The organism is Bacteroides oleiciplenus YIT 12058 (genome assembly GCF_000315485.1).
Classification (GTDB): Bacteria; Bacteroidota; Bacteroidia; order Bacteroidales; family Bacteroidaceae; genus Bacteroides; species Bacteroides oleiciplenus.
Map to the genome: position 1 here is coordinate 1 of NZ_JH992945.1, position 230686 is coordinate 230686.

General features: G+C 46.5%; 204 protein-coding genes, 2 tRNA genes, 2 rRNA genes, 1 other RNA gene, 4 pseudogenes and 2 CRISPR repeat arrays (1 of these 215 cut by a window edge). Of the genes and pseudogenes, 85 read left to right on the forward strand and 128 right to left on the reverse strand.

The genetic code is table 11. The features are described from left to right. The 7 genes from HMPREF9447_RS22495 to HMPREF9447_RS22525 all read right to left on the reverse strand — a co-directional run. Window positions 1-363, reverse strand: a 23S ribosomal RNA gene (locus HMPREF9447_RS22495); the annotation flags it as partial. A gap of 136 nt (window positions 364-499) precedes the next feature. After that, window positions 500-573: transfer RNA gene (locus tag HMPREF9447_RS22500), tRNA-Ala, on the reverse strand. A gap of 28 nt (window positions 574-601) precedes the next feature. After that, a tRNA-Ile gene (locus HMPREF9447_RS22505) sits at window positions 602-675 on the reverse strand. Window positions 676-863: 188 nt separating this feature from the next. Then, a 16S ribosomal RNA gene (locus HMPREF9447_RS22510) occupies window positions 864-2387 on the reverse strand. Window positions 2388-3313: 926 nt separating this feature from the next. Then, the gene (locus HMPREF9447_RS22520) at window positions 3314-3787 is read right to left on the reverse strand and encodes an N-acetylmuramoyl-L-alanine amidase (RefSeq protein WP_009132092.1); all 474 of its coding nucleotides are present in this window, start codon (window positions 3785-3787) and stop codon (window positions 3314-3316) included. 13 nt (window positions 3788-3800) lie between these two features. Continuing rightward, window positions 3801-3902, reverse strand: a complete 102-nt coding sequence (locus HMPREF9447_RS28610) for a smalltalk protein (RefSeq protein ID WP_009130907.1) — start codon at window positions 3900-3902, stop codon at window positions 3801-3803. A 65-nt stretch (window positions 3903-3967) separates the two neighbouring features. Next, window positions 3968-4474: an HU family DNA-binding protein gene (locus tag HMPREF9447_RS22525; protein WP_009132093.1), complete on the reverse strand. Its 507-nt coding sequence runs from the start codon at window positions 4472-4474 to the stop codon at window positions 3968-3970. A gap of 293 nt (window positions 4475-4767) precedes the next feature. Here HMPREF9447_RS22525 and HMPREF9447_RS22530 point away from each other — a divergent pair, with 293 nt between their 5' ends. Beyond that, entirely contained in the window at window positions 4768-5019 is a 252-nt protein-coding gene (locus HMPREF9447_RS22530; protein WP_009132094.1) for a DUF4248 domain-containing protein, read from the forward strand. A gap of 15 nt (window positions 5020-5034) precedes the next feature. On the opposite strand, the gene HMPREF9447_RS22535 is transcribed toward HMPREF9447_RS22530, so the two are convergent. The 3 genes from HMPREF9447_RS22535 to HMPREF9447_RS22545 all read right to left on the reverse strand — a co-directional run bounded on the left by HMPREF9447_RS22535 (window position 5035) and on the right by HMPREF9447_RS22545 (window position 8392). Further along, window positions 5035-6801, reverse strand: coding sequence for a bifunctional DNA primase/helicase (locus HMPREF9447_RS22535; protein WP_009132095.1), 1767 nt, complete (start codon window positions 6799-6801; stop codon window positions 5035-5037). Between the two features lie 123 nt (window positions 6802-6924). After that, the gene (locus HMPREF9447_RS22540) at window positions 6925-7995 is read right to left on the reverse strand and encodes a DUF7833 domain-containing protein (protein ID WP_009132096.1); all 1071 of its coding nucleotides are present in this window, start codon (window positions 7993-7995) and stop codon (window positions 6925-6927) included. A gap of 133 nt (window positions 7996-8128) precedes the next feature. Continuing rightward, entirely contained in the window at window positions 8129-8392 is a 264-nt protein-coding gene (locus tag HMPREF9447_RS22545; RefSeq protein WP_167549133.1) for a hypothetical protein, read from the reverse strand. Window positions 8393-9068: 676 nt separating this feature from the next. Between HMPREF9447_RS22545 and HMPREF9447_RS29175 the strand changes: the two genes are divergently transcribed. The 6 genes from HMPREF9447_RS29175 (at window position 9069) to HMPREF9447_RS22575 (ending at window position 15712) form a co-directional block, all read left to right on the forward strand. Continuing rightward, window positions 9069-10391: a DUF3575 domain-containing protein gene (locus tag HMPREF9447_RS29175; protein ID WP_009132098.1), complete on the forward strand. Its 1323-nt coding sequence runs from the start codon at window positions 9069-9071 to the stop codon at window positions 10389-10391. Between the two features lies 1 nt (window position 10392). Further along, a complete protein-coding gene (locus HMPREF9447_RS22555) occupies window positions 10393-10776 on the forward strand; it encodes a hypothetical protein (protein ID WP_009132099.1) in 384 nt (127 codons plus the stop codon). A 56-nt stretch (window positions 10777-10832) separates the two neighbouring features. Next, window positions 10833-11768: a DUF5119 domain-containing protein gene (locus tag HMPREF9447_RS22560; RefSeq protein WP_009132100.1), complete on the forward strand. Its 936-nt coding sequence runs from the start codon at window positions 10833-10835 to the stop codon at window positions 11766-11768. A gap of 65 nt (window positions 11769-11833) precedes the next feature. Further along, entirely contained in the window at window positions 11834-12868 is a 1035-nt protein-coding gene (locus HMPREF9447_RS22565; protein ID WP_081589806.1) for a fimbrillin family protein, read from the forward strand. Between the two features lie 202 nt (window positions 12869-13070). Then, window positions 13071-14057 (forward strand): fimbrillin family protein, encoded by a 987-nt coding sequence (locus HMPREF9447_RS22570; RefSeq protein ID WP_052315226.1) that lies wholly within the window; start codon window positions 13071-13073, stop codon window positions 14055-14057. A gap of 62 nt (window positions 14058-14119) precedes the next feature. After that, on the forward strand, window positions 14120-15712 hold the full coding sequence (locus tag HMPREF9447_RS22575; RefSeq protein ID WP_009132103.1) for a fimbrillin family protein: 1593 nt from the start codon (window positions 14120-14122) through the stop codon (window positions 15710-15712). A gap of 162 nt (window positions 15713-15874) precedes the next feature. On the opposite strand, the gene HMPREF9447_RS22580 is transcribed toward HMPREF9447_RS22575, so the two are convergent. Beyond that, the gene (locus HMPREF9447_RS22580) at window positions 15875-16564 is read right to left on the reverse strand and encodes a hypothetical protein (protein WP_009132104.1); all 690 of its coding nucleotides are present in this window, start codon (window positions 16562-16564) and stop codon (window positions 15875-15877) included. A gap of 11 nt (window positions 16565-16575) precedes the next feature. Next, entirely contained in the window at window positions 16576-17721 is a 1146-nt protein-coding gene (locus tag HMPREF9447_RS22585) for an AAA family ATPase (protein ID WP_009132105.1), read from the reverse strand. Between the two features lie 160 nt (window positions 17722-17881). On the opposite strand from HMPREF9447_RS22585, the gene HMPREF9447_RS22590 reads away from it, so the two are divergent. From HMPREF9447_RS22590 to HMPREF9447_RS22620, 7 genes are all read left to right on the forward strand, one after another. Next, window positions 17882-18334 (forward strand): hypothetical protein, encoded by a 453-nt coding sequence (locus HMPREF9447_RS22590; RefSeq protein WP_009132106.1) that lies wholly within the window; start codon window positions 17882-17884, stop codon window positions 18332-18334. 33 nt (window positions 18335-18367) lie between these two features. Continuing rightward, window positions 18368-20626 carry an adenosylmethionine--8-amino-7-oxononanoate transaminase gene (gene bioA, locus HMPREF9447_RS22595; RefSeq protein WP_009132107.1) on the forward strand — a complete coding sequence of 753 codons (2259 nt, stop codon included), beginning with the start codon at window positions 18368-18370 and terminating at the stop codon, window positions 20624-20626. 51 nt (window positions 20627-20677) lie between these two features. Next, the gene (locus tag HMPREF9447_RS22600) at window positions 20678-21832 is read left to right on the forward strand and encodes an 8-amino-7-oxononanoate synthase (protein ID WP_009132108.1); all 1155 of its coding nucleotides are present in this window, start codon (window positions 20678-20680) and stop codon (window positions 21830-21832) included. Between the two features lies 1 nt (window position 21833). Continuing rightward, window positions 21834-22553: a pimeloyl-ACP methyl esterase BioG family protein gene (locus HMPREF9447_RS22605; RefSeq protein WP_044138609.1), complete on the forward strand. Its 720-nt coding sequence runs from the start codon at window positions 21834-21836 to the stop codon at window positions 22551-22553. Beyond that, a complete protein-coding gene (gene bioC / locus HMPREF9447_RS22610) occupies window positions 22538-23284 on the forward strand; it encodes a malonyl-ACP O-methyltransferase BioC (protein WP_009132110.1) in 747 nt (248 codons plus the stop codon). Before HMPREF9447_RS22605 ends, bioC begins: the two co-directional genes overlap by 16 nt. A 4-nt stretch (window positions 23285-23288) precedes the next feature. Then, window positions 23289-23936, forward strand: a complete 648-nt coding sequence (bioD, locus tag HMPREF9447_RS22615) for a dethiobiotin synthase (RefSeq protein ID WP_009132111.1) — start codon at window positions 23289-23291, stop codon at window positions 23934-23936. 90 nt (window positions 23937-24026) lie between these two features. Beyond that, window positions 24027-25199: a glycosyltransferase gene (locus HMPREF9447_RS22620; protein WP_009132112.1), complete on the forward strand. Its 1173-nt coding sequence runs from the start codon at window positions 24027-24029 to the stop codon at window positions 25197-25199. 57 nt (window positions 25200-25256) lie between these two features. On the opposite strand, the gene HMPREF9447_RS22625 is transcribed toward HMPREF9447_RS22620, so the two are convergent. Both HMPREF9447_RS22625 and HMPREF9447_RS22630 read right to left on the reverse strand, forming a co-directional pair. After that, on the reverse strand, window positions 25257-26501 hold the full coding sequence (locus HMPREF9447_RS22625; protein ID WP_009132113.1) for an ABC transporter permease: 1245 nt from the start codon (window positions 26499-26501) through the stop codon (window positions 25257-25259). 79 nt (window positions 26502-26580) lie between these two features. Beyond that, window positions 26581-27780 (reverse strand): pyridoxal phosphate-dependent aminotransferase, encoded by a 1200-nt coding sequence (locus tag HMPREF9447_RS22630; RefSeq protein WP_009132114.1) that lies wholly within the window; start codon window positions 27778-27780, stop codon window positions 26581-26583. A 271-nt stretch (window positions 27781-28051) separates the two neighbouring features. On the opposite strand from HMPREF9447_RS22630, the gene HMPREF9447_RS22635 reads away from it, so the two are divergent. Further along, window positions 28052-29287: a hypothetical protein gene (locus tag HMPREF9447_RS22635; RefSeq protein ID WP_009132115.1), complete on the forward strand. Its 1236-nt coding sequence runs from the start codon at window positions 28052-28054 to the stop codon at window positions 29285-29287. A 2-nt stretch (window positions 29288-29289) separates the two neighbouring features. On the opposite strand, the gene HMPREF9447_RS22640 is transcribed toward HMPREF9447_RS22635, so the two are convergent. The 20 genes from HMPREF9447_RS22640 to HMPREF9447_RS22735 form a co-directional block, all read right to left on the reverse strand. Next, window positions 29290-31905 (reverse strand): sensor histidine kinase, encoded by a 2616-nt coding sequence (locus HMPREF9447_RS22640; protein ID WP_009132116.1) that lies wholly within the window; start codon window positions 31903-31905, stop codon window positions 29290-29292. A 91-nt stretch (window positions 31906-31996) separates the two neighbouring features. Then, window positions 31997-33310, reverse strand: coding sequence for an ABC transporter permease (locus HMPREF9447_RS22645; RefSeq protein ID WP_009132117.1), 1314 nt, complete (start codon window positions 33308-33310; stop codon window positions 31997-31999). Between the two features lie 35 nt (window positions 33311-33345). Further along, window positions 33346-34584 carry an ABC transporter permease gene (locus HMPREF9447_RS22650; protein WP_009132118.1) on the reverse strand — a complete coding sequence of 413 codons (1239 nt, stop codon included), beginning with the start codon at window positions 34582-34584 and terminating at the stop codon, window positions 33346-33348. Window positions 34585-34609: 25 nt separating this feature from the next. Continuing rightward, window positions 34610-35878, reverse strand: a complete 1269-nt coding sequence (locus tag HMPREF9447_RS22655) for an ABC transporter permease (protein ID WP_009132119.1) — start codon at window positions 35876-35878, stop codon at window positions 34610-34612. Window positions 35879-35881: 3 nt separating this feature from the next. Beyond that, window positions 35882-37162: an ABC transporter permease gene (locus HMPREF9447_RS22660; protein WP_009132120.1), complete on the reverse strand. Its 1281-nt coding sequence runs from the start codon at window positions 37160-37162 to the stop codon at window positions 35882-35884. 29 nt (window positions 37163-37191) lie between these two features. Further along, on the reverse strand, window positions 37192-38430 hold the full coding sequence (locus HMPREF9447_RS22665) for an ABC transporter permease (RefSeq protein WP_009132121.1): 1239 nt from the start codon (window positions 38428-38430) through the stop codon (window positions 37192-37194). 34 nt (window positions 38431-38464) lie between these two features. Beyond that, entirely contained in the window at window positions 38465-39757 is a 1293-nt protein-coding gene (locus HMPREF9447_RS22670; protein WP_009132122.1) for an ABC transporter permease, read from the reverse strand. 31 nt (window positions 39758-39788) lie between these two features. Beyond that, window positions 39789-40421: a GIN domain-containing protein gene (locus HMPREF9447_RS22675; protein ID WP_009132123.1), complete on the reverse strand. Its 633-nt coding sequence runs from the start codon at window positions 40419-40421 to the stop codon at window positions 39789-39791. A 26-nt stretch (window positions 40422-40447) separates the two neighbouring features. Next, window positions 40448-41710, reverse strand: coding sequence for an FtsX-like permease family protein (locus HMPREF9447_RS22680; RefSeq protein WP_009132124.1), 1263 nt, complete (start codon window positions 41708-41710; stop codon window positions 40448-40450). A gap of 15 nt (window positions 41711-41725) precedes the next feature. Continuing rightward, window positions 41726-43000, reverse strand: a complete 1275-nt coding sequence (locus HMPREF9447_RS22685) for an ABC transporter permease (protein WP_009132125.1) — start codon at window positions 42998-43000, stop codon at window positions 41726-41728. 51 nt (window positions 43001-43051) lie between these two features. Further along, window positions 43052-43717 (reverse strand): ABC transporter ATP-binding protein, encoded by a 666-nt coding sequence (locus HMPREF9447_RS22690; protein WP_009132126.1) that lies wholly within the window; start codon window positions 43715-43717, stop codon window positions 43052-43054. A gap of 174 nt (window positions 43718-43891) precedes the next feature. Further along, window positions 43892-45178 carry an ABC transporter permease gene (locus tag HMPREF9447_RS22695; protein ID WP_009132127.1) on the reverse strand — a complete coding sequence of 429 codons (1287 nt, stop codon included), beginning with the start codon at window positions 45176-45178 and terminating at the stop codon, window positions 43892-43894. A 6-nt stretch (window positions 45179-45184) separates the two neighbouring features. Beyond that, window positions 45185-46474 (reverse strand): ABC transporter permease, encoded by a 1290-nt coding sequence (locus HMPREF9447_RS22700; protein ID WP_009132128.1) that lies wholly within the window; start codon window positions 46472-46474, stop codon window positions 45185-45187. A 17-nt stretch (window positions 46475-46491) separates the two neighbouring features. Continuing rightward, window positions 46492-47787: an ABC transporter permease gene (locus HMPREF9447_RS22705; RefSeq protein ID WP_009132129.1), complete on the reverse strand. Its 1296-nt coding sequence runs from the start codon at window positions 47785-47787 to the stop codon at window positions 46492-46494. A 5-nt stretch (window positions 47788-47792) separates the two neighbouring features. After that, complete coding sequence (locus tag HMPREF9447_RS22710; RefSeq protein ID WP_009132130.1) at window positions 47793-49112, reverse strand: ABC transporter permease; 1320 nt, start codon at window positions 49110-49112, stop codon at window positions 47793-47795. 21 nt (window positions 49113-49133) lie between these two features. Continuing rightward, window positions 49134-50393, reverse strand: coding sequence for an ABC transporter permease (locus HMPREF9447_RS22715; RefSeq protein ID WP_009132131.1), 1260 nt, complete (start codon window positions 50391-50393; stop codon window positions 49134-49136). A gap of 3 nt (window positions 50394-50396) precedes the next feature. Next, window positions 50397-51668 carry an ABC transporter permease gene (locus HMPREF9447_RS22720; protein ID WP_009132132.1) on the reverse strand — a complete coding sequence of 424 codons (1272 nt, stop codon included), beginning with the start codon at window positions 51666-51668 and terminating at the stop codon, window positions 50397-50399. Between the two features lie 17 nt (window positions 51669-51685). Then, window positions 51686-52933: an efflux RND transporter periplasmic adaptor subunit gene (locus HMPREF9447_RS22725; RefSeq protein WP_009132133.1), complete on the reverse strand. Its 1248-nt coding sequence runs from the start codon at window positions 52931-52933 to the stop codon at window positions 51686-51688. A 230-nt stretch (window positions 52934-53163) separates the two neighbouring features. Further along, window positions 53164-53529: an ACT domain-containing protein gene (locus tag HMPREF9447_RS22730; protein WP_009132134.1), complete on the reverse strand. Its 366-nt coding sequence runs from the start codon at window positions 53527-53529 to the stop codon at window positions 53164-53166. Window positions 53530-53906: 377 nt separating this feature from the next. Beyond that, window positions 53907-54824, reverse strand: a complete 918-nt coding sequence (locus HMPREF9447_RS22735; RefSeq protein ID WP_085938363.1) for a glucosaminidase domain-containing protein — start codon at window positions 54822-54824, stop codon at window positions 53907-53909. Between the two features lie 108 nt (window positions 54825-54932). Here HMPREF9447_RS22735 and cdd point away from each other — a divergent pair, with 108 nt between their 5' ends. From cdd to HMPREF9447_RS22795, 12 genes are all read left to right on the forward strand, one after another. Then, window positions 54933-55412: a cytidine deaminase gene (cdd, locus tag HMPREF9447_RS22740; protein WP_009132136.1), complete on the forward strand. Its 480-nt coding sequence runs from the start codon at window positions 54933-54935 to the stop codon at window positions 55410-55412. Window positions 55413-55669: 257 nt separating this feature from the next. Further along, the gene (locus HMPREF9447_RS22745) at window positions 55670-57301 is read left to right on the forward strand and encodes an ABC-F family ATP-binding cassette domain-containing protein (RefSeq protein ID WP_009132137.1); all 1632 of its coding nucleotides are present in this window, start codon (window positions 55670-55672) and stop codon (window positions 57299-57301) included. A 48-nt stretch (window positions 57302-57349) separates the two neighbouring features. Then, window positions 57350-59683 (forward strand): TonB-dependent receptor, encoded by a 2334-nt coding sequence (locus HMPREF9447_RS22750; protein WP_009132138.1) that lies wholly within the window; start codon window positions 57350-57352, stop codon window positions 59681-59683. 67 nt (window positions 59684-59750) lie between these two features. Then, window positions 59751-60824, forward strand: coding sequence for a sensor histidine kinase (locus HMPREF9447_RS22755; RefSeq protein ID WP_009132139.1), 1074 nt, complete (start codon window positions 59751-59753; stop codon window positions 60822-60824). Continuing rightward, window positions 60821-61873, forward strand: coding sequence for a sensor histidine kinase (locus HMPREF9447_RS22760; protein ID WP_009132140.1), 1053 nt, complete (start codon window positions 60821-60823; stop codon window positions 61871-61873). The genes HMPREF9447_RS22755 and HMPREF9447_RS22760 overlap by 4 nt, the downstream gene beginning before the upstream one ends. Then, a complete protein-coding gene (locus tag HMPREF9447_RS22765; protein WP_009132141.1) occupies window positions 61870-62592 on the forward strand; it encodes a LytR/AlgR family response regulator transcription factor in 723 nt (240 codons plus the stop codon). Before HMPREF9447_RS22760 ends, HMPREF9447_RS22765 begins: the two co-directional genes overlap by 4 nt. Before the next feature lie 87 nt (window positions 62593-62679). Then, a complete protein-coding gene (locus HMPREF9447_RS22770; RefSeq protein WP_009132142.1) occupies window positions 62680-63174 on the forward strand; it encodes a GNAT family N-acetyltransferase in 495 nt (164 codons plus the stop codon). A 294-nt stretch (window positions 63175-63468) separates the two neighbouring features. Further along, a CRISPR array of direct repeats spans window positions 63469-64857; the repeat unit is 47 nt; unit sequence GTTGTGATTTGCTTTCATTTTAGTATCTTTGAGCCATTAGAAGCAAC. Window positions 64858-65251: 394 nt separating this feature from the next. Continuing rightward, complete coding sequence (locus HMPREF9447_RS29340; RefSeq protein ID WP_044214406.1) at window positions 65252-66109, forward strand: helix-turn-helix transcriptional regulator; 858 nt, start codon at window positions 65252-65254, stop codon at window positions 66107-66109. A gap of 105 nt (window positions 66110-66214) precedes the next feature. Then, on the forward strand, window positions 66215-67075 hold the full coding sequence (locus tag HMPREF9447_RS22780) for an RteC domain-containing protein (protein WP_004295489.1): 861 nt from the start codon (window positions 66215-66217) through the stop codon (window positions 67073-67075). 398 nt (window positions 67076-67473) lie between these two features. Then, the gene (locus HMPREF9447_RS22785; protein ID WP_004303820.1) at window positions 67474-67785 is read left to right on the forward strand and encodes a helix-turn-helix domain-containing protein; all 312 of its coding nucleotides are present in this window, start codon (window positions 67474-67476) and stop codon (window positions 67783-67785) included. Between the two features lie 3 nt (window positions 67786-67788). Further along, window positions 67789-68115, forward strand: coding sequence for a helix-turn-helix domain-containing protein (locus tag HMPREF9447_RS22790; RefSeq protein ID WP_004295487.1), 327 nt, complete (start codon window positions 67789-67791; stop codon window positions 68113-68115). 135 nt (window positions 68116-68250) lie between these two features. Continuing rightward, window positions 68251-69264: a PDDEXK nuclease domain-containing protein gene (locus tag HMPREF9447_RS22795; protein WP_004319206.1), complete on the forward strand. Its 1014-nt coding sequence runs from the start codon at window positions 68251-68253 to the stop codon at window positions 69262-69264. 63 nt (window positions 69265-69327) lie between these two features. On the opposite strand, the gene HMPREF9447_RS22800 is transcribed toward HMPREF9447_RS22795, so the two are convergent. The 5 genes from HMPREF9447_RS22800 to HMPREF9447_RS22820 form a co-directional block, all read right to left on the reverse strand. Next, window positions 69328-75450: a helicase-related protein gene (locus tag HMPREF9447_RS22800; RefSeq protein WP_009132145.1), complete on the reverse strand. Its 6123-nt coding sequence runs from the start codon at window positions 75448-75450 to the stop codon at window positions 69328-69330. Further along, window positions 75437-75886, reverse strand: a complete 450-nt coding sequence (locus HMPREF9447_RS22805) for a DUF1896 family protein (RefSeq protein ID WP_004295482.1) — start codon at window positions 75884-75886, stop codon at window positions 75437-75439. The genes HMPREF9447_RS22800 and HMPREF9447_RS22805 overlap by 14 nt, the downstream gene beginning before the upstream one ends. 143 nt (window positions 75887-76029) lie before the next feature. Next, a complete protein-coding gene (locus HMPREF9447_RS22810) occupies window positions 76030-78129 on the reverse strand; it encodes a type IA DNA topoisomerase (RefSeq protein WP_009132146.1) in 2100 nt (699 codons plus the stop codon). A gap of 15 nt (window positions 78130-78144) precedes the next feature. Continuing rightward, window positions 78145-78360: a hypothetical protein gene (locus tag HMPREF9447_RS22815; RefSeq protein WP_004319199.1), complete on the reverse strand. Its 216-nt coding sequence runs from the start codon at window positions 78358-78360 to the stop codon at window positions 78145-78147. A 3-nt stretch (window positions 78361-78363) separates the two neighbouring features. After that, complete coding sequence (locus HMPREF9447_RS22820; RefSeq protein WP_007558960.1) at window positions 78364-79821, reverse strand: DUF3945 domain-containing protein; 1458 nt, start codon at window positions 79819-79821, stop codon at window positions 78364-78366. Window positions 79822-80133: 312 nt separating this feature from the next. Here HMPREF9447_RS22820 and HMPREF9447_RS22825 point away from each other — a divergent pair, with 312 nt between their 5' ends. From HMPREF9447_RS22825 to HMPREF9447_RS22905, 17 genes are all read left to right on the forward strand, one after another. After that, the gene (locus HMPREF9447_RS22825; protein WP_009132147.1) at window positions 80134-81252 is read left to right on the forward strand and encodes a tyrosine-type recombinase/integrase; all 1119 of its coding nucleotides are present in this window, start codon (window positions 80134-80136) and stop codon (window positions 81250-81252) included. Between the two features lie 65 nt (window positions 81253-81317). Then, window positions 81318-81605 carry a hypothetical protein gene (locus tag HMPREF9447_RS22830; protein WP_004328533.1) on the forward strand — a complete coding sequence of 96 codons (288 nt, stop codon included), beginning with the start codon at window positions 81318-81320 and terminating at the stop codon, window positions 81603-81605. 109 nt (window positions 81606-81714) lie between these two features. After that, complete coding sequence (locus tag HMPREF9447_RS22835; protein WP_009132148.1) at window positions 81715-82590, forward strand: hypothetical protein; 876 nt, start codon at window positions 81715-81717, stop codon at window positions 82588-82590. Window positions 82591-82663: 73 nt separating this feature from the next. Then, window positions 82664-83287, forward strand: coding sequence for a hypothetical protein (locus HMPREF9447_RS22840; RefSeq protein ID WP_009132149.1), 624 nt, complete (start codon window positions 82664-82666; stop codon window positions 83285-83287). 82 nt (window positions 83288-83369) lie between these two features. Further along, window positions 83370-84032 (forward strand): hypothetical protein, encoded by a 663-nt coding sequence (locus HMPREF9447_RS22845; protein WP_009132150.1) that lies wholly within the window; start codon window positions 83370-83372, stop codon window positions 84030-84032. A gap of 67 nt (window positions 84033-84099) precedes the next feature. Further along, entirely contained in the window at window positions 84100-84687 is a 588-nt protein-coding gene (locus HMPREF9447_RS22850) for a leucine-rich repeat domain-containing protein (protein ID WP_009132151.1), read from the forward strand. A gap of 75 nt (window positions 84688-84762) precedes the next feature. Beyond that, on the forward strand, window positions 84763-85167 hold the full coding sequence (locus tag HMPREF9447_RS22855) for an Imm10 family immunity protein (protein ID WP_005840574.1): 405 nt from the start codon (window positions 84763-84765) through the stop codon (window positions 85165-85167). Window positions 85168-85227: 60 nt separating this feature from the next. Continuing rightward, entirely contained in the window at window positions 85228-85917 is a 690-nt protein-coding gene (locus HMPREF9447_RS22860; protein WP_008620113.1) for a hypothetical protein, read from the forward strand. A gap of 90 nt (window positions 85918-86007) precedes the next feature. Next, window positions 86008-86421, forward strand: a complete 414-nt coding sequence (locus HMPREF9447_RS22865) for an SMI1/KNR4 family protein (RefSeq protein WP_005842523.1) — start codon at window positions 86008-86010, stop codon at window positions 86419-86421. A gap of 72 nt (window positions 86422-86493) precedes the next feature. Next, window positions 86494-86895, forward strand: coding sequence for an SMI1/KNR4 family protein (locus tag HMPREF9447_RS22870; RefSeq protein ID WP_009132152.1), 402 nt, complete (start codon window positions 86494-86496; stop codon window positions 86893-86895). Between the two features lie 75 nt (window positions 86896-86970). Continuing rightward, window positions 86971-87966: an SMI1/KNR4 family protein gene (locus HMPREF9447_RS22875; protein WP_007558975.1), complete on the forward strand. Its 996-nt coding sequence runs from the start codon at window positions 86971-86973 to the stop codon at window positions 87964-87966. Between the two features lie 68 nt (window positions 87967-88034). Further along, window positions 88035-88406 carry a DUF2750 domain-containing protein gene (locus tag HMPREF9447_RS22880; RefSeq protein ID WP_008627669.1) on the forward strand — a complete coding sequence of 124 codons (372 nt, stop codon included), beginning with the start codon at window positions 88035-88037 and terminating at the stop codon, window positions 88404-88406. 139 nt (window positions 88407-88545) lie between these two features. Beyond that, entirely contained in the window at window positions 88546-88998 is a 453-nt protein-coding gene (imm9, locus tag HMPREF9447_RS22885) for an Imm9 family immunity protein (protein WP_009132154.1), read from the forward strand. A gap of 100 nt (window positions 88999-89098) precedes the next feature. After that, window positions 89099-89491, forward strand: coding sequence for an Imm51 family immunity protein (locus HMPREF9447_RS22890; protein WP_008620118.1), 393 nt, complete (start codon window positions 89099-89101; stop codon window positions 89489-89491). A 98-nt stretch (window positions 89492-89589) separates the two neighbouring features. After that, window positions 89590-89958 (forward strand): Imm44 family immunity protein, encoded by a 369-nt coding sequence (locus HMPREF9447_RS22895; protein ID WP_004295261.1) that lies wholly within the window; start codon window positions 89590-89592, stop codon window positions 89956-89958. Between the two features lie 59 nt (window positions 89959-90017). Then, window positions 90018-90968, forward strand: a complete 951-nt coding sequence (locus HMPREF9447_RS22900) for a hypothetical protein (protein ID WP_007662662.1) — start codon at window positions 90018-90020, stop codon at window positions 90966-90968. A gap of 24 nt (window positions 90969-90992) precedes the next feature. Then, window positions 90993-91583, forward strand: coding sequence for a DUF4948 family protein (locus tag HMPREF9447_RS22905; protein ID WP_004295259.1), 591 nt, complete (start codon window positions 90993-90995; stop codon window positions 91581-91583). Window positions 91584-91611: 28 nt separating this feature from the next. Here the strand turns inward: HMPREF9447_RS22905 and HMPREF9447_RS22910 are convergent, their stop codons facing one another. The 10 genes and pseudogenes from HMPREF9447_RS22910 to HMPREF9447_RS22955 form a co-directional block, all read right to left on the reverse strand. Beyond that, window positions 91612-91998, reverse strand: a complete 387-nt coding sequence (locus HMPREF9447_RS22910) for a hypothetical protein (protein WP_007558994.1) — start codon at window positions 91996-91998, stop codon at window positions 91612-91614. Continuing rightward, window positions 91995-92390 carry a hypothetical protein gene (locus HMPREF9447_RS22915; RefSeq protein WP_007558995.1) on the reverse strand — a complete coding sequence of 132 codons (396 nt, stop codon included), beginning with the start codon at window positions 92388-92390 and terminating at the stop codon, window positions 91995-91997. The genes HMPREF9447_RS22910 and HMPREF9447_RS22915 overlap by 4 nt, the downstream gene beginning before the upstream one ends. A gap of 4 nt (window positions 92391-92394) precedes the next feature. Next, complete coding sequence (locus HMPREF9447_RS22920; protein WP_007558996.1) at window positions 92395-92676, reverse strand: Imm17 family immunity protein; 282 nt, start codon at window positions 92674-92676, stop codon at window positions 92395-92397. Between the two features lie 154 nt (window positions 92677-92830). Further along, window positions 92831-93922: pseudogene (locus tag HMPREF9447_RS22925) on the reverse strand (TraM recognition domain-containing protein); the annotation flags it as partial. Between the two features lie 121 nt (window positions 93923-94043). Further along, window positions 94044-95696, reverse strand: coding sequence for a group II intron reverse transcriptase/maturase (gene ltrA, locus HMPREF9447_RS22930; RefSeq protein ID WP_005647529.1), 1653 nt, complete (start codon window positions 95694-95696; stop codon window positions 94044-94046). Between the two features lie 764 nt (window positions 95697-96460). Beyond that, window positions 96461-98113 (reverse strand): group II intron reverse transcriptase/maturase, encoded by a 1653-nt coding sequence (gene ltrA, locus HMPREF9447_RS22935; protein ID WP_005647529.1) that lies wholly within the window; start codon window positions 98111-98113, stop codon window positions 96461-96463. A gap of 640 nt (window positions 98114-98753) precedes the next feature. Continuing rightward, a pseudogene (locus HMPREF9447_RS22940) lies at window positions 98754-99674 on the reverse strand (YWFCY domain-containing protein); the annotation flags it as partial. Between the two features lie 37 nt (window positions 99675-99711). Then, window positions 99712-100857 (reverse strand): conjugal transfer protein MobB, encoded by a 1146-nt coding sequence (gene mobB, locus HMPREF9447_RS22945; RefSeq protein WP_009132158.1) that lies wholly within the window; start codon window positions 100855-100857, stop codon window positions 99712-99714. Continuing rightward, window positions 100851-101273 carry a conjugal transfer protein MobA gene (gene mobA, locus HMPREF9447_RS22950; protein WP_004295462.1) on the reverse strand — a complete coding sequence of 141 codons (423 nt, stop codon included), beginning with the start codon at window positions 101271-101273 and terminating at the stop codon, window positions 100851-100853. Before mobA ends, mobB begins: the two co-directional genes overlap by 7 nt. A gap of 390 nt (window positions 101274-101663) precedes the next feature. Next, window positions 101664-101906, reverse strand: coding sequence for a hypothetical protein (locus HMPREF9447_RS22955; RefSeq protein WP_008620133.1), 243 nt, complete (start codon window positions 101904-101906; stop codon window positions 101664-101666). A gap of 70 nt (window positions 101907-101976) precedes the next feature. On the opposite strand from HMPREF9447_RS22955, the gene HMPREF9447_RS22960 reads away from it, so the two are divergent. The 18 genes from HMPREF9447_RS22960 (at window position 101977) to HMPREF9447_RS23045 (ending at window position 116721) form a co-directional block, all read left to right on the forward strand. After that, complete coding sequence (locus tag HMPREF9447_RS22960; protein WP_007559008.1) at window positions 101977-102729, forward strand: ParA family protein; 753 nt, start codon at window positions 101977-101979, stop codon at window positions 102727-102729. A 6-nt stretch (window positions 102730-102735) separates the two neighbouring features. Next, complete coding sequence (locus HMPREF9447_RS22965) at window positions 102736-103158, forward strand: DUF3408 domain-containing protein (RefSeq protein WP_004295459.1); 423 nt, start codon at window positions 102736-102738, stop codon at window positions 103156-103158. 41 nt (window positions 103159-103199) lie between these two features. Then, on the forward strand, window positions 103200-103619 hold the full coding sequence (locus HMPREF9447_RS22970) for a DUF3408 domain-containing protein (RefSeq protein ID WP_004295458.1): 420 nt from the start codon (window positions 103200-103202) through the stop codon (window positions 103617-103619). Then, entirely contained in the window at window positions 103616-104356 is a 741-nt protein-coding gene (locus tag HMPREF9447_RS22975; protein ID WP_007851793.1) for a hypothetical protein, read from the forward strand. The genes HMPREF9447_RS22970 and HMPREF9447_RS22975 overlap by 4 nt, the downstream gene beginning before the upstream one ends. 145 nt (window positions 104357-104501) lie before the next feature. Continuing rightward, the gene (locus HMPREF9447_RS22980; RefSeq protein WP_004303800.1) at window positions 104502-104804 is read left to right on the forward strand and encodes a DUF4134 domain-containing protein; all 303 of its coding nucleotides are present in this window, start codon (window positions 104502-104504) and stop codon (window positions 104802-104804) included. 20 nt (window positions 104805-104824) lie between these two features. Further along, window positions 104825-105151: a DUF4133 domain-containing protein gene (locus tag HMPREF9447_RS22985; RefSeq protein ID WP_032558190.1), complete on the forward strand. Its 327-nt coding sequence runs from the start codon at window positions 104825-104827 to the stop codon at window positions 105149-105151. Next, window positions 105148-107643, forward strand: coding sequence for a TraG family conjugative transposon ATPase (locus HMPREF9447_RS22990; protein WP_009132159.1), 2496 nt, complete (start codon window positions 105148-105150; stop codon window positions 107641-107643). The genes HMPREF9447_RS22985 and HMPREF9447_RS22990 overlap by 4 nt, the downstream gene beginning before the upstream one ends. A 14-nt stretch (window positions 107644-107657) precedes the next feature. Further along, window positions 107658-107972 (forward strand): DUF3876 domain-containing protein, encoded by a 315-nt coding sequence (locus HMPREF9447_RS22995; RefSeq protein WP_004303798.1) that lies wholly within the window; start codon window positions 107658-107660, stop codon window positions 107970-107972. Between the two features lie 35 nt (window positions 107973-108007). Then, window positions 108008-108628: a DUF4141 domain-containing protein gene (locus tag HMPREF9447_RS23000; RefSeq protein ID WP_004295452.1), complete on the forward strand. Its 621-nt coding sequence runs from the start codon at window positions 108008-108010 to the stop codon at window positions 108626-108628. Between the two features lie 19 nt (window positions 108629-108647). Next, window positions 108648-109727: a conjugative transposon protein TraJ gene (traJ, locus tag HMPREF9447_RS23005; protein ID WP_007851775.1), complete on the forward strand. Its 1080-nt coding sequence runs from the start codon at window positions 108648-108650 to the stop codon at window positions 109725-109727. Between the two features lie 11 nt (window positions 109728-109738). Beyond that, the gene (gene traK, locus HMPREF9447_RS23010; RefSeq protein WP_004295450.1) at window positions 109739-110362 is read left to right on the forward strand and encodes a conjugative transposon protein TraK; all 624 of its coding nucleotides are present in this window, start codon (window positions 109739-109741) and stop codon (window positions 110360-110362) included. A gap of 4 nt (window positions 110363-110366) precedes the next feature. Continuing rightward, complete coding sequence (locus HMPREF9447_RS23015; protein WP_004295449.1) at window positions 110367-110666, forward strand: TraL conjugative transposon family protein; 300 nt, start codon at window positions 110367-110369, stop codon at window positions 110664-110666. After that, entirely contained in the window at window positions 110641-111921 is a 1281-nt protein-coding gene (gene traM / locus HMPREF9447_RS23020) for a conjugative transposon protein TraM (RefSeq protein ID WP_009132160.1), read from the forward strand. The genes HMPREF9447_RS23015 and traM overlap by 26 nt, the downstream gene beginning before the upstream one ends. 72 nt (window positions 111922-111993) lie before the next feature. Next, window positions 111994-112914: a conjugative transposon protein TraN gene (traN, locus tag HMPREF9447_RS23025; RefSeq protein ID WP_004295447.1), complete on the forward strand. Its 921-nt coding sequence runs from the start codon at window positions 111994-111996 to the stop codon at window positions 112912-112914. A 1-nt stretch (window position 112915) separates the two neighbouring features. Next, window positions 112916-113500 (forward strand): conjugal transfer protein TraO, encoded by a 585-nt coding sequence (locus HMPREF9447_RS23030; protein WP_004319140.1) that lies wholly within the window; start codon window positions 112916-112918, stop codon window positions 113498-113500. A gap of 13 nt (window positions 113501-113513) precedes the next feature. Continuing rightward, window positions 113514-113957, forward strand: coding sequence for a DUF3872 domain-containing protein (locus tag HMPREF9447_RS23035; protein WP_004295445.1), 444 nt, complete (start codon window positions 113514-113516; stop codon window positions 113955-113957). Window positions 113958-114020: 63 nt separating this feature from the next. Then, on the forward strand, window positions 114021-115973 hold the full coding sequence (locus HMPREF9447_RS23040) for a DUF4116 domain-containing protein (protein ID WP_009132161.1): 1953 nt from the start codon (window positions 114021-114023) through the stop codon (window positions 115971-115973). A 361-nt stretch (window positions 115974-116334) separates the two neighbouring features. Continuing rightward, entirely contained in the window at window positions 116335-116721 is a 387-nt protein-coding gene (locus tag HMPREF9447_RS23045) for a hypothetical protein (RefSeq protein WP_004295441.1), read from the forward strand. A 56-nt stretch (window positions 116722-116777) separates the two neighbouring features. Here HMPREF9447_RS23045 and HMPREF9447_RS23050 read toward each other — a convergent pair whose 3' ends face one another. From HMPREF9447_RS23050 to HMPREF9447_RS23090, 9 genes are read right to left on the reverse strand one after another with little or no spacing between them, the layout of a single operon-like run. Continuing rightward, the gene (locus HMPREF9447_RS23050) at window positions 116778-116981 is read right to left on the reverse strand and encodes a hypothetical protein (RefSeq protein ID WP_004295440.1); all 204 of its coding nucleotides are present in this window, start codon (window positions 116979-116981) and stop codon (window positions 116778-116780) included. Beyond that, window positions 116965-117144 (reverse strand): hypothetical protein, encoded by a 180-nt coding sequence (locus HMPREF9447_RS23055; RefSeq protein ID WP_004295439.1) that lies wholly within the window; start codon window positions 117142-117144, stop codon window positions 116965-116967. The genes HMPREF9447_RS23050 and HMPREF9447_RS23055 overlap by 17 nt, the downstream gene beginning before the upstream one ends. A 4-nt stretch (window positions 117145-117148) precedes the next feature. Beyond that, window positions 117149-117415, reverse strand: a complete 267-nt coding sequence (locus tag HMPREF9447_RS23060; protein WP_004295438.1) for a DUF6956 domain-containing protein — start codon at window positions 117413-117415, stop codon at window positions 117149-117151. 46 nt (window positions 117416-117461) lie between these two features. Then, window positions 117462-117779: a hypothetical protein gene (locus HMPREF9447_RS23065; protein ID WP_004295436.1), complete on the reverse strand. Its 318-nt coding sequence runs from the start codon at window positions 117777-117779 to the stop codon at window positions 117462-117464. A 40-nt stretch (window positions 117780-117819) separates the two neighbouring features. Further along, complete coding sequence (locus HMPREF9447_RS23070) at window positions 117820-118146, reverse strand: hypothetical protein (RefSeq protein ID WP_007559031.1); 327 nt, start codon at window positions 118144-118146, stop codon at window positions 117820-117822. 40 nt (window positions 118147-118186) lie between these two features. Then, window positions 118187-119470, reverse strand: a complete 1284-nt coding sequence (locus HMPREF9447_RS23075) for a PcfJ domain-containing protein (RefSeq protein WP_009132162.1) — start codon at window positions 119468-119470, stop codon at window positions 118187-118189. A gap of 2 nt (window positions 119471-119472) precedes the next feature. Then, the gene (locus HMPREF9447_RS23080; protein WP_009132163.1) at window positions 119473-119883 is read right to left on the reverse strand and encodes a PcfK-like family protein; all 411 of its coding nucleotides are present in this window, start codon (window positions 119881-119883) and stop codon (window positions 119473-119475) included. Between the two features lie 45 nt (window positions 119884-119928). Next, entirely contained in the window at window positions 119929-120921 is a 993-nt protein-coding gene (locus HMPREF9447_RS23085; protein WP_007559037.1) for a hypothetical protein, read from the reverse strand. Between the two features lie 12 nt (window positions 120922-120933). Continuing rightward, window positions 120934-121185, reverse strand: a complete 252-nt coding sequence (locus HMPREF9447_RS23090) for a hypothetical protein (RefSeq protein ID WP_004303766.1) — start codon at window positions 121183-121185, stop codon at window positions 120934-120936. 542 nt (window positions 121186-121727) lie between these two features. Here HMPREF9447_RS23090 and HMPREF9447_RS23095 point away from each other — a divergent pair. Both HMPREF9447_RS23095 and HMPREF9447_RS23100 read left to right on the forward strand, forming a co-directional pair. Then, entirely contained in the window at window positions 121728-122021 is a 294-nt protein-coding gene (locus HMPREF9447_RS23095) for a helix-turn-helix domain-containing protein (protein WP_004319131.1), read from the forward strand. Next, the gene (locus tag HMPREF9447_RS23100; RefSeq protein ID WP_007662685.1) at window positions 122018-122329 is read left to right on the forward strand and encodes a helix-turn-helix domain-containing protein; all 312 of its coding nucleotides are present in this window, start codon (window positions 122018-122020) and stop codon (window positions 122327-122329) included. The genes HMPREF9447_RS23095 and HMPREF9447_RS23100 overlap by 4 nt, the downstream gene beginning before the upstream one ends. A gap of 36 nt (window positions 122330-122365) precedes the next feature. Here the strand turns inward: HMPREF9447_RS23100 and HMPREF9447_RS23105 are convergent, their stop codons facing one another. The 6 genes and pseudogenes from HMPREF9447_RS23105 to cas9 form a co-directional block, all read right to left on the reverse strand. Beyond that, complete coding sequence (locus tag HMPREF9447_RS23105) at window positions 122366-122731, reverse strand: hypothetical protein (RefSeq protein ID WP_007559043.1); 366 nt, start codon at window positions 122729-122731, stop codon at window positions 122366-122368. Window positions 122732-122759: 28 nt separating this feature from the next. Then, the gene (locus HMPREF9447_RS23110; RefSeq protein WP_009132164.1) at window positions 122760-124049 is read right to left on the reverse strand and encodes a site-specific integrase; all 1290 of its coding nucleotides are present in this window, start codon (window positions 124047-124049) and stop codon (window positions 122760-122762) included. Window positions 124050-124080: 31 nt separating this feature from the next. Further along, entirely contained in the window at window positions 124081-125304 is a 1224-nt protein-coding gene (locus tag HMPREF9447_RS23115; protein ID WP_007568640.1) for a site-specific integrase, read from the reverse strand. 439 nt (window positions 125305-125743) lie between these two features. Next, window positions 125744-126482: direct repeats of the CRISPR family, unit length 47 nt; unit sequence GTTGTGATTTGCTTTCATTTTAGTATCTTTGAGCCATTAGAAGCAAC. Between the two features lie 107 nt (window positions 126483-126589). Next, on the reverse strand, window positions 126590-126922 hold the full coding sequence (gene cas2 / locus HMPREF9447_RS23120; RefSeq protein WP_009132165.1) for a CRISPR-associated endonuclease Cas2: 333 nt from the start codon (window positions 126920-126922) through the stop codon (window positions 126590-126592). Beyond that, window positions 126923-127852 carry a type II CRISPR-associated endonuclease Cas1 gene (gene cas1, locus HMPREF9447_RS23125; RefSeq protein WP_009132166.1) on the reverse strand — a complete coding sequence of 310 codons (930 nt, stop codon included), beginning with the start codon at window positions 127850-127852 and terminating at the stop codon, window positions 126923-126925. Window positions 127853-128160: 308 nt separating this feature from the next. Further along, window positions 128161-132458: pseudogene (gene cas9 / locus HMPREF9447_RS29350) on the reverse strand (type II CRISPR RNA-guided endonuclease Cas9). A 575-nt stretch (window positions 132459-133033) separates the two neighbouring features. On the opposite strand from cas9, the gene HMPREF9447_RS23135 reads away from it, so the two are divergent. Together HMPREF9447_RS23135 and nudC are read left to right on the forward strand one after the other, a co-directional pair. Further along, window positions 133034-133651, forward strand: coding sequence for an HU family DNA-binding protein (locus tag HMPREF9447_RS23135; RefSeq protein ID WP_009132169.1), 618 nt, complete (start codon window positions 133034-133036; stop codon window positions 133649-133651). Next, window positions 133648-134463: an NAD(+) diphosphatase gene (nudC, locus tag HMPREF9447_RS23140; RefSeq protein ID WP_009132170.1), complete on the forward strand. Its 816-nt coding sequence runs from the start codon at window positions 133648-133650 to the stop codon at window positions 134461-134463. The genes HMPREF9447_RS23135 and nudC overlap by 4 nt, the downstream gene beginning before the upstream one ends. Window positions 134464-134652: 189 nt before the next feature. On the opposite strand, the gene HMPREF9447_RS23145 is transcribed toward nudC, so the two are convergent. From HMPREF9447_RS23145 to HMPREF9447_RS23170, 6 genes are all read right to left on the reverse strand, one after another. After that, window positions 134653-136086: a basic amino acid/polyamine antiporter gene (locus HMPREF9447_RS23145; RefSeq protein WP_009132171.1), complete on the reverse strand. Its 1434-nt coding sequence runs from the start codon at window positions 136084-136086 to the stop codon at window positions 134653-134655. 9 nt (window positions 136087-136095) lie between these two features. Further along, complete coding sequence (locus HMPREF9447_RS23150; protein ID WP_244267662.1) at window positions 136096-136314, reverse strand: pyruvoyl-dependent arginine decarboxylase; 219 nt, start codon at window positions 136312-136314, stop codon at window positions 136096-136098. Between the two features lie 50 nt (window positions 136315-136364). Beyond that, a complete protein-coding gene (locus HMPREF9447_RS23155; RefSeq protein ID WP_009132173.1) occupies window positions 136365-137264 on the reverse strand; it encodes a histidine decarboxylase, pyruvoyl type in 900 nt (299 codons plus the stop codon). A gap of 189 nt (window positions 137265-137453) precedes the next feature. After that, a complete protein-coding gene (locus tag HMPREF9447_RS23160; protein ID WP_009132174.1) occupies window positions 137454-139196 on the reverse strand; it encodes a phospho-sugar mutase in 1743 nt (580 codons plus the stop codon). A gap of 169 nt (window positions 139197-139365) precedes the next feature. Next, window positions 139366-141009 (reverse strand): C69 family dipeptidase, encoded by a 1644-nt coding sequence (locus tag HMPREF9447_RS23165; RefSeq protein ID WP_009132175.1) that lies wholly within the window; start codon window positions 141007-141009, stop codon window positions 139366-139368. A 192-nt stretch (window positions 141010-141201) separates the two neighbouring features. Next, window positions 141202-142857: a M23 family metallopeptidase gene (locus HMPREF9447_RS23170; RefSeq protein ID WP_009132176.1), complete on the reverse strand. Its 1656-nt coding sequence runs from the start codon at window positions 142855-142857 to the stop codon at window positions 141202-141204. A 156-nt stretch (window positions 142858-143013) separates the two neighbouring features. Between HMPREF9447_RS23170 and HMPREF9447_RS28850 the strand changes: the two genes are divergently transcribed. Continuing rightward, on the forward strand, window positions 143014-143184 hold the full coding sequence (locus HMPREF9447_RS28850) for a hypothetical protein (RefSeq protein ID WP_167549134.1): 171 nt from the start codon (window positions 143014-143016) through the stop codon (window positions 143182-143184). A gap of 184 nt (window positions 143185-143368) precedes the next feature. Further along, window positions 143369-144475, forward strand: a complete 1107-nt coding sequence (ald, locus tag HMPREF9447_RS23175) for an alanine dehydrogenase (RefSeq protein WP_009132177.1) — start codon at window positions 143369-143371, stop codon at window positions 144473-144475. Between the two features lie 74 nt (window positions 144476-144549). Here ald and HMPREF9447_RS23180 read toward each other — a convergent pair whose 3' ends face one another. Next, window positions 144550-145761, reverse strand: coding sequence for an MFS transporter (locus tag HMPREF9447_RS23180; RefSeq protein WP_009132178.1), 1212 nt, complete (start codon window positions 145759-145761; stop codon window positions 144550-144552). A 453-nt stretch (window positions 145762-146214) separates the two neighbouring features. Here HMPREF9447_RS23180 and HMPREF9447_RS23185 point away from each other — a divergent pair, with 453 nt between their 5' ends. Beyond that, window positions 146215-147660 carry a glutamate decarboxylase gene (locus HMPREF9447_RS23185; RefSeq protein WP_009132179.1) on the forward strand — a complete coding sequence of 482 codons (1446 nt, stop codon included), beginning with the start codon at window positions 146215-146217 and terminating at the stop codon, window positions 147658-147660. Window positions 147661-147780: 120 nt separating this feature from the next. After that, the gene (gene glsA / locus HMPREF9447_RS23190) at window positions 147781-148746 is read left to right on the forward strand and encodes a glutaminase A (protein ID WP_009132180.1); all 966 of its coding nucleotides are present in this window, start codon (window positions 147781-147783) and stop codon (window positions 148744-148746) included. Window positions 148747-148833: 87 nt separating this feature from the next. Here the strand turns inward: glsA and HMPREF9447_RS23195 are convergent, their stop codons facing one another. Continuing rightward, the gene (locus HMPREF9447_RS23195; RefSeq protein WP_009132181.1) at window positions 148834-149553 is read right to left on the reverse strand and encodes a potassium channel family protein; all 720 of its coding nucleotides are present in this window, start codon (window positions 149551-149553) and stop codon (window positions 148834-148836) included. 179 nt (window positions 149554-149732) lie between these two features. On the opposite strand from HMPREF9447_RS23195, the gene gadC reads away from it, so the two are divergent. Beyond that, a complete protein-coding gene (gadC, locus tag HMPREF9447_RS23200) occupies window positions 149733-151337 on the forward strand; it encodes a putative glutamine/gamma-aminobutyrate antiporter GadC (RefSeq protein WP_009132182.1) in 1605 nt (534 codons plus the stop codon). 483 nt (window positions 151338-151820) lie between these two features. Here the strand turns inward: gadC and HMPREF9447_RS23205 are convergent, their stop codons facing one another. From HMPREF9447_RS23205 to HMPREF9447_RS23245, 9 genes are all read right to left on the reverse strand, one after another. After that, window positions 151821-152762, reverse strand: a complete 942-nt coding sequence (locus HMPREF9447_RS23205; RefSeq protein ID WP_009132183.1) for an NAD(P)H-dependent flavin oxidoreductase — start codon at window positions 152760-152762, stop codon at window positions 151821-151823. A 185-nt stretch (window positions 152763-152947) separates the two neighbouring features. Continuing rightward, window positions 152948-153631 (reverse strand): DUF4858 domain-containing protein, encoded by a 684-nt coding sequence (locus HMPREF9447_RS23210; RefSeq protein ID WP_009132184.1) that lies wholly within the window; start codon window positions 153629-153631, stop codon window positions 152948-152950. Between the two features lie 12 nt (window positions 153632-153643). Further along, window positions 153644-154156 (reverse strand): DUF4943 family protein, encoded by a 513-nt coding sequence (locus tag HMPREF9447_RS23215; RefSeq protein WP_044138615.1) that lies wholly within the window; start codon window positions 154154-154156, stop codon window positions 153644-153646. An 87-nt stretch (window positions 154157-154243) separates the two neighbouring features. Then, window positions 154244-155413 (reverse strand): outer membrane beta-barrel protein, encoded by a 1170-nt coding sequence (locus HMPREF9447_RS23220; protein WP_009132186.1) that lies wholly within the window; start codon window positions 155411-155413, stop codon window positions 154244-154246. Then, complete coding sequence (locus HMPREF9447_RS23225) at window positions 155400-155951, reverse strand: RNA polymerase sigma factor (protein ID WP_009132187.1); 552 nt, start codon at window positions 155949-155951, stop codon at window positions 155400-155402. Before HMPREF9447_RS23225 ends, HMPREF9447_RS23220 begins: the two co-directional genes overlap by 14 nt. A gap of 108 nt (window positions 155952-156059) precedes the next feature. Beyond that, window positions 156060-156758 (reverse strand): hypothetical protein, encoded by a 699-nt coding sequence (locus tag HMPREF9447_RS23230; RefSeq protein ID WP_009132188.1) that lies wholly within the window; start codon window positions 156756-156758, stop codon window positions 156060-156062. A gap of 6 nt (window positions 156759-156764) precedes the next feature. Beyond that, window positions 156765-157475: a hypothetical protein gene (locus tag HMPREF9447_RS23235; RefSeq protein ID WP_044138638.1), complete on the reverse strand. Its 711-nt coding sequence runs from the start codon at window positions 157473-157475 to the stop codon at window positions 156765-156767. A 107-nt stretch (window positions 157476-157582) separates the two neighbouring features. After that, a complete protein-coding gene (nadC, locus tag HMPREF9447_RS23240; protein ID WP_009132190.1) occupies window positions 157583-158431 on the reverse strand; it encodes a carboxylating nicotinate-nucleotide diphosphorylase in 849 nt (282 codons plus the stop codon). After that, window positions 158424-158816 (reverse strand): DUF4783 domain-containing protein, encoded by a 393-nt coding sequence (locus HMPREF9447_RS23245; protein WP_009132191.1) that lies wholly within the window; start codon window positions 158814-158816, stop codon window positions 158424-158426. Before HMPREF9447_RS23245 ends, nadC begins: the two co-directional genes overlap by 8 nt. Window positions 158817-158910: 94 nt before the next feature. Between HMPREF9447_RS23245 and rlmH the strand changes: the two genes are divergently transcribed. Further along, window positions 158911-159384, forward strand: coding sequence for a 23S rRNA (pseudouridine(1915)-N(3))-methyltransferase RlmH (rlmH, locus tag HMPREF9447_RS23250; protein ID WP_009132192.1), 474 nt, complete (start codon window positions 158911-158913; stop codon window positions 159382-159384). 4 nt (window positions 159385-159388) lie between these two features. Here the strand turns inward: rlmH and HMPREF9447_RS23255 are convergent, their stop codons facing one another. The 10 genes from HMPREF9447_RS23255 to HMPREF9447_RS23305 all read right to left on the reverse strand — a co-directional run bounded on the left by HMPREF9447_RS23255 (window position 159389) and on the right by HMPREF9447_RS23305 (window position 174331). Further along, entirely contained in the window at window positions 159389-162244 is a 2856-nt protein-coding gene (locus tag HMPREF9447_RS23255; RefSeq protein WP_009132193.1) for a bifunctional fucokinase/fucose-1-phosphate guanylyltransferase, read from the reverse strand. A gap of 117 nt (window positions 162245-162361) precedes the next feature. Next, the gene (locus HMPREF9447_RS23260; RefSeq protein WP_009132194.1) at window positions 162362-162724 is read right to left on the reverse strand and encodes a MarR family winged helix-turn-helix transcriptional regulator; all 363 of its coding nucleotides are present in this window, start codon (window positions 162722-162724) and stop codon (window positions 162362-162364) included. Window positions 162725-162760: 36 nt separating this feature from the next. Then, on the reverse strand, window positions 162761-165238 hold the full coding sequence (locus tag HMPREF9447_RS23265; RefSeq protein WP_009132195.1) for an FAD-dependent oxidoreductase: 2478 nt from the start codon (window positions 165236-165238) through the stop codon (window positions 162761-162763). Between the two features lie 140 nt (window positions 165239-165378). Further along, window positions 165379-166848 carry a clostripain-related cysteine peptidase gene (locus tag HMPREF9447_RS23270; RefSeq protein WP_009132196.1) on the reverse strand — a complete coding sequence of 490 codons (1470 nt, stop codon included), beginning with the start codon at window positions 166846-166848 and terminating at the stop codon, window positions 165379-165381. A 55-nt stretch (window positions 166849-166903) separates the two neighbouring features. Then, on the reverse strand, window positions 166904-167314 hold the full coding sequence (locus HMPREF9447_RS23280; RefSeq protein WP_044138642.1) for a hypothetical protein: 411 nt from the start codon (window positions 167312-167314) through the stop codon (window positions 166904-166906). 116 nt (window positions 167315-167430) lie between these two features. Beyond that, complete coding sequence (locus HMPREF9447_RS23285) at window positions 167431-168291, reverse strand: sigma-70 family RNA polymerase sigma factor (protein WP_007209697.1); 861 nt, start codon at window positions 168289-168291, stop codon at window positions 167431-167433. Window positions 168292-168623: 332 nt separating this feature from the next. Then, window positions 168624-170189: a trypsin-like peptidase domain-containing protein gene (locus tag HMPREF9447_RS23290; protein ID WP_009132198.1), complete on the reverse strand. Its 1566-nt coding sequence runs from the start codon at window positions 170187-170189 to the stop codon at window positions 168624-168626. Window positions 170190-170534: 345 nt separating this feature from the next. Next, window positions 170535-171869 (reverse strand): transglutaminase-like domain-containing protein, encoded by a 1335-nt coding sequence (locus HMPREF9447_RS23295; RefSeq protein WP_009132199.1) that lies wholly within the window; start codon window positions 171867-171869, stop codon window positions 170535-170537. A 40-nt stretch (window positions 171870-171909) separates the two neighbouring features. Beyond that, complete coding sequence (locus HMPREF9447_RS23300) at window positions 171910-173076, reverse strand: dipeptide epimerase (RefSeq protein ID WP_009132200.1); 1167 nt, start codon at window positions 173074-173076, stop codon at window positions 171910-171912. Window positions 173077-173125: 49 nt separating this feature from the next. Beyond that, window positions 173126-174331, reverse strand: a complete 1206-nt coding sequence (locus tag HMPREF9447_RS23305) for a C40 family peptidase (protein ID WP_009132201.1) — start codon at window positions 174329-174331, stop codon at window positions 173126-173128. A 344-nt stretch (window positions 174332-174675) separates the two neighbouring features. Between HMPREF9447_RS23305 and rnpB the strand changes: the two genes are divergently transcribed. Next, window positions 174676-175105, forward strand: an RNA gene (gene rnpB, locus HMPREF9447_RS27520) — RNase P RNA component class A. 95 nt (window positions 175106-175200) lie between these two features. Next, a complete protein-coding gene (locus HMPREF9447_RS23310) occupies window positions 175201-176517 on the forward strand; it encodes a YihY/virulence factor BrkB family protein (RefSeq protein ID WP_009132202.1) in 1317 nt (438 codons plus the stop codon). A 100-nt stretch (window positions 176518-176617) separates the two neighbouring features. Here the strand turns inward: HMPREF9447_RS23310 and HMPREF9447_RS23315 are convergent, their stop codons facing one another. The 6 genes from HMPREF9447_RS23315 to pstC all read right to left on the reverse strand — a co-directional run bounded on the left by HMPREF9447_RS23315 (window position 176618) and on the right by pstC (window position 181861). Next, window positions 176618-177154, reverse strand: a complete 537-nt coding sequence (locus HMPREF9447_RS23315) for a nitroreductase family protein (protein WP_009132203.1) — start codon at window positions 177152-177154, stop codon at window positions 176618-176620. Window positions 177155-177240: 86 nt separating this feature from the next. Continuing rightward, the gene (locus HMPREF9447_RS23320) at window positions 177241-177843 is read right to left on the reverse strand and encodes a riboflavin synthase (RefSeq protein ID WP_009132204.1); all 603 of its coding nucleotides are present in this window, start codon (window positions 177841-177843) and stop codon (window positions 177241-177243) included. Between the two features lie 427 nt (window positions 177844-178270). Further along, entirely contained in the window at window positions 178271-178966 is a 696-nt protein-coding gene (gene phoU / locus HMPREF9447_RS23325; RefSeq protein WP_009132205.1) for a phosphate signaling complex protein PhoU, read from the reverse strand. A gap of 46 nt (window positions 178967-179012) precedes the next feature. Continuing rightward, on the reverse strand, window positions 179013-179768 hold the full coding sequence (gene pstB, locus HMPREF9447_RS23330) for a phosphate ABC transporter ATP-binding protein PstB (protein WP_009132206.1): 756 nt from the start codon (window positions 179766-179768) through the stop codon (window positions 179013-179015). Window positions 179769-179788: 20 nt separating this feature from the next. Beyond that, window positions 179789-180649: a phosphate ABC transporter permease PstA gene (pstA, locus tag HMPREF9447_RS23335; protein ID WP_009132207.1), complete on the reverse strand. Its 861-nt coding sequence runs from the start codon at window positions 180647-180649 to the stop codon at window positions 179789-179791. Between the two features lie 27 nt (window positions 180650-180676). Further along, window positions 180677-181861 carry a phosphate ABC transporter permease subunit PstC gene (pstC, locus tag HMPREF9447_RS23340; RefSeq protein WP_009132208.1) on the reverse strand — a complete coding sequence of 395 codons (1185 nt, stop codon included), beginning with the start codon at window positions 181859-181861 and terminating at the stop codon, window positions 180677-180679. A gap of 262 nt (window positions 181862-182123) precedes the next feature. Here pstC and HMPREF9447_RS23345 point away from each other — a divergent pair, with 262 nt between their 5' ends. The 3 genes from HMPREF9447_RS23345 (at window position 182124) to HMPREF9447_RS23355 (ending at window position 186188) form a co-directional block, all read left to right on the forward strand. Further along, window positions 182124-182933 carry a PstS family phosphate ABC transporter substrate-binding protein gene (locus HMPREF9447_RS23345; RefSeq protein WP_009132209.1) on the forward strand — a complete coding sequence of 270 codons (810 nt, stop codon included), beginning with the start codon at window positions 182124-182126 and terminating at the stop codon, window positions 182931-182933. A gap of 61 nt (window positions 182934-182994) precedes the next feature. Then, window positions 182995-184734 (forward strand): glutamine--tRNA ligase/YqeY domain fusion protein, encoded by a 1740-nt coding sequence (locus tag HMPREF9447_RS23350; RefSeq protein ID WP_009132210.1) that lies wholly within the window; start codon window positions 182995-182997, stop codon window positions 184732-184734. Window positions 184735-184763: 29 nt separating this feature from the next. Beyond that, the gene (locus tag HMPREF9447_RS23355) at window positions 184764-186188 is read left to right on the forward strand and encodes a tetratricopeptide repeat protein (RefSeq protein ID WP_009132211.1); all 1425 of its coding nucleotides are present in this window, start codon (window positions 184764-184766) and stop codon (window positions 186186-186188) included. A gap of 63 nt (window positions 186189-186251) precedes the next feature. Here the strand turns inward: HMPREF9447_RS23355 and HMPREF9447_RS23360 are convergent, their stop codons facing one another. Next, on the reverse strand, window positions 186252-187160 hold the full coding sequence (locus tag HMPREF9447_RS23360) for a DUF368 domain-containing protein (RefSeq protein WP_009132212.1): 909 nt from the start codon (window positions 187158-187160) through the stop codon (window positions 186252-186254). Between the two features lie 205 nt (window positions 187161-187365). Beyond that, entirely contained in the window at window positions 187366-187869 is a 504-nt protein-coding gene (gene tpx, locus HMPREF9447_RS23365) for a thiol peroxidase (protein ID WP_009132213.1), read from the reverse strand. 118 nt (window positions 187870-187987) lie between these two features. On the opposite strand from tpx, the gene HMPREF9447_RS23370 reads away from it, so the two are divergent. Then, window positions 187988-188575, forward strand: a complete 588-nt coding sequence (locus HMPREF9447_RS23370) for an HdeD family acid-resistance protein (RefSeq protein WP_009132214.1) — start codon at window positions 187988-187990, stop codon at window positions 188573-188575. A gap of 97 nt (window positions 188576-188672) precedes the next feature. Here HMPREF9447_RS23370 and HMPREF9447_RS23375 read toward each other — a convergent pair whose 3' ends face one another. Beyond that, window positions 188673-189263 (reverse strand): master DNA invertase Mpi family serine-type recombinase, encoded by a 591-nt coding sequence (locus HMPREF9447_RS23375; RefSeq protein ID WP_009132215.1) that lies wholly within the window; start codon window positions 189261-189263, stop codon window positions 188673-188675. 611 nt (window positions 189264-189874) lie between these two features. Here HMPREF9447_RS23375 and HMPREF9447_RS23380 point away from each other — a divergent pair. The 3 genes from HMPREF9447_RS23380 to HMPREF9447_RS23390 all read left to right on the forward strand — a co-directional run bounded on the left by HMPREF9447_RS23380 (window position 189875) and on the right by HMPREF9447_RS23390 (window position 192125). Further along, a complete protein-coding gene (locus HMPREF9447_RS23380) occupies window positions 189875-190339 on the forward strand; it encodes a DUF4494 domain-containing protein (protein ID WP_009132216.1) in 465 nt (154 codons plus the stop codon). A 114-nt stretch (window positions 190340-190453) separates the two neighbouring features. Beyond that, on the forward strand, window positions 190454-191122 hold the full coding sequence (locus HMPREF9447_RS23385; RefSeq protein ID WP_009132217.1) for a YggS family pyridoxal phosphate-dependent enzyme: 669 nt from the start codon (window positions 190454-190456) through the stop codon (window positions 191120-191122). A gap of 25 nt (window positions 191123-191147) precedes the next feature. Continuing rightward, window positions 191148-192125 carry a dihydroorotate dehydrogenase-like protein gene (locus HMPREF9447_RS23390; RefSeq protein ID WP_009132218.1) on the forward strand — a complete coding sequence of 326 codons (978 nt, stop codon included), beginning with the start codon at window positions 191148-191150 and terminating at the stop codon, window positions 192123-192125. Between the two features lie 117 nt (window positions 192126-192242). On the opposite strand, the gene HMPREF9447_RS23395 is transcribed toward HMPREF9447_RS23390, so the two are convergent. Together HMPREF9447_RS23395 and HMPREF9447_RS23400 are read right to left on the reverse strand one after the other, a co-directional pair. Further along, entirely contained in the window at window positions 192243-194150 is a 1908-nt protein-coding gene (locus tag HMPREF9447_RS23395) for a polysaccharide biosynthesis protein (protein WP_009132219.1), read from the reverse strand. A gap of 149 nt (window positions 194151-194299) precedes the next feature. Then, window positions 194300-195625, reverse strand: a complete 1326-nt coding sequence (locus HMPREF9447_RS23400) for a PhoH family protein (RefSeq protein WP_009132220.1) — start codon at window positions 195623-195625, stop codon at window positions 194300-194302. Window positions 195626-195803: 178 nt separating this feature from the next. Here HMPREF9447_RS23400 and HMPREF9447_RS23405 point away from each other — a divergent pair, with 178 nt between their 5' ends. Further along, the gene (locus tag HMPREF9447_RS23405) at window positions 195804-197057 is read left to right on the forward strand and encodes a bifunctional folylpolyglutamate synthase/dihydrofolate synthase (RefSeq protein WP_009132221.1); all 1254 of its coding nucleotides are present in this window, start codon (window positions 195804-195806) and stop codon (window positions 197055-197057) included. Here HMPREF9447_RS23405 and HMPREF9447_RS23410 read toward each other — a convergent pair. From HMPREF9447_RS23410 to dnaN, 8 genes are all read right to left on the reverse strand, one after another. After that, window positions 197025-197399 (reverse strand): RidA family protein, encoded by a 375-nt coding sequence (locus tag HMPREF9447_RS23410; protein ID WP_009132222.1) that lies wholly within the window; start codon window positions 197397-197399, stop codon window positions 197025-197027. The genes HMPREF9447_RS23405 and HMPREF9447_RS23410 overlap by 33 nt on opposite strands. Window positions 197400-197617: 218 nt before the next feature. Further along, window positions 197618-199321: a serine protease gene (locus HMPREF9447_RS23415; RefSeq protein ID WP_009132224.1), complete on the reverse strand. Its 1704-nt coding sequence runs from the start codon at window positions 199319-199321 to the stop codon at window positions 197618-197620. Between the two features lie 3 nt (window positions 199322-199324). Beyond that, window positions 199325-200065 (reverse strand): 23S rRNA (guanosine(2251)-2'-O)-methyltransferase RlmB, encoded by a 741-nt coding sequence (gene rlmB, locus HMPREF9447_RS23420; protein ID WP_009132225.1) that lies wholly within the window; start codon window positions 200063-200065, stop codon window positions 199325-199327. A gap of 22 nt (window positions 200066-200087) precedes the next feature. Beyond that, on the reverse strand, window positions 200088-201752 hold the full coding sequence (gene recN / locus HMPREF9447_RS23425; RefSeq protein WP_009132226.1) for a DNA repair protein RecN: 1665 nt from the start codon (window positions 201750-201752) through the stop codon (window positions 200088-200090). A gap of 39 nt (window positions 201753-201791) precedes the next feature. Beyond that, complete coding sequence (gene porD, locus HMPREF9447_RS23430; protein ID WP_009132227.1) at window positions 201792-202667, reverse strand: type IX secretion system protein PorD; 876 nt, start codon at window positions 202665-202667, stop codon at window positions 201792-201794. Between the two features lie 33 nt (window positions 202668-202700). Then, a complete protein-coding gene (gene coaBC / locus HMPREF9447_RS23435) occupies window positions 202701-203918 on the reverse strand; it encodes a bifunctional phosphopantothenoylcysteine decarboxylase/phosphopantothenate--cysteine ligase CoaBC (protein ID WP_009132228.1) in 1218 nt (405 codons plus the stop codon). 4 nt (window positions 203919-203922) lie between these two features. Further along, window positions 203923-204693 carry a 3'-5' exonuclease gene (locus HMPREF9447_RS23440; RefSeq protein ID WP_009132229.1) on the reverse strand — a complete coding sequence of 257 codons (771 nt, stop codon included), beginning with the start codon at window positions 204691-204693 and terminating at the stop codon, window positions 203923-203925. Window positions 204694-204812: 119 nt separating this feature from the next. Next, a complete protein-coding gene (gene dnaN / locus HMPREF9447_RS23445) occupies window positions 204813-205937 on the reverse strand; it encodes a DNA polymerase III subunit beta (protein ID WP_009132230.1) in 1125 nt (374 codons plus the stop codon). Window positions 205938-206113: 176 nt separating this feature from the next. Between dnaN and HMPREF9447_RS23450 the strand changes: the two genes are divergently transcribed. Beyond that, entirely contained in the window at window positions 206114-206488 is a 375-nt protein-coding gene (locus HMPREF9447_RS23450) for a DUF3127 domain-containing protein (protein WP_009132231.1), read from the forward strand. Between the two features lie 83 nt (window positions 206489-206571). On the opposite strand, the gene HMPREF9447_RS23455 is transcribed toward HMPREF9447_RS23450, so the two are convergent. The 5 genes from HMPREF9447_RS23455 to HMPREF9447_RS23475 all read right to left on the reverse strand — a co-directional run bounded on the left by HMPREF9447_RS23455 (window position 206572) and on the right by HMPREF9447_RS23475 (window position 211942). Next, the gene (locus HMPREF9447_RS23455; RefSeq protein ID WP_009132232.1) at window positions 206572-208212 is read right to left on the reverse strand and encodes a hypothetical protein; all 1641 of its coding nucleotides are present in this window, start codon (window positions 208210-208212) and stop codon (window positions 206572-206574) included. Window positions 208213-208321: 109 nt separating this feature from the next. Then, complete coding sequence (locus tag HMPREF9447_RS23460; RefSeq protein WP_009132233.1) at window positions 208322-209086, reverse strand: MBL fold metallo-hydrolase; 765 nt, start codon at window positions 209084-209086, stop codon at window positions 208322-208324. A gap of 26 nt (window positions 209087-209112) precedes the next feature. Continuing rightward, window positions 209113-210093, reverse strand: a complete 981-nt coding sequence (gene murB, locus HMPREF9447_RS23465; RefSeq protein ID WP_009132234.1) for a UDP-N-acetylmuramate dehydrogenase — start codon at window positions 210091-210093, stop codon at window positions 209113-209115. Between the two features lie 21 nt (window positions 210094-210114). Next, the gene (locus HMPREF9447_RS23470; protein WP_009132235.1) at window positions 210115-210963 is read right to left on the reverse strand and encodes a DUF4348 domain-containing protein; all 849 of its coding nucleotides are present in this window, start codon (window positions 210961-210963) and stop codon (window positions 210115-210117) included. 22 nt (window positions 210964-210985) lie between these two features. Continuing rightward, the gene (locus tag HMPREF9447_RS23475) at window positions 210986-211942 is read right to left on the reverse strand and encodes an NAD-dependent epimerase/dehydratase family protein (RefSeq protein WP_009132236.1); all 957 of its coding nucleotides are present in this window, start codon (window positions 211940-211942) and stop codon (window positions 210986-210988) included. A gap of 153 nt (window positions 211943-212095) precedes the next feature. Here HMPREF9447_RS23475 and kbl point away from each other — a divergent pair, with 153 nt between their 5' ends. Next, window positions 212096-213286, forward strand: coding sequence for a glycine C-acetyltransferase (gene kbl, locus HMPREF9447_RS23480; protein ID WP_009132237.1), 1191 nt, complete (start codon window positions 212096-212098; stop codon window positions 213284-213286). A 129-nt stretch (window positions 213287-213415) separates the two neighbouring features. Here kbl and HMPREF9447_RS23485 read toward each other — a convergent pair whose 3' ends face one another. The 6 genes from HMPREF9447_RS23485 to HMPREF9447_RS23505 all read right to left on the reverse strand — a co-directional run bounded on the left by HMPREF9447_RS23485 (window position 213416) and on the right by HMPREF9447_RS23505 (window position 217353). After that, a complete protein-coding gene (locus HMPREF9447_RS23485; RefSeq protein WP_009132238.1) occupies window positions 213416-213895 on the reverse strand; it encodes a ferritin in 480 nt (159 codons plus the stop codon). 78 nt (window positions 213896-213973) lie between these two features. Beyond that, window positions 213974-214447, reverse strand: a complete 474-nt coding sequence (locus HMPREF9447_RS23490) for an N-acetylmuramoyl-L-alanine amidase (RefSeq protein ID WP_009132239.1) — start codon at window positions 214445-214447, stop codon at window positions 213974-213976. 13 nt (window positions 214448-214460) lie between these two features. Next, entirely contained in the window at window positions 214461-214562 is a 102-nt protein-coding gene (locus tag HMPREF9447_RS28615) for a smalltalk protein (protein ID WP_009130907.1), read from the reverse strand. A gap of 105 nt (window positions 214563-214667) precedes the next feature. Beyond that, entirely contained in the window at window positions 214668-215168 is a 501-nt protein-coding gene (locus HMPREF9447_RS23495; protein ID WP_009132240.1) for an HU family DNA-binding protein, read from the reverse strand. Window positions 215169-215343: 175 nt separating this feature from the next. Beyond that, entirely contained in the window at window positions 215344-216720 is a 1377-nt protein-coding gene (gene dnaB / locus HMPREF9447_RS23500; protein WP_009132241.1) for a replicative DNA helicase, read from the reverse strand. A 21-nt stretch (window positions 216721-216741) separates the two neighbouring features. Next, entirely contained in the window at window positions 216742-217353 is a 612-nt protein-coding gene (locus HMPREF9447_RS23505; RefSeq protein ID WP_009132242.1) for a hypothetical protein, read from the reverse strand. A gap of 472 nt (window positions 217354-217825) precedes the next feature. Here HMPREF9447_RS23505 and HMPREF9447_RS23510 point away from each other — a divergent pair. Then, window positions 217826-219265, forward strand: a pseudogene (locus HMPREF9447_RS23510) (AAA family ATPase); the annotation flags it as partial. A 58-nt stretch (window positions 219266-219323) separates the two neighbouring features. On the opposite strand, the gene HMPREF9447_RS23515 reads toward HMPREF9447_RS23510, so the two are convergent. The 7 genes from HMPREF9447_RS23515 to HMPREF9447_RS23545 form a co-directional block, all read right to left on the reverse strand. Next, on the reverse strand, window positions 219324-219617 hold the full coding sequence (locus tag HMPREF9447_RS23515; protein WP_009132245.1) for a hypothetical protein: 294 nt from the start codon (window positions 219615-219617) through the stop codon (window positions 219324-219326). A 159-nt stretch (window positions 219618-219776) separates the two neighbouring features. After that, on the reverse strand, window positions 219777-220154 hold the full coding sequence (locus tag HMPREF9447_RS23520) for a hypothetical protein (RefSeq protein ID WP_009132246.1): 378 nt from the start codon (window positions 220152-220154) through the stop codon (window positions 219777-219779). A 126-nt stretch (window positions 220155-220280) separates the two neighbouring features. Then, window positions 220281-222224 carry a hypothetical protein gene (locus tag HMPREF9447_RS23525; protein ID WP_009132247.1) on the reverse strand — a complete coding sequence of 648 codons (1944 nt, stop codon included), beginning with the start codon at window positions 222222-222224 and terminating at the stop codon, window positions 220281-220283. A 35-nt stretch (window positions 222225-222259) separates the two neighbouring features. Next, complete coding sequence (locus tag HMPREF9447_RS23530) at window positions 222260-225145, reverse strand: hypothetical protein (RefSeq protein ID WP_009132248.1); 2886 nt, start codon at window positions 225143-225145, stop codon at window positions 222260-222262. Between the two features lie 344 nt (window positions 225146-225489). After that, window positions 225490-228648 carry a hypothetical protein gene (locus HMPREF9447_RS27500; protein WP_009132249.1) on the reverse strand — a complete coding sequence of 1053 codons (3159 nt, stop codon included), beginning with the start codon at window positions 228646-228648 and terminating at the stop codon, window positions 225490-225492. 53 nt (window positions 228649-228701) lie between these two features. Beyond that, window positions 228702-229712 (reverse strand): FimB/Mfa2 family fimbrial subunit, encoded by a 1011-nt coding sequence (locus HMPREF9447_RS23540; protein ID WP_009132250.1) that lies wholly within the window; start codon window positions 229710-229712, stop codon window positions 228702-228704. Further along, window positions 229713-230686, reverse strand: the 3' portion of a protein-coding gene (locus HMPREF9447_RS23545) for a DUF3868 domain-containing protein (RefSeq protein WP_009132251.1). It continues 730 nt past the right edge of the window; the window shows 974 of its 1704 coding nt (coding positions 731-1704); its start codon lies off the right edge, out of view; the stop codon is at window positions 229713-229715.

Here is a 230686-nt window from a genome sequence, read left to right on the forward strand (position 1 = left end):
GGGTTATCACCGTCTATGACTGAACTTTCCAGATCATTCTACTCACTAACTGTCTTCCCACAACGTGGTCCTACAACCCCATTTATGCCGTAACATAAATGGTTTGGGCTATTCCCCGTTCGCTCGCCACTACTAGGGGAATCATTATTTATTTTCTTTTCCTACAGGTACTAAGATGTTTCAGTTCCCTGTGTTAGCCTCCATCTAAGATGGATGATACGTCTTCAACATACCGGGTTGTCCCATTCGGAAATCCGCGGATCAAAGGTCATTTGCACCTACCCGCAGCTTATCGCAGCTTATCACGTCCTTCATCGCCTCCGAGAGCCAAGGCATCCGCCATGCGCCCTTGCTTACTTTTAGTCTTACCTAGCCGTATGGCTCGATATATACTTTCAGCTTGTTAATAACTTTACTTTTTTTTGTACATCATGTCAAAGAACGGTGCTTCAATTATTAACTATTAATTATAAACTATTAATTAACAATCAAAACGGAGTGGAGAATAACGGATTCGAACCGTTGACCCCCTGCGTGCAAAGCAGGTGCTCTAGCCAGCTGAGCTAATCCCCCGGGAAAGAAGCAAAGCTTCTTCTCGAAGTAGTCCCAGGCAGAGTTGAACTGCCGACCTCTACATTATCAGTGTAGCGCTCTAACCAACTGAGCTATAGGACTGTCGAGTTCAACCTCGCCTTGCGGCTCGGCTTCTTCTTTCTCATTATATCTTTTAAATAAACAATTACGCGTAGTCCAAGAGGTTCTTATGGTAGCATTTATGAAAGAACCAACTTTTAAATCATTTAATTAAGAAAGGACTATTATTTTTAATCCGCAATTCTCAATCTAACAAAGCGTCGCTCCAGAAAGGAGGTGTTCCAGCCGCACCTTCCGGTACGGCTACCTTGTTACGACTTAGCCCCAATTACCAGTTTTACCCTAGGCCGCTCCTTAACGGTTACGGACTTCAGGTACCCCCGGCTTTCATGGCTTGACGGGCGGTGTGTACAAGGCCCGGGAACGTATTCACCGCGCCGTGGCTGATGCGCGATTACTAGCGAATCCAGCTTCATGGAGTCGAGTTGCAGACTCCAATCCGAACTGAGAGAGGTTTTTGGGATTAGCATCACGTCGCCGTGTAGCTGCCTTCTGTACCCCCCATTGTAACACGTGTGTAGCCCCGGACGTAAGGGCCGTGCTGATTTGACGTCATCCCCACCTTCCTCACATCTTACGACGGCAGTCTCTCTAGAGTCCTCAGCATAACCTGTTAGTAACTAAAGATAAGGGTTGCGCTCGTTATGGCACTTAAGCCGACACCTCACGGCACGAGCTGACGACAACCATGCAGCACCTTCACAACTGCCCGAAGGAATAGATGTTTCCACCTACGTCAGTTGCAATTTAAGCCCGGGTAAGGTTCCTCGCGTATCATCGAATTAAACCACATGTTCCTCCGCTTGTGCGGGCCCCCGTCAATTCCTTTGAGTTTCACCGTTGCCGGCGTACTCCCCAGGTGGAATACTTAATGCTTTCGCTTGGCCGCTTGCTGTATATCGCAAACAGCGAGTATTCATCGTTTACTGTGTGGACTACCAGGGTATCTAATCCTGTTTGATACCCACACTTTCGAGCATCAGCGTCAGTTACAGTCCAGTAAGCTGCCTTCGCAATCGGAGTTCTTCGTGATATCTAAGCATTTCACCGCTACACCACGAATTCCGCCTACCTCTACTGCACTCAAGAAACCCAGTATCAACTGCAATTTTACGGTTGAGCCGCAAACTTTCACAACTGACTTAAGCTTCCGCCTACGCTCCCTTTAAACCCAATAAATCCGGATAACGCTCGGATCCTCCGTATTACCGCGGCTGCTGGCACGGAGTTAGCCGATCCTTATTCATATGGTACATACAAAACAGTATACATACTGCACTTTATTCCCATATAAAAGAAGTTTACAACCCATAGGGCAGTCATCCTTCACGCTACTTGGCTGGTTCAGGCTCTCGCCCATTGACCAATATTCCTCACTGCTGCCTCCCGTAGGAGTTTGGACCGTGTCTCAGTTCCAATGTGGGGGACCTTCCTCTCAGAACCCCTATCCATCGAAGTCTTGGTGGGCCGTTACCCCGCCAACAAACTAATGGAACGCATCCCCATCGATTATCGAAATTCTTTAATAACAAAAAGATGCCTTCTCGTTATACTATCCAGTATTAATCTTTCTTTCGAAAGGCTATCCCGGAATAATCGGTAGGTTGGATACGTGTTACTCACCCGTGCGCCGGTCGCCAGCAATGTATTGCTACATCCTGATGCCCCTCGACTTGCATGTGTTAAGCCTGTAGCTAGCGTTCATCCTGAGCCAGGATCAAACTCTTCATTGTAAAAGTATTATTAATCGGTATTACTACCGGTTGTTGCTCTGTTCAGGACGCTCGGTTTATTAAAAGTTTTCAAATCACCTATATATATAAGTTACTTGACGGTTCTTTTTTTATACCCAAGATTAATCATTTGACTGAGTAATCTTGCTCTTGTACTACTTGTATTGTTTATGTAAATTATTCAAAGATCGCTTCTTTTGGAATTGCTTTTCTTTTCAGAAAGCGGATGCAAAGGTAAGAACTTTTAAGTATATCTTCCAAATATTTTCGGAAGTTTTTTTTCTTTTTTTCTTTTGCTCGTCGTCTCTCTTTGCGAAAGGGAGGTAAAAGGAAAAGAGAAAGGAGTTCTTAACAACACCGGTTTCTTAATCAAAAAGTCAATCATCGATTGCAGTCCTTTCGGAAAGCGGGTGCAAAGGTAAGAACTTTATTACATTACTTCCAAATGTTTCCGGAAGTTTTTTCTTTTTTCTTTTCCCATGCGTTATTCTTGATTAAAAGAATAGCAAAAGAGAAGAAAAACGTTAGGGTTCTTACGCCGTTTCTGTCAGAATGTCAATTGCAAGGCTTACCATCTCTTGGAAAGCGGATGCAAAAGTAGTCGATATTATGATTCGCTCCAAATATATCTACCATTTTTTCACTATATTTCGGAAACTAATTTGTAATACGCTGAGTGATAAGGATGTTGTAGAACATAATTTTAAGGAAGGGCGTGAATGGGCACAAGGCACTACACATAATTATATTATGCGCGATGCGCGCGTGCGAAAGGCGAAAAGAAGCCGGAGGCTATGCTACTATAATCAGGCACGGATATGCCATATAGCAAATTCGGTATAAACTCGATACAGAGTCGGTTCAAATTCGGTTAAGACTATGATTTTAATAGTTTAAACCGAATTTGCTACATAGATAATAAGGGTTTAAATGAAAGAAGGATTGGGAGGAGGCGGTTCCTGCAGAATGGTGGAGGCATCGAAGCAGGGACATTCTTTTATCCACTCCTCCGGTTCTATTTCACCGTTATGGTTCAGGTCGGGACTGAGGTCGCGATGACCGACTAACCTACTACCCGGATAATCTTTCAACAGCAACATGACCAACACGCGAAGGGAATGTTTCTGAAAATCGGTCCGTGTATCAGCAGGACGGCCATTTGTATCCAGACCGCCTTCATAGCAAATACCGATGCTGCTTGCATTATAGCCTTTCGCATGGGCTCCGGGCTTTTCAACAGGACGAAGGCTTTTAATGTCCCCATTCTTCCTGATATAAAAATGATAGCCTGCGCCGGAGAAGCCCCGGCACAGGTGATCAGTGGTTAAGTCAAATTCCGTATAGCAACGGTCAGCGCGGGTGGCGCTGCAATGAATGACGAGTAAATCAATCTTTCGCATGATTACGAATTTATCAGCGGACGCCCGTCATGGCATGTGCACTCAGCACGCCAACTAAAGCAGAAGCCACAGCAATAATTACTTTCAAAATCTTGTCCCAAGTCGTTTTTTTCATACTCAAATTAGTTAGTTATTAGTGATTAATGATTAGTGATTAGTGGGCTGCGCAGCATTTCATTCCTATCCCAGTGGGTCCTCTTCAAGTCCTCCTTCTCCACCCGAATTGCCACCGCCTTCACTGCCCGAAGAACCATTTTCGTCTTTCGGTTTATGAAGCTCAAAGGAGATATTGTTCGGAGCACTTCGGGTGGTGGCGACAGCTTCATTCACCAGGCGCAAACTGCTGTCGGTAAGAAAGCGAATGTTCACCTTATCTATATTCTTCACCGTGCAATCATCCACTTTTTCAGTACCGATGCAGTGGAAAGTGGTGTAAAACACTCCGAAGCCGTCCAGCTTCACACTGTCGCCATCCGTCAACTTACGTTTCAGATTGCGGACAACAGCCTTTATCACATGTTCCACATCCTCAGCAGACATGCCTCCCATCTCTTCAATCTCCTGCGAGAGCCGCTTGATATCAAACAAACGAGAGGTTTTTGCCTTACGCTTGAGGTAATTCAATTGCGGGGAAGATTTATCCCCGACTTTCTTGTAGCGCAACGTGCGCTCTACAATTACTGCCATACTTATTAAAAGGTTTAAGTTATAAAAAAATAAGTTCTGTGTCACGGAACAAGAAAAGCAAGATCCCGCGGTGATATGCTCTTCCCGTTTCGTGGAAACAAAGGTACGACGAAGGAAAAAGAAGAAATCCTATTCATTCCGTTCCGATAGCTTTCAGTAATAATAAAGGATTAATAAATAATTGTAAGGTAAAGCAAAGGCATTACATTCAATCTTTCCTCCCCTACCCCTTGCATATATCACCGAAAATACTTAACTTTACGTCAGATTTAAGAACCATAACCTAAACTTTAATGATGACAGAATCTGATGTAGAATCTTCGTTTGAAGAAGAATTTCAATTCCGAAGCTACGGAAAAGGAGAACTCGCAATGCTTTACATTCAAGGCGTACAACAGGCAAGCGCCGTAAAGGAATTCAATGTATGGATACGCAAATTTCCGGGATTAGAACAAAGACTCATGGAGACAGGGATGAACCGTACCGCAAGGAAATATACACCCTTGCAGGTACGACTTATTGTGAAAGCGCTCGGAATACCGTGAGGAAATTGAGAATTCTCAACTTATCCAATTTTTGTTATCAAACTGAGTATTCGCCGGGCCGGGATTATCACCCGTACTTTCTTCACAGGGGGAATAACGGCCGTTAATGACGTTGTACACAAATGTGGCTTCTCCGGGGCTGCCCAGATGCTTGAACTTCACCTTATCTATATGTATCCGCACCATACCTTTCTTATCGTCACGTTCCACAACGATGCCGAAGTCGGCTTTGTTATAGAAATCAGAGGAGCCGAAGATATCGTACATCTCCACGCAGGGCGTGATACCCGTCACCGGGTTGCGATTCATCTTGCGTGGATGGGCAACGAGGATGACCAGACAATGGTAGTGGGTGGCAAAGCGACTCAGACTATTGAGTAAGGAAGAGAGGTATTGCAGCTCGGTTTGCCCCTGGGGCAGGCGCTGGTCGATGCGGTTCAGAGGGTCGATAACCAGAATGCGGATGCCTCTGCGCACTACCAGTCCACGGGCTTTGGACAGGATGGTGTCTATGGAATAATCCTCATCGCCCGGAAGGATGTGGCAGACGTTATCCGTGAGGAAACGCACAGACTGTTCGTAAAGCTCTTCCGTCATGCCGATATGAGGGTTGAAACCCAGACCCGTAAGTTTCTCTATCAATTTGCGGTGGTGATAGATGATGGGCATGTTCTCGGGACTGAAATAGGCTATCTTCCACTCGTGCCGCAGGCAGAGGCGGATGACCAGTTCGTCCACCCATTCCGATTTCCCGTCACCGGGACGGCCGCTCACTATCATCAGGCGTTGCAGTTCGAGCGTGCAATATTTGTCGAAGTTCGGCCAACCCGTTTCGGCACCGCCCGCCATGCCGTTCTCGTAGAGCGCACGCAACTCCTTGCTCACATCATCGGCGGTGAACACACCTTCAAGGGGGATTTCTTCGGCTTGCGCCAGGCAGATGCCGAGACTGTCAGCGCCATATTTGACTAAATGTTCATTACCGTCCTTGCAGCCCGGACCGAAGTGCACAATCCGGCAACGCTCCGCGCCCAGACGGCGGACAAGCTCTTCGCGAAGTTTCAGGCCGGCGGAGTCCTCGTCTACGGCGATGTAGACGGTTTTCTTATCCTCGAAGTGAGTGGGGATGAAACGGTCCAGCCACGCCAGATTGCTATTGGCACCACTGGGCACGGAGACGGTGTCTTTCCGGCCGATGGTGATGAAGGAAGCGGCGTCCAGTTCGCCCTCGGTGACGATGCATTCGGACGTGTTCAGGATGCCATCTATATTATAAGGGATAAGTTCGGCGTCCTTCACCATCTTGAAGTGCTTCTGCCCGCTGCGGAATTTGGTGTTTACCAGTTCGCCGTTCTCGAAGTAGTTGAAGCAGATGCAGTTCTCTTTTTCGCCGGATTGGGGCATGAATTCTTCCTGTTCGGTGATTTGCAGGTAGCGGATGGCGGATTCGGAGAGGCAGCGGACGAGTACGAGATAGTGCCCGGTCTTCTCGCTCAGGGACAGATGGGTGGGGTCGAAGACAGGGCGATGGAAGTGGGAAGGCAGTTGATGCATCCGCTGGCGGTATTCGTCTTTTTGACGACGCTCACGCAGTTCGGTTTCGTCGGGAGCGTAGCCTTTCCAGCCACAGTGGTGGCAGAGGAATTTTCCGTTGTCAAGGTTGACAGACAGGGATTTGTCGCGTTTGTTGCGGCGGGTTTCGCGACATTGCGGACAGGTGGTTTTGATGCGGCCGGCGGTGCGGCGGCAGGTGTCAATGCCGAAGGAATGAAAGTCTCTCATAATTAGTAGTACTTTAAAATGGTAATAATGCATTTATTTGTCCCGTGAAACGAATATTTTTGCCCCGTGAGATGAAAGTTTTCATCTCACGGGATAGATTTTTTCATCTCACGGAGACAGATTTCACTGTCTCACGGGACGAATTTTCGCTTCAGGAAGCACCCATTCTTTCGCCGCATCGTTCCAGAGGGCATTGTCCGCCGGACGTGGAGGGGCCTCGTCGGGGATGGGGCAGCCCATGTAAGTGCGTCGGCCGCCTATGCGCTGTTCATGGCAATAAGGGTTGGAGGCGGCGGAATGCTTTGCGGCATCCAGTTTCAGAAGTGCCTCTCGCAAGGTTTGCGAAGTGCGGCAACCGGGGGCGGTGAAATTGGCAAAGTACTGGTGCACATCGCTGAGAGTCAACAGACTGCCGCCTTTGTCGTAGAGCAGGATATGATGCATGAAGAGCTCGACGGCTTCCCGAAAACGACGGCGCAACAGTTCGCCGTAGCCGCTTTTCATGCAGGCAACTTCCCCCCAGGCGCTGTCCGGTGACAGGCTGTCCACAAGTTCCCGCCAGGGACGAACGGGGTGAAGGGAAGAAACAGCATCATCAACAGCAGCAACAACTTCATCAATAGCAGCAGGATCTTCTTTTTCTTTTGCTGTTGTTGTTATATTCTTTATATTCCTTTTTTGCTCGTTGACATAATTCGGTAAAGCATTGATTTCTTGTGCATTAACATCAAAATCCGGGTTACCCGTTTTTGCGTTTTCATCAACTCTTGCCCCCTTTTCCGTCGAAAACCGTTCGGTTTCGTTCGATTTTGCATCACTCTTGGGGCACTTTTCGTTGTCTTCATTCTCATTTTCGCGATTGTTTCCGGGGGTACTTTCGCATGCATGTCGGCGGGTTTTGCCCTTCCACCTTACGGAATCTGCATTCAATTCCACAGGTACAAAGAAATCGCCGTCAAAGGCGAAAAGCTCGAAATCGGTGATAATTCTCATCATATAGGTATAGGTGAATTTGCGGCAGGCGAAAGGTTTCAGATAAAGAAAGCAGGCCCGGGCATCGGGCAGCAGGCTCAACTTTTCCATGATGTACCAGTAGGTGCCGTAGCCTTTGCTGCCTTCTTTATCAATCATGGCTTGAATACGGGGATCATTAAATGACATGATTCCGTGTTGGAAATAAAAATGCTTGTTCATTTACTCTTGTTTTTGTTAGTTTGTCCTTTTTGACTTTGTAAAGGTCGGTGTTTATTTCCAAATGGCAAATTAGCCTTTTCCGCGTGAAAAAGGCTAATTTTTGATAATTTCAGAGGAAATACCGCAATTCCTCTCAAGGCACTTCTGAAAGGAGGTTATTAAGCTCTGTAACAATACTTTCCGCAGATATCGATTTGCTCTTGTTACGATGGTTCTCCACAAAGAACATCAGGGCGAGAACCGTCGCCCAGGTATCCACTTCATGAGACTGGCAGGTGCCCGTATCTCCATTCTTATGCAGGAGAATCTGCCGTGCCACAGCTTCCAAAATACCCTTTCTACCACTGTCTATGTGGAACTTATCCGAAAGGATCAGGTCAAGTACTTCGGCAATCACTGCCAGGTTCAAATTCTCATCTCTGGAAACGAACAGATAGCGGGGGCTATCGATGATTCCCGTTTTTTTAAATTAGTAGTTTTCATACTGTTTTTTCTAATTTCGTTTAACAATAGAATCAATAAATTAATATTGACGCGCGAAATTAAACATTTATTAATGGAGTAGAAAAATAAAAGAGAGATATTTGTTCTAAAAAATAAAATAAATACCCGTAGGTTGAAGAAAGGAGAATTGGATAATAATAGCTATGACAACGGGGAATTCTCACTTGAAAAATAAATATATAGAGGTACGTACATGCGTGTACCTATTATGTGCAGAGCGAAAAAGTAGGGAGATTAGGAACAGATAGATAAAAGTGAGAGTTTTTTTATGTAAACTATGTTTCAAGAAAAATGGGGTGTTTTTTAAACGTTCGTTTAAAGGACACCTCCCGGAAGGGCTTCCGATAGCTCCCGAACTATAAGAAAACTGAATGTTAATATGTTATTTTTATTTTATTTCTAACCTTTTGATAGATAGAACGATATATAAAAAACTATATAGAACGCTAAGTTAATTCAATCAAAATAATTTGTATATATTGAAACATTGATTACTTTTGTGCACATAAAACGAACGTTTAAAAGACGACTGCCGTATATCATTTACGACAAAACTAAGCAAACAAACGATGATTAAAATGTTGCTATTCATACTGATATTACACATTTGTCCCTTATTGATACACGCACAAAAAGAGACAGCTCCGGTTTTTCTACCAAAAACGCAGAAAACCGGAAAAAGTGTACCCGGAAGAGTGGTAAAACTCGTATTCAGTTTCCCTTCGGACAGCTACAAAATAGCCCCTAACCATCAGGATAACAATCACGTAGCGGACAGCCTCCGACTACTACTTGCCGACCGTGTCCTGGCGTCACTCATCGACTCCATACACATCGCTGCATCCTCCCAACCCTATGGGAGTAGCTTCTACAGCCCCCAGACGGCCACATTGCGCGCCCGGGAGGTAAAGGTACTAATCATGGAAAATTGCATACAAAACAGTTCCTTTCCCATCACCATATCGGCACAAACCGCCCCCTGGAAAGCACTCCGCCGACCTGTGGAGCAAGACACCCTGACTCCCTGCCGCAACGAAATACTGCAAATACTGGCGCTGGACAAAAACGACTGGCAAATAGGGGAAAGGGTGAGGAAATTCAATGTAGGCATACCATACGCCTACGTCCGGCAAACCTTGTTGCCGCAAATAGGAAACAGCGCGCAATGCATTGTATATATGCGCCCCTTGAAGCAGGATGCCGGGATGGAACGGCCGGAGGCAATAGCAATACCAGGCCGGGCGGGGCAAATCAGCATGCTGCCCATGCAGCTTGCCGCAAGCGGGAAGACAGGGAAGACCGGAAAGAAGACTCCCGGGATAAAAAACAGCGCAAAAGGAAGAAACGGCGCCGATGGCAGGACATCCTTGTTCGCCCTGAAAACCAACCTGCTTTTCGATGCCGCCCTCATGCCCAACGTGGAGATAGAGATACCTCTGGGCGGAAGATGGTCGCTCAACGGTGAATACCTGTTCCCCTGGTGGACGGCAGGGCACAACAAATACTGCCTGAAAATCCTGATGGGCAGCCTTGAAACCCGAATCTGGCTCGGTAACCGCCACAGGGAAGTGCTGACGGGACATTTCCTCGGCTTGTATGCCGCCACGGGGAAGTACGACCTGCAATGGAAGGAGAACGGATATCAGAGCCAGTCGCCCATCGCCGCCGCCGGACTGAGCTACGGATGGGCCGCGCGCATCGCGCGCCACCTGCATCTGGAACTGAGCATGGGCGTGGGACTGCTGCACACCCGCTACCGGCATTACCGCATGCACAACAATTACCGGACACTGCTCTGGCAGGAGAACGGAAACTATACCTGGCTGGGACCCGCCAAAGCGAAAGTCTCCCTGGTATGGCTGCTCACACGGAGAAAACATAAAAATAAATAGTATGCTGACATTACGAACACAGAAAGCCATCGCGCTGATGCAGGACATCGCATCGAGGCGTGGAGGGTCGGCCCGGGAAACATACCGGATTACTCCCGGAGAAATGGAGGAACTGCTTGCCTGCCTCCGGACGAAAGGGCTCATACTGCCCGGACAGCCGGACGGGGAGAAAAGCGCAAACCCAGCCGACGGTTACCGCCTGGCACGCCCGCTGAGGGAAATATCCCTGCTCGACGTGCTGGAAGCGCTGGACGAGCACCTGAACTGCAACCGCCCCACCACCGAGGAGTTCTACTTCCATTACAACCGGGTGGCGCCGAAACTGGGTGTGGTGAACCACATGACAAGGCTCTACCTGGAAGAGATAAAGCTGTCGGAATGCTGAAGGACATCATAGGAAGAAAATGAAGAAGAGAAACCGGATAAACGAATAATTATCAGATGAAACGAATGACTATCATAGGATTGCTGCTACTACTGCTGCTGTGGCTCACGGCCTGCAAAGACCGCGAACTGAGCTATGCCCTGCAAGCGGAAGTCACGGTGACAGCCGACTGGAGCGGGGCGGGAATGGAGGAGGAAAGCAATTACGGCGCAACGCTCCTTTTTTATCCCCAAGACGGCGGAGAGCCGCGCTTGGCGCTGATGGGTGACCGCAAGCAGGCAACCCTCCGGCTGGCAAAAGGGAGTTACGACGTGATACTCTTCAACCGCTCGTTCGACGACTTCGGCTCGGTGGCTTTCCGGGGGCAGGACCGTTTGGAAACGTTGGAAGCCTACGCCCGGAAGGTGGAAACGAGAACCGGCACGCGCGTCATCGTGTCGCCGCCCGAGAAGATAGCCGCCGCCGTGATGCGGGACTTCGACGTGGAGCAGGAAAAGTGCCGGCTGCACCTCGAACCCGTCCTGCTAACCCGCAAGATGGAAGTGAGGCTGAACGTGAAAGGCCTGCAAAACGTGCGGCGGGCACGGTGCGTATTGCAGGGAATGCCATTGTCCATGCTGCTGCACAACGGGCAGGCAGGCAGCGAAACGGGCGGACAGGAGTTCGCCCTGGGAAACCCCGCTTTTGAACCGGGTTCGCTGACGGATGGTACGCTCACCGGAACGCTGAACACCTTCGGGGCGGAGGAAGAAACCCTGCACGCCATAGAGGTCGAAGTGCTGCTGGTGGACGGGAAAACCATCGTGAAGCAGACCATGACCGACATTTCCTTTAAGGAGGAGACGGACGGGGAAGGGAACATCGTGATACGGCTGGAAGCCGACATACCCGAACCCCTTCCGGACGTGAAGCCCGAAGGAGGTTCCGGTTCGGGATTTGACGCCGACGTGGACGACTGGGACGAGGAGCATACGCAGGAAGTGCCCGTCTGATGTAAGTATATTCAAGATAATATGGATACAGAATACCAATTTATTTATTTTATAATTAAACGACAATGAGAACAAGACAGTGGTTAATGGCGATGGCTACCCTGACGATAGCAGGGTGCTCGCAAAATGAGATTGTGGAAACGGCACAGCCCGGGAATGAGGCTGTAGGATTTAGTGTGTACTCGGGGGTGCATACAAGGGCGGCGGTAACGGATTACAACGCCATCAAAGGTGAAAATGTGGGGTTTGGGGTAGTGGCAATAACAAGTGGAGGTGTATTGCACATGAAGGATACAAACGTGAAGTATTCATCAGAAGAGACTCCCGGGTGGAAGTATTCTCCCGCCATCTACTGGCCCAATGACGGGAGCTCGTTGAGCTTCTATGCATTTGCTCCCTATAACGGTGCAGGCGTAAGTAGAGGGGTAAGCAGTGCTGACTTTGAGTCTACCACTGCACCGTCCGTCACCCTCACCTTGCAGACTCCCAAGAAGATGGTGGACTTGGTAGCGACAAAGGCGGAAAGCAAGACAAGCGAGGATGGCGCAGTATCGCTCAAGTTCGCGCATGTGCTGTCAAGGCTGGCGTTGAAAGCGCATACTTCGGTGGATGATGCAAGTACGGAAGTGAAGGTTACAGGGTTGAAGATAATAGGTAAGACAGCCAACAGCAGTAGCCTGTTCTACAAATCGGCTAAATACGACATAAAGAATGATAGCTGGACGTTAGCCGATGAAGGTAAGCAGGGAGATGACTGGACAATTATTGCCAGTGGAGTGTCCGACGACACCTATCCTGCCGCAACCGTGACAAACACTTCTGCTTCCATTTTGGGAAATGACGAATATCTGTTCCTCATCCCTGTAAGTTCGAGCGATGTAACGGATGCCATCAAGATGGAACTGACCTATACAGTCACCACGGGTGGTATCACTACTTCCACTACGAAGACGCTTTCCTTCACAAGCGGCAGCAGCTTCCTGCAAAAAGGAACAGCGTATGCGATAAACTTCGAGATCACATTGAATGCAATAAGCTTCACTGTAGACGAAACAGGTTGGGACTGGAGCGCAGACACTACCGTCAATCCCGCTCCCTAAGAATGCGAATTCAATGAAGATACTTCGTTTCGGCGGATTTGTAATCCGCCGAAAATGAGTATAAGGATTTGTAATCCACTATAAACCAATGAAGATTCATACTTGTCGAATTACAAATCCTAACACTAAAACAAGCGAATTACAAATCCGCTTGAATGGTCGCTTGAACGGTGATACTCTTACTAATAATTTAAAAAACGTAATGAACAACAATCTCAAAATCTGGATAACAGCAGCACTCGGAGCAGGCTGTCTATGCGCATGTGAAGGAGAAACTTACGATTGTGCCGGACAACAGCCAAGCACTGTTCCCATAAGTATCGCCCCTGCCTTGGCGGCACAAACGCGCGGAACAGACATAACGACCGACAACTTCACAACATTCGGCGTGATGGCCTACTTGAGCCAAGGTAGCGACTTCAACACGACTACCTCTACTCCCAACTTCATGTATAACCAGAAAGTAGAAAAAAAAGGCAGCGCTTGGGAATATACACCCCAAAAGTACTGGCCTGGCAATAGTGGAGACAAACTAAGTTTCTTTGCCTATGCCCCCTACAATGCCAGCGGGATAAAAGTACCCGACAACAACGCCACGGGATATCCGCGCTTCACTTATACCGTATCAACGAAGGAAGCCGACCAGACAGACTTGCTTGCCGCCACTCCGCTGATGAACCGGACGTATGCATCGACGACAGGAAACAGCGTAACCTTTAACTTGAAACACGCTCTGACCAAAGTTATATTCAACGTCCAAAGCGAAATAAATATAATAGTGTCCGCCTTATCAGTAAGCGCTTGGACAACATCAGAACTTACATTTACTGATAGCGGCTTCAGTTGGGAAAACTATACGGGTACACAGGAATTTACAGCATCCTTAACAGAGAATAGCAGCGGCATACGAGTGACAGCCAATGCAGCCACCCCCTTGGAATTGGCAGCCTTCTTCCTTCTGCCTGATAAAACTGGCGCCACATTCTCCCTTACCTATCAGCAAGATGACGAAAACCCGGTAGTGATGACCGGCAACGCATTTCCTGATACCCCCACATGGGAACAAAGCCAAAGGCTGACCTATCTGCTCAAAATAAAGAAAGACGGGGTTACTGTATCATCATCCGGTATCGGAGAATGGGAAAGTGACGGAGAAGCAGTAGATGTGACAGGCACCACCCCTCCTTGAAAACAACAAAACAGCCCTCTTAATCACTAATAATTCCTCTTCATTAATTGAATATAAAAGAAATGAAACAACCGTTTTTATACCAGCCTCTATTCATTTTCCTTCTTCTTGCAGGACTATGGAGTTGCACCGACGAAGTGAATGCGCCCGGCAGCGATACCGAAAAACCACGTACCCGCCTCACCATAAACGTGACCGATAATGGCTACTATGCCTCTACCGGCAAGCCTACTACCCGCACTAAACAGGACGACTATCAGACGATATTTACCCAAGATGACCGGATAGGTCTATATGCCATAAAGGACGGGGCCCTCGTAGAGGGTTACAATAATGTTTGCATCACCTACGACGGCACTCAGTGGACATTACCCGAAAACACCGACCTGACTTATGAAGGAAAAGGAATTACATACTACGCCTACTATCCCTATCAGGATAACCCGGAAATAGACCTCTCAGCATCCGAAGAATCAGGATTCTTTCAGACTATGATATCTGGCTGGACTCCCGATAACAGCCAAAGCGACGACGCATATACTTCACAAGACTTGATGACAGGCACCGGCACATTAAGCGAGAGACAATCTGACGGCTTCCGCCTCCTTACCGTCAGCCTGACACACCGGATGGCGCTGGTTGTGATAGAGTTTCCGCACACGAGATACCAGCTCGATGTAGACCCAAAGTATGCGTGGTTTATCAATGTTCCTGAGGCTGCGTTTACCAGCTTTTCTCCTTATAGGGAAAAAGACAGCAACGACAAGGGAACAGGCAGCTACCGCTATTTAGTAAAACCCGGAAATTCAGGAGGTTCAACTCTTTCGGGCAGTTATACAGCGACTAATGGGGTTACTAAAAATTGGGAATTTACCCCCACTGCCATCACAGCAGGGAAGTACAGAACCTACAAAGTGGATGGAGGAAAGACAACGATAGAGCATCCCTTGCAAGTGGGCGACTTTTATTTGAATGATGGTTCGCTGATAGGCAAGGATAAGTCTCTTACTAATGCCCAGAAGACTGCTTGCCTCGGCATTGTGTATACTTTGCAAGACATAAGGAAGGATAATTGCGGTCTGTTGGACAGTAAGTTCCCTCGTGGAACTCATGGGTTGGTTGTTGCCAAAAGACATCAAGGTAGTGGTGACAAATCCGTTTGGTCGGGTGGTGATCTGGCTAATTCACTAAGCAGCGTTTGGCCAGACAAACCTAAAGACTACGAAGGCCTTACAGATACAGACAAGATGCAAGGATACATTAATACAGTATTTCTACAAAAATACAGTTCAGGTCAGCTTGCATTGACTTTGCTAGCTTCATACAGGAACAATAATGTTGCTCCTGCAAGCAGTAGCGATTGGTATTGCCCCTCACACCTGGAAATAAGGATTATGTGTCGGGGAGAAGAAGAGGTGAATGTGGCAGGAACTGTAACAAGAAGAGATATTTTGAGTACACAGTTAGGAAAATGCAGTGGAGACGCACTTAATAGTGGTGGTGGTCGCCGCTACTGGGTAAGTTCGCAATCAGGAGGTAACTCATGGCTAATGGCATTCCTCACTTACGCAAGCGATGGTCATTATGCGGGAAACATCTATCTAACATCTAAGGGACATCGCTATTCTCATCTTCGCTTTATATTGGCCTTTTAAAATATATAGAAAAAAACTGCTCAGCAGGGCTTTTGCATTGCCAATAAAGTGGCTGTGTCAAAACGGATAAGAAAGAACACCAATTACGCGAATTACACAAATAAAGGGCTACGCTATATCCGTCCGACTTTGATTGGAGGACGCATTAGATGAATTATAGCATTACTGACCTTCATGGGGCATTATCCCATCCAACTGCTCCATGAATTTCCTAAATCCATAATTATATTGGGAGCAATCCTTGATATCTTTTCTTTTTCGTATGTTTTTAAGAATAGACTTATAAGTGTTCACTGCGGCAGGAGAATTCTTATCCTTATCGGGGATAGCGGATAACTTTAAAGTAGTAATCTTTTGGTTTAATTTGAAAAGGCAATTATTCGTACTGCACTTTGTTTTATCAGTGTAGTAAACAGGCAGCAGCCAACATTCTGTTTCATTAAAACAGATAGCAAAAAGAATCTTACCATCAAATTGGGCTCTATTTTCAATTGGAATATCTTTCAAAATACGCTTACATATATCATTATAAAGTTCCTCTTCACTTTTTAAGGTAGCATCTTCCTTCGTCCTCTTCACATCATAATGAGCCAACTCGCACGTATCAGTATCTATTTGTACAATGATATAGTCATTGTAATTCAAAACTTCTTTGAATTTCTCCTCTGTACAGTGATTCAGGACTTCTAACCATCCTCCAAAACTGCCCTGTTTCTCTTGCCTACCCTGTAGCTTTATTTGCGGCTGAATCTGATTAATCAAACAATCATCTTCCCCTAAATATCTTTCTACTATGTGTTTTATAATGTAGTGTTCTGAAATACCTTCACTTATCAGCCCAATGCTTGTCATAATTTTAAGATTTAGAAATTCTCAGGCAATCCACCTATATAACCTTTTGTCCATGCTTCTGATAGTGGCACAGTCATAGATGTTTTATATTCAACGCGATTCGCTTTAGTATAACCATCCATATTACGGCGTATCACAAACAGTCTTTCATCATTATCAGTAATATCGAGCCCGTCCAGGATTGCGGGGCTGTGCGTTGTTACAATAACCTGCTTATCGTGTTTCTTTGCCAGTTGAATCAGGCGTTTGGTAATCTCCCGACACAATTTAGGATTGAATGATGATTCCAAGTTGTCTATTGCAAAGAAAGAAGGAGTTTCATCAGAAATAAATAACGTCAAATAGAATAACAAGTATAAAAAGCCCTCATTGGTGCTACGCTGGTCGAAGAAACGAAGCGTATCATTGACATATTTATCCTTTACTTGAAGAGAAAATTCATTGGATAGTTGATCTTTCGGGATTTCTAAATCAGCAAACCAATCCAATATATATAGGTTCTCTTTTATCTCTTTCAAAATATCAAGTCCGTCCTCTCTTTGAGAAATTTCTTTGAGATAAGCAAAAAGCCCCTCACCATTCCTACCTAAAGGATGAATCGCATTTTCCGCATCATATTTTCGCAAAATGGATTCTTCAAGGGAGAAGATTAAATAGTCATGAAAGCTGATTGCATCTTTTCCCGAAAGTACTATCGGATCAAATCTATGTTGAAACCTATTCATTATTAGGTTAAAGTCATCATACGATAAAACAGTATCGTCCATTGCCTTAGACTCCCCAGATAGCATACGGGCAAAACGATTTAAGATAGAAAGGTCTTCCCACCTGGCAGGTTTCAGTTCTGCATTATATTTCAGTTCAAAGCGTTTATCAAATATTCCGGATTTAGTATCTTTAATATCAATTTCAATCACAGGATTTGATTCCTCATTAAAAACAGAATACATAAACTTCGGATCAGTAATTCTTATACCTCTGTTAGAAAAAAATTCCCGATCCAGCTTATTAACACTCGCAGCCGCCCCAAATGCAATACCCTCAAGAATATTTGATTTACCACAGCCGTTTTCGCCAATTAGCACATTAAATTGCCCTAAATCTAACTTTAGGTCGACAACTGATTTGAAATTCTTTATTGAGATTGATTCTATCATACTTATTACGATTATGATGCAAATATAACATTATTCCACTACAGAATAACAGATGCATACTAAAATTGTGAGTATGCGATGACTTGAAAATATTTTTGTTACATTTGCAGCCGATAAAACGAAAAGAATAGTCCAAAACTGATATTGACCCGATAACACCGTGAAGAAAGTACAATCCCATAGAAAGACGATACGCTTCAGAAAATGGAGCCGGAAAGCCTATGCTGCATTCGCCAGCCTGGGACAATGGGTCACTATCGGTTGTCTGCCAAAAGGTGTAGCGGACTGTTCGCTGTCGAAACAAAAGGCAGGAGCAGCAGCAGGATGCAAGAGCGGCGAACAGAGCATAGAGGAAGTAAATGGCGGTAAAGGCCAAGAAACAGACATAGGGGTACCATTGGGCTGTGAAAATAGCTTAGCGGTTGCCTTTGAAATCTATGGTTTCAAGGAGCTAGGACCTGTGTTATGCCCGATAGTAAATGCCAGTCAGCAGGGAGAGAAGTATACAGATATCGTAATAAATAAAAGTGGAACGCAAATGACGCGGACGACAACAAATGCTGTTTTTCAGATTGTGTCGTCCGCGTCATCTGCGTTTTCAATATTCCCATAAAACATTAGTATTCCCATAAAATAGCGTAAAAATATGACAGTAGAAGAATTGAAAAATAAAGTGTTGCAAGATGTGCCCATCACACGGGCAGAGGCAGAATGGCTGGCTGTTCAGCCGGATAAGGAAGCGCTCTATGAAGCAGCACATGAAATAACCGTGGCGCGGGCATCACAAGAGTTTGATATGTGCTCCATTATCAATGCAAAGTCCGGTCGTTGCCCTGAGAATTGCAAATGGTGCGCACAGTCGGCACACTATAAGACGAAAGCAGACGTGTACGACTTGGTGGACAAAGAAGAATGCCTGCGACATGCACAACATAACGAGTCGCAGGGTGTAGCCCGCTTCTCACTAGTGACAAGCGGCCGGAAACCCTCCGGCAAGAATATGGAACAGTTATGTGAGTCGGCACGATATATGAGGCAAAAAAGTTCCATACAGCTATGCGCTTCATTGGGACTGCTGAATGAGGACGAACTGAGAGCATTGCATACAGCAGGCGTGACACGCTACCACTGCAATCTGGAAACGGCTCCGAGCCACTTCCCCACTCTGTGCAGCACGCATACCCAAGAAGAAAAATTACGCACACTGGCAGCAGCCCGACGTGTAGGTATGGATATTTGCTGCGGGGGTATCATTGGCATGGGCGAAACAGCATCGCAACGGATTGAGTTTGCTTTTACACTGAGGGAGCTGGAAGTACCGTCCATCCCACTGAACCTTCTACAACCTATTCCGGGAACACCACTGGAAAGCCAAGTGCCACTGACGGAAGAAGAAGTGCTGACTACCATTGCCTTGTTCCGCTTCATTAACCCTACAGCCTATCTGCGCTTTGCCGGAGGGCGCTCACAACTGACGAAAGAAGCTGTGAAGAAATCCCTGTATATCGGTGTAAATTCTGCCATCGTGGGAGATTTGCTGACAACACTCGGTTCGAAAGTTTCCGAGGATAAAGCTCTGATAGAAGAAGCAGGGTATCATTTCAGTGATTCACAATTCGACAAGGAACATCTGTGGCATCCCTATACTTCGACTACCAATCCCCTCCCGGTATATAAAGTGAAACGAGGGGATGGAGCGACCATCACGCTGGAAAACGGACAGGTGCTCATAGAGGGTATGTCGTCCTGGTGGTGCATGGTGCATGGATACAATAATCCAGTGCTGAACGCGGCCTTACAAGAACAAATCGGCAAAATGTCTCACGTCATGTTCGGAGGTCTGACGCATGACCCGGCTATAGAATTGGGTAAATTACTGTTGCCTCTCGTCCCACCTTCCATGCAAAAGATATTTTATGCAGACTCCGGTTCGGTGGCCGTGGAAGTGGCTATGAAAATGGCGGTACAATATTGGTATGCCAAAAGTCAGTCGGCTCCGGAGCAGGCACACCTGGCAAAGAAAAGTAATTTTGTAACGGTCCGGCGCGGGTATCATGGAGATACCTGGAACGCAATGTCGGTATGCGATCCGGTGACGGGGATGCACTCGCTGTTCGGCTCGGCATTGCCGGTGCGCTATTTCTCATCCCGTCCCCGCTCCCGCTTCGATGGAGAATGGGATGCAGACGATGCACTAGAGCTACTGGACATCGTAGAGAAGCATCATGAAGAACTGGCTGCACTTATCCTTGAACCCATCGTGCAGGGCGCGGGCGGAATGTGGTTCTACCACCCGCAATTCCTGCGAGAGGCTGCGCGGATATGCAAGGAATACAACATATTACTGATTTTTGATGAGATAGCAACAGGTTTCGGACGCACGGGCAAGATGTTTGCCTGGGAACATGCAAGGGTGGAACCGGACATCATGTGCATAGGAAAATCGCTGACGGGAGGATATATGACACTTTCCGCTGTACTGACAACGAATGAAGTGGCGGATACAATTTCCAATCATGCGCCGGGAGCTTTCATGCACGGACCCACATTTATGGGGAACCCACTGGCATGTGCGGTGGCATGTGCATCCATACGGTTGCTGACTTCACCGGAATATGACTGGCAGGGAAAAGTGAGCCGTATTGAAGAACAATTGTGGCGCGAATTGGAACCGGCACTAAACCTGCCACAAGTGGTAGATGTGCGGGTGCTGGGCGCTATCGGAGTGATTGAAGTGCAAGACCCGGTAGACATGGCATGGATGCAGCGCAGGTTTGTGGAAGAAGGAATCTGGATACGCCCGTTCGGTAAACTGGTGTACATCATGCCGCCGTTTATCATAGAACCGGAACAATTGACGAAGTTGACAAGCGGTTTGTTGAAGATATTGTGGCAGGCAAATTAATAATTAAATGGGAAACGTTATTAGCGCTTAATAAATTATGATTATCTGCTTATGAATGTAATAGAGCAAATGCAACAAGAGTTGCAAGCACTGAAAGAACGCAGCAACCTGCGGACATTGCCTGCCTTGGCACATGAAGGGCGGAACGTCATCGTAAACGGACAGCGAATGCTGAATCTTTCTTCAAATGATTATCTGGGGCTGGCAGCCGACCGGAAACTGCGCGAAGAATTTCTGCAAGAGCTGACGGTAGATACCTTTCTGCCCACCTCTTCATCGTCACGGCTGCTGACAGGCAATTTCACCATCTACGAGGAACTGGAACAAACGCTTGCGCAGTTGTTCGGGACAGAAGCCGCATTGGTGTTCAACAGTGGGTATCATGCCAACACAGGCATTCTGCCTGCGGTGAGCGACACGCAAACCCTGATATTGGCGGATAAGTTGGTGCATGCAAGCCTGATTGACGGCATCCGCCTTTCGGCAGCACGGTGCATCCGATACCGACACAATGACATGAAGCAACTGGAACGTTTGCTGGCCGAGAACCATGCCACCTACAGGCAAGTAATCATTGTCACCGAAAGCATCTTCAGCATGGATGGAGATGTAGCGGACTTAAAAGAACTGGTGCGACTGAAACATGCGTATGACAACGTATTGCTCTATGTGGATGAAGCACATGCTTTTGGAGTACGAGGTAACCAAGGATTGGGTTATGCAGAAGAAACCGGGTACATCCGGGAGATTGATTTCCTGGTAGGAACTTTCGGTAAAGCCGCCGCATCTGCCGGGGCTTATATCGTATGCCAGCGTACCATAAGGGAATATCTGGTGAACCAGATGCGGACACTAATATTTACAACTGCTCTTCCGCCAATAAATATTGCATGGACTTTGTTCATTGTGCGGAGACTGGCCGGATTCAAGGAGCGAAGAATACATTTAAAAAATATCAGCAACATCCTTCGCAACGCTTTAAAGGAGAAAGGTTATGATTGCCCAAGTGCAAGCTGTATAGTGCCAATGATTGTAGGAGCAAGTTCAGATACCATTTTGAGGGCGAAAGAGTTGCAACGGCATGGCTTCTATGCTCTACCCGTAAGGCCGCCTACGGTTCCGGAAGGCACATCACGCATTCGTTTCTCGCTGACAGCGGAAATTACAGAGGAAGAAATCAAAGAATTGATACAGTATATACAATGATATGATACAAAAATTCATTATACAAGAAAGACATCCCCGGCTATTGTTGTTCTTTGCCGGATGGGGAGCCGATGAGACTCCGTTTAAAGGTTATCGCCCCGCAAACAGCGACTTTATGATTTGCTATGACTACCGCAATCTGTCATTCGATTCGCAAGTATTGAAGGATTATGAAGAGGTGAATGTTGTGGGTTGGTCGATGGGAGTTTGGGCGGCATCGCAAGTATTAGGAAAAATAATAGCAGATGAGACTTCGAAAAACGGCCGATTGCCTCTCGGAAAAACAATCGCCATCAACGGTACGCCGTTTCCCATTGATGAAGAACGTGGCATACCACCTGCCATTTATCACGGTACACTGGAAGGACTGACGGATGCGTCCCTGCACAAATTCCTCCGCCGCATGTGTGCGGACAGTGCAGCGTTCAGGAAGTTCCTTGCCATCACTCCGCGCAGGCCGTTGGAGGAACTGCGGGAAGAATTGGTTGCCATCGAAACAGCTTATATCACCGGACCGGCCTATCCTTTCAACTGGAGTACATCCGTCATAGCCACAGAAGACCGCATCATCCCGTCTGAAAACCAAAAGAAGGCATGGACGCGTGATGAGAGAAGCACACCTTTCTTGGCTGAAGCGCATATCCTCATCAGAATAGAAACGGCACATTACGCCCAAGAACTATTTGAAATCTATCTGGAAAAGGAATGGACAAACGACTGATAGCCGAGCGCTTTGCCCGAGCGCGGGATACGTACTCACAAGAAGCACGGGTACAACAGCAGGTGGCCGAGAAGATGATGCGTCTGTTGCCCGACGTCCGCTTCCGCCACATCGTGGAGTTCGGATGCGGCACCGGTAGCTACTCCAGAATCTTGCTGCACCAACTCCAGCCTGAGACATTGCTGCTGAACGACCTATGCCCGGAAATGAAAGAATGCCTGACCGATTTGCTTCTACAGGATGCCGTGCAATTCATGCCCGGTGACGCAGAAGTGCTGGAATTTCCTGAAAAAACGGACTTAATCACTTCATGCTCCACCTTGCAATGGTTTAATAATCCGAAAAGATTCTTTGCCCGTTGCCACAGTTTCCTGACAGATAACGGTTATCTTGCCTTTAGCACCTTCGGGGCAGAGAATATGCGGGAGATACGTACATTGACAGGACATGGGCTCGATTATCTTCCGGTAGAAAAGCTAAATGAACTGCTCAGTCCTTATTTTGAAACCGTATATGCAGAAGAAGAGATAGTACCTCTCCCCTTTGCTACCCCACTCCAGGTTCTACAGCATCTGAAACAAACCGGAGTGACGGGCACAGAGAAGAAAATATGGACGCGCGGACGCTTACAGGCATTCTGCAACGGATATATCGGACAATTCAGTCAGGACGGAAACGTTAGTCTGACGTATCATCCCATTTATATAATTGCACGAAAGAAAAACAAATAGAATTATGGAAAACAATATTTATTTCATCAGCGGCATCGATACAGATGCCGGAAAGTCTTATTGCACCGCTTTCTTCGCTTGCGAGCTTATTCGTAGCGGTAAACGTGTCATCACACAGAAATTCATTCAGACAGGCAACACGGGGCATTCTGAAGATATAGACCTGCATCGGCAGCTTATGGGTATCGGCATGACGGAGGAAGACCGTGAAGGACTGACCATGCCGGAAATATTCTCTTACCCCTGCTCTCCCCACCTGGCAGCCCGGATAGATAATCGCCCAATTGATTTCGGAAAGATAGAGCGTGCCACGCAGGAACTTGCACGTCGCTACGACGTAGTACTCGTGGAGGGTGCAGGCGGTCTGATGGTGCCCCTTACCGAGGATTATCTGACGATTGATTACGTTGCAGAAAAGCAATACCCACTTATTTTTGTCACTTCGGGAAAACTGGGTAGCATCAATCATACTTTATTAAGTTTTGAAGCGATACGGAACAGGGGAATACAGGTGGATACTGTATTGTATAACCTGTATCCTACCGTAGAAGATACTACGATACAGGAGGATACGATGCAATATATCCGCCGGTATCTGGATAAGTATTTTCCAGATACAAAATTTATGATTGTACCGGAAATGATAATTTAGCGCATAGCGCTAAATTATCATTTATCAAACTTATTCTTGATAATCATATTTTTTGCGTACATTTGCAACACAAAAACGTCATACGACCACATGGAAGCATTAACATTCAATACTACAGAACAGGCACTACTTGCTGCTGTCGGTATTCTTTTCATTATCCAACTCCTCTATTACTTTTGTCTTTACAACCGTATACATACTCGTAGCCGTGCCGTAAAGCGAAGTGATGTACATTTCTCTCAGGAGTTGCTACCCTTATCGGTCATTATCTATGCCCGCGAAGAAGTAGAGAATCTGCGTCGCAACCTGACTGCAGTATTAGAACAGGATTATCCGCAATTTGAGGTCATCGTCATCAACGATGGCAATACCGATGAAAGCGAGGATTATCTTACTTTGCAGGGAGAAAAATATCCGAACCTCTATCATAGTTTCGTTCCAAACTCTTCCCGCTACATCAGTCGTAAAAAGCTGGCTGTAACCCTTGGCGTAAAGGCAAGCAAATATGACTGGCTCGTGTTTACCGAAGCAAACTGCTTGCCCGAAAGCGATCAATGGCTACGTACAATGGCGCGTAACTTCACTTCACGTGCACAAATTGTATTGGGCTACAGCGGATATGAACGCGGAAAAGGTTGGCTGCACAAACGGGTATCTTTCGATAATCTATTTAATTCCATGCGCTATCTGGGCTACGCACTGGCCGGAAAGCCTTACATAGGTATCGGACGTAATATGGCATACCGCAAAGAACTATTCTATGCTCAGAAAGGGTTCTCAGCGCATCTCAACCTGCAACGCGGAGATGATGACCTGTTCATCAACAAGACTGCCACAGCCGAGAATACACGAGTAGAGACGGATGCCAATGCGGTTGTACGTGTGCAACCTGTTAATCGTGCCAAAGACTGGCGGGAAGAAAAAATCAGCTATACGGTAACAGCACATTTTTACAAGGGGATGCAACGTTATCTATCGGGATTTGAAACTACTTCCCGCTTATTATTTCATGTTGCATGGATAGCTGCGCTGGTAATAGGAATACTGAATTTCCACTGGCTGGCGGCTGGCATTGCATTCCTAATATTTGCTCTGCGATATACAATGCAAGTCCTCATCATTAATAAAACAGCAAAAGATTTGGGAGAAAAGCGCCGCTATTACTTCACGCTTCCGGTATTCGATATATTGCAACCGATGCAGTCTCTCCGCTGGAAGTCCCATTGTTTATTCAGAAAGAGAAACAACTTTCTAAGGAAATAATAGTTTCTACAATGCCACAGCTTAGTGTGGCATTGGAAACGATGAAGTGCGACTTTTCTATTCGTACCTCATTGAATTGGCCGGATGAATGCGTGTAATGAGGTATGAAGGCCCTAAAAGCATCAGAACTGATGCCAGTAGAGTGCCGATATTCAGTAGCAGGAAAAGCAAGATATTGAAAGACACCGGGACGGTATCCATATAATACGTCTCAGGGTCGAGTTTGAAGATGCCGAACCACTTCTGCAGGAAATAGAAAGCCAGTCCGATGGCATTGCCCCACAGCATCCCTTTTCCGATAAGAAAAACGGAGAACCAAAGAAACACTTTGCGAATGGTAGTATTGTTGGCGCCAAGGGATTTCAGTACACCAATCATAGAAGTACGCTCAATGATAATTATCAGCAAACCAGATACCATAGTGAAACCTGCCACTCCAGCCATCAGAATCAATATTACCCAAATATTCACATCCAGAATGCTAAGCCAGGCAAATATCTGCGGATTAAGCTCTTCGACATTACGCACACAGTAATCTTCTCCATATTTATCGGCTACTTCGTTCATATCGGCAGCAATCTGATAGGTTGTTGCTTCCAGAGCGTCATAATCATGTATCTGTAGTTCCGCACCGCTCACTTGTCCCGGCTCCCAGTTATTGAGACGGTTTACAAGGTATAAGTCAGTCAGAAGGAAAAGGTTATCATATTCTGAGAAGTTAGTCTGATAGATACCTACAATCAGTAAACGGCGTGCACGAATATCATCCTGTATATAATAAGTATCTATCTTATCTCCTAATTTCAATCTCAACTTCGTGGCAAGTGCTTTGGAGATTATTACGCGATTGGAAGAAGCCGTATCGCTAAACTGTGGCAATTCACCTTCTATCAGATGTTCTCTAAAGAAAGTAGGGTCAAACTCAGGTCCTACACCTTTCAGCACCATACCTTGAAAATCCTCTGCGGTCTTTATCATCCCCGGTTTGGTGGAATAACGTTGTACGTGCTTCACCTCGGGATAACCGGAGAGAACGGAAACAACACTATCATTCACTACCACGGGACGCGTCTCATAAGAACGGGCCGCATCCGAATTAGTAATCTGAATATCCGAACCAAAGCCCACGACTTTACCACGCACTTCACTCTTAAACCCGACTATCACCGACACCGTAATAATCATCACTGCCAACCCAATAGCAACACCTATCAGGGCAATGAGCACAGCAGGACGGGAAACTTGCTTTCCGGGCTCCGAATTGCGATAGATACGAAGGGCGATAAAGCGAGATAAATTCATGATTATTATTTTTTTAGACACGGATTTCAAAATAGTTTATCAGTTTATAAAAACCGTGAAATCCGTGTCTAATTTAGTATTATTCAGTACGTCCGGGATACGCTTCCAAAGCCTTTGACAGAACAAAGAGAGCACGGGTTAAATCCTCTTTTTTCAAGACATAAGCAATGCGGACTTCGTTGCAACCGGAACCGGGTGTAGTATAGAAACCGGAAGCAGGTGCCATGAACACTGTTTGTCCTTCGTACTCAAAGTCGGAAAGACACCAGGCACAGAACTTATCAGAATCGTCCACAGGAAGTTTGGCAACTGTATAGAAAGCGCCCATAGGAATAGGTGAATATACACCGGGAATACGATTCAATCCGTCTATCAAGCATTTACGACGCTCTACATATTCGTCATAGGTATCACGCAAATAATCCTCATCAGCATCCAGAGAAGCTTCGGCAGCAATCTGTCCAATCAAAGGAGGACTGAGACGTGCCTGACAGAATTTCATTACAGCGTCACGGATTTCTTTATTCTTCGTAATCAAAGCTCCTATACGGATACCACACTCGGAGTAACGCTTGGATACAGAATCAATCAGTACCACATTATCTTCAATGCCTTCCAGATGACAAGCAGAGATATAGGGAGAACCCGTATAGATGAACTCACGATAAACCTCATCGGAAAAAAGAAACAGGTCGTACTTCTTAACCAAGTCACGTATCTGGTTCATCTCACGGCGAGTATAAAGATAACCCGTGGGGTTATTGGGATTACAGATAAGAATAGCCCTGGTGCGCTCATTAATCAGTTCTTCAAACTTCTCTACTTTGGGAAGCGAAAAACCTTCTTCTATCGTAGTGGCGATAGTACGGATTTTAGCACCGGCAGAGATGGCGAATGCCATGTAGTTAGCATAGGCCGGTTCAGGTACGATAATTTCATCACCCGGGTTAAGGCAAGCCAGAAAAGAGAACAATACAGCCTCGGAACCGCCGGACGTAATGATGATGTCATCCGCCGTCAGTTTGATATTAAACTTATCATAATAGCCTACCAGTTTTTCGCGGTAACTACGATATCCCGCACTGGGACTGTACTCCAGAACTTTACGGTCGATATTGCGTATTGCATCAATCGCGACTTGTGGTGTAGGCAGGTCAGGCTGTCCGATGTTCAGGTGGAATACATGCACTCCCCGTTGTTTAGCTGCATCAGCCAGAGGAGCCAGCTTTCTGATAGGAGAGGCGGGCATTTCCACTCCACGAATAGATATTGTTGGCATGTCTAAGAAATTACAATTTGACAAATTACAGTTAACGATTGATGATATACTTTCATATCTATGCAATCAGAGGTGCAAAAGTAACACTTTTATTGATACAAAGGGAAAGCATTGGCAAAAAAGTTTAAAAACACTAGCTATGACTTAAAAGATAGCGATGGTTTCAAAAGAAATTGTACCTTTGAGTATCTGTTCGGGGTATGGATATATCTCGGGCAAATAATTCAACTGAATATCGAAAATTGTTAAATCGTAAACCGTATATAACACCATGGTATTAAACCTGATAACCTTCGCATCATTGCTTCATAAACAAGCATCTGTTCTCGGCTCTCATGAACTAATCCTAAACGAACTGGAGAAATATTTTACCGTCAACCTTGTGTATTATCAAGACATAGACAAGCTCACCAAAGATGATTTCTGCCTGCTCTTTATTGCTACCGGCGGTGTAGAGCGATTGGTTATCCAGCGTTTCGAATCTCTCCCCCGCCCTGCCATCCTGCTGGCGGACGGTATGCAGAATTCACTTGCTTCTGCTCTCGAAATCTCATCCTGGCTACGCGGTCGTGGCATGAAAAGTGAAATTCTGCATGGAGAACTACCCGAAATTATCAAACGTATCTTTGTACTGTACAGCAATTTTAAAGCCCAACGGGCACTTTCAGGGTCACGCATCGGCGTGATAGGTGCTCCTTCTTCATGGCTGGTTGCCAGTAATGTGGATTACCTCCTGTCTAAGCGCCGTTGGGGAATTGAATATACGGATATCCCGTTGGAACGTGTTTATGAGTATTATAATGACATAACAGATGATGAAGTGGGCGAAGCTTGCGCCACTTTTGCAGGCAAAGCGCTGGCTTGCCGTGAAGCAACACCGGAAGATCTGATAAAGGCCATGCGGCTATATCGCGCCATTAAAAAGATTGTAGATGAAGAAAAACTAAGTGCTATCACCTTAAGTTGCTTCAAGATGATAGAGCAAACCGGAACCACTGGTTGCCTTGCTTTAGCTTTATTGAATGATGAAGGTATCATAGCCGGGTGCGAAGGTGACCTGCAATCGGTATTCACCCAACTTGCCATTAAAGTACTGACAGGCCAATCGTCCTTCATGGCGAACCCATCCATGATAAACGCTCGTACCAATGAAATAATACTGGCTCATTGCACTATCGGTATCACACAGACCGAGCAATATATCATCCGTAGCCACTTTGAAACAGAAATGGGTATCGGTATTCAGGGCATTTTACCTACAGGGCACGTCACGGTAGTGAAATGTGGCGGTGAATGTCTGGACGAGTATTATCTAAGTACAGGTACATTGACAGAAAACACCAATTACATCAACATGTGCCGTACGCAGGTACGCATCAAGATGGATACACCGGCAGAGTATTTCCTCAAGAATCCGTTGGGAAACCACCACGTGTTGGTACACGGAAATTACGAAATATTACTGGATGAATTCTTGCAAGCAAATGGGTGTAAACGAATAGAATAAGGTTACTCATTACTATCCGGCACGCGCACCGTGAAGCGGGTGCCTTTTCCCAATTCAGAAGATACTGCTATCTTACCACAGAAACGTTCTACGATAGTCTGGCAGATACTCAAACCTAAACCGGCACCCTGAGTAAAGCTGTCTACCTTATAGAAACGTTCAAATATACGTTGTTGGTTTTCTTCTGAAATACCGCTTCCGGTGTCTTCCACAAAGAAAACGGTATAGCCCGGTTCATTCGTCAAATATCCGAAAGTAATAGCACCATGGGTAGTAAACTTCTTGGCATTATTGATGAAGTTATTAATCACCTGCTTCAGGCGGACAGAGTCTGTGATTATTGATTTACTTTCGCTTTCAGGAACTTCCATTATCAACTCCACTCCTTGGGGCATACTCAACCGTTGAGAATCGTATATTTGCTGCATGATAAAGCTCAGATTATATCCGGCAAAGCGGAAATCCATTGAACCGGATTCAATACGTGATAGGTCAAGTATATCATTAATCAGCGCAAGCAAAAGGGTACAATTGATATTGATGGTATCCACAAACTGTTTTACCTCTTCGGGACCGAATGCATCTATATCCTTTAGTAAATCGGAAAAACCAACAATGGCGTTCAACGGAGTACGTATCTCATGGCTCATGTTAGCAAGGAAAGCTGACTTCAATGTATCAGCCTGTAAAGCACGGTCGCGGGCAGCTATCAATTCTTCTTCCGTATTTTTATAACGTTGGATGCTCTGACAAACACCCAATACCATATAAGGTGCCTCCGGACTCAAACCGTTATAAGAAGTACTACGGAATTCCCACCATTCATATTTTCCCTCTGCATTGCGCATACGGAAGTTCATACGGGTATCCAACTCCTCTCCCTTAAGAATAACATTGAAATGCTCCTGGCTCTGTTCCAAATCTTCCGGATAGATAAGAAGTTCCAATTCCTTCCGAAGGATGGTCAACTTGCCTGGAAGTCCGAACTGGTCGAGCAACGCACCGGCGAAATGGAAACTGGCTGTACGTATATCATACTGCCAGGGATATACGGAACTTGCATCCACTGCCAGATTAAAGAAGCGTTTATGCATCTCTTCCTCGGATATATTACGGCAGCAAATAGCCATACCCGTCATTTTATTCTTCGAATAGATAGGTACCACTTCACCGGAAACTGGGAAATAGGTTCCTTTGTGAATCTCCTGCATAAAAGCTTTCTCCGGAATAGGAATCACACGACGCTCAGTCCTCACTTGTTTCAACAAAGAGGGCAGAATGTTTTCTCCATTATAAAAGATATGGAAAATAGAACCTGCCATCTGGCCTTCATAATACCGAGCCGTATGAACATCCGGATCAAGTTCTAGCATAAGCATCAAAGCACGATTAACAAAGTGTATGCGAAGATCAGTATCGTAAGTAATCAATCCGTCACGGATGGAGCAGAAGATATTGTCGAATTCATCACGTTGTTCCACCAAACGGTTTTGAATAAGTAAACGAGTTTGCGCATGCATACGACGGCGAGACTCATGACGATTAAGACGGTAAAGCCAAATGACCAGGAAGATCAATGCTGCCACAATGACAGAATAGAAAAGGACAAACCAACCACGGTAACGCTCCATCAAAGGAGCATTCAGAATAACACCATTATCACCTACCTTATCTGCGTTTACTCTGAAAAACTCTAATTGTTTGTAGTCATAAAGTATCTTACCGGATAAATCTGAAATACCTACGACTGAGGGTATGGCTCCCTGCAATACTTGTGCAGCACATCGTCCGGCGGCATACATGCCTTCGTATGGCTCCATATCATGAACACCAAACACTCCGTTTGTCAGCGCAAGGCTTTGTCCAGCAAAAACCGGAGCTTTAGAGTTCTTTCCTATAAAAGAGAGGAAAGGAGTCCATTTGGGAGCAATGACAATACGGTTATAGGCATTATATTCATAGCAAATGGAGGAAATGACAGGATTAGGAGCTTGTGCCTGCACATTCATTGTTTTTAATGTGTACTCAGGATGTTTTTGCTGATAATCAACCCAGATACGCTCAAACTCAGCCACTCCCTTGAGGCTTAAAAGGCTACTATCTGAAACGCAAACAACTTCTGTACGATGGGGAAATATACGACGCGCGTTTTCAAGCAAATATTCGAAATTAATTTTAGAGGTATATCCACACACATTAGGCAGGCTCGACATCAACTTGTCATTGGGATACTTTATACCTGATACGACAACCGGTAATTTATAGGGCAGAGAGTCACCACAATGCATCAAGGTATAAAAAGCTTCATCACTTGCTGTAATTATAAGGTCAGTATTTTGCTGACGGGCCCGCTCACAAATGCGTCGCATAATGACACATTCGGAAGCAAAAGTCCAGTAATCCGCATCCAAATACTCGGCAGTGACTTTCGCTTTCACACCTCCACGTGCCAATCCATCACGTACTCCTTCGGTCAACTGATTGTTCCAAGGAGTGCGGTGATTGTATGATTGGATGAAAAGGACGTTATATGTACGTTCTGCGGCTGAAAAGTGTCCAGCAAATGCAATGCAGGGAAACAGGCCGATTAACATCACGAGGAGTAAGCGTCTCTTCATATCTGAATTTTCTTCTGTTTGAATAAATGTGCTTTTTCCTCGCAAATATACGCATTATATTGAAATACAGAACAGAATGTACCTTTTCTTTTTACTCATCATGCAAAGCATCGGCCGGATGTATTCGCATCGCCCGTGCAGCCGGAAACCAAACACCAATTATCACCATCAAACTCATAAGAAAAAAAGTGGATAATGAAACAATGGCAAAGCGCACTCCCGTAGCATCAGCCTGTTCGGTCATCGTGGCTTCTGCCATCACCAGGTTACCACAAATAATCAGAGCCGGAATAGTAGCCAGTACCAATAATAATAATCCTTCTCCCAGCAACTGTCCAAATATCTTCATACGGCTGCTTCCCATCGCCATTCGCAAAGCAATCTCGCTACGGCGATGGCGAGTGCGAAACCAGAAAGTACCCATCAAGCCTATAAAGACATTGAAGCTGAAGAAAACAGCAATGATCTGTGCACTACGGATATATGGGGTAATACCTTCGGCGGCGTCACGCTCTGCCTTCTGCTCATCATAACTGCGGACTTCAAACAGATAGAACGGAGCAACCTGCAACCGGGAAGTCATTTCACGAGAGAAGCGGGTAGCAAAATCATTCGTATCAGCTTCGGGACGTACACGGATGGAAATAAAGGGAACAGCCTGCCACCGATAGAACCAACTCGGAAGAGGCATCAGGATGAAAGATTCATAACGGGCATAATCATCACTCTTCTGATGACTGCATACGGCAGCCACCCGGTAGCGAAGGCTGCTGCCCGAATAGTAGTCAAAGAATTCCTTCCCCAGCACCCCACGACTGGTGTGGAAAAGGCTGTCCGCCAAGTCCAATGAAATGACGGCAGGCAATGGAGTGACGGCAGGATTCCACTGAGCCGAGCCAAATGCAAGCGAAGAACCAGTAGTGCTTTCAAACGCATCTATATTGCCTGAGAACATACCGGTGCCCTCTTCTATCGGAATGCGCATCACCTTGAAGTACTCGGGAGATACATAACGAACGTTAGCGTCCTTCACACCAACGCTATCTATAGTATATCCCTGAAATACAGCATCCCGGGTATAGGTATCGGAACCAAGCCAGATACTGGCACTCTCTACGCCCGGATATTCCTTAATACGGCGGAATGCTTCTTCCATAGGCTTAAACCAAAAGCTTTGCAGACTATCCTCGGATGAACAGAGCAAAAGTTGCTTAGGATTAGTGGAAAGACGAAGCTTGTATACATGTTCCAGATCGTAACCTTTGGGCTGACGCTCGGCGTAAGCAAAGCCATAGAGCATATCGAGGCAATACCATAATAACACGAACACGATTAAGAGTTCGGCAAAAAGCCAACCGTTTGCACGACGCTGGTTCCAGATTTGTGTCAGAATGGACTTTATCATAATAATTTCTCTTTTAGTTCATGTTTGCAATTTATTTATTCTCCACTGAGGACTTCCGCTATCGGTCGGCGAGTAGCATTCCATGCCGGAATGAATACGGACAGCAGATTAAAAAGCAGGCACACACCCAACACGGTGAGGAAGACAGCAGGACGCAGGAAAAGCCAGATACTGACTTCAAAGTTACCTTCTGTATAACCACCTGCCAGCATCCAGTCCTTACCCAACCATAACAGCATACATGATAACACGAAGCCCAGCAATGCACCAATGAATGCCAGCAACAGATTCTCAAGAAGCAATTGCCACACCAGAGTAGAGCGGCTGGCACCATAAGCTTTACGCACTGCCAACTCCGACAAGCGACGGGACATCTGTGAAGAAATAAGTCCGCTGACGTTGATTGCTGGTACAATAAGCAGGATAAGCCCCAGCATAATGCAAGTGACCATAGGATTCAGAAAGTCGTCACGGAAAAACTGGCGTTCGGTGTAAGTGCTCAGGTCGGGAAGTGTTAATTCATATTCAGTAAGCGAAGCATTCAATCGGTCGAGTGAGTTTTCTATCTGCAATTTCATCTCCGCAGGACTAACACCGGGCTTACACAATACCATCGCTTCAAAGCCACCGCGCAAGCCCTCACTACCCCAGGCAGGATCTTGAGTATAATAAGGTAGCCAAACTTCACCATAAGCAAAGGTAAACAATGAACTGACATCTTCAGTAACGCCTACTACACGTTTGGGGTAGAAGTCTACAAAATAATTCTTTCCCAACGCCTCTTCCGCCGAACCGAAAGCTTCACGAGCCAAACGTTCAGCAATGACAACCACATCGGCACAAGCATCAAATTCCTGTTGGTCGAAAGGACGTCCTGCAACAAAACGAATATCATACAGGCGCCAGAAATTCAAATCGACACGACGGTTCTGGCAACGCTGTCCTTTTTCGGGTGAAGCACCACAATATTCCATTGTAGTATAACTCATATAGGTGACTAGTTCGGCACCGGGCAAATCACCAAAGACACGACAAGCAGCCTGATAAGACATACACGTATTTGCATTACTATGGTCAGCCTTACGGTAACTATAACCATAGGAGGAATAGACCATGCGGTCACGGTGCGACTCAGGACGAATATTGGCAGTCTGGATATCGTAAACCATATAGACCACCATGACAAAGGCAATACTCACCGCCGTTCCAATGATGGAAACAATACTAAAAAATGGGTTCTGCCGTAGAAGTGAAAATGCTTGTCGGATTATCATAAGTATATCGTTTTATAATATAAGACTACTCATCGTGCAAGGCTTCGGCAGGCTGTAACTGCATAGCCTTGTAAGCCGGATACCAAATGCCAACGACAATCATCAATGCCATAAGCAACCACGTAAACACAGCAGCAATCAGGAAGCGTTCAAATGTGAACTGCATCTTGCTGATGTCTACCAACTCGGCAATACCCACATTGAAGGCAATCAGAAGAGCAGGAACGGCAGCAACCGATAACAGCAACAGCCCCTCACCCATCAGGCGTAAGAACACACCACGACGGCTGGAACCCATCGCCATACGCAGCGCCACTTCCTTACGGCGTTGTTGTGTGCGAAACCAGAAAGTGCCGATAACACCGAGAAAAATATTCAGCAATAAAAAGCCAAGCACACAAAGCTGGGTTTTAGCTTCATTCTTGTCTTCACGCTCACACATCTCACGCAAGTTACTGAAAGTAGTAACATCGAGCAGATATAGATTACCCACCTGATAGAGACGATCGGCATCATCCATCAACTTCTCCATAAATTCATGGTCGGCATCAGGGTGCACACGTAGACTCAGTGTTATATAGCGAGCATCGGCATATTGTTTCAAACGTTCCAAATCAAGATATAAAGCAGCAAAAGAACCTCCCCACTCCGAAGAAGTATCGAAGTGGGACCAACGGACCGGTGTACCGACAGCTCCGATACGGACACGGACATCACTACCGAGGCTCGGTAGTCGGAGCTCGCGGTTTTGCAACGAAGCAGCATCATCCAGATGCAATTCAGGATAGTCGGCAAAAAGATTGGAAGAAACAACAAGATGATTGTCACGTATGGCAGCAGCCATCTGCAAGAACGTTTCTTCGTCCGAAGCCGAGTAACGAAAAACCCTGAAAAAGTCAGGTTCCACCCATAGTAGATGGGTATTTAGCGATACAGAATCCACACTTACATTCAAACCGTTACTTCCATCATTATAAGGAAAGCAATTCTGCGAGAGTGCCACGGCCTCCACACCGGGACGATGTCGCAGCCGTTCAGTCAGCTCTACGAGGTGCTGCATATCATCGTCCGTCGTCAGATTGGGATTATAAATGGCTGACTTAGCGGAAAGCTTGCTGACAGAGATGTTATAGCAATGCTCTGTGTCGAAACCCATGGGGGCGTGATAAACACGGACAGTAACCAATGTCCAGTCCACAATATACCATAATACTACAAAGACCAGCAGCAACTCTATGAAGAGGAAAAGGCTGGCACGCCATTCATTCTTTATTTGAACCAGTATGTTTTTCATTTGTCATTCCCCCCTTTGATTGATTGCATCCACTATATTCATCCTCGAAGCCCGCCAGGCCGGAATGCCAGACGAAAGCAAATTCATCAGCAGGCAAAAGCCCAAAGCTGCAAGAAAAGCCCAAGGTGAAAGCAGCATACCCGGTGTCAACGAAGTGTCACCACTAAGATAAGCATTGGCACTATTGCCAAAGAGAAAACCGTTCAGCAGGAAAGTGGCACCATAACTCAAAGCCAATCCAAGTACGCCTGCCAGCAACGTAAGCAGCAGATTCTCAAAGAACACTTGCCGCACCAGCTCACCTCCCGTAGCGCCAAACGCCTTGCGTACACCTATTTCCGACATGCGTCGCCTCATCCGGGAAAGACTCATAGAGGAAAGGTTGATGGCAGGCACCAGCAACAGAATGGCAATGATGAGTGTATAACGCAAAATGACTCCCTTTACATCCGGTATGTTAGCCCATTTGCGATAGAGATTGGCAAACACTCCGTCGGGTTGTCCGCGGTAGAAGACTTCCGTTTCAGGCAAGCCATCGTTATACTTGCGGCGCAACACCTCCACTTCATCACGGATAGCCGGAAAATCGGCAGATGAATGTGCCAGAATCACTGCCTTCATCTGCCCCATCGTATCATCCCACCAAGCAAACCCGGCAGCATCCGTAGAGTTATAAGGTACCCATACTTGTGCATAAGCCGAAGTGGCAAGCATGGAAATATCTGTCACGACACCTGAAACCCGATATTCTACATGATTAAGTTGCAAGGTCTGCCCAGCTACATCCGTAGTACCAAACAACCGTTTTGCCACTGTAGCCGAAATGACCGTACATGGCAATCCTGCATCACTGTCAGCCTTGCTGAATGCCTGCCCGCTCAAGAAACGGAAATGGAAGATGTGCCAGAACCGGTCGTCTGTCTGAACCATGTCTGCTGTCAGTTTTGCTCCGGCAGGCAACGACGCACGCACCTTTTCCGGCAAAGAAATAAGCGTGACAGCCTCTGCCGTAGTAAGCGATTTGAAACACTTCTGTCCGGTTTGGACAGACATATGCCCATACGCTCCACTTTCCGTTCCTTTCTGCTTGACAGCCATTGAAGAGATGTATAGTGAACGTGAGCGGTTCACCTCAGGTTCGCAATCTACCAGACGAACCTGAAAGGTGATGACCAGCACCATAATCATGCAAATAGCCAGTGCCGTGCCTATGATGGAAACCCAAGTGATGATGGGATTCTCACGCAAGTGGTAGAGGGCTTGAAGGAAGTAGAGTCGTATCATATTATTACTATTGTTTTTATATAGTTTACTTATTCGTCATGCAAAGCCTCAGCCGGCTGCACCTTCATTGCCTTTCGTGCCGGGATACCGATACCGATGGCAATCATCAACGCCATCAATACAAAACTAATACCCGCACAGAGCAGCAACCTGTCCCATTCCAGTGTTGTACCGTTACGCCATGAGTTCAGTTCCATGTGTGCCAGGTTCCAGTCAATAATCAGCGCAATAGGTGTGACAACCGCCAACAGCAACAAACCTTCACTCAGCAGACGGCTGAAGATGGCACGGTCCGTTGCTCCATGCGCCTTATGCAATGCAATCTCCGAACGGCGTTGCTGCGTACGGAACCAGAATGTTCCAAGCAGACCGAGGAAAATATTCAGTAGCAAGAATCCCATACCCATCACGTAGTTACGGATATCATTTGTCCATGCCTGTTGGAAATTACGGCGTATATCGTAGAAGGAACGAATTTCCGAAATAAAGAGGTTACCTATGCGGAACTGGCTTTCGCTGTCTTTCTTTAACTTCGTAATGAAATCGTTGTCCTGCCCTTCACGGACACGAACACAAAGTTCCAGACCTACATAGTAGAAAGACTGTTTAACCAGAAAGCAATACGAAGAACGAGCCTGGTCGTAGTCATGATAGCGTACATCCTGCAAAGCAGCTCCCAGTTGATACGTCTTGGTCGTATCACCAAAAAGCTGGAAACGCTTGCCTACAAACTCCGTCAGCTTACGATCGTATTTTCTATAAAGGTTATCAGAAGCCAAAAATTCACCCCGTTCCAGCATCTCCGCCAATTGTTCGGGTGTTTCACCACGTGTACCCTGATAGCGGAAGACACGTACAAAATCCGGAGTCACCATTCTACGGATAGTCCAACCGGGTGCCTGAAGCGTATCATAACGCACCTCCCCGCTACTATTGCTTCCATTATAAGGATAGGAGTTTTGCGAAAGGCTGACAGCCTCCACCTCCGGCCGGCGGCGCAGGCGCTCTACCAATTCGGCAATATCCGCATGTGTGTCATCTCTACTCTTATCAGGCGTATAATCGGGACTCTTTGGTGTCAGTTCGCCCAATTCAATGAGATAACAGTGCTCTATATTGAAGCCTCTCGGTTCCAGGTAAGTGGCAGCACGGGTATAGAGGTAGTCCACCACATACCACATCACTACGCTCACTACCAGCAACTCCAACGCCAACCATAGGTTCGAGAGCCATTCATTCTTTATCTGTGTAAGAAGTTTCTTAGTCATTTTCTTTCAATGATTAATGTTTAGTGATGAGTGATTAATGCAGGCGTCCGCCCAATGCATTTACAATTCCTACTCTTGAAGCACGCCATGCCGGAATACCTGAACTCAACAGGTTCAGTATGAAGCAGAACAGTAATGCCCAGCCAAAGGTGGAAGCATGCAACAGTATGCTGGCATCTACCACCGGAGGACTTAGTGTCTGACTGAACTCCTGTGCAAACAATAACGTATTACCCAAATAAGCGAACGCCACACTAAGCAATAATCCCAGTACACCGGCCATCAATGTCACTACAAGGTTTTCTGTAATGATTTGTCCCATCAGCTCCAGCCGTGTACTGCCAAATGCCCGGCGTACGCCTATTTCAGCTACACGCTGACGCAATCGGCTCTGCGTCATACTGCTCAGATTGATGGCGGGTACTATCAGCAGGATAATGAAAATTATCAATCTCTGTCTGCGTGCCTGGTCCACATCCGGTTCCTGATTGGCGGAAAAAGCGATTGCACTTTTCTCCTGGTCATATGGACGGTTGCGGTAAATCAACTCGTAACCATCGGTACCAATCAACACATTATATTCCTGCCTGCGCCGTTCCGCTTCCTCACGGATGGCATCAAAGTCTTCGCGGTCACGTGCCAGAATGGTACAACTCATCATGCCCATGTGTTCGTCACTCCACGTATCTTTCGTTATCTCTGTTGAAGTATAAGGCACCCATACCTGTCCGTACGCAGATGTAGCCAACGTAGAAACATCTTTCACTATACCTATTACTTTATAGGGTGCATGGTTTAGCAGAAACTCACGTCCTTCAACTTCTGTACTTTGAAACAGTTTTCTGGCTACACTTTCCGTGATAACCGCTACCGGTAGCCCGGCATCGAACGCCGCTTTATCGTAAGGCTTCCCGCCGATAAACGAGAAATCGAATACGCGCCAGAAAATATCATCTGTCTGCAATAGGTCAATACCTATAGCGGGCTGTCCCGGAAGGTTGACCGGAGTAGAGATAACCATACAAGTATAAATAGTCACCGCCTCGGGTGTTTTCAACGCCTGGAAACACTCGCGCGCAGTCTTTGCACTCATAGGACCGTTACTGCTTCCGCCACCCCAATTTTGGTTTGTAATACTCATGTAGCGCGCATGCAAAAAGCGGTCACGGTTACTTTCGGGAGCAAAAGGCGCTACTTTTACTTGCTGCATCATCACCACCAACATAATGAGGAAGATGGCAAGCGCTGTACCTGCTATGCTGACAGCACTTATTATCGGCTGTTGCCGTAGCTGTGCCCACGCTTGCGTAAAATATTGTTTAATCATATTGCTTATTTACAGTTTACAATGACAATTGTCACTTTCCTACTTTCAAGTTACGTGTATTCACACCACCGATACCGCCTTTTGAAATGTCAGCTTGTCCAGCATGTCCACTCAATGTAACGCTGCCTACACCTTCCATACTAGCACGCAAACGGTCACAATTCACGTGGATATCAGCCTTACCCACACCTTCCATCTTTACTACAAGGGAATTGCATGTCAAGTCTTCTACATTTACCTTGCCAACGCCTTCTATTTCAAACTTCACATCGTCCAGTTTCAGTGCTTCATTGCAATTGAATGAGCCTACACCACTGAATTTCACGTTTTTCAAGTTGGGAGCAGTCAGGTAGATAGTCACACCTTTGTTACGGTTGTTGTCACCATCCTTTTTATTTTTAAAGCCGATGATGAGACGGTCGTTCTTCACTTCTGTAGTAGTGGTAGTCACATACTCTTCCCTTCCTTCTATTTTCAGAGAATAGCTATTGCCCTGCGTGAAGTACACTGTTGCTACAGACGTCACCTCAACAGAGGAGAAAGCCTCAACTTTACGAATTTCGCTAACCTGCGGGTCTTTTTCGTTAGCTGCATAAACTGTACCGGCCACTGCGGCAAATAATAAACTCAGGGTTATAAATAAAGCTTTCATAATCTTTCTCATATTAATTATTAATATCAATTTATTTCTTATTCTTCATGCAACGCTTCAGCCGGTTGTATCTTCATCGCCTGCCGCGCCGGAAACCAAATACCTACCATTACCATCAATGCTATCAGCAGCCATGCTCCAAAAGAGCCGAGCAGAAAGCGTACAAAACTCCACTCTACAGGCCATGTGGAAATCAGTTCCGTCCGTCCGATGGCAAACTCCGCCACACCTATATTATAGCAAATAATCATAGCGGGCAACGTTACCAGTGCAAGAAGCAATAATCCCTCACCAATCAGCAGGCGGAATACTTGGTTCTTTGTGCTACCCATAGCCAAGCGCAGGGCTATTTCACCACGGCGGCGACGGGTACGGAACCAGAACGTTCCAATCAATCCCAGGAATACATTAACCAATAGGAAAAGCACTACAATTGCCTGGCTGTTCACCTTGTCCGTATCTCCGTTCATGACTTCAAACTGTAGCTGCTGCTCAGTATAAGGCACAGCGTCAGCCACAAATAAATCGTCTACGTCTAATCGCGGTGCAATCTCACGAATAAACTTCGCACGGTAGTCCGGACCATCGGCAGCAGCTTTCACACGGAAAACGATTTGCCCCCAATTATCAGCATACTGTGTTTTAATCAGGTTCTCATCTATGCGATAAAAGAAACAGGAAGCATCGCTTCCGTAGCGATACGTCCGGAAAGCACCAATCTTTCCACCTTGCGTTATAACTGAAGTAGAATCACCGTATTGGCTCAGCGGAGTGTCCAGCGAAAATGTCGGCATCCTCTTCCGGAAGCGGTTGAAAGTAGCTTCACTCAGCATCACGTTGTTCCAGCCCGAAGGGGTTTTGGCAAAAGGACGCTGCGGGTCATCGTTCATACGGAATACATCAATGTATCCTCCGGTAGTGTTAATGATACGTGCGTTCACCCCGATAGTGTCCTGTGCAGCCAGTGAATTATGGCTATTACTTCCGCTCATTGGTAAACTCCAATAACACAGGGCAGCCGCCTCAACGCTAGGTTCCTGTTCCAGTTTCTGCAAGGCGCGCAGGTATCTGTCGCCCTTCGTCAGGGTCGTGTCACTGGTGGCACCTCCTATAATCGTGTTAAGCTGATAAACGTGGTCGATGTTGTAGCCCAGCGAACGGTAAAAAGTATACTTGAGGCACCCCAGCGAATCGCAAAGGAACCACATCACGATGAATACCAGGAATAGTTCAGCCAGCACCCAGCCGTTGCTGCGTAGACGCGACCAAATCATACGTAGATTATGTAATATGAATTTCATAAAGCTTTCCTCCTTTTATTTATCGTTCAATGAATCTACAATCGTGCGGCGAGTAGCAAGCCAGGCAGGCAAGCCCGCACTCAGCAGATTAATCACCAGGCAAAAAATAAAAGCCAGGACAAATACTTGCGGACTGAACAAGGCTCCCATGCTTAGACTGAAATCGCCCGCCGTGCCGATATTATCACTATTGGTAAACAGCCAGGTACGCATGGCATAAACAGCAAGGTAGCTGAACATCAATCCTACTACGCCTCCTATCAATGTCAATACCAGATTCTCATTCAATATCTGACGGATAAGTGTACCATCCGTAGCCCCAAAAGCCTTACGGACACCTAACTCGCTGACACGTTGCTGCATGCGGCTATTACTCAGTCCGCACAAATTGAGCGAGGGTACCAGCAGGATAATAAACAGGGCGATTCCGTATTGTAGATAAAGCATCGGCAGGTTCGGTCCTACATTGGCCCATACGTGATTTACGTGTGCTACAATATTATCGGGTTGTTCCATGATGTCTATCTGCCTCTGTTCCAAACCGGCATTGACGTCTTTCACCCGTTTCTCAACTCCTTGTTTAATGGCAGGGAAATCATCAGGAGTACGCGCCAACACAGCAATAGTCCTGGTTCCGCTATAGCTCCACCAACCGGTTACGTCCAGTTCACCGGAATGGTACATACTCCATACCTGTGCATAAGCGTCCTTAGCTGTAACCGAAACATCTTTCACAACTCCAATGATACGTACAACCTCCCTGTTCAACAACATCTGCCGTCCCGCAGCCTCCACCGTTCCAAACAGCTTACGGGCAACAGAAGCACAAACAACCACAGACATCATCTCTCCTCCACGCTCTGCCTCTGTGAAGCTTCTTCCGTCGAGAAACTGCATATTGAAGATTTTCCAGAAACCGGGATCAGTACTCATGGCATCCACTTTCAAACGGTTGTTCCCATCAGTCAGAGATACCAGCGCCACATCTGCTGTACTGAAAGCCGTGCAAGCTTCTACTTCCGAAAGCGGCTGTATACACTCTTTCATAAATGCAGCCGAAGGCTTGCCATAGTTGTTCCAATCCTTATTCTCCTTTCCCTGTACGTGCATAGCAGAGAAATAGAGACAACGGCTTCGATTCACCTCCGGCTCCAGATCAGCATATTTCGTTTGCCAGGTAATCACAATAGCCATAATCATGGTAATAGCGAAAGCCGTACCTAATATGGATATTGTACTCAGCAACGGATTCTGCTTCAGAATAATAAAAGCCTGACGAATGGTTTGCATAATTATCTCCTTCTTTTTATTCTTTCACTTTTTATTCTTTCATTTGCCCTATCATTCCACCTGGCGACCATCGAAGAAGCGTACCGTGCGACTTGTCTGTTTCGCCTGTTCTTCATTGTGTGTTACCATCACGATGGTACGTCCGTCTTCCTTATTCAACTGATGCAGCAACTCCATTACCTCAGCACCCATCTTAGAATCCAAGTTACCGGTCGGCTCATCGGCAAGGATTATCTCAGGATTACCAATGATGGCACGGGCAACAGCTACGCGCTGGCACTGACCACCGGAAAGCTGTGTCGGCATGTGACGCATACGGTGGCTCAACCCCACCTTTGCCAACACCTCTTCTGCCAAACGGCGACGTTCTTTAGCGGACACCTTTCTATATAATAGAGGAAGTTCTACATTATCGAGTACATTCAACGAGTTAATCAAGTGGAAAGACTGGAATACAAAACCCAACTTTTTGTTACGAAAAGCAGCCAGCTCTTTATCCTTCATACCATCCGTACGAGTACCGTCAATCTCAATAATGCCACTGGTAGGAGCATCCAAAAGACCTACAATATTCAGCAATGTAGATTTTCCGCAACCGGAAGGACCCATAATACTGAGGAACTCGCCTTTCTCTACTTCGAGGTTCACATTTTCCAATGCCACGGTTTCAATCTCATTCGTACGATAAATCTTGTTTATCTCAGTCAATTTAATCATAATGGTAAGTATTTAATTGTTATTAATTGATTCTATTCGCTATTTATTCGTTCTTCACATTTATTAATCAAATGGTATGCCAAAAGAGACATACACTCATTATCAATCAGTTAAATCTACAAGCATGTGTCCGAAAATGAACACTCTGTTCGTTTTCAGTTGTCCGCTTCTGTCCTATTCATCACGCAAAGCCTCAGCAGGCAATATCTTCGCTGCCCGGGTGACGGGTGCATAAGTGCCTAGTAAAGCTATAATTAGTAATATTACATAAGTCAGTATACTGACTATAAAGAAGTGCGTATACGGCTGATTTTGCCAGTAATCGGGATTTCCATTTTCAGTAGGATTGGCAAAGCCGGATATATAGACACGATGTATAGTCAACGGCAAAGAAACAATAAATGCTATCGTCACCAGCAACCATGCCTCTATAAGGAACTGATTGCAAATGCCTTTTTGGGTAGCTCCCATACTTCGCATCAGTCCAATGTCCTGTCTTCGTGCATTGCAACGTATCCAGAACGTGCCCACCATACCAAGGAACACGCACAGCAAGGCAAATCCTGCCAATGAATATTGCAGACGCAAAGTATTCGTCACCCCACTTTCATTTTCATATTGACGACGAATATCAGTGAAGCGTCCCAACTTCGTAAAATAGAAATTACCGATACTGAGTTGTGGAACCACTTCCGCCTTGAAACGTTTTTCAAAAGCAGCAGCATCTACATTGGGGTTTATCCGGAAAGTCACCATATACATCCACTGGATCCAGCTATAGCTTGGAATTTTGCCATTCACCTCTATCAACAAGTTGCCTGGCTGTTCATTAATCCGGTGTTTATAATCCTGCAACACCCCCATCACCTCATGATAGGTACTATCATAATACCTCACTTTCTTACCTACCGCATTCGTAGTACCGAAGAGGTCGTTTGCCATACGCTCCGAAACAAATACTCCCCCACGGGCAGCACAGTCTTCCGGCAAGGACATGATTTCACCGCTTTTGGCATCTCTCATACCATAAGTGCGGAATACATCAGCACCCTCCACCTGTATAAACTGATAATATTGTGAGTGTACCTTCAAAGTATCATTGAAATACTCTCCACCATTCCACGAATTACAATTCGGGAAACTTGCACTACTCACCAGAGCGAAACTTTCCACTTCCGGACAGTTCTTTATGAGACGAGTAATGCGATATAGGTTTTCCTGCTTGATGGCAGTGCTGTCTTGTGTTCCGTCATATTTGCCATGCTGTGCATCATAGTAATCCATATAAAGAGCATACGCCCGTTCCTCATCATAGCCGGGAGCAATGGCGAGATTAGACGTCAACACATAAATCGGATCGATTACCGTCCAGAGGAAAAAACTCACGATGACCAGTTCCACAAATATCCATCCATTCTGCCGGCGTTGATTCCATAACTGGTGTCTTATTATCTTCATCATAGCATATTAACGTTTAGAGTTCAACGATTGAATTATATTCCGGCGCAATGCCCATACCGCAGGAATAAGTGCAGATATGAGGTTAAGCAACACACAAAGTCCGAATGCCGTACAGAAAACCATCGGATTGAAAAGCATCTCGAATGAAAGAAAAGGCGTCTTCTCAACATCCGTATAACTGTCAAAAAGAGTCAGTATCCAATCGCTTGCCGTCAGCACAATCAGATAAGATATCAGCAGGCCGAGCAAACCGCCTATACAGGTGAGCAGAAGATTTTCCCACAGCACTTGTCCTATAAGGCTTCCGTTAGTAGCGCCATAGGTTTTGCGTACTCCCAATTCAGAAAGGCGTTCGTCCATGCGTGAAGACATCATACCGCTCAGGTTCATGGCAGGAATGAAAAGCAGGGCAAGCAACATATAAAGATATACTCTCAACTCGGATGCCAAGTCAGGAGCTCCGCAAGAATTTACCCGGAATGTGCTGATCCAGTAATCATCGGGCTGATCCATAAGGTCGTTCATATATTTAGGAGCAGCAAGATTGTACTTCCTGAAAACTTCACGCACTTCTTCTTTCAGGGCTTCTTTATCCGCAGCAATAGGAGCCGTCATGTATATTTCCGTATTGCCTACCAATTTTCCTGTATTGTCCGACACAATCCAGGAGTTAAGCGTTATCGGCATCCATAAATCTCCAACAGAAGAAGGTGTAGCGGCAGAAACATCCTCAACCACACCGCAAATCCGGTACTCCTGCGCATCCATCTTGAAACGTCTGCCTACCACATCATCCGTAGCAAGCAACCGTCTTGCCAGACTTACCGGAACAACCACTTCCCTACGTTTTGCATCAACATCTGCTTGCGTAAAAGGCTTTCCATACAAGAAACGAAATGTAAAGACCTGCCAAAACCCTGCATCGGTATAAAGCGGGGCAATGCCGACAGGCTCATTGTTATCAGGAACTTCCACATAATTTTCGCGATAGTTCCTTGATGCAGCACCGATAGCGTCCAAATGTGGCAAGTTCTGCAACATTTTCACTACATCGTAATTGACATTGGAACAGTTCCAACTCTTGTCATTATCCTTAGGATAAGATTTCATCATTTTCAATACGATCATCCGGTCGCGGTTATACTCCGGATATATAGCTGCGAACTTCACGTAAAAGATGATGAACATGGTCATGGTGAGGGCTATTGAAAGCCCCGTACCCACCACATAGATACCGGTAAAGAGACGATGCTGCTTTATCAGCGTCCAGGCTTGTTTCAGATAAAGTTTAATCATAGTATAGTTATTTCTATTTACTCATCACGCAAAGCCTCTGTCGGCGGTATGCGACTTATCTTGCGGGCAGGAATATAGATACCAGCTAATACCACTACCATCATGATAAAGAAAACAAGGAGCGATACTATAAAGAAATGCTGCGCAAAATCTGTCACCCAGTAGGTCTCTGTACTTTTAATCCAGCCACTCCCTTTCTCCAACCCTTCCTTAAGTGCATATTGTAAATAAAGCAAGCACCCCGTAAGTACAGCTATAAATGTCAGCACTACTCCTTCACCCATTAGCAGGCGCATGATATGTCCCGGTGTACCACCAAAGGAAAGTATCACCCCTACTTCTTCACGGCGTGTACGTGTCTGCAACCAGAAAGTACCAATAACACCCAGACACAGGTTAATTAAAAAGAAAGCTGCCATTGCCAGGTTACGGCGATAGATAGCCGTAGCACCACTGGCCTCACTATCCTCTATCAGTTTATCATACGACTTCACACTACGGGCAAAAAGATTACCGGCACGCAATTCCTTGACCATCCATGGCTGGAATTCATGTAAGAAATGTTTCATACTGACTCCTTCTTTCAGCCGTAGAAGTATGCGCGCATCTTCGGCAGTATCTTCCATATCAATGGAGAGTAAAGGAATGAACTTCACTGCCACAGGACGCCACTCGCTGTAAGTTTTAAAAGTCCCCACCGCACCGGTAACGGATATATGAACCGTATCACTTCCTTGCCGGTACCAACAACGCTTACCATACACATTTTTTGTATGGAATAACTGTTCAACAGCATTCTCTGTCAGCACAATATCACTCTGTGTATAGTTGTAATCAGACAATTGCTCCGGCGTCATGCCCTGTCCGGGACGGAAACCGTAAGTTTCAAAGAATCGGCTATGCGGCAGAAAATACATAGCCATCACCGTCATATCAATCGTATCACCTTCAGCACGAAGCTGACTATTACTATTACCTTGGGAATTGGGAAAACAAAAGCCCAATACGGGTGTAGCAGATTCTACTCCGGCATAATTTTCTACAAGACGTACAAGGTTCAGATAAGAATTTATAATCACAGCAGAATCTTCCGCCTGTTCATCATAACCGGGTGCCTGCGGTTGCAGAGTACTAAGCGAGATTAGACAAAGACGGTCTGCATCATATCCCAAAGGAATATTGCGGTCGTGAGTCACAACAACAACCGGATCGAGGATAATCCAGGAAACGATACTCACCAAGATTAATTCCGCCAGCAACCAACCATTGCGGCGACGACGCGCCCAAAGATTTTTCAATATAAGTTTCAGCATAGTCTTTATCTTTTTTCATTCAATGAATATATAATCGGTTTTCGCAGTGAAGACCATGCCGGTATCAATGCCGACAGTAAGTTCAATGCAATGCATAATACCAGAGCCGAAGCAAATACCGCCGGAGCAAATAACATTTCACCGGAAACGCGGACATTTATTCCTTCGGGCACGGTATCAGGCCAGCGGTCGAACACAGTAAACACCCATTCACGAAAAATGTAAAGCGCCAGCCAAGCCAACAATAATCCTAACAGGCCGCCCAGCAAAGTCAATAGCAGATTCTCCCACATCACTTGAGAGAGCAATCCGTTGCGCCCTGCGCCAAACGATTTACGTACCCCCATTTCCGGCAAACGGTTCTCCATGCGGCTTGCTATCATACCGCTCAAATTGAGAGCAGGCACCACCAACAACACAAGCAGAATCAACAAAAAATAGCGTATCGTGGCCCATACATCCAGTTTTTCACTGGCATAAGACTGGAAAACCTTAACCAGATGAGAGGTGGGTTGTTCCCAAAAGTCCACAGTCCAGTCATCAGGATGCATCAGGTTTTCTTTGCGGACAATTTCCTGTATCTCGGCACGCAGTGCATCCGCCTGCGCATCATCTTTTACAAGGAAAGTAATATAAAAAGCACCCAGATAAGGAAGACCGTATTTAGGTTCACGATATCCCGGTGAAACACTATAGGGTGCATAGATTTGGGCATAAGATTTATGAGTCAGATAACTGGCGCTACGCACCACGCCACATACACGGTAATTAATATAATTCAGACTGAATGTTTGTCCCACCACTCCTTCGGAAGTACCAAATAAACGGCGGGCTAAATCTTCGGTTATGACTGCTGTATAAATGCCACTTTCGAGGTCAGACTGCGTAAAGGCTTTCCCTTCCAAAAACTGAAAAGAATAGATACGGAAGAAATTCGGGTCAGTCAATTTCAAATTTACCTGAAAATCCCCACTCCGGTCGGCAGGTTGAATATAACTGTTATCTGACATGTCATTATCCAAAGTCCCGGATACTACGGCAGCATTTTGCAACGGATAAAACCAATCTTGTAATGCCTTGTATGACACAGCCCACTGATACGTATGCTTATTCTGTTCCGTCCCCTTCTGAAAACGTGAATTAGAAAGATACAGCGTATTCATACGATTCACCTCCGGATACACCGGAGCAATCTTAACATAATAAACCACAGCCATAATCATAGTCATAGCAATAGCCAGTCCTGTACCAACGATGTAAAGGGTACTGAAAAGCGGATTCTGCTTCAACAAAACCCAAGCTTGTTTCAAATAAATTTTTATCATCCCTGAATATATTACGTTTGTTTATTCGTGATGCAATGCTTCGGCCGGCTGTTCTTTCATAATCCAGCGTGCCGGCACTGCAATGCCCAACATAATCATCGCTGCCAAAATTCCCAATGAAATAGCAAATTCTACAATCCAGCGACCTGCCGTATAAGGAACTTCCGCACTCAGTAAATCCATATGGCGAAAGTTGAGTACAATAATAGCTATAGGAACCAAAGCCAGCAACAGAATCAATAACCCCTCCGCATTAAGCCAAAATACAATCCTTCCCTTTGATGCGCCGACAGCCATACGCAATCCAGTTTCCGAACGGCGTGCCTGTGTACGCATCCAGAAAGTTCCGGTAACACCGAAAAATACATTCAGCAACAGAAACGCAACAATGAGTTGCACCATTTGCCAATCTGTTACCACATAATCGATCCGGTCGGCACGCATTTCTTCAAAACCTGTTACGGCATTTACATAGATATTGCCGGACGTCAACCGCTCACCCAGAGAGGCAAGCCATTCTTCCATCTCAGCCTGTGTCATATCATGCTTCATGCGCAATGAATATTCCAATGAAGAGGGACGATACCAACCGAAAAGGTCTTCCATCGTAGAACCCGAAACTTTGATATAGAACGTGGGGGTAGCCGGTTCAAAATCATTCTCACGAATAGTTGGTGCAACAGCCAGCACAGGGGTACCATCCAGTTCACCGGTGTTAACCAACTGGCCGCGAGGTTCCTTTTCTCCGAAAAACCTTTGCGCTACCCTCTCCGTAAGAATTACTTCATCTTTTGCCGGGTTTTCCAGTTCACGGATATGTTTTCCGTTCACATCATGGATACTGAAAACTTCAAAAAAGCCGACATCACCCAATTGGCGGTGTAAAGACTCAGAATAGGCATTGACACTATCAACACCAATCGGCTCGATGTTCGTCCATGAATTGCCCTGACTGTACGGGCAACTATAAAAGCTACATCCTACAGCTTCCACCTCACCAGTATTCATTAAGCGTTGAGTCAGTTCCGTGATACGTTCCCAACATTTCGCTCCGCGTTCGTCTTCGCCTGTATAGCCTTCATTCCCAGGTTCTTTTTCTTCCAGATGAAGCCGCCAGCAACGACTGATGTCGTAACCTAAAGGCTCGTTATAAAGAGTATACTTGCTATAACCGGCATCCGTTATCATAAAGACAGCCAGTAGAACCAATGCCAGTTCGGCAAATATCCAACCATTCTGTTTGCGCTGGTTCCATATCAGGGTAATGAGATGACGTATCATGGTTTATTCTTGATTATTCAACGATTTGACAATGTTATACTTTCCGGCACGCCAGGCAGGAATACCGGCACACAACAAATTCAGCAGGAAAATGAAAAGCAAAGTTATCAGAAACGTTTCCGGACGTATCAGCATTTCCACGTTGAATTCCGTACCCGACGGGAAAAAGATATCACGCGTCAGCAACAAAACCCCAATGGAGAGTACCAATCCGAATATACCGCCAATAAAAGTGATAATGAGATTCTCATCAATAACCTGACGGAAAACATTACCCGTTGTTGCTCCGAATGCTTTACGGACTCCTATCTCTGCACGCCGCTTACGAAAATTAGTCAGCGTAATGCCAACCATGTTGAGTGCCGGAAGCAATAGCAGGAAAAATACGAAGCTACCTTGCCGCAAAAACCAATTACCATACGGAATTTCATTAATAAAGCCATTATTATTGGTAACTACCATATCCAGATTACTCATCGGTCCATTAAAGAAACTAACGCCATATTCTGACGTATTCGCATTCAGTTGTTTAGTGGCTTGTTCCACTTCTGCACGGACAGCGGTAAAATCGTCGGTACGATATGCCAACATCACAACATTGAAAGATCCCACCAATCCTTCATAAACATTGGCAGCCGTTTCCATACCGGCACTGGAATTATAAGGCAACCATACATCCGAATAAGCATAACGGGCAGTACGGGGCACATTTTTCACTACACCACATACCGTATATTCTGTCCGATTGATAAGTAGCGGTTGACCTTTCGCCTCTGTTTTTCCGAAAAGACGCCGTGCCAGTTTCTCACTGATAACCGCTTTGCGGATGCCACTTTCATTATCTTCATAAGTAAAAGGAGTACCATCCAGAAATGTATAATCGAATATTTTCCAAAAGCGGTCGTCTGTATAAGTAGCCCGGTATTTGGTAAAGGTACGCTTAGCAACCGAACTGACAGACACCGTGCTACGGGCATAGCCGCTCACCTCCTGCGGAGTTTTCAGATTATAGAAAAGCTCGCGTACTACCCGTTTTCCCATTCCGCCGTTGTTCCAGTTTCCATCATTACTCTTCATGAAAGAACGGGTTGCAATGATGTGCAACATACGACCACGCTCCGTCTCCGGCGCATATTCAGCCAGACGCACCTGTATCACAAGAATAATCATCATTACAGCGGTAATGGCCAGTGCCGTTCCTGCAATAGAAAGTCCGCTAACCAGCGGATTTTCTTTCAGCAGACTCCACGCTTGCTTTAAATATATTCTCAGCATATCCTAAATTATTTAGGCTAATTCAACTTCAGCTTATTTTTGTTTTTATACTGACTCATGTCACTCACTACTACCTGATCGCCCGACTGTAAGCCACTGATAACCTCTACAAACTCGAAGTTGCTATCACCCAGTTGCACTTTACGCTTCACGATTTCCTTATCCGAAGTACGCACAAAAAGGTCATACTCACCACGCCCTACATAATAAGAAGCATTGGCAATACGCATCACGTCTTCTTTCACAGCATTCATCACATATACATCTGTCTTCAAACCCGAACGCAAACGGCGATTATTGTCCTCGTTCAACTGTACTGTGAAAGAAATCACTCCATTCTTTGATAACGGCGTCACACTGCTTACCGTACCTTCCAGTTTTTCACTACCAATCTTCACAATTGCCTTACCACCGGCTGCCACGCGGTCACCATAAGTATCTGCAATTTCACCTTCTACTTTGAAATGACTAAGATCGGAAATCACAGCAAGCTGGCTTCCCTGAGAAACCTGTGCACCGATTTGGTTATTAATATAGGTAAGGATAGCTTTGCGCGGAGAGCGAACCTGTGCATCATCCAGCGTGCGCTTCATCTCGGCAAGACCTTTACGGAAGATACTGAAATCCAGCTCCTGAACTTTATATTCGGCAGCAAGCACTTCTTTTTCATTATCATACTGCTGTTTCAACTGTTCATACTCCAACTGGGCTACATTATAGCTAAGCTCTGCCTGACGTACTTTATCCGTAGTTCCCGAACCCAGACTGTCAAGATATTGCTCGTTACGCAATTCCACTTTCTTACGGTTCAGTTGCATGGCGGAAACTTTAATCTTCATAGACAAGTCATTCAGTTTAGTTTGGTTGTTCACCCGCAGCTGATCCAATTTGTAGCTGCGCATCTGTTCCTCGTCCAATAGCTTCTTATAGTCTGTCTCTACACTTTGCAAGTCGAGTTTCAGAATCGGCGTACCTACATCCACGCTATCGCCACCTTTCTTATATATCTCGACGATGCGGGTGTTGATAGGCGAATTAATAATCTCTTCGAAAGCCGGCACCACTTTTCCCGATGCGCTTACACTGACTTCAATCGTACCCTTATCTACTGTGGAAAGTACCAGGTCTTTTGTTTTCACTCCTGTACGCATCAATGAAATGAGTACACTGATAACGATTATACTTGCCACGCCGATACCGCCGTAACGGATAATTTTCTTGTTGCGTTCTTTGTTACGCACTGCTTTTGGTATTTCTCTGTCCATGTTGAATATTGAGTTATTTATTATTTTATCAGTTTTCAGCTCCCGCTCGCTTTTCAAAAACGAACAAGAATATTATTCACATTATTTATATATACTAAATGCGTGCCAAAAATGTAAATAACTGATAACAAGCAGATAGATAAAAAAGAAGGGTGTCCGATATCGAACACCCTGTACATTTTCGGATAAACCAAAAACCTCTCCGTAACTAACTTTATCTTTTGATAAAACTAAATAATACTATATCCGGCATCAGATAAAAGCTCCAATGCTTTCACAAAATTTTCTGCTTTTGTCAGGACATAATCAGTATTGTAGGTTGAGACCACAAAAATACCTATTTTATTTTCCGCTAGTAAGGCGGCAATCGAAGATAATATCCCGATTAACGAGAAATCCAAGACGCCTTGGATACGAAATGCTTTCCAGCCATCTTCCCTTTCAACAACGTTGTCCGGAACATCTCCAGTAATACAAACCAAAGAAATTTCTTCATCAGTCTTTCCTATAAAACAATATTCTGCTTTCAGGTTTAGACTTGAAACATCATTTACTTTACAAACGGAAAAATCAAAATCGATTGTCTTTATCTCCATATATTCATTTTACTATATTTCGTTTTCAACATACCAACGAGCCTATGAAGGGAAAGTTGAGTGCCAACTCAACAAACTAATATTGAAGTGCCTACAAACTAATGTCTGAGATGCAACAAACTAATATCTCGGATACTAAAAAATATTCTTACCATAAATATTCTTGTTTCCTACAATAACTATGTAAGTTTCTTACATTAATTATAGAAGTTTCTTACAACATCTGTTGTATGAATAATAATTAGGCAAGAAATTATTAGTTGACTGCGGTGCTGAGATTAGTTGGATGCGGTGCTAATGTTAGTTGGTTAGGGGAAGAGGTTCTAATCTGTGATAAGTAGAATCTATTCCCCCTTTATGCTAATCAGAATTTCCTCTTATCTTAGCCTTAACCTGTCTCCCACTTCCGGAATATACTCAGCATCTTTCCGGTTCATCTTATACAAGTTCTTTAAACGTATGCCATATTTTTGCGAAATGGTATGCATGGAATCACCGTCTCTCACAATATAAACAGTATGCGGCTTGGAGGCTTTCTTCTTTTTTGCTTTCAGATAGATAATGTCACCGGCTTCCAAAGTGTAGTCCTTATGCAGGTCATTATACTTCACCAACTTCTTCCAACTAATATCGAACTCTTTGCCCAGAAAGCGGAAGGTATCGCCATCACGAGCTACGACATAGGCTATATCATTAGCTATATATACCTGATGTGGCTTGGCAAGCCAAGGTTTCTTCTTCAACTCCTTCTCCCAATTACGGTTTTCACGGTTGCTCATACCACGACTATCGTACTTATAAAGATCATAATCTTCAATAATCGTAATCAAGCGGTTGGCATAAGAAGGGTCTGTTGCATATCCGGCCTTTTTCAGACCACGTGCCCAGCCTTTATAATCCGTAATTTTCAGATCGAACAAGAAGGCATAACGGGCACCCCGTTTCAGGAAAGCGGAATGATCTTCGTAAGAGTCTCGAGGATTGCTGTAAGCACGGAAACATTCATTACGCGCATCGTCATCGTGCCGCACTGTGCGTCCGCGCCAGTTGCTGCCGCACTTGATGCCAAAGTGATTGTTACTTTTGCGGGCCAGTGCACTCTGTCCGGCACCACTTTCCAGAAGCCCTTGTGCCAGAGTAATACTGGCAGGTATCTTGTGCTCCTTCATCTGCTGCACGGCAAGTGGAGCATACTTTTCTATATATTCTACGTAACGGGCATTCCGACGCTGCGCCTGGGCGGCAACGGCACAAACAAGGAGTGCCAGGATTGCGGTAAGTCTAATAGCGTTCATTCTGTTCATAGCAGTATAAGTTGAGGACACAAAAATCTTAAAAAGAATTGGATTTACCAATCTCTTTTCTAACTTTGTAACATTAATTACAATATACCTTACTGCCTTATGAAAGATTTGACATTACAAATTGACATTAAAATATACGAATATAATGAGTTAAGTGACGCCGACCGTGAACTGATGGATGCGGCACGCGAAGCAACCAAACGCAGTTATGCACCCTATTCGCACTTCTCGGTAGGCGCTGCCGCACGACTGGCAGACGGTACAATCGTCACAGGTACGAATCAGGAGAATGCTGCTTACCCGTCGGGGCTATGCGCTGAGCGTACCACTTTGTTTTATGCCAATTCGCAATATCCCGACCAGCCGGTAGAAACCCTCGCCATTGCCGCACGCAATGAAAGGGATTTCCTTGATGAGCCTATTCCACCCTGCGGTGCCTGTCGCCAAGTGATGCTCGAAACGGAAAAACGTTTCAAACAGCCTATGCGCATCCTTCTTTATGGTAAAAAGGGAATTTATGAAATGAAGAGTGTAGGAACATTATTACCTCTGTCATTCGATGCTTCTTCTATGGAATAAAAGGTAATTTGTGTCTTTCAAAAGAAATGCATATCTTTGCACTCACTAACTAATAATTGCTACGATGAGAATTTCTAAGTAAAGACAAACCCTTCGGTAAACATCACCTTTTATATGCTTTATTATTCAGAACGCTGAGCATCCCGAATGTAGATGTTTAGCCCGTGCTGTGTTTGTCTGTCCCCTCCCAATGACTTCCTTCATGGAAGTTTCCGAGATTTTATCCCGTTATTCACTCCCTTAACACAGTATTTATCATGAGTATTATTATCAGAGACCTTAGCTATGTCCATTCTGACAAGGAAGTCTTGTTTCAACACTTAAACCTGACCGTCAATCCGGGAGACAAAATGGCGCTGACCGGGAACAACGGTTGCGGAAAGTCTACCCTGATGCGGATTATTGCAGGAGATTTATCGCCTGTGGGCGGAACAGTCACCCGTCCCGAACATCTTTATTATGTGCCTCAACATTTCGGCCAATACGACAACCGGACTATCGCACAGGCTTTAAGGATAGACCATAAACTGGAAGCGCTGCATGCCATATTAAATGGAGATGTATCCGAAAAGCATTTCACCACGCTGGACGATGACTGGAATATTGAAGAACGTGCCCAAGCCGCCCTAGCAGCATGGGGAATGAGTGGTACTTCTCTCTCCCGCTTGATGGATGGCCTCAGCGGCGGAGAAAAAACACGCATCTTCCTTGCCGGTATGGAGCTGCACTCTCCTACCGCTGTTCTACTGGACGAGCCTACGAATCATCTGGATACGGCAGGCAGAAAGCGTCTGTATGAATTTGTGCAACGTACTTCTGCCGCCGTTCTCATCATCAGCCATGACCGCACATTACTAAATTTGCTTCCCACCATTTGCGAGTTATCTTCCAACGGACTGACACATTACGGTGGAAATTACGACTTCTTCAAAGAGCAGAAAAGTATCCAGCTCAATGCTTTGCAGGAACAGATGGAGGAAAAGCAGAAAGCCTTGCGCCTTGCTCGGAAAACAGCCCGCGAATTGGCGGAACAGAAAGCGAAACAAAATGTGCGGGGAGAAAAAGCCGCTATAAAGAAAGGTATCCCACGAATTATGATGGGCGCCATGAAAGACAAAGCAGAGGTAAGCACCAACAAACTAAAGAGCGTGCATGCCGAGAAATCGGAAAAGCTGCAACAGGAGATGCAAAGTATCCGAAGCGCTATTCCACTTGCCGAGAAGTTGAAAACCAATTTCAGTGCCTCTGCCTTACATGAAGGCAAGATACTGGTCACGGCTACGGAAATGAACTTCCAGTACCCTGATGCCGAACATTCCATGTGGCAGGAACCACTCAGTTTCCAATTGAAAAGCGGCGACCGCTTCTGCATTGAAGGCAATAATGGCAGTGGCAAAACAACACTGCTGAAACTTATTTGCGGGGCACTCTCTGCCGGAAGCGGAAGTCTGGAACGGATTGATTTCAGTTTCGTTTATCTGGATCAGGAGTACTCCCTTATCCGGAATGAACTCAGTATATTGGAACAGGCAGAGCATTTCAACCGCCGTCTGTTGCCGGAACATGAATTAAAAACGATACTAAACCGTTATCTTTTTCCGGTAGCCACCTGGAACAAATCTTGCTCACTGCTTAGCGGCGGAGAAAAGATGCGTCTTTCCTTCTGCTGCCTGATGATTGCGGATAATACTCCGGATGCTTTTATTCTGGATGAACCAACCAATAATCTGGATATTGAAAGCATCGAAATCATTACGGCAACTATCCGGGACTATGCGGGAACGGTCATTGCAGTATCGCATGACAAGGAATTCCTGAGAGAAATAAATTGCATGAAAAACCTGCTTTTGTCTACAAACCCGTCCGCTTCGTCTCAAAAGGAGAAATAGCGTATGGAGGCAATCTATCTTTGTCGCAATCAATCAAAACAGATAAAGATGGATAAGACTAAAGTAGTAGTAATCATAACATTGTTTTTTTCAGTTTGTTGTTTCGCTCAGGAACGACCAGTACAAACTCTGCGTGGTGTTGTAAATGACCGGGCATCCGGACACCCCATTCCCTACGCCACCGTACGCCTGACAGATATACCGGATTTAGGAGCAGTGTGCGACAGCCTTGGCCGTTTCACACTGCCCAAAGTTCCGGTAGGGCGTCATTCGGTGGAATCTTCTTTCATGGGATATGAACCGGCAATCATACGCGAAATCCTGGTGACCTCTGCCAAGGAAGTTTATCTGGAAATAGCTATGCGCGAAAACGTCAATGAGCTGAATGAAGTTGTAGTCCGTGCCAACAACCGTGACGAGGCTATGAACAAAATGTCTGTTACGGGAGCCCGTATGCTCAGTGTAGAGGAGGCAAGCCGCTATGCAGGCGGATTCGATGACCCTGCCCGGCTGGTGGCTTCATTTGCCGGAGTGGCACCGAGTGTTTCTAATAATGGTATATCCATTCATGGCAATGCGCCTCACTTATTGCAGTGGCGACTAGAAGACGTGGAAATTCCCAATCCCAACCATTTTGCTGATATTGCAACTCTGGGTGGAGGAATCCTTTCATCACTCAGCGCACAGGTATTGGGCAATTCGGACTTCTTCACGGGAGCCTTTCCGGCAGAATACGGTAATGCTGTTTCCGGTGTGTTCGACATGAAATTGCGCAACGGAAACAATCAGAAGAATGAAAATACCTTTCAGGTCGGCATCATGGGAATAGACTTCGCTTCCGAAGGTCCGTTAAGCAAGAAGCATAAGGCTTCCTATATCTTCAACTACCGCTATTCCACCACGGGATTACTCAATGTAGACTTGGGCGGAAAGATGGATTATCAGGATCTGAACTTCAAACTGAACTTCCCTACCCGCAGTGCCGGAACTTTCTCTGTATGGGGAACTGCCCTCATTGATAAATATAAAAGTTCGTTCGACAAGAACCCCGACAAATGGGACTATCTGGAAGACGCAGCGCAAGCACATTCCACCCAATACATGGCAGCCGGAGGCATCACGCACCGCTACTTCTTTGACGAAAACACCTTGCTGAAAACGACTCTTGCCAGCACTTATTCCGACCAGGAAGCCTTTCAGGAAAGTTTTGACCGAGAACTAAACGCCGCACCTTTCCTTGACCAATATAGCAGAAGCACCAACCTGATACTGACTTCTTCACTGAACCGGAAGATAAGCACCCGCTTCACAAACAAGACCGGATTCACATATACGCAAATGTTCTACAACATGAATTTGAGACTCGCTCCCTTCATAGATAAACCGCTGGACGTAATATCCAAAGGAGACGGAAACACCAGTCTGATTTCTGCCTACAACAGTTCTTCATGGGGAATGAGTGACCGGCTGAGCCTGAACTTCGGTTTAAACGGACAATTACTCACCTTGAATAATCACTGGACTCTGGAACCACGTGCCGGCCTGAAATACCAAGCAAATACAAAAACTTCTTTCGCACTGGCTTATGGTATGTACAGCCGCATGGAAAAGCTCGATGTGTATTTTGTAAAAACACAAAGCACAGACAACGAGTCTGTGAATAAAGATCTCGACTTTACGAAAGCACATCACCTGATGTTCTCGTTCGCTTATAAGATTTCGAATAACATGAGCCTGAAAATAGAACCTTATGTACAATTCCTGTACGATGTCCCTGTCATGCGCGACAGTTCTTTCTCTGTCCTTAACCGAAATGATTTCTTCATAGAAAACACGTTGGTGAACAAAGGTCGCGGACGAAATATAGGAGTAGACATTACTTGGGAACGTGCACTAAGCAAAGGGCTTTATTATATGGTGACAGCTTCCTTATTTGACTCGCGCTACCGTGGCGGCGACGGAGTGTGGCACAACACACGCTTCAACCGGAAATATGTATTAAATGGATTAATAGGCAAAGAATGGATGCTGGGACGCAACAAGCAAAATATCCTTAGCGTCAACCTGAAAATGACATTGCAGGGCGGAGAACGATATGCCCCGATTGATGTGGAAGCAACTATGGCGCATCCCGACAAAGAAGTTCAGTATGATGAAACGCGGGCATACTCCATACAGCGTTCGCCGATGCTAATCGGTAATTATACGGTGAGTTATCGTATCAACAAGCGCCGCGTTTCTCATGAATTTGCCATAAAAGGTATCAATTTTACGGGAGCCAAAGAGTACATCCAACACCTTTATAATATAAAAACCGAGAAGATAGAGGCCAGCGAACAGAAAACGGGGTTAACTAATATCAGTTATAAAATAGAGTTTTAGTTATTGAGAAAACTCTATTATCCATGAATTTATTCTATCTTCGTTGTCCTAATTAAAAAGGATTCCAATGAAAACAATACCTATCATAAGCAATGACAATTCTTTCCTATACCGATTTCTGGTCAGTCCACGCCTCCGGCCGGCCAGACATGCAACGCTCATTGTAGCACTGCTTGTCATAGCCAGCAATTTGGTATTGTTCACTCTGCGGGGGTCAACAGAGGCGTTGGGTAAGTGGATATATCTGCTCATATTCAATTTGTTTGTACTGTATGGTTCCCTTTTCTATTTCAATCTGCTTTACCTGACACCCCGCTATCTGCTCAAACAGAAATATCTGACGTATATCCTCTACTTGTCGGGCGGTTTAATAGTGGTGTTTGCCTTACAGGCCACACAAGAATACATGGTATCATCCATCCTGGGCGTACCTAATATTTTTACCGGATATCCCAAAGTGGCACTTGTGATGGATTATCTTTCTTCTTTCCCGCTGACGCTCCTTAGTATTATCGGTGGTAGTATGACCGTTCTGTTGCGGTTGTGGATACTAGAAAACCAGCGTGTAATGCAATTGGAGAAAATCAGGTTACAGTCTGAAATAGAACACCTGAAAGAACAAATTAGTCCTTCGATGTTGTTCCGGGTACTTCATTATTCGGGAGAACAAGCATTGGTGAATCCGGGGAAAGCTTCAAAGATGCTGATGAAACTGAGCCAAATACTCCGTTATCAGTTGTACGACTGCAACCGGGAGAAGGTTTTGCTGAATACGGAAATCAAATTTCTCACGAACTATCTGGAACTGGAACAGCTTGTTTCCGGCAAGTTTGACTTCCGGATCAATGCATCCGGAGAAACCGGACGTACGTTTATATTTCCTTTGCTCTTTATTCCGTTCATACAGTATGCTGTAAAGCAAACAGAAGCACAGGAGATGCAACCGACCTCCATTGAAATCAACCTGGAAGCAGAGAATGATACTATCCTGTTTAATTGTCAGACATCCGTTCCTTGCCTGGAAGATAATCAGGAACTGAACAAAATCCGGCAACGTCTCGACTTGCAATATGGAGAACAATATCAGTTGGAGGTAAACTGTCAAAGCATCCGGCTTGAACTGAAAGGGGGTGGAAAATGACCGGTAATCGCTTCACCCATTTCCTGCTCGCTCCCCAATATCGGGTGGCGAGGCACCTGTTCCTGCAATTTGTAGTATTTCTTATCACAGTGAATATGCTCTGGAATGAGCCTATACGCCCGCTTGCATTTCCGCAAAGGTTACTCGGCTGGGCTATTTACTTTATTTCTATTGATGCGGTTTTCTATATCAACCTATATTGGTTGTTTCCCCGCTTCCTGCTAAAAAACCGTCTGTTGACGTATGCGTTCGGGGTACTTTTGGTGAGCCTGGTAATCATTGTGGCTGTAGCAGTATTTCAGATTCTCACTGTTGAGGTTACGACTACCGCGGTCCATTCCGAGCTGATTCCTATCCTGATAAATGCCATATCGGGGGTGCTGGCAATGGGATTTACCGTAGCCGGGATGTCCGCCATTCTCTTGCTCCGTCACTGGATACTTTATAACCAGCGGGTAGATGAACTGCAATCCGCCACCCTGCACTCGGAACTGAGATTTCTCAAAAACCAGATAAATCCGCACTTCTTATTCAATATGCTGAATAATGCCAATGTGCTCATTCGCAAGAATCCTGCCGAGGCATCACAAGTATTATTCAAACTTGAGGATTTATTGCGCTATCAGATGAATGACAACTTCCGCGAACATGTGCCTCTCCGTTCGGATATCCGTTTTCTGAATGATTATCTCAATCTGGAAAGGATACGGCGCGACCACTTCGATTACAGTATTACGGAAGAGGGAGAGATTGATGCTATACAGTTACCGGCATTGCTTTTCATTCCATTTGTAGAGAATGCCGTGAAGCATAACTTTGACAGCGAACACCCGTCATACGTCCATCTTTTCTTTAAGATTGATAATAATCGTCTGGAATTTCATTGCGAGAATTCCAAGCCTGCCGTCGCAATCGCCAAAAGCCGGGTAGGCGGTATCGGGCTGACAAATATCCGCCGAAGACTTGAGCTATTATATCCCGGTCGCTATCTTCTGGAAGTGGCGGAAACGGAAAATCAATATACAGTAACTCTAAAACTGAATTTATGAATTGTATTATCATAGACGATGAGCCCCTGGCACGCGAAGCCATGGAAATGCTGGTAGAAGAAAACAAAGAACTTAGCTTACTGGGCATGTTCAACAGTGCTATGTCTGCCGCACGGTTTATGGAAGAACATTCTGTCGACCTTATTTTTCTGGATATTCAGATGCCCGGTATCACCGGCATAGAATTCGCACACACCGTCTCCAAACGGACACTCATTATCTTTACCACTGCCTATACGGAGTATGCACTGGACAGCTATGAGGTTGATGCCATCGACTATTTGGTAAAGCCTATAGAAGCGGAACGTTTTCAGAAGGCTGTGCTAAAAGCTCTCTCCTATCATTCGCTATTGATGAAGGAAGAGAAAGAAGCCCTTGAAACCAATGTATCTTCCGAGTATTTCTTCGTCAAGTCCGAACGAAAATACTTCAAGGTGAACTATGCCGATATTCTTTTCATCGAAGGATTGAAAGATTATGTAATCCTTCAATTACCGGAGCAGCGCATCATCACCCGCATGAATATGAAAGGTATCTCCGAACTCCTGCCTCAGGATATGTTCCTCCGGGTAAACAAATCGTATATCGTCAACACCCGGCACATTGATTCGTTTGATAACAATGACATCTATATAGGCAATTATGAGATTGCCATAGGCAACAGCTACCGCGACACATTCTTTGAAGAATTTCTAATGAAAGGAAAAAGAAAAGAGTGATAAAGTGGTAAGGTGATAAATTATCATTTATCAAAATAATCATGTACTTTTGTATTCCGGAATAAGCAACTTAACAGGTTTACATATATGATACAAATTCGTCCCAGCCAGCTTTCAGACTTAGACCGCCTGATGGAGATATTCGATCATGCCCGTAACTTTATGGCATCTGTAGGAAACGGTAACCAGTGGATCAACGGTTACCCTTCGCGTGAATTGATAGCCAAAGAAATCACCGACGGACATTGCTATGTATGTGAAGATAAGGATGGAAAAATCGTTGGGACATTCTGCTTTGTTCCGAGTCCCGATCCTTTTTATGCCATTATCGAAGATGGAGCCTGGTTGAATGACGAGCCCTATTACGTCATTCATCGCATCGCCTCCGATGGAAGTTATAAGGGTATCGGTGATATTTGTTTAAGTTGGTGCGCCAAGCAATATCCCAGTTTACGCGCGGATACACATAAGGACAATATTATCATGCAAAACCTCCTCACGCGGAACGGGTTTGTCCGCTGTGGAACGGTTTATGTTTCAAATGGGACGCCCAGAATTGCATACCAAAAAACAATCAGATAACTTTTTCAAAAAAGCCTGGTAAAAGACGAAGAAAAAGACGAAATATGATTTTTCATCTGAATTTTCGCCCCTAAAATTAATTATTTCAAGTAATGATAACAAAATATAATATAGAACTATCTTAACCAGCTTAGAATCCAATATGCCCTATGTCCTCATGCAAAGAATCTACCTATGTAAAACAGTTCTGCCAATTCTCATTTATAGTCGCTCATTCAGTTTTTTTTGTTTCTGTTTTAGTATCTTTGAACCATTGGAAACAACAACTACGTCAACCGTGTTATGTCCGGGGTGGTTGTGATTTGGTTTCATTTTAGTATCTTTGATCCATTAGAAACAACGACAGTCGTATGAAGCACGCCGCCGTTTCCGTTGTGATTTGCAATTTCATCTTCTGTGAAAAAGTTGTGATTTGCTTTCATTTTAGTATCTTTGAACCATTAGAAACAACGGTCCTTCATCTCGTTCTGCGGTGCCCCGGGTTGTGATTTGCTTTCATTTTAGTATCTTTGAGCCATTAGAAACAACGTATGCCAACCAATTCCCTAATGAATAATGGTTGTGATTTGCTTTCATTTTAGTATCTTTGAGCCATTAGAAGCAACCATAAAAGTATCGGGTTTTGAGTTATTATTGTTGTGATTTGCTTTCATTTTAGTATCTTTGAGCCATTAGAAGCAACCGAATGGAGATATTAAGAAGATGACAGATTGTTGTGATTTGCTTTCATTTTAGTATCTTTGAGCCATTAGAAGCAACATCCTCATGCGACTTATTCGGCTACATTAAGTTGTGATTTGCTTTCATTTTAGTATCTTTGAGCCATTAGAAGCAACTCCGGGAAGCGAGAACCAACCGACGGTACAGTTGTGATTTGCTTTCATTTTAGTATCTTTGAGCCATTAGAAGCAACTCACCATAAAACTGGGTGTCTTCTCTTTGTGTTGTGATTTGCTTTCATTTTAGTATCTTTGAGCCATTAGAAGCAACTTGAATCAGGCCATTCACTAAGTGCATCTGGTTGTGATTTGCTTTCATTTTAGTATCTTTGAGCCATTAGAAGCAACCTGAGACTAAGGGGACCATCATCTTCTATCGTTGTGATTTGCTTTCATTTTAGTATCTTTGAGCCATTAGAAGCAACTCTTATGCTGTAATCTACTCATCGTCTTCCGTTGTGATTTGCTTTCATTTTAGTATCTTTGAGCCATTAGAAGCAACGTCAGCGGTATTATCAGCCTGCAAGAAGCAGTTGTGATTTGCTTTCATTTTAGTATCTTTGAGCCATTAGAAGCAACGATAGATACTACTAACCTTGTGGCGATTGGGTTGTGATTTGCTTTCATTTTAGTATCTTTGAGCCATTAGAAGCAACGCGTATGGAGCGGGGATCACCGTCCTCGCAGTTGTGATTTGCTTTCATTTTAGTATCTTTGAGCCATTAGAAGCAACATTGATGATAATGCATACTTACTGTATGATGTTGTGATTTGCTTTCATTTTAGTATCTTTGAGCCATTAGAAGCAACGAAGACAGTAACAACCCTTACCGCCATCAAGTTGTGATTTGCTTTCATTTTAGTATCTTTGAGCCATTAGAAGCAACGTATTCAAATGGGACGTTATAGATGTTGACGTTGTGATTTGCTTTCATTTTAGTATCTTTGAGCCATTAGAAGCAACTTAGATGCAAAACAATACATAACAATCTGGGTTGTGATTTGCTTTCATTTTGTTATATTTGATGTAGTCTGAAGGTATTTAATTGACTACAAATAGATTAAAAGAAACTCGCATGAGAATAGGCAACGGATAAGAAATTGGTAAAGTGCTTTGATACACTATATTTCTCATGCTGTCAAACAACTCTTATTTGTTTGCAAATATAATATTATTGCAGGTAAAAATCAAAAATAACGAGGTTTATTTTCATTTTTGCCTGCTGATATTTGTTCCGGATTGTCGGATACGATATATTTGTAATTAGGATTCGTACCGTGTTCCAAGCGGTTCATAAGTAACGACTTGCGGAGCTTTGGCAACAAGGGGATGCGGCTCCGTTTTATAGAAATGACTTATGCAAACCGACTTATCCATTTACAACAGTCTTCGCCCTTCCTTTATAGAAGGCGTTCACGCCGTGAAGTTCAATGCTTTGTCGGCGGTCATATCGCGTTACCGGGATTATGCCCGCAGTTCCGAACAAATAAAAGCGTACTCGGGAGATTCTCTTCTGATGCGGGACATTGCCTCCTTGCTTGACGAAGCACCCCGTCCCATAACGGGGGAATACCAGGATTTCACCCCGTTCCTGCTTCTTCTGATGCTTTCGGAGGAGTTTCATGCCGTCCATTACGTCGAGCGTCTTGTAACGTGGTATTTCGGCTACTGTTGTGTCGATGAACTGCGGACGGTCTGCACCATTCTGTCCCAGTGTTCCTACCCGCATCACGACACGCTGCGGCTGCGGTTCAAGAATTACCTGCGTGAAGCCCGTAAGACATTGGGTATGCCCGTTGAATGTAACGCTGCTGTCATGCTGAAAATGCTCGACGCCTCTTATGAACATCTCACTCCCGCCGATGTCGGGGAGTTCGAGGAGCTGTTGCACCTGGGGGACGATTACGAGTTCATCTCCCGTGTCAAATCGAATTATCTTGCCTCGGATAACGTCACGGAACTCGCTGGGGTTTGCGGGTATTCCAGCACGATTACCTTCCGCCGGCGTTTCCAGCGGGTTTTCGGCTGCTCGGCCTCCTCGTGGTTGCGTCAGCGCCGTATCGAACGTATCGGGGAGTTGCTGCGGACGACACACTACACGTTGCAGGAAATAGCCTACATGTGCGGTTTCTCCGCCCAATCCCACTTTACGGACTTTTGCAAGCGGAATATGGGGAGCAATCCCACTTCCATCCGTCAGGAAAGCCGGATTTGACATTAAAATCGGCTCCGTGATAAAAAAACGAAGAGAAAGATAAAAATCGTAATCCGCCGGTTTTTCGATTCGCTAACTTTATACGCGAAAGTAACAAGACGGATTATGATTGCATTTATAGAAAAATTAAACAGCGAAGTCCTGCGGAGTATCGAACGTATCGAATCGCGGGATACCGACGTGTTGAAAAAGTCGCTTGAAGCGTCACGTGTCCTGGGAGAAGCGTTCGACCGTTTGAAACAATATATCATCGGCTACCGTTTTCAAAACGATGACGAGGAAATAAAGTTCTTCAAAGAAATCAAACCCCGTCTTTTTTGCCGTCTGATCTATTACCGCAAGCTCTACAATATCGAGATGAACCGTCCGGTAGGAAGTATCGAGGCACAACGGGAGTACCTGGACGCCCATGTTCGGGCCATCAACGCGTACACGCAGAAACGCCTCGACTTTATCCGCTATTTCCGCAGCGGCGCCACACACCTGGACAGCCTCTATTTCCTGCGCGGGCAGACCGACACGGAGCAATACCTGGAAACCTTCTACTATGAACTCGACCCGCAGTTTTCGACAAACGCGGATTTCAAGGTGGCGAAAATCCTGGCCAACGATATGTTGTCGGTTTATCTTATGGGCGAATTGGAATCACTGGAGAGCACGAACCTCCGGAACATGGTTCTGCCATTGCCTGACGTGCGTCCGACATGGCAGGACTCGAAGACGGATCTGACGGAACTTATTTACCTGCTCGACAGTAAAGGCTGTTTCGGCAATGTGCCACTCACGCAACTTGCCAGCTACATTTCCAACGCTTTCAACGTACACCTCGACATGAACCTTTCGAGGACATTCTGCGATATGAAAATCCGAAACAACCCGACACCGTGGCTTGACAAGGCGAAAGAGGCCCTGCTTAAACGTATGCAGACGTGGAAGCGAAACAAGAAAAACGGCAATTCCGAGTAGAACATGAACCGGTAAAGCACTCTATTTCTTATAGAAGCACTGATAATCAGCGTTGTATATAACAAAAGAACCGAGGTCGGTTTTCCCCCGTAACTCTCGAAAGGAACTTTCCCGAACGCCCGTATTTGCACCCGTATAAGGAGCCGATACGGGTGTTCCGTTGTAGCCCCGTCCGGATTAGAACACCGTTAAGCGTTGAATCACAGTATGCTATCGCATTTCTGCCAATAAAAATACCGAGTACGGGCCGCGGATTTCGGTAAAAAACACTGCCTTCTTCACCGCATGAACCGTTGAGAATCAGTTCACTGCAAATTATCAAAAAAAAGTCGTACCGACCTCGTTTTAAGCTGTCCATATAAGCCCGACCTTTGTAACAGACTAAAAAACAAAGGAGTATGAAAATCATAGTGATCGGTTCGCGAGCCTATAACGAGCTTGTCGGGCGTATAGAGAAAATAGAGGCTGCAATCGCCTCTCTCCCTGAAAAGGGGCGTGCATGGAATAAGGAGTATATAAACGACGAATGGATGGACGGCGAGCAGGTCTGCCGTTACCTGGGCATCAGCGGGCGTACCCTTCAACGCCTCCGCTCGGATCACGTGATCACCTATTCGGCCATCAACCGGAAGCTGTATTATTCCCTCACGGAAATCCGCCGTGTGCTGAAGGAGCGTTCCGTGCGGCGCAAAAACCGACCAAAGGAGTAGGCCGTGTTTCTGGATAAGGAATATTTCGACGGATGGATGCAGCGGCTCTCGGAACGGCTGGAACGTATTGAGAAGCTGTGCGCGGGGGACGTGGAGCAACCGCTTTCCATCCTGCCTGACGGGGAGCGTCTTCTGGACAATTACGACCTGTGCCGTATGCTCAATATCAGCAAGCGCACACTCCAGCGTTACCGCACCTCGGGAGAGCTGCCTTACGAGATGATCTATCACAAGACCTTCTACCGGGAATCGGACGTCCTGCGGTTCATCGAGCGTAACTTCAGTAATTTCCGCAAGCTGAAAAAGGATCGTCCTGCCGGTTCCGGTTAGGCCCTGTCCCGAGAGTCCGGCGTCATGGAAAAACGCGGAGATACATGGAATAAGGCACGACAAGGCGGTACAACCGTTCGATATTTGCCGTAAAATCAGTATGTTTGCACTTGGAAGCCTATATAATAATGAACAATGAAAGAAACAGATAAAATATATCCTGCCGACAAAGGGGAGGAAGAGCTACTGCATAACGTGCGCCATATCTTGCAGGAAGCGCGCGCGAAGGTGATACATCATGTCAATTCGACCCTCGTGAGGGCTTACTGGCAGGTAGGGAAATATATAGTGGAGTACGAGCAGCAGGGAACCGGCCGTGCCGGATATGGCAAGGCTGTCATCAACACCCTTTCCAGGCGGCTCGTGGCGGAGTTCGGAAACGGGTTCACGGCCACCAACCTGCGGTACATGAGGCAGTTTTACCAGTGCTACCCGAAATATCACACGCTGTGTGATAAATTGAGCTGGTCGCATTGCCGCACGCTTCTCAAGGTGTCGGGCGATGCCGCCCGTGATTTTTACCTGCACGAGTGCGTCAAGGAAAACTGGAGTGTCCGGCAGCTCGACCGCCAAATCAACACGCTTTTCTATGACCGCTTGCTGGCCAGCCGAGACAAGAAAGCCGTGAAAGAGGAGATTTCCCGTACCGAACCCGGGCGTGTCGAACCCAAAGAGATCATCCGCGACCCGTATATCCTGGAGTTTCTCGGTATCCCCCAGGGAGAGCATTTTCTGGAAACCGATCTGGAGCAACTGCTCATCAGCCGCTTGCAGCGCTTGATGCTCGAACTCGGGAAAGGCTTCGCCTTCGTCGCGCGACAGAAGCGTATCTCCTTCGACGACAAGCATTTCTACATCGACCTGGTCTTTTACAATTACCTGGCCCGCTGTTTCGTTTTAATAGACCTTAAATCCGGGGAGCTGACCCATCAGGATTTGGGGCAGATGCAGATGTATGTCAATTACTACACCCGTGAGTTGATGAATCCCGGGGATAACCCTCCGGTGGGTATCGTCCTCTGCGCGGAGAAAAACGACGCGGTCGTCCGTTATACGCTGCCCGAAGATGAAAAGCAGGTCTTCGCCGCCCAGTACATGACCTATCTTCCCACGCAGGAGGAGCTGCAAACACTCTTGCAGGAAGTGTGACAACAACGCTCATGGGCATATGAAAAAAGCCGACGGAAATCTGTACTTCCGTCGGCTTTTCGCTTACATCTTAATCCCTTTCTTTGCGGGGCCGTTCTCCGGCGGGCTGCCCACGCCCGCGATCACGATGCGCCCCCCGGAGGCGTCGGCAATCTGCCGCAGCCGGGAAGGAATACGGGCCGCCGTGTTGTCTTCCTTCGGGAGCTCTTCCGCCGTGTCATGCCGTTCCCGGCACACGTCGTTATCCTCCTCCGCCTCCTTTCCCTCGCTCTCTTCTATCGGTTTGAGGCTTTGCTGTATCCTGCGGTCTATTTCCGTCAGGTCAGTTTTCAGGGCCGTCAGTTCGGGCTCCTTGCGCCAGGAACTTTCCACCACTTCCCGCAGGACGGGAATATCTTTCTCCAGTTCCTCGTTCTTTTTCCGGAATTTTTCCAGTGTCGGCTCGATGGTCGCGAGCGCGTGGATGAAGTTCATCGCCGCCAGTCGCGGGTCGGAGGCGATATTCCCGTAGTTATACTGGTATAGATAATCCCCTTCACCCCGGACATAAAAACGGTTCTGCACCAGGTCGAGCCCGTCTTTCCCGGTCGTTTCGCTCTGGACGAGCAGTTCGAACCCGTAGAGGCTCCCGATGGGTTCGAGCCTGTCGAGCGTGCGTGCCGTTTCGGCGATACGGTTGAGCTGTTTCCCGATGAGCTTGGGGTCGGAGGTTTCCAGCCCGTTCAGTTTCACGGGATTGCGGTACGAGCCGTCCTCGTTGAACTCGACGCGGGCCTTGAAGTGTTCCAGATCCTTGCCGATACGCCGTATCAGGTCGTTGTTCTTCTCTATCTTCTCCGTGATCTGCTCCAGCTTGTAGCGGCTCGATGATTTGCCGCGCACGAATGCCTGGCGTTCGCTTTCGAGCGTGGCGATCTTCTTCTCCAGGCGGGCCTTGTCCAGCAGGTCTGTATTTCCCGAGAGGACGGCTACATACTCGGAAAAATTCATGCCGCTTTTCTCGTCGATGGCCCCCTCGTCGATGGTACGGCTTCCCATGTTGTTGGTCTTGAGCTGGCGGATGAACAGTTGCTTGTTGTGCAACAGCCCGAACTTGTAGGCGTCGAGCGACTTCTCGACGGCGTATAATATCACGTCCACCTTGTTGTCGGCATGGAGTTTGGCGATCTCGTTCCCGGTGCGTATTCCCCGCCCGTCGCGCTGCTCCAGGTCGCTGGGACGCCAGGGGCAGTCCAGGTGGTGTATCGCCACGCAGCGTTTCTGCGCGTTCACTCCCGTCCCGAGCATCTCGGTCGATCCGAAGAGTACGCGGATTTTTCCGGCGTTCATACCGGCGATCATCTCCTTGCGCGCTTTTTCCGAGGTCGCCTCCTGGATGAACCGCACCTCGCTTTGGGGTATGCCGTAATCCTCCGCGAGTTTACGCCGTATCTCGGAATAGACGTTCCACCCCGCTCCGGGTTTGTAGGTTCCCAGGTCGGAGAATACGAACTGCGTACCTTTGTACGCCTCGAAACGGCGGTAGTAACCGGCAATCATACGGGCGCAGTGGCTCGCCTTGTTGTCCACGTGGTCGCTGTATAGTTCGGGGTCTATCATACGCATATCGAGCGACATCTTGCGGGCGTAGTCTGTGGCAATGAGCATTTTCGCCTTTTCCTCCCGCTCCGAGAGCGGCAGGCGGCCCAGGAGCGTGGCATCGCCCGATTTGGCGAATTGCACCAGCCGTTCTATGAACTCCGTCTGCTGGGGTGTCGGCGGGATATTGTGCAATATCTCGTTCTTTTGCGGTCGGTCGATCCCTATATCCTCCGCCGAGCGGTAATCTGTAATCTCGGAGTAGAACATGGCCAGTTCGGGAACCTTGATGAAATATCGGAACCGTTCTTTCTGCACGACCTCGTTGGTCACGGAAAACTCGTAGTCGATGGTTTTCTTGGCAAATATGGCCGCCCAGGCATCGAAGGTGCGGATATTCTGACGCTCCAGTTCCTTCGGGCGCAGGTACTTGAAAAGCAGGTACAGTTCCGTGAGCGAGTTGGAGATGGTCGTTCCCGAGAGGAACGTCGCCCCCAGGTCGCGGCCCGTGCGCTGCTGTATGGTACGCAGCGCGAAAAGCATGTTGAGCGCCCGCTGCGACCCCTCGGGATTTCCGAGGCCCGCCACCCGGTCATGCCGGGTCGTGAAAGTCAGGTTCTTGAATTTGTGGCTCTCGTCCACGTAGAGGTGGTCGATACCCATGAGGCGGAAGTCCACGGCGTCGTCCTTGCGTGTTTCCAGCGCGTGCGCCACCTTCTGCAACTTGGCTTCCAGGTTGGCCTTGCGTTTCTGACACCCTTTCATCATGGCGCGGGAAACGTCCCTGCCTTGTGCTTTGAGCACTTCGAGGTTCTCCTCCACACAGTCCAGCTCGGCCTGCAATATCTCCTGCTGTATCTCCGGGGACTGGGGTATCATGCCGAACTGTTCGTGCGAGAGGATCACGGCGTCCCAGTCGTTGTTGCGTATCTCCCGGAAGATGCGCTCACGCTTCCGGGGCGTGAAATCCTCCTTGCCCGGGTAGAGGACTTTGGCCATCGGGTAAGCGGTGCAGAACGTCCGGGCTATTTCATGGATGTTGGCTTTCAGCCCGATAATCATGGGTTTATTGGCCAGCCCGAGGCGTTTCTTCTCGTAGGCCCCGCAGCACATGATAAGGGTCTTTCCGCCGCCCACCTCGTGGTCGATTATCCCGCCGCCGAGCAGTTTGTCCATCCATATCGCGTCCTTCTGGCTGTCATACAGTTTGTCGATTCCCAGCCCCTTGAGGTCGAGGTCGGGGAATTCCTGGTGCGTCCCGTCGTACTTCGGGCGCACGTAACAGTTGAAAGTACGGTTATAGAGGTCTGTCAGGCGGTCTTTGAAGTCGGACGACTGCTCGCGCAGCCATTCGGGGAAAGCACCCCGGATCTCATCTATCTTGCTGTTGGCGAGCTGTATGGCCTCCCCGTCACGCACTTTGACCTCCCGCCGTTCGCCGTCCACCCATTTGAGGACGGTCTTGGTGATGTCGGGCGAAGTGTTTTGCAGGGCGTGTTTCAAAAGGTGCAGGCCGTTGTACTTACGGGTCTGCGCGCTGACGGCATACTGCTCCGTGATCTTCACGTTCGTCGCTTCCGCCTTCACGCCGTACTCGTCCAGGTTGGAGGCGAAGGTGATCTTCACCTCCGTATCGAAGAGCGAAGAGGCGAAACGCTCGTAAACACCTTTTGGAATCCACCGTTCGCCCAGGTTGAAATCCAGGTCGTCGAAAGCGATGGGTTTGGGCGTCGCCTCGCGCAGAGCCTCCAGCGATTCCCGGGCCGGGGCGTGGTCGGGATTCTCCCGCAGGAACGCCTCGATCCGTTCGGCTTTCCCGATGACATTGCCGGCGATGAACTTGTCGGCAACCTCGTAGCCGTCCGTTTCCGGGTTGTAATAGATACGTCCTTTCAGTTCCCCGAGTATTCCCTCCACGGTAGTTCCCGTGAGCGAGGCCATGTAGTGCGGTTCCACCCGGCCGTACTTGTTCAGGCTGGCCACAAGGGCCTCCGAAGCGTCGTCGGCGTGCGTGATCTCATCGGGATTGAAGGCCACGGGACGCTCGAAGATGTCGGCTTTGCGTGCCTTGCCTTCGATGTAACGCTCCAGCGATAGAATCTCCGTTCCCCGCGCGTCCATCTTGATCAGGTCGAGGTTGCGTTTGTCGTTGAGCCGTCCGAAGCGTTCGGTGAAATTGTCGTAAAGCCGGTTGAGCATCTCCCGCAGGGCGGGGTTCGCCGTCAGCGTTTCCGCCTCGTTGTTATAAAGGTGGTAATAGGCATCGCGTATCTCGATATACATGGAGGCTTTCGTCCGTTGTGCAGGCGTGAGTTCCAGCGGGTGGAACATGGGTTGCAGGGATTCAATCCCCCGCAGGTAGCCGACCCGGTTTTGTCCGTCCGTGACGAGTGTTCCCTCGCGGAAATAGGGGGCGACCTCCCCCTCGAACGGTCGGGGTTTCATATCCGCCTCCCGTATCTGCGGCATTTCTTTACCGGGTTCTTCCTCCTCTGGATTGTCCGGCGTGTCGAACAGGCCGCCCGTTCTCGGCGTACCGGCGGCTTGTTTCCGTTTGCCTTTCGGGGCTTCCGTCGGGGGGCGTACCGCCTGCCGTTCCCGCTGTTCCGGGGTTTCCTGCTGCCGGGCGCTTTGTCGGCGCAATTCCGCCCTCCGTTCCGGGGTAAGCGACATCATCATCTCGTAAAAGCCGTTGATCGGCGGGTTGTCCTCCCAGTTCAGGGAGGCATACAAGTCTTCGGGATCACGCTCCGGTGGCGTCGTTTTCGGCATTTCGCTCTTCTGTTCCTCCGGAGAGGAGGCCGGGGCGAATAATGAGGGTTGTCGGGGCGTCTTCCGCTTTGCTCCCCGGCGGCTGTTCCTTTTCTTGGATATACCGAGTTCTGCCTGCCGCCGCTCCTCGGCGCTGAAGCCGAACAGATCGTAGAGCGTCAGCAACGGTTCCTGCTGCACATTTACCGGTTCGGCAGCTTGGGTGGCAGGTACGGGAGCCGCCGTTTCCACCGTGTCGAAAAGCGACCCGGCGAAGCCCTCCCGCGGTTTCGGTTCCGTTATTCCGCCCACGTGCTGCACGGGAGTATCTGCCATGCCGAAATCTTCGGGTTTCGGCGGGTGCTGCTCCCACAAGCGATTCTCCCGCTCTTTCGACCAGGCCCCGAAGTCGGCCAGATCCTCCCCGGTCGGTTCTCCGGCGGGTGTGGCAGCAGAATCCGGTAACACTTGTCCGGGTTTGTTTTCGATTCGGGTAATCTCCCCGGTTTCGGTATCGACATGGTAGCCCTGTGCCGCCATTTCGGCGACGACGCGGCGTTTTTCCTCCTCTTCCCGCTGCTGCTGAAGGTTACGGGCATCGGCGATAATCTCCTTGACGATTTCTCCGGCAAGGCGGGGCTCGTGTCTTTCGGCACGCTGGCGTTCCGCCTGACGGGGACGGGACAATTCCCGCTCCGGTGTACCGGGTGTCTGTTCCGGAGCATGTTCCAGGCAATAACTCTCGTTGAAATGCCGGTTGAAATCCTCCGAGAGCATACGCCGCATCTCCCGGTCGATGCCGTCCACGCCCTCCGCGTGGGTGAACTCCATCGCCGGTTTGCCGTAGGGGTCTTTGCCTACTTTGGCCTCGGTATGGATCACCCTGTCGAACGACTGGAAAAGGTTGTTTATCCGGATGCCGTTCGACAGCTTGCGGGATTCGATGAAATCCCGCTGCCGTTCGGACAGTTCCCCCGTGGCGGCTTTCTTTTGCAGGATAACCAGGTCGCTGCCGACCTCCGTCCCCGCGTGTTCTGTAAAGAGGTTGTTCGGCAGCCGGATGGCCGATACGGGCTCGCAGCGGTTCATCAGCCACTCGCGCACGGGGCGTCCCTGCTCGGCGTTCAATACTCCCTGCGAGGTGATGAATGCCACCAGGCCGCCCTCGCGTACCATATCGACGGACTTCATGAAAAAATAGTTGTGCAGCGCCCGTGTGCCTTGCCGCCGCACGGGGTCGGTATGGGTGGAGAAGAACGGGTCGAAGAGCGCCACGTCCCCGAAAGGGATGTTGCTCACGGCCACGTCGTAGTAACCGGCGTATTTGGGTTCGATGCGCTCGAATCCCTGTACCCGCACCCGTTTTTCGGGGTGCAGGTGCTTCAGGATCAACCCCGTGGCGGGGTCTTTCTCGAAGCAGGTGATCTCCGCATAGGGGGCGTGGAAATCCACGGCACTGACGAAAACCCCCGTTCCCGCACTGGGGTCAAGAATACGTTTGGGGACGATCCGCGTGTCCCATATCGCCTCCACGATGGCGTCTGCCACTTTCGGGGGCGTGTAAAAAGCCGTCAGGACGGAGTTCTTGATCCCGTCCATGTAGCGCTTGTATTCCCGTTCGTCGGGGGTGTTCGCCCTGATGACCTCGTGCAACTCGGCCACGAGCGTTGCCATGCCGTCCTTGTCCGGTTTCCCGGTGGGGTTTTCCAGCACTTCCTTGATGGCGCCGAAGCCGCTGTATGCGCCGAGTGTCCTTTCTTCTTCGGGAGTCGGCGCCCGCCGTTCCCTGTCGAGCGTGAAGGCCGTCTTCAGCGCGTCGATATTCTGGCGGAGGTGGGTTTTCTTATTGAATGCCATCTTCGAGAAGTATTTGGACGGTTCCCGTCAGTTCGGTATAGAACAGTTCGTAGTCGGGCGTGTCGGCGAAGTCGTCCGTGAGGTCGTACTTCTCCAGCACCCCGCGGCAGAGGGGCAGCAGGCGTAGAGCCGCCTGCCGGGCGGTATCCTCGGGAATCTCCGCCTCGAATTCCCTCCAGAGGATGTTTACCAGCGTGTTGTAGGGTGAAAAGTGCAGTCCGCGGCAGAGTTCCTCGCGGGCAATTTCTTCGGCCTCGATGTGGTTGCAGCCCGAACGGATCGCCTCGCTGTACGCTTGGGCGGCGCTGTCGGCCCGCTCGGCGATGAACTCACTTTCGGCGATGAGTTCCGGGTGGCTGTCCTTGAGGTAGGATAGTAACGAAAGTCCGTAATAGGACAATTCCCCCGTGGGGGTATGGTGTTGCTTGTCTGGCATGATAAGAATTTTTAGTGGTCGTTGATAATCGGGGAAGAGAAAGGCGCCCCGGGTTCCCACCCGAAGCGCCGACCACTGAAAAAATCCTTATCAAACAAGCGTATCTCGTTATGACAGGTCTTTTCCAGTGGCAAAGGTAACGATTATTTCCGTTTGTTCCTCTTTCCCTGCCTGGGAGTATCGCGCGGTTCGAAAACGAACGAGGTCTTGAACTGGTCATCGAGCGTGAGGGCCGCGTCGAACGTTCCGCCGCCGTTTTTGACGAATCCCCGGATCGTGCCGGTTTTGCCTTTGGTCAGCAGTTCCGCGAGCTGCTTGTCGGTCAGCTCCTTGCGGCCCACGGTTCTCCATACGGTCAGGCCGCAATCGGGATTCTGACACTTGGCGAGTTTGGGATAGAACACCACGGGCCTGCCGCAACGCGGGCAGGCTGTGTCACTCTCCGCGCCGTCGATTCTTGCTTCCAGCAGTTCTTTGGCGATTTGCGAGGTGAAGACCTCGATACCGCGATGGAACGTCGGGGCGTCCATCTCCCCGGTGGCGATCTTCGAGAGGGCCAGTTCCCAGCCGCCCGTCATGGCGACATCGGCAATCTTCTTGTCCCTGACCACGGCATACACGGCCAGTCCCTTGTCCGTGGGTACAAGCGACTTTTTCTCTCGCCTGACATACTCGCGGGCAAAGAGCGTTTCGATGATGGCGGCACGGGTGGCGGGCGTGCCGATGCCGGCATCTTTCATCGCCTCGCGTTCGGCCTCGTCGGACAGTTCGCGTCCGGCGGTTTCCATCGCCGCCAGCAGGCTCGATTCCGTGTGAAGGGGGCGCGGCCGGGTCTGTTTCTGTTCCGTGCCGCATCCTTTGACGGGCAGCTCGTCGCCTTGCACGATGTCGGGAAGGAGGGTCATGTCCTCCTCTTTCTCTTCGACAGGTTCATTCAGGACGGCCCGCCAGCCCGTCTCGACCATGATACTGCCGCGGGCCGTGAAATCATGTCCCGCGCTTTGCAGGGTAAGGGAAGTGTTTTCTTTCACGCAGGCCCCGGAAAAGGTTTCGAGCATCCGCCCCGCGACCATCTCATAGACGATGCGGTGGTCGGCATCCAGTTCGGAGGGGAGGTTCTCGGTGGGAAGCAGCGCGTGGTGGTCGGCGATCTTTTCGTTGTCCACGCTTCGGCGGGAGAGAGATGCGGTATCCATCAGGCCCGCGTATTCCGCGAAACGGGGATAGCGTGTCATGTTCCCGATGAGTGCCGGAATCTCCTCGGCCACATCTTCCGATATATAGCGTGAGCCGGTACGGGGATAAGTGATGAACTTCTTCTCGTAAAGCGACTGGGCGATGTCGAGCGTTTTTTCTGCCGAAAAACCATACCGGCTGTTGGCCTCTTTCTGGAGTGTCGTCAGGTCGTACAAGAGAGGCGGCTGTTCCCTGGCCTCCTTGCGCTCCACGTTCACGATGCGTACCGTTCGGGCGCCGATAACCTCGGCGCGGGCTGCTTCCGCCTTCTCCCTGCCGTCGAATTTCTCCGTGGAGAGGACGGTGAACTCCGTGCCCTCCTTTGCCGTGGAGAGCTTCAGCCGGAAATAGGTGGCGGGCTTGAACGCCTTGTTCTCCAGGTAACGGGAGCAGATGATCGCCAGCGTGGGGGTCTGCACCCGTCCGAGTGACCAGACGCCCCGCCCGGCAGCCACGGCAAGCGCTTGCGAGGCGTTGATACCGACGATCCAGTCGGCTTCGCTGCGGGCTTTGGCCGAGAGGTAGAGGTTGTCGTATTCGTTGCCGGGGCGGAGGTGTTGTAACCCCTCGCGGATGGCCCGGTCGGTCAGGCTGCTGATCCATAACCGCACGAAAGGGGTGCGGCATTCCAGGTAAGAGTAGATGTAGCGGAAGATCAGCTCCCCTTCACGCCCCGCGTCGGTCGCGACGATGATGCGCTCGGCCATGCCGAACAATTCCCGGAGAATACCGAGCTGCTTCACGACACCCGGGTCGGCCTTATACTCTTTACCCTCCCGAACCTGCCGAGGCAGGAGGATGAACGATGATGGCAGGATAGGCAGGTTTTCCCGGCGGAAACCCGCGATGCCATACTGTTGGGGCATTGCCAACCCGACCAGGTGGCCGAAGGCCCAGGTTACGGCGTAGCCGTTTCCCTCGATAAAACCGTCTTTACGGTTCGTGGCTCCCACGATGGCGGCGATCTCACGCGCCACCGAGGGCTTTTCTGCGATAATTACTTGCATGATGATTCGGATTTTTCAGTGGTTGTTTTCTTGTAGTTCTTCTTCTTTCTCTTTTTCCGGACGGGCGATCAGCCGGCGGTCGTAATAGACATGGTTGCCGTTCCCGTCGTAATACTGCCGTCCGTCGTCCGCCTCCTCCGGGGGGCTGCGTTTACCCGGCCGGAGGTACAAGGCGGCCAGCGCCGCGATCAGGAGCGGCATGGCTCCGGCCTGCATGTAGAACCATTTCATACGTTATACCTTGACACCTTTGGAGTTGCTCTTTTTGCTGCTGCGGTAATTTTTCTTCTGCGTCGGGGTGGCTTCCTGCTGTCCCTGCTTGAGCGGCTCTTTCACACCTTTGACCGCTTCGACGGTCTTGCCCTCGGAATTGACGGCGACCTGGGTACGGCTTTCAACGGCGGGTTTGACCTCCGCTCCCTGCCGTTTCGCACGGTCGGGATTCCAGCGGAAGAAGTCCATCTTGTTACGCTCGAAGTTGGGCTTGACCCAGGCGTTGAACGGCTCACCCTGCCCGTCCTTGACCATGCCCTTGATGTAGAAAGCCTTGACATCCGCCCGCTTGGAGGGATCATTCACCGCTTCCGTCCACTGGTCATAAGCCTCTTTGGGCACGGAGGCTTTGAGGATTGTCCGGTGAATCGTGAGCGTGGGCTGTCGTTCGGAGGCCGTAGTTTCCTGCCGTCCGTTTTTCTCGGCGGCCTTCTGGCGGTAAATCTCCTTGTTCTCCTGGGCGTAGCGGTTGCGATCCAAACCGTCGTAGGTAAAGGAATAGTTACGTTCGGCCGCGTCGATTTGGATATAGGCATCCCGCTTATAACCCGCGCGGGTGGTATATCCTTCGAGCAACACCTTGCCGCCGCCGTAGAAATCCATCTGCTTGCCTTCCGAGAGGTCGGCCTCCTTGATGCGGGCACGTTTTTCGAGTAGCGAAACGGGCATGGGTTCCAGCGTGTTCGTCCATTTGTCTATCGACACGTAGCAGGGCGTGAGCTTGCCCGGCTCCAGCTCCAGGTCGATCACTTTCCCGGCGTGGCGGGTGTTCATCAGGTTCGTTTTCGCCTCCTCGTCGAGCAGCACCCCGTGGAAGGGGGCGTCGAGGTCGGGCCGTTCCTGCCAGTAATGCGGCACGACGCGCAGCGAGCCGTCCGCCTGCTCTTCGAGCGACACGCGCCCTTTGGTGGAAACACGCATCCCGTTCTCCAGTTCGGGGTTCATCTCCACCAGCCCGTTGGATTTATGTCCGTAAGACATGGCTTTCAGGTGCGGCTCGATGTCCTCCATGCGGATACCTTTCTTCTCCATATCCGCCAGGTCTATCTTCGTGACGTCCAGCGGCTCGAACTGCCGCTGCTCCTGCGTCTGAAGCCGTTCGGAGGGGTCGATACGGTAATTTTCCAGAATCTCCGGGTCGAAGTCGATGCGGATAAGTTTGTTCAGGGCATTCTCCGTCATGACGAAGATACCCGTGTGGACGGGGTTCTGGGCCTGTTCCATGAACTTTTTGAAGAAGGCTTCGAGGGCTGAATCCTGCGTGTTCACGTTCAGCAGGCTCGCCACGTTCTGATCCGTGGGGTCGGCGGTCTGGATATTGCCGTCCCGATCCACGCCGGTAACGGCTTGCAGTCGTCCGTCGTCGGCATTCTGAACGAGCATGACTTGTTTAGCGTCGTTCTTTACGTTTTCGTCCATAATTACGAGTGTTTTTAGTTAGCACCAATAGCGATGCGGGAACGAAAGTAAGGGGAACCGGCTGAACGTAAAAGAGTTGGAAAGGCTATGGAAGCATCGGGCACAGAAGTGGCCGCTTGTGGCGCAGGGCAGAGGAAATCGGAGAAACGGAGTGCCGGGAAGGACGGATTTGGCAGAGGGTATTTTCGTGGCTCCTCACCTTATTGTCAGGTAGTCGGGATCTATTGTTAAATGTCAATAAAGCGCATGGATAACCCGTGTTTTTTTATAAATTTGCGAAAACGGGTTTCAATATCCGACAAAACGTGAGGCATGGAAATATATACCCCAAAAACCAAGATCAAACTTTCTCCGGTGATAAGAAACGGGAGAGAATTTGTCGAAGTGACTTTCGGTAATGACAATGACATCCGCTTGTCGCTGTCGAAGGAAGAAAACGTACTGCTTGTCGGCGGCAGGGCTTATCTGCCGGCAGAAGATTTCGTGCTTGCCGAGTTCTTCGACCGCTATGTGAAAATGGCGTTTATAGACTATTCTGCCATCAAGGAAACCGCCCCCCGTAAAGAGGAAGACAAACGGCCGCCACTGCCGGAAGGCTATCTGGAAAAACTTCAGCAAGTGCGTTACAGTGACCATACCGTAAGGGTATATACCTCCTATTTCCGCGATTTCCAACAGCATTTCGAGGGGCGTAAGATTGAAACGGTTACCCCCGGCGAGATAAACGACTACCTGCTGTATCTCATCCACGAGAAAAACATATCCTCCTGCCAGCAAAACCAGCGTATCAACGCCATCAAGTTCTATTACGAGAAAGTTCTCGGTCAGGAACGGCGGTGTTACAAGGTGAACCGTGCCAAACGGGAGAAGACGCTGCCCGACGTGTTGAGCAAGGAGGAAATAAAGAAGATACTCGACGCGATGGTGACAGACCTGCGCTTCTTCTGCATGTTCTCCATACTCTATTCCGCAGGATTGCGCATCAGCGAACTGCTGGAACTGAAACCCGGCGACATCAACGAATCCCGCTCCCTGATACGGGTGCGGCAGGGTAAAGGAAAAAAAGACCGCTACACCCTGCTATCAAAACCGTTGATGAAAAAGCTGACGGAATATAACAGACTATACAAACCGAAAGTGTGGCTTTTTGAACACAGACCGGGCGAACCTTTCACCGAGAGTATCGTGTCGAAACGGCTGAAGGCAGCGGCCCGGGAAGCAGGAATCACGAAACGGATTTATCCGCACCTGCTGCGCCATTCGTTCGCCACCCACTTGCTGGAGCAAGGAACCGACATCAAGATTGTGAAAGAGCTTATGGGACATAACAACATCAAGACAACGGAAAGGTATGTCCACATAGCCGACACTTTCAAAAGCAATATCAAAAGCCCGTTGGACGATCTGTTGATGGAGGAAGACGAGGTCTGATACTTAAAGAAAATAACAGCCAAATCGGCTGATAGTATAACGTTACCAATAAACAAATAATTGAAATGTTAGATTTTAGCAATACAATGAATAATCATCACTTCGCTTTGAATGATGTTGAATTGAGAATATTACAACCTGTCTTTTTGGAGTTTCATGCAAAGACAGGATTGAGTATTGATGAATATGGAGATACAAGATTGATACCTCAAAATCTTGAATTACTTATTAATTTGGCGAATGATTATATAAAGACGTTAGATAAACAATCAATGAAAATTGTAATAGAGTTTATTAAGAATTTGCGTCCTATGATAATAGATAAAAACACAATTTGGGTAAGTGGAGATTGAAATATTGGTAACAAGAGAATGAACTGCCTTAACGGTCAGTTATTCACAAACCATTATCGACCATAAAAAAAGATTAATACTAACTGATAAATAATTAAACAACTGAAAGATGATGGATTTAAGAAATATCATATTGGAGAAGAAAGACCAATTGCCAAAACAAATCGGGAAGTTGGTTAATCGGCTGTATAACAAAATTGAATTTGAAAGTTATTTTCCTGACAATAAGAATGTAATAAAACTTAAAGAGTTCTCAACAGTAGAAATAAATAATTTTCTATTAGAATGTTTGGCGGAGTATGATAAAACAGAAAGACTATTTTGTGAACATCATGATATTGTTGGCTTACGAGGTGTATGGGCGGTTTTAGCCTTCTCCAAAGAAGAGAATGTCTTAAAGTATTTCGACGAACTTATAGACAAATATATTCACGGTAAACCGTTTTACTTACATTTTTTATTTGCATTATTTGGCTATTCGGAAATTCAGCACCCTTTATTCGATAAGATACGAAAGTATTATGATGAAATTTCCGATGATTTACCTGCATATATATTATTGAAAAACCTCAACATAGTACCTTCAGATAAATATAATTGGTGTGTATCTCTTATGATTACAACAGATGGAGAATGGCTCACTCCCATCCAACTTACCGATGAAGAAAAAGAGCAAAGATTTTCATTTGAAATGCGGCTGAATAACCCGCGAACAATGGGAGATACTTACGAAATAATAATCGAAAATGAACTATCCTCTCGAAAAAAACAAATTATTTTTTCAGATAGTAGTATTCGGGCAATTAGTGTTGATAAGACAGTATTTAGCACTCCTAATATATTAAATCTTAATAATTTTGTTTGTGAGGTAGAGAATTATTTTGGTATTCAATTTAATTTTGAAAAAATAGCCTACGTATCAGTAAGCAAAGGCATAAACAAAAAACAGATTGAAAAGTGGGTGAAGAATAAATTTATGATATAATATGGTCGATAACAAGTAGCTTAGCCTCCCTTAAAAAGGTCGGTTAGCCACCAGACATTATTCGCAAAAACAAATGGAAGAAAAAAACTATATATCAAACTTTGATTGCTCGCTTTGGCAAATTGATGATTGGGGACTATATACAGCCAAATCTCCTATCTATATCAATTCTTTGGGCAGCGATTTTAATGTGTGGTTTGATGTGGACGGCGAGAGTTTTCCTACCGACAAACAGCTTGTTGCATGGGCGGGATTTTGCAATATTAATTCAAATGAAATAAAAGAAATGATGATTGACGGTCTTACAAAGTTAGTAGATAAAATGGATGTCTTGCCAAATGATGTAGAGCCGGAATTTGGTCCGATATATAGACCTATGGCGATTTCGAGAAATGCCAAACGCTCTATTGAAGCTGTAAGACATAGTAGAAAGACATTAGGTAAAGTGGCAAAATCCACCTTAAAATGCAATTCGGTTGTTGTACCGTTACAAGATAAAGCTCCAGTTAGATTTATTGTAATGAACTTTGAAATTGGTCGTCGCCCTTATGAAATGGAAGCTGTTTTTTGTAATGAAAAGATGCTTATGGTCGGTGAAAACTCTGGCATTTGGACTCGCCTTGAATGGATAAATGAGTTTAATGTTCCAATGTTTAATATTGGAACGGCATTACATCCATATTGGCGACCCGAATAATATGCGAATAACATGCACCTGTTCCGCCTAACGGCGGCAAGCTGCAAACCATTATGCGCTTAGAAACTAATACAATATGAGCATGAAATATTATCCAAAAGGATGGCATACTTACAAGTTCTTGGTTACACCGCAAGAATTGAAAGACATTTTGCGAGGATTTCACATTGTGATATACAACCGTAGAGTACCTGCGGATTATATAGAAAGTAACTTTGCAAATTTTGTAAGGGATTACGAATCTTTTTACCGTTTACTAACGTCCGGTGAAAAAATCGAGCATATTGTAATCGACAATTTGCTCACGGGCTTTTCAAACAATCTAAGTAAGTGTGCGTATAAAGTCCCCTTTCAAGATTCAAATGATGGATTATGGTATAAAACAGAGGATTTCATAGAGCCTTGCGTCGGGTTCAATCTATTTGCCTTCTATCTTGATGAAGAACATAAGTTACAAACCAAATTCAGTTACATAAATTTTCCAGAGAATATAATGGGGGTTCAATTAGAGTACCCTAAGAAAATATATTCAATAGAGGAAAATAGAGAAATACTATGTAACGAATTGGAAAATTATAATGACGTGTACCAAGTGGTAGTAGAAAGGATAAAGCAATTATGTAGAAATCTGACGATTACAATAGGTGAAAATGTGCATAGAACTAAGGTGAAAATAAGTCCTACCGCACTAAAAGATATTGAAGGAAGTCATTTTATAAAAGTAAATAATTGTATTATTAAATAAAGCGCATAACAAGCGGATTAATCTCCCTAACAGTCGATTATCCGCCGAACATTATCGTCAAAAGAATATGGAGAAAGGCATTAGAAAAATTGAGCAGAATGGTGTTCACGTTGCATATCTTACTTGTCCTCAAATCAAATTGAATAAGTATAAAGATGCAACTATGTTATCGTTGTGGCATATCAAAGGCGACTCAATGGATTTTATTTTGGATATGCCCGAATTGCAAGATATTAGGATGTATGCGTGTAAATTCAATGACTATACAGCATTAAGCAAATTGACACATCTAAGGAAATTATGTATTAATGGTATTGCCACAAAGGAAGAGCAAACTTTTGATTATATAGCCAATCTTTCTTCTTTAGAAGAACTAATCATTGGTTACATACAACCGTTTATCAAATTCCCCAATTTATCGAACTTACATAGTTTATATAAATTATTTATTTTTGAATGTAAAAATTTAGTTGATATAAAAAGCATAGCCAATATTCCCAATTTGCGTGTATTTGATTGGTGTTGTTCTCAATTAAAGCCTACTGAATTGGAATTTGTAATGCAAAAAGACAGTATTCAAAAAGTTGCTGCTCAATTTGGAGGAAAGAGGTTAAATGAAGAATTTAAATCATTATTAATGAAGTACAATTTATGACGATAACAAGCGGATGAATCTCCCTAACGGTCGATTATCTGCCGGACATTAGCAACTAATTAAGCCAAATGAAATATGGAAATAAATTTTATAGCAAATGAAATAGTATATGAAGTGACAGAATACAACTCATATTTAGTTGGTTTTGCTGATGATAAGAATGAACCCAAAGAATATGTAATTGTCGAAAGAGCATTAGAATTTGATGAACAGGATATTAAATTAGGTATGGACTCATATTATTTTGAGTATTCAGACCAATCTAATTCTGGATATGGATTATGCGACAAAGTCATTTTACGTCAAAATGAGATTGTCTTTTCGGCAAAACATAAATGTATGGATGATATTACTTCAATAACTGTGTCATATAATGAAAATATAATTGAAGATGTAAATGAGTATAGAAAAATGCTTTCAAATATCTTTGGAGATATTTTGATTATTGAACAAGTTGCTAACAAACAGATGAAACCTTAAGGTAAAGTGGTTTATCTGCCAAACATTATCTGCCCAATAATATGAACTAAAAAAAGTGATATGGAAACTAAAGCGGAAGTCCTAAAATACATGTTTACAAGAATACAAGAGATGCTTCCTGTAAATGTGGTCAAAGCAAAAAAGAATAAAGACTACTTTACTTACATAGTGGAAAACGATTGTAGTATTGAGTTTTACTTTCAAACAACCCAAGGTGGATATGCCGGTAAAAACACTTTTTGTATGGGTGTATCAGCTAAAATAAAGAATCCATATTTATGTAGTCTTGTATTAGAACCATTAAATAAAAAAGACGCTGGTGGTAACATCATAGTTTGCTTTGATAATAATATTGATTGGTTTAAGCAGCATCTAATGGATATGGATTATTTTTTCGGGAATAAGAGTGACAAGACTCCTAACGTTGAGAGATTCTTAAACGATTTGAAAAAGGATTTTTTTCCGTATATCATACCTTTTGTCAAACAATATACAAAAATTATAGATTTTTACTCAAATTCGGGTCATATTCAACATATATATGCAGATAAACAGTTTAGCTTAGGAGTAATCTGTTCTCTCTTGTGCAACCATGAAGAGTTCATTGAAGAAACTTTGGTTCCATTAGCCAAAGCAAGTGAAGGAGGTTGGATATTTAGAGAATTTTTTAAGTGCACAAACTACGTTACCGATATAGTTGAGCCGATTAAGAAATATGTCGCAGAGAATAATATCCATTTTGAACAATGAGAAGAATAGAATGGGCAGATAAAAGCGGATTAATTGCTCTCGAAATGGTCGGTTATCCACCAAACATTATCCGTCAAAATAAAAAATAAAATGGAACTTGAATTTAACAATAAATCAGAATCAATTACAGCTAAGGATATAGCTGATGTTGAGCGGAAAAACAAATTTATTTTCCCGCAGGAAATCAAATCGTTCCTTCTTGCCAATAACGGAGGTCAACCAAATAAAACGATATACACTCAAAATAGTCAGGATTATGTGGTGGATTTCTTTCTGCCCATAAAGTCCACAGAATTTGAAGACTTGACGTATTCGGCGACAATAACTGATTTGAGTGATATAATCCCGAATACTGTAATACCATTTGCTATAGATCCATTCGGCAATTATTTCGTTTTTGACAAAGCTGAAGGTAAAATCTATTTCTTGGAAATGGAAGAAGTAGCTCTTTCCTTATTGGCGAGTGATTTTGAATCGTTTATTTCATCATTAAAAAAGGAATGAGACGGATAACAAGCGGATCAATCTCATTTAATGATGATTATCCACCAGACATTAGTGTCATATAAAATTGTAATGAAACAGATAATAGAAAAAATCAATAAAAGTTGGTACTCCAATCCTCCATGTGATCAACAAATAATGTTGAGTGTGGGAAAGTTGTTTCCATTACCCGATGATTATAAGGAATTTATGTTATGGAGTAATGGTGGAGAAGGTAATATTGGTAGTCAATATTTATCATTATGGAAGATTGAAGATTTGATGCAACTGAACAAAGAATACCAAATACAAAAGTATTTGTCGGAAAAATCTTTGGTTATTGGCACTGATGGAGGCGATAATTGTATCGGTTTTTATTTTGGAGAACCTACTTTTATTTTTTTACAACCATTAGGAGATTTAGACTTATCTGAGAATAGATTTTTATCCCAATCATTTACAGATATGTTCATTAATTGGTTGAGAATAAGATAATAAATGACACTAACAAGCGGCTCAACCTCCCCAAAAGGTCGGTTAGCCACCAAACATTATCTGCCCATAAAAAGAATGAATATGAAAATAGAATTAGAAAATTGCCAAAAAAGTCTTACTCTCAAAGATTTTGAAGAAATAGAGAGTAAATTGGGTTATGCCTTGCCGGAAAGACTGAAAGAGTTCTATTTACAATATAATGGAGGTTCTACGAAACAGACCGCAAGCATAAATAAATATCAAGAGGTGGAAATTGAAGATTTCTTCCCATTCAAATATAACAAGGATTTTAAGAATGACCCCAGATATACGGCAGAAGGCGAAACATTAGAGTTAAGAAAAGCTGGAGCTATATCTGATAGCATTCTTATTTTTGCTATGGAATCTACCGATGAAGGTCGGATTACCATAGACTTGGTTAATGGAAAGATCTATCTTTACCCTATTGTGGGGATGCAAGATGTAATCTTCAATTTTGGAGAGCCACGACTTGTTGCAAATTCAATAGATGATTTCTTTGACAATCTCGTTGTTTTGGACGGGCACAAAGCAATTCCAGCAATAGAAGAAATCGAAGAGGGACAAACGGAGACAGCAGGTGTAATGCCTGAACTTTCGGACTGTTCGGCTTCGCTAACAAAAGAAGATATAAAGAATTTTGAGGTTGAGTTGAATGTAAAGATTCCGGCAGGCATGAAGAACTTTTACCTCAAGTTCAACGGTGGTATGCCATCACCATATTGTTATCAACCGCAGGACGAGGATTTGGATCGGGTGGAGATAAATGCGTTCTTTCCGATAAAGGAACGCACCAATGCTTTTGAAACAATTGAAGTCATAGCCAAAGATATATGGAGTAGGAATTTAATGCCATGCAATCTGTTGCCTTTTGCTATGGATTCGGGTGGAAACTATTATGCGTTGAACTTGAAGAATAAAAAGATTTACTATTACTTGACTGACGAGTGGGACGAAAACGCTTCAAGAGAATACAACTTTGAAACAAATACTCGTTACATCGCCCAGTCATTCAATTACTTTATAAATCATTTTATCGAAGAAGAGGAATAAAGCGGGCAGATAACAAGCGGATCAATCTCCTTTAATGATGATTATCCACCGAACATTATGGTAGAAAAATGAACAATAGCAGGATTAAAAATATAGTAAATCTTTCAGCAGCAGAAAGATATGGCTACTTTATTCGTAAAGTTTCAGACTTTGAAGAAGTTTGGGGGTTAAAGGATAAAGAAGGTTGGGCTTTAATGGGAAATAATGAGCAAGTTTTATTTCCTGTATGGAGCGAAAAGGAATTTGCAGAATTGTGTAAATGGGATAACTATCAACCCAATTCTATTCCTCTTGATGACTTCATTGAGAAGTTATTACCGAAGTTAGAAAAAGACAATGTGATGTTGGCTGTATTCCCATTGTCAAAGGGGAAAGGTATAATTCGTACTGTTCAAGAGATAATTGCTGACATAGAGCGAGAGTGTGAACAATATGAATAAACTACCATAACAAGCGGATAAATCTCCCTTGAAAGGTTGATTATCCACCAAACATTATCAACAGTGCAAATAGTGAAATATGAAATTTAAAATAAAGGTTAGATCGGGACTTTATTGTCAGAATCAATATCAAAAACATATGAATTTTGATTATTCAAGTGGTTATCCAGAAATGAGTTGCTTTGATGATAATGCCATTGAAACTTATTTTCAAGATTTGACAGGACAAATTAAAGTGGATGATTCAATAACTAATTGGACTTTATCTATTGAAATTTCTCTTGGCGGAGCAATTGGAGAAAAGGAAATTTGTATTGGAAAACGAGGTATCACTTATTTGAAAGATAAGGAAAAGATCATAGGCATTAATATATCTTTACCAATAAAAGACGAAATAAGTTGGGGTATTGATAAAAAACACCGTTTCAATGAATATGCTAAAAGAAAATCAGACAAGGGTGTAACAATAATCCCCGTTGATTATGCTCAATTTAAAGATATGACAGATTATGTGGAAAGTAGTATTAAGCTATCCTTAAAACAAGTTTTCACTGACGGGATTACTTTGAAAGGGCATACAATAAAGTTATAATCATTATAGAATTTAGTTGATAACAATCAGCAAACATCCGAAAATCGGTTAGCCGCCAAACATTATCCGCAATAGTAAAACAATTAAAAATTAAAAGATTATGGCAACAACAGAAGAAAGAGACATCTTTAATAATGAGTATGTTCAAATTTACACAAATGGTTCTGGTAACATTGTTCTGCTCTTCCAAAATGAGGTTGAAAAAACATTGGCAATAGGAGAGCAAATGAATGAGATAAACGAAGAGGCGTACATGAATGGTTACAACTGGGATGCCTTCTTCAACTACTATCTGGAAGAAAATGCACCAGACATTTTGGAAAGTATGGAAAGCGACCCTGAAGCTGGTTCTTACGCAGCTTATTTTGAGGACACCGCAGAAAACGAGCAAAAAGCAAAACGCTTTGCCGACATTATCATCTCTTTAATAGAAAACGAAGAAGAAATATATAAAATTCTTCGAGAGAAAGGAGATGAAATCGAATGGGATTAACCATTTGTATAAATAGAAATAATTATGCGGATAACACGCAGATAAGCAACCGTAACAGGTTGCTATCTGCATCCCATTACTAACGATAACAAATTTGTATGAAAGTTTTTATTGGAGGTGAATTGGAACATAGTATTTCTGATAAGTTTCGTAAAGCAAGAAACTCTGTAATAGAATATATGGATTGTCTATGTGATATTTCATATATTAATGAACTAAGTTTCTATGTATTCTGCTTAAAAGGATTTACTACAAATCCATTAAGTCGATATTCGAAAAAACGTAATCGGATAGAATTGGAAATTCTACTCCCATTTGATAAATTTGAAACAGCAAATGATTCTCAATGTGTTGAGATATTGAAACAAAGTATTCTTGATGCTATTGAGAACTATAAAAATAAAAACATTCCACAACAATATATTGATGTAATTGTAGAAAAAATGAAAGCATCAATTAATGAATGAATTCGTTAGTAACAAACAGCACTACTGCTTAAAGCGGAACGCTATTGAACATTACAGCTATGGATATAACGAATAGAATTATTGTCGCCTTACTGGAACGAATGAAAAGTAGAAACAAGAACTTTTCATTATCAAGACCTAAGTTTCATCGGTTGTTTCAAATAAATCCCGATGGCTACTTATGGTATGGCGAGAAACTGGAGCGGCATTTACTTAACAAATATGGAGAATCGGCTGATACATTGAAATATCTTGATATATATTATTTCATTTCCAATATTGTGCGGTTGTATTACATGCCTAAAAATTCAAATTCGGAGGAAAACGAGTTTGGAAAGCTATACGCTTATGGCTCCATAATAGGGTTACACCGTTGTCATATTCCAGATAAGCGAATATATCTGAACCGATTGTTAAATACTTTACTGTTCTGTTGTCCGACTTCTGAAGAATATATCCGTAGATTCCGCTGGCAAAAAAACGGTATATATTACAAATCGCAGGATGTGGAAGTTCTTATTGCCGATACATTTACAGAAATACGGGAATCGGACAAACAATCAGAATCCATTGAAATAGTTGAGTCAATAGTCAATGAGACATACCGTTATCTGGTAGGCTCAAATACGGGGCTTCCATTTGTCCGTTCGGAAACTTTATTGCACTACAACCTGAACCCATCTGATTATATGTGGCTATATCAGCACGATAAGGAATTGTTTTATACTTGTCTTGATGCAGCAGCATTACAGTCGGAGATTTTCAGTTACAAGTCATTTGTGTACAATTTCAACCTGTATATTCTAAAAGACGCAAATATATTGGATGAATTGTCCAGATATTCCAAATGTTATGAAGCCGTTTTAGAACTGCTTTTCAAATCCGATTCAATTATGCAGAACTCTGTTATTCGGCAAATCAAATTATGTAGAAATGAAGATACCATTAAACAGAATAACAGATTGGATGCTATTAACAAATGGCTCAACTCCCTAAACAAGATTGGTTAGCCACAGAACATTAAACATTAGAAAATGAGAACACCAGTCATAATCCTGTTATTTGTAATCCTGCTTGCCGTAAGCTGCGGAGAGCCTCCCATGCCGCCGTCGGACGAGGAAATGATACGCCATTTCACCACGCATGAGGTGGCGTTCCGTAAGGTGTACGAAATCATGGCAGAGAGTTCAGAAGGTAGTTTTCACTACCCGCCGCTTTCTCCGGAAGAGGTTATTATACTTGATTCAATGGAGCAAAGCGATACATCCCATGAAACGAATGATGAACAAGACATCCCGGTATATGGACTGTTGAAGCCGGAGCGAATCCTACTCGACTCCCTGTTATCAGAGATTGGATGCGGTTTTATCCTTGTTGATCGCAGGGAATGGGGAACGGCAGATTCGGTATATGTGAGCCTCGTTATGCCGTACTACTCCCACGGCATCGTGGATGCCGGAACGTCCAAGAGTTTCGTTTACGATCCCGGATTGAGAAGCCGTCGGAATATCCGTATCACCGAACATGGCGACCTGAACGAGATCTACCGCAGGACGTACAACGACACCACGCTGTACAAGCCCATCAAGGGAAACTGGTACATCGAGTTAGACCATTCGATATAACGGCCCGGAGTTCGTATCAAAGTATGTATCACTTTTTGTCAAGAAGATACATCATAAAGCAGATAATGGCTATCGCAAGGAAAAATAACAGAACCGCAAGGAGTTCGTTAAACCTGCACTTGGCATAGTGAGACATCACTGCTTTGCCTCGCCATTTGTAAATCCTGCTGACGAGCGACATAACGGCAAATGTGACAATGCTAAAAACGACACATGGCAACAATGCCGACACACCTGGAAAAAGCCGGATAGTAACAGTCATCATAGGGAATATCAAAAGAGCGAAGATATAAATCGAGAGCATCATTTCGCCATCGACCCTGCCTGTTCGTCTTGCCTGCTTCCATTTCTCCCCCATCCACCAAAGGTAGTCCCAGAGATAAAAGCGCCGTTTATGTTCCTGTGGTTTCATCATGGCTTATGTATAAATCCGAGGTGGAACATCAGCGCTACATTTGCCACGATCAGGGCGATAGCGATAAGAACTATTTTGGCGAGCTTCCTGCCGGGATGTTTCATCTTCCCGTAATGTTCACGGAGCGCTTCACGCCGTCCGGCTGTATAGCGTAGCTTGCAGAATAAATCGGGAAGAAAGCATAGAGGAATCACTATGGCCAAACCAATCATCCAGCCGAAAAGGCGCAATATCGGTGGAAACCCAAGCGGTATGAGTAGGACGAAGAGCCAGCACCAAAACAGTAGCATACGTCCGTTGAGATTGGTACGCTCCCTTTCGTGCCATATCTCGGCTACATACCACATATAGTCGATGAAGCAGATCCGGTATTTGCGATTGTCCTTTTCCATACCGTTATCTCCATACAAAGAAATCGACCAATATAAGTATAATCAGAACGCTGACCAACACAATCTGAACCCTGCGGCGTGTTTCAGGCTTGCAATCGTCAAATAACCACAGTTTGCTGTTAAACTGCCAATGACATGCCCATTTCCAACGGAACAGCAACCCTGCAAGCCATAGGGCAAGCAACCCGACACCAAACAGCAACCCGTATTTCGGGTGAGCCTGCAACCACTCGAAAAACGCTTCCGCCTTGCTGTTCATTGCTTCGTATATATCGGTAACTGTCATACTTATAATTAAAAGGATTCCGAACACAAAAATAATGTTTTCCGTTCACATAATCACTACTTTATGCTCCAAAACACCGGCTGTGCGGTTATAAAATCAGGAAACAGCCCCCGTTAAGGTCACGGAGGTTGTTTGCGGGGGTGTTTGTGTTCATTTAGTTCTGTTCCGGCAGGAGCTTGCAAAGCACCGGGTCGTTCTTGATACGTTCCAGTTCCTCGGCGACGATGCGGCCGGCCTCTGCCTTGATACGTTCGTAGTTTTCCTGCACGACCTGTTTCATGTGATCCGTCCCGTTCTCGTCCGTGAAGTCGGTAATTTGTGGTATCTTCTTGTACCGGGCCGTTTCCGCTTTCACTTTTTCGTTGTCCACGACAATCTCGCAGTGGAAAATCTTCTGCTCGATACGTTCGTCGAAATTGTCCGCCACGGCCCCGACGAACATTCCCTGCGTGAGCGTCGAGATCTTCGAGGCCGGGATCAGGCTGTCCAGCTGCGTGGATATGGATGTCGATTTGTCGCTGCGGCTCAACGTCATGCTCTGCCGCTTCTGCAATACCTTACCGAACCGTTCCGAGAGTGTCTTGGCCGTTTCACCTACGACCTGCCCGGAGAAGATGTTGCCCACCGTGTTCATCACGACGGCGGCCTCCTTGTCCCCGTAGTCCCTCTTCAACTGTGAAAAATCCTGGAAGCACAGCAGCACGGCGACCTTGTTGCTTCTGGCCGTGGCGATCAGGTTGTCGAGTCCCTTGAAGTAGATTGTCGGCAACTCGTCGATGATGATGCCCGATTTGAGCTGGCCTTTCTTATTTATGAGCTTGACAATCCGGGAATTATACAATCCCAAAGCCGCTCCGTAAATGTTTTGCCTGTCGGGATTGTTCCCCACGCAGAGTATCTTGGGATCGTCCGGGTTATTGATGTCGAGCGTGAAATCGTCGCCCGACATGACCCAATATAGCTGGGGCGAAATCATGCGGGAAAGCGGAATTTTGGCCGATGCTATCTGGCCCTGGAGCTGGTCTTGAGCGCCTCCGAGCCAGGCATCCATAAAGGGGCTGAGGTAGTTTTCGAGTTCCGGGTAGGATGTCAGAATCGGGAAAATATCCTCGTACCGCTTGTTCAGGAACTCGATGGCGTGCGGGAAGGTACAATACCGCCCGTTGTCGTAGATGCGCAGGAACCAGATCACGGCCGCAAAAAGGATAATGGGGCTTTCCACAAAAAAATCGCCCTGTTTCTGCACATCGGGTAAGTCAAGGGCATTACTGCCCCCTTCTCCCCTAAGAACCGTACGTGAGAGTTTCCCCTCATACGGCTCAAGCAACTCAATATTTCTATTTGTTGTTAGAAATCGGCTCATACTTTCAACAGTTTCGTTTATTTCGCTTGTAGCAGTTGTTATGGACAAGTTGCCGTACAATTGAACCACCAACAGATATTTCATTGACGTTCCATGCTTTTGTACAATCTATCTCCTTGCCGCATAACGGACAAGTCCGCTTCTGCTTGTTCCATAAATATAAGAGTGACTTACGTCCTTTGAGAGATTCCAGCATTTGTTGCTCCTTTCGCTGAAAGAAATAATCATCATATTCCGGGTCGAAAGGGTTTGCCTCCCCCTTGACTTGCTTGTACGGAGTATAATGTATATCCGACAACCTTTTAAGGGTCAGGTAGTTCACTTTCTTGCTTTTTGTTTCATATTTCCATGCAAACGTCCATTTACGCCCCCGAATTTCATGCCAATACTTATCTGCAACCCAAGACTTGCGTTTCTTTGGGTGGCGACGTAAAGCCCATTTCTTTGTGAGGTTGTAAATGTGATTGTCGCAACCGTGAAAAGCATTGGTTGATGCACCATATCGGTAATAGTTTCCCCAACCTGTTATCACAGGATTGAGCATTCGTATCAGCGATTCCTGCTTACACATTTTATGTCCTTTAACGATGTCACTGATTTTTGCCCTAAAGCGTTTCTGTGCATCTTTGGACGGAGATGTGTACAGCCTTTTGCCGAACTTCCTTACATTGAAACCTAAGAAATCAAATCCATCGTATATGTTCGTAATGGTAGTTTTCTCTTCGGATAAGGTAAGACCCCTTTCTTTGAGAAATTCTATCACCATTGGTTTGACCTCGTTTTCCAATAATTCCTTATCTCGACCTGTGATTATAAAGTCGTCCGCATACCTGATAAGATTCACTTTGTAGTGGAATGTCTTATAGTTGATGAAACGTCTTTTGAATCTTTCAGCCAAGAGTGGTTGAAGTCCGTCAAGTGCCATATTTGCAAGTGTCGGTGATATGATACCTCCTTGTGGTGTACCCTCTTCTGTCGGGAACAGTTTACCATTGAATACAGCTCCACATTTCAGCCATTTTCTGAGTATTGTTTTATCCATAGGGATATTTTCAATAAGCCAGCCGTGACTGATGTGGTCGAAGCAACCCTTAATATCTCCCTCCAAAATCCATTCGGGGGAATGCTGGCGATTTAGAACCGTATCAATCTGACGAATTGCGTCCATTGTCCTGCGCTTCTTTCGGAAGCCGTAAGAAAAACGGTCGCCTGTCGTTTCGGCTATCGGTTCCAATGCCATGAGATATAATGCTTGCATCGCCCTGTCTTTCATGGTCGGTATTCCCAACGGTCGGAGTTTACCGTTCTTTTTCTTGATGTGAACCCTACGGAGCGGCTGTGGATGGTAGCCACGACGTCTAAGTTCACCGATTGCTTTGTACTTGCGCTTGGGAGAGTCCCAAAGCTGTTTATCTACTCCAGACGTATTCTTCCCTTTGTTGGAAGTAACCCTCTTTACTGCCAATGCCTTGGCGTAAAAAGAGTGGGTAAGCATCCACTGCAAGGTTTTCACCTTGTTATGTCTGCCTTCTTTCTGAGCCTTTACAATACGCGCTTGTAGCTTTCGGACATAGGTTTCACACTTAGACCAGTTCATACCGTCCCAAGTCAGATTCCTGCTGTCAGCAGGCGCACACGATGTTTTAATCTCGTTCATTTGCTTTCCTCCTTTTGAAAGTTCTAAAAGTTATCTTGTAAAGAGTTACCATATACGGAAGTCTGCCCACTTTCGTGTCGGATGATGTTACCCTCATTAACTCGTGATGTTGGTTCAATCCGTATCCTCCCCATTACAGGGCGGCATTCGCTTTCTCCGTTATCTCATACCTGCACCCCATTCGGCTTGCCTTGCGGTTCGCTTACTCGCATTATTACGAGAGAGATACAGGCTTGCCCTGTTCCACGCAATTGACAAACGGATAGTTTAGGTTCTGCCAAGTCCGCCGGCAGTGCTATGTCCGTGTAACCCCAACATGGGCGAGGGTTATCCGACTGCTTACCTTTTGGTGAGAGCTAAAGTATCTTGCGCTCCTTCAAACCTTACGACGGCTAAAGTCAGTTCACATTACGTTAACCATGCTATCCAGCCTCGCCACTCGACGGTATGATACTAACCGCCCTTGACGTTCCCTCACGGTTCAGTCTTGTCCTTTCGGAAAGTGTACTTTGTCCTATAAGCTTAGCACAACCCATCACTGGAGATGCACCTTATAGTAGGCTACCGCTGACGGAACAGCGGGTTAAATCTTGCAATATACATTGCTGTTTAACAATCAATTACGTGACTTTTCAGGTCACACATCGGGTAAGTCAAGGGCATTACTGCCCCCTTCTCCCCTAAGAACCGTACGTGAGAGTTTCCCCTCATACGGCTCAAGCAACTCAATATTTCTATTTGTTGTTAGAAATCGGCTCATACTTTCAACAGTTTCGTTTATTTCGCTTGTAGCAGTTGTTATGGACAAGTTGCCGTACAATTGAACCACCAACAGATATTTCATTGACGTTCCATGCTTTTGTACAATCTATCTCCTTGCCGCATAACGGACAAGTCCGCTTCTGCTTGTTCCATAAATATAAGAGTGACTTACGTCCTTTGAGAGATTCCAGCATTTGTTGCTCCTTTCGCTGAAAGAAATAATCATCATATTCCGGGTCGAAAGGGTTTGCCTCCCCCTTGACTTGCTTGTACGGAGTATAATGTATATCCGACAACCTTTTAAGGGTCAGGTAGTTCACTTTCTTGCTTTTTGTTTCATATTTCCATGCAAACGTCCATTTACGCCCCCGAATTTCATGCCAATACTTATCTGCAACCCAAGACTTGCGTTTCTTTGGGTGGCGACGTAAAGCCCATTTCTTTGTGAGGTTGTAAATGTGATTGTCGCAACCGTGAAAAGCATTGGTTGATGCACCATATCGGTAATAGTTTCCCCAACCTGTTATCACAGGATTGAGCATTCGTATCAGCGATTCCTGCTTACACATTTTATGTCCTTTAACGATGTCACTGATTTTTGCCCTAAAGCGTTTCTGTGCATCTTTGGACGGAGATGTGTACAGCCTTTTGCCGAACTTCCTTACATTGAAACCTAAGAAATCAAATCCATCGTATATGTTCGTAATGGTAGTTTTCTCTTCGGATAAGGTAAGACCCCTTTCTTTGAGAAATTCTATCACCATTGGTTTGACCTCGTTTTCCAATAATTCCTTATCTCGACCTGTGATTATAAAGTCGTCCGCATACCTGATAAGATTCACTTTGTAGTGGAATGTCTTATAGTTGATGAAACGTCTTTTGAATCTTTCAGCCAAGAGTGGTTGAAGTCCGTCAAGTGCCATATTTGCAAGTGTCGGTGATATGATACCTCCTTGTGGTGTACCCTCTTCTGTCGGGAACAGTTTACCATTGAATACAGCTCCACATTTCAGCCATTTTCTGAGTATTGTTTTATCCATAGGGATATTTTCAATAAGCCAGCCGTGACTGATGTGGTCGAAGCAACCCTTAATATCTCCCTCCAAAATCCATTCGGGGGAATGCTGGCGATTTAGAACCGTATCAATCTGACGAATTGCGTCCATTGTCCTGCGCTTCTTTCGGAAGCCGTAAGAAAAACGGTCGCCTGTCGTTTCGGCTATCGGTTCCAATGCCATGAGATATAATGCTTGCATCGCCCTGTCTTTCATGGTCGGTATTCCCAACGGTCGGAGTTTACCGTTCTTTTTCTTGATGTGAACCCTACGGAGCGGCTGTGGATGGTAGCCACGACGTCTAAGTTCACCGATTGCTTTGTACTTGCGCTTGGGAGAGTCCCAAAGCTGTTTATCTACTCCAGACGTATTCTTCCCTTTGTTGGAAGTAACCCTCTTTACTGCCAATGCCTTGGCGTAAAAAGAGTGGGTAAGCATCCACTGCAAGGTTTTCACCTTGTTATGTCTGCCTTCTTTCTGAGCCTTTACAATACGCGCTTGTAGCTTTCGGACATAGGTTTCACACTTAGACCAGTTCATACCGTCCCAAGTCAGATTCCTGCTGTCAGCAGGCGCACACGATGTTTTAATCTCGTTCATTTGCTTTCCTCCTTTTGAAAGTTCTAAAAGTTATCTTGTAAAGAGTTACCATATACGGAAGTCTGCCCACTTTCGTGTCGGATGATGTTACCCTCATTAACTCGTGATGTTGGTTCAATCCGTATCCTCCCCATTACAGGGCGGCATTCGCTTTCTCCGTTATCTCATACCTGCACCCCATTCGGCTTGCCTTGCGGTTCGCTTACTCGCATTATTACGAGAGAGATACAGGCTTGCCCTGTTCCACGCAATTGACAAACGGATAGTTTAGGTTCTGCCAAGTCCGCCGGCAGTGCTATGTCCGTGTAACCCCAACATGGGCGAGGGTTATCCGACTGCTTACCTTTTGGTGAGAGCTAAAGTATCTTGCGCTCCTTCAAACCTTACGACGGCTAAAGTCAGTTCACATTACGTTAACCATGCTATCCAGCCTCGCCACTCGACGGTATGATACTAACCGCCCTTGACGTTCCCTCACGGTTCAGTCTTGTCCTTTCGGAAAGTGTACTTTGTCCTATAAGCTTAGCACAACCCATCACTGGAGATGCACCTTATAGTAGGCTACCGCTGACGGAACAGCGGGTTAAATCTTGCAATATACATTGCTGTTTAACAATCAATTACGTGACTTTTCAGGTCACACCCAGCTTCGGTTCAGGTTGAGCATGATGGTATAGGCGCTCTCGTAGGCGTCCGAAATATCGGTCATGAAGTCCGGGTGAATGGGGTTACAGCGGTGCGAGCGGCGCGGGTCGTCGAAATTTATGACGTAGAAAGTCGGGATTTTCTTGTAACCTTTCTGGTGATTCAGCAGGTGGTTGTAAGCGATTTCCGAAAGATCGGGAAACTTGTAGTCATAGATGTATTGGGTATAGCCCTTTTCGATTTGCTGTTTAATAAACTGGTTTACAACACAATAACTCTTTCCGCTGCCCGGGCTTCCCATGCAGATGCAAGCCCTTTGCGGGTTTACGACATTGGCGAACCCGTTGTTCCACTGTTTGTTATAGTAAAATTTCGTCGGCAGATTTATGGAGTACTCGTTCTCGATCAGGCGTGTTTCCTGCTGGAATGATTCGTTCTCGTTGTTGAAAGGGTCATCCATGAGATTGTTCTTCAGCAGGCGGGACATCCACACGCCGCCCATCAAGAGGTAGATATACCCGGCCGATAGGGTCAGTATGTAGAAAGCCGCGTTCGCCATCGCCGTCAGCGGCAAGTCCAGCAGCCACCAGTTGAAGAAGAACAGCACGCCTCCCGTGGCCAGCGATGCCGTGATTTTCCGCCAGGTAATTTTCTCCTCTTTTACTCCTTTTGTCCCGAGGCATGAAAGGGCGAGGAACACGACGGCGAAAAGTTTCGTCCATAGTATATTCCGGAACAGCCCCGCGGTGCGGTCGAAGTTCAGCAGAATCCTATCGACCACGCCGATATTGATTCCCCATTCCCGTATCTGCCCGTAACAGAACCAGTAGATGTTGATAACCACGAACAAGATACTCAATGCCCGCATGAAATCCATTGTTTTTGCAAGACCCCGAAGGTCGTCTTCCTGTTGCATAACCGTAAAATTTAATAAATGAATGATAATTGAGATGTTATACTTTCCTCCGTCGTGAGGTATTCCGCTTCCGTTGCCCGTCCCGTCCGGCAGGCGCTTGTTTCGGGGACAAGTCCCTCGTGTTTTCCCCGGGATTCCGTTTCCCGCCGAAGCGCAGCTCGAAGGCGTTGGCCGAGTATGCCTTTCCCAGCCGTGATCCGTTCACGACCGTCCGTGTTTCGTGGTCAATGAAGGTCACACCCACGATGCGGCCGTTTTCGTTGCGTCGTATGTAGAGATCCACTCGGGCTTCCCGCAGGCGTTCGCGCAGTTCTTCCTCCGTGGGTTCTCCCCGAAGCGCTTTATCGACCCGGCCACGGATTTGCCTCCTCGTGTCGTCCTTCCCGAACCGTTCGGCGCTGTGCTCCATGTGCCGTTCCAGCCCGTCATACCCGACCTCTTTACCGAACAGTGAGGATTTGAGCGGCGCGGCCACTGCCTTGTCCCCGTTCTCGTCCAGCAGCGTGTAGAGCAATCCCCGGTAGGGGGTTCCGTTCCGCTCTCCCCGGACTTCCTCTATACCTATATTATATAAGGACAGCAATGCCCGGAACTCGCCGAGGGTCTGGAAGCGGTATGTCGCCACGGCCGGTTTTATTACCGCTGCCACCTGGCGTTTCAGGTCGCCCCGCGTGTAATCGGCGGGGACGATCCCTTGCCCTTTCTCCCGCCTTCTCCCTTTGGCGGGATGCAGTCCGTACTCCCGTTCCAGTTCCTCGGTAACGGCCACGCTGCGTTCGTTGCGCCTGCTGTCGTTTATCTTGCGCCCGTCCTGGGCCACCTGCACCGACACGATATGGATATGCTCCCGTCCGATGTCGGTATGCTTGAATACGATATAAGGTTGTCCTCCCCAGCCCATGCGCTCCATGTAGGCCCCGGCTATCTCCGCGAGTTGCCCGTCGTCGAGGCGGTCTTCGGGAGCCGGGTTGAGCGACACGTGCACGACGGGTTTTTCCGTCCGGTAGTGCGAGGGCATCCAGCGCAGGAGGTCTTCTGCCGTCGCGGCCACGTTGAAGCGCCCATCCGCCGGCTCCCTCACGATGTGGGTCAGCAGCACCTTCCCGTCGCCCCGATCGACTTTCTCCTGGTTGTACGCCAGCGCGCCGTACACGTCTTTTCCGGTGGTGATATTGGCTACCATCGCTGTTTGAACTCTTCGGAGAGCGACACGACCTGCTGCCCGACGGCCGCCAGTTCACGTGTCGCTCTCTCCAGTTTATAGAGCAGCGCGAGTGTTTTCTTCTCGGAAAAATGCGCGTGCAGCTCCTTCACCACCTGGTTGTAATTCGTTCCCACGGCACGGAATTGGGCGTGGAAAGCGGTCAGCTTCGCCACGTATTCGAGCGTTCCCCGGTCGGTCTTTACCACCCGGAACGCCTCGTTGAACACTCTCGCTTTGATAAAAGCGGCTTTGGACAATAGCCCGGACTGCTCGTAAAGGTCGAGGAAACGGGCATGTTCCACGGCTGAAAAGTTTACCGAAAAGCGGTAAACGGCCGGGTCGTTTTTCGCGGGTCGTCCCCCTTTGCCCCCTCGGGGCTTTCTGTTCTTTTCCATCGCATCGAAATTTTAAGGAGAGGCCAGGGCCCCACCGGTTCCTGAAAATTCCGATCCCTTCGCGGCTTGCCGCCCTTCTGAAAAGCACCGACTCCGGAGGTGCTTTCTCCCCCTTGCGGGCAAGCTGTTTTCTGCTGCAAAACGAGAATCGTGCAGCAGAAAACACAGCTTGCTATTTGCCCTTTGCAAATACCTTCTGCCCGCTCGCGGACAGAACATTGAAAGAGCCGCCGTAAAACGGGGCAAGGACGGCTTCATTAGCGTCGGGATCGTTCACGAGGCAAAGATACCGACCTATTCAATCGCTTGTACTACAAGTGATTACGCCACTTGCGTCCACTTTGATGCCACACGCGGCCATAGCGGAAAAAGAGCATACAACCCGTGTTTTTAAGGGTTTACTTTGCACGTGAGAACGGATACGGGCAATGACACATCCTCCTGTCCGCACACGTGCGGACGGATGCAGAAAACACCGTGTGCAGAGGAAAAAGCGGGTCTTTGTCCGGATAAGCAAATGCGGTTGCGCATGAGTATAAAATCGGACACGCGCCCATGCACCGGCATACCGGCGTAACAGCCTGCCAGCGCACCAGCATATATGCGTGCCGGCATACCTGCATAAAATCTCATGCCGTCACTTGCCCGGATACGTGAAGAGATGAACGATTACCCGATTGTATAACTAAAAACGCATGGAACAATGAAAGAGAAAACGAAATTCGTGGCCTTCTCCACCCAGAAAGGCGGAGCGGGTAAAACCACCCTCACGGTGCTGGCAGCTTCTTACCTGCACTATGTAAAGGGTTTCAATGTCGCGGTCATCGACTGCGATTATCCCCAACACTCCATCGTGGAGATGCGGGAACGTGACCTGAAGCTTGCCCTCGAAGACGAACATTACAAGAGGTTAGCTTACGAACAATTCACCCGGCTTCAAAAGAAAGCCTATCCCGTCGTGGAAAGCAACACGAAAGAGGCGTTGGCCGATGCCGACTACCTCCTGCCGCAAGGTGATTTCGATTATGTGTTCTTCGACCTTCCCGGTACGATCAATAACGAGGATCTGATTCATTCCCTGGCCGGAATGGATTATCTCGTCGCCCCGATCAGTGCCGACCGGGTTGTCATGGAAAGCACCCTGAATTACGCGGTTGTGGTAAAAGAGCATATCATGGGCCGCGAGAAGTCCCGGATGAAAGGGCTGTATATGCTATGGAACATGGTGGACGGACGTGAAAAAACAGAGTTATATCAGGTTTACGAGGCGGTAATGAAAGAGCTGGATCTTCCTGTTCTGAAGACCTTCCTGCCTGACACCAAGCGTTTTCGTCGTGAGCAGAACGCCAGCCGTCGCTCTGTCTTCCGCTCCACGCTCTTCCCGGCAGACCGTTCTTTGATCCGGGGCAGCAACCTGGATAAACTCGTGGATGAATTGATCGAACTGTTAAAGTAGGATCTTATGAGCGGAAAAGAACATGACGACGGTTTGGACGCTTCCTTCATCATCAGCCAGGCCAAAAGCCGAAACCGGCCATTACATCCTTACACGCCGGAAAAAGAGGAGGAGGCATCGGCTCTATCGGAACCGTCCGGCGAGGCCGCCTCCTCGTCGGCTACGAAAGAGGAGGGACGCCGCCGAAGAGGGAAAGGCCAGGATTACGAGCGTCTTTTTATCCGGAACGCCCCCTCCAATACCCGAAGCGGCAAAACGGTGTATATCCGCAAGGAGTTTCACGAGCGTATAACCCGGATAGTGCAGGTTATCGGTAAGAACGAACTCTCGCTGTATAGCTACCTGGACAATGTGCTGGAGCAGCATTTCGCTACCTATCAGGAGGAAATTTCGGAACTCTACAAGAAACGGAACTCCGATATTTTTTAGTTATGAACCCAATATTTACAACCTATTAAAAACAATCCATCATGTCAGACAAAGCAATTATTTTATCTGTTATCCTGGCGGCCGTCCTTTGCGTCGCCGTGCCCTTCATCTTCCGCGTGTGCCGCTACCGGCGCAGGATGAAAACCCTTATCGTCCCCGACGGCCCTTCGGGGGAGGTCGCCGTGGGGACTGTCCCCACCCCCGAGGCCGAGTACCTGGCCCGTTACATCTGCCTGCTGCGGCTGCCTTTCGCCGGTAACAAGCACGTGAAGATACGTCCGTCGTATCACGAGCGTATCCGCGAGATCACCCGTGTCATCGGTCGTGGCGACGTGACGATCACGGCCTACGTGGACAAGGTTCTCAAGGCGCACCTGGACGATAACCGGGAAACCATCGAGCGGCTTTTCGAGGAGCGTGAGGCCGTGGCCTCCCGGCAACCCAAAGCGGAGGAGCGATGAACGGGGCGTTGTGGCTGCTGCCCCTCTTTGCCGTGGGGTATGCCTTGTGGGCGTTTTTCCGCCTGCGGCGGATGGAACGCAACGAACCGGCAGACGGGATCGTTGCCGAAGACACTCCCTGCCGACAGGAGATCATCGGCAGGAGCCGCTTTGTCCTCGACCCGCGCCACTCCCGGCCACAAGCTGCCGTAGAATCTGAAACTGAAAAAGTTACGGAAAAAGCCGATATATTTGTGCCCACGAATGTACCCGAACACCCCCGGCAGATTCCGCCGGAAGACCTGGATGAAGTGTTCGGTGTCGCTCCCGAGGGGGAGCCTAACGAACCTCTGGAAATCGACTTTCCGCTGTACGATGAATCTTTCCCGGATGCGGACGCGGAGGAGTCGGATTATGACGAGGATGAAGACGACACCGAAGAGCTGCCCCTTTTGGGCCGCTCGCTTGCCCAGGGGGTTAGTTTTGAACAGATGGGCGAAGCCTACCGCCACGTGGTACATGATCCACCTTCAACAGACGAGCAAAGGGAGGAAACGGGACGTGTCCTCCTGGGCCTGAAACAGACCGACATGTTCGAGGTCATCGTTTCGGGCCGCCCCGACGGGAACGACAGGGTAAAATCCCTGATCGACACCTACCTCTCGGCCTTTCACCGGCGTATGTCCGAGAGGTCTGCGGAAAGCCCATCTCCGCAGGGTTCGGTTCCCACGGGTTTCGACGTCCGTGAGTTTGTTTAACCCCATAATGACATCACGATGAAAGAAAAAGACTACGGGTAGCGCATGAGGTTACCCGCGAACCACTGAAAAAATCCGAATCAAGAAGTTTAACCCGGTGCGGGGCCTATCCATCCCCGCGCCACAATTCAAACATTATCGAGTTATGAGAAAGAACAAGATTCTTCTTCCGGCGGCATTTCTCTTTGCCGCCATCTCCTCCGCTTTCGCGCAGGGCAACGGCATCGCCGGCATTACGGAGGCTACCAACATGGTAACCAGCTACTTTGATCCCGGAACGAAGCTCATCTACGCGATTGGGGCTGTGGTCGGCCTTATCGGGGGCATCAAGGTCTATAACAAGTTTTCGAGCGGCGACCCCGACACGTCGAAGACCGCCGCGAGCTGGTTCGGCGCGTGTATTTTCCTGATTGTCGCCGCGACGATCCTACGCTCTTTCTTCTTGTAGTCCAACCTGTCATGCAAATAATTATGGAATATGGAATCAACAAGGGAATCGGCAAGAGCGTGGAGTTCCGGGGCCTGAAGGCGCAGTACCTCTTCATCTTCGCGGGCGGCCTGCTGGCCGTCTTCGTGGTGTTCGTCATCCTCTACATGGCAGGGGTCGATCAGTGGGTATGTATCGCTTTCGGCGTTGCGGCGGCTTCGGTGCTGGTCTGGCTTACCTTCCGCCTGAACGCCCGTTACGGGGAACACGGGCTGATGAAGCTGCTCGCCGCGCGCCGGCATCCCCGCTACCTGCTCAACCGCAAGTCCCTGCGCCGGTTGCTGAAAAGAAAGGGGGGCCGCGTATGAGAAACATCTTGAAAGCCACCACGCTGGAAAGCAAGTTCCCGCTCCTGGCCGTGGAAGGCGGTTGTATCATCAGCAAGGATGCGGACATAACGGTCGCCTATCGGGTCGAACTCCCGGAGCTGTTCACCGTCACGTCCGCCGAGTACGAGGCGATCCACGCCGCCTGGTGCAAGGCCCTGAAGGTCTTGCCCGAATACAGCGTGGTACACAAGCAGGACTGGTTCATCCGCGAGCGTTACCGCCCGGCCACGGGCGAGGGGGACATGAGTTTCCTCTCCCGCAGTTACGAGCGGCATTTCAACGAGCGTCCGTTCCTGACCCACGCCTGCTTCCTCTACCTGACGAAAACGACGAGGGAGCGTATGCACATGCGTTCAGACTTCTCGACCCTCTGCCGGGGCAACATCATTCCCAAAGAGGTAAACCGGGAATCGGCGACAAAATTCCTGGAGGCGGCGGAACAGTTCGAGCGTATTCTGAACGATTCGGGTTTCCTGACCCTTGTCCGCCTCACGGGGGACGAGATCACGGGTACGGCGGATTGTCCGGGCCTGCTGGAACGGTACTTTTCCCTCTCGCTCTCGGAGACGACTTCTCTTCAGGACATCGAGCTGGGGGCCGAGGTTCTGCGCGTGGGTAACAAACGGGTGTGCCTGCACACGCTCTCGGACACGGAAGACCTGCCGGGGCGCGTGGGTACGGACACCCGTTACGAGCGTCTTTCCACCGACCGTTCGGACTGCCTGCTGTCGTTCGCGGCCCCCGTGGGGCTTCTGCTTTCCTGCGACCACCTTTACAACCAGTACGTGTTCCTGGAAGACAGCGACGAAAACCTGCGTATGTTCGAGAAACGTGCGCGTAACATGCAGTCCCTTTCCCGCTACTCCCGCGGGAACCAGATAAACAAGGAGTGGATCGACCAGTATCTCAACGAGGCGCACTCGTTCGGTCTTCAATCCGTCCGGGCCCATTTCAACGTGCTGGCCTGGTCGGACGACGTGCAGGAGCTCCGGCATATCCGCAACGATGTGGGCAGCCAGCTCGCTCTGATGGAGTGCCGCCCGCGCCACAACACCGTGGACGCCGCCACGCTCTACTGGGCGGGTATGCCGGGCAACGCGGGAGATTTCCCCGCCGAGGAATCGTTCTACACGTTCATCGAGCCCGCGGTCTGTTTCTTCACGGAGGAAACCAACTATAAATCCTCGTCCAGCCCTTTCGGCATCAAGCTGTGCGACCGCGTAAGCGGCAGGCCCCTGCACCTGGACATCTCGGACGAACCGATGAAAAAAGGGATCATTACGAATAGGAATAAATTCGTGTTAGGCGGCTCGGGGTCAGGCAAGTCATTCTTTATGAATCATTTAGTCCGCCAATACTGGGAGCAGGGCACGCATGTCGTGCTGGTGGATACCGGTAACAGCTACCAGGGCCTTTGCGAGCTGATCCGGCGTAAGACCAAAGGTGAGGACGGCGTGTATTTTACCTATACCGAGGAACATCCCATCAGTTTCAATCCGTTCTACACCGACGACTACTATTTCGACGTGGAGAAGAAGGACAGCATCAAGACGCTGCTGCTGACACTCTGGAAAACCGAGGACGACAAGATCACGAAGACCGAGAGCGGCGAGCTGGGCAGTGCCGTGAACGCCTATATCGAGCGTATCCGCGCCGACCGGAATATCGTGCCGTGTTTTGACAGTTTCTACGAGTACCTGCGGGACGACTACCGCCGCGAGCTGGAGGAGCGGGAGATCCGGGTCAGCCGCGAGGATTTCAACATCGACAACATGCTCATCACCCTGCGGCAGTATTATAAGGGCGGACGCTACGACTTCCTTCTGAACTCCCGGGCCAACATCGACCTGCTCTCGAAGCGCTTCGTGGTCTTCGAGGTGGATTCCATCAAGGAAAACAAGGAGCTTTTTCCCGTGGTCACCATTATCATCATGGAGGCTTTCATAAACAAGATGAGACGGCTCAAGGGGGTACGCAAACAGCTCATCGTCGAGGAGGCCTGGAAGGCGCTCTCTACGGCCAATATGGCTGAATATCTGCGTTATATGTATAAAACCGTCCGCAAATACTACGGTGAGGCCATCGTTGTGACGCAGGAGGTCGAGGACATCATTTCCAGCCCGGTGGTCAAGGAGGCGATCATCAACAACTCGGACTGCAAGATCCTGCTCGACCAGCGCAAGTTCATGAACCGTTTCGACGCGATTCAGTCCTTGTTGGGGCTGACCGACAAGGAGAAGGCGCAGATTCTCTCGATCAACCAGTCCAACGACCCTTCCCGTAAATACAAGGAGGTCTGGATCGGTCTGGGCGGCGTTCAGTCGGCGGTCTATGCCACGGAGGTCAGCGTCCCGGAGTACCTGGCCTACACGACCGAGGAAACGGAGAAAGTGGAGGTACAGCGGCTTGCCGGCGAGCTGGGCGGTGATATGGAACTGGCGATCAGGCAGCTCGCCGAGGGCAAACGTTAAAGGGAGGGCAGGCCATGTATCGCAAGTGTATCGGATCAGACCCCACGGCGGCGCGTTTGGACTTCGCGCTGTACGAGGTGGCGGGCGAGTGGGAAAGCCGCTCGGGTTCTCCCCGGGTTCGCATCTACCGCAACCCGGGACGCCGGGGCGGCGGTTTTTACGTGGAGGTGTCCTACAAGGACGGGACACGCTTCTCCCGTCCCGTAAGGAAGTATTGGGGAGGTATCCGTTACTTCGACCTCTACGGGTATGTCGCCCTGGCCTACGATGCGGGGCGCGAGGTGCTCCAGCTCTCCGCCTACGGGGATTATTACCGGGCGTCGGAATGACCGCCCAAGTATTCACGAATTAAATAATGAAAAGGATGAAACGATTGATTTTAACGCTGTTCGTGGGGCTTCTTTGCTTCACGTACCAGGCAAAAGCGCAGTGGACGGTCATCGACCCGTCGAACCTCGTTCAGAACATCAAGAGCGCGGTTCAAAGCTCGACCACGGCGACCAACATGGTCAAGTCGCTGCAAGAGAGTATCAAGATTTATAACCAGAGCAAGGCTTACTACGACGCCCTCAAATCGGTGCATAACATCATCAAGGATGCCCGGAAGGTGAAGCTGACGCTCGAAATGGTCAGCGAGATCACGGAAATCTACACCTCGGGATTCAACCGTATGGTTTCAGACCCGAACTTCACGGTGGACGAGCTGGCGGCGATCTCGGCGGGTTACGCCCGGTTGCTGGAGGAGGGTGGCGCGCTGGTGGCGGAACTCAAGACGGTCATAACCGGCGGCAACGGCCTCTCGCTCTCGGACAAGGAGCGGATGGACGTGGTGGATCAGGTTTACACGAAGATGCTGGAGTACCGCAACCTCACGCGCTATTACACGCGCAAGACCATCTCCGTGTCCTTCATCCGCAGCCGCGAAAAGGGCGACGCGCACCGGGTGCTGGCACTTTACGGGAACCCGAACGACAGATATTGGTAACCTGAAAACGGAGGCAGTCATGGATTTCGACAATTTACACCAGGTTCTCCGGAACCTGTATCAGGAGATGATGCCGCTATGCGGCGACATGATCGGGGTGGCGAAAGGTATCGCCGGCCTGGGTGCGCTCTTTTACGTGGCTTACCGGGTATGGAAGGCACTGGCCAGCGCGGAGCCTATCGACGTGTTCCCGCTCCTGCGGCCTTTCGCCATCGGCTTGTGCGTGATGTTCTTTCCCACCGTGGTTCTGGGGACGATCAACGCCGTGATGTCGCCCGTGGTGCAGGGCACGCACGCCATACTGGAGGGGCAGACATTGGATTTGCAGGCATACCAGCAACAGAAGGACGATTTGGAAGCCGAGGCCCGCAGGCGCGAGGGCAAGGCTTGGTTAGTGGACGACGAGGTGTATGAACAACGGCTTGCGGATATGGGTATCACGGACTTGGGCGAGATTATCAGCATGTGGGCCGAACGCACGTGGTACGACATCAAGGCCGGTTTCCGGCAGCTTGTCCGGGACTTCTTCGAGTTGTTGTTCAACGCCGCGGGGCTTACCATCGACACGCTGCGGACATTCTTTTTAGTCGTGCTGTCGATTCTGGGGCCCTTGTCGTTCGCCCTCTCCATTTACGACGGCTTCCACTCGACGCTCGCGAGCTGGATTTCCCGCTATATCAGCGTGTACCTTTGGCTTCCCATCGCCGACCTGTTCTCCGCGGTGCTGGCCAAGATCCAGACGTTGATGCTCCAGGCGGACGTCCTGGCCCTGCAAGACCCCAACTACATTCCCGACAGCGGCAGCGGTGTCTATATTATCTTTTTGATTATAGGTATCATAGGCTATTTCACGATCCCCACCGTTGCCGAGTGGGTGATCCAGTCGGGCGGAGCCGGCGGGGCTATGGGCGGTATCAACAAGGCCGGGGCATTCGCCACGGGTGTCGCTGGCGGTATCGCCGGCAACATGATCGGCCGCACGTTCGGGCGTCGCGGCGGTGGCGGTTCCTCCTCCGGTAACGGCGGCGGTGGCCCGGCTTCGGGCAGTGCCCCCAACGGGCGCAACCTGGCAACACAAGGTAACAATAATCATTCATAACAATTTGGACAATGGAATTCAAGTCATTAAAAAACATCGAAACAAGTTTCAGGCAGATTCGGCTTTTCGGTATCGTGTTCCTCTGCCTGTGCGCGCTGGTATCCGTGTTCAGCGTGGTCGCGAGCTTCCGTTTCGCCGAAAAGCAGCGCGAGAAGATCTACGTCCTGGACGGGGGCAAGTCGCTGATGCTGGCGCTCTCGCAGGATTTGAGCCAGAACCGCCCCGTGGAGGCGCGCGAACATATCCGGCGTTTTCACGAGTTGTTCTTCACCCTCTCGCCCGACCGTGCGGCCATCGAGAGCAACATCAACCGCGCGCTGTTCCTGGTCGATAAGAGCGCCTTCGCCTATTACCAGGACATGCAGGAGAAAGGTTACTACAACCGTGTGGTGTCGGGGAACATCAGCCAGCGTATCGAGGTGGACTCCGTGGTGTGCGACTTCAACGCCTATCCCTACCGGGCCATGACCTATGCCCGGCAAATGATTGTCCGCGAGAGCAACATCACCGAGCGTTCGCTGGTCACGCGCTGCGAGCTGATCAACTCGGGGCGTTCGGACAATAACCCGCAGGGTTTCATCATGGAGAAATTCGAGATTCTGGAGAACCGCGATTTACGTACATTAAAAAGATAAGGCTATGGCAAAGAAGAGAATAAAGGCTTTCGGGGAGTGGGTCGAAGACCACCTGCGCCGCGCTTGCGGGGCGCTCTCGCCCGATAAGCGGATTATCGTGATCCTCACGCTGCTCTTGTTCTTTTCCGTCTTGTCGCTCTACTTTACCGTGTCTTCCATCTACCGCTTCGGCAAGGGAGCCGGGGAACGGATGCAGATACGGCATATCGAGCGGCTGGAGCTGGAATTAAGACAACGGCAGGAGGCCGACAGTGTAAAACATCTAAAAGATTTCAATTATGACGACGAACGAAAAACAGAATAAACAGCCGGAGGCGGGGAAAAAGGAACTCACGCCCCGGCAGATACAGATGCGGAAGAAGATGGTGGTCTTCCCGCTCTTTTTCCTGGCCTTTGCCGGGTGCATGTGGCTGATCTTCTCCCCCGGCGAAAAAGAACGGGAGGAGCCTTCGGCGGGTTTCAACACGGAGCTGCCGACCCCGGAATCGGAGGGTATCCTCTCGGACAAGCGTGATGCCTACGTGCAGGAGGAGATGCGGCGCAGGGAGCGGGAAAAGATGCGCTCCTTGCAGGATTTCGCGTTCGGGATGGAGGACGAGGAGGAAGAGCCCGTCATGCCCGCTGCCGTGCCGGATAAGTCTTCCGGCCCTGCCGGCGGTTCGTCGGGAGCTTTCCGGACTTCCCGTGCCGCCTATGCCGACATCAACCGCCAGTTAGGCAGTTTCTACGAGGAGACCGCCGGTGAAACGGGGGAAGAGCGCGAGATGCAGGCCCGCATCGAGGAACTGGAACGCCGCCTGGAAGAACAGCAGGCGCAGAAAACGGCCCAGGAGGAGCAGGTGGCGCTGCTGGAGAAGTCCTACGAGATCGCCGCCCGCTACATGAATGGCGGTCAGGCCCCTGAAGCCCCGCGTCAGAAAGCCTCCGTTTCCGGCAAGGCTTCCGTGCAGCCCGTGCGCCAGGTGCGCCGTAACATCGTGTCGCTGCTTGCCGCCCCGCTGCCCGATTCGGTCTTCGCCCGTGAGTTCGTCAAGCCCCGGAACTGGGGTTTCAACACGGTGGGGAGCGACCTTCGCGAGCCCGAGCGCAACAGTATCCGTGCCGCCGTGCAGCAAACCGTGACGCTCACCGATGGCGGGGAGGTTACTTTCCGGCTGCTGGAACCGATGATGGCGGGAGAGCTGCTCATCCCCTCGGGTACGCCCGTAACGGGGGCGGCGAGGATCAACGGCGAACGGCTGACGGTCAAGGTCAGCGCTGTCCAGCACGGCGGGGCGGTCGTTCCGGTCGATCTGTCGGTCTATGACACGAACGGCAACGAGGGTATTCCCGTGCCGGGGTCGGAAGAACTCAATGCCGTGAAGGAGATCGCCGCCAATATGGGTGCGGGCATGGGCAGCAGTATCACGATCACGGACGATGCCGGTTCGCAACTGCTCTCCGACCTGGGGCGCAGCGCCATCCAGGGCGTGTCGCAATACGTGAGCAAGAAGATGCGCTCGGTCAAGGTCACGCTCAAGGCCGGTTACAGCGTCCTGCTGCTCCCGCCCCTTCAATAAGGGTACAAACGACGTACTTCCGTACACCACTGAAAAAATCCATTTTTATCAACAATCAAAAAATTATCGAGTATGAAAAAGATTCTTCTGGCACTCGCTTTTATCGGGTGCATGTTCGCTGCCCACGCGCAGGAAAAGCCCTCCACGGGCGATTTGTACGACGGTCTTACCCGTCCGCTGACCTTCAACCGGGTTATCCCGCCCTACGCGCTGGAGGTGACGTTCAGCAAGACCGTTCATGTGATTTTCCCCTCGGCCATCCGTTACGTCGATCTGGGGTCTTCGGATCTTCTGGCGGCGAAAGCCGACGGCACGGAAAACGTGCTGCGTGTAAAGGCGGCCCTGCGTGATTTCTCGCGCGAGAGCAACCTTTCGGTCATTACCGAGGACGGGGCCTATTACAGCTTCAATGTCAAGTATGCCGACGAGCCGGTGAAACTGTCGGTCGAGATGGCGGACTTCCTGCATGGCGGGGAGGCGGTAAACCGCCCCAATAATGCGCTGGACATCTATTTGCAGGAGTTGGGATGCGAATCTCCGCTGCTGGTCAAACTGATCATGCAGTCCATTTACAAGAATGACCGCCGCGAGATCAAGCATATCGGTTGCAAGCGTTTCGGGGTACAATACCTCCTCAAAGGTATCTACGTGCATAACGACCTGCTTTATTTCCACCTCCAACTGAAAAACTCCTCCAACGTGCCTTTCAACGTGGACTACCTGACGTTCAAGATTACGGACAAGAAGGTGGCCAAACGCACGGCCATCCAGGAGCAGGTCGTATGGCCCGTGCGTGCGTACAACAACGTGCAGGTCATCGGCGGCAAGCGTACCGAGCGCATGGTCTTCACGCTCCCGAAGTTCACGCTGGCCGACGACAAGCAGCTGGTCGTGGAACTGCACGAGCAGCAGGGCGGGCGACACCAGACTTTCACGGTGGAGAATGCCGACCTGGTGCGCGCACGTGTTATCAACGAGTTAAAGGTAAAGTGATATGAAACGGGCGATATTCATTCTCACGCTGGGGTTATGCCTCCTCCTTTCGGACGGGGCGCACGCCCAGCGTGCCCTGCCCGCCATGCGCGGGCTGGAAATACGGGGAGGCATGGCCGACGGCTTCTATACCCGGGACAGCCGCAGCGAAACGGGCTACTGGTTCGGGCTGGCCATGAGCCGCTACGCGAAAAATGCCGATAAGTGGGTGTTCGGCGCGGAGTTCCTGAACCGTTATTACCCCTACAAGTCGGAACGTATCCCTGTGGCGCAGTTCACGGCCGAGGGAGGTTACTATTACAAGTTCCTCGCCGACCCGTCCAGGACTTTTTTCTTCTACCTCGGCGGCTCGGCGCTGGCCGGTTACGAGAGCGTGAACCGGGGCGAGAGGCGGCTCTATGACGGCTCTACGCTCCGCCACCGCGACCGTTTCCTCTATGGCGGGGCCGTCACGCTGGAGGTCGATGCGTACCTGACCGACAGGATTATCCTCTCGCTGACGGGGCGTGAGCGTATCCTATGGGGCACTACAACGGGACATTTCCACGCGCAGTTCGGCCTGGGCGTGAAATTCATAATCCATTAAACTTGCAAGCGACATGAAAAAGATGAAAAAGATATTGGCCCTGGCGGTCTGGATCGCCGCCCTGGGTCTTTTATGCGCATCCTGCGACAACGGGCTGGATATACAGCAGGCGTACACGTTCTCTCTGGAAACGATGCCCGTTCAGAAGCGAATCTCCGTTGGTGAAACCGCTGAAATCCGCTGCACGCTCGTGCGGGAGGGGAGATATGACGGCGCGCGTTACACGATCCGCTATTTCCAGCCCGACGGGCGCGGTGAGTTGAGGATGGACGACGGTACGGTGTTCCTGCCCAACGACCGCTATCCGCTCGACCGTGAGGTGTTCCGCCTCTATTACACATCGCGCAGCGATGACCAGCAGACCATCGACGTCTATGTCGAGGACAACACGGGTCAGGTCGTGAAGACCTCCTTCACGTTCCAGAGCGAGAACGGGACGGAGGAAACGGAACGATAACGGAATATGTCTAACCAAGAGAAGCGCCCGTCACCCGGGCGCTTTCCATAAATACTGAAAACCATGACAGAGCAAGAGAGAATAGATATAGCCTATCTCGATACGGGGGTGTACGAGAACCCGTGGCGCGAGAACCTTTTCGAGACGCTGCCCGAGGATCGGAAAACGGCGGAAGTCTGCCGTTTCGCCATCAAGAAATCGGCTTTCAACATCGAGTTCGTTCCCGAAGCGATGAAAACGCCGGAACTTTGTCTTGCCGCGGCCGGCCACCGGGGCGAAACACTGAAATTCGTCCCTGACCGTCTGAAGACACCGAAAATGTGCCGTGCCGCCGTCGATAGCAACAGCTACGCGCTGTATTACGTTCCGGAGGGGTTGAAGACCCCCGAACTGTGCATGACGGCCGTGAAGCGCAACGGTCTGGTGCTGGAGGCCGTCCCCGGGGAATTGAGGACGCCGCAAATATGCCGTGCGGCGTTGAAAGCGGTGGACAGTGCCGATTACAAGATACTCCCTTACATTCCGTATCCCGATATATGCCTGGAAGGGCTGAAAAAATTCGGGATGTCGTTCGTGGACAAGTTCGAGATTTTCGCCTCCATTGCCCCGGAGGTCATGACCGGGGAACTGGCCCTTCACGGCGTGGGGATGGACGCGTCCTGCCTTTCGCTCGTGCCGGTGGAACTGCGCACGGAGGCAGTCTGCCTGCGTGCCGTCAGCGGGGACGGCATCCTGCTCCATGAAGTGCCGGAGGAATTACGCACGGAACGGGTCTGCGAGGCCGCCGTGTCCTCGAACTACCTGGCACTGGAGTACGTTCCGAAACATCTGAAAACCGACCGTCTGTGCGGGATGGCGCTGGAGCGCGATCCCCTGGCCATCCGCTTTTTCAACCCCGAACAGCTCACGCCGGAGGTCTGCAACCGGGCGTTGGCCCGTACCGACGACCTGCGTGTCCTCCGCTATATCCCCTTCGAGGAGATACACCTGAAAGTGTTGGGGTTCTATTGCACGAATTACGATAAGACCTTCGATTTTTTGGAGAACATGAACCCCTGGTTCCTCACGCCGAGGGTGGCCCGGGAGATCTTCGCCCTGGAGCCGGAGCTGTTCTACAACCTTCCCGACCACGCCAAGAACGAGGAGATGTGCCGCCGGGCCGTCGGGCACGACGGGAGCTACCTGCAATATGTCCCCGAGAAGTGGAAAACGCCGGAGTTGTGCATGGAGGCCATACGGCGCAGTCCCTATGCCATCGCCCACCTGCCCGAGAGCATGAAAAGCCCGGATCTATACATGAGCCTGGTGCGGGAGAACCCGCAAAACCTGAAAGGCGTCCCCCGCGAAGCCAGGACGCCGGAGATGAGCCGGGAGGCTTTCGAGCGTACCTACGGGAAGGACAAAACCGATTTCTCGGTTATCAGCGCGTTGAGCGACCCCGCCCTGGTCTTGCAGGTGTTCCGCGAGCAGGACGACCCGCAGAAGATACACCGGTTGATGAGTATCCTGCACCTGAACCGCCGGCTTGTAACGGAGGAGGTGGCGTTGGAGGCCGTTCGCAAGGATGCGGGGGTGCTGTACGACATTCCCAGCACGGCCATCACGCCGCTCGTGGCCGATACGGCCGTGCGGGGCGACCCGAGGATGATCCAGTGGGTTCCGAGGGAGCTTCGCACGGCGGATCTGTGCCTCTATGCCGAGGCCGCCCATCCCGAGTTGCGGGTTTACGTTCCCGACGAGATAGCGAAGGGACGTAATATCTATTCGTTCCACCGTCAGGTGGACGCGAAATTGCGGCAGCCGCTCGAATACGAACAATACAAGACCCTCTACTCGGGCGGCGCGGTGCGTGTGAACAACGTGTGGACGTCGGTTGCGGGTGAGATTGACTGCTGCGAGGTGCGTTACGACCGTAAGACGGAGAAACTCAAACTGCGGATCGTCGAACCGCCCAGGGAGAAGAAGGCGCAGCCGAAGGTCGCGCCCCGCAAACCCGCCCGGGGGCCGAAATTGTAGGACGGCGGGTAGTTCTTTGGCAGGAAGGTTGTTAAAAATCGCACGTGTTGTCGCCGATACCCGGATGAAATCGTTATATTTGCAATCGAATCCTCCGGCGGCGTGCCGCCGGGCGATTTACATACGGAAGGAACACATTATGGTGGGGCATTGAAAACAGCCAAATTTTAATCCGCTCGCAAAATAATGGGTAGTTCTCTTCTTCATCGTCGTGTCTATATGCGTCAAGCGTATGCGATAGCGGCGTGGGGAGAAATTATCTATCGAGTGGATGGGTGCTTGGCTGTACCTCAATGCCGGTATTTAACGTATTCTCACGCCTTTTTCGTATGGTATTTGTCTGAACCTAAAGAAAAGCGATATGGAAACGAAATCGACAAATGAGGTAAAGGGTGATTACGACCGGGTATCGGCGAGTGAATGCCTGGGGTCGCTAATCGAGTTGCACGGGATTGTCATGGAAGACGATCTGTTCGTCATTCCCGATGCGGATGGCACGGCAGTATTATACAATGACGGGAAGATACGTTTTGACGAGATCGCCGACATCGAGGTCGGCTCGGTGTTTGTGGGCATCCTGCTCCGCAACGGCTATCTGTTCTACCTTTCCCGTACCGAACCGCTCAAGACGTGCATATACACGCATGGCGGGTGGGGTTCAATCTCTGAAATTTCTCCCCGTGGCATTGCCGGACATATCGGGCGTGAACTGCACGGGAAGCTGGGCGACCATACGGCGGTCGATTGACGGGAAACAAAAAAATCGGACGGTTGTTATCGTCCGATTTTTTTCGCGTCGTATTTTCACGGCCGTTGCCTGCCGTGTTCCCGTTTCCGCCTTTGCAGGGCGAGCAGTTGCCGCAACATGTAGGCATGGTTTTCCCCCACGGTATGCCCCGAGGGCATCAGGTAGGGACTTGCGAGGCACTCCCGGCATTGGCGTACCGCCTCTTTTAAGTCGGTAACGGTTATTTCCGCTCCCGTGATGTCTTTAATCTTTGTTTCCATTCTTGTCCTGTTTTTTTGGTTCGTACCAACTGTCCCGGTAATTTTCTCCCACGAGCGAGAAAATTCCGCTCATGCCGCTTTCAGCGGCGAAATTTTTGGCTTCCCATATACCGGAAAACTCTCCCAGCAGCCGGTAGCCGATGAATAATTTGTACTTGCGCATGATTTTATCGTTTTTCCAGGTTGATAATCGGTGTGTTCTTTTGCAGCCATTCCTTCACGCTGTCCATGTTGTATTCGGATGTGATAACCGCCGTTCGGTCGTCGATTTCGGTGAAGCGCGTAGTTTCATACCCGTCGATCCACTGCTTCAGCGTGGCAACGCCCCACACCTGCGGGTCGTCGAACATGGTGTTGAGCCGCCCGATACCCTCGCCGAAGGTTACGAGCAGCGTTTCATAGGAGATTTCCTTGTTTACTTCATTCGTTTTCATATTCTCGCTTTTTACGGGCGGCTTTTGCCGCCCCGAAATTTTTTAATCAGACAAGTTCCACTCTAACCCTGCTCATGTTCGCCCAGAACACGCCGTTGCAGTAGTAGGCGTAGCCGTTATGCCAGTTGCTCCTGCGGCGTATCACGTCCTGCTCGGGTGGTCGTATCTCGATACTCGTGGTGTAGATGTTGTGTCCCACGGTAATGACGAGGTTGCACCTTCGCCATATCTCGGAATGGGTTTTGAACCCGTTTTTCCCCTCGACGAGCGCAAGGGCCGTCTTGACTGCTTCCCGAACTTCCCAATCCCACTCCCCGAAGGGTTTGAGCGGGCGTGCCATGTAGCTTTTATAGATGATTTTCATTGTTATGTTTTTTTGTAGGGCGGCTTTCGCCGCCCCGATTTTATAATTCGACAATCCTTTCCACTCTGCCGTACAACATGGAGCGTATGCTCGTCTTGTCCACGCCCTTATATTCCGTGTAATGCCCGTACTGCTTTACCACGAATGTTTTCAGTACATCGACAAAGTTGAAACGATACCCTAAAAGCAGAATGGAGTCCTTGAAATAGGTGTTATGGTTTACCTCACGGGTAATCCAGTCTTTCTCCTCACGGGTGAGCGTTCCCCCGTCATTGAGCCGTTTGCGTAATATGTACGCTTTTGAGCCTGCAAGGCTTTCGAGTGCGGGAACGTCCCACGACACGAATTTATATGCTATTTGGTTCATTCTATTTTGTTTTTGCGGGCGGCTTTCGCCGCCCCGATTTTTATGCTGTCATTCGTTTCCGTATAAGGGACATGTTCCCCTTCATCAGTTTCAGTATTTGCCCGTGGTATGGGGTATTCTTGTTACACACGCCACGGCTCTGCACGACCTCCATGCGTTTTAGGGACACCTCTATCGTTTCGATACGTTTGCCGTCGATTGTGGCCGAGAGTATGAGCGAGTCGGCTTTCAGATAGTATTCGTTGGTAAACACGCAGTGGTGCATGGCCTCGCCCTCCTGCCGTATGGCTTCAACGCTGTCCAATACCTTGATGCGGATTTCCCCGTCGGAAAACTCCACTCCGAAAAACCGTCCTTTGGCTTTGACAAACGAGGCTTCCTGTTCCAACGCCTTGCGCCGTTCCTCCTGCCGCCGTTCCATTTGCATGTGTCGCCGTTTTTTAGCCATGTAGAGGTCATGCGCTGCGGGCAGGTCTGCGGGACACACGAAATGGGCGTTATGCAGGTCTTTCCCGAAAAATCGCAGCAGGTCGATGTAGTCGCACCATTCCGTCGGTTTCCCGATAGCGTACCCGTTACGGATGGCGATACGGATGGCCGGCCAATAGTCGGCGATATTGCGGGAGGAACGGGCGAAAAATCGCACGAGTGCCGTTTGTCCCGCTTTAAGCAGCGTTTCGGCCTTGTTCTCCGAGAGCAGCAGGTGGATAAGGTCGAAAGGGGTTACATCGGGGAGTTGTTTGCCGTAACCGCTTCGGCGCAGTTCGGGGATAAGCCGTTGCCGGGGATAGATGCGTGTGGGCGTGATGTTGTATTTCCCGTCGTTCTCCGCCCGCAGTTCCAATGCGCTCGACCAACTCCACCCGTGAACGAAGAAGCCCATCGGGCGCAGCCGTGCGAAGGTTGCGGAGCGTCCGTCGGGGGCAATCCACCGCTGTACGGCTTCGATATGGGTGTAAACGGGTGTCTGTCCCACTTTCGCCCAACACTCGATATAGACGAAGCGCAGGACTTGAAAACCCTTGCAGCGGGTTACGATGCACAAATACTCGTAATCGTTGAACTTGCGGCGCAGGGTGGTTTCCACTTTCAGCGTGGTGTGGCAGTGCGGACACTCGCACCCTAACAGATTGTCCGTGAGTTCTCCGTTTTCGCTCTGCCACGTGTGGCCGCACTCGGTGCAGGTGATAAGTCCTTTCGGCGTGCGGCGTCCGATATGCTCGATGCAGTTCTTGTACCCCCATTCGATTTGTGCGGGGGTAAGCGGCGGCAGGTGTTTGCTTGCCGCCACAACGCTCTGTTGGAATTTTGTTCTCGGTTTCATAACTAAAATAGACTGGGCATTAGTTTGTTATCTTCGATTTTCTTGGGTTTGGACTTGGCTTTCGCCAACTTGGCGTAGGCTTCGCTCTCGGCCTTCCGTATGGCGTTCCGCCGTGCCTCGGCTTTTTCCTCCTCGGTCAGTTCAACGGTGTGATTGACCACTACCTTGCAACTGACGGGTTTGCCGATGTCGATGTCCTCCTCGTCGTAATAGTGGAGTGCCATAGAGTATATTTCCTCGTCGGCAAACCCGTTGCAACCGCTCTGCCGTACTTGGTTGATGATGAAAGTGCAGCAATCGTCAATGTTCTTTTTCGGGTTGGCGTATCGGGGTGCGAAAAGTTCGTCCTCCCGTGCCCGTGCGTCGAGATAGTTCTGTATCGTCAGTTTGAAATAATCTGTTCCTTGTGCCATGATTTTTTGGTATTGTGGGGCGGCGAGCCGCCCCGTGTTCAACATTTATTCGTCCTTTCCGAGAAGCCGCCGCACCTCGTCCTCTTTGGTCTTTTGGAAAATCCATCCCGCTCTCTTCTGCCCGTCATGCGTCAGCCGTGCGTTGAAGCGTCCCCCGAGTGCGTGAAGGGCGTCCTTGACGGGCTTGGTGTCCCCGAATACGGCTATCGCCTTCTCGGAATAGTCCACGATGATAAACCCGCCTTGCACGCTCGTTTCAGTGCGTTCCGCCCGTTTTTCGTCTTTCGGCTCGGGCAGACATATATTCTCCTCGTTTCCTGCGATATATGCCAGCCTGTCGATGTACCCTTCACGTGTGTAGTGGGTCAGTTTGCAGACACTCCACCCGTATTTCGGACTTTTGCCGAGCGTGAAAACGGGATAGCGGTGTTCGTTCTTGGGGTCGTATTCGGAGAGGTGCGCCGTTTGCGGGAAATTGGCCGCCGCCTTTCTCAACTCCCCGAAGCCGTTGCGGGAGGTGGCCGAAAAGCCGAGAATGACGGTACGCACGCTTCGGGTGGTCGAACACTCGTAAGAGGGGTCAGTGTATTCCGTTTCGTTGAGTTCGGCGATGATTACGCCCTGCACCCCTTCGGGCATGATGCGGCGTAACCTCTGCGCTCCTATTTCCGCTATGCGGTCATGCTCGGCTTTCTCTTTGGCGGCGGCGATGGCCTGCGCCGTGGCTTGCTCTTCCGCCTGCCCCACGAGCAAAGCCACCTCGAAAGCGTCCATGAACTCGGGGTTCACGTCGTCGTAGTACCTGCCGATACCGAATGTTTGCGAGAGGGGTCGCAGAATGTCCGTTTGGCTGATTTCCTTTGTTTCGGTATCGACCATGTGGTACACGTAGCCACGGGCGGTGTGTTCCACCTTGTAAACGACGTAACGCTTTCTGCTCGCACCCGCACCGATACCGATGATTACCTGGTTTTCCTTGACTACCTGCACCCGTGTGTCCGTGGTAGTCGCTCCGAATAATGAAATGTACTTTGTCATACCTGTAAAAATTTAGAAGATGTGAGTGAATAGGAAATAGAAAAAGCCGGTTAGAGCCACGAGAGAAACAAGGCAGGAGAAAATGCCCCGCAGGATGTCATAACAGAACGTGAAGCCCAAAACGACCCAAATAAAGTCGATACCCCACACGTGGAAGCCCAAAGCCACCGCCCCGACCTTTACCGCCAACCCGACCTTTGCCTTTATGCCAAGTGGAAGGTTGGAGGATTTCTGTTTCCATTTATTTTTCTCTTCGTTTCTCATAACCTTTGACTTTTTTTTTATGCCGTAGCGGAGCCGGTATGGATGGAATCTGTTTCGGTAGCATCAAAAGGTGTCGGGGATAGCTGCTGCAAGATTTTGTCGGAAAATACGCTCGCCCGCAGGGAAAGAGGAAGATTTTGCGGCAAACCGCCCCGCGGCCCGATCTTGCAGCAGCGTGAGCCCCGTAACTACCTTTGCTACTGACAACAGATTTCCATACCGCGCTCCGCGGCATGAAAAAAAGAGAGGAAAAGGTTATGGGAGAGAAACGGGGAGAAAACGATATGCCGTGAACGCTCGAGAAAGTCGGTTCACGGCTCACCCTGCATGGAATGATAAATCGCCCGCGAACATTTCCTTTCACGGGCGATTGGCGTATCGGAGCGTGCCGATCCCGTATCGGCGGAGGATCGTTTCCGCCGGACGTGGCGCCACTCGCTGCCACTTTGAAGACGGATACGTCCATATGCCACTGGCTGATAACAAGATACTGTCCATTTGTGTACTTTTGGGCATCCGGGAAACAAAAAATGAAACAGAACATGGAAATAATAAGTATGGACGTGAAGGCTTTCGACGCGCTGGCAGGGCACGTGGAAGCCATTGAAAGAAAAGCCGAGGCGTTATGCCGCAGGCAAGAGGACGTGAGTTTGAAAAAATGGCTGGACAACCAGGATGTCTGTGACGTGCTGGGTATATCGAAACGTACCCTGCAAACCTACCGGGAGAAAGGGTTGCTGCCTTTCAGCCGCATCCGTCACAAAATCTTCTACAAACCGGAAGATGTCGGGAAGCTGCTGCAATCGTCGCACTATCCTAATACCGCCGCGTTATGAGCCATTATTTCATCGACAAGCACGATCCGCGTGTGGCGGATCTCTTCCGGCGTTTGGAAAAGGCCGGCAAGGCACTGGATAAACTGGAATCCTCCGGAGGCCGGACACTCAAGGGAGAGCGGTTCGTCACCGACGAGGAATTGTCCCGGCTGCTGAAAATCAGCAGGCGTACATTGCAGGAATACCGCACGGCGCGAATCATTCCCTATTATTTGATTCAGGGCAAGGTACTATACATGGAATCCGAGATACAGAAACTCCTGGAAGATTCCCGGAAGAAATGTATCGGGGGACAGGAATGGGTATAAAAGAAGAACGGCCAAAACGTTGGCCGTTCTTCTTTTTCAATTCAATATCGTGTTCATGCCGGGGAGCTGCCAGACGACAGCGGTCGTCGTGGCCCTTCGGACAAGCCACCGTCGGAAGGCTTCTGCATTCCCGGATTTTAAGCGGAAAGCCAGCGCGGCGATCATTTCGAGCGAATACAGCTCGACAATACCGCCGTCACGGTTGCGCTCCCGGCGGTAAACCCGCTCCTCACGGAGTATGCCGCTTTTGAGTATGGAGCGGATGTTGCTCCCCACGGCAGGAACGAAGACTCCGAACAGGTCGGCAATCTGGTGGCGCGTGAGCCATACACGGTTCTCCGGCGTGTGGATTTCCACCCGCCCGTTTTCAATGCTGATAGGTTCTCTTGTCGTCATAGTCATACAAATTTATCAATTTTTGTTATACTGTTCAACCGTTTACCGTTATAATATCTGCCGTTTCCGGTTCGTCCTCCTCGTAGAGATTTATTTTCCGGCCTTTGGTCTGTTCTTTCAGACGTTTCATGTCCTCGTCCACCTTGCGGTCGGTCACTTTGGCGTAAATCTGCGTGGTGGAAATGCTCTTGTGTCCCATCATGCGGCTGACAGTTTCGATAGGCACACCCAACGAGAGCGTGATATGTGTCCCGAAATTGTGCCTCGCCTTGTGAAAGGTCATGTCGAAGCCGTATGTCCGTCCCAGTTCTCTGGTGAGCTTGATGAGATACCCCCGGCAATAGAGGTTGAAAATCCTGTCGCTTTTACGCTCGTGGCGGTATTTCTCGATGATCTGCAACGGCACGTTCAGCAGGCGGATGGCCGAGGGCGTTTCGGTCTTCTGGCGCCGGATGTGTATCCAGTACGTTCCGTCGTCCGACTGCGTGATGTCTTTTTCGGACAAGCGTTTCAGGTCGGCGTAGGACAACCCCGTGAAGGTAGCGAAGAGAAACCAGTCCCGCACCCGCTGGAGGTTGGGTTTATCGACGGGAGTTTCCATCAGTTTTTTGAGGTCTTCGAGTTTCAAATGGCGGCTCTTGCGCTGGGGCAGTTCCGGGTGCAGCTTCCCGTAAGGGTCGCGCCGGAGTGTACCCTGACTGACAGCCCGCTTGGTCATTTTCTTCAACCGGTAAAGATGCTCGTGTACTGTCTTGGGTTTCATTTCACGATCTGTACGCAGGAATATTTCAAAATCATCGTAGAACTCCCGGTCAAGGCTCCGCAACGCTACATCCTCCTTTTCCTTCCTTTTTTTCACGAAGGAGGCTAAAATATTATAGGAGTTCTCGTAACTTTCATAGGTTTCTTCCTTGCGATCCACGCCGACACGCTTGCGGAACTCCTCGTTATGCTCGCGGAACAAGGCAAGGAGGGTGAACGGTTTCTGCCCGATTCCTTCCACGGCGTTTTTGACCAGCTCGGCCGTCACGAAACCGAGGCTTTTACGAATATGGCGGTAATGTCCGGTGATTTTTTCGGTCAGTTTCTCTATTGCCAGGTTTACCGTTCGGGCGTTCTCGCTTCGTCCGTTCGCCCTTTTGGTTTCCGGATTCCAGAGCGATGGATCGACAAACGCGTTGATATTGATCGGGGCCGACTTGGCATCGATGCTTACCTTGCATAACAATTTACATGTTCCGTCCTTGCGGACTTTCGTGCGGTTGATGTAGAACAGCAGGGAGAACGTGCTGCGACGTTTTATCTCTTTATTATTCGGTTCCATAATCGTTGTGAATTTGATTGTCAATGATAGATTAAATAGCTACGGAGAAGCGACCGGCAATCTTTTCCTCTAAAGACCGGGTATCCATGTCGATCTTGTCATCGGTCACTTTGGCGTAAATCTGCGTCGTGGAAATGCGGCTATGCCCCAGCATTTTACTGACGGTTTCAAGCGGGACACCATGCGAAAGCGTGATCTCGGTGGCGTAGGTATGGCGTCCGCAGTGAAAGACGAGCTTCCGTTCAATTCCGCAAATGGCGGCAATACGTTTCAGCGTCCGGTTGAGTTCGTTGTTGCTGTACATCGGCAGCAGTTTTCCTTCCGGGGCCATATCCCGGTACTTGTCGAGGATGAGCAACGGTATGTCGAGCAACGGCACTTCATAGTCGATTTTCGTCTTCTTGCGGGCGGTCTTGATCCATACCTCACCGTCCTCGGCCACTTCCAGATCCTCCGTCGTCAGGCGGCACATGTCCCCGTAAGGGATACCCGTGTAGCAGGAGAAGAGGAACAGGTCGCGGATATGGTAGAGTTTCGGGTCGTGCAGGGGTGTGGTCATCAGCCGTTGTAACTCCACGGCGGTAAGGTATTTCTGTTCCCGCTCGGGATGTTCGGCTTCATAACCCGCGAACGGGTCGGCAGTGATAATCCCTTCCGCGATGGCTTCCCCGACAATCGTGTTCAACCGTGTGACAAGCAACACGATAGTTCCCAGGGCAAAGCGGCGCTCCGTGCGTAGGTAGAGGTCATAGTTGTCGATGAATGAACGGTTCAGGGCCGTGAAAGGAACATCCGACAACTTGTATTTCTCCTGGATGAAAGCGGCCACACAGTTACAAGCATAGCGGTAAGATTGCGCTGTTCCCTTTTCCCGGTTCACGCCGACACGTTTTTCGAAATGTTCGATGAACGTCCGGAAATAACCCAACAGGGTTTCCTGCCCGAAAGCCGTCCCCAACAACAGATTCCTTATTTCTTCAGCCGTTACATTCTCACGGGTGGCTGACAGTTCGGCATAAATGGAAATGGCTGAAGCTCGCAAATCGTCCAGTTGCCGGTTGATTTCCCGCGCGGCGTTACTTTTACCCGTGGCACGTCCGGATGCCCACAGTGCAGCGGGTACGGACATTTTCGCGCTAAAAGCCGCTTCTGAAAATTTGCCGACAACAAGTTTCGCCATGACCGGGCAATGTCCCTCGTCATTCATTTCGCTCTTTTTGAGGTAGAACGTAACCGTTACATCCGTCTGTTTCATAACTCTATTTTTTTATGTTGCAAAATTACTTGATATAGAGTTATTTACAGTTATGAAAATTATAGCGGAACAAAGAATAAAACCCCGGATGCCGGTAACATAACCTGTATTTCCATGAAAAACGGAAAAAAACGGTTATCTTTACGAGCAAAATATAGGGTTCTTTGCATGGTGAACGGTAAAACCGCAGGTGGTCAAGCGTTATTTTGCCGGATTATCCGGGGCTAAAAAAGGCAACGGATAAGTAGCAAATCTTTCTCTTAACCTTTCATTATCCTGCATTTTAGCGATTTGGAAAGGTATAGAAGAATTTGGCTTAACTCTCCTCAATACCAAACACTTACTTTATTTATCCAAATTTTGCCGTTTTTTTGCGAGTTCTTAGTATCTTTGAGCCATTAGAAGCAACGCTATATGCGAATGAACCTACCGATGGTGTGTTGTGATTTGCTTTCATTTTAGTATCTTTGAGCCATTAGAAGCAACAAAAGACAACAACGAACCGGGTAAAAGTGGGTTGTGATTTGCTTTCATTTTAGTATCTTTGAGCCATTAGAAGCAACAGGTATTTGTAATAGACGATTTGGAGAGCAGTTGTGATTTGCTTTCATTTTAGTATCTTTGAGCCATTAGAAGCAACTTTAAGTGGGGTGTTCCACTGTTCCAACAGTTGTGATTTGCTTTCATTTTAGTATCTTTGAGCCATTAGAAGCAACTCTCAGGAGCGACCAGCATAGCGTCAGCAGGTTGTGATTTGCTTTCATTTTAGTATCTTTGAGCCATTAGAAGCAACTACAGTAAACGGGCGTTCGTAGACGGGTCAGTTGTGATTTGCTTTCATTTTAGTATCTTTGAGCCATTAGAAGCAACAGTGGAAAGACCGCATGTATAACGTCTGTAGTTGTGATTTGCTTTCATTTTAGTATCTTTGAGCCATTAGAAGCAACGTTTTCTGATGGGATGAAGCCCGGTAAAGTGTTGTGATTTGCTTTCATTTTAGTATCTTTGAGCCATTAGAAGCAACTACCGATGAAGTGAAGGCGCAGCTGGAGGCGTTGTGATTTGCTTTCATTTTAGTATCTTTGAGCCATTAGAAGCAACTTGCTGACGTATATTCATGGAAGGAAGTTAGTTGTGATTTGCTTTCATTTTAGTATCTTTGAGCCATTAGAAGCAACTGATTATCAGTTATTAGTTCATATTCAAATAGTTACACCACTATTTAGAATTTAAAAAAGAACTTAGTTTCCAAGAGAAAATCTCGCCAAATAGCGGGATTTTCTTTTCAGAATAACTCCAACTGTTGTCCTGGCGTATTCACATCCATTGTTTTTTTTCCATAGAAAAGTTCAATATTTCCAAATTGTTTGTCTGTAATACACATGATTCCTACATTTCCATGTTCAGGTAGAAACGATTTAACTCTTTTTATATGTACCTCTGCATTCTCACTGCTCGCACAATGACGAACATATATAGAAAATTGAAACATCGTAAATCCATCTTTTTGCAGATTCTTTTTAAAATCTACATATGCCTTCTTATCCTTCTTCGTTTCAGTAGGCAAATCAAATAGTACAAGTACCCACATAATGCGATATTCACTAAATCGGTCCATTTACATCTCTGGATAGAATATTCTACGTAACTCACCACTAAAACACTTATATAGAGAAGCTGTAGTTTGCCCGACAGCTACCATCAATGGACTGCGCTTTCCTGAAATGTTAGTTTCCAATGTAGGAATAGTTAGTAACTGTGCCTTCAATTCTTTTGTCAGTTCAGTATAATTCAATCCTTTCTTAACCATACCATACACCAATCTATCCACGTACGGGCGATATGGTTCCATTATATCATCTGCCAAACAATAAGCATTATAACGATTATGATGATGTATCCCCAAAGTTGGCAACAGTCCACTTATAACCAATCCACGGGCAACAACTGCACGCAAGATGGCATACCCATAATTTAACAGATTATTAGGTGGAATACCTTCTCTATCTCTTGTAAATCCCTCTATCTTAAACAGATTTTTCCAATAGTAGGCGGCAGCACGAGCCTCCAAATTATCCAGGTCTCCACTTTTCACATCAGCAGCCCATACCTTCATGCATTTTATTTCTTCTCCAGCACATTCACTTAATACTACCGCCTGATTTTCTATTTTAGCTCTTATAGTTTGCTGCCATAGCTGTTTCGTCAATGGTAGAGAAGCATCAAGTTGTTGACGAAATCTCTCGTTCTGCGTAGTGTTTCCATACAAAGGAAGCATCAAACCAACTGGCATACTTTTACTGTCACATGTTATGATTGCACAATTATTTTCAAGCAAAGTTTCCAAGACCCCTGAAGTGACAGTTATCTGTTTATTATCCAATACCACTACTCCAATATCTTCTATGGGCTTAGTCACCTCAGATGTTTGTTTAAACCCTTCAGGCAAAGTGTTATTTTTAACAATCTCCGGCAGTTTAATCACTAACTGAGCATTCTTCAAAGATAGATAAACAGGATTTCCGAAATAAAATGTTTTCTTAATCATAGTATGCAGACTTTAAAAATTATTTATTCATTATTTGCGTAAAAAGGCGGTTGCAACGTATTTTTGTCTATCAACATCCAATAAAAATTATCAAGAGAAATATAACCTTCTTGGACTAGTTCTAGATTTTCAATTTCTAGTATGCATTTATACCCTATTACTTGTGCCAGCCACAACTTAAAAAGGCTCTACTTTAGGAAAATGAATAGATTAAACAATACGAAAAAACCTATTTATATTTACTGTTTGAATCTTTCGTCTTTTGCCATCTTCCGTTTTGATCTTGAGAAAGTTTAATACCACTCATATCAATACTCTCCCATAGAAACAATTTGTCCAATATGATTTACCCGAACTTTAATTACACCATTTATGCCATTTTTTCCGCATCTTATCCAAGTAATGAATTTCAATTCATTTGAATTATTTTGTATGCTTGTCTCCAAATGATGCCTGAAAGTATAATCATTCAAACCAATCTTTTGTACCCTAAATAAATTAGGACTTATCAATGCATAATTTTCAGGATTTAGCAAATCTATTTCTTTGGGATTAAATCCCGTTTTTTCATTAGGAAATACAAAATACTCATTCTGCTTCATACTGAAAAGGAACTGCCATCCTTCACTTCGCTTATAATCCTTATCTACAACTGGTTGTCGAAGATTAACTCGCGCTACTGCTTCAAAGAAAGATATCACATCCTCACCAAGTTCATACCTCGGACTACCATTCTCATCAAGTATAACCTGCCCCATTTTGTCCACAACCGGTTTTCTATAAATAGCTACATGGTGATTATTACTGGTATTCACAAAATCTGTAGGAATACCTTTACCTTCTTTATCTAAAATAGGATTACCATCCTTATCTTTTTTATCATGTAAAGCCTGCGCATTACTGATACCTCTAATCGCAACGCGTTTTACGGATATTCCTTTTTCTTTATTCAACCATATCGGATTCTCCTCAATATTAGAAAAAGCTCTTTGAGCATCTCCTCCATATTCTTCAAGCCGTTTTTTCAAAAGTGTACGTATCCTGGCATCCACTACTTTATCTATACTCAATTTGGGATCAATGGGCTTACGTATAGTATATACAGTTTCAAATTCTACGATTTTTACCCTATCCGGAACTTTCTCCATTTTATTTTCATCCAGATAAACAGGATTCTTATCCAGAGAGTTTTTACCGGTAAACGCTTTCTTTGGATCATTATCATAAGCTTCCAAACGTTTTAGTAAAGCATTCCGGTAAGCAGACTTACTTACATTGGCAATCTTACTGGCATCAAAAGAAGCATTTACTTTTTCATCTCTTATGATACACTGCCGATAACTACCGTATATGCTTTCCAAATGCAACTGTCCCCGTGGAGTTTGTTGCAACTTCAGATTTTCACCATTTTTTTTCTTTGTACGATTTATATTGTTAGTAACGACTTTATTCTTTGCCTTGATGGAAACCAGTATATTTTCCAAATGATGCTTCGCTTCCGTACGGAACAGTTCCAATGGTATGGGTGCAAGTGCTTTCCCTTTCTCAAAATATTTATTCTTTATTGCTGTTATGTTGGCATGTTCTTTAGAGCCTGACATCCAAAAAGCATTTTTATTATTAAAATACTGAATAAAAACATCTTTGGTAAAGGCCACTGTCAACGCATCCATAGCATGATGCCGATGGTCGTTCCTTTTACTCCAATCCTTGATTTTTTTTATAATTCTCCCGTCTTTATCCTTAAAAGTTTCAACGAAACCCAATGCTTCGTATTTCGGCAGATTCAGTTCCTTCATGATATCCACTAATTGCCAATCTTTCCGTAATTCATCAGTTATAGAACCAGTAGTAGCTACTACACGACGGGAAATTTCACTCAACATTGACAGAGCTTTCTTAGCAATGTATTGTGTGTTCCGCAAGTCACGATCAATGAAACCATCAGGAATGTCCTGATCTTCCATTTTTAATTTCTTCAGCTTAGTCTTCTTGTCCTTAAATAATGCTTCACAATGATTAAGATATCGTCGTAAACCATCATTGCCATATTTTTCCTTTACAAAATCATAAGCCGTTTTATTACCTTTCTCTATGTTGACAGCTCTATACTCTAATGTTTTATTGGACAAGGAATCATCAAAAAGTCGAGCTTGAGGAATGATATGTTCTATGTCAATCTCTTTACTGAAGACCTTTTCTCTCGGGATGTATTGGTCTGAATACAAAGTTTTATATCCGTTATCCTTCAACTCTTCATAAAGCTTATAACGAATAATATCATTGCGAGTGACATGCATCATGCCAAATTCCGTTTGCAGCAATTGGCGGATAGCCTCATGTTCGCGAGTATTTTGAGCAATAGACTTTGCCAGTTCTTCTCTTTCTTTAGCACCTTTCTTCAGTTCTCGAGCCAATTCTACACGAATCTCATCGGGTTTACCATAAGTATCAATAACTGCATTGACTACATTAACCATCTGATTCAAAATCTTCTCAACAACAGGATTGCGCAAACTATTCTTAGGAAGGATTTCCAACCTATTTTTCAACACCTTATTATCTATTTCTTCTCTGGTTAACGAAGATTTGGAATGTCGATATCCTGCATATTCACAGGCAACATCATATTGATTACCCTCTTTCAAATAAGGTAATATTTTTTTATAGCCTTTGCGCTCAAGCTTCCATAGTCCTCTTGAAACGATACATTTGCAAGCACTGAGGCATATTCTTTTTCCACGCTGCAAAGCCTCATCAATGCCTCAATTAACTTGCCATTTCCGGTGGGGGTATTATCACCTTCAAAAGAATACAACAAGTGCCAAAGTCTGAAATAAGGTTGTTTTTCAAGCTCTTTGTCATCCTTGCTCAAATCAATAGAGAACAATTCCGTATTCCATCCTAAATCAGCAAATATGATTTGAAGCTTCTCAATTATCTCATCAGCTGAGTTTTTAAAATTCACCGACTCATAGCCATATTTCTCAATCATCTTGCTATATGCCGAAAAAAGGGCAAAACCTGTACGATTACCGTCAATCTGCTTAAAATTCAAATCCAATTCCTTTGGGTCTTCAAATAGCAGTTTCAGTACTTCTGCTTTTTTCATGTTTTCTCTGACAAAAAGTTCTTTTGCCAAGAGTTCTTTCTCTTCCTGATACAAATATCGTTTTCCTTCCACCAGCAAAATATCTTCCGTATCACTAAACAATGTTGTTGACTTCCTGTCTTGCTTCCGTTTAGTTCTTCTATCTGCCACATAAACTTCTACGTCGTTCAACGTCTGCCATATTTTGAATTCCTGGAACAATGGATGTGAACGGGGGATCACTTTGCAACCTATAATTTTAGTTTTTCTTTTTCCATCCTTTTCCACTATAATTTCCCGTTGTTCAAACTCACAGGTACTAATCAGTCCTTTTTGACTTTTCAAACGACGTTGATAGAAGATAATGATATCGCGAATTTCTTTTTTTAGTTCAACAGTCAGCTCCTTGTGATACAAGCTCTGTTTCTCCCATATCGTATTAAATTCATCTAAATAGTCTTGTCGATAAAAGACCTTATTGCGCAAACTACCATTAGGATTTTTATCTAATTCAGACATCAGAGACTGACCTACCGTCTGATGATTGAAGAAGAGTTCTTTACTACGATCACTAATGGCACCTAGATAACCACTTGATGCACTAATCTGTCCGTTAATTTCTTGCAAGACAATAGCTATTATTTCAGGATTCAACTGTTCGGAAAGGGCTTGTACGCGCCAACGGTAGTTTTCAAGTTTCTGTTCATACCCTTTGGTAGTCCGTTTGATACCAACAAGTTTATACTCTTTTATCCGTTCTTCCGTTCTTGCTTCTTCGTTATTCCACACAGAATCACCTTCAGTCCAAACAAAATACTTTGATAGAATGGTCCAAGTCTGAGTTCTATTCTTCCCTCTTACTTCTTCCTTTGCAGTATCACAAAAAGATTCGGGATTGAACTGTTTTTGAAAATTCCATATCTTGTCAAACTCATCTTGCAAATCTGAACGATAAAAATCCGGTAGTGTCTTCTTCCCCGCCTCAAGCAACTGCAGACACAATTCCCCAGGATTCAGGTCCTCGTCATAAAGCTTTTTAGCCACGTCCATTCCATCAATTAATACACCATCCTCATCCCCTTTGGCTTTGCGGCTACTCTTATAACCACGTTTTTTATTAATCATTAGTAATACACGTGCAAATTCTTCTAAAGATATCTCTTCTTCCACAGCTTTTGCTCTTAAACGATACGTTTCAAAAGTTGTTTTATTACCTTGTTCCGACATCAATGTCCCAGCTGTAATGAATTCATGTTTTTTCAGCACTTCAACAAGAGCTTCACGACGCTGTTTATAGCGTTGCAAGTTACGGCGCATCCCTCTTTTAAGAGTTCTATCTGCGTTTGTAGTAATACTTTTTCCTTTTTCAAAGTTCTGTGCTTCATCTACAGTTAAAGGATTTACCCGCACACCAAGTTTGATAATAGAGGATTTTTCTTCATCGTTCGCTCCTTCATTAACCAAAGCCCAACCAATACTACTTGAGCCTAAATCTAACCCCAATATTTTTTTCATAACATTTCGTTTTCAAAGTTCTTCTACACAAAAGTATGAAAAATATTCAATAGGAAGAATAAAACAAACTATTTTTATTCAGAATATTTTATTACCAAAGGCCTCTCATATAAAAACACAATAAAATATTTCATAAAGGGTTAGGGTATATCATTTTTATTTCCTATCTTTGTCGAACTAAAATGAAATCAAATCACAATAAGGATTATTCCGTTGTGAAAACATTAGGTTCCCTCGTCCTTTAACGGGGGATTTTTTATGCCTTGCCCCTACTACACTTTCAACACCATGCACAATTATTAATTCTTTTCCTAAAAACCCTCCATCGTTTCACTATTATTTATACCTTTGCATACTAAATTTTTTCCATGCAAAGGATATGATATTTTCATGCAACAGTTGTTGCACGAAACATATACAAATATTGCATGAAAGAGTTACACTTGTTGCACAAATAAATTCATGCGAATGCAATATTAATTCGTCGAAACTAAAGAATTTAATTACTGAAGGAACAAGAATATATTTATGCACCCTAAAAAACTAACATCATTAACCCTTTAACTCAAAATCTTATGAGTGCATATTATGATCTTTACGAAACGCCCAATCCGAAAGGGAAAAAAGAAAAAAAAGCGCTACATGCCCGCATCTATCCCAAAAAGACATACACCACCAAAGAGTTCCTGAAACAAGTAGCTATGCTCCAACACCTTCCGTACGCCCTGTTGGAAGGAGCTCTACAGGGTATTATGGACGAATTGTGCGAATTACTATCGGACGGTAATATCGTAGAATTAGGAGAACTCGGCTTCCTTAGTACATCCCTGAAGTGCCTGCGAGAAGCCACACCGGAGAAAAAGATACGTGCAGAATCAATCGTCTTCAAAAATGTGTGTCTGCGCACTAGCAAGGCGTTCAAAAAGAAAATGAGAACTCAAATGATATTAGAACGTATCCAGTCACCTACCCGCCCTTCAAAGGGAGACATCAATATCGAAAAGAAAAAAGAAGCATTGCTCACATTTCTCGATAAAAATGTCTGCGTCTCACGGAGAGAATACATTAGGCTAACCGGTAGCGGAGAGCGAACTGCCATGAACGAGTTGAATGCATTTATCACTGAAGGTATCCTACGCCGGCGCGGAACAGGCAGAAACGTAGTATACATCAAAAATGAAGAAGGAAAATGAAAGAATTAGATCAAAACCCTACGCAGTGGTTCGTCTTCTTTAAAGACCAACTGCTGCTGAAAAAGGAAAAAACAGAAAAAGGAGAAATTAAATACTGTGTACCTTATGGTGCAGAAGCACCATTGAAAACCGACGCAGGCAGTACAATCCACGAAGTATTTCTGCCTACGGATGAAATGGTACATACATTTGCTATTGAACAGCTCGTTGCAGAAACAGAAGAATGGATTATGGTCAACCTACGGGGGTCTTATGAATACATCACCCTGGAAGAATATAAAGCCGCCGGAAAAGCATACCAGATATTGTATTGGGACCAGCACAGTCGCTTCTGTTCCGTATGCGGTATGCCTACCGAACAGCAAACGCCTATCATGAAAAAATGTCCTTCTTGCGGTTACGAAATGTATCCACCCATCTCTACCGCTATCATCGTACTGATACGCCGAGGAAAAGAAATTCTGTTGGTGCATGCACGCAACTTCCGCGGAACATTCTATGGTCTGGTAGCCGGATTCCTGGAACCCGGGGAAACTCTAGAACAATGTGTACAACGGGAAGTAATGGAAGAAACGGGATTAAAAGTGAAAAACATCACTTATTTCGGAAATCAGCCCTGGCCCTATCCCAGCGGATTGATGGTAGGTTTCATTGCCGATTACGAAGACGGAGAAATCAAACTGCAGAAAGACGAACTTAGCGCCGGTGCTTTCTACTCCAAAGAGAACCTTCCGGAAATTCCACGTAAACTAAGTATCGCACGGAAAATGATAGACTGGTGGCTAAATCAAAAAGAAGAATTAAAAAGTTAAAAGGAAGAGATAAATGAAATAAGAACAGATTGCGGAGGACACGCACTCAACAAACGAACAACTACGAATGAAACGACTCTCATTCACATCAACCAATCACGTGCAACCGCAATCTGCATTTTATCTCTATCAGCAACTGCCTCCCGGCAGCCGACAACTTTTAATTCTTAATTCTTCTATTTCAAATTATCAGAGTCCCACCTTTCCCTCAATCAACAGTATCACCGCTATCACGGAACAAGCTGCAATAGCCAGTGCCAGCCAACGTTCGGCAGGAGAAAAAATCAGTTCGCCCTGCGCCCGGTTCTGTTTGCGTGCCACTACATAGAAGTAGATACCAACCAAATAGAAGATGGACGTCACGAGCAAGAGTAATAATCCGCCTGCATAGAGCAACCAAAGGCAGAACAGGGAAGACACAATACCGATAAAGCGGTATTGACCAATCTTCTTCGGATCTGTTGTGTTCAGTTCCCCTTTCATAAAGCTGGCTTTCACCAGATAGATTCCGCAGAACAGATAAGCGGGAAGGATCATGACACCGGTAATATCAATAGCTGCATCGTAAACCGACTTCGCCATAGCAACCATCACCATAAATACCTGCATGATGATACTGGATATCAACAAGGCATAAATAGGTGTCGACTTCTTATTCTCACGCAGGAATGACTTCGGCAATATCTTCACCTGAGCAGCCGTATAGGGCACTTGCGCACACATCAGCGTCCAGGCAATCCAACCACCGATAACGGAAACGATGACACTGAGCACAACAAAAGTATAAGCCCACTCACCCACCGCATGTTTCAGCACATAAGCCACGGACGGGTCATCCAACTTCGCCAGTTCAGGCTGGTGCATGATACCGTAGGATAAAACGCTGATTAACGCATAAAGCACCAACGCCAGCAGGAACCCGATCACACCTGCTTTACCCACATCTTTGCTGTTGCGGGCATGGGCAGACATCACCACAGCACCTTCCACACCTATGAAACACCAGAGGGTGACAAGCATGGTACTCTTTACCTGTGCCCCTATGGAACCCAGATCAGGTGTATGTCCCCAGAAGTCAATGCTCAGCGCGCCTATTTTAAAGAAAATAAAGAGGATAATGACAATTAATATCAACGCCGCGAACTTCACGATAGTGACTATTGTATTCAGAGCAGCGGCAGCTTTCACACCTCTTGCCACAATGAAATACATGGCCCAAATGAAGAACGATCCAAACACCACCGTCTGCCAGCCATGATGAAGCAGCACAGGGAGGAACTCACCGAACGAGTCATTGAGCATCACGGCAAACGCCACGTTACCCATAGCTGCACACAGCCAGTATCCCCAGGCAATGTTAAATCCCACATAATTGCCAAAACCCTCTTTTGCGTACTGATAGATACCTGCATTGAGATCAGGACGGGCATCGGCCAACACCTTGAAGTTGAGCACAAGGAACAATACTCCCACCCCCGAAATAACCCAGGAGATAAGAGTGGCCCCTAACCCCGCTCCTTGTGCCATGTTTTGCGAGATATTGAAAATACCTCCACCAATCATGGAACCAAAGACGATGGCAACGAGTCCGCCCAATCCTAATTTCTTTGAAGTATCCGCCATATCACTTATTTAGCTAATGGTGCGATTCATCTCCGGGGTGATGGTCACCAAGTTGCCACGTATTTCAAGCGGCATAACAGAGGTGTAAGGAATAAGATTGAAATTTTCAATTCCGGCTTCGTGCAAGGCGAGGTTATAGGTTTCATAAGGCTGAGGTGGGATACCGTCGTTAAAGGCGCCTGTACCACCAATTACAAATCCGAAAATGGGATAACGTGTCCCTTTCATTTCATCCATGATAAAAATATTTATATAGTTAAAGTTTAGGTTAGGTCTTATTATTCAATCATTGTCAGGTGCTCCAGTCCCAGTTTCTTTTCCCACTCGTCGATAGGCATACCTTTCAGGTCGGCAGCTTTCATCCCGGCAGGAATAGCATTCTGAGCCAGATAAATGTACGGGGCGCAAGTCAACGCGCAACCCACTTGGTTCGGTTCTACGAAAGTGTACTTGTAGCCTACATAAATGCGGTCGTACTCTACCGACTGGTCTTGTCCGCACAGCACAATGCTGTTGGTTACTTTACGGAGTGAGCCTTCCAGAAAACCTATGATTTCTGCTTCGGTGGAGTTGTCATCGCCATACGTGTTGGCATCCTCGATGAAAAGGCAAGAGCCGTCACTACGATTTTTCAGGATAGCAATGCCAATGGCCGACCATACCCACAGTGGACCGCGGGCTGCCACATCCTTGTTGGCGCAGATGACATGTGCACCCGGCATCGGCGGGAAACGTCGTTGCCCCTCACGTCCGAAGAGGCGTTCGCTTGCTTCCAGCAATGGGCGGGCATTATATACGGGAATAGCGGGTTTTCCATCCGGTTGTTCCTGCATGTACATGGGTTTCTCCTTACCTGTAGCAATATCTTCATGTACAGCGAGATCGTATCCCCATACAGCACCGTTCTGGCCGCAGAAAGAAGATACGGTCAGCATGTTGATTTGTCCGATATAGGCGTCATTCTTTTCGCAACGGTCATACGAAACAATGTTTTCGGTAACTGCGTCAAGGTCTTTTACATCGACTGTGCCCACTGAGAGTTTCATGGTAGAGATATATCCCTGACCATTCGGAGCACCGGGGTTCATGTAACCCATGCAGAATTCTTTACTTGGCCCTACAGCCTGTTCAATCACTTTAGCGGCATCATACTTAATGTCGGCAACAAGATCTTTCATAACTATTTTAGTTTAGGTTTAGATGTTGCATATAGAACGGCATTTAACAGAGAATGATTAGAGGATTGACTTAAAGAAGGTAAAAGAACCTTAATCCGAAAAGAATGCACACACTACCCGGTAAAAAACAGAAAAGGTGTAACCCTTCGCAGGATTACACCTTTCCTTCTGCCTTACAGCAAATTATCCTTAGATACCGAGTGACTTACGAACAGCCACCACCTTTTCTTCTGCTTCTGCATCTGCACTGCCGTAGCATTTCGGACAACCCATTTCGCCCTTCACCTCGATATAGAACTTAATCTTCGGTTCGGTTCCCGACGGACGAACAGAAATCTTTGTGCCGTCTTCCGTGAAGTATTGAAGCACATTGGAAGCTTCCGGCATATCCAGGTCTTTCACATTTCCCTGGGCATCGATAGTTTTCAATGTCTTATAGTCCTTAATCAGCTTAACGGGTGAACCTCCGATTTCCTTCGGCGGATTAGCACGGAAATTATCCATCATAGCCTTGATTTCGTCCGCACCACTCTTACCTGGTTTCACTACGTTCACAGTAGTTTCCTTAGAGAAACCATATTCTACGTAGATGTCCATCAGCACGTCATACAGCGTCTTGCCCTGATCTTTTGCCCAGGCACATATTTCAGCCAACAGTGAACAGGCAGAAACAGCATCTTTGTCACGAACAAAGTCTTCTGCCAGGAAGCCGTAGCTTTCTTCACCGCCACCGATGTATTGTTGTTTGCCTTCGCTCAAACGAATTTCGCGTGCAATCCACTTGAAACCGGTGTAGCAATCGCGCATCTCAATCTTATTCTTGTCGGCTACGGCTTTAATCAGTTCAGTAGTCACAATGGTCTTTACGATGAAGTCATTAGGCTGCATCTTACCCATTGCAATACGGTTCTTGATGATATAATACAAGAAAATCAAACAAGTCTGGTTACCGTTGATAAGCACCCACTCGCCCTTATCATCCTTGCAAGCCATGCCCACGCGGTCGGCATCCGGGTCGCTTGCCATCACAATGTCAGCATCGATCTTCTTTGCCAATGCAATAGCCATAGAGAGCGCTTCCGCATTTTCAGGATTCGGAGATACCACTGTCGGGAAATTGCCATCCTTCACCATCTGTTCGGGCACGCAATTGATGTTTTCAAATCCCCATTCCTTCAATGAAGCAGGAATCAATACGCGGCCTGCACCGTGCAAAGGAGTGTAGACAATGCTAAGATCCTTCTGACGCTTAATCACTTCCGGATCAATAGAGATAGAATGAACCTTATCCAGATAAATCTTATCGATGTCTTCACCGATAATCTGAATCAAATCTTTATTGCCATTGAATTTAATATCATCAACAGTCACCTTGTTTACTTCGTCGATGATAGCGGTATCGTGTGGAGCAAGCACCTGGGCACCGTCATCCCAATAAGCCTTGTAACCATTATATTCTCTCGGATTGTGGCTGGCAGTGATATTGATACCGCTCTGGCAACCGAAGTGACGGATAGCAAATGAAACTTCCGGTGTAGGACGCAAATCATCGAAAAGATACACCTTGATGCCGTTTGCAGAGAAGATATCGGCAGAGATTTGAGCGAACTTATCGCTATTGTTGCGGCAGTCGTAACCCACCACTACAGAAATCTGTTCTTTATCTTTGAAGCATTGGTTCAAGTAGTTGGAAAGCCCCTGTGTTGCAGCACCTACGGTATAGATATTCATACGATTGGTTCCTGCACCCATAATGCCGCGCAAGCCACCCGTACCGAATTCCAAATCCTTATAGAAACAATCTATCAGTTCAGTTTTATCTTCGTTTTCCAACATGCGTTTTACTTCAGCCTGAGTTTCGGCATCATAAGCCGGGGTGAGCCACTTCTGGGCTTTCTCAGTTACCTGCTTGATAAGTTCCTGATTTTCCATACAATTATTGTTATTTTAGAGGTTAAAATATATCTGTTGTTTGTAAGACACAAATGTAGGCGAATAAGTTCAATTATCCTACTTTTTCATTAAAGATTTACACTGCTTTGTACAGATTTCACAGGCTTTTTATTGTTCCTGTAAAATCTGCAAAGCCTGCAACAGGGTATTATTCCGGCATTTTATAGCGGTCGCCGGTTTGCTTCACATATTCTTCCAGAAACTCTTTCGGGTATCCGGGACGAATCACACCTGCCGGTTGGCCGATAGCATTACGCTCGAACTTACCATCTTTCATACGCTTCACTACGCCATCGTTATATTTCACGATAAGGAACTCACCCAGACGTTTCCAGGTGTCGAGAGTACTTTGTGCTGTCATGTTCGTATAGTTGGTCAGGAATGCTTTTGCCTGTGCCGGGTCTTTAGAGTAGAGCTTGGATGCAGCAGATTCAATGCCTTCCTGCGCATCGTTGAAAGTAGTTTCCAGTTCGGTTTGAGTGGCACGTACATCATCAATCAGCAAGTCGTAACGAGGATAAACCATGTTTGCCACCCAGTTGAAAATCCAGAAAGAAGAATTCCAGGAGAAGGTGATATAATCAGCACCATCTACGCGAGAGTAACATACAGGCACTTTATCCGTGCAGCAATATACAGGAGTGAAAACCGTCATGTTGGCATCATCCGTACCGAACCACAACACACCACCGATGGCATCGGGCATAGTAGAGCGCATCTGAGATACAAACACGAAACCGGATTGCTGGGTAGAGATGGGGCGCTCATTGAAGTATTCCTGGCCGTTCACCTTGAAAGAAAGCGGAGAAAGACGGTAAGGAGTATGATAAGGACCGGCACCGAAATCTTTGCTGATGTCCAGCGGAGTACCTTCGTAATGGTCGCGCATGGCATTCTTCACGTCTTGCACAGAGATTTTGCGGTTGGCTTTCAGATAAAGTGGCATGGGTTGGTCGGTTTTACCTTCTATATAAGGAAGGAACTCTTCACCACGGTCGGTAAACATATTGAAGTAACTCCATACACGGGCTTCGCAATAACGGCGTGCACCGAAATCCAGAGGGGCATAGGCGTCTGCAAAACTAAAGTCCTTGTTCACTCCGTTGAAGTAACCTTTTTCACGGGCGAAAGAGACAACATCGGAAGAGTACATGCAGTTGTTTTTATCGTTCATGTCGAACTGATGGATACGTGATTGGTTGGCATGTGCCGAGATGCAATCATCGGGGATGCGTACAGCCACCCATACGGCACCACGCACACCGGGGCCCTTGCCAATCATCTCCATAATCCAGATTTCATTCGGATCGGCGATAGTGAAAGACTCGCCACTGCTATAATAGCCATATTCCTGCACAAGGTCAGTCATCACCTTGATGGCCTCGCGAGCGGTACGGGCACGTTGCAAACCGAGATAAATCAGACTTCCGTAGTCGATAATGCCGGTCGTGTCTACCAGTTCGGGACGTCCGCCGAAAGTGGTTTCTGCGATGGTAAGCTGGAATTCGTTGATATTGCCAATGACGTTATACGTCTGGCGTGCCTGCTCAATCCGTCCCAGATATTTGCCGGTGTCCCACTCATGCACATCCATTAATGTACCTTTCTTATGCATTCCCGCAGGATAATGATATAACTCGCCAAACAACCCGTAAGAGTCGGCAGAATAAGAAACAATTGTAGAACCGTCTGTGGAGGCATTTTTACCAACAATGAGGTTGGTACAAGCCAGTGCATTCACCACTGCAACCGCCACAAATAAAACGGAAAGAGTCAGTCTTTTACTTTTCATACTTCTATTATTTTAATTATTGATTCGTGTATCGTATCTATTATCTCCATAGCAAGTCTGTATGATCTCCGTATCCGGTCCGTACCATCTCCGTGTCAGGTCCGTATGATCTCCGTACCTATAAGATACGGAGATGGTACGGAATTGGTACGGAGCAGACACGGAGATGGCACGGAGATAGCACAGACTTGTTTACCAGACAAACGTAAACTGTTCTGTTGTCCGGTTGCCACAACCATCCGTCACAGTGATTTCCACCACGTGCTTGCCCCGTTCCACTCGTTTAGGGTCAATCTCATACACCAGGTTTCCGCTGATGGAGTTAGGTTTGCCAAACAAGGCATACTCCCCATCGATGGTGCCGCGATAGCTGCTTATGCCGGTTTCTTCATCCTTCGCTTTAAACACAATGCGCCCCGTACTTCCCCACTGTTTCGGGTTCAATGGAGTGATTTCGGGCGGCACGGTATCTATGGCAACAGTATAGGTACCTAATTCCCGGATAGTGGTTTTCATGAAGCCATCCTCGTACTTACCACCTATGCCATATTTTTTTCCACGGGAATTCACACTTGCCACATAGTACTTCGACATATCTTCCAATGGTTTGCGCCTCAACCCGATACGCAACTCACAACGGCCATGCAAAGGAATACGTGTATCATTCAACTGATAAGTAAACGCGATGTCTCCACTATCCGCCCGCACAGCATAATTCAGATATGCATCATCATACAATATTCCGCGAGGAATCACCAGAGACAGACCGGGTTCCTGCAGATAGTTCACCTTGTTCCATCGGAAAGTATACTTCTCACGATGTTCCACGGGAGCTATCGTCGTCCGCTTTCCATGCACGGTGAAACGCACTCTCGAGGTATTCCCCAGCGCATCCTTCAGCGTATAGACAAAGCGGTACGGACGCTCTTCATTAATATCTATCAGTCCCCGGTTATCATTTGAAGCATGTAGCATCCTCAGCGTATTTCCCGGTTCGATGAACGATTTCATATATTGCCCGTAGGTCCATGAATTTATCATGCGGTTTTCATTCTCCGAGAAACGGTCCACCACACTGCGGAACACTTCCACGCTATCCACTTCCAGAATAACCGTATGCACACCGTAACGGTTATGCACCCCGTCCATATAGTCGTAAGCACGGATACCTGCTCCTATCACTCCCCATGCAGTGATGGGTTGTTTGGGGTTGAGCGGAAATGACTGTCGTTTCTGAGTTCTGTCCACCACTCCCTTGCCGGGTTGCGGGAAAAGCATGATGCTTTCGGCACGGGGGGCAGTCGTATCCTTTACTTTCTTCTTGAAGAATGGCAGAGGGTCGATATAATCATCCGTATCCGCCTCGAACACATCAAGATGCAGGTGCGGACCGAAAGAATATCCGGTATTGCCACTCAAAGCGATTATTTGCCCTGCACGTACAGGATACTCGCCCGGTTCGGGTGTAATCTCTATTTCCCATGTCTCCTTTTCGTACTGCAAATCTTCCACCCGGCGGGCTACGTCGCCCACAAAGGCACTGAGGTGACGGTTGATTGTATTGTATCCATTATTATATGCCACATCGAGCACATAGCCCGAACCATGAGTGACACGGATGCGCGAAATGTATCCGTCGGCCAGCGCCCGCACGGGTTTACCGATGGTGCCGCCCGTCTTGAAGTCGAGTCCGCCATGGAAATGGTTGGCGCGTATCTCACCGAAATTACCGGAGAAGGTAATAGGAAAATCGAAAGGAGGAGTAAACGTAACCTCCTGTGCACGTGCAACTCCGCCAAACATCAATAATAAAGATAAGTAAATCGCAGGTTTGGTATATCTATTCATAGGTGTAATCTCATTTTTAAATGCAGGCAAAGATAAAAAATATCCCCATCTCTGCCACAATAAATACCATATTTGTACACAAAGATATTTGCAGAATCCGCCTTATTCCATATCTTTGCAACACAACTAATCAAAATTATCTATTACTGACAAACTATGAATGATACAGTTTTCCTCTGCGCATGCCTCACTTTAGCGGTACTTATCGTTATAGGTCTCATCGTTATGATTGTCACCATTCGCCGCTTGCGCAAGACACAAAAAGAGGTGCAAAAACACGAAAAGACGGAAGTGCTGGAAAAGAAATATGACTGGTACAGGCATTAATCATTTCAGATTCAAACAATAACCATCCTCTGGAAGGGATATTGAAAGCATGCAGACACTTGACGTTTTCAGATTAAAACTTGCATAAAAATACTGTTGTAAAACACCTTGCCCGCGTGAACATCGAAACTGATAATTCGTTACCTTGCGACATGTTTAACCCCCAATTAAAATTGTAAAGGTTATGATTATCGGAGTACCTAAAGAAATCAAGAACAACGAAAACCGTGTAGGTATGACCCCTGCCGGAGTAGCCGAGTTGGTGAAACAAGGTCATACAGTGTATGTACAAGCATCAGCAGGTGCAAACAGCGGTTTCGCAGATGAGGAGTACACAGCAGTGGGTGCGAAAATGCTGCCGACCATCGAAGCGACCTATGCCGCGGCGGAAATGATTGTGAAGGTGAAAGAACCTATCGCCCCCGAGTACAAACTGATTAAAAAGGGTCAGGTGGTATTTACCTACTTCCACTTTGCTGCCGATAAAATCTTGACCGAAGCCATGATAGAAAGCGGCGGTATCTGTATTGCTTACGAAACCGTTGAGAAAGAAGACCGCTCCCTGCCATTGCTCACCCCTATGAGCGAAGTAGCGGGACGCATGGCTACCCAAGTGGGTGCCCGCTTCCTCGAAAAGCCACAAGGCGGAAAAGGAAAGTTGATGGGTGGTGTGACGGGTGTGCGCCCCGCACGTGTGCTTGTTCTTGGTGGTGGCATCGTAGGAACCAACGCCGCACAAATAGCCGCCGGAATGGGTGCCGAAGTCCTGATTACGGATATCAACCTCTCCCGCCTGCGCTATCTTAGCGAGGTGATGCCGAAGAACGTAAAAACCCTCTATTCTTCTACGCATAATATCAAGATGGAATTACCCAACATAGACCTCGTGATAGGTTCCGTCCTCATTCCGGGCGACAAGGCCCCGCATCTTATCACCAAAGAAATGCTCAAAATGATGAAGCCGGGAACAGTGCTTGTAGATGTTGCCATCGACCAGGGTGGCTGCTTTGAAACTTCCCACCCGACTACGCACAGCGAACCGACGTATGTAGTGGATGGCATTGTACATTATGCAGTTGCCAATATCCCGGGAGCTGTACCGTTCACTTCTACCATGGCACTGACAAACGCAACACTACCCTACACCGTGGCGCTGGCAAACAAAGGCTGGCGGAAAGCATGCAAAGATGATCCTGCGCTGGCATTAGGGCTGAATGTGGTAGAAGGACAGGTGACGTATAAAGCGGTGGCTGATGTGTTCGGATTGAAGTATGAGCCGATAGAATTGTAGCAGTTGCCTCTGAAATATGTAAAAGGGAGTTCCGGAAAAGTGGAACTCCCTTTTTTGTATATATATATGACAATTTACATTTTATCATCAAACAAAAAGTCTTTCTTCCTATAATATGCCCACAGCAACGCCAGCACCGTCACACAAAGATTGAAGATGAACGGAAATTCCTGCGAATGGGTATGGAACAAGAATTGGAAGAAATCGACGATGAACGGACAGAGTAGAACGGCCAAATAGTTCATCGCCATCACAAAAGCCAGTGCCATCGTAGTCTTCTGTGGAATGGCTGTATCGACCGTCTTATCATATATAAGAGGCTGGATAACACCATACCCCAACCCTACTAAAAGACATCCCGGTATTATCAACCATTCTTTGGGTGAAATCCAAATCAGTGCCAGCCCCAGCGCTATACACAACAGACTATAGAATTTCGTCTTCTCCTTCAAGAGCTTCACGACATGGCCTAAGAAGAAGCCGGGTGCCATGATAGCAAGGAAAAAGAGTGAAATCATCATGCCCGAATTACCACTGGAGAAGTGGTGTGCTTCCATCAAAAACGGCAGATTGAAAGTTACGATAAGCACGATATAGGTGGTAAGACCGTAAAAAAGCATCAGTTGCAACAAGTGGCGCACATGGATACCATATTTACCGGGAATGACTGGAACAGCAACATTCGGTGAAGGCGTACTCTCCACTTCGCCGTCCGTATGCTCATTCTTCAAATGAATAGTAAGTATGATAGATGCCAAAGGCAATAAATAGACAACAAAAGGCAGATGCCAGTTTACCTCTGCCAGATATCCCGTGACAGCAGTAGCCACCACCAATGTAACATTTGTGATAGCGGAACTGTATCCGAACTGCTTCACCCGGTAAGTCCCCGTGAAATAACGGGAAATCAGCCCAGTGGAGAGCGGAATAATCAGTCCCGCCCCAATTCCCAGCAGGGCACTGACTGCCACAAGTTGCCACATTTTCGTGGAAAACAGGTACAGCACCCCGCTCGCGGCAAACATCCAGAGCCCCGCGCGTAGCAAGCGGACAAAATCGCGTTTCTCAGCTAATTTACCCGCCAGCAGAATAAAAGGTATAATCAATAACGAAGGTAATGAACTAAGCATCTGGATGTCCAACTCTGTGGCATCCGGAAAAATAGTGGAGAGCTGCCCCAATATGGGAGATACAGCCAACCCTGGCAACGAAGTCAATGCAGATATTGACCAGATGCCAATTAGTGTAATTAAGGGAATAGTCCCCCGTCCGGTATTGATTTTCATATATACAATATTTATATAGTTTGAAACAGTGCAAGAAAAACAATAACGGTTAGAGAAAGTTCAAAGAAAGGGGAAAGGATAAATGATAATTTAGCGGGGTGATATGTGGAGTAACTTAATTCCCCTCCTCCAGTCGGAGGAGGGGTGCCCAAAGGGCGGGGTGGTAGGTGAGAAAGAATTCCTTTTTTATGATTAACAGGTATTTATTACTTACCTACCACCTCCCCCTACGGGTACTCCTCCTCCCGAGAGGAGGAGAATTAAGATACTCTTGTGCCGAAAGGAAATTTTGCTCCAGCGCTACGCTGGTAAATTATCATTTCCCCCTCCCTTCCCTTTAATAAACGCCAAAATATGTAAAACCCCGGAACTTTCCTTTGCAAACGCCGTTGTTGTGGGAAATTCGACGGGGAAAATCCTCGCCGCCTAAACCTAAACTAAAACATTAGTAAAATGGAAGATGTAAATTTCAGAAAAGGTGATGCCAAAACAGAGGTTTTTGGATCAAACAGAATGTTGCAACCCTCTCCGGTAGAGAAGATTCCTGACGGACCTACTACTCCCGAGATTGCTTATCAGATGGTAAAAGACGAAACTTTCGCTCAGACTCAACCACGTCTGAACCTGGCTACATTCGTCACTACTTATATGGACGACTATGCCACCAAGCTGATGAACGAGGCGATCAACATCAACTACATTGACGAAACGGAATATCCCCGTATCGCCGTGATGAACGGAAAATGTATCAACATCGTAGCAAACTTGTGGAACTCTCCTGAAAAGGATACGTGGAAAACAGGTGCGCTGGCCATTGGTTCAAGTGAAGCATGTATGTTGGGCGGCGTGGCAGCTTGGCTGCGTTGGCGCAAGAAACGCCAGGCTCAAGGCAAACCGTTCGATAAACCTAACTTCGTTATCTCAACCGGTTTCCAGGTAGTATGGGAAAAGTTTGCTCAGCTCTGGCAGATTGAAATGCGTGAAGTGCCCTTGACTTTGGACAAGACAACCCTCGACCCGGAAGAAGCCCTGAAGATGTGTGATGAAAACACTATCTGTATTGTGCCTATCCAAGGTGTGACCTGGACCGGATTGAACGATGACGTAGAAGCGCTGGACAAAGCTCTGGATGCTTACAATGCCAAGACAGGTTATGATATTCCTATCCACGTTGATGCTGCCAGCGGTGGTTTTATCCTGCCGTTCCTTTACCCCGAAAAGAAGTGGGACTTCCGCTTGAAGTGGGTTCTTTCTATCAGCGTCAGCGGACATAAGTTCGGTCTGGTATATCCGGGTCTGGGCTGGGTTTGCTGGAAAGGCAAAGAATATCTGCCCGAAGAAATGTCATTCAGCGTAAACTACCTCGGTGCAAACATTACTCAGGTCGGCTTGAACTTCTCCCGTCCTGCTGCTCAAATCCTGGGTCAGTACTACCAATTCATTCGCTTGGGCTTCCAAGGATACAAAGAAGTACAGTATAATTCGCTGACCATTGCGAAGTATATCCATGACGAAATCGCTAAGATGGAACCGTTCGTCAACTACTCAGAAGAAGTGGTGAACCCGTTGTTCATCTGGTACATGAAACCGGAGTACGCCAAGAATGCTAAGTGGACGTTGTTCGACCTTCAGGATAAACTGTCGCAGCACGGTTGGATGGTACCGGCTTATACGTTGCCTTCAAAACTGGAAGACTATGTCGTAATGCGTGTGGTAGTACGCCAGGGCTTCAGCCGCGATATGGCAGACATGTTACTGGGCGACATCAAGAACGCCATCACCGAATTGGAAAAACTGGAATATCCTACTCCTACCCGTATGGCTCAGGACAAGAACCTGCCGGTAGAAGCGAAAGTATTCAATCACGGTTGTCGCAGTCATAAGAAAGCTGCCAAATAATTAAAGTAATGAGGCTGTGCCAGAAGTGCTCCGCTATGTATACGGACGAAAAATCTTTCATCCGCATACACGAAGTAAACTTCTGACATAGCCTTAAATATTCTAACACATTTACATATTATGGATAAAAAGATATCAATCTCTCAAATAAAAGAGGTTGCCCAGGAAGCCTATGAGCAAGTGAAGGGTAACACAGGGGGAAAAAATGCCGATTACATCCCCTATCTTGCCAACATCGACAAGAATTTGTTCGGCATCAGCCTTTGCCTGATGAACGGACAGACTATTAATATAGGTGATACAGATTACCGTTTCGGTATAGAATCTGTTTCCAAAGTGCACACAGCTATCCTTATCCTCCGTCAATACGGAGCGCAAAAGGTGCTCGACATGATTGGTGCAGACGCTACGGGGTTGCCTTTCAACTCCATCATCGCCATCTTGTTGGAGAACGACCACCCATCTACCCCGTTGGTAAATGCAGGTGCCATTTCGGCATGCTCTATGGTAACTCCGATAGGTGATTCTGATAAAAAATGGGAAGCCATCGTACAGAATATCACAGAATTGTGCGGTTCCGCTCCACAATTGATTGATGAGCTGTATAAGTCGGAAACAGCAACAAACTTCAATAACCGTTCCATTGCGTGGTTGCTGAAGAACTATAACCGTATCTATGATAATCCGGATATGGCGCTCGACTTGTACACACGCCAGTGTTCACTGGGTATCACTGCACAACAACTGGGTATTGCTGCCGGAACCATCGCAAACAATGGTGTGAACCCTGTCACGAAACAGGAAGTTTTCGAGGCTTCACTGGCTCCGAAGATTACTTCTATGATTTCTACCGTAGGTTTCTATGAGCATTCGGGTGACTGGATGTACACTGCCGGAATACCTGCCAAGAGCGGTGTAGGCGGTGGTGTAATGGCGGTATTACCCGGAGTATTCGGCGCATCTGCCTTCGCGCCTCCTTTGGACGAAGCAGGAAATTCTGTTAAAGCACAGCTCGCCATCAAGTTCATCATGAACAAATTGGGTTTGGGCGTGTTCAATGGTGACCGTGTGACCATTGTAGAATAAAAAAACAATCTCTCTTTTTCATAAATATAGGCGTCATCAGTCCGTTGAGGATAGATGGCGCCTTTTCCATGAAAGTTCATCACTTTCTCACTTAAGATTCAATTGCTTATAATATTCTTCTTTCTGCTGATTACGTTTCTGTACAAGACTGGTTACGTACACCGTAAATATCGGGAACATCATCATGCCCAGTGCAGCCAGTACAACAGACAGTACACGTCCGGTCACTGTTACCGCTATGATATTAGACCCTACCGTCGTCACATCCATAAAGGCCCACCACAAGGCATCTCCATACCCCGTAACCAACGTATTCGTTCCATGCTCCATGACATAAAATGCCAGGCTGGAGAAATAGACTGTGGCAAGCAGGGTGGTCAAATAAGTGACAAACAATCCGGAGGCCTTATTATACGTCAGCCATCCCACAACAATAGCCATTGCATACCCGCCACGCACCAACGGAATGAAACGCAACAGATAAGTAATCTCATCAGAGAAAGTCCACCCTGCCCAGGAAATTATACTCTGGTACGGGATAGCTACCAACAAGAAAACAAAGTGAGTAGCAAAATAACGTCCTTTATGCTTTGCTAAAAACCACTCTAAAATAAAGTCCAGCAAAAACAGCACGCACACCGCAAACTGAACCTTCATAAATACCGCCTGGGTATAGAAAGGAATACCCTTGAACGTGTCTACTGAAATACTAATCACCAAAAACAGCGAAAGTAGCAGAATAATAATGTGTAAAACACCATAAATTCCCTTCTCCCGCAACGAAAATTCTGAAAGAGCCATTTTCATAATAGTACTAATTTATATGTTATGAATAAAATCGGATTGACTGCCTTGAAACGCCTTACACATGGCATTTGTTTAAGTGTTAAAAAGCTAACTTTCACTTTACCTCCGAAAACAACTCCCCCATGATGTTGTTATAGAGACTGATTTTAAAACATATTTTTCACCTAAAACCTTAACTTATGGCAAATATTAAACAAACAGTGAAGCTGGGTGTGTTCACCCTCGCAATCATGAATGTGACGGCAGTAGTATCCCTACGTGGACTACCAGCCGAGGCCGTTTACGGAATGAGTTCGGCCTTTTACTATTTATTTGCAGCCATTGTGTTCCTTATACCGACCTCACTCGTCGCTGCGGAACTGGCTGCCATGTTCCAGGATAAACAAGGTGGTGTATTCCGCTGGGTGGGCGAAGCCTACGGCAAGCGATTCGGTTTCCTTGCCATCTGGGTACAATGGATTGAAAGTACCATCTGGTACCCCACCGTATTGACTTTCGGTGCCGTATCCATCGCCTTCATAGGCATGAACGATGCACACGACATGTCCCTGGCAAGTAATAAGTACTACACACTCGCCGTTGTACTCATCATCTACTGGCTCGCCACATTCATCTCACTGAAAGGGATGGGATGGGTAGGTAAAGTAGCCAAAGTCGGTGGTATGGTCGGAACCATCATCCCGGCAGCCTTGCTGATTATCTTGGGTATCATTTACCTGGCTACAGGCGGACATTCCAATCTGGACTTCCACAGCAGTTTCTTCCCCGACCTGACGAACTTTGACAACGTCGTGCTCGCCGCAAGTATCTTCCTCTTTTATGCCGGTATGGAAATGGGCGGTATCCACGTAAAGGATATGGAAAACCCATCCAAGAACTATCCGAAAGCAGTATTTATCGGTGCTGCTATCACAGTTATTATTTTCGTGTTGGGTACCTTCGCACTGGGTGTCATCATCCCGGCTAAGGATATCAGTTTAACACAGAGCTTACTGGTTGGTTTCGACAATTACTTCAAGTATATCCATGCTTCCTGGTTGTCACCAATTATCGCTATTGCATTAGCATTCGGCGTACTGGCAGGTGTATTAACATGGGTTGCCGGTCCGTCTAAAGGTATTTTTGCCGTAGGTAAGGCTGGTTATATGCCTCCGTTCTTCCAGAAGACTAATAAACTGGGTGTGCAGAAGAACATTCTATTCGTACAAGGTGGTGCTGTAACTGTATTGAGCCTCTTGTTCGTGGTTATGCCTTCCGTACAGAGCTTCTATCAGATTCTGTCACAGTTGACAGTGGTTCTTTACCTCATCATGTATATGTTGATGTTTACAGGAGCTATCGTATTGCGTTATAAAATGAAGAAACTGAATCGTCCGTTCCGTATCGGTAAGGGGGGCAACGGATTGATGTGGTTCATCGGCGGACTTGGTTTCTGCGGTTCTCTGTTGGCGTTCATCCTGAGCTTCATCCCGCCCAGTCAGATTTCAACAGGTAGTAACACGGTTTGGTTCTCCGTACTGATTATCGGTGCAATCGTTGTTGTTGCAGCTCCATTCATCATCTACGCTTGCAAGAAACCGTCTTGGGTTGACCCGAACACTAACTTCGAGCCTTTCCACTGGGAAGTACAACCTCAGGTTGCCGCATCTGCTGCAACAGCTACGGCTACTACGGCCACTGCTACTACAGCAGGAACTACAAACACAGCTACGGCAACTCCTCATGCAACTCCTACCTCAACCCCTACTGGTACAACAAATAATTCCGGTACACCTAAATCATAGGATTATATCCGGAAATCATGAAATGGGACTGTACATATCGCTTGTACAGCCCCATTTTTTATGAATCTGTTGACGAAAGCCATTCGCCATCGCTCCAAAACGAATAAGCCTTGCCAACGAATCTACTTAGCGCACTGATTATCAACAGATAGCATTTACATTCCATTTACCTCGCAATGTAAAAGCATTTACCGCCGTATGTAACGACCTTTACCTCGGTATGTAACGCTCTTTACCTCGGTATGTAACGACCTTTACCTCGGCATGTAAATGGAGTTACCATTTGGGGTAAACGAAATTCCCGTGGGAGGAAACAACCGTACTTATAAGGCGCCATTCATATCCGTACGGCAGACAAACCCGTTTTAGCCTCGTGAGATAAAAAAATCCGTCTCACAAGATGAAGCATTTCATCCCGTGAGACGGATATTCTCATCTCACGAGGCTAAAACGGTTCGTCTCGTGAGATCATATTTCTTCATATTAATCTTTCAGTTCATCCCATGCTCTTTTATATCCTTCCGTCAGTTCCTGCATCACCTCAGTAACCGTCTGTATCTGCCTGCCGTAAAGCAAAGCTGATGCTTGACCTATTTCCAACTCGCCTTCTTCCAGGTCTCCATAAAAAATACCTTTCTTAGCACGTCCACGCGCCAGAAGAATGCGAAGTTCATCCTGGGTTGCCCCCACTGCCTCAGCAGCTTCCACTGCATCGCGGAAATTACTTCTTGCCAGACGTACCGGAGCAAGTTTTTTTAGCAATAACCTGGTATCCCCCTCTTGTAAGCGCAGACAGTAGTCCTTGAAATATTCGTGGGCCGAGCTTTCCTGTGTCAATGCGAAACGCGTACCTATTTGTACACCTTCCGCTCCCAATACGCGAGCGGCAAGCATAGCTTCGCCCGTAACAATTCCTCCAGCAGCAATCAACGGTAAAGTAGTAGCAGCGCGTACGGCAGGTATCAGGCACAAAGTGGTAGTTTCTTCCCTTCCATTGTGTCCGCCGGCTTCGAAGCCCTCGGCCACAACAGCATCCACACCTGCCTCTTCGGCCTTCATCGCAAAGCGGGAAGAACTAACCACATGTACCACTGTCACACCTCTCTCCTTCAGCCATCCGGTCCACTTGGCAGGACTTCCGGCAGAGGTAAATACTATATTGACTCCCTCATCCACTATTATCTGCATGATTTCTTCAATCTGTGGATACATCAACGGAACATTGACTCCAAAAGCATGATGTGTAGCGGCACGGCATTTGCGGATATGCTCGCGCAAAGTCTCAGGGTGCATTGATCCTGCTCCAAGCAAGCCCAGTCCACCCGCGTTACTCACTGCCGACGCCAAGCGCCAACCACTACACCAAACCATACCACCTTGGATTATTGGATATTTTATTCCGAAAAGGGAAGTAATTCTGTTCATAGTTTCCTTCGTTTAGGCATTATTAAGGAAGAAACAAGAAAAAAGGACGAAAGGTTCGGAAGAAAAGACGATATGTCATAAAAACTGCACCCGGAAATACGAATATACAACATACGCATAACCGGGTGCACAAATAATACAAATGAAGATTAAACAATTATCCTTATAATAAACACATCTTTTCCTTAATTACTAATTGCCTTGACCGGCTCTTTTCTCTGCACTGCTATAGAGTCTCCATACGCTCGCAGCACTTCCAGCGTACGAGCCCGGCGTTTACGCCCCTTGACGTTCCAGAACTCTTTGGTAAAAGGTGCCAGAAAGTCACCGGTAAAACCTAAACCGCCACCGGCGCCCTGCCAACTCCCCACAGCCATATTATTTGCCCGTTCCGTTGCCCGGTAACGCATTCCGGTCGCTTCTATCTCGTCTACACTTTCACGTACACCCTTATCAAAGGGATGTTTTGCCCAGTTGCTATAAATCTTGAGTGCCGTAAGTTCATAAAAAGGATCGCCTCGCCACGTATTCTTATCTATTTTAATTTTCTTCTGATACACCGGGTCCCAGTTGTACTTTGTATTCGCTGTATAAGGGCGCAAGGTAAGGACCACTTTCTTCTTCGGCGTATTGGGTATCTCAGGTAGTGTTGTGTTGAAGTCCAACCATTGTTTTTCCGTCGACATCTGTTGCGTACCTATAGGCTGATCTATTCCCAGCTCTTTCAGTACCTCCGGATTCAACTTCATTTCCCCCTCTCCATCCAGCAAGCGGCGCAATCGCAGAGAGTCCTGAGGTGTCCAGTTCTGAGCGCAAAAGGGAAGGACTGCTGCAAAAAGCAGTCCGATTATAGTGCAATATCTTCTCATTAATTTATTTTCTTACCACCACATATATCCGCTTCCGCAAAGCGGTTCATCATAACAGGGGTCTATGGTCCACATTGTGCGGGGATATTTGCGGCTCTCCCACCAACGGCGATAACGGGCGGCAGCATCCAGTACCTCGTCATCAGACAAAAAGTAGATGCCTTCATAATTTTCCGCATCCGCATGTACCATCTTACAACCCATTGAGGCATTCTGCCCTAAACGAATGGTTTCCACCGTCCACAAAATACATTCACCTAAACGTAGCTTGCCTCCAGCGGAGTAAGAAACCGGTGCCAACGGGAAAGAAGGAATTACCGTCATATCTTCGGCATACTTCAACAGACCTTCTATGTCGTTAACAGTAAACCGGGGTACAGTGTTCAAACCTTCCGGGCTTTCTACTGAATACTTCCCTCCTTTCAGTTGCTTGACAAACAAATCCACATCAGGATTATTATAATCCAACGTCTCTTCAGTGCATGACACAAAAGAAATAGAAAAGCAAAGCAGTAACGCCAACATTGCGGTGCGATATGAGCGGATATTGATTCGTCCGCCAGCGAGTATAGTATATAGAGATAGAGTTCTCATTATTGTATTGTATTAAGGTTAATATGTCATACGAACACCGCAGAGCAGGTTAAGGTTCGTGGAGCGTTCTGTATGCAGTGTTTTTGTCTGCGAATCCGTATCAAAATGATGGGATACCGTAGGTTCGGCAAACAGGGCTATCCGGTCGTTAAGTTTATAACGGATACCCAGACCGGCTGCAACAGAAAGTTGTATGGGTTCTGCACCGAAGCCGTTATCTCCTGCCCCAGCTATGCACTTCTCTGCAGCGCCACCCAGCGTAGCATAAAAATCTATTTTGGAACTGCTTGCCAGCATTGCATTCAGTTTCACCGGAACAGCCAATGTATGTATGGTATGATCTGCATCCAGACGATTGTATTGCAAGCCTGCCTCCAGGGAGAAATGTTTATTCAAACGACGTTCTGCCGAAACGTTGGCAGTGAACGGCATTCCGAAATCACCCTTTGGTAATGATGTACCGATTCCAGCCTTGAAAGCCCAATTCTGTTTTTTACCGGCAGCATCCGTACTTGCCAACGCAGCACCTTTCCGTTTGGAACGTACGTTAGGGTCGGTATCGGGAGTTGTATTGGCAGGATTAGTCGTTGCATGATAATCATTTCCATTCTGCGTTGAAACATTCTGTCCATACATGCCATTTCCTCCCTGCTGGTGGTTGTTGCCATATACACGCTGCGTAATCGTAATGGAAACGGTGACAGATACGGATTCATCGTCTTCACCGTTCGAAGCAAGCACCGTAGCAGATGAAGATTGTCCCGGATGTTTGTGACCGGGCTTCTGTGCCGTTGGGTTGGCATCATGGATAGAAGGGAATTTCTCCTGCACCACGTCTCCGTTCAGGCTACCTTCCGGTGTCAGGGTAGCAACCTTCGTAAATGCTTCCTGGATTTCTTCTTTCGGAGAGAAATACCAGAATGCAGCCGAAGCAGCTCCCAGCACCAATACTACGGAAGCGGCCGCAGCCACCCGGTAGAAGCGTGGAGTAAGGACGGCCCCCCTTTGTTTTTGCCCGGATAAGTTGGCAGCCTGTCCGGAAGCAACAGCCGCAGAAGCATCTGTCACATCAGATCCAGCTTTCGAAAGGTCGCTTTGCAGTCCCTCCCAAAAACCATCCCGTACCGTCATCTCTGCACCAGCGAGGCGACTGCGGAACAAACCGGTTATTTCATTATTTCCTTTCATACTCTGTATATTCTTTAATTCTTTTTGCTAACAAATTCTTGGCGCGATGCAACTGCGAGGTGGACGAATGTACCTTAATCCCAAGCATTTCCGCTATTTCCTTGTGCGATTTCTCTTCAAACACATACAAGTTGAAAACGGTTCGGCATCCATCAGGTAATTCTGCTACAAATGCCATTAATTGGTCTTCGGACAGGCGGTCGCCATTGTCGGCTATACTTGCTTCGTCGGGCAGGTCGGGCAATTGTTCTTCGTTCACCACCAGTTGGGTGATGCGCTTCTGCCTTCGCAGATAGTCTATTGCCTGTGTCACCATTACTCTTGTCACCCACGTTGCCAGTGCACATTCGCCCCGGAAAGTGAAATGGGTGAAGATTTTGATGAACCCATCGTGCAGTACGTCATGCGCCGCATCCACGTCGCCCGTATAGCGGTAACATACCGCGAGCATCTGCTTGGCATAAAGGGTGTACAGTTCCTTACGAGCAGAATCTTTCCCTGCCCGGCAGCCCTCTATCAGTTCTATATCATTTTCCAATGTCAGTGCTCTTTTTTACGGACGCCTCTTCGCGTCGTTTGTTAGTTAGACGCAGCTTTCCGAAGAATGCTGCAATGTTATCTCTAAAAAGAAGTTAAAGAACGGAGATTATTTATACTTTGCTTTCAAAGTCTGTATTTGCTTGTCAAGCATCTCATCCAGTTCATCAAATTCATCCCAATACAAGAAACCGGGTACCATTATTACAAAATTGACAAATTCATCATTACTTATAAGAAATGAGACTTGACCCAGCAAGTCGTTGTCAGTTTCCAAAGCAAACTTCATATTCCTGGACATTACAAGTCCCATAAGTACATTTGTTTTTGCTGCATAGTAATCACCGACATCTTTCTTCCGCTTCCCCAACTCAAAATAGGTCTGCAATATATCCTGCAACAAACGCTTGTCAGAAATATACTGCATCAACGAAGAACCTTTCAGGACATCCAATGCATCGGTTTTATAAGAGAGTTCATTCATATTATTGAAAAGCTTGTCATACTTACTTAAAGTATCCGTCGGTATTCCTGATATATCCATTTTATGCTCTATCAGCAAAGAACTCATGTGCTTGTCTATATCCAACAAATGCTTTATATTACGCAGCTCCTTCCTATTATACTCCAATTCTTCCGTTATCAGTTGCATCGCAGCCCGTACCTCTTTTTGACGACTATGCTCCGTAACCTTATCACTTCCCCAAAAAGTAACAATGATACCTGCCGCCACAATGCTGAACTGACGGAAATAGTCGCCCAATCTCCAGCCTTTAATCGTAGACTTTATCTTATCTATATTTTCCATAAGCATTTATTTTGAGCCATATTTCTGTTCAATAGTTCGTATCATCTTATCAATCTTTTGCCTCACACGTTTTCTATAATCAGGAGTAAAATACTTCTGGGGAATTCTCAGAAAGTTTCTCAGTTTCTTATCCGAAACATATATTTCCCATGCTTCCCAGCCTCCTTCATTTGCCGTGCTTATTTGTTCATCAGTCAGTGACAAATAGAAAGGACGAAACGCATCCTCCTTCATATCATAATACCCGTTCATAGTCAATTTACATCCTTCTAATGTCTCATATATCTCAGTCAGCGACAACAAAAGCTCCTTATCAGATATTTTCTGCATCAGCATAGAGCTTTTAAGTATATCCAGCGCATTCTGGGTATAAGAATAGCTGCGGACGTGCCCTAAAATGAAGCGGAATTGTTTCAAGGAATCTTCCGGTATTGAGCGGATATTCATATCATGTTCCACCAACAAAGCAGAAAGATGTTCATCTTCACTGAACTCGGACATAATCTCTTCAAAGTTCTTCCGATTATTTTTCAGTTCATCCTTAATCAGCAACATAGTAGACTTAATGTCCTTCTGTTCCGAACATCTGGTGACCAGTTCACTGCCGACGAAAGTTATCAGCACACCGATTACAACAATGGAAGTTTGCCGCACATACTCGCCCGGTTTCCATTTTTTGATAGTAGTTTTTACTCTATTCCAGTCTATCTTTTCCATACTTTCCAAGTGCATCTTAAGAAGAAAGCTTCTCATAAAGATTGCAATATGATGGCAAACTTATGAGAAGCTTCCTGCTATTCTTTAAATACGGCTTTCTGCCTTTGTCAACATGCTTTAAAGCTCATATCCAATCCCTTCACAGAGTGGGTCAGAGCACCGACTGAGATAAAGTCTACGCCACATTCGGCATAGTCGCGCAGCGTATCGAACGTGATACCGCCGGAAGACTCGGTTTCGTAACGGCCTGCTACCATATCCACAGCTTTCTTCGTCATTTCGGGCGTGAAGTTGTCGAACATGATACGGTCTACGCCGCCAAGATCGAGCACTTGCTGCAATTCGTCGAAGTTACGTACTTCAATCTCTATTTTAAGGTCTTTGCCTTTCTCTCTGCAATATTCCTTGGCACGGTTGATGGCCTTATCAATGCCTCCGGCAAAGTCCACATGATTGTCTTTCAACAGGATCATATCGAAAAGACCGATACGATGGTTTACGCCGCCGCCAATCTTCACTGCCATTTTCTCAAGAATACGCATGCCCGGAGTAGTCTTACGGGTATCGAGTACACGTGTATTCGTACCTTTCAGTTTTTCGGCATATTGATGTGTCATGGTAGCAATTCCACTCATGCGCTGCATAATGTTCAGCATCAGGCGCTCCGTCTGCAACAGAGACTGCACTTTTCCTTCCACCACCATAGCCACGTCACCCGGTTTCACTTCCGCACCATCGTTGATGAACACTTCTACTTTCATAGTCGGGTCGAAACGACGGAACACTTCTTTGGCTACTTCGATACCAGCCAGTATGCCCGGCTCCTTAATCAAAAGTTTGGACTTACCCATCGCCGTAGCAGGGATGCACGAGAGGGTGGTATGGTCGCCGTCGCCTATGTCTTCTGCAAAGGCAAGGTCTATCAGCCTGTCAATCAATTCTTCTTCCTTATTCATTCGTCTTATCTATTCTTATTTGATGTATGACATATTTGTTCTGTACTTTTCTAAAGAAACAATTCACCCGAAAGTTTCCGTTCTTAGTCGCCAAAGTACCGATGATGAAACTCGACTCATCGCGCTTTCCCTGGTGATTCACATCAAAACTGCTGACTTTGTTATCGTCGAAGAAAGCGGCCATAGTCTCTTCCGCCGTTTTCTTGTTAGCATTCGTCGTGCGATTTTGAATAATCAAATCCACTTTATCACCCAGATACCTGTTTAGTTCCTGAGAGTTTCCCTTCTTGAAGGCTGCAATCGCCCCTGCAGGCACGTCCTGCGCGGAGAGCGAAGACATCCATACGAAGAGACAGGTCAACAGCAAAACTACTCGCTTTTTCATAATCACAAGTATTAATGATACGCAAAGGTAAGCATTTACTGTAAAATACAATAAAAAAGTACTAATTTTGTGCACGAATCAGAACTAAAGCTGCATGAAAACAACCTTACTCGTCGTTGGAAGAACCGTAGAACAACATTTTATCACTGCCATTAATGACTATGTGCAGCGCACCAAACGCTACCTGTCATTCGATATGGAAGTCATCCCGGAATTGAAGAATACCAAGAGCCTTTCCATGGAAGTACAGAAAGAAAAAGAAGGGGAATTGATATGTAAGGCATTCCAGCCGGGCGACGTCATCGTATTGCTGGACGAGGGGGGAAAAGAAATGCGCTCCATAGAGTTTGCAGACTATATGAAGCGCAAGATGAATACCGTAAATAAACGGCTTGTATTCGTTATCGGAGGACCGTATGGTTTCTCACAAAAAGTATATCAGGCGGCACACGAGAAGATGTCTCTCTCCAAAATGACATTTTCACATCAGATGGTGCGGCTTATTTTCGTGGAGCAATTATACCGGGCCATGAACATACTTAATGGCGGACCCTATCACCACGAATAGTATTTTAAGACCTCGACACCTGGAACCCAGCCCCTGAAAGTGACATTTCCACAAACCGCGCCCGCGGATTCGGCACATTCTGCATCAATGTCTCCCGGATACGCAGTGCTGCCTGCGGATCTTTCGCCACCATATACAGATAACCACCCCCACCGGCACCCGGAAGTTTATATCCCAGCGTGTAATCTTTAATACGATCGATTATCGCTTCCACCGCCGGAGGATTTGTTCCGCAATCCAACGCTTTATTCTGCATCCAGGTCTTACCAATCAGTGCGCCGTAAGTTTCAAAATCATTCCGCTGAATAGCTTCCGCCATATCCAATGCATGTGCTTTCATATCTTCCAATATGCCCAGATGAACAGATGAATTAAGGAACATAGAACGCACTATTTCTGCCAGAATACCTTTGGCTGTACGGGTAATACCAGTATAATATAGTAAATGGCAATCGCGATATTCAGGGTGCGTAAAGAGATGTTCGGGCAACCAACGTATCAACGGATTTTGCACAAAACCCGGTTCCGTCTGCAATAGTTTGATGCCTTGCAGCACGCCTCCATACTGGTCTTGCCAACCGCCACCTGTTGTCAACAACTGTTCCAGGGCAAGGGTGCGGCGGCATATTTCATTCTTATCCCACATCAGACCACAAAAATCACTCAAAGAACCCAATACGGTAGAAGCCAGTATCGAACTGGTTCCCAAGCCTGAACCTGCGGGAATAGCGGACAATAAAGTAATTTCTATCCCTGTGCCGAATGCCTGCAACTGCTTTTCCAAAGAAGGATAAGCCACCTCCGAAAATGCCGGACCAAACCCTGCCAGCGTCAACGCCGCTTTCGGAATAGAGAAAGGAGAACCAATCTGGCAGTAGTCCTGCAATTCGTCGAAATTGTTCACCACTTCCATCGCTCCCATATCGATGGAGCGCAATACGATATGGAAGTCCTTACAAGGTTTCACATAAACCTGCAAAGGGGGCTGACCGTTCAGTTCTATTGCCAGGTTCACTACGTTTCCTCCGGCAAAGAGAGAATAGGGTGGAGTATCCGTCCAGCCACCGGCAGCATCTATACGCACAGGGCTACGTCCCCATACAATCTGGTCGCCATATACGTTCAGGTGCGGGCGGCTTTTCCGTTCGTACAAATCTGCAATCAGTCCCTCACGCAACAGACCGAAAGCTTCTTTTTCATCATTTTGGAAATCAGTTCCATTCAGCTTATCTATCTGCGCCCGGAGCATACGATTATGAATACGCTGCATCTGGGGAGCATCAGCCGGCAATATATCCGGCTTCTTCAATTCTAAATGATGGAAATCTTCTGCAACATCAGCTAAGTCCAACTGATAGAACACGCTTTTCTCATAGTTGCATGCCAGCAACTCCCAGTTGTTTTTCCGAAAACTCTTTCTTTGCGCATATAAGCGGCGTAAATCAGCCTGCGCTGAAATTTCATCAGCAGATAACCGTTGACTGTTCAGCCAAATTTCTTTGCCTTCTGTCAAATCAGGTTCCGAAACCATCCAACGGAGTACCTTTCCCATCTGCTCGATATCTGCTATTACAGGAAAAATCTCCGCTGCCTGCAAGTCGTCCTTCCTTCCGGTTACGTCATCTGCAGTCAGCCCGCGCTCAGCCAGCCAAGTTGGGAAAGATAAACCCAGAAACAAGGTCTTTTCATCCCGAACATCTCCCTTGAATACATCGTCGAAACCATACGGACGAACCACCCAACTCTCTTTTCCAAGAGGCACAACATCTACGCAGACTCCATCAGGAAGAGTCAGCGCCCAGTTATTTTCCGGTACACCCGTGATGATTTGTCGAGAACCGATAGTCCACGATGTTCCAATAAAGCTATTTTCAATCCAGAGGTTATCATTCTTTGAAGAAAGAGATACATGTATTTCCGCATTTTGTACAAATATCGCAGGATTCGGCTTCACTTTACGATGCATAATCTGACGCTGGTCATATACTTTATTTTGCAATGTAACAGTCGAAGAAAGCAATTCACGGCTCGTTCCATAATGATAAAATTCACCACCCGGCAATGGCAATATGGCTACGGAAAGTTTATTCAATTCGTCATCACTGATGCGCGGATGGTTTCCTAAAGATAGACCGAAGTCCGAATATAAATCATAGTACTTCAAATCCGAATACGGAATATCTTTATCCGAAGCACCTTCCACTTTCTGCGAACGTTTCATCAACAATTCCACCGCCCGATCACTTAGCAACCAGATACCTATATCCATCAGAAAGAGATGAGTCTTGGACAGATTTTCCAGTTCATGCAATGACGGTTTCTGGAGCATAAAGTCCAGCTCCTCCGGGTGTTTTCTATCAGAGACGAATACGCCATGATGGGTAGCCAGCACCGGATCTACCCATAGTCCGTAGCATACCACATCTGCATCCGGTATTTCCTGCAAAGGTTTCTCTGCACGTATATACACATCACCACTGGCAATCAGCGTACGTAAATCCTCCGGCGCCCGTTCCATAATTTTTTCGTAGAGCGGAAGTTGAAGAGATAACAGGTTCTGCCCCAGCTTCTGCCCGCGTGCCCAACGGAATACGGGTATCGGAGTCAGTATCTTACCCGAAGGAGCATATCCCGGCAGGCGACGACTTTGTCCGCCTGCATGCAGCAGGATACGTTTTTCTGTGGAGTGTTCTGTCTTTTGGTTTCTATACCATTCCCGTAAAAGCCAGGTAGTTCCCCCACCCGATCCCAGTTTCATACCTACAGGATCAGATGTACAGAACCACTCCGTACGGTCCACATTTTCCAGTTCATAGAATGCCGACACAAGATTAGGCGGCAAGGATAATAATTTTTGCATCTCCGATTGCTATATTGCTTAATTTGTTAGCTGCAAAATAAAGCAATCTTAAGCAAAATCCACGAAAAGTTTTTAATTATTTTGATGGTGGAGACGGAAATATCTCCACCGGGATTCTCAATTCTCCAACATAGATATGACTTGCTCCAATATTACAGGCATTTCGTGGGTGGTATTCTTAATCGCAGCTATCTGTTCCTTTCCTTCAGCAGTTAAAGAAAAATGCATCTGACGTTTATCGACTTTGCCTACAACACGGGCAATCAGCTTCTTTTCTTCCACAGATCGTATCAATTTGGAAGTATTGGAATGAGTAAGTCCCAAAGCCTCCGCTATCTCTCCGGAAGTCAGTCGGGGATGATCCAGGAGCGCACAGAGCAACATTCCCTCATTTAAAGAGAGATTATATTGCAGCATAAACTGGGTTTCAAACTCGGCTATTGCCCGATAGATATCACGTATCTTACATAAGTCCTTCATATTATTCTATTTCTTATTCACTTAATAAACAAACAACTATATGAAAAGGTTGACATTCGCTTTATCGGCCCTCTCCATGTAAGTAGCAACACCACCGATAGTTACCTCATCCAACAACTCTTCCCGGCTTATCCCCATCATATCCATAGACATCTGACAAGCTATAAATTCCACTCCCTGGGCAAGGGCCTGAGCACGAAGTGATTCCAGAGAATCCACACCTTTCCGCTTCATCAGAAAACGCATCATCTTGCTGCCCATGCCAAACATATTCATTTGAGATAACTTCAACCTCAAAGAACTGGAAGGAAGCATCATGCCAAACATCTTGCCAAAAATATCTTTCTGCACTTTCGGTTTCTGTACTTTCTTCAAAACATTCAGTCCCCAGAAAGTAAAGAAGACCGTAACCTTCTGACCAGTCGCCGCAGCGCCATTTGCCAATACAAAGGTAGCTAAAGCTTTGTCTAAATCATCACTAAACAGAATAAAAGTCTTTCCTCTGCCCGAAGCTACACTTCCTGCTGACGGACAAACCGCCGCCGGATCGCCTTTCTCTATCACCACTGTATGGCGTCCTTTTTCTTCATAAATATCAATCAGTTGATTGCCTGTTGTATCGCACCAAGCGGAAGCGTCCCGTGCAAAACCGGCATCTGTAGCCACAATCTCCACTCGTTCGCCCGGCGCAAGGGTATCCATCGCTTTCTTAACCTGCATGATGGGGCCGGGACATTGCAGACCGCAAGCATTTATCTTCAAAGTCTCCTTGGCAGGTGCAGAAACCACAGAAGCAGGATTCGGTTGTGATGCAACGGTCGGTTGTACGGCAGGAGTACTCTGCGAACTGATTTCTGCAGGAACAGGCACCGGAGCAACAGCAGCAGAATAAAGTTTATATCCTCCGGATAGATTACGCACATTTTTGTAACCACGCCCCATCAGGATACGTTGTGTAAGGTATCCACGCAATCCAACAGCACAGAACAAGACTACCGGCTTATCAGTGGGAATTTCTGTAATACGTTCACGTATATCATCCAAAGGGATATTTACCGCTCCCGAAATCGTGCCGAAAGAATATTCTTCTGCCGTACGGGTATCCACCAACATCACTTCCTTCTTTTGTTCGACCAGCTCGCGCCAGGTAATAACAGGCATTGCACCGCTTATAATATTGGAAGCCACATATCCGGCAATGGCAATAGGATCTTTAGCAGAAGAGAACGGAGGCGCATAAGTATGTTCTGTTTCCATCAGATCGTAAACCGTCCCACCCTGTTTGATAAGCCCGGCAATCTGATCGATGCGTTTATCTACACCCTCATAGCCAATGCACTGTGCACCATACAACTTTCCTGTGGTAGGATGGAAAGTAAGTTTCAAAGTCAGGGGAAGAGCATCCGGATAGTATCCTGCATGGGAAGCGGAATGCGTAACGGAACTTTGATATTCCATATTCCATTGTTTCAGGCGTTTGGCAGCAAGTCCTGTAGAAGCAACTGTCATATCAAATACCTTAGCAATAGAAGTACCAATGGCACCTTCATAAGAAACGGTATTGCCAAATACCATATTATCAGCTACAATACGTCCCTGACGATTAGCAGGGTTCGCCAGATAATTCAGCCACGGTTTACCGGTTAGGGGATGCGGATATTCGATAGCATCACCTACGGCATAAATATCTTTTTCAGAGGTTTCCAGATATTCATCTACCCAGATACCACCCGCCTCTCCTATTTTCAGTCCTGCTTGTTTTGCCAAAGCTGTTGCCGGACGTACTCCGATAGAGAGCAACACCATATCTGCAGGAATCGTCTTTCCGCTTTTCAGGAAGACAGTGATACCTTGCTCTGTACGCTGAAAATGAGTAACGCCTTCTTCCAGATATAGAGAGACGCCTTTCTGTATCAAATGTTGATGAACAGGAGCCGCCATGGAAAAGTCGATGGGTGCCATCACCTGATTCCCCATCTCCACCACTGACACAGCAACTCCGGCATGGCGTAGATTTTCCGCCATTTCCAAACCGATAAAGCCTGCACCAACAACAACCGCACGCTTCACAGCATGTTCCGTGAGATAGGATTTTATATGATCGGTATCTTCGACGTTGCGGAGAGTGAAAATTCCTTCGGAATCGATACCTTCTAATGGGGGCCGTACGGGTGTGGCTCCCGGGGACAGTAAAAGTTTATCGTAAGCTTCTTTATATTCGCGTCCATCGGCTGTACGAATGGTAATTGTTTTATTCTGCGGATGAATGGCAATCACTTCATTTTCCACACGCACATCTACTCGGAAACGCTGACTGAAAGAAGCTGGTGTCTGCACCAACAATTTCTCACGCTCAGCAATGACGCCACCTATATAATAAGGTAAACCGCAATTGGCATACGATATATACTTGCCTTTCTCCAGTAAAAGGATATCAGACATCTCATCAATTCTTCTCAAACGGGCAGCAGCCGTAGCTCCTCCGGCAACTCCACCAACAATCACATACTTCATATTTATTCTCTTTTTAGATTAAGAACAATACAAAGTTAGAAATTGTTTTCCTATAACTAATATTTTCCAAAGGAAATTATCATAATATACAGATTAACAGCATCTGTTAGCACTAATTTGAGGATATAAAAGAAGAGAGATTACCAGTTAAGTTTATCGAAACCGGCAACTGTATACCATTCGGTAGAACGGTAAGCTTTGTCCGTAAGATTATCAGAAGCGGTAGGGATATAGCAAGATACGCCATTAGTATTTTCCATAGAAAACATCGCAACATAAGAAGAATAATTCATAGGGGTAGTATTCCAATATGCTACAGTAGCATCAAAAGCACGCTTCCATGTTGCATAAGCACTATCATCAGCAATCAGATGCATCATACCTAACAAATCATAGTAACCGACATGACCATCCTGATACCCGCCGGAACCTCCACGTTGATCATAGTCAAAGACAGATGAGCGAAGCTGTGCCTTATCGGCTGCTTCAGGCAAAATTTCCTTCGTAACCCGGGCCAGTTCATCCAACTGATCTGTTTTCAATACACACACAGATGCTCCACCCGTCCAGTTAGTGTTTGAAATACCTTTACCACCATCATACTTAGCCGCATAAGGTTCATAGTAAGCCTTGCCTATATTCACAGCCACCTCCCCTGTAGAAAACATGGCAGGCACCACCTCATCATACGAGGCACCCGGACCTGGAATTTCAGTTGGAGAACCAATACAATAGTTTGTGTAATCACGCAACTCATAAGCCACTTCTACAGATTGCATAAAACAGGCGTCAAACAGGATAAAATCAAAGGAAGGAGCAGTTGCTAATATTTCGACAAACTCTGAAATATTCATTCGATTATCACCATTACCTGTATCCTGCCCTACCCAACGGGTACCGGCAGTCAACGGATAGGGAAGCCATCCATCGCCATGTGACCAGTAAACCAATCCATAGCTCTCAGCCTGATATTTTGAATTTGAGAAGACGTCCGCAAACACTTCCTGCGTTTCGGCAACACCCACAGAATTACGGCTTCCATACGTTTTCACCACAGTTTCCGTAACCGCTCCGTTTTCATTTTTCAGTTCAATCAAACGGGGAGATGAACTACCTTTTACATCTATATAAACCAATAGATTCGCATTGTTATCGCCTATCAATGCCATACCTTCCTTCATTTCAGCCAAGTCCCCCAGAGCAAAAGTAGAAAGACTATTGTCCGCTGCAAGGTATACCAGCACAGTGCGACCTCCTTTAACAGATACGCTTGACTGAACCGTCACTTTACAAACGGCCTCCTTTCCACCATCTTCCGTAATTACGGTTATGGTTGTTCTCCCCGATTTCAAAGCAGTGACTTTGCCATTCGCGTCAACCGTAGCCACACTTGCATTACTGGATTTCCAGGTAACCTTCTTATTGGTAGCATTATCCGGGGTCACAACAGCTATCAGAGTCTCACTTTTGCCCTCTTTCAATGAAAGTTCACTTCTGTTCAATTCAATGCCCGTTACGGCAGCAACATCCGGCTCCCCATCATTGTCACCACAGGAAACAAATAATACAGAAAAGCAAATCCATAGAAGAAAATAAAGTTTAGTTCTCATGAGCTTAAGCGATAATTGATAAAAGCCTTATTTTACTAAGGCTATAAAGACGGGTTTATTCTTCCGGTTTCTTAAAGCGGAATGCTTCAGAAGCAACAGGCATCAGCACTATTGTTTTGTTTTTCTTATATTTAGACTTTACTTTCGCAGCTTCTTTCTCCAACTTTTTCTTGTTCTCAGAGAAGTAAATCATGCAAGTATAATCCAGACATCTCAAATCATATTCCAGATAGTTCTTCAACTGATACGTGTATAAATCACGCTTCGGCAGGAAACCATTCTTGTCCAGCTTCACACTGTCCAATGCTTGAATATCGGTAAAGTATACCACTGTATCATTGAAAGAAGCAGCAACGCCAAATGCATACACAGCCTTTTCCTTATCCCCTTTTCCTTTTTTGAATGAGAATGCCGAGCACACCATGAAGACCAAAGCTACGGCAAAAAGTATACGAACGTATTTCATAATAATATAATATTTGCGCATTAAATTGCGGCAAAGATAACAAAAAAAACCGGCGGTCAAAGCATGACCTACCGGTTTTTAATTCTTTCTATTTGTCGGAAATTGATATTTCTTATTTATCCTAAATAAGACTTGAGCAATTTACTACGATTACTTTGTCTTAATCTTCTAATTGCTTTTTCTTTAATCTGACGCACACGTTCACGGGTCAAACCGAATTTGTCGCCGATTTCTTCTAATGTCATTTCTTGTTGTCCGATACCGAAAAACATCTGTATGATTTCTTTTTCCCTATCGGTTAACGTAGAAAGTGCTCTATCAATTTCCCTCGCAAGAGACTCGTTCACCAAAGAGCGATCCGCCATAGGAGAGTCGTCGTTTACCAACACATCCAGCAAGCTGTTGTCTTCTCCCTCTACGAAAGGTGCGTCCACCGAAATGTGGCGTCCGGATACCTTCAACGTATCAGAGATTTTGTCAACAGGGATTTCCAGTTCATCTGCCAGTTCTTCGGGCGACGGGCGACGTTCGTTTTCCTGTTCGAACTTGGAGAATGCTTTGCTGATTTTATTCAGCGAGCCTACCTGGTTCAACGGAAGACGCACAATACGCGACTGTTCTGCCAAAGCCTGCAAAATGGACTGACGTATCCACCATACTGCATAACTGATGAACTTGAAACCACGTGTTTCATCGAACTTTTCGGCAGCCTTGATCAGTCCTAAATTACCCTCATTAATCAAGTCGGGCAAACTCAAACCTTGGTTCTGGTACTGCTTGGCTACAGATACAACGAAACGCAGATTGGCACGTGTCAACTTCTCCAGCGCGATACGGTCACCCTTACGGATGCGTTGAGCGAGCTCTACTTCCTCTTCGACAGTTATGAGGTCTTCGCGACCGATTTCCTGCAAATACTTGTCAAGAGAAGCGCTCTCTCTGTTAGTGATACTTTTTGTAATCTTAAGTTGTCTCATTCTTCTAAAACAGATTTGGGTTGCAAAGTTACGACATTTTATTTAGTTACAAGCTAACTTGCCTTAACTTTTTTATCTTATTCACTATGAGTCTGTTCAAATTTTATTTTTCAAAACACAGAAGCACGGAGACACAGAGTCTTTTCTCTGTTTATACTTGTCTGTTTCTCTGTGCTTCTGTATCTCTGTGTTTAATCTTTCATTTTTAAACAGACTCTATACTATATAAACAAAAAAGAGTGCCGACAAGTTAGTTGCCGACACCCATTTTCTTCTTTGTTAGCTAATATTACAATCTTCTTACCTTAAATTATCCTTTATCATTCGTTTTTTTATTCCTGAGCAACACTTACTGCATAGCTACCACGTTTTCCTGAAGGGAAAATACCTGTGATGAACAGCACTTGTTCCTGAGTCTTGGTAGCTTCTTTCATCACCTTCTCCAAATCTTCCACAGTCTTCATCGGTACATTATTTACTTTCAGAATGATGAAGCCTTTGCGAACACCACCTTCTGCCATCTTACCATTGCTAACGCCTGTAACTTCGAGTCCATAACCCAGATTAAGCTGTTTCTTCAATTCATCAGGTATAGGACGGAAAGCTGCACCAAGAATATCCATATCGGCATTCTTCACTACCTTCGTAGTACCTTGTTCATTCTTCAACGTAACTTCTACAGTCTTTTCTTTCTTATCACGTATCAGTTTCACCTTCACTTTATCACCCGGGCGATGTTTTGCCAAAGCTTCCTGTAAATCGGCAAATTTATGAATAGGTTTGTCGTCAATACCAATAAGAACGTCGTCTACCTTAATGTCAGCACCTGCTGCTGAACTACCTTCAACGATTTCGCCAACCAAAAGTCCATCAACCGCACCGGATTTCTCGCGAGCTTCTTTCTTCATTTCACTCAATTTCTTGCCTTTCTCATCCACCACCCGCTGAGTATCACCAGGTTCTTCTACAAGCGGAGTTACAGCAACACCCAGTTTCACACGTTGCACCGTACCGAATTGTTTCAGGTCAGCAACCACTTTCTTCATAATACTGGTAGGAATAGCGAATCCATAACCGGTGTTCGAGCCTGTCGGAGAGAAAAGAGCGGCATTAATACCAATCAACTCGCCACGTGCATTTACCAATGCACCACCACTATTACCCTGATTAATGGCAGCATCAGTCTGAATATACGATTCAATACTTTCTTTAGCCATACCCAAAGAACGAGCTTTGGCACTAACAATACCCGCAGTTACGGTAGAAGTCAGATTAAAAGGGTTACCTACTGCAAGCACCCATTCGCCCACTTTCAGCGCATCGGAGTCACCTACCGGAATAGTCGGAAAATCATCACCTTCTATTTTAATCAAGGCTAAGTCGGTATTTTCATCCGTACCGATGATGCGTCCTTTGAATTGGCGGTTATCATTCAGCGTAACACTGATTTCATCCGCACCTGCAATTACGTGATTGTTCGTTACGATATATCCATCTTTAGAGATCAGGACACCGGAACCAAAACCTGTACGTTCAGGAGTCTGCATCTGGCGTTTCTGTGTTCCGCCTCCACGATTACCGAAGAAGTCACCAAAGAACTCAGAGAACGGATCTCTCACCTCCACTTCCTGAACTTTAGAAGCTTGAGTAGAACGGATATGTACTACAGCATGAATTGAGTTTTCTGCTGCTTGTGTCAAGTCTACCGGTTGTGCATCAACAGCATTATAAGCGGCCAAACGTACATCAGGATTTTGCTCGAACATTTCATTGAACGCGCTGGTACTATTGGCAGGCACTTTATTTTGCAGCATCTTATAGGCGGTTAAACCTGCTACTCCTGAACTGAGAAGTACGATAGCTGCAACCCCAAGAATGTTTTTTGTTGTCTGTTTCATATTAATCTTCTATTGTTTTAATTGTTAATATTCAAGTTTCGTTTAACATTTCGACGTTAAAATAACGACAAAAATCGTTCAGTTATTCCGCTTGTCACTCTTTTTTGTTCTCTTTTAACAGTGAACTTTTGGAGCTTAACAGCGGTTAACGGCAGGGGCTGACAATTTTACATTTATGCACGTTTACTGACGTGAAAATAAGGCAGATAGACGTTAAAAAGAAACAGACCGTCTACCTGTATAAAATAGATGGTCTGTTAGGGGCAAACAGATGGTCTGTTTAACCCAGACGCACTATCTGTTTACCCTCAACAGACCATCTGTTTTTATGAAGTAGGTATTTACTTAATTATCAAGGTATTCTATATCCATATGATAATCCCATTGCGGGAAATACAGGTTGCCTCCCTCCCATTCCACTTCGCCACGCTGGAAATCTACGGTTTCACTGCGAGGATACTTCTTTTCGGGAACCAATGGCATGCCGTAGTCGCTGTTCACAATCATGCGCCAGGAGTCAATGCCACCCAGGAAGAAATATTCCTCGTCCGCATTGCGGGCAAAGGTAGGAACACCGAATGACTGGTCTACAGGCACCCATCCGATACCTTCAAAGTAGATTTCCGCCCAGTCGTGCAGGTTCCATGCTTTTGGGTGCATCATAAAGCCGCTTTGAAAATGGGCGGGAATACCACTGATGCGGCAAAGAGTAATAAACAGCAGGCTAACCTGCCCGCAATCGCCCTTATGGTTATCCAATACATATTCCGGGATATTCTCTATAGTGGAATACTCGCGTGCCGAAGCCCACGGAAAATTATCGTTCACCCAACGGAAGATGCGCTTGGCTTTCAGCAGCGGATTGGTTTCGCCTACTGTCAATTTGGCAGCAAGTTCGCGCATACGTGGCGAGAAGATGATATGTTTCTCCCGTTCAGCGGTATATTCCTTATATATAGAGGAAGTCGTGTCATACGGTTGGATATTCTCCGGTTTCAGATTGTGCCATTCGGCATTGGAGGTATACTCGAAACTTTCGGAGAATACAGTTGGCTCATCCTTTACGGCACGCTTCTCCATATAAAGGGTACTGTGGAGGCATTCTTCCGGAGAAAAAGCATAATCAGGCTCACTGGCAGAAATAAACTTCACATCCTGCTGGCGCGGCTGGTCCTGGCGCGGATAAGGAAGCCAGCAACGGATAAGTTCTCCCGCAGGAACAGCATTACTGTCTACCGTGAGGGTATAGGTAACACGCATCCGTTTGGGGGCAACAATAGGGATACCTTCCTTCTTTACGCTTGCAATGACTTCGGGCAAATGCTCTATATTCACTTTTTCGCTCCCGCTAAAGGAGACGCCATCTTTAGCTGCTTTTATTTTATAGCAGGCAGAGTCAACACGGAACAGATTAGGAGCGGCATTACGGAAATAACGCTTCTCGCCATCCAGGGTCATGCACTCCAATGCTTTGGAGGCTTCCCACTGACGCATTTGTTCATCAGTCACGTCGGGGATGTACTTGCGGATGTAGTCTTTCACTTCGGCTTCCGTACGAGAGAAGTCAGTGAGGAGGCGCTGATGCAGGTCATCTTCCCAAGTGTAGGGCTTGATATCCGGCTTTGTGACACAAGCAGCAAACAGGAAGAACAAGGCGGCGGTACATAATACTTTTTTCATGAACAAACAATTTATAGATGATAATTGAGATAGTCTTTCCTTATAACTTTACAACTCCGATACCCGGTAAATCAGGTAACGTAATCTTGCCCTTCACTACTTCCATCCCTTTAAAGCGGTCGTTAGCAATGAGCAGATTGCCATCTAAATCGGCAAAATCAACTGCAGGAGAGAACTGAGCAGCCGCAGAGCAGGCACAGGATGTTTCCGTCATACACCCCACCATCACTTTCATCCCCAGCGCACGCGCTAAAGTCACCATCTTCCAGCCTTCGCGCATGCCGGTGCACTTCATCAATTTGATATTGATGCCATGAAATGCACCTTTCAAACCAGCCACATCACTCAGACGCTGCAACGACTCGTCGGCAAAGATGGGCAACGGACTTTGCTGTGTCACCCAGGCTATGTCATCCAACTGAGTTTTAGGCATTGGCTGTTCAATCATAACAATATCTTTTTCTTTCAGCCAATTTATCATATCGAGAGCATAGTGTTTGTCCGTCCACCCCTGGTTAGCATCAACTGCAATGGGAAGATCGGTCACAGAACGAATGGTTTCAATCATCTCCTTGTCATTATCGCGCCCCAATTTCACTTTGAGAATGTTGAACTGCTCAGCACATTCTTTCGTCTTTTCACGCACCACATCTGGAGTATCTATGCCAATGGTGAAAGTAGTGGAAGGAGCCTTTTCCTTATCCAGTCCCCATATTCTGTACCACGGAGCTTGTAGCAATTTGCCCACAAGGTCATGCAAAGCAATATCGACAGCCGCTTTAGCCGCAGCATCTCCTGGCGACAGCTTATCTATATAAGCCAGTATATCTTCCAACTGGAATGGATCCGGAAACTGACCGATGACATCCTGAACTTTCTTCAGGAAAGCCAGAACACTTTCCATTGTCCCCAACTCTTTCTGCAGATAAGGCGGCATCGAAGCCTCTCCATAACCGGTGATTCCATCATATTCAATCTCTACCTGCACATCAGGAGTGGTGGTACGTGAGTAGGTGGCTACGGTGAATACATGGCGCAACTTCAACTCATAGGGAAAGAAGCGCAATTTCATCTTAGCATTCACGCCACTCTTGTTAATATTGAACAGTGCCGGGGTACTTTCCCCTGCAAACACATTATTAATTACCATACCGGACCCCAGTGCGGCAAAGGCAGCTGTTTTCAGGAAATCTCTTCTGTTTTGCATAATATTTGTTTTTTAAGTATTGATTGATGATGATTGGCAGCCTACCTGATTACCACTTATAATAAGGATTGGTGGCCGTAGTATTAAGAGGTGCCTCCTTATTAATATAAGGTAGCACGCGTGTAGCAAACAGCAAGCGTCCGAGGTTGTATTCATCGAAAAGCTCGTCGGTAGCATCAAAACTACTGACGTGCACATCACCTTGTGAGTGAATGAAGCGTTTGTTGCCGATATACATTCCCACATGCACCACCCGCTCCTTGCGGTCTGCCGTAGCTTTGCGACCAAAGAATATCAGATCGCCGGGTTGCAGATTACTGAAATCAGGAGCAATATCAATGTGCTCGCCTACATATGCTTGCTGCGAAGCATCGCGAGGGATAATAATGTCATGCATGAAGAGAATGGTGCGCATGAAACCGCTACAATCCACCCCTTTGGAGGAAGTGCCTGCCCAAAGATATGGAATGCCCATCAATGTATGCGCCGTGTGGATGATGCTGGCAGCATCCTGCTTCAAAGCTGCACGCCACTTCTTCTCCGGCATGGAGATGGATTTAGAGATATATCCGATTCGTCCGTCGGGATAAGCCACTTTATAGAAAGCACCTTTCGTCCCCTCCCATTTCAGACGATTACCTGCGGCAACATCAGAAATGGTCTGTGAAGCCTGATTCGGTTCGGAATAAACAAAGCCGTAATGAGAAGTCACCACAATTTTTTCTGCGGTATTCCAGGCATGAAGTTCTTCTTTCGTCACCGGATGAATGCCTACGCGATGTACCCATGCGATGTAATTATCCGGCGTCTGGATGCGATACCAACCGTCACGCTGCAACACACGGACAGGCATCCCCATCAATCCCTGCGTCATCATTTCTGACGAGAAATCCGGGTCTACCCGAAGGTTGGATACCGATACGTTTATGATACCGTAGGTTTTTCCCTCCAAAGCAGCCTCATCCGGCAACACTTGCAGGCAATCCATTACTTTATAATTTGCTTTCGACAATCCATCCATCAATGCAGCCTTTGCCGCAGACGAAGTTGTCACACCGCGCAACATCACATTTTTACCGGAAAAGGAATAATCGACATCAAAGAGTGCCACCCGTTTGTCGGGTGCATACTGACGTTTCAAACTGTCGGATAATTGCATTACATCGGCAGGAATAGTCCTGTCTCCAACTTCCGAAGCCATCGTACAAATAGAAGTAAAGAGGAACAGAGACACGATAGGAATAAGTTTCTTCATTAGCTAAAATGATTTTGGGGTTATTAAGTGTAGCAAAGTTAGAAATAATTTCTATTTTGAATATATTTTTTCAAGAATATTAAGGATTAGTTTTAGAATGAAGCCTGTCTGCTCCGTATTTGCTCCGTATCTGCTCCGTACCAAGTCCGTATCAAGTCCGTGCCATAGGATACGGAGATGATACGGAGATGGTACGGAGTTGATATGGAGCAAATACGGAGTTGATACGGACTTGGTACGGAGCAGATACGGAGCGAGTGTGGTAAAAAGAATCATAACTCGCACAAAAAATGAATGAATCATTTCATTGTCCCCTCAGTTTACACTATCTTTGCAGGACAAAAGCAGTTGGTCGGTCTGTCGCTTGCGCTTCGGCGCACGAGGAAAGTCCGGGCAACACAGAGCATCCCACTTCCTAACAGAAAGCTGTCCGCGAGGGTAGAGTAACGTAGAAGAAAACAACCGCCGATGTCTTCCGGATGTCGGTAAGGGTGAGAAGGTGGGGTAAGAGCCTACCAGTCTTGTGGCGACACAAGAGCTGTGCGTCTTGGGAGTTGTAAGGTCATGTAAACCGACGCTATGAGAGCTGCTCGCTCCATGTCGGAGGGTAGACCGCTAAAGCTTGTATGGTGACATACGGCTCAGATAAATGACAGACACTTCATAAATTGAGAATTAAAAATTGAGAATTAAAAAATATCCGCAGGATGTTTGTTAATCTTCAATACTCGATTTAAGAAGATACAGAACCCGGCTTACAGACTGACTGCTTTTTTAAATTAAAAATTGAAAATTGAGAACCAAGAAATAAAAGTGCTGTTATCCTTATAGCTATTTTTCAATTTTCAATTCTCAATTCTCAATTTGGTATGAATAAACGTATTACTGCTCTTTGGAAGTTTCTGACATACGACATTTGGCGTATTACGGAGGATGAAGTCACCAAGACGACTTTCTCCCTCTACAACATAATCAAAACCATCTACCTGTGCATCAACCGCTTCACCAAGGACAGACTGGCGAACAAAGCGTCCGCACTGACCTATAGCACATTGCTTGCCATTGTGCCCATCCTTGCCATTCTGTTTGCCATAGCACGCGGGTTCGGCTTCTCTAACCTTATGGAGAACCAGGTACGAATGGGATTTGGCGGCCATAATGAGACCACAGAAATCATCCTGCAATTTGTGGATTCCTACCTCTCGCAAACTAAAAGCGGCATATTTATCGGAGTAGGGTTAATCATGCTGTTGTGGACGGTCATTAATCTGATTAGCAACATTGAAATTACTTTCAACCGCATCTGGCAAATAAAAAAAGCGCGAAGCATGTACCGTAAAATCACGGATTACTTCTCCATGTTCCTGCTGATGCCTATCCTTATTGTGATTTCTGCCGGTCTTTCAGTCTTTATGACTACAACATTAAAATACATAGAGGATTTTGTGTTGCTGGCTCCTATCCTGAAATTCCTGATTCGCCTCATCCCCTTTGCACTGACATGGTTCATGTTCACAGGGCTGTATATCTATATGCCGAATACAAAAGTGAAGTTCAAGCATGCACTCATATCGGGTGTGCTTGCAGGAACGGCACATCAGGCATTTCAGTTCCTCTACATTAGTGGTCAGTTGTGGGTATCGCGCTATAATGCCATTTACGGTAGTTTCGCAGCACTCCCCTTATTCTTGTTGTGGTTGCAAATATCATGGACTATCTGCCTGTTCGGTGCAGAATTGACGTATGCAGGGCAAAACATACGGAATTTCAGTTTCGACAAGGACACCGAAAATATTAGCCGAAGGTTCCGGGACTTTGTTTCCATCCTCATCATGTCCCTCATTGCCAAGAGATTTGAAGAAGATGCCAAACCATACACTGCCGAAGAGATATCCGAAGAGTGTCAGATACCTATCCGGCTGACGCACCAAACCCTATATGAACTACAAGAAATCAATCTGCTACACGAAGTAGCGGATGAAGACAATAATGAGATAGGCTTTCAGCCTTCCATGGATATCAACAAAATGAATGTCGCTCTTTTATTGGACAGACTGGATACGCATGGTTCGGAAGATTTCAAGATAGATAAGGATAAAGAGTTCAGCGAACAATGGAATGTGCTGACGAAAGCACGGGAAGAGTACTACAGAAGTGCAAGCCATGTGTTGCTGAAAGACCTTTGATAAATTGAAAATTGAGAATTAAAAATAGAAAATAGAAAAATACTATGCAGCATGATTGCGCAGCTATTTTTCAATTTTTAATTCTCAATTTTCAATTTATTCAGTATTTGTTATAGGAAACCACCTTCTCTTTCGGCTTCCTGGCTTTTTTCCTTTTCTCCTTCACTGAGTAGCCGATGGTGATAACCAATAGTAGACGCTTGGAAGCTGGGATGCCGGTCAATTTCTTTATTTCCTTTTCATCAAACCAGCCGAGGATGCAAGAGCCGAGACCTTCGCTTTCGGCGGCCAAGGTGATATGGGCGGTGGCGATGCCGATATCTACTAACGGAAAATATTTGTCCTTAATCTTTGCACCCAGAAATGAAGTGATGTTCATCGACTCCTCCACAACCAGAATATGAACAGGAGCATCCTTGGCAAATTTATTCATGCCCAGTCCCGCAGTGGCCTTACCTACTTTGACAGAAAGTTCCGGATCGTTGATTACAACAAACTTCCACGGTTGCGCATTACAGGCAGAAGGAGCCAAGCGCGCGGCTTCCAATATCCGTTCCAATTTCTCCGGCTCAACGGGACGCGTCATATCATAAGCACGGTCACTCTGGCGGGAGGCGACTAATTGCAGAAAATCCATTTGATTATAATTTTGATTCACCACAGATTACACGGGCAAACACTGATTTAAAAAAGGGAATTACCCATGCAAGCTGTGGTAAGTTGTTATTTAAACTGTAACATCCGGCTGATATATTTGCCGATAATATCAAACTCAAGATTCACAACACTGCCCACTTTAATATCGTGGAAGTTAGTGTACTCAAAAGTGTAAGGTATGATAGCTACCTGGAAAGTATCGTCTGTCGGGTTACACACAGTCAGGCTTACACCGTTTACTGTTACAGAACCTTTATCTACAGTGATGTATCCACGCTTTGCCATTTCTTTGTCGAAAGCATACTGGAAGGTGAAGTAATAGCTTCCTTCAGCATCTTCCACACTGATACAGGTAGCGGTCTGGTCCACATGCCCCTGTACGATATGTCCGTCGAGGCGGCCGTTCATCATCATGCTGCGCTCCACATTCACCTTGTCTCCCACTTTCAGAAGTCCGAGGTTGGAACGCTCCAACGTTTCCTTCATGGCCGTAACCGTATAGGAATCATCCGTCATGCTGACTACCGTGAGGCATACACCATTATGAGACACACTCTGGTCTATCTTCAATTCATTTACAAATGAGCACTTGAACGTGAAGTGTACGTTCTCTTGTTCTTTCACCAATGCCACAAGTGTGGCACATTCTTCTACTATTCCGGAAAACATAATTCTATTTACGATTTAATGATTTACAATTCCTTATTTGGAGAATACAAAGATAATGCAAATTGAGCGCAGAATTTTCATGCAAGCATGAAAAAAGTTCTGCCGAGATACAGCTTATCTTCTCCAAAGATACAAAATAGATGGGACATAAATGCAAAAAAAATGGAGCTTTTCACAAAGCCCCATTTTTCAGTTTTCAATAGGTATTAGTTTTTTTTAAGGTAAAAAGATTGTTTTCAGGATAACGGTGCAAATATAGCGGCTTTTCAGGATACTTACCAAATTAAAAAACATGTCTTATAACATCTTTTTGAAATTTCTTTGGTTTTATTATCATTTATGTAGCCTTCCTACATCCGCAATCGTTTTCAATGGACAAATATATAGCATTTTTCTAACAAACACTAAATTTTACCTTAAAAAGAGCTTATTTATTGTTGAAAGGGTACTGTTCATCGACTTTTCCACTATGTTTTAACACTTTGGCGTCGATAAAGAAGACTATTTCTTCGGCAATATTGGTGATGTGGTCGCCCGAACGCTCCAACTTGCGGAAGACACTCACAAGGTTCAGACAAGGAAGGGTGCTGTCAGGATGTTTGCTGATATAGTCTGCCAGGATAGTGGTGGCCTCGGCATTAATCTCATCCAACAAGTTGTCCTTAGCAAAGACCGAGGTGGCTAAATCCTGGCTCTCATCCTGAAGGGCTTTCTTGGCAAGTTCCAACATGGAAAGCATCTGCGCCTGCATTTCTTCCAAGCGTAATTGTTTCAGAAGTTCCGGGTCGAGAACAGGCTCTTTGCAGTTCAACACAAAACGGGCTATGCCTTCGGCAAAATCACCGAGACGTTCCAGATTGGTATTAATCTTCAGCATGGCGAGCACAAAACGCAGGTCGATGGCTACGGGGTTGTACAGAGCAATGATGTCTTCCACATCACTGTCTATTTTCAGTTCAAGGGCATTTACACGACGCTCACGCACCAGCACCCGTTGTGCCAACTCGCGGTCGAAAGTAAGGACGGACTCTCCTGCCCTGTCGAGCTGATTATATACCAAGGTCCACATTTCGTCTATCTCTTTTTTCAGCAAGACGAGTTCCGATTCGATAAACTTTACCATAAATTTCTATTTTAAGTTACTTGTATTATATTTCAAAAATGCTTCATTATCCGAAGCGTCCCGTGATATAGTTCTGTGTCTCCACTTTATCGGGGTTCGTGAATATCTTCTTTGTATCGTCAAACTCTACCATTTGTCCCAGATAGAAGAATGCCGTCTTATCACTAACGCGCGCAGCCTGCTGCATATTGTGCGTGACTATGACTATTGTATACTGTTCCTTCAGTTCGTGAATAAGCTCTTCCACTTTGGCGGTAGAAATAGGGTCGAGCGCAGAAGCCGGTTCATCCATCAGCAATACGGAAGGAGACACAGCCATGGCGCGGGCAATGCAAAGCCGTTGCTGTTGTCCGCCGGAAAGGGCGTAAGCAGAGACTTTGAGTTTGTCCTTTACCTCATCCCACAGGGCGGCACCCCTCAGGGATTCTTCTACACGCTGGCGGATAAAGCTATTATCTGTCACACCATTCACCCGAAGACCATAAGCCACATTCTCGAAGATACTTTTCGGAAAAGGATTAGGACGCTGAAACACCATACCCACTTTCTTGCGAAGCTCATCTACCTGAATCTCCTTTCCGTAGATGTCTTTTCCGTCGATATGGATTTCACCGGTCAGGCGAGTATTAGGGATAAGATCATTCATACGATTGAATAATCGCAGGAAAGTAGACTTACCACATCCCGAAGGACCGATAAAAGCCACTACCGAACGTTCTTCTATCGACATGCTGATACCCTTCAGAGCATGGAAGTCTCCATACCAGAAATTGACATTGTTTGCTTCTATTTTACCTATCATTTCGTTTACTGTTATTCCTGTTAGTTCATCTTTACTTTTTTCTCGAAATATTTCCGCAGAGCATTTGCCACAAGATTCACCAAAAGGATGATTACTATTAAAACCAAAGCGGTGCCATAAGCCAACGGAAGCTGGGATTCCATATCCGTGCCACTGGTGGAAATCACATATAGATGATAGGGCAACGCCATGCACTGGTCGAGTATGCTTGTGGGCAACTGCGGAAGGAAGTATGCGGCACAAGTAAACAAAATCGGTGCAGTCTCACCCGAAACGCGACCCAAAGCAAGAATCAGCCCGGTTATCACATTAGGCATCGCCATAGGCAGGACTACGTGCCAGATGGTTTGCAGCTTGGTGGCTCCCAAAGCCCGGCTCCCCTCACGCAAAGTGTCGGGAATAGCTTTCAGTGCCTCTTCCGTGGTGCGAATGACCAAAGGGACACAAAGTAATCCTAATGTAAGCGAACCGGCAAGGATGCTATCGCCAAAACCCATATAGTTGACGAACAACGCCATACCGAAAAGGCCGAAAACAATGGAAGGTATACCACTCAGGTTGTTCGTCATCATACGGATGAGGCGGACAATCCAACCTTTCGGGGCATATTCGTTCATATAAATACCACTCATCACTCCCACCGGAAAGGCAAACAGGGCACTACCTACCATCAGATAGAACGTACCGACTATGGCAGGCAGAATACCACCTGCCGTCATGCCATCTGTTGGAGCCATAGTCAGGAATTCCCAACTGATAACTCCTATACCTTTATATATAATAAAACCAAGAATGGCGAAGAGTATCCCCACCACCGTCAGGCTCAGCAAACGGAAAGTTCCGAATGCAATGCGTTGCGAAAGATGTTTCCTGTCTATCATACTAACTTTCCCTTTCTCTACGAATCACTATCTTTTCTGGGCTGACACCGCTTCTACCGTGAAGTTTATCAGCAAACTAATAAAGAACAACACTACTCCCAGCAGGAACAAGGCTTCATAATGCGCTCCTCCGGCAGGTGCTTCTCCCAATTCGGCTGCAATCGTGGCGGGAATGGTGCGCAAAGGTTCCAGAATGGTATGCGGTATAACTGCCGCATTACCTGTCACCATCAGCACCGCCATCGTTTCGCCGATGGCACGCCCGATGCCCAGCACTACACCGGAAGTGATGCCCGATACGGAATACGGTATCACCACCTTATATATAGTCTGCCACTGTGATGCTCCCAATGCCAGGCTGGCTTCACGCATGGCACGGGGACAGTTGCGCATGGCATCTTCTGTCACGGTGATGATGGTGGGCAATGCCATTATAGCCAGTACGATGCTCCCTGCCAGCCCACTTTCACCAACAGGCAAATTAAACATTTTCTGTATGAGCGGTACAATCACTATCAATCCGAAGAATCCATAAACCACTGACGGGATACCGCTCAGCAATTCAATGATCGGTTTCAATAGATTGCGTATCTTCGGATTTGCCACTTCGGACATGTATATAGCCACTGAAAGACCAAACGGAAGAGCTATCAGAATGGCAAACAGACTCACCCACAATGTACCCGTTATCAACGGAAGAAAACCGAACTGCGCAGCAGGCGTAGCCGTCGGGAACCATTCCGCTCCGGCAAAGACATCCTTCACCGAGATGGTATTGTCGCGCAGCAAGTGCACGGAGTCTTGCCGGACAATGAACTGTTGCGGCACAAAGGCAATGATGCCCGGCGTACGCTCCACCAGCTCCGTTATCTTCGCTCCGGCATGTTCGTAGGCAGCCCCCAGTTCTTCCTCCGTATAATACTCGGTGATGTCTTCCAAACGGAAAAGCCGGATAGGCATATCCTGCCCTCCGACCTCATTCCAGTTCGTTATCTCTTCGTCGAAAACATTCTTTATCTGAGCCGGTGTCAGCTCACTCACCTTATTATCTTTATTCAGTGCCAACACATATCCTTCTTCAATCACCCGGCTGTTGAACAGTCCCAACGCCTCGGAAAAGAGAAACAGGATAATGAGCACAATGGTGATGCTTGTTACAAACCCGCTACAAGCCAACACGCCTTCTACTATTTTCTCAAAAAGCTTCTTCATAAATGCCTATTGAAATTCTGTATGCAAAGAAACGGGGAGCGTGTTAAGAGAGTGTGACTAACGTTTGAAAGAAATGTTTCAAACATATTACAAATGTGTTACAACACCCGGAAATGCCACCCCTGCAATAAAATTGTAATATACAATCGCTTTCTTTGCAAATGATAAACAAGGAGAGCATCTGTTTGGTTATAGTATTAGTCATTTTTTTGATTATAATAAAAATCTATTTTGAATATAATAAAAAACTTTTTTGATTATAATGAAAACAATAAGCATCATCCTACTTCTGGCGTTGGCCGCAACCGACGCACAGGCGCAACGCATCAAAGGCAGTGACACCGTATTGCCCATAGCGCAACAGACTGCCGAAAGATTCATGGCACTCACCCCCGAAGCCCGCGTCACCGTGACGGGCGGAGGCACCGGTGTAGGTATTTCAGCCCTATTGGACGGTACAACGGACATCGCCATGGCATCACGCCCCATCAAATTTAGTGAGAAGATGAAAGTGAAGTCCGCAGGCAAGGAAGTGGAAGAAGTAATCGTAGCTCACGATGCCCTTGCCGTTGTGGTGCACCCTTCCAATCCCGTCAAACAACTGACGCGCCAGCAACTGGAAGATATCTTCCGGGGAAAAATTACTAACTGGAAGCAAGTAGGCGGAGATGACCGCAAAATCGTGGTATATTCCCGCGAAACGTCTTCGGGTACTTATGAATTCTTTAAAGAAAGCGTACTCAAGAACAAGAATTACATGAGCAGTAGTCTTTCTATGCCTGCCACGGGTGCCATCATCCAATCCGTCAGCCAGACGCGCGGAGCAATAGGGTACGTAGGCCTGGCTTATTTATCCCCTCGCGTTAAATCAATCTCCGTTTCTTATGACGGGAAGCACTATGCACCTCCCACAATGGAGAGTGCCACCGACAAGAGTTATCCTATTGTGCGCCCGTTATACTATTATTATAATAAGGAAAACTCCGAACAAGTAGCTCCCCTCGTCAATTTCATACTTTCACCCGCCGGTCAGGAAATCATTAAAAAGAGTGGATATATTCCGGTGAAATAAGGATAAACGAAAAAAAAGTCTTACTTTTGTAGCTTGATTTTTAGAATATATACATACCACTATGGCAGATATTAAAAGCGAAGAAGTAGGTGAAAAAAAGAGCCTCAACTTCATAGAACAAATTGTTGAGAAAGATTTGAAAGAGGGTAAGAACGGTGGCAAAGTGCAAACACGTTTCCCGCCGGAGCCCAACGGATACCTCCACATCGGACATGCCAAGGCTATTTGCCTTGATTTTGGCATTGCGGCCGACCATAATGGCATCTGTAATCTGCGGTTCGACGATACCAATCCGACCAAAGAAGATGTGGAATACGTAGAGGCTATCAAAGAAGATATCCAATGGCTAGGTTACCAGTGGGGGAATGAATACTACGCATCCGATTACTTCCAGCAATTATGGGATTTCGCCATCCGCCTCATCGAAGAAGGTAAAGCATATATCGACGAGCAGACCTCCGAACAAATAGCGCAGCAGAAAGGTACTCCTACCCAGCCGGGTGTAGAAAGCCCCTACCGCAACCGCCCGATAGCAGAAAGCCTCGACCTGTTCAAGAAAATGAATACAGGCGAGATCGCAGAAGGTGCTATGGTGCTCCGTGCCAAGATTGACATGGCGAACCCGAACATGCACTTCCGCGACCCCATCATCTATCGTGTAGTGAACCATCCGCATCACCGTACAGGTACAACGTGGAAAGCCTACCCGATGTATGACTTCGCCCACGGACAGAGTGATTACTTTGAAGGTGTGACGCACTCTCTCTGTACGCTGGAGTTCGTTCCTCACCGTCCACTCTACGACCTTTTTGTAGACTGGGTGAAAGAAGGTCAGGATTTGGATGATAACCGCCCTCATCAGTACGAGTTCAACAAGCTGAACCTCAGCTATACGCTGATGAGCAAGCGTAACTTGCTGATTTTGGTAAAAGAGAAGCTGGTGAACGGATGGGATGATCCCCGTATGCCGACCATTTGTGGTTTCCGCCGCCGCGGATACTCTCCTGAGTCCATTCATAAGTTTATTGATAAAATCGGATATACAACGTACGATGCGCTCAATGAGTTCGCCTTGCTGGAAAGCGCCTTACGCGAAGACCTCAATACGCGTGCCACCCGCATATCAGCCGTAATAAATCCGGTGAAGCTGGTGATTACCAACTATCCCGAGGGACAGGTGGAAGAACTGGAAGCCATAAACAACCCGGAGAAGCCGGAAGAAGGCAGCCACTTCATCGAGTTCAGCCGCGAGCTGTGGATGGAGCGTGAAGACTTCATGGAAGATGCGCCGAAGAAATATTTCCGCATGACTCCGGGACAAGAGGTGCGCCTGAAGAACGCTTACATTGTGAAATGCATCGGATGCAAAAAGAACGAAGCCGGAGAAGTGGTGGAAGTGTATTGCGAATATGACGCAAACACCAAGAGTGGCATGCCCGAAGCTAACCGCAAGGTGAAAGGTACGCTTCACTGGGTAAGTTGTGACCATTGCCTCGAAGCTGAGGTACGCCTTTACGACCGCCTGTGGAAAGTGGAGAATCCGCGCGACGAACTTGCTGCCATTCGCGAAGCCAAGAATTGTGATGCTCTGGAAGCAATGAAAGACATCATCAATCCGGACTCGCTGAATATATTGCCTCATTGCTACATCGAGAAGTATGCCGCCGGCATGAAACCGCTTACTTACTTGCAGTTCCAGCGCATCGGTTACTTCAATGTAGACCCGGATTCCACACCGGAGAAGATGGTATTCAACCGCACTGTAGGACTGAAAGATACCTGGGGCAAGATTAATAAATAAAGTAAGGATTATAAGGAGTAGACTATTAAATGAGTAATAAGAACCTGCTGTCCGGCAGAGATAAAGAATTGCATGAACTTGCCGAGCAATATGAAGTGGCAATGTCTGAGAATAAACCGTTTTATCAGGACGCAGACGACTTGGCCGACCTTGCCGACTGGTATGGTACAAAAAAGAATTATGACAAGGCTTTTGAGATAGCAGAATATGGATTAAAGCTGCATCCCGACAGCACTGCATTGATAATTGAATATGCTTACTTGCACCTGGATAGCGGAAAAAGAGCTAAGGCCCGCGAAATCATCGAGAATCTTCCCGATACTTATTCGCCGGAAGCTAAGGTGGTGCGTGCCCATTTGCTGTTGAGCGAAGGGAAGTTGGACGATGCCGAGCAATTACTCGACACGATTGAGGATAAAGAAGATTTGGCGAACGTGATCGATGTATCTTATATGTTCCTTGATATGGGTTATCCGGACAAAGCTTTGGAATGGCTGGAGCCGGTGAAGAAAGAGTATGCTGAGGAAGAAGCCTATATTGCCGTAGTGGCCGACTGCTATTATGGCAAAGGTATGACAGAAGAAGCTGCTCCTTTGTATAATCAACTGATAGACCAAAATCCATATTCGGCTCCTTACTGGTTCGGCTTGGCAAGATGCTACTTTGAAGAACAAAAGTTCGACCAAGCCATTGATGCCTGTGACTATGCACTGGTAAGTGATGACGAATTTACAGATGCCTATGTAATGAAAGGACATTGCTTCTATCAATTGGGTAATGAAGATGCAGCATTGGAGCATTACCAGAAAGCTCAACAATTACATGGACTCAACACCGAATTTATCTACAGTTTCATCGGCTTGTGCAAAGTATCCAAAGGTGAATGGAAAGAAGGTTACGAAAACCTGGAAAAAGCAATTCAGGAGAATGAGGCGGAAGAAACTCCTTCACCTGCCCTGCCAAATTTATACGCTAATGCAGGACTTTGTCTTTCCAAAATGGGAAAGAAACGTAAAGCGCATCAATATTGCAAGAAAGCTCAAAAACTGGAACCTAAGGATCCGGAGTCTTACTTGATCGAAGGACGAATCTACGTTGAAGAAGGAAATTACGATAAGGGAATAAGGCAATGGGCGAAAGCATTGAAGTATGCTCCTTACGCTGATACCTGGAATGAGATAGGTATGCACAGTATGGAAATCGGTTATCTGGATTATGCCAAAGTGGCCTTTGAACGTGTCTGCGAGCTGGAACCTGAATTTGACGGTATCAATGAAAAGTTAACCCTGCTCTACATGACTCTGCATGATAAAGAAAACTTCATAAAGTACAATCAGAAATGTGTTCATCCGTTCGATTTGAAAGAGTTGAAAAGGATGCAGGCACTTATGGAAAGCGAAGACCGGGAAGAACTGGCAACTTATATGCAAGATATCATAAAAGCATTGCAATGAAAAAAGTAAAGGGTAAAGAAATCGTTTCTTTACCCTTTACTTTTTTATATCTTTAGAATATCTTTATTTTGCACTGCGCGTAGAAAGCTTTTCCAGAAAATATACCAGGAAGAAACCTACTATCATCAACACTACAGCTTCAATAATATGCTGATTAGGCAGAATGTTAGCTTCAACCAGTGGCTTCACTACTCCATGACTATCTGTAAAAGTCTCAATCGTTTCCTTCCAAGGCCACACTTTGTTTAATGAACCCAGCATGAAGCCTGTCAATACCGCCAATGTAATATTGCGGAAATTCTTCAATGCATATGAAAGGATACGCGAGAAAGAAGTTATTCCAATAAAAGCACCTACAAAAAACACCAATAAAACAGTTATATTAAGTGTCTTGACAGCTTCCATGATAAAAAAATACTTGCCCAGCAGCACCAAGATAAAGCTACCCGATATACCCGGAAGAATCATAGCACAAATAGCAATCGCACCACAAAGAAAAATAAAAAATAAATTGGAGGGAGTTTCAGCAGGAGTCGCCACTGTAATGTAATAGGCCACCGCTACTCCTATGATAAAGGCCGGAATCGTTTTCTTATTCCACTCCTTTATATCTTTTCCCACAAACCATGTAGAAGCCAGCACTAATCCGAAGAAGAATGCCCAAACCATGACAGGATGATCCGTGAGCAGCCATGTGATAACCTTAGCCAGCGAAAATACACTGATACCAATTCCTAACAGAAGGGAAATTAAAAAATTACCGTTAATAGCTTTCCAGAATGCTACCCATTTTCCTGTAAAAAACAACTTCAAACTGTTTCCGTTAATGCTTTTTATTGAATCTATCAGTTCATCATAAATTCCCACAATAAAAGCAATTGTTCCCCCCGACACTCCGGGAACTACATCGGCTGCTCCCATTCCCACACCTTTTAGCATGAGTAGGGCGTAGTCTTTTAAACCTCGTTCCATCTTTTTCTTTATCTGTTTAACCTATTAATACTTGATTTTCACAGTACAAAGTAAAACAAAAAAAGTCAGTTACTCACCATAAATCAATAAAAAACATTGAATTCCAAACAGGCTAACTACCTATATAAAAAGCAAACGGTGTACAATAGTCTCACGACCTTTGTACACCATCATTTTTTATTGCTTATCTAAAAATCTGAGATTACTATTTCTTCACGGCTTCTATTGCTTTATCATAATCCGGTTCCTGAGTGATTTCGGGAACCAACTCAGTATACATCACTTTCCCGTCTTTGCCGATAACAACCACGGCACGCGCCAGTAAACCGCCCAATGGTCCATCTGCCATACGCACACCATAACTTTCATCGAAATCCGAGAAGCGGAAATCAGACAAAGGGATTACATTGTCAATTCCCTCCGTTGTGCAAAAACGCGCATGGGCAAAAGGCAAGTCTTTGGAAATCGCCAATACCACAGTGTCAGGCAGGCTTGCTGCCAATTTATTGAACTTGCGCACGGACGTTGCACACACGCTGGTGTCCAGACTCGGGAAGATATTCAATATCACATTCTTTCCTTTCAAGTCTTTCAAAAAGAAAGAAGAAAGGTCAGTCTTTACTAACTCAAAATCAGGAGCAATTGTCCCTGCTTTTATAAACTCACCGATAATCTTGACCGGCTGTCCTTTAAATTTTGTTGTAGCCATAGTTTTCTTGTTTTATATGTTTATACAACAAACAAACTGTTAGAAAAGTTCGCTCCAAAACTTTTCCTATTATAAATTGTTAGTCTCCTAAACAAAAACCAATAAAAATTATAATTGCATGAAAACTTTATTTGACGAACTTCAATGCGAAGTAAAAAACTGGTGGATGTCTCTCTTGCTCGGTATACTATACGTGGTAGTTGCTGTAAGTCTGATGTTTGCACCACTCAGCGGTTATGCTGTTTTAAGTGTCCTGTTCAGCATATCCATGTTGTTCAGTGGTTTGCTGGAGATTTCCTTTGCCGTGAGCAACCGCAAGAATGTATCCAGTTGGGGTTGGTATCTGGCGGGAGGTATCATTGATATGATATTCGGTTTCTATTTGATAGCCTACCCATTGCTAAGTATGGAAGTCATTCCTTTCATCATCGCATTCTGGCTGATGTTCCGTGGCTTCTCTTCTATCGGTTATGCCATGGATTTGAAAAGATATGGCACAAGAGACTGGGGATGGTATATCGCTCTGGGCATACTGGCTGTGATTTGTTCGCTCATCATCCTGTGGCAACCGGCAATAGGCGCCATCTATGTTGTATACATGATTTCGTTCGCGTTCCTTATTATCGGATTCTTCCGCATCATGTTGTCATTTGAATTGAAGAACTTGCACAGACGGGGAAAAGAGACGAAAGAAAGAAGTGAATAAAAAGAAGTAGCGGTGTGGAAGAATCAATATTCTGCAACCCAGAGAAACGAGTTGACTAAAGTACCTGAAAACAGGAACCTGTCAACTCGTTTTCTCATTAGTTAGTGTTCAGAAAACGGGACATAGTGGTACGGGATACCCCCATCTGACGAGCCAGTTCCGAACAAGAAACTCCTCGTTGGGAATCTCTTTTCAATCGTCTTTTGTTTTCACGAAGCACTCTCATAGCAGGACAAGTCCCTTTCTTACGGCCTAACTTGACACCTTCTTTCTTTCGTCTTGCCAATGCTTCTTTGGTTCGCATAGAAATCAGATTACGCTCTATTTCTGCCATTAACCCAAATGCAAATCCCAAAACCTTACTGTTAATGTCGTTTTGAAATACATACCCTTCTTTAGTGCTGTACAAAATAACATTCTTCTTAATACACGAATTTAAAATCGTCATGATTTCCAACATCGTACGGCTCAATCTTGAAATCTCCGTCACAATCAGCGTATCACCTTTTTGCATCCGGTTCAACAACCCCGACAGCTTCCTCTCTTTACTGCTTACACTACCGCTCACCGTCTCAGTGTACCACTTGTCAATCATTAACTCATTCTTCTCTGCAAAGCGCAGAATTTCCTCACGTTGATTTGCCAGAAACTGTTTTTCTGTACTCACTCTTAAATAAGCTACTACCATAATTTGATTTTTAATAGGTTTAACGGCGCCAAAGAACAGCAATAACAACGAAAAATCACAGCATCATTAAGCAATGAAATACAGCAAGTTCGCTCACTTCACCCCTTTTATTTTACATCACTTATTTCAAGGATGGCAAAGCAAATTATGTAGGAATACATATTTCCGTACCAGAAGCTGGTTATAAAAAGAAACAAGAAAAAATCGTCTTTCTTTTCTATAATAGACAAAATTTCCTTTTCAACTTCCACAAGTCCTAATACGGAGTTCGCTCAAACGTTAATTATCTAATTATGAAAGCATTGCATTTACCAACCATTTACATCACAATGTAAAAGCATTTACCTCGGTATGTTACGACCTTTACCCCGTATTGTAACGCTCTTTACCTCGGTATGTAACGGCTTTTACCCCGGCGTGTAAATGGAGTTACCATTTGGCATAAACAGAGTTACCATGAGAGGAAACGACCGTGTCTCTATAAGGTTTCAATTCCGCTCTTCCCATAAAAAAATGAATAGATTCATTTCATTCTACCCACCGTTTGCATTATCTTTGTGGTCAGTTTTATAACAAGAATATAAATTCATAATTAAAAAAACAAAGAAATTATGGCAATGCATACATGGTTTGAGTGCAAAATCCGTTACGAGAAAGTAATGGAGAATGGAATGAATAAGAAAGTAACCGAACCTTATCTGGTAGATGCACTCAGCTTTACGGAAGCGGAAGCGCGTATCATAGAAGAAATGACTCCGTTCATCTCCGGAGAATTTACAGTATCGGACATCAAACGTGCCAACTATAGCGAATTATTCCCCAGCGAAGAAGAGGCTGCCGACCGTTGGTTCAGGTGCAAACTGGCTTTCATCACTCTGGACGAGAAGAGCGGAGCTGAAAAGAAAACATCCACTCAGGTACTGGTACAGGCTGCTGACCTGCGCGATGCCGTTAAGAAACTGGACGAGGGGATGAAAGGCACGATGGCTGATTATCAAATCGCATCAGTCGGTGAAACAGCTATTATGGATGTATATCCGTATAGCGCCGAACCCAATGACAAACCTGAAGTTTAATAAATTGAGAATTGAAAATTAAAAATTGAGAGACAGAGAGAAAACAGATACTCTGCTACACCTATCTATTTCCATTTTTTAATTTTCAATTCTCAATTTTCAATTTATCCAATTATGAACATTGCAGAGAATCTTCAACAGGTGCTTAACGAGTTGCCTGCGGGGGTACGATTGGTAGCAGTTTCCAAATTCCACCCCAACGAAGCGATAGAAGAAGCCTATCGCGCCGGACAACGAGTGTTCGGAGAAAGCAAGGTGCAGGAAATGACTGCCAAATATGAAAGTCTTCCTAAAGACATCGAATGGCACTTTATCGGGCATCTGCAAACCAATAAAATAAAGTTCATTGTCCCCTATGTGTCTCTTATCCACGGAATTGACTCATACAAGCTTTTGGTTGAGGTTAATAAACAAGCTGGCAAAGCCGGAAAGATAGTAAACTGCTTGTTGCAACTTCACATTGCAGAAGAAGAAACCAAATTCGGTTTCAGCTTTGACGAATGCCGGGAGATGTTGGCAGCCGGAGAGTGGAAAAGTCTCAGTAACATACAATTATGTGGTCTGATGGGTATGGCAACAAATACGGGCAACGATGAACAAATAGAGAAAGAATTTTGTTCATTAAGTAGCTTCTTCAAAGAAGTGAAGGACTCATGGTTTGCCGATACGCCGGCTTTCTGGGAATTGTCAATGGGAATGTCCCACGACTATCACCAAGCGATTGATGCCGGGAGTACCCTGATACGCGTAGGAAGCAAGATTTTTGGAGACAGAATTTATTAATGATCATTCAATAAACATTATTACCATGGCAACATTAAAAACTACTTTTGCCGGGTTAGAATTAAGAAACCCGATTATCGTCAGCAGTTCTGGCTTAACTGACAGTGCTGAGAAAAATCAGAAATTCTATGAAGCCGGTGTCGGTGCCATTGTTCTCAAATCTCTTTTTGAAGAACAAATCATGTTGGAGGCCGACTGGTTGGGAGATCCGAATATGTACCCCGAAGGCAGTGATTATCTGGTAGAATACATCCGCCAACATAAACTGTCAGAATACTTGGAGCTAATAAAAGAAACTAAAAAGGTATGCCCCATTCCTGTTATTGCCAGCATCAATTGCTATCAGGATGCCGAATGGGTGGATTTTGCCAAACAAATGGAAGCTGCAGGAGCTGATGCAATAGAAATCAATATCTTGGCTCTCCAAACCGATGTACAGTACAATTACGGTTCATTTGAACAACGCCACATCGATATTCTCAGCCATATCAAAAAGACAGTAAATATCCCTATCATCATGAAGTTGGGAGACAACCTGACTAATCCGATAGCTTTGATAGACCAGTTATATGCCAATGGAGCTGCTGCAGCTGTATTGTTCAACCGTTTCTATCAGCCGGACATTGATATCGAAAAACTGAAGCAAATATCAGGAAATGTATTCAGTTCAGGAGCTGATTTGGTAAAAACGTTGCGCTGGATAGGTATTGCTTCCGCAGCTGTGAACAAGTTGGATTATGCAGCATCGGGGGGTATCCATTCTCCCGAAAGCGTCATAAAGACAATACTGGCAGGAGCCTCGGCTGTAGAAATCTGTAGCGCATTCTATCAGAACAGTTATGCCCTTGTAGGAGAATACACCCGCTTCCTGAATTTATGGATGGACCGTAAAGGTATGAAAACCATCTCTCAATTCAAGGGAATGCTGAATGTAAGCGATTTGAATGGTGTAAACACCTTCGAACGCACACAGTTTATGAAGTATTTCTCCAGCAGGAAATAAGCAGGAACTACACAACATATCATTATATGTAATGCCCCGTAACATATATTGTTAGCATATCTAACATATATTGTTACGGGGCATTACGATTAATCTCTTTTACAGCAACTTCTTGCTTTAATCCGCCTTCTTATCCAATGCTTCGAAGCATGAGTTCTTACTGATAAATTCAGGAACAATATCTTTCATTGCCGATACAATCTTCATTTGATCGTAAGTGTAACTTACATCTATCAACTTTTGGATACGTTCTTTCACCTCATCATAATCGTACTCACGAACCGTAGCAATCATGATCTTCTCATGGTAAGTAGGCTTTGTCAACTCCTTCACATTGAGCAATTCTTCATACAGCTTCTCGCCATGACGCAAACCGGTAAACTCAATCTTTACATCCGTGCGTCCTGAAAGGCTTATCATACGTTTAGCCAAGTCTACAATCTTCACAGGCTTACCCATATCAAAGATATAAATCTCACCTCCATTACCCATACTACCGGCTTCGAGCACCAGACGGCAAGCTTCGGGAATAGTCATGAAATAACGGATGATTTCAGGATGCGTTACGGTCACCGGACCACCACGTTGTATCTGATCGCGGAAACGAGGTATTACCGAACCATTAGAACCTAACACATTACCAAAACGCGTAGTAATGAACTGCGTCACATGTCCACCTTTTTGCTGTAGCTTCTTAGCTAAAGACTGTACATAGATTTCACAGATACGCTTGGAACATCCCATTACGTTCGTCGGGTTTACAGCTTTATCCGTAGAAATCATAACAAACTTTTCAGCATTATATTTCACGGCTAAATCTGCTAATGTACGGGTTCCAAACACATTTATCTGAATAGATTCGGAAACATTATCCTCCATCATCGGCACATGCTTATAAGCGGCGGCATGGAAAATATACTGTGGTTTGTACTCCCTGAAAATATCCTCCATGCGTGTAGCATTGGAAATATCCGCAATGATTGTTTCCGCATCAATATCGCGCCAGCGGTCTTGCAATTCCAGGCGAATATCATGCAATGGCGTTTCTGCCTGATCAATCAGAATTAGCTTATAGGGATTGAAAGAAGCTACCTGACGCATAATCTCACTACCGATAGAACCGGCAGCACCGGTAATCATCACTCGTTTCCCTTCCAGATGGGAAGCTACCTTATGAATGTCTATTTCAATCGGATTACGTTGCAATAAGTCTTCAATCTGAATTTCTTTCAGTTGAGTACGATTCAAGGTCTGTCCACTCCATTCACTTAAAGGAGGCGCTGTCATCATTTTGATGTTATGTGCCAAAAGACGGTCAGCCATATCCGATTTTTTCAATTCCTCCATCTTAGCAGGAGAAATAATGATGGCATGTACATCCCGGTCGCTCAGTACATCAATCAACGACTCGTCATTAGGGAATACTCTCACTCCCATCATCACCTTATTAATCAACTCCGGCTCATCAGCAATAAATCCACGCAGACGGTAATGGTTACGCAAGTTCACACGCAATGCTTTAGCAATATTTACTCCGGCTTCTTTAGCACCATAAATAAATACATTGGCACTATGACTTCCATCAAAATTCAGAAGTTCATAAAACATCTTCACTACAATTCGCGAACAAGACATCATGGCAAAGCTGATAATATACGCCATGAACAGCACACTTACAGGCGCTAAACGGACATCCATATAACCAGCCAGAAGTACACTTGAAATCATCAGCAATGCATAGGACACTGTCAATGATACAAAGATACGCATGATATCTATAAACGAAGAAAAACGCAGCACATTGGAGTATGTGCGGAAAACTCGAAAAAACACTAAGTTGACAATGACTGTCCATACAATCGTTTTGTCAATGGTAGAGGATTCCAGGAAAATACTCCTGAAATCATATCGAAGCGCATAAGCCAACAGGCTGGATACGACGATTATCAGCACATCAATCAACAGAATAGTCCAAATCGGCAATACCTTTGCTGAAAGGTAACGATGAAAAAATTTATGTTTCATTTCGTTCGACAGTTTTGTTTTAGGCGAGGCAAAGATACATTATTTTTTATCAATTTGGACAAGAAAAGAATGAAATTGTGTGATAAAATTAAATAGTGGCAAAGTTGCGGGTACAACTTTGCCACCATATCAATGTCTACAAAGCTCTGTTACATCAAATTACTAGCCAATTCACTTAGTTGGCTTCGTTCTCCTTTTAACAAATTTACATGAGCAAAAAGATTCTGATCTTTCATACGATCAATCATGTAAACCAAGCCATTGGACTGACTATCCAGATAGGGTTGGTCAATTTGTTGGATATCACCGGTAAACACCATTTTAGTTCCTTCACCGGCGCGGGTAATAATGGTTTTTATCTCATGCGGAGTCAAATTTTGCGCTTCGTCAATGATGCAATAAGTCTCACTCAAACTACGCCCGCGGATAAAAGCCAATGCCTCAATTACAAGCTGGTCACTTTTCTGCATATCGTCCAGACGCTTCACTTCTGTGGAATTGGAAGCAAACTGATGTTTTATGACATTCAGATTATCAAACAAAGGTTGCATATAAGGAGCCACTTTTTCTTTCGCATCACCCGGCAGAAAACCAATATCCTTATTAGATAAAGCAACAATAGGACGTGCCAGCAAAATCTGCTTATAATCATTCATCTGACTAAGAGCGGCTGCCAAAGCCAACAGCGTCTTTCCGGTACCGGCCTTACCCGTCAGGGCAACCAACTTTATATTAGGATCGTTCAGAACCTCAAAAGCAAAACTCTGCTCGGCATTCCTTGGCTCAATTCCATAATTCTTCGTTTTATTCACCCGACAAATAGTATGTGTAAAGGGGTTATTACGCGCCAAAACACTATTCCGGTCACTCTTCAGGACAAAGCATTCATTCGGATGGATAATATCTTTGAAATCAAACTCATTGATATCCAGCCCTTCTCTGGAAGAATAAATCCTGTCTATCAAAGAAGGATCAATACCTTCGAATGTCTCATTTGATTTCTCAAAGATGTCGGCATTAATCACTTTGTCGTTGATGTAGTCTTCGCAAAGCAGTCCTATGGAGCGTGCTTTCATGCGCAGGTTTACATCTTTCGTCACCAAAATGGTTTTCATGTTTTTCTTTTCCCGCGTCAGCCAGTCAACTACACACAGAATCAGATGATCCGGGATACGTTCCGGGAAAGAATCATGCACATCCGGAGCATTCACGGTTCCGGCTATCACAAACAAACGTCCCAGTCCTTCACCTAAAGAAGCACCTTTGGTAAAAAGATTATCATCGGTAATTAAATCGAGTTCGCGGAGAAATTCACGGGCATTGAAGTTTATCTGTTCATTCCCTTTCTTGAATTTATCCAATTCTTCAAGGACCACGATGGGAAGGTAAATGTCGTTCTCCTGAAAATTTTTAAGGCAGTTGTAATCGTGAAGGATTACATTGGTATCAATCACAAAATTTTTCTTTGCTCCCATACTCAATTAGATTTAAATTGTTGATATATTTGTCTCCAAAACGAAGACAAGCTGAACCTCGGCATAAAAAATGAACAAGTTCATTTTATTCTGCTCTCGGTTTGCATTATCTTTGCAGCTTCTAAGATAGGAATTAAAAAGAAAGGATGGTTTCCTTTCTCGTTAAATATTTAAAAATATGGATTATCAGAACACTTTATTATACTTATATAACAGTGTCCCTATGTTCCAACAGGTGGGAGGTTCAGCATACAAGGAAGGATTGGAGAACACACTAACTTTAGACGAACATTTCGGACATCCGCACCGGAACTTCCACAGCATCCATGTAGGAGGGACAAATGGAAAGGGATCATGTTCACACACCCTTGCTGCAATTTTGCAGGAAGCAGGATACAAGGTGGGGTTATACACATCTCCGCATCTTGTGGACTTCCGCGAACGTATCCGGGTAAACGGACAAACGATTCCTGAAGACTATGTGGTGAAGTTTGTAGAAGAAGAACGGGAATTCTTCGAACCATTGCATCTTTCTTTCTTTGAGTTGACCACAGCCATGGCATTCCGCTATTTCTCTGACGAACATGTGGATGTAGCCGTTATTGAGGTAGGCCTTGGCGGAAGACTGGACTGCACCAACATCATACAACCGGATTTATGCATCATCACCAATATCAGTTTTGACCACACCCAGTTCCTGGGAGATACACTGGAAAAGATAGCAGGAGAAAAAGCCGGCATCATTAAAAGCAAAACTCCTGTAGTAATCGGAGAAACAACCCCCGAAACGAAGTCTGTATTCACAAAGAAAGCCCTTGAAGTCGGAGCTCCTATTTTCTTTGCAGAAGAAAACGAAAAGAATAATTATCCCGGACTGGAATGTGAATTAAAGGGATTATATCAAGTTAAAAATACCCGAACTTTGCTTACAGCTATTCCACAATTGCAGAAAATTGGATACAAGCTGAATGAGCAAGCCGTCCGTAGTGGATTTGCACATGTCTGCGAGCTGACCGGATTGATGGGGCGTTGGCAGAAACTACAAGATACCCCTACCCTAATATGCGATACAGGGCATAATGTAGGTGGGATTACTTATATCACAGAGCAACTAAAGGAGCAGTCTTACAGGAAACTGCACATGATTATAGGTATGGTGAATGACAAAGACATACGTGGAGTGTTGGCATTATTACCCAAAGATGCCAAATATTATTTCACAAAAGCCAATGTAAAACGCGCATTGCCCGAGGAAGAGCTTGCCCAACTTGCTCTTGAAGCAGGATTGCAAGGAGATTGCTATCCGGATGTTCCCTCCGCTGTGCGTGTTGCACAAGAAAAAAGCCTCCCGGAAGACTTTATCTTCGTGGGAGGCAGTAGCTTTATTGTTGCTGATCTGTTAGCGAACCGCAATGCACTCAATTTCCACTAAAGCATCTTTTGGCAAAGCTTTCACAGCAACAGCCGAACGAGCAGGGAAATCACCGTCAAAATAGGTAGCGTATACCTTATTCATATCTGCAAACAACGACATATCCTCTAGGAAAACTGTGGTCTTGACGATATTCGCCATCGTCAGCCCTGCTTCTCCAAGGATGTGTTTGATGTTTTCCAATGACTGGCGCGCTTGTGCTTCAGCACCTTCTGCCATCTTTCCGGTGGCTGCATCAATAGGTAACTGACCGGATACAAATATCATTCCATTCGCTTCAATTGCCTGGCTGTAAGGGCCAATAGCTCCCGGTGCCTTCTGGCTGCAAATTACTTTTTTCATTCCGATATAACTTTAATATTCAACAATTTATAATTAATTCTGAAAAAAAACAGGTATTATATGCAGTATTCTGAAAGTTCATGCATTTACCTTATAGAATTATACACAAAAGAAATTCACTTATACCTGTTTTTAAACCTAGACTTAGCTAATTCTTTTTTGACACGGGAGTTTCCCGACGAAGGCTCGGCTTGTGAAAGCAGAGCCTTTTTTTCTTCTCACTTGCAATGTTTCTCAATCAATGCATCTACATTCGGATCACCCAGTTCCTTTGCTTTCGCAAAACTGGCACATGCTTCTTTGTTCTGCTTCAACTGCAATTGTGCAACTCCTATTAAGCGATAAGCTTCAGCATATTTAGGATCAATTTCCAAAGCATCCTTCAATACCTTTATGGCTTCTTCATTTCTGCCGACACGAATATTCACTACTGCAAGCTCCGAACGATAAGTCAACTCTTTCGGATTCAGTTCAATAGCTTTTGCCATATCATCTAATGCACGTTGAAACTGTTTTGCCTGGAAAGATGCCTGTTCACGATAATAGTAGAATACATCATTCACATTGCCACGCACAGCTTTGTAATATTCATCATAATCAAGCATTGCGCCACGTGCCTGACCTGCATTTATGCGCATCTGGGCCCGTTCCAGCAGATAAGGAGCATTTTCTTCTGTGAATGGCTGTGGACAATGTGCTATACAACTATCCATCAGCACCAATATTTCCTCCGGAGCTGCTTCCATTAATTCTTTTGTCTTAGCTGCACTAAAGAATGTAGCAGGAGAAACAAGATTGGTAGCATTCACCTTCTGATAGTTCTCAAAAGCTGCTGCATAATCCTTCTTGGCAAACTGGATATCACCTTCCAATTGGACATATACCGGAAGCTCTTCGATTGCTATCGCCTTACGAACTTCTTCGATTGCTTTATCATATGTCCAGTCTTTGTAAGTGGTTTCGGGTTTACCCAACTGGTAGTTATAAATCAGTTTAGCACGATTGAAATACGCATCATCTTTCTTTAGTGCTACTTCAAGTGCTTTATCCATGTCAGCAGCTACTTTATCCATTGAATCTGTCTCCTTCGACAGATACATCTGACTGTTAGCACGGCGAAGATATCCATCAGCACTATTAGGATATTGAGCTATAAAATCATTCAATAACTCAGCATACTTTTCCGGGGTTAGCTGCGCAGAAGCCATATAGAGAAATACCAACGCTTGTTCTTCTGTATCGGGCAATGCCTTCTTAATACCAATGCTCGACAATGTATGGTCGTTGAATGAAAGAGGGCTTACTTTCTGTTCCATCGCATAATCGGCACCTACTGCGTAACAAATAGTAGCCGTATCTTTTCCTGAAGATTTCTGAGCTAAACCGAACACCTGTCCGTCGACAGTCATAACAGGACAACTCACCATCTTATCCTTCAGGTGCATATCGAGAGTATAATAATGGAACTTTTCTTCCACCTTAGACTCCTCTTTCACCTGTCCAGCAGTATAAGAACGATCTTTTTGAGTAGAATATGGCAACAGATAAACGCTTGTCCCAACTGCCGGAGCTGTAGTAGATACTACCAATGCTGGAACTTTTTTTCCGGAAATTGCCACGCGGAATTTAACAACATCATACATGTCATTTGCTCCCAGAATAACATCTACGGGCATTTGTGCGCCCTCAGAATTGATAACCACCGCCCGTTGAGCGCCTTTAAACAAGCTATAATCAGACAGAGCGATACCATCCTCGGTCACGAAAAAACCGTTTCCCGTATTTAGTATTTTATCATTCTCGTCGTACGTAACCACCGAGAAAACAGCACGTTTGGCTTTTTCCACCCATTTAGGTGCTTGAGCTACACTCCACTGAGCCAGTAAACAGAGGACGAGCGTCAACAATAAGTTCTTTTTCATATCTTAGTTGGTTCTTTGTTTCACAGCTTCATAAATCAAAATACCTGCGGCTACAGAGACATTTAGCGACTCGATAGTACCCAGCATTGGGATTTTCACCCATTCGTCGCAAAGAGCCAGGTTTTCATAAGAAACGCCTTTGTCTTCAGCTCCCATGATAATACACATCGGCCCCGTATAGTCGGCTTTTGTATAATCATAGTCGCCCTTCTCTGTGGCGGCCACAATGCGAAAACCACTATCCTTAAGGTATTGCAGAGTAGTCTTCAGATTTTGCTCACGGCAAACCGGCAATACGTGCAATGCTCCGGCAGAAGTTTTCATGGCATCGGCATTCACCGTCACACTTCCTTTAGCCGGAATAATAACAGCATCTACCGCTGCGCATTCGCAGGTACGGGCAATAGCACCGAAATTGCGGACATCCGTCACTCCATCAAGCATGACGAACAGTGGATTTTTACCTTCTTCAAACAGGAAAGGTACCAGGTCTTCCGTTTTCTGATAAGTAACAGAGGAGATAAAGGCAATCACCCCTTGATGGTTCTTGCGGGTTATGCGGTTAATACGTTCCACCGGAACACGTTGAACAGGAATCAGATTACCCTTCAATGCAGCAAAAAGTTCCTTGGACAAATCACTCTGGATATCTTTCTTCACCAGAATCTTATCGATTTCTTTTCCTGCCTGTATTGCTTCTATCACAGCGCGAACGCCGAAAATCATTTCACTTTTATCAACCATCTTCTAAATTAAAAATTAAAAATTATTGGCCAGTGCCGAGGAGTACCTTTGCATTATTCAAGGCTGCTTCGGTCAAAGTAGCACCACTCAACATATGAGCTATTTCCTCCACTCTCTCCCCATCTGCCAAACGACGGATGTGGCTGTTTGTTTCGGTTTCATTATCTTGCTTATATACTTTGTAGTGTGCACATCCACGGGCAGCAATCTGCGGCAAGTGGGTGATACTGATAACCTGCCGATCCTGCTCTCCCATCTCCTGCATAATATCCGCCATGCGGTCGGCAATCTCACCGGATACACCGGTATCTATTTCATCGAATACGATAGTAGGTAATTTCACTGCACCGGCTATCATCGCCTTGATAGACAACATGACGCGGGCAATCTCACCACCGGAAGCTACAGATGAAATATTCTGCAATGCACCATTCTTATTGGCTGAGAAAAGGAAGTTAACAGTATCCTCTCCATGCACTCCAGGTTCTTTTCGTATTCCCATTTCCACTTGGAAACGGACATTAGGCATACCAAGCGGCACCAATCGGGATGCCATCTGTTTTTCTACCTCGCGGGCGGCTTTTGAACGGGCTTTGGTAAGAACAGCAGCTTGTTTTTTCACCTTATTATATAAGGTATCGCAAAGCATCGTCAGTTCGGCAATACGTTCATCATAAGAAGTTATGGCTGCCAGTTTCGCAGAGTATTCTTCAGTAAGCGCCAATAACTCCCCTACAGTGGCTACCCTATGCTTTTGCTGCAAAGTATAAATCAGGTTCAAACGATCATTCACTTCCTCCAAACGTTCAGGATTAAACTCTACATCCTCTTCCTGTGAAGAAAGCTCCTGAGAGACATCTTTCAGTTCAATATATGTACTTTCCAAACGTTCGGCAAGTTCGGTAGCAGGAGAATAAACTTTTTGCAAGCCCAACATCGTGTTCAGGCTCTCCTTTAATGAAGCCAACAAACCACCTTCATCAGATGACAGCAATTGTCCAGCACGAAATAAGCCAGCTTTAATTTCTTCAGCATGGCTCAATGTATCCGCTTCTTGTTCCAGTTCTTCTTGTTCACCTGCAACCAGATTGGCTTCTGCCAACTGATCCAACTGGAAACGAATATAATCCTCGTCAGCTTTGTTCTGCTCAGCACGGGCTATAAGATCTTCCAGATCTTGCTGTGCCTGCTTCCAATCCTTATATAAAGATTGATAAGCTGAAAGCTGTTCATCATTATGAGATAATATATCAAGTACATTAAGCTGAAAACCTTCTTTATTCAACAAAAGATTCTGATGTTGAGAATGAACATCGATAAGCTGCTCACCCAGTTCTTTCATCTGCACAAGCGAAGCCGGAGTATCATTAATGAATGCACGACTCTTACCGGAAGCATAAACTTCACGACGCAAAATGCATTCTTCTTCATATTCCAGTTCATTTTCTTCAAAGAAAGGGCGCATGCCATAATCTGAAATATCAAAACGGGCTTCAATCACGCATTTCGAGGCACCCTGCCGGATGGCCTTCACATCGGCACGTTGCCCAAGCATTAAGCCGATAGCACCCAATATGATAGACTTTCCGGCACCTGTCTCACCCGTAATAACGGAGAAACCTGCACCGAAGCCAATGTCAAGCTTCTCTATAAGAGCATAATTTTGTATGTAAAGCGAACGTAACATAACTTATTTACAAATTAAAATCTTACTCACTTCATATCATTATTTCATCTTTTCCCATTCGGCAGTCAGCGAAGGGTTAACAGAAGAAAGTAACTCACAGACTTCTTCTTTTTCCTTCATTGCAGCGCGGGAATAGAGATTAACTAATTCATCTTTCTTTATCTCAGTGAACAAACCAGGCAATGCCGACATCGGTTTATTCTGTTGTGCCTGCCTCAAGCCAGCCAGCGCTGTTGTAATCGCAGCACGGGCACGGATAGCATTGACTGAAAGTTCATCCATTCCCGTACGATGATAGTCATACATCAGTTTGCGCAAGGGCGACATACCGTCTTCCAGATAATCAGAAACCAGTGCATAGCGGTTACGGCTACTGTCGAATGCCTTCCAACCAGTTTCACCGAGGTTTTGTGCGGCAGTTACGATATCTTCGGCTGCCCGAAACACATCTGTACCACCTTGCGGAGCCATCGTATCCATATCCAAGCCGATAATCATATAGGCATAATAGGCGATGACAGCTGTCAGATTACTATCTATCATGTTGTCCCTCAGTTCCAGCGGATCGAACTCCCGATAATTGAAAGACACCTCCGTATCCTTGAAACTAAAGACTACCGTCTGATAACCGGACTGCCATACAGGACGGGTAGACTGTACGATAAGTTCACACTTCCAACGTCCGTCTGCTTCGCTATATTCCTTCACGGTAAGGTTCATGGAACAACGGATTCTCTCATTCACTTCATATTGCGCCTGTGTCCACCGACGTGTGTTGATGAATTCCATCAACGCATTTTCAAGTGTAGTGAAAACCTGCGTACTCGTACCTTGTATCTGAGAATAATTCACTGTCAATTTACAATTCAATTCCTGAGCTACAGTCTTCAATGCTACTGCAGACAAAAACAACATAATATAGAGTGTCTTATTCCTCACGACCTATCTTTACTTGTTCTTCAACACTTTCACTAAACGATCAACTATATCCACAGCTACTTCCGTCTTGGACTTCAACGGAAAATCCGTTTTACCCTCACGGTCGATAATACTGATTTTATTCGTATCATACCGAAAACCGGCCCCTTTATCATTCAGGGAGTTCAATACGATGAAATCCAGATTCTTCCGTTGCAACTTATCTTCGGCATTATGCTGTTCGTCATTCGTTTCCAGGGCAAACCCCACCAACACCTGATTATCTTTCTTCATCCGTCCCAGGCAGGCTGCAATGTCTTCCGTAGGTTTCAGATGCAAAGCTATTTTTCCTTCTTTTTCCCGTTTTATTTTGGCATCGGCCACTTGTTCCGGCGTAAAGTCGGCAACGGCAGCCGAAAGGATGGCAACATCAGCCTGTGTAAACGAGCTATACGCTGCATCATACATCTGTTGAGCCGATTCCACTGCATGATATTGGAAAGCAGGATAATGCATTTTCTGTTGTACAGGGCCTGTTATCATAATTACCTTCGCTCCCCGGGCAGCACATTCGTCCGCTATGGCAAAACCCATTTTTCCAGAGGAATAATTACCAATAAAACGCACAGGATCAATCTTTTCATAAGTCGGCCCGGTAGTTATCATGACGGTCTTGCCACGCAAGTCCCCCTCTGTTCCGGCAAAGTAATCCGCCAGATATTGTATGATGACCTCCGGTTCTTCCATACGTCCTTTGCCTACCAGGTGGCTGGCAAGTTCTCCTGTACCCGGTTCTATAATATGATTTCCGTAAGAACGAAGCGTATCCAAATTCTTTTGTGTAGAGGGATGAGCATACATGTCCAAGTCCATAGCAGGTGCCACAAATACAGGAGCCTTAGCCGATAGATAAGTTGTTATCAGCATATTGTCCGCCACACCATTTGCCATTTTCCCAATAGTAGAAGCTGTTGCCGGAGCAATGAGCATGGCATCCGCCCATAATCCGAGGTCTACATGGCTGTTCCAGGTACCGTCACGTTGGGCAAAGAACTCACTGATAACCGGTTTGCTCGTCAGTGCAGAAAGTGTAATAGGAGTAATGAATTCTTTTCCCGCAGGCGTAATCACAACCTGCACTTCCGCACCTTGTTTAATCAATCCCCGGATGATATAGCAAGCTTTGTAGGCAGCAATACTTCCGGTAATACCTAATACGATTTTTTTCCCTTTCAGCGTATTTGCCATAAAACTATTTATTGGTCAATTCACGTAAACGTATCTTAGTCAGCATAGCCTTGGTATTCAAGGTGAAATCGCTGTTGAGAATCCAACTATAATACCCCGGATCACGTTTCAGGACATCAGCTACCGACATTCCTTTATATTTTCCAAAGTTGAATACCTCTACCCCATTATCATCATAAACCATACGCCCGGCAAAATCCACATTCTTATTGAAACTGGAATAGTCAGCCAAAAAAGCGATGTCATTCTGCAATTCCGGATAACGGTCAAGCTGAGACATTAACACTTCATAAGTAGCTTGCGTGTCGGCTGCTGCCGTATGCGCATCTTCCAGATTCTTCCCACAATAAAACTTATAGGCGGCAGACAGTGTACGTTGTTCCATTTTATGGAAAATGACCTGTACATCCACAAATTTGCGGCGGCTCAGGTCAATATCTACACCAGCGCGGAGAAATTCTTCCGCCAGTACAGGAATATCAAAACGATTGGAGTTGAACCCTGCCAAATCGCATCCTTCTATTTCATTGGCAATGGTGCGCGCCACCTCTTTAAAAGTGGGACAATCTGCCACGTCAGCATCGTAAATGCCATGAATGGCAGATGCTCCTTCAGGAATATGCATTTCCGGATTGATACGAAGCGTTTTCGCTTCCTCATTACCATTGGGATGTACTTTGAGATAACAGATTTCTACGATACGGTCTGCATTGATACTCGTTCCGGTGGTCTCCAAATCAAAAAAGACAATCGGATTCTTGAGGTTTAGTTTCATTATTATTGTTTTATGGGTGGGTAAGTTACAAGCTACGAGCTACAAGCTACGAGTGGCTGCGCAATTATGCCGCATGGTACTTGTAGCTTGTAGCTCGTAGCCTGTAGCTTAATTAAATATTAATCATTCAGCATCATCGGCATCAACAGCATCAGCAAGTCCTCATTTTCTTCTTGTTCAACGGGAACGATAACGCCTGCACGTGACGGATCTGCCAATTCTATCACGACTTCATCTGCTGCAATATTATTCAGAATATCAATCAGAAAAGTCGATTTGAAACCGATACTCATCGGATTTCCATCATACTGGCATGCCAATGATTCTTCGGCAGAAGTGGAAAAGTCAATATCCTGAGCTGAAATTACAATTTGATTGGGTTGCATGCGTAGCTTGATAAGACTACTTGCCTGTGATGAGAAAATAGACACACGACGCAATGCGCCTACCAGTTGCATACGGTCAACCGTTACCTTATAAGGGTTATTCTGCGGAATTACCGAGTTGTAGTTCGGATAACGTCCTTCAATCAAACGACACACCATGCGATATTTCTCCAAAGTGAACACAGCATTACGTTCATCAAACTCTATCACCACCTGTCCTTGTTCTTTCGGCAACAAGTTCTTAATCAACGAAGCTGGTTTTTTGGGTAAAATAAACGCAGCGCGCTCATTGCCTTTGGCAGCCAATGTTTTGCACCGTACCAGCTTATGACCGTCTGATGCCACCATTGTAATATCTTCCGTCGTAATGTCAAAATAGATACCGTTCATCACCGGACGAAGTTCATCATCTGCCGTAGCAAAAACAGCACGATTAATGCCACCTAATAATACAGATGCTTCCATTTCTACACGTACAGCACTTTCACCCAACATAGCCGATTGCGGGAACTCATCCGCATTCTGCCCCATCAGACTGTACTTACCGTTTTGATACTGCACCGTAATTTCCAATGAGTCAGTGTTTACCTCAAATGACAACGGTTGTTCGGGAATTTCCTTCAAAGCATCCAGAATGGTTTTGGCAGCTACGGCAAAACGTCCGTCAGCATCGCTTTCATTCACTTCAACTGAAGTCACCATAGTTGTCTCACTGTCTGAAACGGTTATCGACAACGTTCCGTCTTTCAGTTCAAAGAGGAAACAGTCCAAAATGGGCAACGCATTCTTCGAATTAATCACACGGCTGATAGCCTGCAAATGGCTGGAGAGCGCAGTACTCGAAACGATAAATTTCATATATTCTATGTATTTAAGTTTTATATTATTCCTATTCGTACTATTATTTCATAGTATCGGACAAAGTTACAAAAAAAGATTTTCCTACAGCAAAGAAAATTAAGAAAAAACGTCCGGAAGTTCTCCGGATTTCCCTAAAAAATTGTAACTTCGCAGCATCATTTAAAAAGAACACAATGGAATTTACAGGAAAAATTATCGCTATACTCCAGCCAAGGGGCGGAGTAGCAAAGTCGGGCAACGAGTGGAAATCACAGGAATACGTGATTGAAGATCACGGCCAATATCCCCGCAAAATGTGTTTCGATGTTTTCGGAGCAGACAAAATAGAACAGTTCAACATCCAGATGGGTGAAGAACTGACCGTATCATTTGATGTGGATGCACGCCAATGGCAAGACCGCTGGTTCAACAGTATCCGCGCGTGGAAAGTAGAACGTGTTAGTGCGGCTGCTCCTGCAAGTGCACCGGGTGCTCCGGTTCCGCCACCAGCACCGACTGCTGCACCGGATTTCCTATCAGGTGATGCAAAAGACGACCTACCATTCTAAAAGGCAACTTTAGCAATAAAAAAAGGGAGAAGTTCTCCCTTTTTTTATTGCTAAAGTTTATTCTTTTATCAAAGTTTGGCAACTTAGATTTTATCCCCTTTGTATAAAAGCACAAGATTAGGATAAACCGTATCTTCCACACAAGTGAACTGTATAGCAAGTATGAAATGACGGAAAAATTTCGCCTGCCTGAAAAAAAAGTTAGGTATCAGGCGCACATACGTCTCCGGCTGAAGCAACATCTCCTCCATATCCACCATCATCACAAAACTATAAACCGGAGAAAGACTGCCTATGCTCTCCTCATACATTGGAGTATCATCCAATACTTCATCATTCTCCATCGCATCAATATAAGCCGTAATGCTGACAGCATCGGGCGCCATCAGCAAATGCCCGCGATAGAAACATGCATAAGTATAAAGGGCAGACTCCGTAATACCTGTCAGCTGAGTCAACAGCGTATTACGGGGTAATACATAACAGCGATGCCCTCTCGCTTTCGGATAAAGATGATATTCAGGAGAATCCTGTGGCGAAGGCGGTGCATCCACTTCCTTCGGAGTAGTATAGAGCAACGATTGCAGACGACGTTCAGCCTGCGACACATTTTTCACCGGAACACTCATCACTGCGCAAGGATACTTCTTCACCGTATCTTTCGGTTGGAAAAGACAAGCTATCACCTGGTCACCTGCATATGTTTTCAGAAAATCAAGCCACTCTTCATCCCTCTCCTTTATATAATCAGAATAAGTTGCTTTAGCATATTCCTGCTCCGCCGTAAAACCACACATGGACTCCATGTCCGAAATAGCCCAACAATCATAAAAGAAAGTAGAAAGCGGAAGACGTTCTCCCGGGAAACCCTCTACAGGCTGCTGACGACGCAAAGCATTTATAAAGGTACGTGTCGTGTCCGAACCATGACTAATACCCGAACAATAAATTGCATTCTCATTCAGCTTCATATCAAATTCGGCCCAACTTCCCAGATAAGTCTGCGAACGAATACCATCCGTATTCTTGCCCATCTCCACCGATTTAATGCGAACATATACCGTAGCTTGCACATTGGCATTCTTCCCGGCATGCATCATCTTGAACGAAGGCATATCTATCAACGACTTCTTGGAAAGCCGTGCATCAATCACCTGCTCTATCAGTCGTTTCTGAAAACTGATTGCCAAAAAGTCCGGTGTAAAATAGGCTGCCAGGAAACGTCCGTCAGGCATAGGGTAAATACTTATTTCTTCACCTTTGTAATCAAAGAATCTGGAAGGGAACGAACTGGCACAATATTTCCTCACAAAGGATTCCACCAACTCATAATCGCCCGCGCCCAGGCTGCAATACAACACCTGGTTCATCGGATTATCCGGTTCATGGAAGCTGATAAGCATTTTATTCATCTGTTTGCTAAACCCGTGCGGAGTATCTTCGAGCAAGGCATGCAGATAATTTTTCAGATAAACAAAGAGTTCAGAAGCATAAAGAAAGTGATTATCCTTGCTGCAACTCAACTGATTGATGTCATCCACCAATTCCGCCATACGGTCGGTTTCCAGCACAGCTATTGCATTCTGAGGAACCAATGTATAAAGATTAAAATCCTTCCGGCTCTCTACTGCATTCAACCTAAAAAATGAATACACCCCGAAACCCGTACATAGCAACACTATGGACACAATAACGGCAATTCTTATGACAAGGCGTAACTTCATGGTTTTTCAGGCATCAAGTTTCGGCAAAAATAACTATTTCTACTAATAAAACAAAACAAATGTTTCAAAAACTTTAGTAGATATAAAAAAGTTTTAGATTTTTTGCGCCTTAAAACTCTATTTCCATTCCATCAAAAGTCAAATGCATATGAGACGGGAGCTGTTTTTCGAGCTCGGCATGCAAACCTGCATGATGACTCATATGGATGAAATAAGTTTCTTTCGCACCGATGCGCTTCGCCGTCTCCAATGCTTCGGAAATACTCTGATGCGTAGGATGCGGTTTGACACGCAAGGCATTCACTATCAGAACATCCAAACCATGCAATTGTTCATAAGATTCCTCCGGCATGGTCAACATATCCGTAATATAGGCCATATGCTTACCAATGCGGTATCCCAAAATGGGTAGGCGTCCATGCATCACCTGAATAGGAATAATCTCCGTATTATTGATAAAGAAATTCTTCCCGGACTCCACTTCCCGCAAGAATATCTGCGGAACACCCGGATATTTATGTTCCAGAAAACAATAAGGCATCCGCACACGCAAGTGGGAGGCAGTATATTCATCAGAATAGATAGGTATTTCGCCAAAGCGGCAGAAAGGACGCAAATCATCCAGTCCACCCACATGATCATAGTGCTCATGGGTTATCAGCACACCGTCTATCTTTTCAAACGAAGATGTACGCAACATCTGTTCCCGGAAGTCCGGTCCACAATCAATCAATATTACCGCATCGTCCGTATGCAACAAAGCCGATGCACGCAAGCGGTTATCACGCGGATCAGTAGAGGTGCAAACTTCGCACTTGCAACCTATTTCAGGCACTCCTGTCGATGTTCCGCTTCCTAATACTCTTAGTTTCACGCCAACTCAAAATTAATTATTAGCTATTAAATAAAGTTCACTTCGGGATGAATGTCGATGCCAAATTTTTCACGGACAGATGCTCTTACGGCATCTGAAAGAGCCACGATATCGGCACCCTTCGCCCCACCCCGGTTCACCAGCACTAACGCTTGCTTATCATGCACGGCAGCAGGCCCCAGCGACTTACCTTTCCAGCCACACTGATCTATCATCCATCCTGCAGGAATTTTTACCCGGTCAGCACCCAATTCATAAAACGGCATCAGAGGATATTGTTCCCGCAGAGTTTCAAACACTCTACGCGGCACAACAGGATTCATAAAAAAACTGCCTGCATTACCCAGCACCTTCGGATCAGGCAATTTACTTTCGCGGATGCGGATAATAACCTGACGCAATGTTTTTAAATCAACCACCGGACACTTCTCCAACTCCTGACGAATCGTACCGTAATCCAGTATATAATGTTCTTTCTTACTCAACCGGAAGGAAACATGCGTAACAAACACCTGCTTCATCTCCGGACGTTTGAAGATGCTGTTCCGGTATGAATAATCACATTCATCCACCCGATAAACACGCTTCACACCTTGTATGTTCACTGTTTCTACCGAGGAAATCAGATCTTTCACTTCCACACCATAAGCACCAATATTCTGCACCGCGCTCGCTCCCACCTCTCCGGGAATGAGCGACAGATTTTCGGCGCCATACCATCCATGCTCTACACAATAGGCCACAAAATCATCCCATATAATGCCGGCACCTACACGCACCGATATCGTCTCTTCATCTTCTGCTACTATCTCTATATTGTTGATATGCGAATGCAATATCACACCTTTATAATCATCGGTAAACAACAGATTGCTACCTCCGCCAATATGCAGATAAGGAGAAGTGATGCGCCCTGCGGCAATCAACTCCTCCAGTTCTTCTACAGAATTGTATTCCAAAAATACAGCAGCTTCAACATCAAGCCCAAATGTATTGGGAATCTTCATTTAATTTTTAATTTTTAATTATTAAATACTTGTATCCTCATACTTATACAGTTCCCAGTCGCCCCGGTATCTGCGGAAATAGAAGATATTGGTATATCCGTTTCCAATCCCGTTCACTTTCAGGATTTTCGTATTCGAATCATCGCTATTCTTTTGTCCGTAATTGATATTTGATAACTTATCTACAGGCAATACCGGACGGAAAGCATACCATTGATTCAAATCAAGAGTAGTCTCCAAAATAGAAAATTCATCGTCCGGGTCTATCGTTATGTACTCCAGCGGTTTACGAATATGACTACTCTGGTACAGACTATCCGTCACGAAACGCGAATAAAAGGTGACAAAGTCCTCATTCTCCCCCTGTTCTATTTGACGGAGATTAATAGCTTCTAACATCCAGACACCTTTCACACGTTCAAAATAATACTTCTTCACCATACGGTTCTCAAGAAAAATCCATTCCACTTGCACAGACGCAATCGCAGTGTCCCCCACCAATTCCAGGTCGTCTTCATTGTCGAAGAGCAGCGTGTAATAGCTCTGTTGAGTGAATAAATAATCATGCTCCCAATCCTCTTTTTCTATTTTTGAGGGAGTATCAACGTTGTAATAAGGCAACGGAAATTTCGTCCGCTGCTGTTGCAGGACATCATCCGAAGCATAAGCATAGACAAAATCATCAAACGACTCATCCGCTTCTGTTGGTTTCGGGTCATTATCAACCTCAACTTGTGGTACTGTATCAACCTTGTGCGAGGCCGAATCTACCATATTGGTGATTGTCACAAAAGGGTCCATCTTCGTTTTCTTGTTTCCACAGGACATCAAGAAAACAAGAAGACATAACCCCAATCCTATTTTCCTCATTCTTTACCGGACCTCTTAAAGGTCACTTATTTAGTTTAGCTCTTAATTTCTCAAGCATATCCACTGTCATGGACTCTAAATCATATTGTGGTTTCCAATCCCACTCTTCACGAGCGCAAGTGTCGTCCAGACTATCGGGCCAACTGTCGGCAATAGATTGCTTCAAAGGGTCAACCTCATATGCCATTTCAAAATTGGGCACGTGTTTCTTTATTTCCTGATAGATCTGTTCCGGATCGAAGCTCATGGCAGCAATATTGAAAGCATTCCGATGTTTCAGGCGGGCCGGAGCCGCTTCCATCAATGAGATAGCTGCATTCAAGGCATCAGGCATATACATCATATCCATATAAGTACCCGGCTTCAAGGGACACACAAATTTCTCACCTTTCACGGCAGAGTAATAAATATCCACGGCATAATCCGTAGTACCACCACCCGGAGGGGTTACGTTGGAAATGATTCCCGGAAACCGAACTGCACGGGTATCTACTCCATATCTCGTATAATAGTAATCACTTAGCAATTCTGTAGTCACTTTTGTCACGCCATACATGGTACGGGGGCGTTGAATCGTATCTTGTGGCGTTTTCACATGGGGTGTAGTTTCTCCAAACGAACCGATGGAACTCGGAGTAAACACAGCACAGCCGTACTCGCGCGCTACTTCCAGCACATTCCACAATCCATCTATACCAATTTTCCAAGCCATGGCCGGACGACTTTCTGCAACCACTGAGAGCAAAGCGGCCAGATTATAAATCGTATCAATCTTGAACTGACGCGCTACCACTTCAATAGACTGACGGTCGGTAACGTCAGCAATAGCTGATGGTCCCGATGCTTTCAGCTCCCCTTTGGGCATAGCACTCGGAATATATCCGGCTATAACGTGGTCATCACCATAACGTTTACGCAACTCCAATGTGAGTTCCGAACCTATCTGTCCGGTAGCTCCAATTACCAAAATATTCTTCATACGACTTATTTAAAGGTGCTCCATCCTTAGAGACGTGCAAATATACACACTTTTTTTTCATTATTCTATCATTTTGGTATTGTTTATTTGAAGAAAAATCGTGTCCTTTGTATCGTCTACTATTAAAAAGACAAACTTTAAAATTATAAAGCTATGTACGGGAAAATGAAAGAACACCTCAGCAACACGCTTGCTGAAATTAAAGAGGCCGGACTCTATAAAGAGGAACGCTTGATTGAGAGTGCACAACAAGCTGCTATCAATGTAAAAGGAAAAGAAGTACTAAACTTCTGTGCCAACAATTATCTGGGGCTATCCAATCATCCGCGATTGATTGCTGCCGCCCAGAAAATGATGGATCGCCGTGGCTACGGCATGTCTTCCGTACGCTTCATTTGCGGTACACAGGACATTCACAAAGAACTGGAAGCTGCCATCTCCGACTATTTCAAAACAGAAGACACCATACTTTATGCCGCTTGCTTTGACGCCAACGGCGGTGTATTCGAACCGTTATTCACAGAAGAAGACGCCATCATTTCCGATTCTCTGAACCATGCTTCCATCATTGACGGGGTGCGCTTGTGCAAAGCCAAACGTTACCGCTACGCCAATGCTGATATGACCGAACTGGAGAAATGCTTGCAGGAAGCCCAGACACAACGTTTCCGTATCATCGTAACAGACGGTGTGTTCTCCATGGATGGAAATGTTGCCCCGCTGGACAAGATTTGTGACCTGGCAGAGAAATATGATGCTCTGGTCATGGTAGACGAATCGCACTCTGCAGGTGTAGTAGGCCCAACGGGACACGGTGTGAGCGAATTGTTTAAGACTTATGGCCGCGTGGATATCTATACCGGCACATTGGGTAAAGCTTTCGGCGGTGCCATGGGCGGGTTCACTACCGGGCCAAAAGAAATCATCGACCTGTTGCGCCAGCGCAGTCGCCCGTATTTGTTCTCCAATTCTGTGGCTCCAGCCGTGATAGGTGCAAGTATCGAAGTATTCAAGATGCTGAAAGAAAGTAATGCACTGCATGACAAATTGGTAGATAATGTAAACTACTTCCGTGATAAGATGACAGCCGCCGGCTTCGACATCAAACCGACGCAGAGCGCTATTTGTGCCGTGATGCTGTATGATGCCAAATTATCTCAGGTTTATGCAGCACGCATGCAGGAAGAAGGTATTTATGTAACCGGATTCTACTACCCCGTAGTTCCGAAAGACCAGGCACGCATCCGCGTACAGATTTCAGCAGGACACGAAAAAGAACATCTGGATAAATGCATCGAGGCGTTTATTAAGGTAGGAAAAGAACTGGGTACATTATCGCGCTAAAGCGCGATAATGTAAATTTCCAGCATAGGTTTCTTCGTAGAAGTACTCAGACAAAAGCGAAGATAAAAAAAGCTGCTTGATTTTTCTCAAGCAGCCTCTTCACTTTAGCAATTTATATCAAAAAGATTATTAACGTTCACCCAATTTCACATCTACAAAGAAGATGCCCGTAGCACCGGCTTTCTTAATCATATCAACGATGCTTGCAGCAGTAGCTTCTTCTTCTACCTGCTCGCGGACAAATCCCCACAGGAAGTCCTGAGTAGCTTTATCTTTTTCGGCAGCAGCTACATCCACCAACTTATCAATCATTTCAGACACACGTCGTTCGTGCTTGTAGACCTGCTCAAATACTTCCAGCGGAGTACCGAAATCATTAGGAACTACATCCAACTTATCAACTTTGGCTTTACCGCCACGCTTGATTACATAATCGGCCAACGCACAAGCATGCTCATTCTCTTCCGCCCATTGCTTCTTCAACCAATGTGCCATGCCGCAGAAACCTTCTTTCTCCATATAGAAAGACATTGCTAAATAAAGGTTAGCCGACCACATTTCAGCCGTAATCTGCTCGTTAATTGCATTCTGTAATTTTTCAGTAATCATAATCGTATTTTTTAATTAATTTGAAATCATTACAAAAGTAACAATGACACACATACTTTGTTCATATGATAACATTTTTTATATAAAATAATCCGGATTCACCGGCGTTTCCCCCAGAATATTTGCCGCATCAAAGCAGGGACACTCTTTTATCCACTCTTCCGGTTCTATTTCACCGTTATGATTCAGGTCGGGACTGAGATCGCGGTGCCCCACTACCCTACTACCGGGATAATCTTTTAACAGCAGCATGACCAACACGCGAAGGGAATGCTTCTGAAAATCAGTTCTTGTATCAGCAGCCCGACCATTCACATCCAAACCGCCTTCATAACAAATGCCAATGCTGTTAGCGTTGTGACCTTTTGCATGGGCACCGGGCTTCTCAACGGAACGAAGACTTTTGATATCCCCGTTCTTCCTGATATAAAAATGATAGCCTGCGCCGGAGAAGCCCCGGCACAGGTGATCAGTGGTTAAGTCAAATTCCGTATAGCAACGGTCAGCGCGGGTGGCGCTGCAATGAATGACAAGTAAATCAATCTTTCGCATGATTATGAATTTATCAGCGGACGCCTGTCATGGCATGTGCACTCAGCACGCCAACCAAAGCAGAAGCCACAGCAATAATTACTTTCAAAATCTTGTCCCAAGTCGTTTTTTTCATACTTAATTTAGTGATTAATGGTTAGCGATTAGTGATTAACGGGCTGCGCAGCCTTTCATTTTTAACTCTTTCATTTTTAATTTCTAACGCCTCCAGCGTTAGAACCTATCCCAGCGGATCTTCTTCAAGTCCTCCTTCTCCACCGGAATTGCCACCACCTTCTGATGACCCACCTTCTTTATCCTCCGACTTCTCCAATGCAAATGTCACATTCGCCGAACTCCTCGTTGTTGCCGTCGTCCCATTCACCAGACGCAGTTCCTTGTCCGGAACAAAGCGGATATTCACTTTCTTGATATTCCTCACGGTGCAATCGTCCGACTTCTCCACTCCCGAACAGCGGAAAGTCATGTGCAACGTTCCCAATTGATTCAGCTTCACCTTGTCCCCATTGGCAAGATTCGTCTGGACTTCCTCCACCAAAGCCTCAATGACGTGTTTCACATCACCCTTGGTCATAGCACAATTCTTCTGGATACTGGCGGCCAGTGTATCAATATCCACCGTGCCGCACGTGCGGGGTTTCTGACGAAGATAAAACAACATTTGCGAGTTCTTATCACTCACGATTTTTCTACGCTTAAAGCGTTCTACAAGTACATCCATAAAAAATAAGGTTTTGGTTAAAAAAATATTCTATAATGCCTATCATTAAGCACTTCACAAAGATACAACATCCAGAAGCCAAAGTCAAGTATTTCGTCATTTATTTGCCGCTAAAACGACAATTATTTTCCCTCCACAAAATCCGATTTTTTAATTTTCATTTTTTAATTTTTAATTACCTCGCATTCCTCATCATCCACTCCATCGGCGGCACGTACTCCCCTATCTTCGTCATACTGGCATTGTGCTCGAAGTACACATCCCCCGTCTCTCCATTACGGTTTTTTGCCACGATAATCACGCCCAGTCCCTCCGATGGATACTTGCTCTTGCGTTCCGTCGGTATTCCATACACAGCCGGACGGTATAGCAACATCACCAGGTCCGCATCCTGCTCTATCGCCCCGCTCTCACGCAAATCACTCAGTGCAGGCTGATGATCGCCGCGTCCTTCACAGTCACGGTTCAACTGGCAGAGCAGAATCACCGGTATATTCAACTCCTTCGCCATTATCTTCGCCTTACGGCTCGCTTCCGCCACTTCCTGTTCGCGGTTGCGGTTCTTCTGTCCTGAACCTACCTCGCAAAGTTGCAGATAGTCGATGATAAGGACGTCGCACAATCCTTTGCTCTTCAACAACCGCGCCGAAGAGCGGATATGATCCATTCCCATCTTCGGATTATCATCCACATAAACAGGCAGGCGCGCCAACTTGCGGGCAGCCTCCAAAGCCTGTTGCTGCTCGTCGGCAGTCATCAGCCCCGTGCGCATATGGCTGGCATTGATGTCGGCGGCGGCAGCCGTTATCCAGCGGTCGCCCAGTTGCTCGCCCTGCATCTCAAGGCTATAGACCACCACATGCCTGCCCGCAAGCCCTGCCGTAAGCGCCAGATGCAACCCGAAAGCAGTCTTGCCCACCGACGGGCGGGCGGCAATGATAACCAACTCTCCCGGTTGCCAGCCCGCTGTCAGCCGGTCCAGCTCGGCAAGTCCGGTAGGGATACCGGTGACACCATTCAGGTTGTTTGCCACACGGGCATCCATCAGTTTCAGGGTATCCAGCATCAGCCGGTCCATATCACGCAGATAATCGGCAAAGGCAGCTTCACCTTCCAGATGGTCGGCAAGGTTATGCAGCTCCACCAGCGTGTCGGCTATGTCTATCGTTTCATCGGAAGCGGCAGCCAGCAGACGATGCATGCCGATGATAGCCTCGCGCCGCACATACATTCCACGCAGGATGGCAGCATGCTGCTCCAGATGGGCGGAAGAAGCCACGCGCGAAGTCAGTTGCGTCAGCCGGAACGGCCCGCCCACAGCTTCCAGTTTGCCACGGGCGGCAAGTTCGTTCTTCACGGTGATGATGTCAATGGATCGGCCCGTATGGTACATAGCCAGCAGGACGGAGTATATCTCGCAATTGTTCTGTTCGTAAAACATCTCGGCGCGGAGCTTGTCGGCAACGAGCGCCATGGCTGCCGTTTCCAGCAGACAGGCGCCGAGGACGACTTCTTCCAAGTCGGCATCGTGGGGATTCAGAATTTCAGTCATATTATCCTGTGAATTATAACCTTAATATATAAAGTCGTTATCAAACGATTTGTATTCCAGGTAGTGTGCAGCTCTCAGGCAGTATTGCACATTATTCAGACTATAATAATAATCTTCTATATGCATCAGAGCAAGTTCGCGCTCACGGGCAGACAGTTTTTTCCAGATTTTGGCTATCTGCCCCTTGTTCTCTACAGGCAGATGCGTCACTTCACTGTATTTGCTGATAAACCGTTGCAGAGCTTCATCTACCGGCCTTTCACCCGACTGTTTCTTACCCGCGGGAATACCCGTCCAGGCATCATAGTTGGACACACGAATATGACTAGGACAGGCTCCCGGCACTTTCTCCATGGTGCCCTCTACAAAGCAATGTTCAAAGAAACGCCGGGCATGCGTCCTTGTCCATCCCAATATATCTGCCCACCCGGCAAAAGAAATGATTGACTCTCCCCGCGCACAGATTACCTGCACACCATTATAGAGCGTCACCACATCCCGATAGTTAACAAAGGTCAGTACTCTCAGAAATGCCTCCTCTTCACCATTTGCCGCACCTCTCTTTCCATAAACATCCAGCAGCAATGCCCGGGAAACCATGACATAGCCTGTTTTTAACAAATCATCTTTCATCAATAAAATAGCGTTTTTAAATTAACATCTTTTGCGATTTCCACCGGCCACCCAAACAGACGTCTTTTCTGAATAATATTGAGTACATTACACAAAGAAGTGAACACCTAAATGAAGGGCAAACGAACACAACATAATTATATTAGAAGAAATGATATACTAAAGTATATCTATCAGAACAGATGATGTGTTTGAGTCAAACAGATGATGCATTGGGGCCCAACGCATGATGCGTTTGTCCCAAACAGATGATGTGTTTTCCTTTATTGCCTACCTTAATCAATTTTTCTTTCTTTTTCATTATTCAGTTGTTTACTTATTTACACTTCAAATAAATACATATAATACACTCATACTCTGTATTACAAAGCAAAATTAGGAAGTATTACTCAAAGCTCAATAGCAAATATTTACACCAATACAAATATAAACATCACTAAATAAAATCATTACAGTTATATAGGCGATTTTTATCACCGGTGAGTTGAACAATTATCGTAAGGGACTGGATGAGCATTGCCAAATTCGTTTTGATTTCTTCTGCGAAGTTTATGCCGACCTGCTGCCGCAAGGCATCAGGGAAAGACTGGACGAAAAGGACGGAGCCGTCAACCAACTGGACTATTTGGTTTCGGAATGTGAACGTGCCGGACAGAAGATGTATCTCTTCATCGACGAGTACGACCACTTCACCAATGCCATCCTCGCCGACCCTGAAAGCCTGCACCGCTATACCAACGAGACGCACGGCGAAGGTTATTTGCGCGCTTTCTTCAATAAGGTGAAAGCAGGAACCTATTCCAGCATAGAACGTTGTTTCATCACCGGTGTAAGCCCCGTGACGATGGACGACCTCACCAGCGGATTCAACATAGGAACCAATTATTCACTCACACCGGATTTCAACCAGATGATGGGATTCACGGAAGAGGAAGTGCGCGAGATGCTGACCTACTATTCCACAAACAGCCCTTTCAAGCATACTGTAGACGAACTGATAGAGATAATGAAGCCATGGTACGACAACTATTGCTTCTCGCAGAAAAGCTACGGTGAAACCACGATGTACAACTCCAACATGGTGCTTTATTTCGTAAAAAACTACATCATGGGTGGTAATGTCCCGGAAGACATGGTAGAAGACAACATTCGTATCGACTACGAAAAGTTGCGCATGCTCATCCGCAAGGACAAGGAGTTTGCCCACGATGCTTCCGTTATACAGACTCTCGTGAGCCAAGGCTTCATCACTGGAGAACTTAAAAAAGGCTTTCCCGCTTCCGGCATCACCAATCCGGACAACTTCGTGAGCCTGCTCTACTATTTTGGCATGCTCACCATCAGCGGAACACACGAAGGAAAAACCAAACTAACCATCCCTAATCTGGTGGTTCAAGAACAACTCTATACTTACCTACTGAATACTTACAATGATGCAGACCTGAGTTTCAGCAGTTACGAGAAGAGTGAGCTGGCGAGCCGCCTTGCTTATCGGGGAGATTGGAAAGCTTACTTCGACTACATCGCCGACTGCCTGAAGACGTACGTCTCGCAGCGCGACAAACAGAAAGGCGAATTCTTCGTCCACGGCTTCACCCTTGCCATGACTGCACAGAACCGTTTCTACCGTCCCGTCTCCGAGCAGGACACACAGGCGGGCTATGCCGATATTTTCCTCTGCCCAATGCTGGATATCTACTCTGACATGGCACACAGCTATATTGTGGAGTTGAAGTATGCCAAGTATCATGACCCCGAAACCCGCGTGGAGGAACTACGTCAGGAAGCCATCGCTCAGGCCAACCGCTATGCGGATACGGACACAGTGAAACGTGCCGTAGGCACTACCCGGCTGCACAAGATTGTGGTGGTATATAAGGGGATGGAAATGAGGGTGTGTGAGGAGGTATAAAAGGTACTCTTTTCTTTCCGAAATCCCCCGTCTCCGGGGGAATAAAAACACGCACGCGTCAGCCTGCCTTATGCACAAACAGTAAATCCTCAACCAGCAGGTTGAAGTCCTGTTCACTGATGCAGCCTTCGTGAAAGTAGAAGTAATGGGTGAGCAAACGGCGCACCTGGCGGATACGACACTCAGCAGTATAACCCTTCCACACACCTACTTTCTTGCTATCCAACGCCTGACGGATAACAGCTACGTACGGAATAATCAGACTGCGTACATCATCGCCGGGGCGAACCTGTATCTTCTCATTCGGCAAGATTATAGTCACTTCCGGATGGTCGGCACGAACTATACGCATGGCCTCTGTCCAACGGAAGCCATCTGAAATTACGTCGCGAGTTGTCTTTTTTTTGATGCATCTGTGGCATCAGGTGCCACAAAGGCACGTCTTCTGAATCTCTTCATTTAAAAAAATAATTAATTGATTAATACGAATCAGTATCTCTGATCCTTTACTTTAGAAACAATTGATTTCCTTACTGGGCACTCTCCACACCACGGAGAAGACCTGTAGCATTGTTTCGCCATCCTCTTTTAATATCTTGAATGCCGGCAGATACCCGCCCGGTTCCAAATCCGGCAGGGCTACAATGACCCTGTTGTCCGAATACTTATAGATATGACAGATTTCCGTTATCCGCTCTTTATCTGCGGCGGAAATAAGGCACAACCGGATTTCATCCAGGGGATACATATCCAGCCCGCTGCCCGATACGATGATAGGAGCCCACGGGGTAAGGGTTCCGTCACGTTTGCCACTCAAAGGGTCATATACCCCGGTAATGGTGGGAAGCCCTTCGGAAGGGCTTACTAATTCTGTACTGGTTACTGTCATTTCATTCTGTTTAATTATTTTCACCACAGAGGACACAGAGGTTCTAATAATGTATGAATGAGAAGCCTGAAAACTCCGTGCCCTCTGTGTCCTCTGTGGTGGAAATTAAGTTAGTTCAGCACCCTGTCAGGGAGCAGGTGCCGGAGCCTCTTTCAGCACCACCTTCACCGTAGTGACAGCCGTAGAAGCCGTTGAGGTGAAGGTGACGGTGGTATTTGCCGATACATCACCTTGTGCCGTTCCCAAAGTCAACGTGTAATCCCCTTCGGCATCGGTCACGTTTTCGCTCACCGTCAGCCATGAAGCGCCGGCGGCAACCTCTGCCGTGCTTCCGGTAGTAATGGTTGGCGTTTCCGCACCGTCCGAACGGCTTTCCGAGACCACATGCAGCTTGATAGTCTTCCCGTTGGTATTCTCTATCGTAGCAGTCATCGTTTTAGCGTCGAAAGTACTGGTGCTCCCTTCTTCCTTCACCATTGTCACCTCAGGCCCCTTGGTGGCAAACACCTTGATGTCCTTACGCATTCCGCTCGCCGGGTTCGTCAGACGGATGGTGACGGGAAGCAGCTTCGAGGCATCCGCCAGCTCTTCGTCCACAGTGGTCACCGTGTACTTCGTGCTCTGCGATGCCGCACGCGTGGCAGGGGCGGAAGCCAGCCCGAGCCATTTCTCGGAACCCTCCTGGAACACCAGTTCGGATTTCAGCGTGGCATTGGAACCCATCACGAAGGCAAACTCACTGGCGGCCTCCGGCATCAGCGTCACCTGCCCCTTGTCCGTCACATAAGCACCCGTGCTACCTGTTTCCAGTACCAGGGGCGTGTTACGATCGAAGTCATTCTCGGGTGTATAGGGGTCCAGTTCCACGTCTTCTTCCCAGTCCGTCACTTTCAGCGTCACGTCCAGACGTTTAGGGTCGGCCTTGGTGATCTCGATGGTGTAGCGGTGGTTGTAGTTCACCTCGATGTAAGTGCCCACGCCGTTCACCATTTGCTTGAACGGGACCTTGTAGCTCACTTCCTCTTCGTTCGTCAGGTTGGTGGCGTACATCCCTTTCAGTATCAGGTAGCCCCCGTCATCCTTCGGGCTGGGCCAGGTGTAGAAGGCACCTTCGCTGAGGTTGAGCTTCGGATCGCCGCCTGTGGGCTTCTTCTGCCTGTCGGGAAGAACCTTGCGCACGGGATAGATAATCAGGTCGCCGTTCGTTTCATCCTTCGTCTTGAGAGGCTCGATGGGGAAGAAACGGCTGGCGCTGCGCCCGTTGCCCATAGAGATACTCTGGATGGTGAAACGGGATTCCTCGGCAACGTTCACGATGTCGAAGCGCGCCACCATGCGCGAGAGGCGGAAACCCACCTGTGCACGGGTGGCGGTGCTGAAGTCCGTCAGGTCCAGCGGCGTGGTGTAGGCGCCGGTCATGGGCAGCGGGGTGACGAAGATGTCGTCCCCCGTCTCACCGGCGGGGTCGATGAGACGGGTCTGCAGTTTCAGGAAGTCTGCTTCGGTGGGTACGCCGGGGGTCACCGTGTTGGCGGGCTGGCCCGGGGCGGTCTGCACCAAGGAGGAGAAGTAGTCGTAAGGCTGCAAAGCGCCGCCTGCATCCATGCTGTAGAGCTGGGTACGGTTGGCGATGCAATAGAACTTCACGAACAGACCTTTGGTCAGTCTGAGCAGGCCGGTGGTGGTGTTAGGCTCAGCGCCGGCGTTGAGGTCGAAACTGAAGGACTTGATGCCGGGCAGGTGTGTCAGGCTGGCGTCGTCGCGGTAGTAGTGCAGTTCCTGGAAGGTATAGGGGCCGTCCTCGGTCAGGGAACCGAACACGTAGACGTCGAGGGTCTTGATGTAGTTCTCATCTTCCGTGGCGATGGCATCTCCGGCACGAGTGCCTGGAACGGAGGCTCTCAGACTCAGGTTGTTCTTCAAGGTGAGCAGCACCTCCGTGCGGGAAGCATCTCCCTCGGGTTCGCCGGGGGCCTGAGTGAGCGACTCGCTGGTGCAGGACACCAGCAGGGTGCTCATGCAGAGCAGGAAGCCTGCGGCAAGCAGTGATGGTTTATTCTTTATATTCATTATGATTATTTTTTTATGGTACAAAAAAAACTGTATTAGGGTTTCTTGTTACTTCTGAGAATCACCGTCTTGTCTCCGCCACCTGTCACAGTGTTGGTGAATACAAGGGTGATATCATCCGTTTTGCCGGCATCACTCAGTTTGAGCGTATAGGCTGACGGAGTCCCGGCAACAACCGTGTCACCTCCCGCATTACCGTCATCCGGTGCCAGGAACTGGTTTGTGAATGCCGTCGTGAAAACGGTAGTCGCACCGCCCGGAGCGGTTACGGTAAAGATGAAAGGTGTGGTGGTTATAGCATCTGCATCTACCGTATAAACAATACTTCCGCCTTCATCAGAGGCTACTACACTTCCCGATGCATCATCCGTCAATGCCACCGTGATAGCCGGGTCTTTCCAGGTGATGGTCAGTGTGGCGGTGCGGTCGGCAGCGCTGCTATTCTTGGCGGTCACTACGGTAGTGGCATTAGTCAGTGAAGCAGCGGTAGTTACCTTGATGGTATATTCATCAGTGTCTCCTATCTTCTTTATCTCCAATCCGGTAACCGAAGTAAATTCGGCGGCTTCGGCACAAGTCATGTTCACGGTGATCTGGCTGTTATCAACTTTATACATCGTGATAGTGGAAGCCGCAGCATCTGAGAAGTCTTTATCCAGCCCCTTATTGAATGTACTCCAGCTTGCTACAGTAGCACCCGCACTCAGACCGGGCTTGCCGGCTTCCTTGTGCAGTGTAACTTTCAATTCCGGAGCGGCAATATCCTTATTCGCTTCCGTCAGGCCGTTCACGAAACTCAGTGCTACATCCCCCGTGCCGGTGATGGAGCTTGCTTTGGAGATGGTATACGTAGCAAACTTATCTGTATTGTCCCATGCCTTTGATTCAGTAATTTTCAGCCATGGGCAGGCCAGGCTGGCGATAGTCACTCCGGCAGGAGCTTTCACCTTGAAGTCGCAAGTACCGTCAGCCAGAGCGGTGAGGTCGATTTTCAGGGTACTGCTTGCTTCATCCCATGTAGCCGCGTTATTGGCATCGGTGGATTTCTCAAACGTCATCTTGGGGTCGGCGGCAGTCAGTGTAAGTATCGTTGCTTTAGTCGCGTCGCCGGCATTCTTGAAGGCGATAGTGCCGCCTTCGGCAGCGTCCGCATCGCTCACCGATACCTTATACGTATGAACGAAACCGTTCACGGCAATCTCTTCGGCTTTGTAGCCGGTTGCCGTAATGCCTACGGTGACTCCTTCTATGCAAGTCACATCGAACAGGACGTAACCGTTCTTCAGGGTGAAGATGGTTGCTGCGGGAGCTTTATCGTCGGTCACATTGATTGTGTTCCCTTTGGAGCCGGTGCCGGAGGCTGCGGCGGCAAATACGGGAGTTCCTTTTTGTCCGTAGAAGTTCACCGTCGTCCACAAAGCCGGGTCGTAGGAGGCGGCGTCGTTGATGAAGTGAACCGCGACGGGGAGTACGCCTACAGCATCGGTATAGGAGATGTCGAATTTGGTATACCAGACGCCTTCGCGTTCGGTACAGGTGGGCTCGCTGATCACCAGCCAGTCCTGAGGGGTAACCACCACATCACCGCGGGTAACGGTAACGGTCTGCACTGCATCCTTTTCAGCGCGTACCTTGCCTGTGGCACCTATTTCAATGGTGAAGGAGCCGGTACCATCAGCACCCGTCACTTCGTAATTGTAGGGGGAAGCCTCCGTGTTCAGGGCGATCAGTTCGGTAGGTGCATTGGCACCGGTGAAAGCGTCCGCAGCTACAAAGACGGGTGCGTCATTGTTCGGCTTTATCGTGATGCCGCCGCCGCTCACCCAGTCCACCACTTCGAAGGTGCCCATGATGTTGGAACTGGTGACGTCGCTGATGCGCAGCTTGTAGCGGTTGTTGGCAAGAAGCTTGATGAATTCGGCTTTCGGAGCTCCATCGGGGGTGCGAGCTATGTCCACATGATACTCAACGGGTTCCTGGTTGCCGGTGGCGGGGCTTTTATACGTGCCTTTCACCACAAGGTAGGATTCATCCGTATCCAGATTGGGATAGACGTAGAAAGCGCTGGCGGTTTCGCCGGTGTTGGCGCCGGGGATGCCATCGAAATCAACGTTGGCGTACTTGGTGAGATAGTTCACGTCCGTGGCAAGGTTGCCGGCATTTACCGGGGTGGCCGTGGCTCCCCAAAGCGGTGCGCTCTTGCGGCCCTGTACCATGTAGATGTCCTGAATGGTGAGGTTCGTCTTGGCCTTGTCGTTCACTATGTCGAAGCGGGACATTACACGTTTGAGGTTGATGTCCACCTTGGAGACGCCGCTGATCTTGGTGATGCCTTCACCGGTCATCAAAAGCGGGGTTTCGATAAGGGTGGCGTCGGCGTCATTGTTCGTGAAAGCGGCTTTGAAAGCGGCTTCGGTGGTGCCGGAGACGTTGATGGTTCCATCGGCATTAGTCGTTACTTTCGTCAGAGGGTTCAGGATTTCCGCGCCTGTTTCATCATAGAACTTCGGGGTTGTGCCGTTGTTGGCCACGCAGAGCAGCTTTATCCAGGGCAGGCCCTTGAGTTCGTTCGGGTAGAGGATGCCTTTCTTGGAGGTACCGGCATCCTGGATCTTGAAGTTGGTGGTCGTGGGGTTTGCAGGGTTATAGTCCGTACCCTCGGTCCATGTTTCAAGGTAATAGAAGGGCCCCGCCTGGTCGGCGGCGGCAAAGAGATAGACGTGCAACTGCTCTATCTTGTTCTCACTCTCGGAGGCGATGGCACGGGTGTATTCCTGGCTCTCGCCCGTTCCGCTAAAGGCGATCTGGATTTCCGAGCGGCCATCGGTAGGACGGTCACCGGGCTCACCCAATTCGCTGTTGGAACAACTGGCTGCAAGGCCCGAAAAGGCGAGCAGCGTTAGTAAACTTTTTACGTTCATTGATTTTAAAGTTTTAATTGAACAATATGTTTCGTTTCAAGATTTTTTTTATTCAAGTTTCTTTGTTTGGTGTTTCGTTCAAGCGGATTTGCAATCCGCTTGTCTTTGTATCAGGATTTATAATCCGATTAAAGATGAATCACTTACATGGATATAAGGCGGATTTAAAATCCTGATACTCAAGATCGGCGGATTACAAATCCACCGGGACGGGCGAATAATTATTCGCCTGCACATAGCGCAGCACTTTTGAGACAGTATCCGTTCAAACGTCCGTTCAAGAGGATTGAAAATCCTGACACTCAATGCCGGCGGATTGCAAATCCGCCGGGACGGAACAGGCTTTAATATTTTGCTACACAACGCACTGGGCCTTTGTAACTCCTATCACTTACTCCCACACAGGCATTTACCATTGTCATATACATGATATACGAACGTGGATCATAGTCCGCGTCACGAGTCCAATAATATGCGTTAGAAAAAACCTTATTATAGTATCTATTATATACATCTGAGGAAGCGTAATTGCTACCAGACGTACATAATATAGTACGATATTCTGCTGATGAAGGTATATACCATGTACCACCTTTCTTACCGGAGCAATAATAATTATTGGTCATTTTGCTATCCCACGGCACGCCGCCACTAGCATCCACAGGAGCGATATAAAATCCCTCATACTTCCACACAGCCTGCCCTTCATACAAGATACCTGTAACCGTTACATTATAAGTAGCAGTTTTTGTGTTATCCAGTTTACTACGGAATGTGATACTGGTACTTCCTGCTGAAACAGCTTTTAAAGTACAGTTATTACCAGATACACTATAACTCACAACAGAACTATTTGGTGCAGACGAAACTTCGAAACCACCAGCAGGGGGAGTCACTGCAATAGTAGTAGATAAGACAGAGCTTCCCTCATTTTTGGGAATAGCTTTCAATGTTCCGGAATAACTATTCAGTGTTAGTGCGCTAAAGTTCTTTACAGTCACTGTGTAAGTCTCTTTTTTGGTAGGGTCCACACGATTGGCAAACGTTAGTTGTGTACTACCTGTACCTGTAGCTGAGAGCAGATAGTCAGCAGCATCTGTACTTTGTTCGGTAGAGCCACTTGCTTTTACTATGTTTACATCACTACTCTCCATCGTGCTACCGCCCCAAGAATTAACTCTTATCGTCATTTTCTGTGTTTCGCCGGATAGTTTATATAAAGTAATCGTTTTACTTGTTGTATTAAGAACATCTACTCCCCATGAGGAATTTCCCGAAAACGAAAGATTTCCTACATTCGGACTAATCACGAACTTCATATCAGGCCCGCCAATCTTATTCACCAATGTCACAGTCACATCTTTAGCACTTGCAAGGTTTTCATTTACTAATTTGAATTTGACGTTTTGCTGTTTTGAACTGACTGCAGTAATCTCCGATGTCAACCACTCAGAATTCCCGTCAAAATCAAACTCTACCGCTACACCATCCATGGAAGTGACAGGTACAGTGCAAGTGTTACCATTTGCTACACTCATGGATATTTTGCCTAAAGTGCCACCATCCGTAGGTAGGGTATAACTATTGTCACTCCCTCCGAGTGCACTAAATAAAGGAGTCATGGCAGCGTCTTTCAAATCTATCGTAATAGGCATCCGCAACTTCGTTGCGTTTTTCGAGTTAGCAAACACCACAGTCATGTCTGCGTCCGGCGATAGTTCTACATCACGTTCTTTCAGTGTCAAGGTATAGGTCGTTTTCGCCCCGTTTTTCGATGCAATAGGTTCATTCATCCACGTTGGATACTTGACTACTGTCATTTCATCCGGGCACAGGAACAATATTTTCGCACTGCTATTCGTTATGCGATATAGTTTCACAGTCGCATTCGCTACATCAAATGAGTTAGGATTTGTACTCGTACCGTTGGGAGCCTTGCCGGGTTGTGTCGTTGCCAAAGGTTGAGGAACGGCAACCGCTTCCACATAGAGTATGTTCTCTATACCGGAAAGAACATCGTACACACGTACCGTGGCGCGAGGGAAAAGACCCGTATAATCCTCTTTTATAGAAAATGTATAATCACTGCTGGAAGAAATGCGGGTAGTTGACTTTGGCTTACAAACCAGCCAGTTATTCTTCTGTGCGGAAGGTCCACCGGCATAGACTATCTTGATACCCGGAGAAGAAGAGCCCACCGTCATATCAAAAGAACTTCCCGTGTCGAGTGACATACTTACGGTATATACATTGCGGTCCGGGTCTAAGGTTGCTGTCGTTCGGTCTTGAAAATCATTTGGAATGGAAACCGTAATCTCTCCCGGCTTGTTGTCAGGTTCGTAATCGTCAATGTTACCGTCATCCGTCCAATCCGCTACTCGCAAAGTGAATTCAAGTCTCAGGTCATCGGCCTTGGTGATGCCAATGGTGTAGCGGTGGTTGTTATTGATATCCAGATAGGTTTCCTGTCCGTCAATGCCTTTTTGGCGGAAAGGAATACGGTAGGATACTTCTTTGTTTTCAGTCTCATTCACTTTGTAATGTCCTTTCAGCATAAGAAATCCTTCGTCTTCCTGCATGCTGGGATAACAATAAAAAGCGCCTTGTTGGGTGCCGGTGTTGGCATTGTTACCCGTAAAGGCTTTGTCGGCGGTAGTTGTCAGTTCACCACCTATGGCAGGATACGCTCCGCAGGCAACTATCGGAAAATAACCTGCTCCACGACGGGCATTACCCATTGAGATAGACTCAATAGTGAAGCGGGATTCATCCGCCTTGTTTACTATGTCGAAGCGTGCGGCAAGGCGGGTGAGTTTGAAATTCACTTGCTGGCGACCGCCTGTGGAAACATCCGTCAGGTCCAGTGGGAGAGTTTGAGCACCGGACATTGCTAATGGGGTATCGAGCATATCGGTAATCATACCGCCATTCATTATTTGAGTATGATATTTCAGGAAATCCGCTTCCGAAGGACTGCCCGCCTTTTCCATTATACTGCCACCAGCAGTAAAAGTGATAGGTTTGAAATCATTATCCACAACGTCATTCCCGTCAGCTTTCACCGGCTTCGTGTCATTGGCAATGCAATAGAGTTTCACAAACAGTCCACGATGCAGACTGAGCAGTCCGGTAGTGACATTGTCTGTTGCTCCGGCATTAAGAATCAGTTCTTTGGCATCCGCAGGGAGGTCGTCGCTGTTTTCGCGATAGGCGAAACGCTCCTGAAAAGTGTAGGTGCCGTCTTCGGTAGGGGAACCGAAGACGTAGACATCCAACGTGGAGATGGCATTCTCCTCGGCGGTGGCAATGTCTCGGGTGGTCGTCTTGTGCAATACCAACTTGTTGTTGATGTTCAACAAGACTTCTTGTCTGGAGGGATCTTTTCCTTCGGGACTCCCGGTCTCCCCGTCCAGTTGTGTTTCGCCGGAACAGGAATGCAGTAGCAAGCTCCCTATCAGCAGGAAACCATGCATGCAGTGAATCATTCTTTTTCTTCGTGTCATAAGCTCACTTGATATTTATTAATAACTATATTGTTTCTTTTAAAATCTATCGTTTACCCTATTCCTCCCCCTTCTTCCCAGTCGGCAGCCGAGGCCTGTGTCACCACCACCCGGTTGTCATCGTACACCGTCACTTCCAGATCGAAATCCTGCTCCATGTTGGTGTCCATATCCATGGGCAGCTTACGGAAGAACAGGTGTAGGTCGAGGTCTCTTACCAGTTGCTCACCGTTACACCACAGGCTCCACAGCTCGTGCGTGTTTGCCGCATAACGGAACGTGACCAATTCACCGACCACCTCGTTCTCGTAGTTCAGCGAAGCGCGCGCTTCGTGGTACGTCACCGTGCGGTCCATGCGGGGCAGTGTGCAACTGCCGTCGCCCGAAGGTACCGTCACCTCCTGTCCGCCGGAGAAGCCGTAGACCGAAGGGATGCCTTTCAGTCGCATCCGGTAAACACCGTCTGCCGGAAGACGGACCCGTTCCGTGGTCTGCCAGCGCACTGTCACCGAGAGTGAGGCATAGGCCTGGCAGAGGTAAATCCGCCGGCGCTCCGTCATGCCGTCCTTCAGGGTGAAGGTGCCTGTGCCGTAATACAGCCGGGAGGTGTTACCCCGGTAACCCGGAGGGGCTCCTTCGGTGACTGCACTCAGGACCATCGCTTCGAGGAAATCCCCGGCATTATCATCTACACCGCCCGTCCCATCTGCTTTTCCGCCGCCGCTTTCCACTTTTTCCAGAGGCGGGTCGGCATCGCTCAGATTGCCCCAGAGTACCACTGTATAAGTACCGTCAGGCAATGTGCCTTTCCATCCGCTCACCCCGTCACCGGTCAGAACGGAGGTGGAAAGCAACTTCCCGTCCGCATCGAAGATGAACTGCGTCAGCCGGGAGACATAGCGGGGAAGCATGTTCTCCACTCCACTGCCGGCGTACCAGTATTCCAGACGCACATCGTAGGGGCAGGGAGAAGGCTCATCGCCAAAACTGCAGGCACCAAACAGTAACGGCAACAGTCCCCACAAAAGCAGGAAACGATGAATGCGGTGGAAAACTCTCTGCATTTATCGGGTTCCTCCTTTATCTTGCACAGACCGGATTTGATCTTCTACGGCATGGCTTTTATCTTGTAGCTTTCGTTCCGTTACCGGAATGTGCTGTAATTGTTGCAGGTTTTGCCGAGCTTTCTGAGGCTCGACACCCACCGCTTTACGGAACCAATCTTCCGCTTCGCCGGGCTTGCCTTCTATCAGTGCCAGCACGCCCAGATTATTCCAGGAGCGGGGATCGGATTCAACCCGTTGAAGGTAAACACGGGCGGATTTTACATCACCTGTAAGCATCACCGCAGAAGAGGCGTTTATATTGGCTACCACATCCTCGGGAAAACGGTAGGCGGCTATTTCGTATACTTCACGGTATTGCTCGGTGCCGGGACGATAGTAGCGTGCGACACCATACATCTCTGCCAGACTCAGCCATTCGGGATGCGTGTATATCAATTTGTAGGCTTCACCCGCACTCACGGCGCGGATATTCCACCGCACACTTACTTCGAGGCGACGCAAGCGGGGGAAGAAATGGCGCAGCATATCCCGGTAAGGCTGTCCGCCACGAAGATCCATTAATTGCTTTTCGCGGCCGTTGAAAACACCGACATTCTGAATAATGGATAAGGCGGCAGCGGCATAAAGCGGCTGCTCGGATTGCAGAAGTGCGGAAAGCCCTTCCCAGTCTTCTGCCACGCAGGTGGTTTCGATGCGGGAACGGGGAATGCCGCAGGCGTTGCATATATAGGAAGCAAAGAACCGTGCACGGGAGCCGGCAAGACGCTCATTGTCGATATAAGGCCCGTCCGGGGAGGCGTAACCACAGACACGGATATGCTCCATGCTGGAATAGTCACCCGCAGAAAAGGGGAATAATAAACTATCGAGTTTCTGCAACTCTGTGCGGTTGTTCCTGTAGTCGGGTAAGATATTGTCGCTGCCCAAAGGGTAATCAATGTAGAATACAGCCTTTTCGTCCAACTTCTTGT

Coding starts and splice junctions, on each gene's coding strand:
- HMPREF9447_RS22530 (WP_009132094.1), top strand. CDS start 4,768: ATGATGACAGAATCTGATGTAGAATCTTCGTTTGAAGAAGAATTTCAA.
- HMPREF9447_RS23150 (WP_244267662.1), bottom strand. CDS start 136,314: ATGAAAGGGACACGTTATCCCATTTTCGGATTTGTAATTGGTGGTACA.
- HMPREF9447_RS22820 (WP_007558960.1), bottom strand. CDS start 79,821: ATGGACGAAAACGTAAAGAACGACGCTAAACAAGTCATGCTCGTTCAG.
- HMPREF9447_RS22765 (WP_009132141.1), top strand. CDS start 61,870: ATGAATTGTATTATCATAGACGATGAGCCCCTGGCACGCGAAGCCATG.
- HMPREF9447_RS23090 (WP_004303766.1), bottom strand. CDS start 121,185: ATGAGAAACGAAGAGAAAAATAAATGGAAACAGAAATCCTCCAACCTT.
- HMPREF9447_RS22715 (WP_009132131.1), bottom strand. CDS start 50,393: ATGATACGTCATCTCATTACCCTGATATGGAACCAGCGCAAACAGAAT.
- HMPREF9447_RS23185 (WP_009132179.1), top strand. CDS start 146,215: ATGGAAGATGTAAATTTCAGAAAAGGTGATGCCAAAACAGAGGTTTTT.
- HMPREF9447_RS23065 (WP_004295436.1), bottom strand. CDS start 117,779: ATGAAAATCATCTATAAAAGCTACATGGCACGCCCGCTCAAACCCTTC.
- HMPREF9447_RS22760 (WP_009132140.1), top strand. CDS start 60,821: ATGACCGGTAATCGCTTCACCCATTTCCTGCTCGCTCCCCAATATCGG.
- HMPREF9447_RS23405 (WP_009132221.1), top strand. CDS start 195,804: ATGGATTATCAGAACACTTTATTATACTTATATAACAGTGTCCCTATG.
- HMPREF9447_RS22955 (WP_008620133.1), bottom strand. CDS start 101,906: ATGAGATTTTATGCAGGTATGCCGGCACGCATATATGCTGGTGCGCTG.
- pstA (WP_009132207.1), bottom strand. CDS start 180,649: ATGATAGACAGGAAACATCTTTCGCAACGCATTGCATTCGGAACTTTC.
- ltrA (WP_005647529.1), bottom strand. CDS start 98,113: ATGAACGAGATTAAAACATCGTGTGCGCCTGCTGACAGCAGGAATCTG.
- HMPREF9447_RS22890 (WP_008620118.1), top strand. CDS start 89,099: ATGGCAACAACAGAAGAAAGAGACATCTTTAATAATGAGTATGTTCAA.
- HMPREF9447_RS23210 (WP_009132184.1), bottom strand. CDS start 153,631: ATGAGAAGATATTGCACTATAATCGGACTGCTTTTTGCAGCAGTCCTT.
- HMPREF9447_RS22810 (WP_009132146.1), bottom strand. CDS start 78,129: ATGCAAGTAATTATCGCAGAAAAGCCCTCGGTGGCGCGTGAGATCGCC.
- HMPREF9447_RS22860 (WP_008620113.1), top strand. CDS start 85,228: ATGGAAACTAAAGCGGAAGTCCTAAAATACATGTTTACAAGAATACAA.
- HMPREF9447_RS23245 (WP_009132191.1), bottom strand. CDS start 158,816: ATGAAAAAGCGAGTAGTTTTGCTGTTGACCTGTCTCTTCGTATGGATG.
- HMPREF9447_RS22735 (WP_085938363.1), bottom strand. CDS start 54,824: ATGAACGCTATTAGACTTACCGCAATCCTGGCACTCCTTGTTTGTGCC.
- HMPREF9447_RS23270 (WP_009132196.1), bottom strand. CDS start 166,848: ATGAGAACTAAACTTTATTTTCTTCTATGGATTTGCTTTTCTGTATTA.
- HMPREF9447_RS22830 (WP_004328533.1), top strand. CDS start 81,318: ATGTTAGATTTTAGCAATACAATGAATAATCATCACTTCGCTTTGAAT.
- HMPREF9447_RS22555 (WP_009132099.1), top strand. CDS start 10,393: ATGCTGACATTACGAACACAGAAAGCCATCGCGCTGATGCAGGACATC.
- HMPREF9447_RS23050 (WP_004295440.1), bottom strand. CDS start 116,981: ATGGAAACAAAGATTAAAGACATCACGGGAGCGGAAATAACCGTTACC.
- HMPREF9447_RS22910 (WP_007558994.1), bottom strand. CDS start 91,998: ATGATGAAACCACAGGAACATAAACGGCGCTTTTATCTCTGGGACTAC.
- HMPREF9447_RS22680 (WP_009132124.1), bottom strand. CDS start 41,710: ATGAAATTCATATTACATAATCTACGTATGATTTGGTCGCGTCTACGC.
- HMPREF9447_RS22995 (WP_004303798.1), top strand. CDS start 107,658: ATGTATCGCAAGTGTATCGGATCAGACCCCACGGCGGCGCGTTTGGAC.
- HMPREF9447_RS23085 (WP_007559037.1), bottom strand. CDS start 120,921: ATGACAAAGTACATTTCATTATTCGGAGCGACTACCACGGACACACGG.
- HMPREF9447_RS23485 (WP_009132238.1), bottom strand. CDS start 213,895: ATGATTACTGAAAAATTACAGAATGCAATTAACGAGCAGATTACGGCT.
- HMPREF9447_RS22535 (WP_009132095.1), bottom strand. CDS start 6,801: ATGAGAGACTTTCATTCCTTCGGCATTGACACCTGCCGCCGCACCGCC.
- HMPREF9447_RS23310 (WP_009132202.1), top strand. CDS start 175,201: ATGAATAAACGTATTACTGCTCTTTGGAAGTTTCTGACATACGACATT.
- mobA (WP_004295462.1), bottom strand. CDS start 101,273: ATGGAAAAGAACAGAAAGCCCCGAGGGGGCAAAGGGGGACGACCCGCG.
- HMPREF9447_RS22630 (WP_009132114.1), bottom strand. CDS start 27,780: ATGCCAACAATATCTATTCGTGGAGTGGAAATGCCCGCCTCTCCTATC.
- HMPREF9447_RS22835 (WP_009132148.1), top strand. CDS start 81,715: ATGATGGATTTAAGAAATATCATATTGGAGAAGAAAGACCAATTGCCA.
- rlmB (WP_009132225.1), bottom strand. CDS start 200,065: ATGGTTGATAAAAGTGAAATGATTTTCGGCGTTCGCGCTGTGATAGAA.
- HMPREF9447_RS23015 (WP_004295449.1), top strand. CDS start 110,367: ATGGCAAAGAAGAGAATAAAGGCTTTCGGGGAGTGGGTCGAAGACCAC.
- HMPREF9447_RS23285 (WP_007209697.1), bottom strand. CDS start 168,291: ATGAGACAACTTAAGATTACAAAAAGTATCACTAACAGAGAGAGCGCT.
- phoU (WP_009132205.1), bottom strand. CDS start 178,966: ATGGTAAAGTTTATCGAATCGGAACTCGTCTTGCTGAAAAAAGAGATA.
- HMPREF9447_RS22845 (WP_009132150.1), top strand. CDS start 83,370: ATGAAATATTATCCAAAAGGATGGCATACTTACAAGTTCTTGGTTACA.
- traJ (WP_007851775.1), top strand. CDS start 108,648: ATGGATTTCGACAATTTACACCAGGTTCTCCGGAACCTGTATCAGGAG.
- HMPREF9447_RS22705 (WP_009132129.1), bottom strand. CDS start 47,787: ATGCTGAAACTTATATTGAAAAATCTTTGGGCGCGTCGTCGCCGCAAT.
- cdd (WP_009132136.1), top strand. CDS start 54,933: ATGAAAGATTTGACATTACAAATTGACATTAAAATATACGAATATAAT.
- HMPREF9447_RS22745 (WP_009132137.1), top strand. CDS start 55,670: ATGAGTATTATTATCAGAGACCTTAGCTATGTCCATTCTGACAAGGAA.
- HMPREF9447_RS23305 (WP_009132201.1), bottom strand. CDS start 174,331: ATGAAGAAACTTATTCCTATCGTGTCTCTGTTCCTCTTTACTTCTATT.
- HMPREF9447_RS23165 (WP_009132175.1), bottom strand. CDS start 141,009: ATGAAAAGTAAAAGACTGACTCTTTCCGTTTTATTTGTGGCGGTTGCA.
- HMPREF9447_RS27500 (WP_009132249.1), bottom strand. CDS start 228,648: ATGACACGAAGAAAAAGAATGATTCACTGCATGCATGGTTTCCTGCTG.
- HMPREF9447_RS22645 (WP_009132117.1), bottom strand. CDS start 33,310: ATGATAAAGTCCATTCTGACACAAATCTGGAACCAGCGTCGTGCAAAC.
- HMPREF9447_RS23380 (WP_009132216.1), top strand. CDS start 189,875: ATGGCAATGCATACATGGTTTGAGTGCAAAATCCGTTACGAGAAAGTA.
- HMPREF9447_RS23300 (WP_009132200.1), bottom strand. CDS start 173,076: ATGCAAAACAGAAGAGATTTCCTGAAAACAGCTGCCTTTGCCGCACTG.
- HMPREF9447_RS23170 (WP_009132176.1), bottom strand. CDS start 142,857: ATGAATAGATATACCAAACCTGCGATTTACTTATCTTTATTATTGATG.
- dnaN (WP_009132230.1), bottom strand. CDS start 205,937: ATGAAATTTATCGTTTCGAGTACTGCGCTCTCCAGCCATTTGCAGGCT.
- HMPREF9447_RS23160 (WP_009132174.1), bottom strand. CDS start 139,196: ATGGAAAATCAGGAACTTATCAAGCAGGTAACTGAGAAAGCCCAGAAG.
- HMPREF9447_RS23515 (WP_009132245.1), bottom strand. CDS start 219,617: ATGCGTATAGTTCGTGCCGACCATCCGGAAGTGACTATAATCTTGCCG.
- tpx (WP_009132213.1), bottom strand. CDS start 187,869: ATGGCTACAACAAAATTTAAAGGACAGCCGGTCAAGATTATCGGTGAG.
- HMPREF9447_RS23290 (WP_009132198.1), bottom strand. CDS start 170,189: ATGAAACAGACAACAAAAAACATTCTTGGGGTTGCAGCTATCGTACTT.
- HMPREF9447_RS22870 (WP_009132152.1), top strand. CDS start 86,494: ATGAAACAGATAATAGAAAAAATCAATAAAAGTTGGTACTCCAATCCT.
- HMPREF9447_RS23055 (WP_004295439.1), bottom strand. CDS start 117,144: ATGCGCAAGTACAAATTATTCATCGGCTACCGGCTGCTGGGAGAGTTT.
- coaBC (WP_009132228.1), bottom strand. CDS start 203,918: ATGGCAAATACGCTGAAAGGGAAAAAAATCGTATTAGGTATTACCGGA.
- HMPREF9447_RS23075 (WP_009132162.1), bottom strand. CDS start 119,470: ATGAAACCGAGAACAAAATTCCAACAGAGCGTTGTGGCGGCAAGCAAA.
- HMPREF9447_RS22525 (WP_009132093.1), bottom strand. CDS start 4,474: ATGGCAGTAATTGTAGAGCGCACGTTGCGCTACAAGAAAGTCGGGGAT.
- HMPREF9447_RS22875 (WP_007558975.1), top strand. CDS start 86,971: ATGAATATGAAAATAGAATTAGAAAATTGCCAAAAAAGTCTTACTCTC.
- HMPREF9447_RS23455 (WP_009132232.1), bottom strand. CDS start 208,212: ATGAAGTTACGCCTTGTCATAAGAATTGCCGTTATTGTGTCCATAGTG.
- HMPREF9447_RS22570 (WP_052315226.1), top strand. CDS start 13,071: ATGAACAACAATCTCAAAATCTGGATAACAGCAGCACTCGGAGCAGGC.
- HMPREF9447_RS23525 (WP_009132247.1), bottom strand. CDS start 222,224: ATGAATATAAAGAATAAACCATCACTGCTTGCCGCAGGCTTCCTGCTC.
- HMPREF9447_RS23255 (WP_009132193.1), bottom strand. CDS start 162,244: ATGCAAAAATTATTATCCTTGCCGCCTAATCTTGTGTCGGCATTCTAT.
- HMPREF9447_RS23490 (WP_009132239.1), bottom strand. CDS start 214,447: ATGCGAAAGATTGATTTACTTGTCATTCATTGCAGCGCCACCCGCGCT.
- HMPREF9447_RS28850 (WP_167549134.1), top strand. CDS start 143,014: ATGAATGATACAGTTTTCCTCTGCGCATGCCTCACTTTAGCGGTACTT.
- HMPREF9447_RS22640 (WP_009132116.1), bottom strand. CDS start 31,905: ATGAAGAGACGCTTACTCCTCGTGATGTTAATCGGCCTGTTTCCCTGC.
- HMPREF9447_RS23035 (WP_004295445.1), top strand. CDS start 113,514: ATGAAAAAGATGAAAAAGATATTGGCCCTGGCGGTCTGGATCGCCGCC.
- HMPREF9447_RS22660 (WP_009132120.1), bottom strand. CDS start 37,162: ATGATACGACTCTACTTCCTTCAAGCCCTCTACCACTTGCGTGAGAAT.
- dnaB (WP_009132241.1), bottom strand. CDS start 216,720: ATGACTGAAATTCTGAATCCCCACGATGCCGACTTGGAAGAAGTCGTC.
- HMPREF9447_RS23115 (WP_007568640.1), bottom strand. CDS start 125,304: ATGAAACAGACGGATGTAACGGTTACGTTCTACCTCAAAAAGAGCGAA.
- HMPREF9447_RS23095 (WP_004319131.1), top strand. CDS start 121,728: ATGGAAATAATAAGTATGGACGTGAAGGCTTTCGACGCGCTGGCAGGG.
- kbl (WP_009132237.1), top strand. CDS start 212,096: ATGTACGGGAAAATGAAAGAACACCTCAGCAACACGCTTGCTGAAATT.
- HMPREF9447_RS22655 (WP_009132119.1), bottom strand. CDS start 35,878: ATGAAAAACATACTGGTTCAAATAAAGAATGAATGGCGTGCCAGCCTT.
- HMPREF9447_RS23375 (WP_009132215.1), bottom strand. CDS start 189,263: ATGGTAGTAGCTTATTTAAGAGTGAGTACAGAAAAACAGTTTCTGGCA.
- HMPREF9447_RS23100 (WP_007662685.1), top strand. CDS start 122,018: ATGAGCCATTATTTCATCGACAAGCACGATCCGCGTGTGGCGGATCTC.
- HMPREF9447_RS23415 (WP_009132224.1), bottom strand. CDS start 199,321: ATGAAAAAGAACTTATTGTTGACGCTCGTCCTCTGTTTACTGGCTCAG.
- HMPREF9447_RS23195 (WP_009132181.1), bottom strand. CDS start 149,553: ATGAAAATGGCTCTTTCAGAATTTTCGTTGCGGGAGAAGGGAATTTAT.
- HMPREF9447_RS23060 (WP_004295438.1), bottom strand. CDS start 117,415: ATGAAAACGAATGAAGTAAACAAGGAAATCTCCTATGAAACGCTGCTC.
- HMPREF9447_RS22800 (WP_009132145.1), bottom strand. CDS start 75,450: ATGGCATTCAATAAGAAAACCCACCTCCGCCAGAATATCGACGCGCTG.
- HMPREF9447_RS23395 (WP_009132219.1), bottom strand. CDS start 194,150: ATGAAACATAAATTTTTTCATCGTTACCTTTCAGCAAAGGTATTGCCG.
- pstC (WP_009132208.1), bottom strand. CDS start 181,861: ATGAAGAAGCTTTTTGAGAAAATAGTAGAAGGCGTGTTGGCTTGTAGC.
- HMPREF9447_RS29175 (WP_009132098.1), top strand. CDS start 9,069: ATGATTAAAATGTTGCTATTCATACTGATATTACACATTTGTCCCTTA.
- HMPREF9447_RS22840 (WP_009132149.1), top strand. CDS start 82,664: ATGGAAGAAAAAAACTATATATCAAACTTTGATTGCTCGCTTTGGCAA.
- HMPREF9447_RS23215 (WP_044138615.1), bottom strand. CDS start 154,156: ATGTTGGCGTTACTGCTTTGCTTTTCTATTTCTTTTGTGTCATGCACT.
- HMPREF9447_RS23505 (WP_009132242.1), bottom strand. CDS start 217,353: ATGAAAGATGATTTGTTAAAAACAGGCTATGTCATGGTTTCCCGGGCA.
- cas2 (WP_009132165.1), bottom strand. CDS start 126,922: ATGGACCGATTTAGTGAATATCGCATTATGTGGGTACTTGTACTATTT.
- ltrA (WP_005647529.1), bottom strand. CDS start 95,696: ATGAACGAGATTAAAACATCGTGTGCGCCTGCTGACAGCAGGAATCTG.
- HMPREF9447_RS23265 (WP_009132195.1), bottom strand. CDS start 165,238: ATGAAGTATGTGATTGTTGGTGGAGTTGCCGGAGGAGCTACGGCTGCT.
- HMPREF9447_RS22700 (WP_009132128.1), bottom strand. CDS start 46,474: ATGATTAAACTTTATCTGAAACAAGCCTGGACGCTGATAAAGCAGCAT.
- HMPREF9447_RS22825 (WP_009132147.1), top strand. CDS start 80,134: ATGGAAATATATACCCCAAAAACCAAGATCAAACTTTCTCCGGTGATA.
- HMPREF9447_RS23180 (WP_009132178.1), bottom strand. CDS start 145,761: ATGAAAATCAATACCGGACGGGGGACTATTCCCTTAATTACACTAATT.
- porD (WP_009132227.1), bottom strand. CDS start 202,667: ATGTTGTTTTTGTCTGCAGTAGCATTGAAGACTGTAGCTCAGGAATTG.
- HMPREF9447_RS22635 (WP_009132115.1), top strand. CDS start 28,052: ATGGTATTAAACCTGATAACCTTCGCATCATTGCTTCATAAACAAGCA.
- HMPREF9447_RS23355 (WP_009132211.1), top strand. CDS start 184,764: ATGAGTAATAAGAACCTGCTGTCCGGCAGAGATAAAGAATTGCATGAA.
- ald (WP_009132177.1), top strand. CDS start 143,369: ATGATTATCGGAGTACCTAAAGAAATCAAGAACAACGAAAACCGTGTA.
- HMPREF9447_RS22720 (WP_009132132.1), bottom strand. CDS start 51,668: ATGCTGAGAATATATTTAAAGCAAGCGTGGAGTCTGCTGAAAGAAAAT.
- HMPREF9447_RS23345 (WP_009132209.1), top strand. CDS start 182,124: ATGAAAACAATAAGCATCATCCTACTTCTGGCGTTGGCCGCAACCGAC.
- HMPREF9447_RS23155 (WP_009132173.1), bottom strand. CDS start 137,264: ATGAAAGATCTTGTTGCCGACATTAAGTATGATGCCGCTAAAGTGATT.
- HMPREF9447_RS23320 (WP_009132204.1), bottom strand. CDS start 177,843: ATGTTTTCCGGAATAGTAGAAGAATGTGCCACACTTGTGGCATTGGTG.
- HMPREF9447_RS22565 (WP_081589806.1), top strand. CDS start 11,834: ATGAGAACAAGACAGTGGTTAATGGCGATGGCTACCCTGACGATAGCA.
- HMPREF9447_RS23470 (WP_009132235.1), bottom strand. CDS start 210,963: ATGAGGAAAATAGGATTGGGGTTATGTCTTCTTGTTTTCTTGATGTCC.
- HMPREF9447_RS23135 (WP_009132169.1), top strand. CDS start 133,034: ATGAGTGCATATTATGATCTTTACGAAACGCCCAATCCGAAAGGGAAA.
- HMPREF9447_RS22975 (WP_007851793.1), top strand. CDS start 103,616: ATGAACGGGGCGTTGTGGCTGCTGCCCCTCTTTGCCGTGGGGTATGCC.
- HMPREF9447_RS23450 (WP_009132231.1), top strand. CDS start 206,114: ATGGAATTTACAGGAAAAATTATCGCTATACTCCAGCCAAGGGGCGGA.
- HMPREF9447_RS23295 (WP_009132199.1), bottom strand. CDS start 171,869: ATGAAAAAAGTATTATGTACCGCCGCCTTGTTCTTCCTGTTTGCTGCT.
- HMPREF9447_RS23350 (WP_009132210.1), top strand. CDS start 182,995: ATGGCAGATATTAAAAGCGAAGAAGTAGGTGAAAAAAAGAGCCTCAAC.
- HMPREF9447_RS29340 (WP_044214406.1), top strand. CDS start 65,252: ATGCAAACCGACTTATCCATTTACAACAGTCTTCGCCCTTCCTTTATA.
- HMPREF9447_RS22690 (WP_009132126.1), bottom strand. CDS start 43,717: ATGATTAAATTGACTGAGATAAACAAGATTTATCGTACGAATGAGATT.
- HMPREF9447_RS23220 (WP_009132186.1), bottom strand. CDS start 155,413: ATGAAAGGAAATAATGAAATAACCGGTTTGTTCCGCAGTCGCCTCGCT.
- HMPREF9447_RS23520 (WP_009132246.1), bottom strand. CDS start 220,154: ATGACAGTAACCAGTACAGAATTAGTAAGCCCTTCCGAAGGGCTTCCC.
- HMPREF9447_RS23040 (WP_009132161.1), top strand. CDS start 114,021: ATGACAGAGCAAGAGAGAATAGATATAGCCTATCTCGATACGGGGGTG.
- HMPREF9447_RS23235 (WP_044138638.1), bottom strand. CDS start 157,475: ATGGAAAAGATAGACTGGAATAGAGTAAAAACTACTATCAAAAAATGG.
- HMPREF9447_RS23045 (WP_004295441.1), top strand. CDS start 116,335: ATGGAAACGAAATCGACAAATGAGGTAAAGGGTGATTACGACCGGGTA.
- HMPREF9447_RS22585 (WP_009132105.1), bottom strand. CDS start 17,721: ATGATAGAATCAATCTCAATAAAGAATTTCAAATCAGTTGTCGACCTA.
- nudC (WP_009132170.1), top strand. CDS start 133,648: ATGAAAGAATTAGATCAAAACCCTACGCAGTGGTTCGTCTTCTTTAAA.
- HMPREF9447_RS22600 (WP_009132108.1), top strand. CDS start 20,678: ATGAATGTAATAGAGCAAATGCAACAAGAGTTGCAAGCACTGAAAGAA.
- HMPREF9447_RS23440 (WP_009132229.1), bottom strand. CDS start 204,693: ATGAAACTAAACCTCAAGAATCCGATTGTCTTTTTTGATTTGGAGACC.
- HMPREF9447_RS22855 (WP_005840574.1), top strand. CDS start 84,763: ATGGAAATAAATTTTATAGCAAATGAAATAGTATATGAAGTGACAGAA.
- HMPREF9447_RS23105 (WP_007559043.1), bottom strand. CDS start 122,731: ATGACTATGACGACAAGAGAACCTATCAGCATTGAAAACGGGCGGGTG.
- HMPREF9447_RS23410 (WP_009132222.1), bottom strand. CDS start 197,399: ATGAAAAAAGTAATTTGCAGCCAGAAGGCACCGGGAGCTATTGGCCCT.
- HMPREF9447_RS23390 (WP_009132218.1), top strand. CDS start 191,148: ATGGCAACATTAAAAACTACTTTTGCCGGGTTAGAATTAAGAAACCCG.
- HMPREF9447_RS23400 (WP_009132220.1), bottom strand. CDS start 195,625: ATGGGAGCAAAGAAAAATTTTGTGATTGATACCAATGTAATCCTTCAC.
- HMPREF9447_RS22750 (WP_009132138.1), top strand. CDS start 57,350: ATGGATAAGACTAAAGTAGTAGTAATCATAACATTGTTTTTTTCAGTT.
- HMPREF9447_RS22960 (WP_007559008.1), top strand. CDS start 101,977: ATGAAAGAGAAAACGAAATTCGTGGCCTTCTCCACCCAGAAAGGCGGA.
- HMPREF9447_RS28610 (WP_009130907.1), bottom strand. CDS start 3,902: ATGAAAAAAACGACTTGGGACAAGATTTTGAAAGTAATTATTGCTGTG.
- glsA (WP_009132180.1), top strand. CDS start 147,781: ATGGATAAAAAGATATCAATCTCTCAAATAAAAGAGGTTGCCCAGGAA.
- HMPREF9447_RS22540 (WP_009132096.1), bottom strand. CDS start 7,995: ATGAACAAGCATTTTTATTTCCAACACGGAATCATGTCATTTAATGAT.
- HMPREF9447_RS22520 (WP_009132092.1), bottom strand. CDS start 3,787: ATGCGAAAGATTGATTTACTCGTCATTCATTGCAGCGCCACCCGCGCT.
- HMPREF9447_RS22905 (WP_004295259.1), top strand. CDS start 90,993: ATGAGAACACCAGTCATAATCCTGTTATTTGTAATCCTGCTTGCCGTA.
- HMPREF9447_RS22650 (WP_009132118.1), bottom strand. CDS start 34,584: ATGATAATCCGACAAGCATTTTCACTTCTACGGCAGAACCCATTTTTT.
- HMPREF9447_RS22670 (WP_009132122.1), bottom strand. CDS start 39,757: ATGATTAAACAATATTTTACGCAAGCGTGGGCACAGCTACGGCAACAG.
- HMPREF9447_RS22605 (WP_044138609.1), top strand. CDS start 21,834: ATGATACAAAAATTCATTATACAAGAAAGACATCCCCGGCTATTGTTG.
- bioD (WP_009132111.1), top strand. CDS start 23,289: ATGGAAAACAATATTTATTTCATCAGCGGCATCGATACAGATGCCGGA.
- HMPREF9447_RS23205 (WP_009132183.1), bottom strand. CDS start 152,762: ATGAACAGAATTACTTCCCTTTTCGGAATAAAATATCCAATAATCCAA.
- HMPREF9447_RS22695 (WP_009132127.1), bottom strand. CDS start 45,178: ATGATGAAGATAATAAGACACCAGTTATGGAATCAACGCCGGCAGAAT.
- HMPREF9447_RS22625 (WP_009132113.1), bottom strand. CDS start 26,501: ATGAATTTATCTCGCTTTATCGCCCTTCGTATCTATCGCAATTCGGAG.
- HMPREF9447_RS22560 (WP_009132100.1), top strand. CDS start 10,833: ATGAAACGAATGACTATCATAGGATTGCTGCTACTACTGCTGCTGTGG.
- HMPREF9447_RS22675 (WP_009132123.1), bottom strand. CDS start 40,421: ATGAGAAAGATTATGAAAGCTTTATTTATAACCCTGAGTTTATTATTT.
- HMPREF9447_RS22770 (WP_009132142.1), top strand. CDS start 62,680: ATGATACAAATTCGTCCCAGCCAGCTTTCAGACTTAGACCGCCTGATG.
- rlmH (WP_009132192.1), top strand. CDS start 158,911: ATGAAAACAACCTTACTCGTCGTTGGAAGAACCGTAGAACAACATTTT.
- imm9 (WP_009132154.1), top strand. CDS start 88,546: ATGAATTTTGATTATTCAAGTGGTTATCCAGAAATGAGTTGCTTTGAT.
- HMPREF9447_RS22725 (WP_009132133.1), bottom strand. CDS start 52,933: ATGGACAGAGAAATACCAAAAGCAGTGCGTAACAAAGAACGCAACAAG.
- HMPREF9447_RS23370 (WP_009132214.1), top strand. CDS start 187,988: ATGAAAACTTTATTTGACGAACTTCAATGCGAAGTAAAAAACTGGTGG.
- HMPREF9447_RS22685 (WP_009132125.1), bottom strand. CDS start 43,000: ATGCAAACCATTCGTCAGGCTTTTATTATTCTGAAGCAGAATCCGTTG.
- traM (WP_009132160.1), top strand. CDS start 110,641: ATGACGACGAACGAAAAACAGAATAAACAGCCGGAGGCGGGGAAAAAG.
- HMPREF9447_RS23385 (WP_009132217.1), top strand. CDS start 190,454: ATGAACATTGCAGAGAATCTTCAACAGGTGCTTAACGAGTTGCCTGCG.
- HMPREF9447_RS22665 (WP_009132121.1), bottom strand. CDS start 38,430: ATGACTAAGAAACTTCTTACACAGATAAAGAATGAATGGCTCTCGAAC.
- HMPREF9447_RS23070 (WP_007559031.1), bottom strand. CDS start 118,146: ATGAACCAAATAGCATATAAATTCGTGTCGTGGGACGTTCCCGCACTC.
- HMPREF9447_RS23360 (WP_009132212.1), bottom strand. CDS start 187,160: ATGGAACGAGGTTTAAAAGACTACGCCCTACTCATGCTAAAAGGTGTG.
- HMPREF9447_RS23230 (WP_009132188.1), bottom strand. CDS start 156,758: ATGGAAAATATAGATAAGATAAAGTCTACGATTAAAGGCTGGAGATTG.
- nadC (WP_009132190.1), bottom strand. CDS start 158,431: ATGAATAAGGAAGAAGAATTGATTGACAGGCTGATAGACCTTGCCTTT.
- HMPREF9447_RS23280 (WP_044138642.1), bottom strand. CDS start 167,314: ATGAAATACGTTCGTATACTTTTTGCCGTAGCTTTGGTCTTCATGGTG.
- HMPREF9447_RS22785 (WP_004303820.1), top strand. CDS start 67,474: ATGAAAATCATAGTGATCGGTTCGCGAGCCTATAACGAGCTTGTCGGG.
- murB (WP_009132234.1), bottom strand. CDS start 210,093: ATGAAGATTCCCAATACATTTGGGCTTGATGTTGAAGCTGCTGTATTT.
- gadC (WP_009132182.1), top strand. CDS start 149,733: ATGGCAAATATTAAACAAACAGTGAAGCTGGGTGTGTTCACCCTCGCA.
- HMPREF9447_RS22865 (WP_005842523.1), top strand. CDS start 86,008: ATGGAACTTGAATTTAACAATAAATCAGAATCAATTACAGCTAAGGAT.
- HMPREF9447_RS23030 (WP_004319140.1), top strand. CDS start 112,916: ATGAAACGGGCGATATTCATTCTCACGCTGGGGTTATGCCTCCTCCTT.
- HMPREF9447_RS22965 (WP_004295459.1), top strand. CDS start 102,736: ATGAGCGGAAAAGAACATGACGACGGTTTGGACGCTTCCTTCATCATC.
- HMPREF9447_RS22710 (WP_009132130.1), bottom strand. CDS start 49,112: ATGATAAAAATTTATTTGAAACAAGCTTGGGTTTTGTTGAAGCAGAAT.
- HMPREF9447_RS22880 (WP_008627669.1), top strand. CDS start 88,035: ATGAACAATAGCAGGATTAAAAATATAGTAAATCTTTCAGCAGCAGAA.
- HMPREF9447_RS22895 (WP_004295261.1), top strand. CDS start 89,590: ATGAAAGTTTTTATTGGAGGTGAATTGGAACATAGTATTTCTGATAAG.
- HMPREF9447_RS22980 (WP_004303800.1), top strand. CDS start 104,502: ATGAGAAAGAACAAGATTCTTCTTCCGGCGGCATTTCTCTTTGCCGCC.
- HMPREF9447_RS23110 (WP_009132164.1), bottom strand. CDS start 124,049: ATGGAACCGAATAATAAAGAGATAAAACGTCGCAGCACGTTCTCCCTG.
- HMPREF9447_RS22755 (WP_009132139.1), top strand. CDS start 59,751: ATGAAAACAATACCTATCATAAGCAATGACAATTCTTTCCTATACCGA.
- HMPREF9447_RS23540 (WP_009132250.1), bottom strand. CDS start 229,712: ATGCAGAGAGTTTTCCACCGCATTCATCGTTTCCTGCTTTTGTGGGGA.
- HMPREF9447_RS22970 (WP_004295458.1), top strand. CDS start 103,200: ATGTCAGACAAAGCAATTATTTTATCTGTTATCCTGGCGGCCGTCCTT.
- mobB (WP_009132158.1), bottom strand. CDS start 100,857: ATGGTAGCCAATATCACCACCGGAAAAGACGTGTACGGCGCGCTGGCG.
- HMPREF9447_RS23475 (WP_009132236.1), bottom strand. CDS start 211,942: ATGAAGAATATTTTGGTAATTGGAGCTACCGGACAGATAGGTTCGGAA.
- HMPREF9447_RS23530 (WP_009132248.1), bottom strand. CDS start 225,145: ATGAACGTAAAAAGTTTACTAACGCTGCTCGCCTTTTCGGGCCTTGCA.
- HMPREF9447_RS22780 (WP_004295489.1), top strand. CDS start 66,215: ATGATTGCATTTATAGAAAAATTAAACAGCGAAGTCCTGCGGAGTATC.
- HMPREF9447_RS22730 (WP_009132134.1), bottom strand. CDS start 53,529: ATGGAGATAAAGACAATCGATTTTGATTTTTCCGTTTGTAAAGTAAAT.
- recN (WP_009132226.1), bottom strand. CDS start 201,752: ATGTTACGTTCGCTTTACATACAAAATTATGCTCTTATAGAGAAGCTT.
- HMPREF9447_RS22915 (WP_007558995.1), bottom strand. CDS start 92,390: ATGGAAAAGGACAATCGCAAATACCGGATCTGCTTCATCGACTATATG.
- HMPREF9447_RS22620 (WP_009132112.1), top strand. CDS start 24,027: ATGGAAGCATTAACATTCAATACTACAGAACAGGCACTACTTGCTGCT.
- HMPREF9447_RS22990 (WP_009132159.1), top strand. CDS start 105,148: ATGAGAAACATCTTGAAAGCCACCACGCTGGAAAGCAAGTTCCCGCTC.
- HMPREF9447_RS22795 (WP_004319206.1), top strand. CDS start 68,251: ATGAAAGAAACAGATAAAATATATCCTGCCGACAAAGGGGAGGAAGAG.
- HMPREF9447_RS22850 (WP_009132151.1), top strand. CDS start 84,100: ATGGAGAAAGGCATTAGAAAAATTGAGCAGAATGGTGTTCACGTTGCA.
- HMPREF9447_RS22580 (WP_009132104.1), bottom strand. CDS start 16,564: ATGACAAGCATTGGGCTGATAAGTGAAGGTATTTCAGAACACTACATT.
- HMPREF9447_RS23080 (WP_009132163.1), bottom strand. CDS start 119,883: ATGGCACAAGGAACAGATTATTTCAAACTGACGATACAGAACTATCTC.
- HMPREF9447_RS22900 (WP_007662662.1), top strand. CDS start 90,018: ATGGATATAACGAATAGAATTATTGTCGCCTTACTGGAACGAATGAAA.
- cas1 (WP_009132166.1), bottom strand. CDS start 127,852: ATGATTAAGAAAACATTTTATTTCGGAAATCCTGTTTATCTATCTTTG.
- pstB (WP_009132206.1), bottom strand. CDS start 179,768: ATGATAGGTAAAATAGAAGCAAACAATGTCAATTTCTGGTATGGAGAC.
- HMPREF9447_RS23000 (WP_004295452.1), top strand. CDS start 108,008: ATGAAACGATTGATTTTAACGCTGTTCGTGGGGCTTCTTTGCTTCACG.
- traK (WP_004295450.1), top strand. CDS start 109,739: ATGGAATTCAAGTCATTAAAAAACATCGAAACAAGTTTCAGGCAGATT.
- HMPREF9447_RS23495 (WP_009132240.1), bottom strand. CDS start 215,168: ATGGATGTACTTGTAGAACGCTTTAAGCGTAGAAAAATCGTGAGTGAT.
- bioA (WP_009132107.1), top strand. CDS start 18,368: ATGACAGTAGAAGAATTGAAAAATAAAGTGTTGCAAGATGTGCCCATC.
- HMPREF9447_RS22805 (WP_004295482.1), bottom strand. CDS start 75,886: ATGCCAGACAAGCAACACCATACCCCCACGGGGGAATTGTCCTATTAC.
- HMPREF9447_RS23315 (WP_009132203.1), bottom strand. CDS start 177,154: ATGGATTTTCTGCAATTAGTCGCCTCCCGCCAGAGTGACCGTGCTTAT.
- HMPREF9447_RS22575 (WP_009132103.1), top strand. CDS start 14,120: ATGAAACAACCGTTTTTATACCAGCCTCTATTCATTTTCCTTCTTCTT.
- HMPREF9447_RS23145 (WP_009132171.1), bottom strand. CDS start 136,086: ATGGCGGATACTTCAAAGAAATTAGGATTGGGCGGACTCGTTGCCATC.
- HMPREF9447_RS22815 (WP_004319199.1), bottom strand. CDS start 78,360: ATGAAATGGTTCTACATGCAGGCCGGAGCCATGCCGCTCCTGATCGCG.
- traN (WP_004295447.1), top strand. CDS start 111,994: ATGAAAAAGATTCTTCTGGCACTCGCTTTTATCGGGTGCATGTTCGCT.
- bioC (WP_009132110.1), top strand. CDS start 22,538: ATGGACAAACGACTGATAGCCGAGCGCTTTGCCCGAGCGCGGGATACG.
- HMPREF9447_RS28615 (WP_009130907.1), bottom strand. CDS start 214,562: ATGAAAAAAACGACTTGGGACAAGATTTTGAAAGTAATTATTGCTGTG.
- HMPREF9447_RS23260 (WP_009132194.1), bottom strand. CDS start 162,724: ATGAAGGACTTATGTAAGATACGTGATATCTATCGGGCAATAGCCGAG.
- HMPREF9447_RS22920 (WP_007558996.1), bottom strand. CDS start 92,676: ATGACAGTTACCGATATATACGAAGCAATGAACAGCAAGGCGGAAGCG.